The organism is Rhizobium sp. MHM7A, assembly GCF_005862215.1.
Lineage (GTDB): Bacteria > Pseudomonadota > Alphaproteobacteria > Rhizobiales > Rhizobiaceae > Rhizobium > Rhizobium bangladeshense.
Genome location: NZ_VCHT01000002.1, coordinates 115,343 through 341,931, shown reverse-complemented (window position 1 = coordinate 341,931; position 226,589 = coordinate 115,343). Strand labels below are relative to the sequence as shown.

General features: G+C 61.2%; 206 protein-coding genes and 4 pseudogenes (2 of these 210 running past the window's edge). 104 read left to right on the top strand and 106 right to left on the bottom strand.

Features of this window, described 5'->3' with window-relative positions; translation table 11 throughout:
- The 11 genes and pseudogenes from FFR93_RS09840 to dnaG all read right to left on the bottom strand — a co-directional run.
- On the bottom strand, positions 1 to 419 hold the 5' portion of the coding sequence (locus FFR93_RS09840) for an AraC family transcriptional regulator (RefSeq protein WP_138393095.1). It extends 376 nt beyond the left edge of the window; 419 of the gene's 795 nt are visible here — the first part of the coding sequence; its start codon is at positions 417 to 419; the stop codon falls past the left edge of the window.
- A 69-nt stretch (positions 420 to 488) separates the two neighbouring features.
- Positions 489 to 632: pseudogene (locus FFR93_RS09835) on the bottom strand (APH(3') family aminoglycoside O-phosphotransferase); the annotation flags it as partial.
- Between the two features lie 49 nt (positions 633 to 681).
- Positions 682 to 843, bottom strand: coding sequence for a hypothetical protein (locus FFR93_RS40775; protein ID WP_167358941.1), 162 nt, complete (start codon positions 841 to 843; stop codon positions 682 to 684).
- 107 nt (positions 844 to 950) lie between these two features.
- Positions 951 to 2,066, bottom strand: coding sequence for a DUF930 domain-containing protein (locus FFR93_RS09830; protein ID WP_138393094.1), 1,116 nt, complete (start codon positions 2,064 to 2,066; stop codon positions 951 to 953).
- Positions 2,067 to 2,140: 74 nt separating this feature from the next.
- Complete coding sequence (locus tag FFR93_RS09825; protein WP_064705681.1) at positions 2,141 to 2,434, bottom strand: GYD domain-containing protein; 294 nt, start codon at positions 2,432 to 2,434, stop codon at positions 2,141 to 2,143.
- A 310-nt stretch (positions 2,435 to 2,744) separates the two neighbouring features.
- Positions 2,745 to 4,799 carry an RNA polymerase sigma factor RpoD gene (gene rpoD / locus FFR93_RS09820; protein WP_064684285.1) on the bottom strand — a complete coding sequence of 685 codons (2,055 nt, stop codon included), beginning with the start codon at positions 4,797 to 4,799 and terminating at the stop codon, positions 2,745 to 2,747.
- 602 nt (positions 4,800 to 5,401) lie between these two features.
- Complete coding sequence (gene tdh / locus FFR93_RS09815; RefSeq protein ID WP_064705682.1) at positions 5,402 to 6,439, bottom strand: L-threonine 3-dehydrogenase; 1,038 nt, start codon at positions 6,437 to 6,439, stop codon at positions 5,402 to 5,404.
- 88 nt (positions 6,440 to 6,527) lie between these two features.
- Complete coding sequence (locus FFR93_RS09810; RefSeq protein WP_138393093.1) at positions 6,528 to 7,715, bottom strand: glycine C-acetyltransferase; 1,188 nt, start codon at positions 7,713 to 7,715, stop codon at positions 6,528 to 6,530.
- Positions 7,716 to 7,778: 63 nt separating this feature from the next.
- Complete coding sequence (locus FFR93_RS09805) at positions 7,779 to 8,507, bottom strand: class I SAM-dependent methyltransferase (protein WP_138393092.1); 729 nt, start codon at positions 8,505 to 8,507, stop codon at positions 7,779 to 7,781.
- A 67-nt stretch (positions 8,508 to 8,574) separates the two neighbouring features.
- Positions 8,575 to 10,443 carry a DNA helicase RecQ gene (gene recQ / locus FFR93_RS09800; protein WP_138393091.1) on the bottom strand — a complete coding sequence of 623 codons (1,869 nt, stop codon included), beginning with the start codon at positions 10,441 to 10,443 and terminating at the stop codon, positions 8,575 to 8,577.
- A complete protein-coding gene (gene dnaG, locus FFR93_RS09795; protein WP_138393090.1) occupies positions 10,443 to 12,437 on the bottom strand; it encodes a DNA primase in 1,995 nt (664 codons plus the stop codon). Before dnaG ends, recQ begins: the two co-directional genes overlap by 1 nt.
- A 667-nt stretch (positions 12,438 to 13,104) precedes the next feature.
- On the opposite strand from dnaG, the gene FFR93_RS09785 reads away from it, so the two are divergent.
- On the top strand, positions 13,105 to 13,995 hold the full coding sequence (locus tag FFR93_RS09785; protein WP_064705687.1) for a hypothetical protein: 891 nt from the start codon (positions 13,105 to 13,107) through the stop codon (positions 13,993 to 13,995).
- A gap of 106 nt (positions 13,996 to 14,101) precedes the next feature.
- Here FFR93_RS09785 and FFR93_RS09780 read toward each other — a convergent pair whose 3' ends face one another.
- Positions 14,102 to 14,554: a GatB/YqeY domain-containing protein gene (locus FFR93_RS09780; protein WP_064705688.1), complete on the bottom strand. Its 453-nt coding sequence runs from the start codon at positions 14,552 to 14,554 to the stop codon at positions 14,102 to 14,104.
- A 270-nt stretch (positions 14,555 to 14,824) separates the two neighbouring features.
- Here FFR93_RS09780 and carA point away from each other — a divergent pair, with 270 nt between their 5' ends.
- A complete protein-coding gene (gene carA / locus FFR93_RS09775) occupies positions 14,825 to 16,030 on the top strand; it encodes a glutamine-hydrolyzing carbamoyl-phosphate synthase small subunit (protein ID WP_138393480.1) in 1,206 nt (401 codons plus the stop codon).
- 511 nt (positions 16,031 to 16,541) lie between these two features.
- Here the strand turns inward: carA and FFR93_RS09770 are convergent.
- Positions 16,542 to 17,420: an NAD(P)-binding domain-containing protein gene (locus tag FFR93_RS09770; protein WP_138393089.1), complete on the bottom strand. Its 879-nt coding sequence runs from the start codon at positions 17,418 to 17,420 to the stop codon at positions 16,542 to 16,544.
- A gap of 135 nt (positions 17,421 to 17,555) precedes the next feature.
- Between FFR93_RS09770 and FFR93_RS09765 the strand changes: the two genes are divergently transcribed.
- The gene (locus FFR93_RS09765; protein ID WP_138393088.1) at positions 17,556 to 18,458 is read left to right on the top strand and encodes a LysR substrate-binding domain-containing protein; all 903 of its coding nucleotides are present in this window, start codon (positions 17,556 to 17,558) and stop codon (positions 18,456 to 18,458) included.
- Positions 18,459 to 18,658: 200 nt separating this feature from the next.
- Here FFR93_RS09765 and FFR93_RS09760 read toward each other — a convergent pair whose 3' ends face one another.
- Both FFR93_RS09760 and FFR93_RS09755 read right to left on the bottom strand, forming a co-directional pair.
- Positions 18,659 to 19,585 carry an RNA polymerase sigma factor gene (locus tag FFR93_RS09760; RefSeq protein WP_138393087.1) on the bottom strand — a complete coding sequence of 309 codons (927 nt, stop codon included), beginning with the start codon at positions 19,583 to 19,585 and terminating at the stop codon, positions 18,659 to 18,661.
- A gap of 7 nt (positions 19,586 to 19,592) precedes the next feature.
- Positions 19,593 to 19,895, bottom strand: a complete 303-nt coding sequence (locus FFR93_RS09755) for a hypothetical protein (protein ID WP_138393086.1) — start codon at positions 19,893 to 19,895, stop codon at positions 19,593 to 19,595.
- A gap of 188 nt (positions 19,896 to 20,083) precedes the next feature.
- Between FFR93_RS09755 and FFR93_RS09750 the strand changes: the two genes are divergently transcribed.
- Both FFR93_RS09750 and FFR93_RS09745 read left to right on the top strand, forming a co-directional pair.
- On the top strand, positions 20,084 to 20,491 hold the full coding sequence (locus tag FFR93_RS09750) for an N-acetylmuramic acid 6-phosphate etherase (protein ID WP_138393085.1): 408 nt from the start codon (positions 20,084 to 20,086) through the stop codon (positions 20,489 to 20,491).
- A gap of 454 nt (positions 20,492 to 20,945) precedes the next feature.
- On the top strand, positions 20,946 to 21,266 hold the full coding sequence (locus tag FFR93_RS09745) for an antibiotic biosynthesis monooxygenase (protein WP_138393084.1): 321 nt from the start codon (positions 20,946 to 20,948) through the stop codon (positions 21,264 to 21,266).
- A gap of 16 nt (positions 21,267 to 21,282) precedes the next feature.
- On the opposite strand, the gene FFR93_RS09740 is transcribed toward FFR93_RS09745, so the two are convergent.
- Both FFR93_RS09740 and FFR93_RS09735 read right to left on the bottom strand, forming a co-directional pair.
- Positions 21,283 to 22,686 (bottom strand): MATE family efflux transporter, encoded by a 1,404-nt coding sequence (locus FFR93_RS09740; RefSeq protein ID WP_138393083.1) that lies wholly within the window; start codon positions 22,684 to 22,686, stop codon positions 21,283 to 21,285.
- 143 nt (positions 22,687 to 22,829) lie between these two features.
- Positions 22,830 to 24,074 carry a TCR/Tet family MFS transporter gene (locus FFR93_RS09735; RefSeq protein ID WP_138393082.1) on the bottom strand — a complete coding sequence of 415 codons (1,245 nt, stop codon included), beginning with the start codon at positions 24,072 to 24,074 and terminating at the stop codon, positions 22,830 to 22,832.
- A gap of 455 nt (positions 24,075 to 24,529) precedes the next feature.
- On the opposite strand from FFR93_RS09735, the gene FFR93_RS09730 reads away from it, so the two are divergent.
- Complete coding sequence (locus FFR93_RS09730) at positions 24,530 to 25,522, top strand: aldo/keto reductase (RefSeq protein WP_138393081.1); 993 nt, start codon at positions 24,530 to 24,532, stop codon at positions 25,520 to 25,522.
- Positions 25,523 to 25,581: 59 nt separating this feature from the next.
- On the opposite strand, the gene FFR93_RS09725 is transcribed toward FFR93_RS09730, so the two are convergent.
- Positions 25,582 to 26,499: a neutral zinc metallopeptidase gene (locus FFR93_RS09725; protein ID WP_138393080.1), complete on the bottom strand. Its 918-nt coding sequence runs from the start codon at positions 26,497 to 26,499 to the stop codon at positions 25,582 to 25,584.
- 105 nt (positions 26,500 to 26,604) lie between these two features.
- A complete protein-coding gene (locus FFR93_RS40770; protein ID WP_171049143.1) occupies positions 26,605 to 26,757 on the bottom strand; it encodes a hypothetical protein in 153 nt (50 codons plus the stop codon).
- A 220-nt stretch (positions 26,758 to 26,977) separates the two neighbouring features.
- On the opposite strand from FFR93_RS40770, the gene FFR93_RS09720 reads away from it, so the two are divergent.
- A complete protein-coding gene (locus FFR93_RS09720) occupies positions 26,978 to 28,006 on the top strand; it encodes a zinc-dependent alcohol dehydrogenase family protein (protein WP_138393079.1) in 1,029 nt (342 codons plus the stop codon).
- A gap of 169 nt (positions 28,007 to 28,175) precedes the next feature.
- Entirely contained in the window at positions 28,176 to 31,664 is a 3,489-nt protein-coding gene (gene carB, locus FFR93_RS09715) for a carbamoyl-phosphate synthase large subunit (RefSeq protein ID WP_064705699.1), read from the top strand.
- A 97-nt stretch (positions 31,665 to 31,761) separates the two neighbouring features.
- Here the strand turns inward: carB and FFR93_RS09710 are convergent, their stop codons facing one another.
- Both FFR93_RS09710 and FFR93_RS09705 read right to left on the bottom strand, forming a co-directional pair.
- Positions 31,762 to 33,231 (bottom strand): UdgX family uracil-DNA binding protein, encoded by a 1,470-nt coding sequence (locus FFR93_RS09710; RefSeq protein WP_138393078.1) that lies wholly within the window; start codon positions 33,229 to 33,231, stop codon positions 31,762 to 31,764.
- The gene (locus tag FFR93_RS09705; RefSeq protein WP_138393077.1) at positions 33,231 to 34,463 is read right to left on the bottom strand and encodes a putative DNA modification/repair radical SAM protein; all 1,233 of its coding nucleotides are present in this window, start codon (positions 34,461 to 34,463) and stop codon (positions 33,231 to 33,233) included. Before FFR93_RS09705 ends, FFR93_RS09710 begins: the two co-directional genes overlap by 1 nt.
- A gap of 250 nt (positions 34,464 to 34,713) precedes the next feature.
- Here FFR93_RS09705 and greA point away from each other — a divergent pair, with 250 nt between their 5' ends.
- Together greA and FFR93_RS09695 are read left to right on the top strand one after the other, a co-directional pair.
- Positions 34,714 to 35,190: a transcription elongation factor GreA gene (greA, locus tag FFR93_RS09700; protein WP_004672775.1), complete on the top strand. Its 477-nt coding sequence runs from the start codon at positions 34,714 to 34,716 to the stop codon at positions 35,188 to 35,190.
- A gap of 26 nt (positions 35,191 to 35,216) precedes the next feature.
- Complete coding sequence (locus tag FFR93_RS09695; protein WP_138393076.1) at positions 35,217 to 36,275, top strand: glycosyltransferase family 4 protein; 1,059 nt, start codon at positions 35,217 to 35,219, stop codon at positions 36,273 to 36,275.
- Positions 36,276 to 36,333: 58 nt separating this feature from the next.
- Here FFR93_RS09695 and FFR93_RS09690 read toward each other — a convergent pair whose 3' ends face one another.
- A complete protein-coding gene (locus FFR93_RS09690; protein WP_138393075.1) occupies positions 36,334 to 37,668 on the bottom strand; it encodes a dicarboxylate/amino acid:cation symporter in 1,335 nt (444 codons plus the stop codon).
- A gap of 223 nt (positions 37,669 to 37,891) precedes the next feature.
- Between FFR93_RS09690 and FFR93_RS09685 the strand changes: the two genes are divergently transcribed.
- Positions 37,892 to 39,766 (top strand): sensor histidine kinase, encoded by a 1,875-nt coding sequence (locus FFR93_RS09685; RefSeq protein WP_138393074.1) that lies wholly within the window; start codon positions 37,892 to 37,894, stop codon positions 39,764 to 39,766.
- A gap of 4 nt (positions 39,767 to 39,770) precedes the next feature.
- Positions 39,771 to 41,117: a sigma-54 dependent transcriptional regulator gene (locus tag FFR93_RS09680; RefSeq protein WP_138393073.1), complete on the top strand. Its 1,347-nt coding sequence runs from the start codon at positions 39,771 to 39,773 to the stop codon at positions 41,115 to 41,117.
- Between the two features lie 133 nt (positions 41,118 to 41,250).
- Here FFR93_RS09680 and FFR93_RS09675 read toward each other — a convergent pair whose 3' ends face one another.
- Positions 41,251 to 41,718: an Lrp/AsnC family transcriptional regulator gene (locus tag FFR93_RS09675; RefSeq protein WP_064706138.1), complete on the bottom strand. Its 468-nt coding sequence runs from the start codon at positions 41,716 to 41,718 to the stop codon at positions 41,251 to 41,253.
- 230 nt (positions 41,719 to 41,948) lie between these two features.
- Here FFR93_RS09675 and trxB point away from each other — a divergent pair, with 230 nt between their 5' ends.
- The 6 genes from trxB (at position 41,949) to FFR93_RS09645 (ending at position 47,882) form a co-directional block, all read left to right on the top strand.
- The gene (gene trxB, locus FFR93_RS09670) at positions 41,949 to 42,923 is read left to right on the top strand and encodes a thioredoxin-disulfide reductase (protein ID WP_138393072.1); all 975 of its coding nucleotides are present in this window, start codon (positions 41,949 to 41,951) and stop codon (positions 42,921 to 42,923) included.
- Between the two features lie 22 nt (positions 42,924 to 42,945).
- Positions 42,946 to 43,842, top strand: a complete 897-nt coding sequence (locus FFR93_RS09665; protein ID WP_004671024.1) for a LysR family transcriptional regulator VtlR — start codon at positions 42,946 to 42,948, stop codon at positions 43,840 to 43,842.
- A 553-nt stretch (positions 43,843 to 44,395) separates the two neighbouring features.
- A complete protein-coding gene (locus FFR93_RS09660; RefSeq protein WP_064705707.1) occupies positions 44,396 to 44,689 on the top strand; it encodes a metalloregulator ArsR/SmtB family transcription factor in 294 nt (97 codons plus the stop codon).
- 1 nt (position 44,690) lies between these two features.
- Entirely contained in the window at positions 44,691 to 45,857 is a 1,167-nt protein-coding gene (locus FFR93_RS09655; protein WP_138393071.1) for an MFS transporter, read from the top strand.
- 25 nt (positions 45,858 to 45,882) lie between these two features.
- On the top strand, positions 45,883 to 47,007 hold the full coding sequence (locus FFR93_RS09650) for an alkene reductase (protein ID WP_138393070.1): 1,125 nt from the start codon (positions 45,883 to 45,885) through the stop codon (positions 47,005 to 47,007).
- 74 nt (positions 47,008 to 47,081) lie between these two features.
- Complete coding sequence (locus FFR93_RS09645) at positions 47,082 to 47,882, top strand: aminoglycoside phosphotransferase family protein (RefSeq protein WP_138393069.1); 801 nt, start codon at positions 47,082 to 47,084, stop codon at positions 47,880 to 47,882.
- Here FFR93_RS09645 and FFR93_RS09640 read toward each other — a convergent pair.
- Positions 47,879 to 48,898 (bottom strand): SDR family NAD(P)-dependent oxidoreductase, encoded by a 1,020-nt coding sequence (locus FFR93_RS09640; RefSeq protein WP_138393068.1) that lies wholly within the window; start codon positions 48,896 to 48,898, stop codon positions 47,879 to 47,881. The two genes, FFR93_RS09645 and FFR93_RS09640, sit on opposite strands and share 4 nt — an antisense overlap.
- A gap of 90 nt (positions 48,899 to 48,988) precedes the next feature.
- Here FFR93_RS09640 and FFR93_RS09635 point away from each other — a divergent pair, with 90 nt between their 5' ends.
- On the top strand, positions 48,989 to 49,891 hold the full coding sequence (locus FFR93_RS09635; RefSeq protein ID WP_138393067.1) for a LysR family transcriptional regulator: 903 nt from the start codon (positions 48,989 to 48,991) through the stop codon (positions 49,889 to 49,891).
- Between the two features lie 61 nt (positions 49,892 to 49,952).
- Positions 49,953 to 50,468, top strand: a complete 516-nt coding sequence (locus tag FFR93_RS09630) for a GrpB family protein (RefSeq protein WP_138393479.1) — start codon at positions 49,953 to 49,955, stop codon at positions 50,466 to 50,468.
- Here the strand turns inward: FFR93_RS09630 and FFR93_RS09625 are convergent.
- Entirely contained in the window at positions 50,465 to 50,752 is a 288-nt protein-coding gene (locus FFR93_RS09625; RefSeq protein WP_064705713.1) for a DUF2188 domain-containing protein, read from the bottom strand. The two genes, FFR93_RS09630 and FFR93_RS09625, sit on opposite strands and share 4 nt — an antisense overlap.
- A gap of 231 nt (positions 50,753 to 50,983) precedes the next feature.
- Here FFR93_RS09625 and FFR93_RS09620 point away from each other — a divergent pair, with 231 nt between their 5' ends.
- Positions 50,984 to 52,081: a calcium:proton antiporter gene (locus tag FFR93_RS09620; RefSeq protein WP_138393066.1), complete on the top strand. Its 1,098-nt coding sequence runs from the start codon at positions 50,984 to 50,986 to the stop codon at positions 52,079 to 52,081.
- Between the two features lie 33 nt (positions 52,082 to 52,114).
- Here the strand turns inward: FFR93_RS09620 and FFR93_RS09615 are convergent, their stop codons facing one another.
- The 3 genes from FFR93_RS09615 to FFR93_RS09605 form a co-directional block, all read right to left on the bottom strand.
- The gene (locus FFR93_RS09615) at positions 52,115 to 52,984 is read right to left on the bottom strand and encodes a 3-deoxy-manno-octulosonate cytidylyltransferase (RefSeq protein WP_138393065.1); all 870 of its coding nucleotides are present in this window, start codon (positions 52,982 to 52,984) and stop codon (positions 52,115 to 52,117) included.
- A gap of 47 nt (positions 52,985 to 53,031) precedes the next feature.
- Positions 53,032 to 53,937, bottom strand: a complete 906-nt coding sequence (locus tag FFR93_RS09610) for a glycosyltransferase family 8 protein (protein WP_138393064.1) — start codon at positions 53,935 to 53,937, stop codon at positions 53,032 to 53,034.
- 259 nt (positions 53,938 to 54,196) lie between these two features.
- The gene (locus FFR93_RS09605) at positions 54,197 to 55,399 is read right to left on the bottom strand and encodes a pyridoxal phosphate-dependent aminotransferase (RefSeq protein WP_064705716.1); all 1,203 of its coding nucleotides are present in this window, start codon (positions 55,397 to 55,399) and stop codon (positions 54,197 to 54,199) included.
- Between the two features lie 476 nt (positions 55,400 to 55,875).
- On the opposite strand from FFR93_RS09605, the gene FFR93_RS09600 reads away from it, so the two are divergent.
- From FFR93_RS09600 to FFR93_RS09580, 4 genes are all read left to right on the top strand, one after another.
- The gene (locus FFR93_RS09600; RefSeq protein WP_138393063.1) at positions 55,876 to 57,507 is read left to right on the top strand and encodes a glycosyltransferase family 39 protein; all 1,632 of its coding nucleotides are present in this window, start codon (positions 55,876 to 55,878) and stop codon (positions 57,505 to 57,507) included.
- A gap of 223 nt (positions 57,508 to 57,730) precedes the next feature.
- Positions 57,731 to 60,100 (top strand): marine proteobacterial sortase target protein, encoded by a 2,370-nt coding sequence (locus FFR93_RS09590; RefSeq protein WP_138393062.1) that lies wholly within the window; start codon positions 57,731 to 57,733, stop codon positions 60,098 to 60,100.
- Between the two features lie 4 nt (positions 60,101 to 60,104).
- Positions 60,105 to 60,866 carry a class GN sortase gene (locus FFR93_RS09585; protein WP_138393061.1) on the top strand — a complete coding sequence of 254 codons (762 nt, stop codon included), beginning with the start codon at positions 60,105 to 60,107 and terminating at the stop codon, positions 60,864 to 60,866.
- 59 nt (positions 60,867 to 60,925) lie between these two features.
- Entirely contained in the window at positions 60,926 to 62,068 is a 1,143-nt protein-coding gene (locus FFR93_RS09580) for a PQQ-dependent sugar dehydrogenase (RefSeq protein ID WP_138393060.1), read from the top strand.
- A 4-nt stretch (positions 62,069 to 62,072) separates the two neighbouring features.
- On the opposite strand, the gene FFR93_RS09575 is transcribed toward FFR93_RS09580, so the two are convergent.
- Positions 62,073 to 62,525 carry a DUF3052 domain-containing protein gene (locus FFR93_RS09575; protein ID WP_138393059.1) on the bottom strand — a complete coding sequence of 151 codons (453 nt, stop codon included), beginning with the start codon at positions 62,523 to 62,525 and terminating at the stop codon, positions 62,073 to 62,075.
- Positions 62,526 to 62,622: 97 nt separating this feature from the next.
- On the opposite strand from FFR93_RS09575, the gene FFR93_RS09570 reads away from it, so the two are divergent.
- The 3 genes from FFR93_RS09570 (at position 62,623) to FFR93_RS09560 (ending at position 64,814) form a co-directional block, all read left to right on the top strand.
- A complete protein-coding gene (locus FFR93_RS09570) occupies positions 62,623 to 63,513 on the top strand; it encodes a DMT family transporter (protein WP_064711474.1) in 891 nt (296 codons plus the stop codon).
- A gap of 486 nt (positions 63,514 to 63,999) precedes the next feature.
- Positions 64,000 to 64,215 (top strand): cold-shock protein, encoded by a 216-nt coding sequence (locus FFR93_RS09565; RefSeq protein ID WP_003561293.1) that lies wholly within the window; start codon positions 64,000 to 64,002, stop codon positions 64,213 to 64,215.
- 146 nt (positions 64,216 to 64,361) lie between these two features.
- Complete coding sequence (locus FFR93_RS09560) at positions 64,362 to 64,814, top strand: BA14K family protein (protein WP_064706141.1); 453 nt, start codon at positions 64,362 to 64,364, stop codon at positions 64,812 to 64,814.
- Between the two features lie 59 nt (positions 64,815 to 64,873).
- On the opposite strand, the gene FFR93_RS09555 is transcribed toward FFR93_RS09560, so the two are convergent.
- Complete coding sequence (locus FFR93_RS09555; protein ID WP_064705723.1) at positions 64,874 to 65,746, bottom strand: oxidoreductase; 873 nt, start codon at positions 65,744 to 65,746, stop codon at positions 64,874 to 64,876.
- Positions 65,747 to 65,831: 85 nt separating this feature from the next.
- On the opposite strand from FFR93_RS09555, the gene FFR93_RS09550 reads away from it, so the two are divergent.
- Positions 65,832 to 66,239: a helix-turn-helix domain-containing protein gene (locus tag FFR93_RS09550; RefSeq protein ID WP_246569427.1), complete on the top strand. Its 408-nt coding sequence runs from the start codon at positions 65,832 to 65,834 to the stop codon at positions 66,237 to 66,239.
- Here the strand turns inward: FFR93_RS09550 and FFR93_RS09545 are convergent.
- The 3 genes from FFR93_RS09545 to FFR93_RS09535 form a co-directional block, all read right to left on the bottom strand.
- A complete protein-coding gene (locus tag FFR93_RS09545) occupies positions 66,236 to 67,612 on the bottom strand; it encodes an ATP-binding protein (protein WP_064705724.1) in 1,377 nt (458 codons plus the stop codon). The two genes, FFR93_RS09550 and FFR93_RS09545, sit on opposite strands and share 4 nt — an antisense overlap.
- A gap of 74 nt (positions 67,613 to 67,686) precedes the next feature.
- Positions 67,687 to 68,388: a response regulator transcription factor gene (locus FFR93_RS09540; protein ID WP_064705725.1), complete on the bottom strand. Its 702-nt coding sequence runs from the start codon at positions 68,386 to 68,388 to the stop codon at positions 67,687 to 67,689.
- Positions 68,389 to 68,880 (bottom strand): MarR family transcriptional regulator, encoded by a 492-nt coding sequence (locus tag FFR93_RS09535; protein ID WP_064705726.1) that lies wholly within the window; start codon positions 68,878 to 68,880, stop codon positions 68,389 to 68,391.
- Between the two features lie 265 nt (positions 68,881 to 69,145).
- On the opposite strand from FFR93_RS09535, the gene FFR93_RS09530 reads away from it, so the two are divergent.
- The gene (locus FFR93_RS09530) at positions 69,146 to 70,036 is read left to right on the top strand and encodes a branched-chain amino acid aminotransferase (RefSeq protein WP_138393058.1); all 891 of its coding nucleotides are present in this window, start codon (positions 69,146 to 69,148) and stop codon (positions 70,034 to 70,036) included.
- Between the two features lie 44 nt (positions 70,037 to 70,080).
- Here FFR93_RS09530 and FFR93_RS09525 read toward each other — a convergent pair whose 3' ends face one another.
- The gene (locus FFR93_RS09525) at positions 70,081 to 70,338 is read right to left on the bottom strand and encodes a hypothetical protein (RefSeq protein WP_246661289.1); all 258 of its coding nucleotides are present in this window, start codon (positions 70,336 to 70,338) and stop codon (positions 70,081 to 70,083) included.
- 168 nt (positions 70,339 to 70,506) lie between these two features.
- A complete protein-coding gene (locus FFR93_RS09520; RefSeq protein ID WP_064711470.1) occupies positions 70,507 to 71,124 on the bottom strand; it encodes a DUF1236 domain-containing protein in 618 nt (205 codons plus the stop codon).
- 287 nt (positions 71,125 to 71,411) lie between these two features.
- On the opposite strand from FFR93_RS09520, the gene FFR93_RS09515 reads away from it, so the two are divergent.
- Entirely contained in the window at positions 71,412 to 72,110 is a 699-nt protein-coding gene (locus tag FFR93_RS09515) for an MBL fold metallo-hydrolase (protein WP_064711469.1), read from the top strand.
- A gap of 8 nt (positions 72,111 to 72,118) precedes the next feature.
- On the opposite strand, the gene FFR93_RS09510 is transcribed toward FFR93_RS09515, so the two are convergent.
- From FFR93_RS09510 to FFR93_RS09495, 4 genes are all read right to left on the bottom strand, one after another.
- The gene (locus FFR93_RS09510) at positions 72,119 to 72,460 is read right to left on the bottom strand and encodes a tRNA-binding protein (RefSeq protein WP_064705731.1); all 342 of its coding nucleotides are present in this window, start codon (positions 72,458 to 72,460) and stop codon (positions 72,119 to 72,121) included.
- Positions 72,461 to 72,577: 117 nt separating this feature from the next.
- Positions 72,578 to 73,405 carry a pyrroline-5-carboxylate reductase gene (proC, locus tag FFR93_RS09505; protein ID WP_138393056.1) on the bottom strand — a complete coding sequence of 276 codons (828 nt, stop codon included), beginning with the start codon at positions 73,403 to 73,405 and terminating at the stop codon, positions 72,578 to 72,580.
- A 1-nt stretch (position 73,406) separates the two neighbouring features.
- Positions 73,407 to 73,907: a YbjN domain-containing protein gene (locus FFR93_RS09500; protein ID WP_003561305.1), complete on the bottom strand. Its 501-nt coding sequence runs from the start codon at positions 73,905 to 73,907 to the stop codon at positions 73,407 to 73,409.
- Positions 73,908 to 74,295: 388 nt separating this feature from the next.
- Complete coding sequence (locus FFR93_RS09495) at positions 74,296 to 74,556, bottom strand: accessory factor UbiK family protein (RefSeq protein ID WP_009997186.1); 261 nt, start codon at positions 74,554 to 74,556, stop codon at positions 74,296 to 74,298.
- 203 nt (positions 74,557 to 74,759) lie between these two features.
- On the opposite strand from FFR93_RS09495, the gene lgt reads away from it, so the two are divergent.
- From lgt to FFR93_RS09465, 6 genes are all read left to right on the top strand, one after another.
- Positions 74,760 to 75,608, top strand: a complete 849-nt coding sequence (lgt, locus tag FFR93_RS09490) for a prolipoprotein diacylglyceryl transferase (RefSeq protein WP_138393055.1) — start codon at positions 74,760 to 74,762, stop codon at positions 75,606 to 75,608.
- 19 nt (positions 75,609 to 75,627) lie between these two features.
- Positions 75,628 to 76,728, top strand: coding sequence for a class I SAM-dependent methyltransferase (locus tag FFR93_RS09485; RefSeq protein ID WP_138393054.1), 1,101 nt, complete (start codon positions 75,628 to 75,630; stop codon positions 76,726 to 76,728).
- 111 nt (positions 76,729 to 76,839) lie between these two features.
- Positions 76,840 to 77,634: a peptidoglycan editing factor PgeF gene (gene pgeF, locus FFR93_RS09480; protein WP_138393053.1), complete on the top strand. Its 795-nt coding sequence runs from the start codon at positions 76,840 to 76,842 to the stop codon at positions 77,632 to 77,634.
- 5 nt (positions 77,635 to 77,639) lie between these two features.
- Complete coding sequence (locus FFR93_RS09475; protein ID WP_138393052.1) at positions 77,640 to 78,791, top strand: Xaa-Pro peptidase family protein; 1,152 nt, start codon at positions 77,640 to 77,642, stop codon at positions 78,789 to 78,791.
- Between the two features lie 101 nt (positions 78,792 to 78,892).
- Entirely contained in the window at positions 78,893 to 79,714 is an 822-nt protein-coding gene (locus FFR93_RS09470; RefSeq protein ID WP_064705737.1) for a hypothetical protein, read from the top strand.
- A 105-nt stretch (positions 79,715 to 79,819) separates the two neighbouring features.
- Complete coding sequence (locus FFR93_RS09465) at positions 79,820 to 80,752, top strand: ribose-phosphate pyrophosphokinase (protein WP_064705738.1); 933 nt, start codon at positions 79,820 to 79,822, stop codon at positions 80,750 to 80,752.
- A 217-nt stretch (positions 80,753 to 80,969) separates the two neighbouring features.
- On the opposite strand, the gene FFR93_RS09460 is transcribed toward FFR93_RS09465, so the two are convergent.
- Positions 80,970 to 82,514, bottom strand: a complete 1,545-nt coding sequence (locus tag FFR93_RS09460) for a hypothetical protein (protein WP_138393051.1) — start codon at positions 82,512 to 82,514, stop codon at positions 80,970 to 80,972.
- A gap of 398 nt (positions 82,515 to 82,912) precedes the next feature.
- On the opposite strand from FFR93_RS09460, the gene FFR93_RS09455 reads away from it, so the two are divergent.
- The 5 genes from FFR93_RS09455 to FFR93_RS09435 all read left to right on the top strand — a co-directional run bounded on the left by FFR93_RS09455 (position 82,913) and on the right by FFR93_RS09435 (position 88,132).
- Positions 82,913 to 83,527 (top strand): 50S ribosomal protein L25/general stress protein Ctc, encoded by a 615-nt coding sequence (locus tag FFR93_RS09455; RefSeq protein WP_064705740.1) that lies wholly within the window; start codon positions 82,913 to 82,915, stop codon positions 83,525 to 83,527.
- A gap of 234 nt (positions 83,528 to 83,761) precedes the next feature.
- Entirely contained in the window at positions 83,762 to 86,113 is a 2,352-nt protein-coding gene (locus FFR93_RS09450) for an EAL domain-containing protein (RefSeq protein WP_138393050.1), read from the top strand.
- A gap of 25 nt (positions 86,114 to 86,138) precedes the next feature.
- Positions 86,139 to 86,852: a transporter substrate-binding domain-containing protein gene (locus FFR93_RS09445; RefSeq protein WP_064705742.1), complete on the top strand. Its 714-nt coding sequence runs from the start codon at positions 86,139 to 86,141 to the stop codon at positions 86,850 to 86,852.
- Between the two features lie 90 nt (positions 86,853 to 86,942).
- Complete coding sequence (gene pth, locus FFR93_RS09440; protein WP_064705743.1) at positions 86,943 to 87,674, top strand: aminoacyl-tRNA hydrolase; 732 nt, start codon at positions 86,943 to 86,945, stop codon at positions 87,672 to 87,674.
- Complete coding sequence (locus tag FFR93_RS09435; RefSeq protein WP_138393049.1) at positions 87,671 to 88,132, top strand: GNAT family N-acetyltransferase; 462 nt, start codon at positions 87,671 to 87,673, stop codon at positions 88,130 to 88,132. Before pth ends, FFR93_RS09435 begins: the two co-directional genes overlap by 4 nt.
- A 7-nt stretch (positions 88,133 to 88,139) precedes the next feature.
- Here the strand turns inward: FFR93_RS09435 and clpS are convergent, their stop codons facing one another.
- Positions 88,140 to 88,451 carry an ATP-dependent Clp protease adapter ClpS gene (gene clpS / locus FFR93_RS09430; RefSeq protein ID WP_004680128.1) on the bottom strand — a complete coding sequence of 104 codons (312 nt, stop codon included), beginning with the start codon at positions 88,449 to 88,451 and terminating at the stop codon, positions 88,140 to 88,142.
- Between the two features lie 299 nt (positions 88,452 to 88,750).
- Between clpS and ychF the strand changes: the two genes are divergently transcribed.
- Positions 88,751 to 89,854, top strand: coding sequence for a redox-regulated ATPase YchF (ychF, locus tag FFR93_RS09425; RefSeq protein ID WP_138393048.1), 1,104 nt, complete (start codon positions 88,751 to 88,753; stop codon positions 89,852 to 89,854).
- A 16-nt stretch (positions 89,855 to 89,870) separates the two neighbouring features.
- Here the strand turns inward: ychF and FFR93_RS09420 are convergent, their stop codons facing one another.
- Positions 89,871 to 90,953, bottom strand: coding sequence for a hypothetical protein (locus FFR93_RS09420; RefSeq protein ID WP_138393047.1), 1,083 nt, complete (start codon positions 90,951 to 90,953; stop codon positions 89,871 to 89,873).
- Between the two features lie 80 nt (positions 90,954 to 91,033).
- On the opposite strand from FFR93_RS09420, the gene FFR93_RS09415 reads away from it, so the two are divergent.
- Both FFR93_RS09415 and FFR93_RS09410 read left to right on the top strand, forming a co-directional pair.
- Positions 91,034 to 91,525, top strand: coding sequence for a MaoC family dehydratase (locus FFR93_RS09415; protein ID WP_138393046.1), 492 nt, complete (start codon positions 91,034 to 91,036; stop codon positions 91,523 to 91,525).
- On the top strand, positions 91,522 to 91,989 hold the full coding sequence (locus tag FFR93_RS09410; RefSeq protein ID WP_138393045.1) for a MaoC family dehydratase: 468 nt from the start codon (positions 91,522 to 91,524) through the stop codon (positions 91,987 to 91,989). The genes FFR93_RS09415 and FFR93_RS09410 overlap by 4 nt, the downstream gene beginning before the upstream one ends.
- Positions 91,990 to 92,007: 18 nt before the next feature.
- Here the strand turns inward: FFR93_RS09410 and FFR93_RS09405 are convergent, their stop codons facing one another.
- The 4 genes from FFR93_RS09405 to petA all read right to left on the bottom strand — a co-directional run bounded on the left by FFR93_RS09405 (position 92,008) and on the right by petA (position 95,444).
- Positions 92,008 to 92,550, bottom strand: coding sequence for an adenine phosphoribosyltransferase (locus FFR93_RS09405; protein WP_064705749.1), 543 nt, complete (start codon positions 92,548 to 92,550; stop codon positions 92,008 to 92,010).
- 113 nt (positions 92,551 to 92,663) lie between these two features.
- On the bottom strand, positions 92,664 to 93,545 hold the full coding sequence (locus FFR93_RS09400) for a cytochrome c1 (protein ID WP_064705750.1): 882 nt from the start codon (positions 93,543 to 93,545) through the stop codon (positions 92,664 to 92,666).
- 25 nt (positions 93,546 to 93,570) lie between these two features.
- Positions 93,571 to 94,851 (bottom strand): cytochrome b N-terminal domain-containing protein, encoded by a 1,281-nt coding sequence (locus FFR93_RS09395; protein WP_064705751.1) that lies wholly within the window; start codon positions 94,849 to 94,851, stop codon positions 93,571 to 93,573.
- A 14-nt stretch (positions 94,852 to 94,865) separates the two neighbouring features.
- Complete coding sequence (gene petA / locus FFR93_RS09390) at positions 94,866 to 95,444, bottom strand: ubiquinol-cytochrome c reductase iron-sulfur subunit (protein WP_064705752.1); 579 nt, start codon at positions 95,442 to 95,444, stop codon at positions 94,866 to 94,868.
- A 285-nt stretch (positions 95,445 to 95,729) separates the two neighbouring features.
- Here petA and FFR93_RS09385 point away from each other — a divergent pair, with 285 nt between their 5' ends.
- The gene (locus FFR93_RS09385) at positions 95,730 to 96,662 is read left to right on the top strand and encodes an endonuclease/exonuclease/phosphatase family protein (RefSeq protein WP_138393044.1); all 933 of its coding nucleotides are present in this window, start codon (positions 95,730 to 95,732) and stop codon (positions 96,660 to 96,662) included.
- On the opposite strand, the gene FFR93_RS09380 is transcribed toward FFR93_RS09385, so the two are convergent.
- On the bottom strand, positions 96,618 to 98,531 hold the full coding sequence (locus FFR93_RS09380) for an ABC transporter ATP-binding protein (RefSeq protein WP_138393043.1): 1,914 nt from the start codon (positions 98,529 to 98,531) through the stop codon (positions 96,618 to 96,620). The two genes, FFR93_RS09385 and FFR93_RS09380, sit on opposite strands and share 45 nt — an antisense overlap.
- A 162-nt stretch (positions 98,532 to 98,693) precedes the next feature.
- On the opposite strand from FFR93_RS09380, the gene FFR93_RS09375 reads away from it, so the two are divergent.
- Positions 98,694 to 98,924 (top strand): hypothetical protein, encoded by a 231-nt coding sequence (locus tag FFR93_RS09375; RefSeq protein WP_064705755.1) that lies wholly within the window; start codon positions 98,694 to 98,696, stop codon positions 98,922 to 98,924.
- 105 nt (positions 98,925 to 99,029) lie between these two features.
- On the opposite strand, the gene FFR93_RS09370 is transcribed toward FFR93_RS09375, so the two are convergent.
- On the bottom strand, positions 99,030 to 100,886 hold the full coding sequence (locus FFR93_RS09370; RefSeq protein WP_138393042.1) for an ABC transporter ATP-binding protein: 1,857 nt from the start codon (positions 100,884 to 100,886) through the stop codon (positions 99,030 to 99,032).
- Positions 100,887 to 101,270: 384 nt separating this feature from the next.
- Between FFR93_RS09370 and FFR93_RS09360 the strand changes: the two genes are divergently transcribed.
- Both FFR93_RS09360 and FFR93_RS09355 read left to right on the top strand, forming a co-directional pair.
- Positions 101,271 to 101,732 (top strand): tRNA (cytidine(34)-2'-O)-methyltransferase, encoded by a 462-nt coding sequence (locus tag FFR93_RS09360; protein ID WP_064705757.1) that lies wholly within the window; start codon positions 101,271 to 101,273, stop codon positions 101,730 to 101,732.
- 197 nt (positions 101,733 to 101,929) lie between these two features.
- Entirely contained in the window at positions 101,930 to 103,576 is a 1,647-nt protein-coding gene (locus tag FFR93_RS09355) for a Na/Pi cotransporter family protein (RefSeq protein WP_138393041.1), read from the top strand.
- A 3-nt stretch (positions 103,577 to 103,579) separates the two neighbouring features.
- On the opposite strand, the gene FFR93_RS09350 is transcribed toward FFR93_RS09355, so the two are convergent.
- The gene (locus FFR93_RS09350) at positions 103,580 to 103,840 is read right to left on the bottom strand and encodes a hypothetical protein (RefSeq protein WP_138393040.1); all 261 of its coding nucleotides are present in this window, start codon (positions 103,838 to 103,840) and stop codon (positions 103,580 to 103,582) included.
- A 177-nt stretch (positions 103,841 to 104,017) separates the two neighbouring features.
- Between FFR93_RS09350 and hemF the strand changes: the two genes are divergently transcribed.
- From hemF to FFR93_RS09335, 3 genes are all read left to right on the top strand, one after another.
- Positions 104,018 to 104,929: an oxygen-dependent coproporphyrinogen oxidase gene (gene hemF / locus FFR93_RS09345; RefSeq protein WP_138393039.1), complete on the top strand. Its 912-nt coding sequence runs from the start codon at positions 104,018 to 104,020 to the stop codon at positions 104,927 to 104,929.
- Between the two features lie 101 nt (positions 104,930 to 105,030).
- The gene (locus FFR93_RS09340) at positions 105,031 to 105,294 is read left to right on the top strand and encodes a hypothetical protein (RefSeq protein WP_064705761.1); all 264 of its coding nucleotides are present in this window, start codon (positions 105,031 to 105,033) and stop codon (positions 105,292 to 105,294) included.
- Positions 105,295 to 105,407: 113 nt separating this feature from the next.
- Positions 105,408 to 105,593, top strand: coding sequence for a DUF1059 domain-containing protein (locus FFR93_RS09335; RefSeq protein WP_138393038.1), 186 nt, complete (start codon positions 105,408 to 105,410; stop codon positions 105,591 to 105,593).
- A 69-nt stretch (positions 105,594 to 105,662) separates the two neighbouring features.
- Here the strand turns inward: FFR93_RS09335 and FFR93_RS09330 are convergent, their stop codons facing one another.
- From FFR93_RS09330 to FFR93_RS09320, 3 genes are read right to left on the bottom strand one after another with little or no spacing between them, the layout of a single operon-like run.
- Positions 105,663 to 106,916 carry a CCA tRNA nucleotidyltransferase gene (locus FFR93_RS09330; protein ID WP_138393037.1) on the bottom strand — a complete coding sequence of 418 codons (1,254 nt, stop codon included), beginning with the start codon at positions 106,914 to 106,916 and terminating at the stop codon, positions 105,663 to 105,665.
- Positions 106,913 to 107,563 carry a CoA pyrophosphatase gene (locus FFR93_RS09325; RefSeq protein WP_138393036.1) on the bottom strand — a complete coding sequence of 217 codons (651 nt, stop codon included), beginning with the start codon at positions 107,561 to 107,563 and terminating at the stop codon, positions 106,913 to 106,915. Before FFR93_RS09325 ends, FFR93_RS09330 begins: the two co-directional genes overlap by 4 nt.
- Positions 107,560 to 108,183, bottom strand: a complete 624-nt coding sequence (locus FFR93_RS09320; protein ID WP_138393035.1) for a DUF1285 domain-containing protein — start codon at positions 108,181 to 108,183, stop codon at positions 107,560 to 107,562. Before FFR93_RS09320 ends, FFR93_RS09325 begins: the two co-directional genes overlap by 4 nt.
- A 158-nt stretch (positions 108,184 to 108,341) precedes the next feature.
- On the opposite strand from FFR93_RS09320, the gene FFR93_RS09315 reads away from it, so the two are divergent.
- The 4 genes from FFR93_RS09315 to FFR93_RS09300 are packed head-to-tail and all read left to right on the top strand — an operon-like array spanning position 108,342 to position 115,167.
- Positions 108,342 to 109,352, top strand: coding sequence for a MoxR family ATPase (locus tag FFR93_RS09315; protein WP_064705765.1), 1,011 nt, complete (start codon positions 108,342 to 108,344; stop codon positions 109,350 to 109,352).
- Between the two features lie 13 nt (positions 109,353 to 109,365).
- On the top strand, positions 109,366 to 110,286 hold the full coding sequence (locus tag FFR93_RS09310) for a DUF58 domain-containing protein (protein ID WP_138393034.1): 921 nt from the start codon (positions 109,366 to 109,368) through the stop codon (positions 110,284 to 110,286).
- The gene (locus FFR93_RS09305) at positions 110,283 to 113,096 is read left to right on the top strand and encodes a DUF4159 domain-containing protein (protein ID WP_138393032.1); all 2,814 of its coding nucleotides are present in this window, start codon (positions 110,283 to 110,285) and stop codon (positions 113,094 to 113,096) included. Before FFR93_RS09310 ends, FFR93_RS09305 begins: the two co-directional genes overlap by 4 nt.
- A gap of 1 nt (position 113,097) precedes the next feature.
- On the top strand, positions 113,098 to 115,167 hold the full coding sequence (locus FFR93_RS09300; RefSeq protein ID WP_138393031.1) for a hypothetical protein: 2,070 nt from the start codon (positions 113,098 to 113,100) through the stop codon (positions 115,165 to 115,167).
- Positions 115,168 to 115,301: 134 nt separating this feature from the next.
- On the opposite strand, the gene FFR93_RS09295 is transcribed toward FFR93_RS09300, so the two are convergent.
- Positions 115,302 to 115,874 carry an N-acetyltransferase gene (locus FFR93_RS09295; protein WP_082928049.1) on the bottom strand — a complete coding sequence of 191 codons (573 nt, stop codon included), beginning with the start codon at positions 115,872 to 115,874 and terminating at the stop codon, positions 115,302 to 115,304.
- Positions 115,875 to 116,153: 279 nt separating this feature from the next.
- Here FFR93_RS09295 and FFR93_RS09290 point away from each other — a divergent pair, with 279 nt between their 5' ends.
- Positions 116,154 to 117,140 (top strand): glutathione S-transferase family protein, encoded by a 987-nt coding sequence (locus tag FFR93_RS09290; protein WP_138393029.1) that lies wholly within the window; start codon positions 116,154 to 116,156, stop codon positions 117,138 to 117,140.
- A gap of 6 nt (positions 117,141 to 117,146) precedes the next feature.
- Here FFR93_RS09290 and FFR93_RS09285 read toward each other — a convergent pair whose 3' ends face one another.
- Positions 117,147 to 117,626, bottom strand: coding sequence for an NUDIX domain-containing protein (locus tag FFR93_RS09285; RefSeq protein ID WP_064706144.1), 480 nt, complete (start codon positions 117,624 to 117,626; stop codon positions 117,147 to 117,149).
- Between the two features lie 70 nt (positions 117,627 to 117,696).
- Here FFR93_RS09285 and FFR93_RS09280 point away from each other — a divergent pair, with 70 nt between their 5' ends.
- The 4 genes from FFR93_RS09280 to FFR93_RS09265 all read left to right on the top strand — a co-directional run bounded on the left by FFR93_RS09280 (position 117,697) and on the right by FFR93_RS09265 (position 120,864).
- Entirely contained in the window at positions 117,697 to 118,605 is a 909-nt protein-coding gene (locus tag FFR93_RS09280; RefSeq protein ID WP_138393477.1) for a metallophosphoesterase, read from the top strand.
- Positions 118,606 to 118,763: 158 nt separating this feature from the next.
- Positions 118,764 to 119,324 carry a hypothetical protein gene (locus FFR93_RS09275; RefSeq protein WP_064705771.1) on the top strand — a complete coding sequence of 187 codons (561 nt, stop codon included), beginning with the start codon at positions 118,764 to 118,766 and terminating at the stop codon, positions 119,322 to 119,324.
- 186 nt (positions 119,325 to 119,510) lie between these two features.
- On the top strand, positions 119,511 to 120,020 hold the full coding sequence (locus FFR93_RS09270; RefSeq protein WP_138393028.1) for an RNA polymerase sigma factor: 510 nt from the start codon (positions 119,511 to 119,513) through the stop codon (positions 120,018 to 120,020).
- A gap of 1 nt (position 120,021) precedes the next feature.
- Positions 120,022 to 120,864 (top strand): anti-sigma factor, encoded by an 843-nt coding sequence (locus tag FFR93_RS09265; RefSeq protein WP_138393026.1) that lies wholly within the window; start codon positions 120,022 to 120,024, stop codon positions 120,862 to 120,864.
- 323 nt (positions 120,865 to 121,187) lie between these two features.
- On the opposite strand, the gene leuA is transcribed toward FFR93_RS09265, so the two are convergent.
- The 3 genes from leuA to FFR93_RS09250 form a co-directional block, all read right to left on the bottom strand.
- Positions 121,188 to 122,906 carry a 2-isopropylmalate synthase gene (leuA, locus tag FFR93_RS09260; RefSeq protein WP_138393024.1) on the bottom strand — a complete coding sequence of 573 codons (1,719 nt, stop codon included), beginning with the start codon at positions 122,904 to 122,906 and terminating at the stop codon, positions 121,188 to 121,190.
- Positions 122,907 to 123,248: 342 nt separating this feature from the next.
- On the bottom strand, positions 123,249 to 124,478 hold the full coding sequence (locus tag FFR93_RS09255; protein ID WP_171049170.1) for a benzoate/H(+) symporter BenE family transporter: 1,230 nt from the start codon (positions 124,476 to 124,478) through the stop codon (positions 123,249 to 123,251).
- 146 nt (positions 124,479 to 124,624) lie between these two features.
- Complete coding sequence (locus tag FFR93_RS09250) at positions 124,625 to 125,209, bottom strand: ATP-dependent Clp protease proteolytic subunit (RefSeq protein ID WP_064705775.1); 585 nt, start codon at positions 125,207 to 125,209, stop codon at positions 124,625 to 124,627.
- Positions 125,210 to 125,439: 230 nt separating this feature from the next.
- Here FFR93_RS09250 and FFR93_RS09245 point away from each other — a divergent pair, with 230 nt between their 5' ends.
- On the top strand, positions 125,440 to 126,207 hold the full coding sequence (locus FFR93_RS09245; protein WP_064705776.1) for a DUF2076 domain-containing protein: 768 nt from the start codon (positions 125,440 to 125,442) through the stop codon (positions 126,205 to 126,207).
- Positions 126,208 to 126,333: 126 nt separating this feature from the next.
- Here the strand turns inward: FFR93_RS09245 and queF are convergent, their stop codons facing one another.
- The 6 genes from queF to FFR93_RS09215 form a co-directional block, all read right to left on the bottom strand.
- Positions 126,334 to 126,798, bottom strand: coding sequence for a preQ(1) synthase (gene queF, locus FFR93_RS09240; RefSeq protein WP_138393021.1), 465 nt, complete (start codon positions 126,796 to 126,798; stop codon positions 126,334 to 126,336).
- Positions 126,798 to 127,712: a CDF family cation efflux transporter EmfA gene (emfA, locus tag FFR93_RS09235; RefSeq protein ID WP_138393019.1), complete on the bottom strand. Its 915-nt coding sequence runs from the start codon at positions 127,710 to 127,712 to the stop codon at positions 126,798 to 126,800. The genes queF and emfA overlap by 1 nt, the downstream gene beginning before the upstream one ends.
- Before the next feature lie 171 nt (positions 127,713 to 127,883).
- Positions 127,884 to 128,594 (bottom strand): DUF2161 family putative PD-(D/E)XK-type phosphodiesterase, encoded by a 711-nt coding sequence (locus FFR93_RS09230; protein WP_138393018.1) that lies wholly within the window; start codon positions 128,592 to 128,594, stop codon positions 127,884 to 127,886.
- A 12-nt stretch (positions 128,595 to 128,606) separates the two neighbouring features.
- Positions 128,607 to 128,846 carry a hypothetical protein gene (locus FFR93_RS09225; RefSeq protein ID WP_064705780.1) on the bottom strand — a complete coding sequence of 80 codons (240 nt, stop codon included), beginning with the start codon at positions 128,844 to 128,846 and terminating at the stop codon, positions 128,607 to 128,609.
- Positions 128,847 to 128,999: 153 nt separating this feature from the next.
- Positions 129,000 to 131,189, bottom strand: coding sequence for an anthranilate synthase (locus tag FFR93_RS09220; protein ID WP_138393017.1), 2,190 nt, complete (start codon positions 131,187 to 131,189; stop codon positions 129,000 to 129,002).
- A 268-nt stretch (positions 131,190 to 131,457) separates the two neighbouring features.
- A complete protein-coding gene (locus FFR93_RS09215; protein WP_138393015.1) occupies positions 131,458 to 133,707 on the bottom strand; it encodes a TonB-dependent hemoglobin/transferrin/lactoferrin family receptor in 2,250 nt (749 codons plus the stop codon).
- A gap of 268 nt (positions 133,708 to 133,975) precedes the next feature.
- Here FFR93_RS09215 and FFR93_RS09210 point away from each other — a divergent pair, with 268 nt between their 5' ends.
- Positions 133,976 to 134,929 carry an extensin family protein gene (locus tag FFR93_RS09210; RefSeq protein WP_138393013.1) on the top strand — a complete coding sequence of 318 codons (954 nt, stop codon included), beginning with the start codon at positions 133,976 to 133,978 and terminating at the stop codon, positions 134,927 to 134,929.
- A gap of 128 nt (positions 134,930 to 135,057) precedes the next feature.
- Here the strand turns inward: FFR93_RS09210 and FFR93_RS09205 are convergent, their stop codons facing one another.
- The gene (locus tag FFR93_RS09205) at positions 135,058 to 136,737 is read right to left on the bottom strand and encodes a formate--tetrahydrofolate ligase (protein WP_138393011.1); all 1,680 of its coding nucleotides are present in this window, start codon (positions 136,735 to 136,737) and stop codon (positions 135,058 to 135,060) included.
- Positions 136,738 to 136,843: 106 nt separating this feature from the next.
- On the opposite strand from FFR93_RS09205, the pseudogene FFR93_RS41360 reads away from it, so the two are divergent.
- Positions 136,844 to 137,046, top strand: a pseudogene (locus tag FFR93_RS41360) (hypothetical protein); the annotation flags it as partial.
- A gap of 56 nt (positions 137,047 to 137,102) precedes the next feature.
- Here FFR93_RS41360 and FFR93_RS09195 read toward each other — a convergent pair.
- A complete protein-coding gene (locus tag FFR93_RS09195; RefSeq protein ID WP_138393010.1) occupies positions 137,103 to 138,776 on the bottom strand; it encodes a hypothetical protein in 1,674 nt (557 codons plus the stop codon).
- A gap of 332 nt (positions 138,777 to 139,108) precedes the next feature.
- Between FFR93_RS09195 and FFR93_RS09190 the strand changes: the two genes are divergently transcribed.
- Together FFR93_RS09190 and FFR93_RS09185 are read left to right on the top strand one after the other, a co-directional pair.
- Positions 139,109 to 139,834, top strand: coding sequence for a LuxR family transcriptional regulator (locus FFR93_RS09190; protein WP_138393009.1), 726 nt, complete (start codon positions 139,109 to 139,111; stop codon positions 139,832 to 139,834).
- A 46-nt stretch (positions 139,835 to 139,880) separates the two neighbouring features.
- Positions 139,881 to 140,342, top strand: a complete 462-nt coding sequence (locus FFR93_RS09185) for a PAS domain-containing protein (protein ID WP_064705787.1) — start codon at positions 139,881 to 139,883, stop codon at positions 140,340 to 140,342.
- Between the two features lie 21 nt (positions 140,343 to 140,363).
- Here the strand turns inward: FFR93_RS09185 and FFR93_RS09180 are convergent, their stop codons facing one another.
- From FFR93_RS09180 to FFR93_RS09170, 3 genes are all read right to left on the bottom strand, one after another.
- On the bottom strand, positions 140,364 to 141,494 hold the full coding sequence (locus FFR93_RS09180) for a DUF2333 family protein (protein ID WP_138393007.1): 1,131 nt from the start codon (positions 141,492 to 141,494) through the stop codon (positions 140,364 to 140,366).
- A gap of 234 nt (positions 141,495 to 141,728) precedes the next feature.
- On the bottom strand, positions 141,729 to 142,802 hold the full coding sequence (locus FFR93_RS09175) for a hypothetical protein (RefSeq protein ID WP_138393005.1): 1,074 nt from the start codon (positions 142,800 to 142,802) through the stop codon (positions 141,729 to 141,731).
- 65 nt (positions 142,803 to 142,867) lie between these two features.
- Positions 142,868 to 143,476 carry a thymidine kinase gene (locus FFR93_RS09170; protein ID WP_138393004.1) on the bottom strand — a complete coding sequence of 203 codons (609 nt, stop codon included), beginning with the start codon at positions 143,474 to 143,476 and terminating at the stop codon, positions 142,868 to 142,870.
- A gap of 235 nt (positions 143,477 to 143,711) precedes the next feature.
- Between FFR93_RS09170 and FFR93_RS09165 the strand changes: the two genes are divergently transcribed.
- The 6 genes from FFR93_RS09165 (at position 143,712) to FFR93_RS09140 (ending at position 149,499) form a co-directional block, all read left to right on the top strand.
- Entirely contained in the window at positions 143,712 to 144,668 is a 957-nt protein-coding gene (locus tag FFR93_RS09165) for a choline ABC transporter substrate-binding protein (RefSeq protein ID WP_138393002.1), read from the top strand.
- A 72-nt stretch (positions 144,669 to 144,740) separates the two neighbouring features.
- A complete protein-coding gene (gene choW / locus FFR93_RS09160; RefSeq protein ID WP_064705792.1) occupies positions 144,741 to 145,586 on the top strand; it encodes a choline ABC transporter permease subunit in 846 nt (281 codons plus the stop codon).
- Complete coding sequence (gene choV / locus FFR93_RS09155) at positions 145,583 to 146,635, top strand: choline ABC transporter ATP-binding protein (protein WP_064711448.1); 1,053 nt, start codon at positions 145,583 to 145,585, stop codon at positions 146,633 to 146,635. The genes choW and choV overlap by 4 nt, the downstream gene beginning before the upstream one ends.
- A gap of 31 nt (positions 146,636 to 146,666) precedes the next feature.
- A complete protein-coding gene (locus FFR93_RS09150) occupies positions 146,667 to 147,416 on the top strand; it encodes a pyridoxamine 5'-phosphate oxidase family protein (protein ID WP_138393000.1) in 750 nt (249 codons plus the stop codon).
- A 109-nt stretch (positions 147,417 to 147,525) separates the two neighbouring features.
- Positions 147,526 to 147,843, top strand: coding sequence for a metalloregulator ArsR/SmtB family transcription factor (locus FFR93_RS09145; protein WP_064684394.1), 318 nt, complete (start codon positions 147,526 to 147,528; stop codon positions 147,841 to 147,843).
- Positions 147,844 to 148,173: 330 nt separating this feature from the next.
- Positions 148,174 to 149,499 (top strand): aspartate aminotransferase family protein, encoded by a 1,326-nt coding sequence (locus FFR93_RS09140; protein ID WP_138392999.1) that lies wholly within the window; start codon positions 148,174 to 148,176, stop codon positions 149,497 to 149,499.
- 83 nt (positions 149,500 to 149,582) lie between these two features.
- On the opposite strand, the gene FFR93_RS09135 is transcribed toward FFR93_RS09140, so the two are convergent.
- Positions 149,583 to 150,497, bottom strand: a complete 915-nt coding sequence (locus FFR93_RS09135; protein WP_138392998.1) for an HD-GYP domain-containing protein — start codon at positions 150,495 to 150,497, stop codon at positions 149,583 to 149,585.
- A 459-nt stretch (positions 150,498 to 150,956) separates the two neighbouring features.
- Here FFR93_RS09135 and FFR93_RS09130 point away from each other — a divergent pair, with 459 nt between their 5' ends.
- Positions 150,957 to 152,060: a branched-chain amino acid ABC transporter substrate-binding protein gene (locus tag FFR93_RS09130; protein WP_138392996.1), complete on the top strand. Its 1,104-nt coding sequence runs from the start codon at positions 150,957 to 150,959 to the stop codon at positions 152,058 to 152,060.
- A 58-nt stretch (positions 152,061 to 152,118) separates the two neighbouring features.
- Here FFR93_RS09130 and FFR93_RS09125 read toward each other — a convergent pair whose 3' ends face one another.
- Positions 152,119 to 152,424, bottom strand: a complete 306-nt coding sequence (locus FFR93_RS09125) for a hypothetical protein (RefSeq protein ID WP_138392994.1) — start codon at positions 152,422 to 152,424, stop codon at positions 152,119 to 152,121.
- Positions 152,425 to 152,568: 144 nt separating this feature from the next.
- Here FFR93_RS09125 and ade point away from each other — a divergent pair, with 144 nt between their 5' ends.
- Positions 152,569 to 154,266 (top strand): adenine deaminase, encoded by a 1,698-nt coding sequence (gene ade, locus FFR93_RS09120; protein WP_138392992.1) that lies wholly within the window; start codon positions 152,569 to 152,571, stop codon positions 154,264 to 154,266.
- Positions 154,267 to 154,303: 37 nt separating this feature from the next.
- Here the strand turns inward: ade and FFR93_RS09115 are convergent, their stop codons facing one another.
- Positions 154,304 to 156,040, bottom strand: coding sequence for an alpha-glucosidase (locus FFR93_RS09115; protein ID WP_138392991.1), 1,737 nt, complete (start codon positions 156,038 to 156,040; stop codon positions 154,304 to 154,306).
- A gap of 286 nt (positions 156,041 to 156,326) precedes the next feature.
- Between FFR93_RS09115 and FFR93_RS09110 the strand changes: the two genes are divergently transcribed.
- From FFR93_RS09110 to FFR93_RS09080, 7 genes are all read left to right on the top strand, one after another.
- Complete coding sequence (locus tag FFR93_RS09110; RefSeq protein ID WP_064705800.1) at positions 156,327 to 157,907, top strand: peptide ABC transporter substrate-binding protein; 1,581 nt, start codon at positions 156,327 to 156,329, stop codon at positions 157,905 to 157,907.
- A gap of 48 nt (positions 157,908 to 157,955) precedes the next feature.
- Positions 157,956 to 158,879, top strand: coding sequence for an ABC transporter permease subunit (locus FFR93_RS09105; protein ID WP_064695802.1), 924 nt, complete (start codon positions 157,956 to 157,958; stop codon positions 158,877 to 158,879).
- A complete protein-coding gene (locus FFR93_RS09100; protein ID WP_064705801.1) occupies positions 158,876 to 159,793 on the top strand; it encodes an ABC transporter permease subunit in 918 nt (305 codons plus the stop codon). Before FFR93_RS09105 ends, FFR93_RS09100 begins: the two co-directional genes overlap by 4 nt.
- Position 159,794: 1 nt before the next feature.
- The gene (locus FFR93_RS09095; protein WP_064711446.1) at positions 159,795 to 160,796 is read left to right on the top strand and encodes an ABC transporter ATP-binding protein; all 1,002 of its coding nucleotides are present in this window, start codon (positions 159,795 to 159,797) and stop codon (positions 160,794 to 160,796) included.
- Positions 160,789 to 161,784, top strand: coding sequence for an oligopeptide/dipeptide ABC transporter ATP-binding protein (locus tag FFR93_RS09090; RefSeq protein WP_064705803.1), 996 nt, complete (start codon positions 160,789 to 160,791; stop codon positions 161,782 to 161,784). The genes FFR93_RS09095 and FFR93_RS09090 overlap by 8 nt, the downstream gene beginning before the upstream one ends.
- Before the next feature lie 152 nt (positions 161,785 to 161,936).
- A complete protein-coding gene (locus FFR93_RS09085; RefSeq protein ID WP_064705804.1) occupies positions 161,937 to 162,278 on the top strand; it encodes a hypothetical protein in 342 nt (113 codons plus the stop codon).
- A gap of 183 nt (positions 162,279 to 162,461) precedes the next feature.
- Positions 162,462 to 163,385 (top strand): sugar kinase, encoded by a 924-nt coding sequence (locus FFR93_RS09080; RefSeq protein WP_138392989.1) that lies wholly within the window; start codon positions 162,462 to 162,464, stop codon positions 163,383 to 163,385.
- An 82-nt stretch (positions 163,386 to 163,467) separates the two neighbouring features.
- Here FFR93_RS09080 and gstI read toward each other — a convergent pair whose 3' ends face one another.
- Entirely contained in the window at positions 163,468 to 163,659 is a 192-nt protein-coding gene (gene gstI / locus FFR93_RS09075) for a glutamine synthetase translation inhibitor GstI (protein WP_064804193.1), read from the bottom strand.
- 429 nt (positions 163,660 to 164,088) lie between these two features.
- On the opposite strand from gstI, the gene FFR93_RS09070 reads away from it, so the two are divergent.
- Together FFR93_RS09070 and FFR93_RS09065 are read left to right on the top strand one after the other, a co-directional pair.
- On the top strand, positions 164,089 to 165,129 hold the full coding sequence (locus tag FFR93_RS09070) for a glutamine synthetase beta-grasp domain-containing protein (RefSeq protein WP_038690487.1): 1,041 nt from the start codon (positions 164,089 to 164,091) through the stop codon (positions 165,127 to 165,129).
- Between the two features lie 237 nt (positions 165,130 to 165,366).
- Positions 165,367 to 166,548 (top strand): glycosyltransferase family 1 protein, encoded by a 1,182-nt coding sequence (locus FFR93_RS09065; RefSeq protein WP_138392988.1) that lies wholly within the window; start codon positions 165,367 to 165,369, stop codon positions 166,546 to 166,548.
- 7 nt (positions 166,549 to 166,555) lie between these two features.
- Here FFR93_RS09065 and FFR93_RS09060 read toward each other — a convergent pair.
- The 4 genes and pseudogenes from FFR93_RS09060 to FFR93_RS09045 form a co-directional block, all read right to left on the bottom strand.
- A pseudogene (locus FFR93_RS09060) lies at positions 166,556 to 166,828 on the bottom strand (alpha/beta hydrolase fold domain-containing protein); the annotation flags it as partial.
- Between the two features lie 189 nt (positions 166,829 to 167,017).
- A complete protein-coding gene (der, locus tag FFR93_RS09055; protein WP_064705807.1) occupies positions 167,018 to 168,439 on the bottom strand; it encodes a ribosome biogenesis GTPase Der in 1,422 nt (473 codons plus the stop codon).
- A 16-nt stretch (positions 168,440 to 168,455) separates the two neighbouring features.
- Complete coding sequence (locus FFR93_RS09050) at positions 168,456 to 169,139, bottom strand: tetratricopeptide repeat protein (protein WP_138392987.1); 684 nt, start codon at positions 169,137 to 169,139, stop codon at positions 168,456 to 168,458.
- Positions 169,140 to 169,243: 104 nt separating this feature from the next.
- The gene (locus FFR93_RS09045; protein WP_138392985.1) at positions 169,244 to 169,828 is read right to left on the bottom strand and encodes an NnrU family protein; all 585 of its coding nucleotides are present in this window, start codon (positions 169,826 to 169,828) and stop codon (positions 169,244 to 169,246) included.
- Between the two features lie 121 nt (positions 169,829 to 169,949).
- Here FFR93_RS09045 and FFR93_RS09040 point away from each other — a divergent pair, with 121 nt between their 5' ends.
- Entirely contained in the window at positions 169,950 to 170,939 is a 990-nt protein-coding gene (locus FFR93_RS09040) for a polysaccharide deacetylase (RefSeq protein WP_138392984.1), read from the top strand.
- Between the two features lie 53 nt (positions 170,940 to 170,992).
- Here the strand turns inward: FFR93_RS09040 and sbmA are convergent, their stop codons facing one another.
- The 9 genes and pseudogenes from sbmA to glpK all read right to left on the bottom strand — a co-directional run bounded on the left by sbmA (position 170,993) and on the right by glpK (position 180,195).
- Entirely contained in the window at positions 170,993 to 172,258 is a 1,266-nt protein-coding gene (gene sbmA / locus FFR93_RS09035; RefSeq protein WP_138392982.1) for a peptide antibiotic transporter SbmA, read from the bottom strand.
- A gap of 218 nt (positions 172,259 to 172,476) precedes the next feature.
- Positions 172,477 to 173,691, bottom strand: a complete 1,215-nt coding sequence (locus FFR93_RS09030) for an MFS transporter (RefSeq protein WP_138392980.1) — start codon at positions 173,689 to 173,691, stop codon at positions 172,477 to 172,479.
- A 269-nt stretch (positions 173,692 to 173,960) separates the two neighbouring features.
- Entirely contained in the window at positions 173,961 to 174,719 is a 759-nt protein-coding gene (gene map / locus FFR93_RS09025) for a type I methionyl aminopeptidase (protein ID WP_064705813.1), read from the bottom strand.
- Between the two features lie 82 nt (positions 174,720 to 174,801).
- The gene (locus FFR93_RS09020; protein ID WP_138392978.1) at positions 174,802 to 175,863 is read right to left on the bottom strand and encodes an LLM class flavin-dependent oxidoreductase; all 1,062 of its coding nucleotides are present in this window, start codon (positions 175,861 to 175,863) and stop codon (positions 174,802 to 174,804) included.
- 266 nt (positions 175,864 to 176,129) lie between these two features.
- Positions 176,130 to 176,263: pseudogene (locus FFR93_RS41355) on the bottom strand (GIY-YIG nuclease family protein); the annotation flags it as partial.
- A gap of 138 nt (positions 176,264 to 176,401) precedes the next feature.
- Entirely contained in the window at positions 176,402 to 176,869 is a 468-nt protein-coding gene (locus tag FFR93_RS09010) for an SRPBCC family protein (RefSeq protein ID WP_138392977.1), read from the bottom strand.
- Positions 176,870 to 176,959: 90 nt separating this feature from the next.
- Positions 176,960 to 178,219: an RNA polymerase sigma factor gene (locus tag FFR93_RS09005; protein WP_138392975.1), complete on the bottom strand. Its 1,260-nt coding sequence runs from the start codon at positions 178,217 to 178,219 to the stop codon at positions 176,960 to 176,962.
- Positions 178,216 to 178,590: a YciI family protein gene (locus FFR93_RS09000; protein ID WP_064705816.1), complete on the bottom strand. Its 375-nt coding sequence runs from the start codon at positions 178,588 to 178,590 to the stop codon at positions 178,216 to 178,218. Before FFR93_RS09000 ends, FFR93_RS09005 begins: the two co-directional genes overlap by 4 nt.
- 111 nt (positions 178,591 to 178,701) lie before the next feature.
- Complete coding sequence (glpK, locus tag FFR93_RS08995; protein ID WP_138392973.1) at positions 178,702 to 180,195, bottom strand: glycerol kinase GlpK; 1,494 nt, start codon at positions 180,193 to 180,195, stop codon at positions 178,702 to 178,704.
- 140 nt (positions 180,196 to 180,335) lie between these two features.
- Here glpK and FFR93_RS08990 point away from each other — a divergent pair, with 140 nt between their 5' ends.
- From FFR93_RS08990 to xdhC, 4 genes are all read left to right on the top strand, one after another.
- A complete protein-coding gene (locus FFR93_RS08990) occupies positions 180,336 to 181,112 on the top strand; it encodes a 3-hydroxybutyrate dehydrogenase (protein WP_138392972.1) in 777 nt (258 codons plus the stop codon).
- Between the two features lie 26 nt (positions 181,113 to 181,138).
- Positions 181,139 to 182,602: a xanthine dehydrogenase small subunit gene (xdhA, locus tag FFR93_RS08985; RefSeq protein WP_138392971.1), complete on the top strand. Its 1,464-nt coding sequence runs from the start codon at positions 181,139 to 181,141 to the stop codon at positions 182,600 to 182,602.
- Positions 182,603 to 182,687: 85 nt separating this feature from the next.
- Positions 182,688 to 185,033: a xanthine dehydrogenase molybdopterin binding subunit gene (gene xdhB / locus FFR93_RS08980; RefSeq protein ID WP_138392969.1), complete on the top strand. Its 2,346-nt coding sequence runs from the start codon at positions 182,688 to 182,690 to the stop codon at positions 185,031 to 185,033.
- A gap of 106 nt (positions 185,034 to 185,139) precedes the next feature.
- Entirely contained in the window at positions 185,140 to 185,952 is an 813-nt protein-coding gene (gene xdhC, locus FFR93_RS08975) for a xanthine dehydrogenase accessory protein XdhC (protein WP_138392968.1), read from the top strand.
- Here the strand turns inward: xdhC and FFR93_RS08970 are convergent.
- Positions 185,928 to 186,131, bottom strand: a complete 204-nt coding sequence (locus FFR93_RS08970) for a hypothetical protein (protein ID WP_138392967.1) — start codon at positions 186,129 to 186,131, stop codon at positions 185,928 to 185,930. The genes xdhC and FFR93_RS08970 overlap by 25 nt on opposite strands.
- Before the next feature lie 101 nt (positions 186,132 to 186,232).
- Here FFR93_RS08970 and FFR93_RS08965 point away from each other — a divergent pair, with 101 nt between their 5' ends.
- Positions 186,233 to 187,135 carry a LysR substrate-binding domain-containing protein gene (locus tag FFR93_RS08965; protein WP_138392966.1) on the top strand — a complete coding sequence of 301 codons (903 nt, stop codon included), beginning with the start codon at positions 186,233 to 186,235 and terminating at the stop codon, positions 187,133 to 187,135.
- A 138-nt stretch (positions 187,136 to 187,273) separates the two neighbouring features.
- On the opposite strand, the gene FFR93_RS08960 is transcribed toward FFR93_RS08965, so the two are convergent.
- Positions 187,274 to 187,606 (bottom strand): hypothetical protein, encoded by a 333-nt coding sequence (locus FFR93_RS08960; protein WP_064706152.1) that lies wholly within the window; start codon positions 187,604 to 187,606, stop codon positions 187,274 to 187,276.
- A 294-nt stretch (positions 187,607 to 187,900) separates the two neighbouring features.
- On the opposite strand from FFR93_RS08960, the gene FFR93_RS08955 reads away from it, so the two are divergent.
- The 3 genes from FFR93_RS08955 to FFR93_RS08945 all read left to right on the top strand — a co-directional run bounded on the left by FFR93_RS08955 (position 187,901) and on the right by FFR93_RS08945 (position 191,702).
- Positions 187,901 to 189,139 carry a urate hydroxylase PuuD gene (locus tag FFR93_RS08955; protein WP_138392965.1) on the top strand — a complete coding sequence of 413 codons (1,239 nt, stop codon included), beginning with the start codon at positions 187,901 to 187,903 and terminating at the stop codon, positions 189,137 to 189,139.
- Positions 189,136 to 190,443: a guanine deaminase gene (guaD, locus tag FFR93_RS08950; RefSeq protein ID WP_138392964.1), complete on the top strand. Its 1,308-nt coding sequence runs from the start codon at positions 189,136 to 189,138 to the stop codon at positions 190,441 to 190,443. The genes FFR93_RS08955 and guaD overlap by 4 nt, the downstream gene beginning before the upstream one ends.
- A 116-nt stretch (positions 190,444 to 190,559) precedes the next feature.
- A complete protein-coding gene (locus FFR93_RS08945) occupies positions 190,560 to 191,702 on the top strand; it encodes an alpha-hydroxy acid oxidase (RefSeq protein ID WP_064711441.1) in 1,143 nt (380 codons plus the stop codon).
- A 130-nt stretch (positions 191,703 to 191,832) separates the two neighbouring features.
- On the opposite strand, the gene FFR93_RS08940 is transcribed toward FFR93_RS08945, so the two are convergent.
- From FFR93_RS08940 to FFR93_RS08930, 3 genes are read right to left on the bottom strand one after another with little or no spacing between them, the layout of a single operon-like run.
- Positions 191,833 to 192,273: a hypothetical protein gene (locus tag FFR93_RS08940; protein WP_138392963.1), complete on the bottom strand. Its 441-nt coding sequence runs from the start codon at positions 192,271 to 192,273 to the stop codon at positions 191,833 to 191,835.
- Entirely contained in the window at positions 192,270 to 193,598 is a 1,329-nt protein-coding gene (locus FFR93_RS08935; RefSeq protein ID WP_138392962.1) for a phosphatase PAP2/dual specificity phosphatase family protein, read from the bottom strand. The genes FFR93_RS08940 and FFR93_RS08935 overlap by 4 nt, the downstream gene beginning before the upstream one ends.
- A 10-nt stretch (positions 193,599 to 193,608) precedes the next feature.
- Positions 193,609 to 195,393 carry a bifunctional alpha/beta hydrolase/class I SAM-dependent methyltransferase gene (locus tag FFR93_RS08930; protein WP_138392961.1) on the bottom strand — a complete coding sequence of 595 codons (1,785 nt, stop codon included), beginning with the start codon at positions 195,391 to 195,393 and terminating at the stop codon, positions 193,609 to 193,611.
- Positions 195,394 to 195,589: 196 nt separating this feature from the next.
- Here FFR93_RS08930 and FFR93_RS08925 point away from each other — a divergent pair, with 196 nt between their 5' ends.
- The 4 genes from FFR93_RS08925 (at position 195,590) to FFR93_RS08910 (ending at position 199,868) form a co-directional block, all read left to right on the top strand.
- Positions 195,590 to 196,201, top strand: coding sequence for a CDP-alcohol phosphatidyltransferase family protein (locus FFR93_RS08925; protein ID WP_138392960.1), 612 nt, complete (start codon positions 195,590 to 195,592; stop codon positions 196,199 to 196,201).
- 171 nt (positions 196,202 to 196,372) lie between these two features.
- Positions 196,373 to 197,506, top strand: coding sequence for a PspA/IM30 family protein (locus FFR93_RS08920; protein ID WP_138393476.1), 1,134 nt, complete (start codon positions 196,373 to 196,375; stop codon positions 197,504 to 197,506).
- A gap of 5 nt (positions 197,507 to 197,511) precedes the next feature.
- On the top strand, positions 197,512 to 198,159 hold the full coding sequence (locus FFR93_RS08915; RefSeq protein WP_138392959.1) for an OB-fold-containig protein: 648 nt from the start codon (positions 197,512 to 197,514) through the stop codon (positions 198,157 to 198,159).
- Positions 198,156 to 199,868, top strand: a complete 1,713-nt coding sequence (locus tag FFR93_RS08910) for a flotillin domain-containing protein (RefSeq protein ID WP_138392958.1) — start codon at positions 198,156 to 198,158, stop codon at positions 199,866 to 199,868. Before FFR93_RS08915 ends, FFR93_RS08910 begins: the two co-directional genes overlap by 4 nt.
- Positions 199,869 to 199,883: 15 nt before the next feature.
- Here the strand turns inward: FFR93_RS08910 and FFR93_RS08905 are convergent, their stop codons facing one another.
- The 8 genes from FFR93_RS08905 to FFR93_RS08870 all read right to left on the bottom strand — a co-directional run bounded on the left by FFR93_RS08905 (position 199,884) and on the right by FFR93_RS08870 (position 205,380).
- A complete protein-coding gene (locus FFR93_RS08905; protein WP_138392957.1) occupies positions 199,884 to 200,624 on the bottom strand; it encodes a metallophosphoesterase family protein in 741 nt (246 codons plus the stop codon).
- A complete protein-coding gene (gene uraH, locus FFR93_RS08900; protein ID WP_138392956.1) occupies positions 200,625 to 200,981 on the bottom strand; it encodes a hydroxyisourate hydrolase in 357 nt (118 codons plus the stop codon).
- Entirely contained in the window at positions 200,978 to 201,499 is a 522-nt protein-coding gene (locus FFR93_RS08895) for an ureidoglycolate lyase (RefSeq protein WP_171049169.1), read from the bottom strand. Before FFR93_RS08895 ends, uraH begins: the two co-directional genes overlap by 4 nt.
- On the bottom strand, positions 201,483 to 201,845 hold the full coding sequence (locus FFR93_RS08890) for a HepT-like ribonuclease domain-containing protein (RefSeq protein ID WP_138392954.1): 363 nt from the start codon (positions 201,843 to 201,845) through the stop codon (positions 201,483 to 201,485). The genes FFR93_RS08895 and FFR93_RS08890 overlap by 17 nt, the downstream gene beginning before the upstream one ends.
- The gene (gene uraD, locus FFR93_RS08885; protein WP_138392953.1) at positions 201,842 to 202,342 is read right to left on the bottom strand and encodes a 2-oxo-4-hydroxy-4-carboxy-5-ureidoimidazoline decarboxylase; all 501 of its coding nucleotides are present in this window, start codon (positions 202,340 to 202,342) and stop codon (positions 201,842 to 201,844) included. Before uraD ends, FFR93_RS08890 begins: the two co-directional genes overlap by 4 nt.
- Positions 202,342 to 203,265, bottom strand: a complete 924-nt coding sequence (gene puuE / locus FFR93_RS08880; protein ID WP_138392952.1) for an allantoinase PuuE — start codon at positions 203,263 to 203,265, stop codon at positions 202,342 to 202,344. Before puuE ends, uraD begins: the two co-directional genes overlap by 1 nt.
- Before the next feature lie 113 nt (positions 203,266 to 203,378).
- Entirely contained in the window at positions 203,379 to 204,086 is a 708-nt protein-coding gene (locus tag FFR93_RS08875) for a DUF1045 domain-containing protein (protein ID WP_138392951.1), read from the bottom strand.
- Positions 204,087 to 204,201: 115 nt separating this feature from the next.
- Complete coding sequence (locus FFR93_RS08870; protein WP_138392950.1) at positions 204,202 to 205,380, bottom strand: FAD-binding oxidoreductase; 1,179 nt, start codon at positions 205,378 to 205,380, stop codon at positions 204,202 to 204,204.
- Here FFR93_RS08870 and mnmD point away from each other — a divergent pair.
- Positions 205,379 to 206,107, top strand: coding sequence for a tRNA (5-methylaminomethyl-2-thiouridine)(34)-methyltransferase MnmD (gene mnmD, locus FFR93_RS08865; RefSeq protein ID WP_138392949.1), 729 nt, complete (start codon positions 205,379 to 205,381; stop codon positions 206,105 to 206,107). The two genes, FFR93_RS08870 and mnmD, sit on opposite strands and share 2 nt — an antisense overlap.
- 20 nt (positions 206,108 to 206,127) lie before the next feature.
- On the opposite strand, the gene FFR93_RS08860 is transcribed toward mnmD, so the two are convergent.
- Positions 206,128 to 209,508, bottom strand: coding sequence for a response regulator (locus tag FFR93_RS08860; RefSeq protein ID WP_138392948.1), 3,381 nt, complete (start codon positions 209,506 to 209,508; stop codon positions 206,128 to 206,130).
- 328 nt (positions 209,509 to 209,836) lie between these two features.
- On the opposite strand from FFR93_RS08860, the gene FFR93_RS08855 reads away from it, so the two are divergent.
- The gene (locus tag FFR93_RS08855) at positions 209,837 to 210,145 is read left to right on the top strand and encodes a hypothetical protein (RefSeq protein WP_064705841.1); all 309 of its coding nucleotides are present in this window, start codon (positions 209,837 to 209,839) and stop codon (positions 210,143 to 210,145) included.
- A 114-nt stretch (positions 210,146 to 210,259) separates the two neighbouring features.
- On the opposite strand, the gene FFR93_RS08850 is transcribed toward FFR93_RS08855, so the two are convergent.
- Together FFR93_RS08850 and FFR93_RS08845 are read right to left on the bottom strand one after the other, a co-directional pair.
- Positions 210,260 to 211,645: an MFS transporter gene (locus FFR93_RS08850; protein WP_138392947.1), complete on the bottom strand. Its 1,386-nt coding sequence runs from the start codon at positions 211,643 to 211,645 to the stop codon at positions 210,260 to 210,262.
- Positions 211,646 to 211,826: 181 nt separating this feature from the next.
- On the bottom strand, positions 211,827 to 212,774 hold the full coding sequence (locus FFR93_RS08845; RefSeq protein ID WP_171049145.1) for a dihydrodipicolinate synthase family protein: 948 nt from the start codon (positions 212,772 to 212,774) through the stop codon (positions 211,827 to 211,829).
- A 161-nt stretch (positions 212,775 to 212,935) separates the two neighbouring features.
- Here FFR93_RS08845 and FFR93_RS08840 point away from each other — a divergent pair, with 161 nt between their 5' ends.
- From FFR93_RS08840 to FFR93_RS08830, 3 genes are all read left to right on the top strand, one after another.
- Positions 212,936 to 213,964, top strand: coding sequence for a LacI family DNA-binding transcriptional regulator (locus FFR93_RS08840; RefSeq protein WP_064705844.1), 1,029 nt, complete (start codon positions 212,936 to 212,938; stop codon positions 213,962 to 213,964).
- Between the two features lie 20 nt (positions 213,965 to 213,984).
- Positions 213,985 to 215,100, top strand: a complete 1,116-nt coding sequence (locus tag FFR93_RS08835; protein ID WP_138392946.1) for a DNA alkylation repair protein — start codon at positions 213,985 to 213,987, stop codon at positions 215,098 to 215,100.
- Positions 215,101 to 215,335: 235 nt separating this feature from the next.
- Positions 215,336 to 217,084, top strand: coding sequence for a DEAD/DEAH box helicase (locus tag FFR93_RS08830; protein WP_064705846.1), 1,749 nt, complete (start codon positions 215,336 to 215,338; stop codon positions 217,082 to 217,084).
- A 56-nt stretch (positions 217,085 to 217,140) separates the two neighbouring features.
- Here FFR93_RS08830 and FFR93_RS08825 read toward each other — a convergent pair whose 3' ends face one another.
- Positions 217,141 to 218,043: a DMT family transporter gene (locus FFR93_RS08825; protein WP_064706153.1), complete on the bottom strand. Its 903-nt coding sequence runs from the start codon at positions 218,041 to 218,043 to the stop codon at positions 217,141 to 217,143.
- A gap of 399 nt (positions 218,044 to 218,442) precedes the next feature.
- Between FFR93_RS08825 and FFR93_RS08820 the strand changes: the two genes are divergently transcribed.
- From FFR93_RS08820 to FFR93_RS08810, 3 genes are read left to right on the top strand one after another with little or no spacing between them, the layout of a single operon-like run.
- Complete coding sequence (locus tag FFR93_RS08820; RefSeq protein ID WP_064705847.1) at positions 218,443 to 219,852, top strand: circularly permuted type 2 ATP-grasp protein; 1,410 nt, start codon at positions 218,443 to 218,445, stop codon at positions 219,850 to 219,852.
- Positions 219,852 to 220,793, top strand: coding sequence for an alpha-E domain-containing protein (locus FFR93_RS08815; protein WP_064705848.1), 942 nt, complete (start codon positions 219,852 to 219,854; stop codon positions 220,791 to 220,793). Before FFR93_RS08820 ends, FFR93_RS08815 begins: the two co-directional genes overlap by 1 nt.
- Before the next feature lie 12 nt (positions 220,794 to 220,805).
- Positions 220,806 to 221,630, top strand: coding sequence for a transglutaminase family protein (locus FFR93_RS08810; RefSeq protein ID WP_064705849.1), 825 nt, complete (start codon positions 220,806 to 220,808; stop codon positions 221,628 to 221,630).
- A gap of 182 nt (positions 221,631 to 221,812) precedes the next feature.
- Here FFR93_RS08810 and araD read toward each other — a convergent pair whose 3' ends face one another.
- From araD to mmsB, 4 genes are all read right to left on the bottom strand, one after another.
- Entirely contained in the window at positions 221,813 to 223,552 is a 1,740-nt protein-coding gene (gene araD / locus FFR93_RS08805; protein ID WP_064705850.1) for an L-arabinonate dehydratase, read from the bottom strand.
- Between the two features lie 61 nt (positions 223,553 to 223,613).
- Complete coding sequence (locus tag FFR93_RS08800; protein WP_064705851.1) at positions 223,614 to 225,047, bottom strand: aldehyde dehydrogenase family protein; 1,434 nt, start codon at positions 225,045 to 225,047, stop codon at positions 223,614 to 223,616.
- Between the two features lie 66 nt (positions 225,048 to 225,113).
- Entirely contained in the window at positions 225,114 to 226,109 is a 996-nt protein-coding gene (gene araD1 / locus FFR93_RS08795; RefSeq protein ID WP_138392945.1) for an AraD1 family protein, read from the bottom strand.
- A 111-nt stretch (positions 226,110 to 226,220) separates the two neighbouring features.
- A protein-coding gene (gene mmsB, locus FFR93_RS08790) for a multiple monosaccharide ABC transporter permease (RefSeq protein ID WP_064711438.1) crosses the window boundary here: on the bottom strand, positions 226,221 to 226,589 show its final stretch. It continues 837 nt past the right edge of the window; only the last 369 of its 1,206 coding nucleotides appear in the window; the start codon falls outside the window, past its right edge; the stop codon is at positions 226,221 to 226,223.

Sequence of the window (226,589 nt, the reverse complement as noted above, 5' to 3'; positions counted from 1 at the left end):
AGCAGCTCCTCGCAGTGCAGCCCGTCGGCCGCACTGGCGGTCGCCGCCCGAAACAGCGTTTCGAAGCGGCCGGCGATCGCCGCGTCGCGAATGACGGGATGCGGGATTTCCGAGCGCCCTGCGCCGATCTCTTGCGAGAGACCGGTTAGGATCTCGGGATCGAAATAGAGGATGCGCCACGACCGGCGCTCGCCTATCGGCGCGCCGTCATGCACCTCGTTCGGATTGACGGTGATGATATCGCCGGCCTCGGCCTCCACCATGCCGCGCCCGCTGAGCGATTTCTGTGCCCCCGACCAGACGAGACCGATGCCGAACTGCTCATGCGTGTGCCTGGCGAAACTGTGAGGCGTTTCGGCTTCCACCGCTTCGACGCCTGTCAGCGCCGAGCGCAGCATCCTGAACTGGTTTTTCGGCATTTCACATCCGCAGGTCCGATCCCGGCCACTTTGCCAGCCGGACAGATGGGGCGCAACCGCCGCTACGGATTAGAAGAACTCGTCGAGCAGCCGATAGTAATGGAGCCGCGCAGGATCCGGCGCCGGCATCCCGTACCGATCGAGAAAAGGCTGCACCAGCGCCTCGCCGAAATTGGAGGCGATGCTGCGGCAGGCAAGCGCGATATCCTGATGGCCGGCCAGACGCCCGCCGCAGAATCCAGCCGGCAATGCCTTGAAAATGTCAATGAAGCGTTTCGGCGGGGGCTGCTTCGAGCAGGATCTCGAAAGCCTCTTCAAGCGCCGCCACCAGAATATCGGTGAGTTCGTCGGATTTGTTTTCCAAAAACAGCGCGCTCACGGCTTCGTCCTGCCGCTCCAGAAAACGCTCGATCTCGTTCGACATATCATTGTCCCTTCTTCACCGTACCATCACGGCCAATGAGGAGAGGTTAGGTAGGGTTCCTTGCGCGTGGCTGGTTGTTTCTGAGCGCAGTTCAGGATCACGAGGAGCTAGTCGCGAATGTTAAATTCGGCGTACTGGCTGCGGGGGATCAAGTCTCCGACTTTGTAGAAGAACGCCAGGACCTTTGTGGCATCAGCGTTTACCTCGCACCGGAACTGAATACGATACCAACGGCCGGAGCCGCTCACGAAACGGCCCCTCTGCCGCACCTCCACCACTGTTTCGTTCGTGAACTTATAGGAAGGAAGACCAGCTCCTCGATACTTAGGCGATTCGTGCTCAAGCTGTTGACCGAGCTCGGTTCGACACAGTTCGTCCATGCGTTGACCGCGCGACATATTGCCGATCGCCGTGCGAGCAACGGGATCATCGGTGATACTACGTGAAAACAGCGTCTTTGCCTGTGGCAATTGCTCCCTCCGCGCCTCGTCCTCCTGTTGCGTCGGCTTTTTTGTCTCGGAAGGCCCCTCCATTTCGAAGTTCGTCTGCGCTTCTTCCGTTGTAGCGGCGACAGGCGCATCTCGTTCCGGATGAGTATCCACCGCAGCAACTTCCGGCAAATTCACGTCCTTAGGAACAGGATTGCCCGAAGGTTGTTGGATCGAAGCCGGCTTTTCCGCTGCATTCTCGGCGGGCTCAGGTTGCGTCGGTGTCGGCTCGGATGGTGGAGGAACAGGCGCCGCATTTGGCTTACCTTGCGAGGAACTTCCGGTGCTCGATTTCTTCGGGCCGGTATCCTCGTCCCCGAATTCAAAGACCGGACGCGTCGCTGGCAGTGGTTTGCGCACCTCGGGCTGAAGCTCTGCAGCTTCCTTTGGCTGAGGGGACGGCGGCGGTGGTGGCGGCGGAGGCGCCTTCTTAACCTCTTGCGGCGGCGTCGGCTCTTGCGGTTTCTCTTCGGGTTTCTTCTCTTCCGGCTTCTTCTCCTCCGGCGGCGGGACGAGCTCCACCTTCACGCTCTCGTCCTCCGGCGGCTTCGGCTCGATCTTCGGCAGGCCGAAGATAAGGAGGGCAACGACCGGCACATGCAGAAGCACGGACGCGCCGATACCCCAGCGGATTTCGGGCCGCCGTTTTACCGTTTCATGATTCGTCTCTGCCAATTCCACTTCTTCGGTCACAGCAGCGATGTGGCCTTTAAAGCCGGCAGCATCAAGCCGCAAAAGCAAAAAACCTCGTGATCGCCGTCCCTCATCGGCCGGCAGGGCGGCCGTCGCAAGCTTTTTGTGGCTTCGGTCTAGCTGAGCGAACCTATCAGATCCCTATAGGCCGCCTCCGGAAAAGCCTTCAGCGTCTCGGTCCGGACATTGCCGCCCATGGACAGCGCCAGGGTGAAATGCGCCATGACGGCATCATCGGGCGCCTCGCAGACGGCGACCATGTCATGCCCGCCCATCGTCAGATAAAATTGGGTGAAGGAGCCGCCGACGCTGGCGAGCAATTTCTTCGCCGCGTCCAGCCGTTTTGGCGAGTCTCGGACGTTGCGGATGCCCTGGTCCGTCCAATCGATCAAAAGAATGTAAGTGGTCATATCGCACCTCCCAGAGCGTGGTGCCGAAATGGTGAGCAGACGACATCATGCTCTATTTCCTGATGCAGATCCGGATTCGGATTTCAGGCCGGCAGGGCCTGCAATCATCTGGATCCAGCGGAGGATAGGCCGTGCAGGCATATGTCGCCCCTCGCTCGCGCGTTGCGATCGATCCCTCCCCCGCGGCCGGATTATAGGCTTGTCACCACAAGGCGACAAGAAAGCCGGCGGAATCATCGGGACTAATCATAAAAGCAAAAGCCGGGCGTAAAACCCGGCTTTTCCAAATCATGATGGCATTGTCGAAACGTCAGCTGTCGAGGAAGGAGCGCAGCTTTCTCGAGCGGCTCGGATGCTTCAGCTTGCGCAGCGCCTTCGCCTCGATCTGGCGGATACGCTCGCGGGTGACCGAGAACTGCTGGCCGACTTCTTCGAGCGTGTGGTCGGTGTTCATGCCGATGCCGAAGCGCATGCGCAGAACACGTTCCTCGCGCGGCGTCAGCGAGGCGAGTACGCGGGTCGTCGTCTCGCGCAGGTTCGCCTGGATGGCGGCGTCGATCGGCAGCAGCGCGTTCTTGTCCTCGATGAAATCGCCGAGATGCGAATCCTCTTCGTCGCCCACCGGGGTTTCGAGCGAGATCGGCTCCTTGGCGATCTTCAGGACCTTGCGGACCTTTTCGAGCGGCATGGCAAGCTTTTCGGCCAGTTCTTCCGGCGTCGGCTCACGGCCGATCTCGTGCAGCATCTGGCGCGATGTGCGGACGATCTTGTTGATCGTCTCGATCATATGCACCGGAATGCGGATCGTGCGGGCCTGGTCGGCGATCGAACGGGTGATCGCCTGACGGATCCACCACGTCGCATAGGTCGAGAACTTGTAGCCGCGGCGGTATTCGAACTTGTCGACCGCCTTCATCAGGCCGATATTGCCTTCCTGGATGAGGTCGAGGAACTGCAGGCCGCGGTTCGTGTACTTCTTGGCGATGGAGATGACGAGGCGAAGGTTCGCTTCGACCATTTCCTTCTTGGCGATGCGGGCTTCGCGCTCGCCCTTCTGCACCATATGCACGATGCGGCGGAATTCCGAGATCGAAATTCCGGTCTCGGTCGCCAGATTCTGGATCTCCTGGCGGATGTCTCGGATCGTCGTGTTTTCGCCCTTGGCGAATTCCTTCCAGCCGCGGGCGGCCAGATTGCCGATCGACTTCATCCAGTTCGGGTCGAGTTCGGCGCCCTGGTACTGTTCCAGGAAGCTATCGCGCTTCACGCCGTAGGATTCGGCCAGACGCAGCAGACGTCCCTCGTTGGAAACGAGTCGCTTGTTGATGTCGTAGAGCTGCTCGACCAGAGCGTCGATGCGGTTCTGGTTCAGGGACAGGGACTTGACCGCCTTGATCAGCTCATCCTTGAGCTCCTTGTAGCGGCGCTCCTGGGCTGAAGACAGCGTGCCGGACGCCGACAGGCGCTGCTCGACCTGCTGGTCCTGCAGCTTGCGCAGCTTCTTATAGGTCTCGGCGATCGTATCCAGCGTCTCCATCACCTGCGGGCGAAGCTCGGCTTCCATGGCCGCCAGCGACAGGTTGGATTCGTCCTCGTCCTCTTCCTCCTCTTCCGGAGGCAGTCCTTCGCCGCCGACATCGGTGATGTCGTCGTCGCCGGAACGGGCGCGCCGGGTCTTTTCCTTCTCCTCAGCGGCCTTGCGGTCGGCCTCGATCTTTTCGGGGCTCTGGAACTGCGGCGCAGCCTTGGCTTCCGGACCGGAATAGGTCGTTTCGAGATCGATGATCTCGCGCAAGAGCGTCGTGCCTTCGTTGAGTTCGTCGCGCCAGATGATCAGCGCCTGGAAGGTCAGCGGGCTCTCACAGAGGCCCGCGATCATCGTCTCGCGGCCGGCTTCGATCCGCTTGGCGATCGCGATTTCGCCCTCGCGCGACAGAAGCTCCACCGAGCCCATCTCGCGCAGATACATGCGAACCGGATCGTCGGTGCGGTCGGTCGGTTCCTTTTTCTTGGCGGTCGCAAGCGCAGTGCCGCCCGAAGGCGCGAGTTCGCCGCCTTCGCTGTCGTCGTCGCCACCAGCGTCGTCGTCATCGCCGCCCTGGGCTCCGGCCTCTTCGGCTTCCTCGTCCTCGATGACGTTGATGCCCATGTCAGACAGCATCGACATCGTGTCTTCGATCTGCTCGGAGGTGACTTCCTCGGACGGCAGGACGGCGTTCAACTCGTCCATCGTCACATAGCCGCGCTTCTTGGCGGCCTTGATCATCTTCTTGACCGCGTCGTCGGAAAGATCGAGAAGAGGGCCGTCGCTTGCGCCGTCGCGTTCGACTTCCGCGTCTTCGTTCTCTTTGACCTTGGTTGCCATTTATATCGTCGCCTTCCTGACGCTATCCAATCTCGCTACGGTGAATGGGCCGTCTCAGGCCTGACGCACCGCTCGCGCCGCCCTAGAATCACCTTGCCCACCTAACGGGATGACGTTTAAAGTCTGATTAACCACGATAGCCGGTGCCGGACAGCAAAGATTTCTTGCTTTTGGCTTTCCGGCCATGGTTGCGCGATCCGCCTTGACCCAGTTCACCGTTTCAACAAGTCGAACGGTGATTCCCACATTTTTTGTTCTCGTCAAGCTTTTCCAGCAAAAAAGCACGCGAAAACTCGGAAAAAGCCTTATCCACAGGCTTTGAACCGCGGCTGCGATTGCGAACCTTATTTAAGAAGCAGCGAACAAAAGACAAGGGTGGCAAAGATTTTGCCTGCTGCATCTATCATTGCGGCGGCTTTCGAAGTTGTGCCGGAAATATATGCCCTCTTAGCGGGCGGGCATCGGCCGGGCTGATGCGTCGCGCCGTCATAGGCTGTCACCTTCAGCACGCCGAGATCTAACTCAGCAATGCAGCGCAGGTTGATCGGGCGCTATAGGCCCACGGGCTTGCCGCAGGGCGCGATGCCGCAATTGCATCCTCCTCACATCCAGTCCATCACGACCTTGCCTGAGTTGCCGGAGCGCATCGCCTCGAACCCGTCGCGGAAATCGTCGATTTTGATGCGATGGGTGATGATGGGCGAAAGATCGAGGCCGCCCTGCACGAAGGCGATCATCTTGTACCAGGTTTCGAACATCTCGCGGCCGTAGATGCCCTTGAGATTGAGCATCTTGAAGATCACCTTGTTCCAGTCGATCTCGAAGCCCGCCGGCGCAATTCCGAGAATGGCGATCTTGCCGCCATTGTTCATCTTGTCGATCATGTCGCGGAAGGCAGGCGCCGCGCCCGACATCTCGAGCCCGACATCGAAACCCTCCGTCATGCCGATCGCCTTCATAACATCGGCAAGATTTTCCTTCGATGCGTCGACGACATGATCGATGCCCAGCTTGCGCGCCAGATCCAGACGGTGCGGATTGATGTCGGTGATAACAACCTTGCGGGCGCCGGAACGCTTGGCGACCAGTGCTCCCATGATGCCGATCGGCCCGGCGCCGGTGACGAGCACGTCCTCGCCGACGAGATCGAAAGAGAGTGCTGTATGCACGGCATTGCCGAACGGATCGAAGATCGCTGCGATCTCGTCTGATATATCGTCCGGAATCGGCACGACATTGCTTTCGGGAATGCAGACGAACTCGCCGAAGGAACCCGGCCGGTTGACGCCGACGCCGAGCGTGTTGCGGCAGAGATGCCCCCTGCCCGCCCGGCAGTTGCGGCACTTGCCGCAGACAATATGCCCCTCGCCGGAGACCCGCTCGCCGATATGATAGCGGGTGACCGCCGAGCCGATCTCGGCTATCTGGCCGGAGAACTCATGGCCGACGACCATCGGCACCGGAATGGTCTTCTGCGCCCACTGGTCCCAGTTCCAGATATGCACGTCGGTGCCGCAGATCGCCGATTTCTTCACCCGGATCAGCACATCGTTCGGCCCGACCTCGGGCACCGGCACATTCTCCATCCAAAGCCCGACTTCCGGCTTCGATTTGACCAGCGCCTTCATCATGTTAGACATATGCATATCCCGCCTTTGCTTCGCGCCAGCTTCGCTATCCCCTCTTCCTCCCGCTGGGGAGAAGGAGTAAATCGCGACATCCCCATCCTCAAATCACGCCCAATTCCCGCCCTGCCTCCGCAAAAGCCGCAATCGCCCGCTCGACGTCCGCCTTCGAATGCGCCGCCGACATCTGCGTTCGGATCCGGGCCTGGCCTTTCGGCACGACGGGGAAAGAGAAGCCGATCACATAGATCCCCTTCTTCAGCATCAGGCTTGCCATGTCCTGCGCGAGCTTGGCATCGCCAAGCATGACGGGGATGATCGGATGGCCTTCCCCGGCGAGCTTGAAGCCGAGCTTCGTCATTTCAGTGCGGAAGAGATCGGCATTGTCGGAAAGGCGCTTGCGCAGGGCATCGCCGTTTTCGATCAGGTCGAAAACTTTCAGCGAGGCAGCGGCGATGACGGGCGCCAGCGTGTTCGAGAACAGATAGGGCCTAGAGCGCTGCCGCAGCCATTCGACGATTTCAGCTCTCGCCGAAGTGTAACCGCCGGAGGCTCCGCCGAGCGCCTTTCCGAGCGTGCCTGTTATAATGTCGATCCGGCCTTCGACGCCGCAATATTCCGGCGAACCGCGGCCGTTCTTGCCGACGAAACCGACCGCATGACTGTCATCGACCATGACCATCGCGCCGTATTTCTCCGCGAGATCGCACACGCCTTGCAGATTGGCGATGATCCCGTCCATGGAAAAGACGCCGTCGGTCGCAATCATCTTGAAGCGGCTGCCTTCGGCTTTTTTCAGCTCATCTTCCAGCGCCGCCATATCATTGTTGGCGTAGCGGAAGCGCTTTGCCTTGGAGAGGCGCACGCCATCGATGATCGAGGCATGGTTCAGCACGTCGGAAATAATCGCATCCTCTTCGCCGAGCACCGTCTCGAACAGACCGCCATTGGCGTCGAAACAGGAGGAATAGAGGATCGTGTCTTCCATGCCGAGAAAGGAGGAGATGCGCGCTTCGAGCTGCTTGTGCTCCTCCTGCGTTCCGCAGATGAACCGCACCGACGCCATGCCGTAACCGTAGCGGTCGAGCGCTCTCTTGCCGGCCTCGGCCAGTTCCTCATTATCGGCAAGGCCGAGATAGTTGTTGGCGCAGAAATTCAGCACCCGCTCGCCCGTGGAAATCGCAATTTCGCCGGCCTGCTTGGAACTGATGACCCGCTCCGACTTATAAAGGCCGGCATCCTTCAGGGCCGAAATCTCGGCCCGGAGATGGGAAAGAAATGGCGAGGTCATGGGCAGCCCTTCCTGACGTTTCTATAGGCCTCGGGTTAGCATATCGCCACCGGCTTGTCTTCTTCAGCGCTGCGCCGAGATCAGCAGGAACATCGGCCGGTCCATTTCCGTCGTCCAGTCGGGATTATCCCGCAATTCCTCCTTGGTCGGGCTCCACTCCTCGACATGGCGGATGGAAAAGCCAGCCCCGATCAAGGCGTTGAGCGTCGTACCAAGCTTGCGGTGCTGCTTGATCACGCCCTTGGCGAGCCAGTCCGTCGTGCGCGCGCCTTCGACGGAATAGCGATCGAGCGGCCAGATCCGTCGCCCTTCGGCATCGCTCGTCCAATCCGGTCTGCTTGGCGCCATATAGATCGGATGCTCGATGGTGAAGACGAAATGCGATCCCGGCAGAAGCGCGCGTTGGACCATCGCGACGAGCCCGGTGAAATTCTCGATATAGTGCAGCGCCAGCGAACTGTAGGCGAAATCGAAAGCGCCTTCGGCAAGTTCGAGATATTCGAGATCGGCGATTTCGTAGGTGACCGCCGCATCGCTCGTATCGGCCCTGGCTCTGGCGATCATCTTTTCTGAAATATCAAGTGCGAGCACGCTTGCGGCACCCTGGCTTCTGGCAAAACGCGAAAACCAGCCGAAGCCACAGCCGAGATCGACGACGCGTTTGCCGGTAAGATCGGGCAGAAGCGCACGCACCGCTGGCCACTCGGCCGCTCCGCCGAGCCCGCGAAGAGATCGGCTAAGGTCGCTGTATCCGGCGAAGAATTCCGGCCGGTCGTAGATATTCTGAGCCATCGGCATTTCTCCTCGGAGCAGCATCTATCATGCCAATCCGGCCGATCTCAAGGATCGCCCTGACCCTTCAGTCCTTGTCGTGAGAGAGAATGATCTCCAGAAACGCGTCGCCATAGCGCTCGAGTTTCGATTGGCCGACGCCCGATATGCCGAGCAATTCCTTGCGGCTGCGCGGCCGTTCCGTCGCGAAGGCAATGAGCGTCGTGTCAGGAAAGACGACATAGGGCGGCACGCCGAGCGATTTGGCGAGCCGCATGCGCTCGGCCCGCAGCGCCTCGAAAAGCGTGCCGTCGGCGCCCGACAGGCCCGATTTGCGCTCGCTGCGCTCGGCCTTCTTCGTGCGCCGCTCCGAGGCCGGCCTGTCCTTGCGGAAGAATACCTGTCGCTCTTGCTTGAATACGGCGCGCGCCTCCGGCTCCAGCTTCAGCGCTCCATAAGCCTCATGATCGATGCGGATCAGCCCCATGGCGAGCAGCTGGCGGTAGACGGATTGCCATGTGCGCGCGGGAATGTCCTTGCCGGCGCCGAAGACCGGCATATCGACATGGCCGAAACGTTCGGTCTTTTCGTTGACGTTGCCGACCAGCACATCGATCACATGGCCGGCGCCGAACCGCTCGCCGGTGCGGTAGACGGCGGCGAGCGCCTTGATCGCCGCTTCCGTGCCCTCCCAGGTTTCGACCGGTTTCAGGCAGGTGTCGCAATTGCCGCATCGGCCGGCATGAGCCTCGCCGAAATGGGCAAGGATCGCCTGCCGACGGCAGGAGGCGGTTTCGCAGATCGCCAGCAAGGCATTGAGCTTGGCGCGCTCGACCCGCTTGATCTCGTCTGCGGCATTGCCCTCGTCGATCATGCGGCGGCGTTGGATGACGTCGGCCATGCCATAGGCCATCCAAACGTCGGACGGCAGGCCGTCTCGGCCGGCGCGCCCGGTCTCCTGATAATAGGCCTCCACCGAGCCCGGCAGATCGAGATGGGCGACATAACGCACATTCGGCTTGTCGATGCCCATGCCGAAGGCGACGGTCGCGACCAGGCAGAGGTTCTCTTCTTTCAGGAAAGCATCCTGATTGGCGTCGCGCAGCGCCCGGTCCATGCCGGCATGATAGGGCAGCGCACGGATGCCCTGCCCGTTCAGCCAGTCGGCCGTATCCTCGACTTTGGCGCGCGACAGGCAATAGACGATGCCGCTGTTGCCCTTATGGCCGGACAGGAAGCGCAGGAGCTGCTGGCGCGGCTGGTCGCGCTCGACGATTTCATAGGCAATATTCGGCCTGTCGAAGCTGGTGGTGAAGACTTCGGCATTGCCGAGCCCCAGCCGCTCGACGATATCGTCACGCGTATGCGGGTCGGCCGTTGCCGTCAGCGCCACGCGGGGTACATCAGGATACTGCGCGCCGAGGCGGCCGAGTTCGCGATATTCCGGGCGGAAATCATGACCCCATTGGGAGACGCAATGGGCCTCATCGATGGCAAACAGCGCGATCTTCTCACTTGCGATCAGCTCGCGGAAACCGTCGGTCAGGATGCGCTCGGGCGTCACGTAGAGAAGGTCGAGCTTTCCCGCCGAAAGCGCGCGGCGGACCTCGACGAATTCCTCGCGCGATAGTGACGAATTCAGTGCCGCAGCCCTGATGCCGAGCTGCTTCATCGCCTCCACCTGATCGCGCATCAACGCAATCAACGGCGAAACGACGATGCCGACGCCGTCGCGGCAAAGCGCCGGAATCTGAAAGCACAGCGATTTGCCCGCACCTGTCGGAAAAAGCACCACCGCATCACCGCCCGAAACCACGTGCTCGACCACCTGCTGCTGCTTGCCGCGGAAGGAGGAATAGCCATAGACCTGCTTCAGGACGTCGAGCGGCGAGCGGCCGGCGGAAAACAGCGCATCGGAAGCGGAAAAGCCAGGTTCATTACGTTCGCTGAGCGGCATCAGTGGTTCGCCGCCCCCTTGACGCGGCCGGAAAGCACGCCGAAGCCGTCGATGATCGCCTCCTGGTTCTCCAGGCGCACACCTTCGTAATGCACTTCCTGTTGCGCCCGCATCAGCTGCGCTATTGCCTCGCCATCGCCGGCTTCAGTCGCGAGCGCGATTTCGCGCTCGAGTTCCATCTTCTGCCGGCGCAGCGCTTTGGCGCGCTTGTGAAAGGCGAGCGCCTGGCGATATCCCTCGCGTGCATCCTCAATCGCCGCCTCCTCGGTCGCCGTCCACAGCCGGGCATTGCGCACCTGCTGATCGAGGCTCTTGATGAGCGGGCCGAAACCTTCGAATTCCAGTCTTTCGGTCAGATATTCCCGCGTCAGATGTGGACCGGCGACGGCAGCCGCAGCCCCCAGCATCGCCGACCAGAGCCGCTGCAGCGGCTTGCTGTCATATTCGATTGCAGCGATCTCGTCATAATCGTCTATCATCAGCGAGGGATGGTTGACGATCGTCAGCGCCAGCACGCTTTCACGCAGAGCCGTATTGTCCTGATGACCGCGCACAAGGCCGGAGCGGGCAAGCCGGTCGGAAATGACGTTCGGAGTTTTCGGCCCCGCCTTGCCGCCATTGTCGCGGCCTGCCCGGCCGCTGAAGCCGCGCCGCTCGCCATTGCCGCGGTTCTGGAACTGAGGTTGGAAGAAGGCGTTCAGCCGGTCGCGTATATCCTGCTGGTAGTGACGGCGCACATTTTCGTCGGCGATGACGGAGACGAGCTGTTTCAGCCGCGCCTCAAGCTCGGCGCGCGCTTCCGGCGTGTCGAACTTGCCGGTGTTGATCTCGCGGTTCCAGAGCATATCGGAGAGCGGCTTTGCCTGGCTCATCACCTTGTCGAAGGGAGCGCGCCCTTCATCACGCACGAGATCGTCGGGATCCTTGCCGTCGGGCAGGAGCGCGAAGCGGACGGAGCGGCCGGGCTTCAGATGCGGCAGCGCCAGTTCGGCAGCGCGATTGGCGGCGCGAATGCCGGCGCCGTCGCCATCGAAGCAGAGCACCGGCTGCGGCACCATTTTCCAGAGCAGCTCGAGCTGGTTTTCCGTGAGCGCCGTGCCGAGCGGCGCAACGGCGTTCTCGATGCCCGCCTGATGAAGTGCGATCACGTCCATATAGCCTTCGACGGCAATGATGGTGCCGCTCGCATTCTCATCCTGAGGATCGCCGCGCCCCGCTCCCTGGATTGCGCGGCGCGCGCGGGCGAAATTGTAGAGCACGTTGCCCTTGTGAAAGAGCTCCGTTTCATTGGAGTTCAGATATTTCGCCGGCGCATCGGACGACATGGCGCGGCCGCCGAAGGCGATCACCTTTTCCCGGGACGACAGGATTGGGAACATGATCCGGTCGCGGAAGCGATCATAGGAGACCGGCACGTTTTCATGAACGACCAGGCCGCAGGCCTCGATCTGCTCCTTGGAAACGCCCTTGCCGGCGAGGAATTCCTTGAGTGCATTGCGGCTGTCAGGCGCGTAACCGAGACGGAAGGTCTCGATGGTACGCCCGGTCAGCCCGCGATCGCGCAGATAGGCGCGCGCCTTTGCGCCATTCGCCGTCTGCAGCTGATCCTGAAAGAAGCACGTCGCCATTTCCATGACGTCGATCAGCGAACCGCGTTCCTTTTCGCGCTTCTCCATCGCGGCATCGGCAAGCGGCATCGGCACGCCTGCCATGTCGGCAATCTGCTGCACTGCCTCGGGAAAACTCAAGCCCTCCAGCTCCGTCAGAAAGCGGAAATGGTCACCGGTGACGCCGCAGCCGAAGCAATGATACCGGCCCTTTCGATCCTCGCAGTGGAAGCTCGGCGATTTCTCGCCATGGAAGGGGCAGCAGGCCCAGTAGTCACCACGCGAGACATTGGTCTTGCGCTTGTCCCAGCTGACTCGGCGCGCGATCACGTTCGAAATCGGAACGCGGTCGCGGATTTCATCGAGAAAGGTGTTGGAAAAGCGCATTTATACCTCTTGGCCAAGCTCCATATAAGCTGCTTTGCCGCACCATGCCACGAAACTCGTCAGGAAAACCCGCTATTCACAGGCAAGTGCACCGGACGTCGGCGGCGTCGTTTATCCAATCAACAACGCGTGAGCACCCCCTGCGACAGGGTGCGACATTATTTTCGCCGAACAGGCGGAGGCCGGCCACCGCAAGTGCTCCGGCATGGGGGGTGTGCGGACAGAATTTGGAATAAAACATCTGAAAACAGAAGCTTACGGCCATCGTCGACGCACGTCGTGATCTTCGTGGCGCCTGCTGAACCCTCGCTTCGAAGCCTCTCAAAGTGCCATTTCCGGCAATCATTATTTTTTTGTAATTTGAACAAGCCGCCGCACCGCAATAGGTTCGATCTCAACAAAGCGATCCCCGAGCGAAGCACCATCCCTACCCCCGGCGCCGCTTCGCAAGGGTGCCTTTGCAAATACCCTCCGGCTTGGGCCTCGGCCCTGCGTTGCCGGCGGAAGCAAAGAGCAAGAAGGCAGGAGCGCCCCCAGCTCCTGCCTTCTTAATTTTTGGCTCTCTCCGAGAGAGTTTCGCTTTTAGAATTAACCGTTTGTTGACAATAGCATTGACATGCTGCGCTCGCATGAAAGATGAATGCGCCGACATCCTGGACCGCTTTCAATGGCCTTCACTGCGGAAAATCTTGCGGCCGACGATCGTTTTCTCGCTGCAATCCTTCATTGCGCCGATCAGCTCCTTGCGATCTATCACGAGAGCCCGCGCATCGGCTCCATCTTCGCAGCGCAGCAGCGCTGGCTGATGGCGCATGCCGGCTTTGCGCTTCATTACGGCTTTCCCGACGACGGCCAGAGCCCCGGTCTCTATTCCGGTCGCTTCATCGATTTCGCGGTCAAGAATGACATCGCCAGCCGCAACACGGCCGCTGCCTTCATGCAGGAAATGCTGGCCTATCGCTTCCTCCGACTGGTTCCCGGCCCCGACAGGCGCACGCGCTATTTGGAACCCACCGAGATCGCCGAGCAGAATTTCACCCGATGGCTCGTCACCCATATGATGATGCTCGACAGCCTCGATGGCGGCGGGCGCGCCGACAGGATCGTCGCCGATCCTTCGGCCATGATGGCGGCGATCCAGCCGCGGATCGCAGCGGCGATCATAGGGAGTGAAGCGGTGCGCAGTCCCGGCCCCACCTTCAACTTATTCAACTGGGCGAATTCCGGCGGGCTGGTGATGGACTACCTGATCTCACGCCTCCCGGAATTTCCCAAGACGGAAGAACGCGTCGTCCTCGGTTCGCTGTCGCTCAGGGAAATCCGCGAACAGTTCATGATCTCCAACACGCATCTGAAACGGCTTCTGACCCAGGCGGCGACCATGGAAAGCATTGGCTGGACCAAGCCTGCCCGCAAGGGCGACTTCTGGCTGTCAGGCCGTTTCATCCTTGAGTATCGCAGTTACCAAGCGGCGAAGTTCGCCATTGTCGACGCCGCTGCCGAGACCGTACTCGGGCCTGCGGTTCGCGATGAACTGCAGGCAAGGCGGGTCGTCTAGCGCATCGGCCGAAAATCGGAGTCGATTTTCGGAAAAGCACGATGCGCAGATTCAGAGTGTTAGAGCGTTCTCGTGCGTCCGAAAGGACGCACGGCGCTCTAAGCGATCAGTTCAAGAGTTCCTTGACGGTTGCCGACGCCTTGGCGAAATCCATCTGGCCGGCATAACGCTCCTTGAGCGCCGCCATCACCTTGCCCATGTCCTTGACCCCGGCAGCACCCGTTTCCGCGATGATCGCCGAGATATTGGCGCGCACTTCGCCGTCGGAAAGCTGCTTCGGCATGAAGTCCTGGATGACTGCGATTTCCGCACGCTCCTTGGCGGCAAGCTCCGGCCGGGAGTTCTCGCCGTAGATCTTGGCCGATTCGTCGCGCTGCTTCACCATTTTGGCGAGAATCTGCAGGATCTCGTCGTCGCTCGCCTGCTCCTTGCCGGCGCCGCGATTGGCAATATCGCGGTCCTTGATCGCGGCCTGAATCAGCCGGACGGTGGACAGCCGCTCCGAATCCTTGGCCTTCATCGCCTCTTTCAGCTGGGTGGCGAGTTGATCGCGCAGCATGTCTTCACTCCTTTTTTGATGCCGCTTCATAAACCACGCCGATGCGGGGGATCAAATAAATTGCGCGATCATCGCGAGAAAGCGCAGGAAAACGGCCGCAATCCCGGCTACAAAGATTGACGCTAAGCGATTGCGTGGCTATTTACCGCCACCTGCACCAAAATTCGTGATCAGGCCTGAAAGCACGCGGCATTGCCGTGCCCACACGTCTGCGAGATCAAATGGCGACGAGCGCGGCTAGGCGCATCGATTGCCGGAAACGGGATGAAGATGACCGCAACAGCACCCTGGACAACCGAAAAGCCGACCGCCCTGCTCGTTCTTTCCGATGGCACAGTGATCGAAGGTAAGGGGATCGGCGCCACCGGCAAGGTCCAGGCCGAATTGGTCTTCAACACGGCGCTGACGGGTTACGAGGAGATCCTGACGGATCCCTCCTATCTTGGCCAGATCGTCACCTTCACTTTTCCGCATATCGGCAATATCGGCACCAACGAGGAAGACATCGAGGACCTGACTCCCGCCGCCCGCCACGGCGCCGTCGGCGTCATCTTCAAGGCCGATATCACCGAACCCTCGAACTACCGCGCCGCCAGGCATCTCGACCAATGGCTGAAGGCCCGCGGCATCATCGGTCTCTGCGGCATCGACACGCGTGCGCTGACCGCCTGGATCCGCGAGAACGGCGCGCCGAATGCTGTGATCGCCCACGACTCCAACGGCGTCTTCGACATCGAGGCGCTGAAGGCCGAAGCCAAGGCCTGGAGCGGCCTTGAAGGTCTCGATCTTGCCAAGATCGCCTCTTCAGGCCAGTCCTCGCAATGGGCACAGACGCCGTGGGTCTGGAACGAAGGCTACGGCGAACTCGGCGCGGCGGATGCGAAATATCACGTCGTCTGCCTCGATTACGGCGTCAAACGCAACATCCTGCGCCTATTTGCCGGCCTCGATTGCAAGGTAACCGTCTTGCCGGCCACCAGCAGCGCCGAAGATGTGCTTGCCATGCAGCCGGACGGCATCTTCCTGTCGAACGGCCCGGGCGATCCGGCGGCGACCGGCGAATATGCCGTGCCCGTCATCAAGACGCTGATCAAAACCGATATACCGGTTTTCGGCATCTGCCTCGGCCACCAGATGCTCGGTCTCGCCTTGGGTGCCAAGACCGAAAAGATGCATCAGGGCCATCACGGCGCCAACCACCCGGTCAAGGATCACACAACAGGAAAGGTCGAGATCGTCTCGATGAACCACGGCTTCGCGGTAGACTCGAAGTCTCTGCCCGACGGGGTTGAAGAGACTCATATTTCCCTGTTCGACGGCACCAATTGCGGCCTGCGCGTGCTCGGCAAGCAAGTCTTCTCCGTCCAGCACCATCCGGAGGCCTCCCCCGGTCCGCAGGACAGTCACTATCTCTTCCGTCGCTTCATCAACATGGTGCGCGAGAAGAAGGGCGAACCGGCGCTCTCAGAACGCTGATTTCATGAAGGTCGATCTCGAGAAGGGCCGCCGAACCGGCAGCCACTCCTGCGATGTGACTCTCTTGAATCTTGAAACACCGCAATAAGAGAAGGGCCGCTATCTGCGTGAGCGGTCTTTTTTGGTGTCGAAGGTAAGGCTGCTTTGCGCCCACCTGTCGCAAGCTCAACATAACTGGGCCCCTCGCCGCAAACCCGGTCTGCCAGTTGTTTGTCACTCCGCAACGAGCATTTCACGAAGACAAGACGCGGCTTGCCGAAACCGTGCCTAAGGAGAGTGCAATTCCACGAGGGCACTTTTCGATGGCGCACGAGACCCTCGGCAGATCGAGAGATCGCTTAACGTCAGTCCTACGCCGCTGACGGGCAGAGTGAACATAGTGAACACCTAAACTGTCTGGCCGTAAGTGCGTTAATCGTCATGAACGGAGCGAGGAAATTGGCGCTCGTCCGCTAAATCCTGGCCCAAGTGAGCGTGAAAGCCCGCAGCGAACAGGCGTGATATCATAGCTTCAGCTTCCTCCGCGGCTCTTGAGCCGGATCAGCTCAAACACGCCTGAAATATCTTCGTTTCCATGTCCAGCACCATCCCGTTTGCGGAACAGTTCCAGCATGGGCTCAAGCAAATAGGTGGCGACACCCTGCTCGCGGGTGGCGGTGAGGATGTTTTGCAGCGAGGCGGTCTGCATGGCGAGATTCGACACGACATTGACGCCGTGCCGGCCGCTATCGATCTTCTCCGCATATCCTGGAAGTTCACCCATCATCGCGGTCATCCAGGGGCCAAGCAGCTTCAGAAATTCACTTGCACGGATGCCTTCAGAATCGACGAGGGCGCTGGCTTGAAAGAAGCCGGCAAAAAGGCCATACATGCCGCTGAGAAGAGCGAGATCGTGTAGCGACGCCAGTCCGGCATCCGCACCGAGATAGGTCGCAGCGCCAAGCGCCTCAAGAGTGCGGACATGCGCATCGAAAGTCGCTTTCGAACCGCTGTAGAGGATGAGCGCATGGTCGCCTCCGATCATCGGAGGCGTCGCCATGATGCCGCCGTCGAGATAGGCGGCGCTGAGGCCTGCGACCCGCTCGGCGACAGCGCGGGCCTGGGCCGGCGTTCCATTGGTTAGATTGACCACCGCACGCCCAGCGAGCGCCGAGGCCGCACCGTCAAGCACGGAATTCGATGCGGCGTAGTCCAAGACGCAAATCACGGTGACATCGCTTGAGGCGACGGCGTCTGCCGCGCTGCTGCATTCGCGTGCTCCCTTGGCAACCAAAGAGCCAGCCTTGCCGGGCGTACGGTTCCATAGGGTGACTGAATGACCTTGTTGGAGAAAGCGGGCCGCCAGCGCCTGCCCCATCGCTCCCAGGCCGAGAACCGAGATATTGGCCATGTATGTGTCCGTCCTTTCACCTTCTTCTTGCAACGCCCGCCCGAGCGAGCGGTCGCCGAAAGATGCAATATTGGACGGCTGTGTAGTAGTGGGCTATTCACAGACCCATCGTCTACAAATCGGAACGACGGATCAATGCTGAATCTCAACGACCTTCTCGTTTTCGTTCACGTAGTGGATCACGGCGGTTTCGCTGCAGCCGGTCGCGCGCTGCGCCTTCCCAAGTCCACGCTCAGCAAACGGCTAGCCGAGTTGGAAAGGGAAATCGGCGTCCGCCTAATCCAGCGAACCTCGCGCAGCTTCGCCGTGACCGAGATTGGCCAGGAACTATATCGTCATGCCGCCGCCATGCTCATCGAGGCGGAGGCGGCGGAGCATGTCATCAAGGGCCGTCTGGCGGAACCGAGCGGAACTGTTCGGATCACGGCCTCGCTGCCAATTGCCCAATTCCGCTTGGCGGCGCTGCTTCCGCGCCTCGCAGCGATCTACCCGAAGGTGCGCATCATACTTGACGTTTCCGACAGGTTCGTGGACCTCGTGCAGGAGGGCTTTGACATTGCCATCCGCAACCACTTCGCCCCGCTGCCCGACACCGATCTCGTGCAACGTCGGATCTATGACGATCCCGCCTGGCTCGTCGCCTCCGCCGACTATATCAGGGAGAAAGGCGTGTGTTCTCGACCCGAGGAAGCAAGTGAGCTCGATGGGCTCATGGCATCGCCCTCGCAAACGGTATGGACACTTCGAAATGGCGAAGGCGCCGTCGCCAAGATCACGCCAATGCCGCGCTATGTGGCCAATGAAACTATCTCGCTACTGGAAGCAGCAAAGGCCGGTCTTGGCGTGGCTTGCCTTGCAAGCAGCTTCTGTGCACCACTCGTTGCATCTCGCGCGCTTATTCGCATTTTACCCGAATGGACAGCAGGTGGCGTGACGACAACCTTGCTGATCCCCCATCGCCGCGGACAGCTCCCCTCAGTTCGAACGGTCGCGGACTATCTGATCGCAGAACTCTCTCGGCGACCCCAAGATGCCTGATCATCGAAACAGGTGTCGCTGGGCGGCGACAGAGAACGTCGCATCAGCCATGCTGACGCGCCAAGCTACAGCGGACGGGTTTCTTCGCAAACCAAAAGCGGGTCTGCGTGCAACTTGCCGTCACCGGTATCCGCTGTATCGGTTGGCCGTCAGCCGCTAGCCCCCCGCGAGATCGACATGCAATGCCCCTCTTGACCGTTTTAACTTCGATCGTCCTTCGAGATCGCCAAGTCCAGAATTCGAATGTCCGCGGCTTCCATGGCATATTGCGCGTAACGAAAGTCACGGATCGTGTGAAGCATATCACCGGCCCAATTTAAGAGAACAAAATAGGCAGGATGACTGCTGATGGGGCCCTGCTCAAACACCAGTACCGCGGGACGGCCCTCAATTAGGCCAGCCCCGAGCCTCCATCTGTCTTCGCGGGAGTAGTTACCGAAGTAGGACGAGACCTGGCTCCGACCATGCATCACCACCTCACCAACGAGATCTGCTTTAACGTCCTCGGCAAGTCTTTGCCTTAGCGCGTCGAAATCGCGCGCGTTGAAGCGATCGATATAAAAGGCGAGGAGCTCTTTCTCCGCGGCCGAAAGAACGGGCAGCAACCGCTCTACCGGATCGGCCGCTACGTCGCGCAGCCTGATCCGACCGCGATGTAGAAGCGCCTTGAGGGCGGGCAGGGTAACACCGGTAATCGAGCAAATCTCACGCAGCGAATAGCCGAGCACATCCATCAGGATGACGCTGCTGCGCTCGCGAACTGGCAGCCGCATGAAGGTGCGTAGGCTGGTGGCAGCGATCTCGCGCGCCTCGGTCTGGGACAGAGGTTCGACAACCATGTCAACCTCTTCCTCCGTGATGAGATCGGCCAGCCGGCTACGTCGCCTCAGGAAGTCGAGTGCAGCGTTATGAGCAATGCGAAACAGCCAACCTTCGGGATTGGCAATCGGCGCTGCCGCTGGCAGTGCCTCCATCGCCTTCGCCAGAGCGTCCTGCAAGACATCCTCTGCGTCGATTACCGAACCGGTCATGCGTGCGCAGTAGCGGTGTAGCTTTGGCCTCAATGTCCCGAGCCGCGGACCGAAGGTTGCGGCAAAGATCTCACTCCATGCGGCGGGGGCGGTCATTCGTCGCTCATTTGCTGAACATTTCAAAGTCGCCAATTACCTGCACTACGGCTTGGGCCGGTTCCTCAAGGCAGCGATTAAGAATGCCGTTCCGGAACGCACCGAACGCGTGGAGGCTGGCGACAGAGTCGTCTACACCATCCTCCACTGCGAGGAGATGCAGAAAGACGGATTCATCGAGCCGCAGAGCAGCGTATTTCACGCCGGAAGGTGCGTTTTCGGTCAGCTCCCGGAATACCTCCTCGATCAGCCTCTGGTTCTCGTCAGCGCTCTCGGGTCTCGTTCTATAGCGGATTGCGATGCGTTTCATCAATGCCTCCTCGATTAGCGATCTCCTCTACGAGACGCTTGTCGGGCTTAGAAAGATTCGCCTACCGTGGAAAAATCTCTGCGAATCCTTTTCGACAATCCGGTCGTCTTCTCCTGTGTAGTCCCCGGTCCAAGCACTGTTTCTGTGCGAAGCCGGACAGCGCCACTGATTTAACCAGGAGAAACGACATGCCCACTTTTATTATCGAAGGCCCTCAGGGTCTGCGAAGCGAGGCCAGGACGAAGATGATGGGAGAGATAGCCTCTGCGCTCGAGGAGGCCTACCACATCCCAGATGTCCGCATCTTCCTCCGTGAGCACGCACCTGCCAATGTGGCACAGGACGGTCGTATCGAAGCAGAACCAGTCCGGCCGGTCTGCTTCGTCGAGGCGCCGCGGTTGCCAGGTCTGGACGCTCGGCGTTCGCTGATAGAGAAGTTGAATGACGCCGTCGCGAGGGCGTTTGCCGGCATTGCCAACACTGATGACATCTTGATCCTATGCAATGAATATCCGTTGGAGCTTGCCGGCGCGGGTGGACGTCTTCAGTCGGAGAATCTAGACGTTGTCGCAGCGCTGAAAGATGCCGCCGAATAGGCCTGCGGGACGGGACGCGCTGCTCTACCCGGTACCTCCTCTTAATTGACTGCAGGTTCCACGCCCCGCTGGTGCGGCTCTTGAGGGTCGCACCGCCAAAAAACATCTGGCGCGCCTTTTTCGCCGGACGGAGGGCTTCGATCCCACTGCCGCGAAATCGTCGGCGGCGATCGTATCAGGCGTTCAACGAGGTAACTGCCCCGCGGTGACGATCTTGGCGCCACCCATAACCGCCAGGCCGCGTTCTTAGCTAGCATCAGGACGTGATGGTCGACGAACTGCTCTGCAGTGTCGGGTGAAATGTGCGCTCTGATATAATCGCGCTTGCGGCAAGCCTTCCATAGATCGGCGGGAGGCGCTTCGCGGTCTACCGGGTCCCTTTCACTACCATATTGACCTCAACCATGGTTGAGGAATTACAGAAGTGCCTGCAGATCCGATGCAGGAGAAACACATGAGCGGAACTTTCTATCGTGTCGACAAGTTCATCGTGCCGGCTGCGGCGCGTGAGGAGTTTCTTGTCAAAGTGATGATGACCCACAAGCTGCTGGAGGCACAGGAGGGATTCGTCGAACATAGGGTGCTGGAGCAGATCGCAGGTCCCGGCGAGTTCAATTTCGTCACCATTGCCGAATGGCAAAATTCCGAGTTCGTCGAACGCGCGCGGGCAGCCGTGGCGGCCGCCCATAAGGCCGCAAATTTCGATCCGCAGGAAATGTTTTCGCGTCTCGGTATCAGAGCCGATATCGCCAGCTACAAGCCTGTCGCAGCTTGAGGCAAGACGGGCCGGCTCAGGCGCCGGCCGCTGCCCCTTCCCGGCGAAGCAGAAGGTAGAACCGTCCACAGAGCATTGTCGCGGCGGCTGCCAGACCGACGAGGAAGCCGAACCAGATGCCGATGCCGCCGAAACCCAGCGGGAAGGCAAAGGCCCAGGCGAGGAAGAAGCCGATCGGCCAGTAAGCAATCAGCGCCATGATCATCGGCACGCGCGCGTCCTTCAGGCCGCGCAGCAATCCGTTGGCGATCACCTGCAGTCCGTCGACCAGCTGGAAAAGCCCGGCAACCACAATCAGCGGCCCGGCATAGGCAAGCACCTCGGGCGCCTCGGGCGAGCTGACGTCGAGGAACCAGCTGCCGAGGAATTGCGGCATGGTGGCGAAGATGACCGATCCAACCGCCGAGATGGCGCAAGCGATGATCACGACCATGATCGAAGCGCGCACCAGTCCGTCATAATCGCCCTGCCCGTGCGCGACGCCGATGCGCACCGTCGCCGCCTGGCTGAGACCGAGCGGGATCATGAAGGCGATCGAGGCCCATTGCAGGGCGATGCCGTGGGCGGCGAGCTCGATGGTACCGATATAACCCATCAAGAGCGACGCGACCGTAAACAGACTGACCTCGGCAAGCACGGTCACGCTGATCGGGAAACCGAGCCGGATGACCTCCAGCAGCGCGTGCCAGTCCGGCTTCCAGAACCGCACGAAGATCTCGTATCGCCGCGTCTCTTCCCGCCGCTGGACAAAGACGAGGATGAAGAGGAAGCCCGCCGTCTGCACGACCACCGAGACGATCGCCGCGCCCTCGAGCCCCATGGCCGGCAAGCCGAAATGGCCGAGCACGAGCGCATAGGCGAAAATCGCATTCATCACCAGCGTGACGATGGTGACGTTGAGGATGATGCCCGCCTTGCCGATGGCGCTGACCAGGGCCCGCAGGACATTGAAAAGAAGGGCCGGCAGCACGCCGAATTGGCCGATCAGAATGTAGCCATGGGCGAGCCTGGCCACCTCCGGCTTCTGCTGCGCAAAGAGCAGGATCTGCTCTGCATTGAAAAAGGCCGGTTGCGCGATGATCCAGAATCCGATCACCACCCAGAGCCCCATGCGCAGCGATCGGCGCACCGAGACGACGTCGCCGCGGCCATAGGCCTGCGCCACCATCGGAATGACGGCAATGGAAAAGCCCGAACCGAAGATGAGGATCGTGAACAGGAACTGGGCTGACAGCACCATGGCCGCCAACTGCTCGGCGCCAAGGCGGCCGATGATCATCACATCGGTGGTGTGGATGCCGAGCTGTGCGAGCTGGGCGCCGATCAGCGGAATGCCGAGCGCCAGCGTCGCACGGAAATGTGCGCCCCAACGATTATCGTTTGTCGGCGCAAGGCTGCGCGCGTCGATCGACGTGTCCATGACACCGGTCCTGTGATTGAAATATGTGGTCGTCGCAACTTGCTGCGAAATATCATTCGGACTTAGATCAAAGCCCGGACAAGAACTACCCCAAAACAAGCAGATGATGAAAAATTCATCATCGCATCACCATTTCTGATCAATCAGCCGGCGGCTTCCAGCGCCTCGGCCGGCTCCCTCGCCCGAACCCGTGTCAGGAATACCGCGGCGGCCAGAAGGATGAGCACGGCGGCCGTGAGATACGGCGCGCCGGCGAAAGTGACGGGCGCCTCAGGCCGTGTGAAATAGCCGAACATCTGCGTGAAGATCAGCGGGCCGACGATGGTGGTGATGCTGCTGAGGCTGGTCAGCGCACCCTGCAATTCGCCCTGCGCCGACGGCGGCACCATGCCGGCGGCAATGCTGCGCAGTGGCGGATCGGCGACATTTTCGATGACGGTCGCGACGATAACGACGTAAACCACCCAGCCCTCCCAGGCGAAGGCATAGCCGGTCAGTCCTGCGGCGGAGAAGCAGAGGCCGAGAAGCGCCGTCTTCCATTCGCCAAGCAGAGGCACGACACGCGGCAGGACCAAGCCCATGACGAGCGCCGCGCCGATGCCGTAAATGCCGAGCGACAGGCCGATCTGGCCCTCGCTCCAGCCATAGCGGTAGGTCGAGACGAAAGACCAGACCGAGGGATAGACGGCATGCGCCAGGAAGAACAGGAACATGACGAGGCTGACCCAGCCGATGCCGGGGTAATGGCGCATCTGGCGCAGCGCGCCGAGCGGATTGGCACGTTTCCACTCGAAGCGGCGTCGGTTCTTCGCTTCCAGCGTTTCCGGCAGCAAGAAGCAGGCGGCAATGAAATTGAGAAGCGACAAAGCGGCTGCGCCGAGGAACGGCACGCGCGGGCCGAATTCCCCGAGAAATCCACCGATGACAGGGCCGATGGTGAAGCCGACGCCGAAGGCGATACCGATCAGCCCGAAATTTTTCGCCCGGTTCTCCTCGGTGCTGATATCGGCGATATAGGCCGAACAGGTGGCGAAGCTGCCGCCGCTGATGCCGGCAAGCACACGGCCGACGAACAGCATCCAGAAGCTGGTGGCGATGCCGCAGATGAAATTGTCGATCGCAAAGGTCAGCACCGAAAGAAGAAGGATCGGCCTGCGGCCGAAACGGTCGGAGAGGTTTCCGAGCAGCGGCGCGAACAGGAACTGCATGCCGGCATAGACGAGCATCAGCCAGCCGCCGTCGATCGCCGCGTCGCTGACGCTGCCGCCGGTCAGCTGCTCCAGATAGGCGGGCAGCACCGGCATGATGATGGCGATGCCGATAATGTCGAGGAAGAGGATGATGAAGACCAGGAAAAGGCCACGGCGAACGAATCTGGGATCAAGCATGAAGCATCTCTACAGCAATCGTTTCTGAAAAGACGATCTCGTCACCGCGAGCGTATCGGCCCGAAAGTCGGCATCGATTTCGGAAAGCACGATGCGCAGCTTCAGAGTGTCAGAGCTTCCTTCGTGCATCCGAAAAGATGCACGGCGCTCCACAGTGACATAGCTCAGAAAAGACACCGAAACAATCCGTGAACATTCAAATGTATCCGCTGAGTTGTACGGGAAAATCATCAGAGCCTCAACCGATGCACGCAAGATCGCCGGGGGTCCGTTCCCCTGCAAAGGCCGCGAAGGCATCCAGATTGAGCGGGCAAATTATCCATTGTGCATTCTCCCGCACGGCCTGTCCGACACCGTCCGATTATCGCCCGAATGCGGAAACGGTAAAACGGCGTCGGCAGCGCCGCGGTGGCGCGGATGTCCCTCGCGCCAGCGGCGCAACAAAGGAGAAGACAATGCAGACCTATCGTTTGGGACACACCGGACCCGATGTCTCGGCCATCGGCCTCGGCTGCATGGGCATGTCGGGCATGTATGGTCCCGCCGACCGCGCAGAGAGCATTGCGACAATCCATGCCGCGCTCGATTCCGGCATCAACCTGCTCGACACGGGCGACTTCTACGGCATGGGCCACAATGAAATGCTGATCGGCGAGGCATTGAAGGGCCGCAGGCGCGAAGACGCCGTCATCAGCGTCAAGTTCGGCGCGCTTCGCGATCCCGCAGGCGGATGGAGCGGCATCGATGCCCGCCCCGTAGCCGTGAAGAATTTCCTCGCCTACACGCTACAGCGCCTCGGCGTCGACTATATCGACATATACCGCCCTGCCCGCCTCGATCCGAATGTGCCCATCGAGGACACGGTCGGCGCGATCGCCGATTTGATCGAGGCCGGTTACGTCAAACATATTGGTCTTTCGGAAGTCGGCGCCGACACGATCCGCCGTGCCGCCGCCGTCGCCCCGATCGTCGATCTGCAGATCGAATATTCGCTAATCTCGCGCGGGATCGAGGACCGCATCCTGCCGACGACCCGGGAACTAGGCATTTCGATTACCGCTTACGGCGTGCTTTCGCGCGGCCTAATCAGCGGGCATTGGCAGAAGGGGCAGGCCACCGCCGGCGACTTCCGTACCCATAGCCCGCGCTTCCAGGACGGCAATATCGATCAGAACCTCGCACTGGTAGAAAAGCTGCGCGAGATCGCCCAAGCAAAAAGCGTCTCAGTCGCCCAGATCGCCATTGCCTGGGTCGCCACCAAGGGCAAGGACATCGTCCCGCTCATCGGCGCCCGCCGCCGCGACCGGCTGAGCGAGGCGCTCGGCTCACGCGCGGTCGACCTGTCGCCGGAAGATTTCGCTGCAATCGAAAGGGCAATTCCGAAGGATGCGGCGGCCGGCGGGCGTTATCCCGAGCATATGCTCCAGCATATGGATAGTGAGAAGTAAGGTCGGGTAAAAGGGCTGAAGCGTCATGCCGTGCAGTTGCACGGCATGATCTCGCCTTTTCAGACCGGACCTGAAAACGTATCGCACGCCGTCAGCTGTCCGCTGTCGAAACCGCGCTTGAACCACCTGGCGCGCTGCGCCGAGGTGCCGTGGTTGAAGCTCTCGGGCACGACGTAACCCTGCGAGCGTTTCTGCAGCGTATCGTCGCCGATCTGCTGGGCGGCGTTGAGCGCCTCCTCCAGATCGCCGGCCTCAAGCAGGCCTTTCTGCTGGGTATATTTGCCCCAGATGCCGGCGAAGCAATCGGCCTGCAGCTCGACACGCACCGACATCTTATTGGCCTCCTCCTCGCTCATGCGCTGACGTGCCTGGTTGAATTTCGGCAGGATGCCGAGAAGGTTCTGCACGTGATGGCCGACCTCATGGGCGACGACATAGGCTTCGGCGAAATCGCCCGATGCGCCGAACCGGTCGGACAGCTCCTTGAAGAAGGTCGTGTCTAGATAGACCTTGCGATCGCCAGGGCAATAGAACGGACCGGTGGCGGCTGAGGCGAAGCCGCAGGCCGACTGCGTATGGTCGGAGAACAGCACGAGACGTGGCTCTTCGTAGGTCTGGCCTCGTGCCTGGAAAATGCCGTTCCAGGTATCCTCGGTCTCGGCAAGAACGGTGCGCATGAAGGCGGTCATCTCGTCATTAGCCGGCGTGCGCGTGTCCGATTGGCTCTGCTCGTAACCTGGGCCGCTCGACATGCCGCCGGTTTCGAGCACCTGCAGCAGATCGACACCCATCAGCTTGAAGATGAAATAGATGACGATAAGGAAGATGATCGTTCCGATGCTCAAGCCGCCGCCGGCGCGGCGAACGCCGCCGCCAGAGGGAAAGCTGAAACCGCTCCCGCGGCCAAAACCGCCCCCTGTGCGACCGCCGCGACGATCTTCGACATTGTCGGACTGACGCCGGCCTCTCCATTCCATTTTCGTTCTCCCCGGCAACGCTCGTGCTTGCACTCAAGAATTTATATAACCGCCGCCGGGAGGAATTCCAGCGGCTTCATCACACGGAACAGGGGGTTGAACAGCTCACTTTTTCCTCGGGCTTGGTTGCGCCGGTCCCTTTTGTCCGTCGCTTTTGCCGGCGCTGCTGTGCGACTTGCCCTCCCCCTGACGTGCCAGCTCCTTATCCACGGTCTCCCGCGACCCTTCTGCCGGGTCCTTGTCTTTCGGATCTACCATCACAACCTCCAGCTTCTCGACCGCAAACCTGAAGGACGCGATATTGTTCCCCTGACGGAGCAAGCGCTCGCTCTTCCGATCGTGACGGCCGCGAAGCCCCGATCGGCCGCGACCATGCCTCACATTTGTCTTCCGTTGCGTAAAGAAGATGCGTCAAGCGCTTGACGAGACTCCCGCTTTCGCTCTTCCTGAAAAGAGGAGAATGCGGGAGGAGATGGCGATGAAGGCGGTGCGCCTGCAGGCAACAGGACAGTTGCAGCTTTGCGAGGTCGAAAAACCGGCGCCACGCCCGGGCGAATTGCTCGTCAGGATCGAGGCCTGCGGCATCTGCGGCACCGACCGCCATATCTTCCACGGCGATTTTCCGTCGAAGCCGCCGGTGACACTCGGCCATGAATTTGCAGGCATCGTCGAGACGGTCGGACCGGGGGTGACCGATTTCCGCCCCGGCATGCGCGTGACAGGGGATCCGAACATTTCCTGCGGCGGCTGCGAGGAGTGCCGGCGCGGCCGCGTCAATCTCTGCCGTAACCTGCGGGCGATCGGCATTCACCGCGACGGCGGTTTTGCCGACTATGTCTGCATGCCGCAAAGCCAGGCCTTCGCGCTGCCGGCCGGTCTAGATCCGCTTCACGGCGCCTTCTGCGAACCGCTCGCCTGCTGCATACACGGAGTCGATCTTGCCGGGCTGCACACCGGCTCATCGGCCATCGTGCTCGGCGGCGGCGTGATCGGCCTGCTCACCCTTCAGCTAGCCAGGCTTGCCGGCGCAACTCGCCTCGTGCTGGTGACGCGGAGCGCCGAGAAACGGCGCTTGGCCGAAAGCCTCGGCGCCACCGCAACGGCCGATCCCGGTGACGGCGATGTCATTGCGCGCATCACCGCCGCAGACGGACTGCTGCCCGGCGGCGCCGACGTCGTCTTCGAATGCGCCGGCGTCACCGACACCATGCAGCAGGCGCCGCGGCTTGCCCGCCGTGGCGGCAGCGCCGTCATTCTGGGCGTCATGCCGCAGGGGGCAAAGATCGAGATCGAGCCCTTCGACCTGCTGTTTCGCGAAGTCAGGCTGATAAGCTCCTTCGTCAACCCTTTCACCCATGGCCGCGCCGCCGATCTAATCGCCACCGGCAGGATCAAGATCGAGCCGTTGATCTCCCGCAGGATTACGCTCGCGGAAGCTCCCGACGCGATCATCAACCCGGCTCGCGGCGGCGAAATCCGGGCGCTCGTCATTCCCGGCCGGCAGTAGCCTCCCGCGCCGGTTCGAATTCCTGTCGATTCCGCGATTTATGGGGTTCCGTTTGCAAATACATTTGCCTATAAGCCGCTTCTAGCCTGAAAAGACCCAGCATGCGCAACCGACCCGGTGATCTCCCACCCTGGCCGGTTTTCTGCGCAGCCAGAAAATGGATATCGCCATGCCGAAGCGCCAAGACATCAAATCGATCCTCATCATCGGCGCGGGACCGATCGTCATTGGCCAGGCTTGCGAATTCGACTATTCCGGCACCCAGGCCTGCAAGGCGTTGAAGGAAGAAGGCTACCGCGTCATCCTCGTCAATTCTAATCCTGCAACGATCATGACCGATCCGGGGCTGGCCGACGCAACTTACGTCGAGCCGATCACCCCCGAGGTCGTCGCCAAGATCATTGCCAAGGAACGCCCTGACGCGCTACTGCCGACCATGGGCGGCCAGACGGCTCTGAACACCGCCCTCTCCCTCAAGCGCATGGGCGTGCTCGACCGCTACAATGTCGAGATGATCGGCGCCAAGCCGGCGGCCATCGACATGGCCGAAGACCGCGCGCTGTTTCGCGAGGCCATGGCCCGCATCGGCCTGGAAACCCCGCGCTCGATGCTGGCGAACGCCACCGACATCAAGGACCTGGACCGCAAGACGCATGAGGCCGAGCGTAATAAGCTCCGCGAAAGTCTTTCCGGATCCGATCTCGACAAGGCGTTGGACGAGCTGGAAAATCAGTGGAATCTGGGCGAGAGCGACCGCAAGCAGCGCTACATGAACCACGCCATGGCAATTGCCGCCCAGGCGCTCGACCATGTCGGCCTGCCCGCTATCATCCGCCCGTCTTTCACGCTCGGCGGCACCGGCGGCGGTATCGCCTACAACCGTTCGGAATTCTTCGAGATCGTCGGCGGCGGCCTCGACGCCTCGCCGACCACCGAAGTGCTGATTGAAGAGTCCGTGCTCGGCTGGAAGGAGTATGAGATGGAAGTCGTTCGCGACAAGGCGGACAACTGCATCATCATCTGCTCGATCGAGAACATCGATCCCATGGGCGTCCACACCGGCGATTCCATCACTGTCGCACCGGCGCTGACGCTGACCGACAAGGAATACCAGATCATGCGCAACGCCTCGATCGCGGTGCTGCGGGAGATCGGCGTCGAGACCGGTGGCTCGAACGTCCAGTTTGCCGTCAATCCGAAAGACGGCCGCCTCGTCGTCATCGAAATGAACCCGCGAGTCTCGCGTTCTTCGGCGCTTGCATCCAAGGCAACCGGTTTCCCGATCGCAAAGGTCGCCGCCAAGCTCGCCATCGGCTATACGCTGGATGAACTGGAAAACGACATCACCGGCGGCGCGACGCCCGCTTCGTTCGAGCCGTCGATCGATTATGTCGTGACCAAGATCCCGCGCTTCGCCTTCGAGAAATTTCCCGGCGCCTCGCCGGTGCTGACCACGGCGATGAAGTCGGTCGGTGAAGTCATGGCGATCGGCCGCACCTTCGCTGAATCGCTGCAGAAGGCGCTGCGCGGCCTCGAGACCGGCCTGACCGGCCTCGACGAAATCGAGATCCCCGATTTCGAGGAAGGGGAATCCAGCCAGAACGCCATCCGCGCCGCCATCGGCACGCCGACGCCGGACCGCTTGCGCATGGTCGCCCAGGCGTTGCGCCAGGGTCTCAGCATCGAAGAGGTGCATGAGGGCTGCAAGATCGATCCCTGGTTCATCGCCCAGCTCAAGAATATAGTCGACATGGAAGCCCGCATCCGCGAGCACGGCCTGCCGGAGGATGCCGCCAACCTGCGCATGCTGAAGGCGATGGGCTTCTCCGACGCCCGCCTTGCCACGCTGACCGGCAAGCGCCCGAAGGAAGTTGCCGAACTCCGCAACGGCCTGAACGTCCGCCCCGTTTTCAAGCGCATCGATACCTGTGCGGCCGAATTCGCTTCGCCGACCGCTTACATGTATTCGACGTACGAGACGCCCTTTGTCGGCGCCGCCCGCTCGGAAGCTCAGGTCTCCGACCGCAAGAAGGTCGTCATCCTCGGCGGCGGCCCGAACCGCATCGGCCAGGGCATCGAATTCGACTATTGCTGCTGCCACGCCGCCTTCGCGCTGAAGGATGCGGGCTATGAAGCGATCATGATCAACTGCAATCCTGAAACCGTCTCGACCGACTACGACACGTCAGATCGCCTCTATTTCGAGCCGCTGACGGCCGAGGACGTGATCGAAATCCTGCGCGCCGAACAGGAAAAGGGTGAAGTCGTCGGCGTCATCGTCCAATTCGGCGGACAGACGCCGCTGAAGCTTGCCGAGGCGCTGGAAAAGAACGGCATCCCCATTCTCGGCACCGCCCCCGACATGATCGATCTTGCCGAAGACCGCGACCGCTTCCAAAAGCTTCTGATGAAGCTCGACCTCAATCAGCCGAACAACGGCATCGCCTATTCGGTCGAGCAGGCCCGTCTGGTCGCCGCCGAGATCGGCTTCCCGCTGGTCGTGCGCCCCTCCTACGTGCTCGGCGGCCGAGCCATGCAGATCATCCACGCCGAGAGCCAGTTGCAGACCTATCTGCTCGACACGGTGCCGGAACTGGTGCCTGAGGATATCAAGCAGCGTTACCCCAATGACAAGACTGGCCAGATCAACACCCTGCTCGGCAAGAACCCGCTGCTCTTCGACAGCTATCTCACCCACGCGATCGAAGTCGATGTCGACTGCCTCTCCGACGGCACCGACGTCTATGTCGCCGGTATTATGGAACATATCGAGGAAGCCGGCATCCACTCGGGCGACTCGGCCTGCTCGTTGCCGCCCCGTTCGCTGTCCGTGGAACTGATCGACGAGCTGGAGCGCCAGGCAAAGGCGATGGCAAAGGCGCTCAACGTCGGGGGCCTGATGAACGTCCAGTTCGCCATCAAGGACGGCACGGTCTACGTTCTCGAGGTCAACCCGCGTGCCTCGCGCACCGTGCCCTTCGTCGCCAAGACCATCGGCGCGCCGATCGCCAAGATCGCCGCCCGCGTCATGGCCGGCGAGAAACTCGATGCGACCTTCGCCGCCTATGGGCAGAAGCCCGATCCGCGCAAGCTCAAGCATATTGCCGTCAAGGAAGCCGTCTTCCCCTTCGCTCGATTCCCCGGCGTCGACACGCTGCTCGGCCCGGAAATGCGCTCGACCGGTGAAGTAATCGGTCTCGACACCGATTTTGCGTTGGCCTTCGCCAAGTCGCAGCTCGGCGCCGGCGTCGAACTGCCGCGCGATGGAACGGTCTTCGTTTCCGTGCGCGACGAGGACAAGCCGCGCGTGCTGCCGGCAATCCGCATCCTCGTCGAAGAGGGCTTCAAAGTGCTGGCGACCGGCGGCACCGCCCGCTTCCTCGGCGAAAACGGCATCACCGCCACCAAGATCAACAAGGTTCTGGAGGGCCGCCCGCACATCGAGGACGCCATCCGCAACCGCCAGGTCCAGCTCGTCATCAACACCACCGACGGCAACAAGGCGATCTCGGACTCCAAGTCGTTGCGCCGCGCGACGCTGATGCAGAAGGTGCCCTATTACACGACGATGGCCGGCGCCGAAGCCGCCGCCCAGGCGATCAAGGCGCTGAGGGCAGGCAATCTCGAAGTCCGGCCACTGCAGAGCTACTTCGCTTGAGATGAGAGCAATTCCAGCAAAATAGTGCCGTGTTTTGTATCCCTAATTGAGTGAAAACAAAGAGATAGCGCCAACGCCCGCGGGCGGTGGCGCCAGCTCAGCCGGAATCAATTTGTTCGACTGATGCCATAAGCCGCTGAATTTTCAGCATATCCACACGAAACCGTGCCATCTCTTCCGCCTTCAGCCGCTCGTCCGGAATGCGCAGGAGATAGGATGGATGCACGGTCACGAAGAGCGTGCGCCCTCCCTCGATCGCCATCGCCTTCCCCCTGACATCCTGCAGGCGCTCCTTCACATCGGTCAGCGCCGCAAGCGCCGTCGCCCCCATCGCGATGATGAGTTTCGGCTTGACGAGCGCCAACTCCAGATCGAGCCACCGGCGGCAATGCTTCACCTCCCCCATGTTAGGCTTCTGGTGGATGCGGCGCTTTCCGCGTGGCTCGTATTTGAAATGCTTTACCGCATTGGTGACGTAGAGCGTCGACCGGTCGATGCCAGCCTCCGATATCACCTGATCAAAAAGCCTGCCGGCTGGACCAACGAAGGGACGCCCTGCAATATCCTCCTGATCGCCCGGCTGTTCGCCGACAAACATGACCTGCGCATCCCGCGGCCCTTCGCCAAATACCGTCTGCGTCGCATTGGCGTGAAGCGGGCAGCGCGTGCAGACGGCGGCTTCCGCGCGCAGTGCTTCCCACGTGCCCGCCGGAGCCTCAGGCTCTGCCGGGAGATTGCGTGCGGCCTTCTGTAGGCGGTCGTGAAAAGGCAGCGATTGCGTCGTCTCCCGCGCTACCATCTCCCGCACCTTGCTTTCGGCCGAGGCAATCAGGCCAGGAATGAGATCGGCTTCCGGCAGGTTTCTCCAGTACTTCTTTGGCATCTCCGCCTGCATTGCCTTCACCTTCAGCCGCGCCGGATTGAAGATGCTGGAATAGTAGGTGCGCCAGAGTTCGTCGGTGGCGTCGCTGAGATCAGGCTTTTCGCACGGCTCCTCGGCAATCGTCAGTCGATCCCCGTCCCAGGCGGCCGATCCCTTGGGCGTTGCGATCAGCCAGTCCATATCGGTGAAACGCCGCTGGAAGAAGGGAGCGGTGCGCCTGACGATATGATGGTCCGGCTCGAACCAGGCGAGGAATTTTCGGCGACGCGCCGATACCGCCCCGACTTCCTTGAAGCGGACGAAGGCCGTCATCTTGTGCGCGTCGCGGCGAACGTTCTTCGCCATCAGACGGGCACGCGCGACATCCTCGTCGGACGCAACCTCAAGCAGTCGCCGGTCCAGCTGCAGCCGCCAAAGCAGACGGTAAAGCAGGGAAAACCGCGCCGTATCGCAATGGCAAAGAACCGTCTCTGCAAGCTCGATGAAGGCGGGCGGCACCGTCATCGGCTTGCGTGATGCCGCCGGCGCCGGCGGCATGGCGTCACGTTGAAACGACAGATCGGCCTCGGCGCTTTTTTCGCGCCAGTCGATCTCCTCGGGCAAAATGCCGGCGGCCGCCAAGGCGCGTGCGGCATCACGCCATTCGGCAAGCTCTCCGCGTCCCGAAAGCACGACCCGGCGCATCACAGCAACGACAGTTGCTCAGGCTGCGGCTCAAACATGGCACGCAGATCCGGCCGGTCGATCAGCCGTCGCGGCGACCAGCCTTCCGCCGCGATGAAGGACCGGACCTTTTTGATTGAGACGCCGAGCCGGGAGAGATCATCGAGCCGCAGGCGCCGAAATCGGCGCGCCGAAACGATCGCCTTGACTGTTTTGGTGCCGAGACCGGGGACACGCAGCAACCGCTCGCGCTCGGCCTTGTTGATGTCGACCGGAAATTCCCCGCGATTGGCAAGCGCCCAGGCAAGCTTCGGATCGAGATTGAGATCGAGCATGCCGCCCGCCTGGTTTGCGGTGATCTCCTCGATGCCGAAACCGTAGAACCGATAGAGCCAGTCGGCCTGGTAGAGCCGATGTTCGCGCATCAGCGGCGGCTTGATCAGCGGCAGGTTTTTAGAGGCGTCGGGGATGGGGCTGAAGGCGGAATAATAGACACGCTTCAGGCCATAGCTGCTGTATAGCCGGCTGCTGCTGGCAAGGATGGTCGCGTCATTGGCTCCATCCGCACCGACGATCATCTGCGTGCTCTGGCCAGCCGGGACGAAACGCTGGCGTTTCCTGGTCTTGAGCGTCGGCTCATCAGCCGCCTCGATCTTCAATCTGAGATCCGCCATCGATCGCCTGATATTGGCGGGCTTCTTTTCCGGCGCGAAGCGGGAAATCCCGCTGTCGGTCGGCAGCTCGATGTTGAGCGACAGCCTGTCGGCATGAAGCCCCGCCTCCTCCATCAGATGCGGCGATGCCTCGGGGATCGCTTTGAGATGGATATAGCCGCGGAAATTATGCGTCAGGCGCAGCTCGCGGGCGATGCGGACCATCTCCTCCATCGTATAATCGGACGAGCGGATGATGCCGGAGGAAAGGAAGAGGCCTTCGATATAGTTGCGGCGGTAGAATTCCAGCGTGAGCCAGACGACCTCCTCGGCCGTGAAGCGTGCCCGCTCGACATTGCTGGAGGAGCGATTGACGCAATAGGCGCAGTCGTAAATGCAGAAATTGGTCAGCAATATCTTCAGAAGCGAAATGCACCGCCCGTCCGGTGCATAGGCATGACAGATGCCGGACCCCTCCGTCGAGCCGAGCCCGCCGCTCACGCTTGAATCGCGCTTAACCGTGCCGCTGGAAGCGCAGGACGCGTCATATTTGGCGGCGTCGGAAAGGATGGCGAGGCGTTCGGCAAGCGACTTCTTCATTCTTTTGTTCACTATACGTTCTAATATACATAGTCAACCAAAACGATCCGGCCGCTGCCCATTTTGGGGCGTATCGCTTGATGTCGCAGTGGGTTGCGTTTCGCTTATGCGAATTTTCTGGAAATCGGCCTTGCCGATCTGCTATAAGCATTCGACTAGGTTTGTGGCACGGTTCCGAAGCTCCCCTTCGGGACCTGTTTTCTTTTGTGTGTGCTCGAGCGTGCAGACGCAGGGAGTGAAGGACAGAAAAATGGTTGATAAGGTACCGATGACACAGGGTGGTTTCGTCAAGCTGCAGGAAGAACTGCGCTGGCGTCAGCAGGAAGAGCGTCCCCGAATCATCGAGGCGATCGCCGAAGCCCGTGCCCACGGCGACCTTTCCGAAAACGCCGAATACCATGCCGCCAAGGAAGCTCAGAGCCACAATGAGGGCCGCATCACCGAGCTCGAAGATCTGACGGCGCGCGCCGAGGTCATCGATCTCACCAAGATGTCCGGCGACAAGATCAAGTTCGGCGCCAAGGTGAAGCTCGTCGACGAGGACACCGAGGAAGAAAAGACCTACCAGATCGTCGGCGACCAGGAAGCCGACGTCAAGGCCGGCCGTATCTCCATCTCCTCTCCGATCGCGCGCGCGCTGATCGGCAAGGAAGTCGGCGATTCCATTGAGGTCAACGCGCCGGGTGGTTCCAAGGCCTACGAAATCCTCCAGGTTTCCTGGGGCTGATTGCCGCCACACACGAGACTCATTCCTTGCCGGACATTCATGACGTCGAGATCATCGCGCCCAACTTCAAGCGCCGGCTCTCCGGCGTCACCTCGACCATCGTTCAGCTCATCCCATGCCAGATCCGGCTTGGCATCAGGATCGCAACGCTCGGTCCCGGCCTTCCGGAGGGCCTGGCGAAGCTGAAATGGCCGCAGCTCCTTGGCCTTTGGCGCCCGCCGGCGCGTCGGCGCCACCGCATCTGGCACGCCCGCCGCAACAATGAGATGGCCGTCGGCATCCTGCTCCGTCATGTCCTGCGCATGCCGCTGAAGCTGCTCTTCACCTCGGCTGCGCAACGCCATCACACCGCCTATACGAAATGGCTGATCCGCCGAATGGATGCGGTGATCGCAACCAGCGACCGTTCCGGCTCCTTCCTCGAAGTGCCTCACACCGTCATCCAGCACGGCGTCGACCTTTCCCTGTTCCACCCGCCTGAAACGGCCGAGGACGCTATTGCCGCCACCGGCCTGCCCGGCCGCTACCTCGTCGGCTGTTTCGGACGCGTACGTCACCAGAAGGGCACCGATCTCTTCGTGCAGGCGATGATCGAACTGCTGCCGCAACGCCCGGAATGGACGGCCGTCGTCTCCGGCCGGGTGACGGCGGAGCACGCCGCCTTCGGGGAAAAGCTCAAGGCCGATGTCGCCGCCGCCGGCCTTAGCGACCGTATTCTTTTCCTCGGCGAAGTACCCGATATCAAAATCTGGTATCGCCGCCTGACGCTTTACGTCGCCCCTTCCCGCAATGAGGGCTTCGGCCTGACGCCGCTCGAAGCCATGGCTTCACGCACGGCGGTAGTGGCCTCGGATGCCGGCGCCTATGCCGAACAGATCGTCGGTGGCGAGACGGGCGCGGTGGTGGCTGCAGGCGATGGCGAGGCGCTGACACGGGTGATCGCCCGCTATCTCGCAGATCCCGCGCTGGCAATTGCGCATGGCGACAATGGGCTGCGTCATGTCAGGGAAAATTTTGCGCTGGAGAAGGAAGCAAGCGCGATCGGGGCGGTCTACGATCGCCTTCTTGGCGACAATCGCGGCTAAGCGAAAAAGAACGGCCCGCTGGATAGCGGGCCGCTGCGACACCGAACAAGTCGGCCTTTTATTCGGCCGGCTGAAGCGCGACAGCCGGAGCGCCCTCTTCTGCCTGACCGCCGAGAGCCACGGCGAGCTGCGCCGTGTCCAGCTCTTTTTCCCAGCGTGCCACGACGATCGTCGCGACCGCATTGCCGACAAGGTTCGTCAGTGCCCGGCATTCCGACATGAAGCGGTCGATGCCGAGGATCAGCGCCATGCCGGCGACGGGAACGGAGGGTACGACGGAGAGCGTCGCGGCAAGGGTGATGAAGCCGGCGCCGGTGATGCCGGCTGCACCTTTCGAGCTCAGCATCGCCACGAGCAGCAGCAGGATCTGGTCGCCCCAGGAGAGCTGGATGCCCGTTGCCTGGGCAATGAACAGTGCGGCCAATGTCATATAGATGTTGGTGCCGTCGAGGTTGAAGGAATAGCCTGTTGGGATGACGAGGCCGACGACCGAGCGCTTGCAGCCGGCCTTTTCCATCTTGTTCATCAGGCCCGGAAGGGCTGCCTCGGACGATGAGGTGCCGAGAACCAGCAGCAGCTCTTCCTTGATGTAGCGCAGCAGCGCCAGGATCGAGAAGCCGTTGTAGCGGGCGACGGCGCCGAGAACGACGAGAACGAAGAGCAGCGATGTGATGTAGAAGGTGCCGATCAGCATGGCGAGATTGGCGATCGATCCGATGCCGTACTTGCCGATGGTGAAGGCCATGGCGCCGAAGGCGCCGATCGGGGCGGCCTTCATCAGGATGGCGACCAGCTTGAAGATCGGAGCCGTCAGCGCATTGAGGATATTGATGACCGGCTCGCCCTTTTCGCCGACCATGGCGAGCGCAATGCCGAAGAGCACCGAGAAGAACAGCACCTGCAGAATATCGCCATCGGCAAAGGCGCCGACGATGGTCGACGGAATAATGTTGGTGAGGAAGCCGACAATGCTCTGCTCATGCGCCTTCTCGGCAAAGGTGGCGACGGCCTTCGGGTCAAGCGAAGCCGGATCGATGTTCATGCCGGCGCCGGGCTGAACGACGTTGGCGACGACCATTCCGATCACAAGGGCCAAGGTCGAGAAGGTCAGGAAGTACAACATCGCCTTGCCGGCGACGCGCCCGACCTTCTTCAGGTCGCTCATGCCGGCAATGCCGGTTGCCACCGTCAGGAAGATGACTGGGGCGATGACCATCTTCACAAGCTTGATGAATGCATCGCCGAGCGGCTTCAGCTGCGTACCGAGCTCGGGGTAATAATGGCCGAGAAGGATGCCCGCCGCGATGGCGGCGAGAACCTGAACGTAAAGATGGCTATAAAAGGGCTTCTTGCCCTTGCTGTCTGCAACTGCATCGAATGGTGCTGCGATCATGATGTCCTCCTAAAGGCTCCTACGGAACGAACTCCAGCCTCCCGAGCCGTTCGCTTCACTCCAACAGCTCAGCCGTTGTTGCCGTCTCTTTCGCAAGCGTCGTGCCAGTTTCGTATCTCCGCTCCAATGCATTGTATTCCTTGTTAAAAATCTTTTTCTGATCGCTAGATCGTTCAAGAAATGCGAAAAACCACACAAATCCGTTTGCGTTTCGTGCGGAAAAATGCACAAATCCACCATGTCCTTGTCAGCCGCGCAAAGGCTTTGGCCCACCTTGCCCTTGCAGCACCGCATCCGCCGGATGTGGTGGGCCTACGCGGTGCTCGCCCTCTCAGCCGTCATCTCAAGCCTGTGGGTGAGCGGCGAGATCGGCCGGCGCCGGGCGGAGGCGGCCCTGGAGGAACAAGCCCAAACCGATGCGGGGATGAATGTGGCGCTGCTGCGCACGGTGCTCGAAAAATACCGGGCGCTGCCCTTCGTGCTGTCGCAGGATGCCGCGCTTGCCGCCGTCCTGGCGGGGCGCGACGCCGGCATGTTCGATGAACTCAGCCGGAAGCTGGAGACGCTGGCCGCCGGCACGAAGGCTGCCGTCATATACGTCATAGACAAGAATGGTATCGCGGTTTCGGCAAGCAACTGGCGCGAACCGACGAGCTTCGTCGGCAACGACTATCGATTCCGCGAATACTTCCAGGGCGCGGTCACTGAAGGACAGGCCGAACATTTCGCGCTGGGCACGGTCAGCAAGAAGCCCGGCCTTTATATTTCCGAGCGGATATCTGGCAGCGGCGGTTTTCTGGGGGTCGTCGTCGTCAAGGTGGAATTCGACGATGTCGAGGCAGATTGGAATGCCTCGGGCGCACCGTCCTACGTCATCGACGATCGCGGCATCGTCCTCATCACCAGCGTTCCCTCATGGCGGTTCATGACGATCGGCCGCATCGCCGTGGATCGGCTGACGGCGATCCGCGACAGCCTTCAGTTCGGCGATGCGCCACTTCAGCCGTTGCCGCTCGAGGTCGTCCGGCAGCTGGGCGACCGGCTGGACGTCGTCGAGATCGTCATGCCCGGCGGCGCTGGAAAAACCAGCTTCCTCAATGTTGCAATGCCGGTTCCTGCGACCGGATGGCATCTGCAGCATCTTGTGGCGCTGGGGCCCTCCGTCGACGCGGCGGTCCGCGAAACGCGCATGCTGGCGCTACTCTTGCTTTTGCCGCTTTTGGCAACCGCAGCCTTCCTCTTGCGCCGCCGCCAGACGATCACCCTCAGGATTTTCAGGGAACAGCAGGCGCGCGAAGAACTGGAACGGCGCGTCGCCGAGCGGACGGTCGATCTCAGCCAGGCGCGGGATCGCCTGCAGGCCGAGATCGCCGGTCACCGCAGCACGGAGCAGAAGCTCCAGACAGTGCAGCAGGATCTGGTTCAGGCCAACCGGCTGGCAATCCTCGGTCAGGTGGCCGCCGGTGTCGCCCATGAAATCAACCAGCCGGTAGCGACCATACGGGCCTATGCGGACAATGCCCGCACCTTCCTCGAGCGCGGCCAGACCGCGCCTGCCGGCGAAAATCTTCAGAACATCGCGGCACTGACGGAGCGCATAGGCACGATCACCGAGGAGCTGAAGACTTTCGCCCGCAAGGGCCGCGGCAGTGCCGAACCGACGGGTCTGAGGGACGTCGTCGAGGGCGCGGTGATGTTGTTGCGCAGCCGCTTCGCCGGCCGCATGGATACGCTTGACATTGAGCTGCCGCCCGCCGAGCTGCAGGTCATGGGAAACCGGATCCGCCTCGAGCAGGTGCTGATCAACCTGCTTCAGAACGCCCTTGAGGCGGTGGCGCCGAAGGCCGAAGCGGGGCGCGTCGAGGTGAGGACGTCAGCCGATGCCGAGACGGTGACGCTGACTGTCGTCGACAATGGCCCCGGCATCTCGCCTGAAATCCGCAAGGGCCTGTTCACGCCGTTCAACACATCGAAGGAAAAGGGTCTCGGCCTCGGGCTCGTCATCTCCAAGGACATTGTCGGCGATTATGGTGGCCGAATGGAGGTGGAGAGCAATGGCGAAGGAAGCCGGTTCATCGTTCATCTGAGGAAGGCCTGATGCCATGGACACACCGAGCCCCGTTGCGCTGATCGACGACGACAGGGATCTGCGCCGCGCAACGGCCCAGACGCTGGAGCTCGCCGGCTTCTCCGTTTCCGCCTATGACGGCGCCAAGGCAGCGCTGGCGGACTTGCCGGCCGACTTCGCCGGCCCTGTCGTCACCGATATCCGCATGCCCGAGATCGACGGGCTGCAGCTCTTCGCCACGCTGCAAGGCATGGATGCCGACCTGCCGGTGATATTGATGACCGGCCACGGCGATATCCCGATGGCGGTCCAGGCCATTCAGGATGGCGCCTATGATTTCATCGCCAAACCTTTCCCCGCCGACAGGCTCGTCCAGAGCGTGCGCCGCGCCAGCGAAAAACGTCGGCTCGTTCTGGAAAACCGAATGCTGCGCAGGGCGGCCGAAGATGCGCAAGAGACTTTGCCGCTGATCGGCCAGACGCCCGTCATGGAGAATCTCAGAAAGATTCTCCGCCACATCGCCGATACCGACGTCGACGTGCTCGTTGCCGGCGAGACAGGTAGCGGCAAGGAAGTGGTCGCGCAGATCCTGCATCAGTGGAGCCACCGCCGGAAAGGCAATTTCGTGGCGCTGAACTGTGGGGCGCTTCCCGAAACCGTCATCGAAAGCGAGCTGTTCGGCCACGAGGCCGGCGCCTTTACCGGCGCCCAGAAGCGCCGCACCGGCCGCATCGAGCATGCAAGCGGCGGTACGCTTTTCCTCGACGAGATCGAGAGCATGCCTCTCGCCACGCAGGTCAAGATACTGAGAGTGCTGGAGATGCGCGAAATCACCCCGCTCGGCACCAACGAGGTGCGCGCGGTCGACCTGCGCGTCGTCGCGGCAGCCAAGATCGACCTTGGCGATCCCGAGGTGCGCGGAGATTTTCGCGAGGATCTCTATTACAGGCTGAATGTCGTGACGATTTCCATCCCGCCGCTGAGGGAGCGTCGCGACGATATCCCGCTGCTGTTTTCCCATTTCGCCGCCCGCGCCGCGGAGCGCTTCCACCGCGATGTGCCGCAGCTTTCAGAGAAAATTCGCCGCCACCTCGCCACCCATGCATGGCCGGGCAATGTCCGCGAGCTCTCCCACTATGCCGAACGCGTGGTGCTCGGAGTGGAAGGCGGCGGAGCCGCACCCGTCCCTGCGCAGCCGACGGGCGGAACGCTGCCCGAACGGCTGGAACGTTACGAGGCGGAGATCATCCGCGACGCGCTCACCGCCAATGAGGGCGACGTGCGCCGCACCATCGAAGCGCTCGGCATTCCGAGAAAGACATTCTACGACAAGCTGCAGCGCCACGGCATCAATCGAGGCGGCTACGCTTCGCGCAAATAAGGCATGTCGCGCAAAAGTGTGCAGCGGTTTTCCCAGGCAAAGCGCGAAGCGCTTGCCGCAACGACATGCGTAAAAACAAAACCTGAAGGCGCAACGAGCGAACCTGAAAGATCGCAACGCGCTTTAGGCTGTTTCAGACCTCGACCAGTCCCAGCTTCTTCACCTGCCGGATCGTCAGCATGGTGCGCACGGTGTCGACATGTTCGTTCGCCGTCAGAATTTCGATGACGAAATCCTGGAAGTGGGTGAGGTTCTCCGCCACGCAATGCAGCAGGAAATCGCTGTCGCCCGAGACCATCCAGGCCTGGCGCACCAGCGGCCATCCGGTGGTGGCGGCGGCAAACGCCTTGAGGTTGGCTTCCGACTGATGCTTGAGGCCGACCATGCAGAAAGCGACGAGATCGAAGCCGAGCTTCGGGCTGTTCAGCATGGCGTGATAGCCTTCGATAATGCCGGCTTCCTCGAGCTTGCGCACCCGGCGCAAGCAGGGCGGCGCCGAGATGCCGACGCGGTCGGCGAGCTCGACATTGGTCATGCGGCCGTCGGCCTGCAGCTCCCGGAGTATCTTTATGTCGATGACGTCGAGTTCGGTGCGACCCACATCACGGCCTTTCTTTAATTCTTCGCGGCGAGCTTCTATATAAAGCGGCGGAATACGCAAGAAAGTTTCAAGCCGATGACGGATTCTTGCACATCAAGGCGATTTGCCTTGTTGGTAATGCAAGGCTGGCCTTGAATAATAGCATTGGACGTTCATAAATGGCGCATGGACCGCGAAACGGCCGCAATCGCCTTCTAGCCGCCGCCTCCTGACAGTCGAAAGGAAATGACATGCCCGCCCGCCACACCAAGGTGCTCATCATCGGTTCCGGACCCGCCGGCTATACTGCCGCGGTCTACGCCGCGCGCGCCATGCTCAAGCCGGTTCTGATCGCCGGCCTCGAACAGGGCGGACAGCTGATGATCACCACCGATGTCGAGAACTATCCGGGCTTTGCCGATCCAATTCAGGGTCCCTGGCTGATGGACCAGATGCTGAAGCAGGCAAAACATGTCGGCACCGAGATCGTCAACGACCTCGTGACCGAAGTCGACTTGAACCAGCGCCCCTTCATCGCCCGCACCGATAGCGGCCAGGTATGGACGGCTGATACGCTGATCATCGCTACCGGCGCCAAGGCCAAGTGGCTCGGAATCGAAAGCGAGCAGCACTTCCAGGGCTTCGGCGTTTCGGCCTGCGCCACCTGCGACGGTTTCTTCTATCGCAACAAGGATGTGATCGTGGTCGGCGGCGGCAACAGCGCCGTTGAAGAGGCGCTGTATCTCTCTAACATCGCCAAGTCGGTCACATTGGTACACCGCCGCGACTCCTTCCGCGCCGAGAAGATCCTGCAGGAACGCTTGTTCGCCAAGGAAAACGTCAAGGTGCTGTGGAACACCGAAGTGGCTGAGATCACCGGCACTCCGGCCAAGCCGCCGATGCCCCAATCGGTGACTGGCGCGCGCCTGCGCGACGTCAGAACGGGCACAATCACCGAAATGCCGATCGACGGCGTCTTCGTTGCGATCGGCCATGCCCCGGCGACCGAGCTTTTCAAGGGCAAGCTGAAGCTGAAGGACAATGGCTATCTGTGGACCGCGCCGGATTCGACCGCGACCAGCCTCGAGGGGGTTTATGCCGCAGGCGACGTGACGGACGATACATTCCGCCAGGCGGTCACCGCTGCCGGCATGGGTTGCATGGCCGCGCTTGAAGCGGAGCGATATCTGACAGGCCATATGCCCGTCGCCGTGGCAGCGGAGTAAAATCGGCATGAGGGGTGGGGGAATGCCATTGGATTGGGACAAGCTGCGTATTTTCCACGCAGCAGCCGAAGCGGGTTCGTTTACACACGCGGCGGATAAACTTCATCTGTCCCAATCCGCCATCAGCCGCCAGGTAAGCGCGTTGGAGCAGGATGTCGGCACCAAGCTGTTTCACCGCCACGCGCGCGGGCTGATTCTCACGGAACAGGGCGAACTGCTCTACCGCACCGCCCATGACGTCCTGCTGAAGCTCGAAACCGTCAAGATGCAGCTTACCGAGACGACCGAGACGCCGTCCGGCAAGCTGCGCGTGACGACGACGGTCGGCCTCGGCCAGGGTTGGCTCACCGACAAGATCCAGGAATTCCTGCAGCTCTACCCCGACGTTCAGATCCAACTGATCCTCGACAACGAGGAAGTGGATGTGAACATGCGCCATGCTGATTGCGCGATCCGGCTGCGCCAGCCGCAGCAGTCCGACCTCATTCAGCGCAAGCTCTTTACCGTGCACATGCACGTTTATGCGGCCCCCTCCTATATCAATCGCCACGGCGAACCGCAGAAGATCGAGGATCTCGACAACCACCGCATCATTACCTTCGGTGAACCGGCGCCGAGCTATCTGCTCGACGTCAACTGGCTCGAAGTCGCCGGCCGTTCGTCCGACAACAAGCGGATCCCGCATCTGCAGATCAACAGCCAGACCTCTATCAAGCGGGCCTGCCTGCTCGGAATCGGTGTCGCCTGCCTGCCGGACTACATCGTCGGACGCGATCCCGGCCTGATTCAGCTCGCAATAAATGCCGATGTCCCTTCATTCGACACTTATTTCTGCTATCCCGACGAAATCAAGAACGCAGCCAAATTGAAGGCTTTCCGCGATTTCATTGTCAGCAAGGCTAGAAACTGGAATTTTTAAGCCAGTTTTATGAAATGTTTTCCATACTATGCATTGAGCGCATGACTGGCATGCACAAATGTGGGTTGCCGTTTGCCCATTAAACCACCATATCGCACATAGCTGATGCACATGGTGGCTTTTCCTCCCAGTTCCACCGCATTAGCTGTTCCCCTCTGGAGGTTTTTAAACCTTCACACTTATAAGGGCCCTGGTTTTCCAGCGGCCCTCTTTTTTTGCCTTACCTCCTCGATAAATGCCGCACCGCAAAAAAATTGTGCGGCGCATAGCAGACATGCACAAAAAAGCATTGAAACCTGCTCAAGGAAGCACCATATCCCTCATGGCTGATGCACTTCGTGGTTTCTCTCCCAGTTCCACCGCATTAGCTGTTCCCCTCTGGAGGTTTTTGACCTTCACAATTACAAGGGCCCTGGTTTTCCGGTGGCCCTCTTTTTTTGCCCAAAATTTGCTCAGTTGCTAAAACCCATCGCCTCACGTCTCCGTGATTTGCATATCGACGGGCGTCGAACCATATATCGGGAAAGTACGATTTATGGATCGAACAACATCGATGGACAAAGACGAGATTATCAAGGCGCTCGCCCACCCCACCCGGATGGACATTCTGAGCTGGCTGAAAAATCCCGAGGAACATTTCCCCACGCAAGAACACCCCTTTGAAATGGGTGTCTGCGCCAGCCAATTTGAGCGCTGCGGCCTGTCTCAATCGACGGTTTCCGCCCATCTCGGAACGCTCCATCGCGCCGGCCTCGTCACCACCAGGCGCGTCGGCCAATGGATCTTTTACAAACGCAACGAAGAAACCATCGCCGCTTTCCTCAAGCAGCTGACACAGGATCTCTAGAATGCCCCTAGCCCTTCTCGTGCTGGCCTTGAGCTCCTTTGCGATAGGCACGACCGAATTCGTCATCATGGGGCTGCTACCGGAAGTCGCCGCCGATCTCTCGGTGACCATCCCGCAGGCAGGATGGCTGGTGACCGGTTATGCGCTGGCGGTCGCAATCGGCGCGCCGGTCATGGCAGTGTCGACCGCCAAGCTCAAGCGCCGCACAGCGCTGATTGCGTTGATGGCCTTCTTCATCGCCGGCAACCTGCTTTGCGCCCTGGCGAGCGGCTATTGGGTGCTGATGATTGCCCGCATCATCACCGCGCTTTGCCATGGCGCCTTCTTCGGCATCGGCTCGGTCGTCGCCGCCGGTCTTGTCGCCGAAGACCGCAGGGCCCGCGCCGTGGCGCTGATGTTTACCGGCCTTACGCTTGCAAATGTGCTCGGCGTGCCGCTCGGCACCGCCATCGGCCAGGCCTATGGCTGGCGCGCCACCTTCGGCATCGTCACCGTCATCGGTATCATCACCATATCAGGCCTGATCGCCATCCTGCCGAAGGACCGGCAGCACGAGAGCGGCAGCATCCTGCGCGAGGTCGCAGCACTGAGGAATGGCGGCCTTTGGCTGGCGCTGTCCACCACCGTCTTCTTCTCCGCCTCGATGTTCGCCCTCTTCACCTATATTGCGCCGCTGCTGCGTGATGTCACTGGCGTTTCGCCCGAGGGCGTCACTTGGACGCTTTTCCTGATCGGTCTCGGCCTGACCGTCGGCAATCTCGTCGGCGGCAAGCTTGCCGATTGGCGGCTCGGCGCGACGCTTGCCGGCGTCTTCGCCGCTATCGCCATCACTTCGGTCGCCTTCAGCTATACCAGCCGCTTCTTCATTCCAGCGGAAATCACCCTCTTCCTCTGGGCACTAGCGAGTTTTGCCGCCGTGCCGGCGCTGCAGGTCGGCGTCGTCGGCTTCGGCAAGGACGCTCCCAACTTGGTCTCGACGATCAATATCGGCGCCTTCAACACCGGCAATGCGCTCGGCGCCTGGGCGGGCGGCCTGGTCATCGATGCCGGCTTCGATCTCACCCGCGTTCCGCTCGCCGCAGCCCTGATGGCCCTGATCGGCCTTGGAGCGACGGCGCTCACCTATCTCTCCGCCAGAGGCCGGGCCGCCCTTGCCCCTGCCGAGTAATCCCCCAGCAAAAGAAAGGACCATCATGGCAAAGCTTTTCGAACCCTCCAAGGTTGGCGACATATCGGTCAAGAATCGCATCGTCATGGCGCCGCTCACTCGCAACCGCTCGCCGGGTGCGATCCCGAACGACCTCAACGTCGAATATTACCGCCAACGCGCCACGGCAGGTTTGATCATCACTGAAGCCACTGCCATCACTCATCAGGGCCAGGGCTATGCCGATGTACCCGGTCTCTACAGCAGGGAAGCGCTCAATGGCTGGCGGCGAGTAACCGACGCCGTTCACACCGCAGGCGGCAAGATCGTCGTCCAGATGTGGCATGTCGGCCGCATCTCGCACACGACGCTGCAGCCAAACGGCGCGAAGCCGGTGTCCTCAACCAACCGCGTTGCCAAGGCCAAGACCTATCTGGTCAATAAAGATGGCAGCGGCAGCTTTGCCGACACTTCCGAACCGCGCGCGCTCGAAACCGCCGAGATTCCCGGCATCGTCGAGGATTACCGCAGGGCAGCCCGCGCCGCCATCGACGCCGGCTTTGACGGTGTCGAGATCCATGGCGCCAACGGCTACCTGCTCGACCAGTTCATCCGCGACGGCGTCAACGACCGCGCCGATCAATATGGCGGTTCGATCGAAAACCGCACCCGTCTTACATTCGAAGTCGTCGATGCCGTTGTGAAGGAGATCGGCGCAGGCCGCACGGCGATCCGTATTTCACCGGTGACGCCCTCGGGCGAAAGCTATGATTCCAATCCGCAGGCGACCTTCACCCTCGTCGTCGAGGGCCTGGCCAAACAAGACCTCGCCTATATCCACGTTATCGAAGGCCAGACCGGCGGCGACCGAGACTACAGGCAGGGAAACAGTGCCTCTTTCGATTACAAGGCGCTGCGCCAAGCCTATGAAAAGGCCGGCGGCAAGGCCAGCTGGATGGTCAACAACGGCTATGACCGCGATCTCGCGATCGACGCCGTCGATAGCGGCCGCGCCGATCTCGTCGCCTTCGGCAAGCCCTTCATCGCCAATCCTGATCTCGTCGAACGACTGGCAAAAAACCTGCCGCTCAATACGCCCGATCAATCGACTTTCTATGGCGGCACCGCCAAGGGCTACATCGACTATCCCACCCTCGAAAAGGTCGCTTGAACCCTCAGGATACGAACCGCAAAATCCCGCCGAGAGGCGGGATTTCTGCGTTCAAGATCCCTATATAAGGCGCCATGTTCGCTCCCTATCTCGATCGCTGGTCGCTCATCTCAGACGGCGAGCCCATCATCACCCATTCGAGCCGCCTGCTACCGGTCCTCTGGCAGGATAGGCCCGCCATGCTGAAAGTAGCCGCCGACATCGACGAACGATACCGCGCGCTGTTGATGCGATGGTGGGATGGCGATGGGGCAGCTCATGTCTACGCCCATGAGGGCGACGCCGTGCTCCTGGAACGGGCAATGGGAAAACGCTCGCTGCTCGCCATGGCGATGGACGGCGAGGACGACGAGGCAAGCCGCATCCTCTGCCGCACCGCCGCGCGGCTGCATGCCCCGCGCGAAAAGCCGCTTCCTGATCCCATACCCCTCATCCGCTGGTTCCGCGATCTCGAACCGGCCTCCGCCAAATATGGCGGCACGCTTGCCGATTGCTCGGCAATCGCCAATGCCCTTCTTGCCGATCCGCGCGATCTCACCGTCCTCCATGGCGATATCCACCACCAAAACATTCTCGATTTCGAGGCGCGCGGCTGGCTGGCGATCGATCCGAAGCGGCTCCACGGCGAGCGCAGTTTCGATTTCGCCAATATTTTTGCCAACGAGGAACTGCCTGTTATCACCGATCCCGCCCGTTTCCGCCGCCAGCTCGCAGTCGTCTCCAGGGAGGCGGGTCTGGAGCCGAAACGGCTGCTGCAGTGGATCGCTGCCTATTCCGGCCTTTCCGCCGCCTGGTTCTTAGGCGACCCAAACATCGAGCAGGCTGAAACGGCCTTGACGGTCGCCCGGATTGCACTTTCCGAACTGGCCGCCTAACGCGCCCTCTGCGGTAAAGACCCAACGAAGGCCGCCGCCATGTCCCGATGCGGTTCCGGCAGGCAGCCGAGCGCCACCAGTGTGGCTCTCACTGCCTCGTCGATCGGCGTCTGCGGCTCCTTGCCGAGTTCGGCCACGAGCTTGGCGTTGTTCATCCTGAGCGGCACCTTCCATAAATAGCGCATTTCCCTGATCTCCCGCATGAGCGGAACGAAAGGGGCGGCGAGCGGCACCATCCACCAGGGGAAACGCCCGATCTTTGCCTTGCCGCCGGAAACTCGCTTGATTGCTTCTGCCATCTGCATGCCATTTGCGTCCCAGAACCCATCCATATGGTAGACAGCAAAGGGCGGCAGCTGATCGGCCCGCTCGATGAGCTGGGCGACGGTTTCCGCCATGTCGGGCAGATAGGCCCACTGATGGCCGACGCCGCGCCGCCCCGGATTCTTGATCGTGCCGACCGGTTTTCCCGGCGTCACCAGCCCCGATGAGAACCAGCTATTGGCTGTCGCGCCCGGACCGAAGAAATCGCCAGCGCGGACGATGATGGCGCCCGCGCCGGATTGCGACGCCGACTTCAGCCGCTTCTCCATTTCGACGCGGATCGCCCCCTTCTTCGTCAGCGGATGCTGCGGACTTTCCTCCGTCGGCGCCGGCAGAGCATCAGGACCGAAATTGTAGACATTCCCGGGCAGCACGATGCGGACGCCGACGACGCGGGCAGCTGCGATGCTATTGTCGAGCATCGGCAGCACCAGCCTTTCCCAGTGGCGATAGCCGGGCGGATTGACCGCATGGACGATAACGCCGACATCTGCGGCAGCCTTCAGCACATCGGCGGCATTCATCGCGTCGCCCTGCACCCATTCGAATGCCGGCTCGTTCCTCGACGCCTTAGCCGCCTGACGGTTGAGTGCCCGGATGCGCCAGCCACGCTCCAGCAGCTTGCGCGCTACTGCGCTGCCGATACCACCGGTCGCGCCGAGCACCAGGGCCGTCTTAACTTCTCGACTCATGACTATCTCCTCGATCGGATGAGAGGAGTATGCACCTCGAAGAAGATAGACAAAATTGACGAAATTAGTGCATCTGTTATACAAAATTATATGAGCATCGAACCAAGCTGGGATTTCTACCGCAGTTTTCTGACCGTGATTCAGCAGGGTTCACTTTCGGCCGCCGCGCGTGAACTCGGGCTGACCCAACCGACGATCGGTCGTCACGTCGACGCGCTGGAAAAAGCAATCGGCGCCGAACTTTTCATCCGTTCTCCGAACGGACTGCTGCCGACCGACGCCGCGCAGGCGCTGAAACCCTATGCGGAGACGCTGGCCGCAACCACAGCCGCGCTCTTGCGCACCGCCTCCGGCGAGCGTGAACGCGTTGCGGGAACGGTGAGAGTCAGCGCCAGCGAGGTCATCGCCGTTGAGGTGCTGCCGAAAATTCTCGGGAGCCTGCAGGACGCCTATCCGGAGCTCCAGATCGAGCTCTCGGCATCCGATGTGATCGAGGATCTGGTGAACCGCGAAGCCGATATCGCCGTGCGTATGGCAGAGCCGCAGCAGGGAGCGCTCATAGTGCGCCGCATCGGCGACATACCGATCGGCTTTCACGCACACCGCTGTTATCTCGAACGGCACGGCAATCCGCAAACCATAGCGGATCTCGCCAACCACAGGCTCATCGGCTTCGACCGGCAGACAGCCTATGTGCGCATGGTGATGAAACGCTACCCGGTGCCCGCAGACATTAAATTCTCCTACAGGACCGACAGCAATCTTGCCCAGCTTTGCGCAATCCGCGCCGGCGTCGGCATCGGCCTCTGCCAGATCGGACTGGCTCGGGAAAATCCTGACCTCGTGCACATCCTGTCCGATGCTTTCTCCATACCGCTCGGCACATGGGTGGTAATGCATGAGAGCCTGAAGACCTCGCCGCGCTGCCGCGCCACTTTCGACGCGCTGGTCAGGGGCCTCCAGGCTTATCATCGTCACTGCACGGGCACGTAAGCGCAAAATTGAGATCGATTTTCGACGAGAATCATGGGCAATGTCGCAGCATCGTATGGAGATGACGATGCACAGGCCGGTTGAACTCGTAAATTATGACAGGGAATGGCCGGTTGCTTTCCAACGCATCCGGGCCAAGCTAGCGGCCTTGCTGCCGCAGGCGCTCGCCATCGATCACGTCGGCAGCACCGCCATACCTGATATGACCGCCAAGCCCCTCATCGATATCGACATCGTTCTTCCCGGTCTGGAGCACATCGAGAGCGCAACCCAGGTGCTTCTCTCGGAAAACTATGAACCGCGCGGCAACCGCTATGATGACCAGGTGTGGGCATTTTTATCGAGAGATTCGCTGCCGGCGGAGCGCGTCTATCTTTGCCCGGTCGGCAACGGAACCCACCGAAACAGGCTGGCTTTCCGGGATTATCTCATCGCGCATCCAGAGGCGGCGGGCGAATATGCCGCGCTAAAACGCAGGCTGGCAGCCGAATTCAAAATGGACGGCGATCGCTATACCGCGGAGAAACGCGAGTTCGTCGACACAATCGTCACGCGGGCATTGACGGGCGGAGGTTAGCGTCCGGCGCTCTGCGAGGCTCCGGCCGCACGCTCTTGCCAAAAACCGTCGACCACTTCAGTTTCCGGCCGGTCTCCGCCCTCAGCATATTCCTCATGCCATTTGCCGTTCTCGTCCTGCCAGCTGATCTCGGCGGAATCGCCGCCGACCTGCTGTTCGGCCGCCACGATGCGCGCGGCTTCGAGCGCCTCGGCATGGGTCGGGAATGCCTCGGAATAAACGCCTCCCAGCCTGTAGGCCCAACCGCCGTCATGCGGCACGACTTCATAGACCACCTTGATCATGCATCCGTCTCCTCATCATCTTGTTGCGCATTCGCATGCTTCCGGACAGGGTCCGGATCATCGCGGCCGCGTGACGAGAATTCGAGGACGCCGCGATCTGCTTTCCGGCCCCGATAGCATTCAGTATTCCATTAAACGCCGAAGACTGCAAATAGCAGAGTGCCGCCGCGTGCTTCCCATCCGAAATCAGTGACTTAGTTAAAAGGCGTGAATTGCAACGGGAGCTGAGAATTGGGCATCGCGGCACAGCTTGAAGAGGAAAAATTTTTGATTGCTGCACTCATCGTCGCAGTGATCGCCTATCTTCTGGAGCATACGGTTATGGAGATGGGGCGGAGCTGGGCGCTCATCGCCGCCGCCGCCCTGGTCGCCACCATCGTGCTCGCCTCGATCCGCGTTGCCCACCATGCCGAACTGCTCGCGGTCAAGGTCGGCGATCCCTACGGCACGATGATCTTGACGCTTTCGGCCCTCGCCGTCGAAGTCATCATCCTTGCCATCATGATGACTGGCGAGAGCTCTCCAACGCTTGTGCGCGACACGATCTATTCCGCCCTGATGTTCGATATCAATGGCATTCTCGGCCTCGCAGCCCTTCTCGGCGGACTCAAGCACGGGGAGCAGCCCTACAACGACAATTCCGGCAAGACCTATGGCGTGATGATCCTCACCGCCATGGGCATCTCCATGGTCGTGCCGGAATTCGTGCCGAGCGATAAATGGCACTATTATTCCGCCTTCACCATCGTTGCGATGATCGCTCTCTACGGGCTCTTTCTGCGCATGCAGGTCGGCCAGCACAGCTATTTCTTCAGCTATAGCTACCCGCGTTCCGAACGGAAGAAGGAAAGTCACAATAAAGAAGGCGCCGACGGACCGGCCGCCGTTTCAATCGCCATCATCCTCGTCGGCGTCGTCATCATCGGCCTGCTGGCGGAGTTCATGTCGGCCTTCATGACCGAAGGGCTGCGCGACAGCGGCGCGCCGATCGCAGTGACCGCCGTCGTCGTCGCGGCGATTTCGGCTGCGCCCGAGATCCTGACCGCATTGAGGGCAGCGCTGAGGAACCGCATGCAGGCGACGGTCAACATCGCCATGGGCGCCTCACTGTCGACAGTGATCCTGACGGTGCCCGTGATGGAGGCGATCGCGCTTTATACCGGCCAACCCTTCATCATGGCGATGACGCCGGTGCAGACAGTGATGGTGGCGATCACGCTGATTGCCGCAGCAATCAATCTCAACGACGGCGAGACCAATGCCATCGAGGGCATGACACATTTCATCCTCTTTGCCACCTTCGTCATGCTGACGGCGCTCGGGCTTTGAAAGCGGTGTGCTGCCGGAAACCGCCCGCGACCATCATTCCTTCGACTTTTCGAGGAAGCGCTCTTTGCGGGTTTTCGGCTTGAATCGCCGGAAGAAATTTTCGATGGCGCGAATGGACTTGGTGACGGACATCAGTCTGTCGATCTGGCTGTTGGCATTATGGAGCCGTTCGGACAAGACCTCCGCCGCCGTCATAGCGATCTCGATCGGCGGCACCTGCGGAAACCGTTTGGAGAGCGCTGCGTAAGGGCTGGCGTCGACGCCGCCCATCATCGAAATCGAACCCATCCGGGCAAAGAGACGCAAAAAGATCTGCTCGAACGTCCAATCATGCACGTCGAAGACCTTCCACTTCTCGCTCCTCTTCGCCGAAAAGCCGGCGAGCAGGATCTTGCCCGGCAGTTGCAAGTCGGCGAGCCAGAGCGCCATTGCAAAGCCGCTCGTCGCGATCTTGCCTGCCGGATAGAGATCGCCGATCATTTGCGTCAGATCGAGGTGGCGGGCTCTGACGCCTTTGAAGCGGCTCTCCTCGCTGAAGTTTTCTTCCGGGGAGACGCGAATGTTGACGACGCCCAGAAAATCGTCGCCGGCAAAGAAGCGCAGGACATCCCCCACCTCGCGCCGGTGAACTATATTGGCGCCCATCACGCCGCTGCGGGCAACAAGCACCGCATGGCCAGCGAAAGGTTCATCGAGCACCTTATAGACATTGTTGAAGAAGACGTAGAGCGCCGTCTCCGGCAGTTCGCTTCTGAGCCGCTCGAAATCCACCGCCTCGCTGTTTGCCACCAGCACGATGTGCGAGTAGCGCGACAGCAGCGCCTTCCACGCATCCTGCGTCAGGACATTCAAACCGCCGTCTGCGGTGGTCGTAATTTGCGTGTCGCTGGGGATCGATTCCATATCGGCTCACATGCACTTTCCAAGGACGATGCGCTCGGCCCGCCTCACTAGCTGTTGCTGAAATAGGCGCGCATTCGGGCAAGCCGCGTCAATCCGCCAATCTGCTTTCCCACATGCGAGAGGAAGCCCGTGACCCGGCCTGCCATCGACGGCTGCCTGCAAAAGGAAGCCCAGGGCGTGTTTCGCAGATCCTCGGCATAACGTTTGGACATCCGCCGGTGCACCCAGGGGACGGTCGCCTGCCAGGGCTTCTTGCGGCCGGTAAAATGAAAGATGGCCGGCCGATCGACGAAAGGCAGCAGGCCCGTCTGCGTATTCCAGCGCGGATCGAGCACCAGCCAGTCGCGGTCGAAAGTGACGTTCAGCGCATCCTGGTCGTTATTTTCGAACAGATGCGACCGCTCCTCGAAGATGTCCCGGGTCCTGGCGAAAAGCCCTTTCGCCCGACAAGCCGACCAGTCGAACAGCAGCACGCCGGCATTGAAATAGCGGCCGCCTTCGCCCATGCCGATCTTGCGCTGCCGTGCACCGGCCTTGTCGGGAAAGGCCATGACGTAATCGTCGACGGCGGCAAGCGCCTTGCCTTGGAGATCAAGGGCAAAGAGTTGATCGACGGGCGCAACCGCCAGTACGTCAGCATCGAGGTAAAGCAAGCGTTCGATATGGTCGGGTATATCCCGATCCATGTAGAGCCGCGCCAGCGTCGCGGCGGACCAGCGGCCCCGCGCCTGAAGGCCGGTATCAGGTGTCTTATAGGGAAGCACCCTGATCGCCATACCGTGAAGCCGCCCAAAGTTATCGACCTCGGCGACCTCCTTCTGCTTGAGGTCGATGCCGAGAAGCAGGAACTCTATCCCGGCGTTGGCCAGATTGCGCTTGACGGAAAGCAGGGTGCAGCAGGCGGCCGGCAGCATGTTAACGTCCGAACATACGATGACGGCACTGTGCGGCAAATCCGGCCTCCTGAAGCGGCGGTTTAAACTTGATGCCGGATATCTATTTGGTTTGACAGCTGCCCGCAACCGCTGATCACCAGCCAAACACGCCCTCCCCGTCACGTTTTGAATCGAAATTCAACGACTTGCGAGGCAAAGCGGAATCGCTGGCGCAAGACCTTGAATCCGAATGTGAGCCCAGGGTCGAAGCGCCAACGGCAAACAAAAAGGCCCGCCGTCACCGGCGGGCCTTTCGATGATGTTGTCGCGGCCCGCTTTACTTGCAGGCGGCGCAGAAGCGCTGAATGCGGCGGCAGGCCTCCTCCAGAAGCGCTTCCGACGTCGCATAGGAGATACGGAAGTTCGGGCCGAGGCCGAAGGCCGAGCCATGAACGACCGCAACACCTTCCGTTTCCAGAAGCTCGGAAACGAAATCCTCGTCCGTCTCGATGACCTTGCCGGAGGGCGCCGTCTTGCCGATCAGGCCGGCGCAGGACGGATAGACGTAGAAGGCGCCTTCCGGTACCGGGCAAACGATGCCCTTGGCCTGGTTCAGCATGGAGACGACGAGATCGCGGCGGCCTTCAAAGATCTTCTTGTTCTCAGGGATGAAGTCCTGCGTGCCGTTCAGCGCCTCGACGGCCGCCCACTGGGCGATCGAGGTCGCGCCCGAGGTCTGCTGGCCCTGGATCATGTCCATCGCCTTGATGAGCTGGATCGGACCTGCGGCATAGCCGATACGCCAGCCGGTCATCGCATAGGCCTTGGAGACGCCGTTCATCGTCAGCGTGCGCTCATAGAGCTTCGGCTCGACTTCGACGGGCGTGACGAACTTGAAGTCGCCATAGGTCAGGTGCTCGTACATGTCGTCCGTCAGCACCCAGACATGCGGATGCTTCATCAGCACGTCGGTCAAGGCCTTCAGCTCGGCATGCGTATATGCCGCGCCCGTCGGGTTCGACGGCGAGTTGAAGATGAACCACTTAGTCTTCGGCGTGATCGCCTTTTCGAGATCGGCGGCCTGGAGCTTGAAGTTATGCTCCTGGGTGGCCGAAACGAAAACCGGCGTGCCGCCGCAGAGCGCCACCATCTCAGGGTATGAGACCCAGTAAGGCGCCGGGACGACGACTTCGTCGCCTGGGTTCAGGGTCGCCATGAAGGCGTTGAACAGGATCTGCTTGCCGCCGGTGCCGACGATCGTCTGCTCCCAGGAATAGTCGAGGCCGTTCTCCCGCTTGAACTTGGCGGCGATCGCCTTGCGCAGCTCAGGGATGCCGGAAACCGGCGTGTACTTCGTCTCACCGCGGTTGATCGCGTCGATGGCCGCCTTCTTGATATTCTCGGGCGTATCAAAATCCGGCTCGCCAGCGCCAAGGCCGATGACGTCCCGTCCTTTTGCTTTCAGCTCGCGCGCTTTTTGGGAGACTGCGATGGTGGCTGAAGGCTTCACGCGGGAAAGAGCATCGGCAAGGAAGGCCATGATATCGGTCCTAATGGTTGAAACGGGCAGAAAGCCGGGACCGGAGTTCTGCGGTTAGCTCTATGTCCAATGTATGACGGCATTTCAAGCGCAAAGGCGTGATGAGGACGATGATTCTTATTGATCGTTTCGTCGCACCGGCGAACCGGCCTGTCGGTCCCTTGCGGCAAGGTTTTCAGCACGACGTTGGATTTGCTCTGCACAGCTCTTGGCGGTCTCGCGAATGTTCTTATTATGTTCGCCTCAGGGGTGGGTCACTACTCATTCTGGGCGAATTGCTTTTCAAGGCATTGTTGGTGAAGTGCCGTCATGACAAAGCCGCACAGCAAGCCTTTCAAGCCACGGCTCCGTGATGGCGCGCCGCTCCCCGCAGCCGGGCGCCCCAGCGGCGAGAACCTGCCCAGCATCATCTTTCTCTCGATCCGATGCCGGCGCGTACCGCGCCGCGTCGAGTGTCCGGGAGGACACGGCTTCAGATGACGGACGCCCGAGGATTGAATCAGGTCGAAGGTCAGCAATATCAGCACCGGACGACCAGCCGGAGCATCGCCGCTCGCAGCTACATCAGCATCGACACGGCAATCTTGCTTGGAATCCTGTTTATCGCGATCGTCTTCCGGTTCTACAAGATCACCTTGCCGCTGGTCGACGGCTTCAGCTGGCGCCAAATAAGCACCGCGATGATGGCCGATAATTTCCAGCAGCGTAGCTGGAATGTCTTCTTTCCAGAGGTCAGCTGGACCGGCCCCGGGCCAAGTTATCAGGGCCGCGAGTTCCAGATTGTCAGCTATCTCACCGCCCTGCTCTACCAACTCTTCGGCTGGCACGACTGGTTCGGCCGCGTGGTTGCGGCCATCTTCGGTCTGGTGACGGTGGTTTCGTTGCACAGGCTGACAGCGCTGTGCTGGGACAAGATGCACGCCCACGCGGCGGCACTTGCCTATGCGCTGATGCCGGCGGCGATCATGATCGACAGCTCCTTTCTTCCGGATCCCGCGATGCTCGCCTTGGTGACCCTTGGCGTTTGGCTGTTCGTCAAGTACTGGGCCGGTGGCAGCGGCTGGCTCTTGCCGCTCGCCACCGCCAGCTTTTCGCTCGGCGCGCTGTCGAAGCCACCGGGCATCGCTGCCGGCGCCGTCATCTTTTACCTGATGGTCTGCTGGATTCTGGAGAGGAAGTGGAAGCAGGCACGCTTGGTTTTCCTCTTCGGGCTTTTGAGCCTTGCCATCATCGGCGCTTATTTCAGCTGGGCGATCTATCTCGCCCGCAGCTATCCGCCGTTCCATTTCGCTGGCAGCGGCGGCTATATCTGGGATTACGGCGTCTGGTCATATGTCAAGGACAGGTTCTACTTCCAATCCGTCTGGAACACCTCGGTTTTGTGGTTCTATGGCTACCCGTTCATGCTGCTGTTTGCGGTTGGCTTGTGGATGCCGCTCAGCCGCGCCGAAGATCCGAGGCAACGCGCCCTTTCGGCGATTCCCTATGTCTGGCTGGCCGCGGCTGTGATCCTCTATCTGGCCGCAGCGGGCGAGATCACCAGCAATGTGTGGAACTTGCACGTCTTCCATGTGCCGGCCGCGATGTTCTGCGGCCACGGCGCGCTTCTTCTGGCGAAGCTTTCATCGAAAACCGTTCTAAACCCGACGGTCGTGCTCCGCTCCATCTGCATCGTGATCGTCGCGGTGGGCTGGTCGACCCTTCCCCTCGTCAGGACAATGAAAAAGCCAATCGCCACGAACGGCAAGCTGCTTGGCGAGGAACTGGCGCGACTGGCCCAGCCGGGCGACCTCGTCGTCGCCATCGCGCCCGAGGTCGGCGATCCCGTCGCCGTCTACTACAGCAGGGCGCGCGGCTGGGTATTCCCGCCTGGCGGAGGCGATGCCGAATGGTCGAAATTCGTCGCCGATGACACCACCGCGATCGCCCAGCTCGAGGAACTACGCGCCCAGGGCGCGGATCTGTTCGGCGTGGCCAAGAACGCCACCGACAAGGAGGCCCGGCTGTTCCTCGAGCACCATGATGGGATTATCGATCATCTCGACAGGACCGCAACCAAGCTTGTAGATTCGGAGAATCTGTTGATCTACAGGATCACCCGTCCTTAGGAGCCGCGACAGTCCGGTCCCTGGGTATGGCCTCGACTCCGGCGCTTTCGCAGTGGGGGCGATCCGGCCTTTCGTCTTTAGAAATCAGAGAGATCGTCGGATTTCGTCATCGCCACGAATAAGCCGCAACAAATGCCGCACGCCGCCGCAATTCGGTCGCGAGCGCGCCGAGATCGAAGCCGCATCATTGCTTCATCCAAAATTGGTTATTGAGGGTACACCAATGTTTCTGGAAGATGAGTTCGCCACTGGGCGCATGCGCATGCGCCGAATTTCCATTTCATTTCTTGTCGCCGCCACCGCCTTTGTGGCCTGCGTCGCCGCTATGCTGGGACTGGCCTCAGCCGCGCGGGCCGAAGCGCAGCACGCGTCCGGCCAGCTCGTGGCACTTGTCCGGCCGAATGACGTCAACAGCGGCTCGCTGCTCTTTCCGTCGAAGGAGCCCGGCTTTTATGTCGAAGCGCCGCGACTGAAGACCGACGTCGCAATCGACGTCTCCGGACCGATCGCCAGGGTGAAGGTGACGCAGCGCTTCCAGAACCCGAGCCCGGGCTGGGTCGAGGGCACCTATGTCTTCCCGCTGCCGGTGAATTCCGCCGTCGACGCATTGAAGATGCAGATCGGCGAGCGCTTCATCGAAGGCCAGATCAGGCCGCGCCAGCAGGCCCGCGAGATCTACGAGCAGGCCAAAGCCGAGGGCAAGAAGACGGCGCTGCTCGAACAGCAGCGCCCGAACATTTTCACCAATCAGGTTGCCAATATCGGACCCGGCGAAGACATCGTCGTGCAGATCGAATATCAGCAGACGGTCCGCCAGTCCGGCGGCGAGTTCTCGTTGCGCTTCCCGATGGTCGTCGCGCCGCGCTACAATCCGGCACCGATCGTTCAGACCGTCGAATTCAACAACGGTGCCGGCTTCGCCACGCCAAGCGACCCAGTGGAAAATCGCGACAGGATAGAAGCCCCCGTGATCGATCCGCGCGAGAACGCCAAAATCAATCCGGTTTCTCTGACCGTGGATCTCAAGGCCGGTTTCCCTCTCGGCGACGTCAAATCCTCCTTCCACGAGGTCGAAATCCGGCAGGACGGAGACCAGTCGAGAGCGATCAGCTTGAAGGGGGACTCCGTTTCCGCCGACAAGGATTTCGAGCTCACCTGGAAGGCCGCGCCCGGAAAGACGCCGAGCGCCGGCCTTTTTCGTGAGGTGATGAACGGCAAGACCTATCTGCTCGCCTTCGTCAACCCGCCGACGGCACCGGATGCGGCGGAGCCGCCGGCAAAACGCGAGGTGGTCTTCGTCATCGACAATTCCGGATCCATGTCCGGCCAATCCATCGAGCAGGCAAGGCAGAGCCTGGCCCTTGCCATTTCCAAGCTGAAGCCGGAGGACCGCTTCAACGTCATCCGTTTCGACGACACGATGACCGATTATTTCAAGGGTCTCGTCGCCGCCACGCCAGACAATCGCGAAAAAGCCATCGCCTATGTCCGTAGCTTGACCGCCGATGGCGGCACGGAAATGTTGCCAGCGCTCGAGGATGCGCTGCGCAACCAGGGTCGGGTCGCAAGCGGAGCGCTGCGCCAGGTCGTGTTCCTCACAGATGGCGCGATCGGCAACGAACAGCAGCTCTTCCAGGAAATCACCGCAAACCGCGGCGATGCCCGTGTCTTCACCGTCGGCATCGGCTCCGCGCCGAACACCTATTTCATGACCAAGGCTGCCGAAATCGGCCGCGGCACCTTCACGCAGATCGGCTCGACCTATCAGGTGGCGAGCCGCATGAGCGAACTCTTTGCCAAGCTGCAAAACCCGGCCATGACCGATATCGCCGCAAATTTCGAAGGCATCGCTGCTGAAGATATCACGCCGAACCCGATGCCCGACCTCTATAGCGGCGAGCCTGTCGTCCTGACGGCGGAGCTGCCGCAGGGCAAACCCGCCGGCAAGCTGCAGATCGTCGGCACGACGGGCGACCGGCCCTGGCGGGTCGAGATGGATATCGCCAATGCTGCCGACGGGAGCGGCATCTCCAAGCTTTGGGCGCGGCGCAAGATCGACGATTTCGAAGCCCGCGCCTCTGAGCGGCGGGATCCCGTCGCCCTCGACAAGGATATCGAGACGGTGGCGCTCGCCCACCACCTCGTCTCGCGCGTCACCAGCCTTGTTGCCGTCGACGTCACCCCGTCGCGGCCGGTGAACGAACCGCTCGGCTCTGCGAAGCTGCCGCTCAACCTGCCCGAAGGTTGGGACTTCGGGAAGGTCTTCGGCGAAAATGCCGTCCCATCAGGCGGCGCAGAGCGCCACGGCGCGGCGACGCCGGCCGGAAGCGCTGAGCCACAACTGGTCGCAGCCGCAACGCAGGATCTCGCCGCATCGTCCGAGATCGCCCACTTGATGGCCGCTGCGCCAACGGCGAGAGCCGCCACGCTGATCGCGCAGAAGAGCTCGACCGTGAACTTGCCGCAGACGGCGACACGCGCCGACGAGCAGATCATGCGCGGGCTCACCATGCTGCTGCTGGCGCTGGCAGCCGCGAGCGGCCTCGCCATCTGGCGCCGCCGCCTTAAGAAGCTCGTCACGGTCGGAGCCTAGCGCGATGGTTTCTAGCAACAATGAGGAAGCGGCTGAATTCGAGCCGCTTCCGACTTATCTGGAACTCGCAATGGCCGCCGCCACGGCCCACGAAACTCCGAAGGCACGCCAGAGGAAGGGTTTCTTCCTCTGGCGTCTTTCGCCGATCGAAAAGACGATTGCCCTCGCCATCGCCGGCCTTGCCTTCTACGGCCTGGCGCTGATCGGCGACGGCTTTCTGCTGAAGGCGAAGGCAGAAATCTCGCAGGTCCTGCTGAAGCGTGCTTTTGCCGCCGAATTGAGCGGCAAGGAGACGAAGCCCTGGCCCTGGGCCGATTTCACCACGGAAGCGAAGGTGCGCGCGCCGCGCCTTGGCCAGGAGGCGATCGTGCTTTCCGGCGCCTCGGGCGAGGCGCTCGCCTTCGGTCCGGCCTGGCTCGCCAACACACCGCAGCCGGGCGAAGAAGGCACCTCCGTCATCGCCGCCCATCGCGACACACACTTCCGCTGGCTGCAACATGTAAGGCCCGGCGATGCGATCGAAATTACCCGCCGCGACGGAAAGCTATTGACCTTCAAGGCCGGCGAAGGCCGCATAGCCCCTTGGGACGCAAGCGGCATCGATGCCTCCTCCGATGGCCGCCGCCTCGTACTGACCACCTGCTGGCCCTTCGATACAACCGAACGCGGGCCGCTGCGCTACATCCTCGAAGCGGAACTGGTCGATGGTGAGGCGACAGGCTCCGTTCAATCGCCGAACACAAAGCCGTTATTGCAAGGCGAGTGAGGCTTGAAGCCGTCCCCTGCCCGCTCCACGTTCAGCATAAAGAGACGACGGGGAGCAAGATGAAGAGAATATCCGCCTTCCATTTCACGGCAGCGCTGGTTTTCGCGGGCGCAGTGTCGGCCGATGCGGCAGATACCGTGAACACGCAAGGCCCGACCCTTCGTGTCGAAAAACTCGCCGATGGCCTCGATCACCCCTGGGCGGTCGAGGTGTTGCCCGACGGCGCCTACCTCGTCACCGAGCGGCCCGGCCGAATGCGCATTATCCGCGACGGTAAACTCTCTGAGCCGATCGGCAACGTACCCAAGGTCAGTGCGCGCGGCCAGGGCGGGCTCCTGGACCTGGCGCTCGCCCCGGATTTTGCCACGAGCAGAAAGCTCTATTTTACGGCTTCCATGGCCGGCCGCCAGGGCTCCGGCACCGAAGCCTTCAGCGCGACGCTTTCCAAAGACGAGAAGAAGCTCGAAGCTGTGACGCCTGTCTTCACCATGCGGCGCTTCACATCCACCAACATCCACTATGGCTCGCGGATCGCGATTGCCCGTGACGGCACACTGTTCATCAGCGTGGGGGACCGCGGCGACCGCGACCGTTCCCAGGATTGGCAGGACAATGCCGGCGCGATCGTCCATATCAATGCGGACGGCAGCATCCCCGCTGACAATCCCTTCAAAGACGGCGGCAAGGCGCTGCCGGAGATCTGGTCAAAAGGCCACCGCAACCCGCAGGGCATCACCTTCGACGCCAAGGACGGCAAGCTCTATACGGTCGAACATGGCGCGCGCGGCGGCGACGAAATCAACCAGCCCGAAGCGGGCAAGAATTACGGTTGGCCGATCATCACCTACGGCCGCGACTATTCGGGCGCCGAGATCGGCGAAGGCACCGCCAAGGAAGGGCTGGAGCAGCCGTTGCAGTATTGGGACCCTTCGATCGCGCCCGGCGCGCTCGCCATCTATCGCGGCGCCATGTTCCCGGAATGGAACGGCGATTTCCTCGTTGCAGCGCTGAAATTCCAGCTGCTTTCGCGAATGCAGCGAGATGAGAGCGGTGCCTTCGTTGCCGAGGAGCGCCTGTTCGAAGGCGATTACGGGCGCATCCGCGATGTCGTCGTCGCGCCCGACGGGGCGTTGCTGATGGTGACAGATGAGGACCACGGCGCGCTGCTCAGGGTTTCCAGGGCGCAGGCGAGTAACGGCTGAGACGTCACAGTGAACCACGCAACTCCTTGCGGATGACGAATTTCAGCCCAGACCAGATCTCATCGACGGCGCAAACCTTGACGTCGACCAGGCCAGTCGGAAGCAGGATCTCCCGCAGCACGTCCTCGGTAATATCCGTCGCCACCCGTGAACTCTTCTTCGGCCAGGAGATCCAGACCATCCCGTCGGGCCTTAGAACATGAAAAAGCTCGGACGCGGCAGCCTCAAGCGTCGCCCGTTCGGTAACAAACAGATGCACATAGTCGAACGCCCGCCAACGCACTTCGGGAAGCGTGCGGACCACCGAGGCAAAACGATCGAAACCATGGATGCCATCGATCGTCTCGGGGACACCAAGAAGAGCAGCCGCCTGCCCACTCGCGAGGCCGAGCTTTCTGACGAGCGGCGTGCCGGAATAACCCGCCGCGCCGCTCGCTGGCCGTTGTTCATGTGGCATGCCTTCATCTCCGTCGTCAGGCTCAAGTCTTCACCCTTGCCGAATGGAAACGCAACTGCTAACCGCTGGGGCACATCCCTTCCCCTTCGAGGACGACATGACGCGCATTCAGGCGAACATCCTCCTGTTGCTTGCAGCCGCCATCTGGGGCGGCGGCTTCGTCGCCCAGTCGACCGCGATGAAGGCGATCGGCCCCTTCTGGTTCATTGCCTTGCGTTTTGCCGTCGCTACATTGGCGGTGTTGCCTTTCGTTCTTCTCGAGGCGCGCAAGGCGGACGAGAAGACAAGCGCACGCCACGCGAAGCTCTATGTCCTCACCGGCCTTGCCCTTTTCAGCGGCGCTGCCACCCAACAAATCGGTCTGCAGACGACGACGGTGACGAATTCCAGCTTCATCACCGGCCTGTACGTCGTCTTCGTGCCGCTCATTGCTGTGTTCTTCCTGCGCCGTGCCCCGCATTGGATCATCTGGCCGGGCGCGGTGATGGCGCTCGCCGGTATCTATCTCCTGTCCGGAGGTCACCTCTCGGCGCTCACATCAGGCGATCTCCTGACGGTCGTCTGCGCCTTCTTCTGGGCGATCCAGATCACCCTTGCCGGCACGACCGTCTCAGAAACCGGAAGGCCGCTCACCTTGGCTGCAACGCAGTTTTCCGTCACCACGGTTTGCGCGCTTGCGATTGCCGCAGCCGTCGAACCGATCAGCCTCTCAGCGATTTGGGCCGCGGCACCCGAGATCCTCTATGTGGGTATTTTCTCTTCCGGCTTGGCCTTCGTGCTGCAGGTAATTGCCCAGCGCTACACGACGCCCTCGCAGGCGGCGATCTTCCTCTCGTCCGAAGCGCTGTTCGGCGCATCTCTCGCAGCCCTGATTCTCGGGGAGTCGATGCCGACGACGGGATATACAGGTTGTGCGCTAATGTTTACCGCTATGCTTGTAGTCGAGATCGTGCCCGGTTTTGCTCGCCGCCGCATGCCGGCCGCCTGAACACGCGTCCAAATATGGGGGATGCCGAATTCGAAAAAAATTTTAAGCGACGCTGAAAGCCCGTTTACGTTGCATTTTTTGGCAAAATCTGCTCGGAACTTACATTGCAGACAATATAAAACGTTAATCATTCCTCATTCACGGCGGAAATTTTGCGTTTTTGCGCAAATCGGATGTCGGCCGAAGTGTGCCCGGAAGGACACGTTAAAAAACTTTTGCTTGCCAAAATCCCTTAAACGCAGCACTCTCGGCGCGTTCGGGCATTTTGCGAGCATGGGAAGTCCTTAAGTATTTGCGCGCCGGGAACGCTAATATTCCGGTCAGCCGGTTCCGAAAATGGTGGGCAAAAGTCCCGCTTGGAGCAGGCCGAGGTAGAGGGGACCTTTTTCTCACATTTCAAGACTTGCCTGCCAACACCTCCCGCAAGGAGGCAATGCTATGATGCTGCCCGTGTGGATGGCGGGCAGAGAGAAAAGGACCTGACGCATGGCCGAGACTGGCACTGTAAAATTCTTCAATACCGACAAGGGCTTCGGCTTCATCAAGCCGGACCGGGGCGGCGCCGATATCTTCGTTCACATTTCTGCCGTACAGGCCTCTGGGCTGGCCGGTTTGACGGAAAACCAGAAGGTAAGCTTCGACACGGAGCCGGATCGCCGCGGCAAGGGCCCTAAGGCAGTCAATCTGCAGATTGCGGGCTGAGCCCTTAACAAGGCTGTCGAATTCGAGTTGAAGCCCGGCAGCAATGCCGGGTTTTGTCGTTCAGCCTTCGTTCAGCTAGCGATCTTTACTACTGCATCATCGAGGAAGGAGCCGACGTTCGGCTCCCGAGATTGGGACTTATGCTTATGAAAAGGCTCGCAAAAACTCTTCTGCTGACGGCAACGCTCGCCGCGCTTACCATCTCCGCCATCGGTGAAGCATCGGCCCGCGACCGTCATTGGCGTCGCAACGATGCGCTTGTCGGCGGCGCTGTCGGCCTTGCAACCGGCCTGATCGTCGGCTCGGCCATTGCCAATGCCAATAACGGCCCTGTTTACGATGAGCCTCGCTACATCGACCCGCCCTACGAGCCAGATTACTACGAGCCTGCTCCGGTGTACCGGGCCCCGCGCCGCGTCTACGTCGAGGAACCGCGCTATGTCGAGCGGCCGCGATACTATGCCCCGGCCCGTGCAACGGTTGAACCCTGGACGCCGCAATGGGAGCGTTATTGCTCCTACCGCTACCGTTCCTTCGATCCGCGCAGCGGCACCTACATCGGCTATGACGGTCGCAGTCACTTCTGCACCGCTGGCTGATCTTCCGACAATTCATCGCAAAGCGCCGCTCTTCAGCGGCGCTTTTATTTTTGGCTTATTCAGCCGGCCTTCTTCTCCCAAGGCATCGCCTGCACCTCGGCATCCGGCTCGAAATCAGTCGAGACGCTGACGGCGCGCCATTCCCGATCGGCCTCGATGCGCGCCGCATCCGCCTTCTCGACATTGCGCACGGCATCGCTGCCCAGCAACAGCCGGAACGGCGGTGCGTCGAGACCGGCAATGTGAATGATGACCGAGGCCGCTTTGGCGGGATCGCCGGGCTGACGGCCGTCATATTCACGCTGGAAACGCACAGTGGCGCCAACCGTTTCCGCATACTCCGCACGCCCCTCGGCCAGTATCGTCGAGGCGCCGGCGAAATCCGTTCTGAAGCCGCCGGGTTCGATCACCGTTACCTTGATGCCGAATGGCGCGATCTCTTTCGACAACACCTCCGAGAAGCCCTCGACGGCGAATTTGGCTGCCGAATAGGCGCCGCGTCCGGCCGGTCCGATGCGGCCGCCGACAGATGAAAACTGGATTATATGGCCCGCCCGCTGTTCGCGCATAAGGGCGATCACCGCCTTGGTCATGATAACAGTGCCGAACAGGTTGGTCTCGATCTGGGCTCGGAAGTCGGCAAGGCTGGTATCCTCGATCGGTCCGACATTGCCGTAGCCGGCATTGTTGACAAGTACGTCTATGCGTCCGAACCGCTTCACGGCGGCCTTCACCGCGGCAGCTGCCGCCGCCTCGTCGGTCACGTCAAGCGCCAACGGCAGCACCTGAGCGCCATACTGTTCCGAAAGATCGGCAAGCCGGCCGGGGTCGCGCGCCGTCGCCACCAGATTGTCGCCGGAGGCAAGAACCGCCTCCGCCAGCGCCCGCCCGAGGCCGCGCGAACTTCCCGTAATCAACCAGACTCTGGACATCGGAAACCTCTCCTTGTTGGTTCCCGGCTCATGTATGTTCTGTTGTTTCAGATCGAAAGAAGGTACCAACACGATCTAAACGCACCTGAAGGTAACTCACGTGGCCGACGACACATTCAATTTCTGTTGCAACATGACCGATGAGCAGGATGCGCGGGCGCGCGGCCTGATCGAGCGGGCGGCGGCGAAATGGCCGCTGCGCATCCTGCACGTGCTGTCCGATGCCGGTGCGCCCTTGCGCTTCTCGCGCCTCATGGAGCGGGTCGAGGGCATCAGCCAGAAAGTGCTGACACAGACGCTGCGCACTCTGGAAAACGACGGCCTCATCATCCGCACCCTCTATCCCGAGGTGCCCTTGCGCGTTGAATATGAATTGACGCCGCTTGGCCGCGATCTCCTCATGCAGGTCGCAACACTTTGGCGATGGGTCGTCGAACGGCTAGGCGATTTCGACGCGCGCAAAGCCGTAAAGCTGAGCGCCACAAACGTTTAGGCCGGAATGCGGATCGTTGCCCTCAAGCCCCCGAGCGGGCTGTCGCCGAGCGTTACGTTACCCCCATGGCTGCGGGCGATATCGCGGGCGATCGCAAGACCGAGGCCAGTGCCCGATGCATCAAGGTTGCGCGCCGTATCCAGCCGGAAGAACGGTTTGAACACGTCCTCGCGATTCCTTTCTGGGATTCCCGGCCCGTCATCGTCGAAGATAACGGTCAACCACTTGGCATTGTGCTTGGCCTCGATGTCTAGCCTGTTGGCATAGCGGCGCGCGTTCGAGGCAAGATTGGTGACAAGACGCGTGAAAGCATTCGGCCTGACCGAAATGTCGTCGTCGCCCTCGATCGAATAGCTAAACTTCTTGCCGTGCAGGACGAAATCGGATTCCAGCTTGGCGAAGATCTCGCTGAGCTTCAGCTCGCCGACATCCTCTTCGACCTCGCCGCGGGCAAAGGCCATGTAGGCCTCCAGCATCGTCTGCATATCGTTGACGTCGTCGTTCAGGCCATGCAGGTCAGGATTGTCGCCCGCGAGCGCCAGTTGCAGTTTGAAGCGAGTGAGAATCGTGCGCAGATCGTGGCTGACGCCGGAAAGCATCGCCGTACGCTGCTCGATCTGCCGCTCGATGCGTTCGCGCATCAGGATGAAGGCAAGGCCGGCGCGCCTGACCTCGTCGGCGCCGCGCGGATAGAAATTGTCTGGCTTCTGCCCTTTGCCGAAGCTTTCGGCCGCCCGCGCCAGCATCAGGATCGGCCGGATCTGCCCGCGCAGGAAGAGGATCGAAATGCCGATCAGCACCAGCGATGTGCCTACCATCCAGACGATGAAGATATGGGTATTGGAGGCATATGTCTGACTGCGCTTGGCCAACACCCTGAGGATCTTGTTCTCGAGCTTGATCCGAATCTCGACGAGATTCGAATTGCCGACCGTGTCGATCCAGAAAGGCCGGTGGATCTCGTCGGTGATCTCGTCGCTGAGGATGCCGTCAAGGATTGAGAAGAACGGCTTGACGCGCGGCGGCGGCAGGTCGCCGTCCGGCTCGATCGATATCTGCAAGTTGAGTTGATCCCGCGCGATGCGAATGATCTCGCTATAGTCCGAATTCTGCGGATACGTTTCGACGATCTCGATGATCGCGGCGATGTCGCGCGTGACGGCGAGCGACAACCGCTCGGTCACCATTTGCCAGTGGCGCTCCATGAAAACGGCCGCGACGACGGATTGCAGCAGCACCATCGGGATGATGATGATCAGCAGCGAGCGGGCGTAAAGTCCGGTGGGCAACCGCCGCCGCAGCCAACGGACGATCCAGCGCCAGCCCGCCGCCGGAGCGCGGTCTTCCCGCCGCAAGCTGTCCATTGTCACCATCGTCAGTCCCGGCCGTTCAGAGCACGATGCAGGAAAGTGTGAACGTTATCGACATCATGCCCCACTTCTCAAAGCTAGTCGATGCTCAGCCTGTATCCGATGCCGCGCACCGTCTGCAGCCAGACGGGGTTGGCCGGATCCTCCTCGATCTTGCGCCTGAGCCGGTTGATCTGCACGTCGATCGTTCGTTCGCCGACTTCAGTGTCATTGCCGATCAGCTCATGGCGCGGGATGGTGTCACCGGCGCGCCGCGCAAAGAGAAGCATGATTTCCTGCTCGCGGTCGGTGAGCCGGATCACCTCGCTGGCCTTCTTCAGCTCCTTGCGGGTCAAGGAGAAAGTGTAGGGTCCAAACATGACCTGTTCGATCTTTAGCCCCTCACCGTTGGAGTTGCGGCGCAGGATATTGTTGATGCGCAGCACCAGTTCGCGTGGGTCGAAGGGTTTGGAAAGATAGTCGTCGGCGCCGGCCTCGAGGCCTTCGATGCGGTTGCCCGATTCCGCCAGCGCTGTCAGCATGATGATCGGCACGTTCTTGATGGCGCGAAGCCCGCGGGTGACGTCGATGCCGGATTCGCCCGGCATCATCACATCCATGATGATGAGATCGAAATCGAGGCCCGCGAGTTTGCGTTGCGCCTCGGCGCCGTCGGCCGCAACAGTGACGCGAAAACCGTTTTCCGCAAGATAGCGATTGAGCAGCGCACGGATGCGGGAGTCATCGTCGACCACCAGCAGATGCGCCGCATCGTCAGAAATACCTGTTTTGACCGCCATTCAATCCGCCTTCTTTCTGTCCCGCATGCCTCTGAGGAAGGCCTTCACGCCCTCCCGCACCTGCGCAGAAGCTCCTTCGAATGCCCGCTCAATGCGGCGCGATTGCGGCTCTGCAAGGGCAAGCGCCAGCTCGCGCCCCGATTTAGTCGGATACAGCTTACGTTGCCGCCGATCCTCGGGTCCGGCCACTTGGCGAATATAGCCCGAATCGATCAGCTGTTTCAGCACCCTTGCAAGACTCTGCTTGGTGATCTTCAGTGTGTCGAGAAGATCAGCCACCGTCATGCCCGGATTGCGGTTGACGAAATGTACGACGCGGTGATGCGCCCGGCCGAAGCCACTCTTTTCGAGGATGGCGTCAGGATCGGAAACGAAGTCGCGGTAGGCGAAGAAGAAGAGCTCGATGATCTCGAAGTCGATACCGTCTGTATCTTCCATCGGTGTGGCCAACGGCTCCGGCGTGCCTGCTTTCGAACCGGTCTGTCGTGACACTCGGCATTTCCTTTCTCGTTCCGCGCATTGGGGGAAACTTTCGCCAAGATATGTCAGCATTGTTGACATAAATTTTCGCCGCTGCTAGCTTTTGTCGAACTTCGCGGGAGCCCCCGGTCTCTCAATTTCCCTGGCATTTCTTTGGAAACCAACGTCCGCCCGGAACTTCCGACGCAAAAAGCAATTCCCCTTGCGTCTGTGGATAAAACGTATTGGGGGCAACAATCAACAGACATGGCGCGTGAAGCGCCGGAGGAGGTTTAGGATGGCTTCGGTTCCTTTCGACCAGCTGGATGGCGAAATATGGTTCAACGGCGAGTTCGTTGCCTGGAAGGACGCTAAGATCCACGTGCTGACACACGGCCTGCATTATGCCAGCGCCGTCTTCGAGGGCGAGCGCGCCTATGGCGGTCGGGTGTTCAAGCTCACTGAACACAACCAGCGCCTGCACAGATCCGCCGAGATTCTCGGTTTCAAGGTGCCCTATTCCGTCGAAGAACTCGATGCCGCGACCATCGAACTGTTGCAACGCCAGGGGTTTCAGGACGCCTATGTCAGGCCGATTGCTTGGCGCGGCAGCGAGATGATGGGCGTTTCCGCACAGGCGAACCGCATCAACGTCGCCATCGCCATCTGGCAGTGGGGCAGCTATTTCAACCCGGCAGAGAAGCTGAAGGGCATTCGCCTCGATATCGCCGAGTACCGACGTCCCGATCCGAAGACCGCACCTTGCGCCTCCAAGGCTGCCGGCCTCTATATGATCTGCACGATTTCCAAGCATGCCGCCGAAGCCAAGGGCTACGCCGATGCGATGATGCTCGATTATCGCGGCCAGGTCGCCGAAGCGACAGGCGCCAACATCTTCTTCGTCAAGGACGGCGTCATTCATACGCCGACACCTGATTGCTTCCTGAACGGCATCACCCGCCAGACCGTCATCGAGCTCGCCAAGCGTCGAGGCATCGAAGTGATCGAGCGCGCGATCCTGCCGGAGGAACTGCCTGATTTCAGCGAGTGTTTCCTCACCGGCTCGGCTGCGGAAGTAACTCCGGTCTCTGAGATCGGTCCGTATCGGTTTACGCCGGCAACGATCTCAGAAACCCTGATGAACGACTATATAAAGGAAGTCTATCCGGCGGCGGTTGCCGTCGGATAAGATCCTAGGTGATTGGTCCCGGCGCCGAAATGCGCGTCGGGCCTTTATCTATGCGCCTTTGCCATCACCAGTCCGGCGAGCGTCGACAGGATGCCACCGCCGATCAGGCCGCCGATGCCGTCGGCAATCAGGCCGGCTATGGCCGCTTCTCCGTCGACCCCGAGCAGCATGCCGCCGATCGCGCCCGCGATCGTACGAGCAACGACGTTGATCGCGTGCTGCTTCAAAGCGGCACTCGCGGCGTTGGCGCCGATCGCACCAGCATTCAATTGTATGACGAACGGAAGAGCGCCTCCATCCACTGGCGACCTCCTCGATCGCCGATCCATGCCGAACCCGGCATATTAGCATTTTTGAATATACAGAGGGAACGCGTAAGGCAAATCAACCCTTGCGGGATTAAGGCGGGAGGACGTAGCCTCTTACGAGGCGGCCTTCCGACCGCCTCGTTTACAGCTTTTTCGATAATCTTACTGATAGACGTAAACGATCCGACGCGTACCTGGATCAACGAGAACAGGCCGGTCATTGATCCTTGTGTAGCGATATTCATAGTCCGGAATTGTCTGGAAAGTCACGTCGGCAGGCACTTCCGCACCGACGACCACATCGCCGCCGAGCCGCACCGTCTCGGTGGGGTTGGTCTCGATATAGGTCCGCACCGTCTCTGGCGGAGTGATCGTTTCGACGGCTCCAACGGGGCCGATCAATTCATCGCCCGGCGCCGGTTGCGGGTCAGCCGGGACAACGCTGGCGGTTGACTCGTAGGTCACGACCGGAACGCCGATCTCGGCACGATGCTGCTCGACGATAACTTGGTTGCCGCCGTACTCCATCTGCAGATAATCCGCATAGACCCAGCCGCGGATGCCGTTGACGTCGACACGGCACCAGCGGCTGCCTTCAATACAGCCGTCGAGCACCGCGGTGGAACCGCGGGTGGCGAGACCGACGGCCGGATATTGCGGGCCCGGACCTGCGCGGACGTTGAGATCGTTGACCGTGGTCGCCACCATCTCCGCCTGCGCCATGCCGCCGCTCGCTAGGAGCACGGCTCCAGCCAGCAGGATGTTTCTCTTCAAGGTCATGTGAGCGTCTCCTTGGTTTCGATGGCCGGACAACGCGTGGCGTTCCACGATGTTCCCCCCCGCACCGCTCCGCCAAAAAGACACCCGTAAACTTGCCCCTATAAGGAATTGGAATAAAAAAAGAAAAGGCGATTTCTTCAAAGCGTCCGAGCGGCAAGAGACCTATAAACTTCTGTTTCAGTCGGTCTTGTTCCCGTGAAACACGCGTCAAAGCAGAAGATTTCGGCTGTCCTTGCCGTCGTTTCGGACTATACCCTGAGCACCCGAGACACCCCAGCGAGGCACTAATGGGCATGCTCCAAGCCGGCATCATTCCGGTGACACCCTTCCAGCAGAACTGCACAGTCTTCTTCGATCCTGACACCCAAGAAGGCGTCGTGGTTGATCCGGGCGGCGACGTGCCGCTCATCCTTCAGGCGATTGAAAAAAGCGGCTTAACCATCAAGGAAATCTGGCTGACGCACGGTCATCTTGACCATGCCGGCGGCGCAAGCGAGTTGAAGGAAGCCCTCGGCGTCGACATCGTCGGCCCGCATCAGGACGACCAGCCGCTGCTGCAGCGCATTGAGGCACAGGCTGCGACATACGGCATATCCGGATTGCGGAATGTTTTGCCCGACCGCTGGCTGAACGACGGTGACAAGGTCTCATTCGGCGCCCACGAATTCGAGGTCTATCACGCGCCCGGCCATGCGCCCGGCCACGTGATCTATTTCAACCGTGCTCAGAATTTCGCCCATCTCGGCGACGTGCTCTTCAACGGCTCGATCGGCCGCACCGACCTGCCGGGCGGCAATCATCAACAGTTGTTGGATTCGATCCGCGACAAGGTCCTGCCGCTTGGCGATGACGTCGGATTTATCTGCGGCCACGGCCCTGGCAGCCGCATCGGCGACGAACGGCGGAGCAATCCGTTTCTACAGGAAATCAGAGCCGGTGCAGCCTTTGGCACCGGCGCATCTGGCGACACCGACCAAAGGATATGAGCCGACGCTCACATCATCTTCCTGCCGTTCGGCACCGGCCGTTCGACCCCAGCAAGCACGATCGCGCCGTTCTCGTCCTCAAATCCCAGCGTCAGCACCTCCGAGCGGAACGGCCCGATCTGCCGCGGCGGGAAGTTGACCACGCCGAGCACCTGCCGGCCGATCAGGCTTTCCAGCGCGTAGTGGACGGTGATCTGCGCCGAGGATTTTTTCAAGCCGATCTCGGGACCGAAATCGATGACCAGCTTGATTGCCGGCTTGCGCGCTTCCGGAAAGGCGCTGGCCTCGACGATCGTGCCGATTCGAATGTCGACACGTTCGAAATCGACGTAGGTGATCTCTTCGGCCATGGGGGCTCCGCTACCGCATGATCCTTTCGGAAAATCGAGATCGATTTTACGAAAGGATCATGCGCAAATCTAAAGTGTTAGAACGTCCTTAGCGCGTCTTTAGAGACGCGCGGCGCTCTAGCCGGCCAGCTCCTCGGCCCGCTTGCGCGCTGCCGCGAGTGCCGTATCGAAGAGGGGCTGCATGCCGTTCTCCGCCATCAGCACTGCTAGCGCCGCCGCTGTCGTGCCGCCGGGAGAGGTCACATTCTGCCGCAGCCGCGAAGCATCGTCGGGGGACTGGTGCAAGAGTTCACCAGCCCCCGCGACAGTTTCCCGCGCAAGACGCATGGCGAGGTCCGCCTGCAGGCCGAGTTTACGGCCCGCCTCCGCCATACATTCGACGAGATAGAACACATAGGCCGGGCCACTGCCGGAAAGCGCGGTCACGGCATCGATATCAGCCTCCGCGGGCACCCATTCAACGGGGCCGGAGACGCTGAGAAGGGCATGGACGCGCTCGCGCTGCTGATTGCTGACCCTTGAATTGGCAAAGGCCCCGGTTACGCCGCGGCCGACCATCGCCGGCGTGTTCGGCATGGCTCGCACCATGGCAGCTTTGCCGAGATGTCTTTCGAGAAAACCGAGCGTCTTGCCTGCTGCGACCGAGACGACGACTGTGGCCGGCCCTACGGCGCTTTTCACCGCCGGCAAGACCGTTTCCATCACTTGGGGTTTGACTGCGAGGAATAAGACGCTCGCCTTCAACTCCGCAGGGACTTCGGTCAGATGCGTCGCACTGGCTTCCTTGATCGTCGCCAGCATCGCCGACGAGGGGCCGGGATCCACGACGATGACGGCTGAACCCGGGACGCCGCTCTTCAGCCAGCCGGCGAGCATCGCTCCGCCCATATTTCCCGCGCCGATCAGCACGACGGGATTTGCCGATGAAAAAGCTTTCGCCGGCATCTCAGGCCTCGCCCACCGTTTCGAACAGCACGGCTTCCATCGCCTTCGTCGCGTCCATGCCGGACCAGACGACGAATTGGAATGCCTGGAAATAGGCTTCGCAGGTGTCGAGCGCGCTGGAAAGCAGCACCTCTACCTGACGGTTGGTCGGCTCGGCGCCGCCGGCAAGCAGCAGCGACTGCCTGAAGATGACCACATCTTCCTGACGCCAGAGGTCGAAATGCCCCATCAACACCTGCCCGTTGATCGCCGAAAGCAGTTTGACCACCTCGTTGACCCTGATGTCGGGGACTTTGATATCGAAAGCGCAGCCAAGATGCAGCGCCTCGAATTCCTCCATCCAGGAGAAGGAGACATGATAGTCCGTCCAGCGCCCTTCGACCGTCATCGCGATCTCGTCCTCGCCGGACCGCTCGAACGACCAGTCGTTGTTGGAGGCCACGTACTCGATCATATCGACCGGGTTCGATTGACGCTCGACTTCCAATTCCATCAGGTTCATGCAGCACCTTCTTGACCGGAACGAATGCGACTAACTTGGGATACGAACACAAGAAAGACACACGCAAATACCGGAAACCACCACTGGATGATCGTTGAACCGCTGCCAGACTTAACGCAGATAACCTGCCCGGAGCTTACCAAGTCGCTTCGAATCATCATTTAAAATCAGTGTATAATGACCCTCGCCACCTGCCAGCCCCCAGAGAGGAAAATAGGGACGGGTCGTTGTGGAAAGCACTTCGAAACTCAATTCAGAAGGGAGAATAAGCGACTCTGCGAATTGGCTTTTTTGGCAGTGTCCACAGGTGGAAAACTCACCTGGAATTTTTTAGGACAGACGCGGCGTGTGACATGAAGGCAACGCCGCATCTGCACCGTATCGGGATTTAATGCCCCTCGCCGGCAAGCTTGGCCTCCAACGCCGCGATACGGGCGGCAAGCGCCTCGTTTTCATCGCGCGCCTTGATCGCCATCTCGCGCACGGCCTCGAATTCCTCGCGCTTGACGACGTCCATGCTGTTCAACCAACGCTCGGCCTGGGCGTTGAAAGCCGTCTCGATCTCCTTGCGGACGCCCTGGGCGGCACCTGCCGCGTCGGTCATCAGCTTGGCGAACTCGTCCATGATGCGGTTCGTTCCGGTCGTCATGGCGTTTTTCTCCCTTCGCATAAGGTGAATTCAGCCCTTCGGGGCCTCGAAGATTGAGGTAGGGCTTCGCCACCCACGATGCAAGCGCTTTACGCGGGATAGCCTTGTTCAAAGCCGGTAACGGAGGGGCATTCACGAACAATGCACTTGACCGTCCGGGATCGCGGCGGCATGTTCCGCCGACCTCAATGGATGGGAAAACCTTGCCGACAGCAGCCAATCTCCTTGCCATCATGCCTTTCCCTGACATCGATCCGATCGCTTTTTCGATCGGTCCGTTGGCGATTCACTGGTATGGCCTGGCTTACGTCGCCGGGATCTTGCTCGGCTGGGCCTATGCGCGCCGCATCGCTGCCAATGACAGTCTCTGGCCGGGCAATCGCTCGCTGATAACGAGGACGCAGCTCGACGATTTCATAGTCTGGGCAGCGCTCGGCGTCGTCCTCGGTGGCCGTCTCGGCTACATTTTCTTCTACGACCTGTCCGCCGTCCTGCGCGATCCCGTCCGTGCAGTCGAAATCTGGAACGGCGGCATGTCCTTTCACGGTGGGCTGGCCGGCATGACGATCGCGATGATCATCTTTGCGCGCCGCAACGCCATTCCGATCTGGAGCCTGTTCGATATCGTCGCCGCCGTCGTTCCCTTCGGCCTGTTCTTCGGCCGCATCGCCAATTTCATCAATGGCGAGCTCTGGGGCCGGTTGACCGACGTCCCCTGGGCCGTGGTGTTCCCGACCGGCGGCCCCTTCGCCCGCCATCCGAGCCAGCTTTACGAGGCCGGCTTGGAGGGCATCGTTCTCCTTCTGGTGTTGGCATCCCTGGTCTATGGCATGCGCGCGCTGAAAAGCCCGGGCTTCGTCTCCGGCGTCTTCGTCTGCGGCTATGCGCTGTCGCGCATCTTCGTCGAGTTCTTCCGCGAGCCGGACGCCCAGCTCGGTTACCTCCTCGGCACGAACTGGCTGACCATGGGGATGGTTCTCTCCTCCCCGATGATCCTGCTCGGCCTCTGGGCGATCCTGCGGGCCCGGCGCCAGGCTGCACCGCAGCTCTGACAATGGCAGGATGCGCGACATGACCACCGCTTTAGGCGAAAAGATCAAGGCGATCATCCAGGCCAACGGTCCGATCAGCGTCACCGATTATTTCTCGCTCTGCCTCGCCGATCCCGAGCACGGCTATTACCGCACCCGCGAGCCCTTCGGCCGCTCCGGCGATTTCGTCACCGCGCCGGAAGTCAGCCAGATCTTCGGTGAAATGATCGGCGTCTTCGTCGTCCACGCCTGGCAGCGTCACGGCACGCCAGGCAGCGTACGCCTGGTCGAGATCGGGCCCGGCCGCGGCACGATGATGGCGGATATGCTGCGTGTCATCGCCCGCATCGCGCCGCCGCTTTTCGAAACGATGAGCGTTCATCTCGTCGAAACAAGCGAGCGCCTGCGCGACGTCCAAAGCCGGACACTCGAGTCCTACGGCGAAAAGATCGCCTGGCATCACGGCTTCGACGAGGTGCCGCCGGGTTTCACGCTGATAGCCGCCAACGAGTTGTTCGACGCTATCCCGATCCGCCAGTTCATCCGCACGCAAACGGGTTTCCGCGAGCGTATGGTCGGCCTCGACGCAGATGGCGAGCTGACCTTTGCCGCCGGTGTCGCCGGCCTCGATCCGGCCCTGCTGCCCGAACCGATGCAGAACCTGCCGCTCGGCACGCTCTTCGAGATCTCGCCCGCCCGTCAGGCCGTGATGTTGGCGATCTGCGAGCGGCTGCGCGCCTTCGGCGGCACGGCGCTGGTCATCGACTACGGCCATCTCGTCACCGGCTTCGGCGATACGCTGCAAGCGGTGCGCATGCATGAATTCGACCCGCCGCTCGCCCATCCCGGCGAAGCCGACCTGACGAGCCATGTCGACTTCCAGCAGCTCGCCGAAACGGCGCTGGCGGCCGGCCTGCATCTGAACGGCGCCCTGCATCAGGGCGACTTTCTGACCGGGCTCGGCATTCTCGAACGCGCCGCCACCCTCGAGCGTGACCGCGAACCACAGACCCAGCAGGTCATCCAGTCGGCAGTCGACAGGCTTGCCGGCGCCGGTGAGGGTCGGATGGGCGAACTCTTCAAGGTAATGGCGGTATCCCATCCAGCCGTCGACCTCATGCCCTTTCGCCCGGTGGATTGACAGGGCGCATGCGGCTGAGCCAACATCCGCGCGAAACAGGAACTTGAAACGCGTCGCTGATGCGATGCGCTCGGGACAAGAACAAACCTCTCGAAAAACCCGGAATCACAGATGCAGGACGCGGCCTTTCCCGCACCGATCCAAAGCGCGCTACTGAATGAAGCCGCCGGCGCCGCCATCCGCCACGGTTATTTCACCCGGGCCGGCGGTGTTTCCGAAGGGATCTATCGCGGTCTCAATGTCGGCCTCGGCTCCAGCGACGAGCGCGGAAACGTCATGGAAAACCGCCGCCGCGTCGCTGCCTGGTTCAATCTGCCGCTCGAGCGGTTGGCAACCGTTCATCAGGTGCATTCGCCCGACGTCGTGACGATCGGCGCTGATTACGACGGCGCCCGCCCCGACGCCGACGCGATGGTGACGGCGGTTCCCGGCATTGCGCTTGGCGTACTGGCCGCCGATTGCGGCCCAATCCTCTTTGCCGACCCCGAAAATCGCGTCATCGGCGCCGCCCATGCCGGCTGGAAGGGCGCGCTGACCGGCGTGCTTGAAAACACCATTGCAGCCATGGAAGCCTTGGGGGCGGACCGTGCCGGCATACTGGCCTGCGTCGGCCCCTCGATCAGTCAGGCGAGTTACGAAGTCGGGCCGGAATTCGTCGATCGTTTCGTCGCCGAAAATCCGGATTACCAGCGCTTTTTCAAGCCCTCCGCAACGCCGGGCCGCGCCATGTTCGATCTGCCGGCGCTGACGATCGACAGGCTGACCCGGGCTGGCGTGCAGGCCGAAAGCCTCGGCCTCTGCACCTATCCCGATAGCGAGCGCTTCTTTTCCTATCGCCGGACGACACATCGCGACGAGCCGGACTACGGCCGCCAGATTTCAGCGATATCAATCAGGGAGACTTGAGCAGAATGGCACTGCACTTCGAAAAGGCCGAGTTCTCAAGCAGGCTTGCGCGCCTCACCGAGAAGATGAAGGAAGAAAAGCTCGACGCCTTGCTGCTCTTCGCCCAGGAAAGCATGTATTGGCTGACCGGCTATGACACCTTCGGCTACTGCTTTTTCCAGACGCTGATCGTCAAGAGCGACGGCACCATGGCGCTGATCACCCGCTCGGCCGATCTTCGCCAGGCTAAACACACGTCAATCCTTGAGGATATCCACATCTGGGTCGACAGGGTCAATGCTGATCCGACGCTCGACCTGAGGAACCTCCTGGTCGAGATGGATCTGCTCGGCGCGCGCATCGGCGTCGAATATGATACGCATGGCATGACCGGCCGCGTCGCCCGCTTGCTCGACGCGCAGTTGACCACCTTCGGCCAGATCGTCGACGCTTCCTATCTCGTCAGTCGTCTTCGTCTCATCAAGAGCCAGACCGAGGTCGCCTATGTGGAGCGAGCTGCCGCTCTCGCCGACGACGCGCTCGACGCTGCAATCCGGCTGACGAAACCGGGCGCCGATGAGGCCGACATCCTGGCGGCCATGCAGGGTGCGATCTTTTCCGGCGGTGGTGATTATCCCGCCAACGAGTTCATCATCGGCTCCGCGGCCGACGCCCTGCTCTGCCGCTACAAGGCCGGCCGCCGCAAGCTCGACGCCAAGGACCAGCTGACGCTTGAATGGGCCGGCACTTACGCCCATTACCATGCTGCCATGATGCGTACGATCGTCATCGGCGAGCCGATGCAACGTCATCGCGAGCTTTACAATGCCTGCCGCGAAACCATCGAGGCGATCGAGACCGTGCTGAAGCCCGGCCACACCTTCGGCGACGTCTTCGACATGCATGCCAGGATCATGGACGAACGCGGCCTCGCCCGCCACCGGCTGAACGCCTGCGGTTATTCGCTGGGCGCCCGCTTCTCGCCCTCCTGGATGGAGCACCAGATGTTCCATGTCGGCAATCCGCAGCCTATCGAGCCGAACATGTCACTCTTCGTGCACATGATCATTGCGGACTCCGATACGGGCACGGCGATGACGCTCGGACAGACCTATCTGACGACGGCGGATGCGCCGCGCACACTTTCCCGTCATTCGCTCGATTTCATCGGCCTTTGAAGACCGAATTGAAGGGTGAGAATCCGGAATTGACAGAGGACCGTCCCCGCCCGCATAACTTCGGGCGGGCTGATGCGATTGTGGGAAGGACGGATCACGGGATGACGCGAGCTGCGACTGTGCCCACGCTCCTGTTCGTCATGGCTCTCCTGACCGCCTGCAACACAACCGAAGCGCTGACGCCGCAAGTCGGCATCGGCGATTCCTCCGGAACCGCACCGTCAAGCCCGGTCACGCAGGGCGAGGCGGAACGTTTGGCGGGCGCCCGCCAACCGGTTTTCGCCGGAAGCGCCCAGCCGAGTGGTTATCATCCAGCCTATGATCAATCGCAGAGGACCTATCGGCCCGGCAGCGGCGCACCGCCGACAACGATGCAGGAGCAGGCAGACGCCCTCTCCAGAAACGGCTCTTCGCCTGCCGCCTCCGCCCCGATCGAGGGACAGGCGCTGCCGCCGGCTGCCGCCGGCGCCGGGTCTCTGGCACAGTCCGGCCAGCGACTTGACACTCAGCAGCCGCAGCAGACCGCCGCCCTCACCCCCGGCGCCTCCTCCGCCCGCGGCAATACGGTGCGCTTCCTGCCGATCATCGGCGCGCCTGTGCAGGCCGTGACTCCGCTCTCGCGCCAGCTCGGCGCCGAGGCGCGCTCACACGGCCTCTCCATCAAGAGCTCGAACGATACGAGCAGCGACTACATCCTCAAAGGTTATCTCTCCGCCTTCAGCGACGACGGCAAGGTCACCGTGGTCTATGTCTGGGACATTCTCGACAGCGGCGGTGCCCGCCTGCATCGCATACAAGGGCAGGAAAGCGTACCGACGGCGGCGGCCGACCCTTGGGCCGGCGTTCCGGCTTCGGTGATGCAGCAGATCGCTTCGAAAACCATCGCGGAATTCACCTCTTGGCGGCAGACTCAGGGCGGTTAGTCACAAACTTTTTGCAATTATGAAAGTCTGTGGCGCCTTTGCCCTTGCATTCACGGGGAAGCTGACTAAAAAGCGCGGCTATCAGCGCATAACAGGCGGACCAACATGAAGGTTTTCGCAGGCAATTCGAACCGGCAACTGGCCGAAGCGATCTGCAACTATCTCAACGTTCCCTTGGGGAGAGCCAGTGTCCGAAGGTTTGCCGATCAGGAAATCTTCGTCGAAATCCAGGAAAATGTGCGCGGTGAGGACGTTTTCCTCGTACAGCCCACGTCCTATCCTGCCAATGACCATCTGATGGAACTGCTGATCATGATCGACGCAATGCGTCGTTCATCGGCCCGGCGCATCACCGCTGTGCTTCCTTATTTCGGTTATGCCCGTCAGGATCGCCGCGCTTCCGGCCGCACGCCGATCTCGGCCAAGCTGGTTGCCAATCTCATCACCGAAGCCGGGGCCGACCGCGTCATGACGCTCGATCTCCACGCAGGTCAGATCCAGGGCTTCTTCGATATTCCCACGGATAACCTCTTCGCCTTGCCCGTGCTGACACGCGATATCAAGAGCCACTACGACCTCAGCAACGTCATGGTCGTCTCACCCGATGTCGGCGGCGTCGTGCGTGCCCGCGCGCTCGCCAAACGCCTGGACTGTCTGCTCGCCATCGTGGACAAGCGTCGCGATCGGCCTGGTGAATCCGAAGTCATGAACATTATCGGCGACATTACAGGCAAGGACTGTCTGCTGATCGACGACATCGTCGATTCCGGCGGCACGCTCTGCAACGCCGCCGATGCGATGCTGGCCAAGGGTGCATCGAGCGTCACCGCCTATATCACCCACGGTGTTCTCTCCGGCGGCGCAGTCACCCGTGTCACCTCCTCTAAACTGCGCGAGCTCGTGATCACGGATTCGATCCAGCCGACCACAGCGGTACTTTCTGCGCACAACATCCGCATCGTCACCACGGCTCCGCTGATCGGCGAGGCGATCAGCCGGACGAGCCAGGAAGAGTCCGTCTCCAGCCTCTTCGATTAAAAAGAGCCGGCATTCGATCGGCTCTTTCAATTACCGCATGAGATGAACCCGGCGAAGGCGCATGAATGGCTGACCCTCAATTGGTCGCCAGCCGCGCTCCTGGAGCCGGATTGAGCTGCTGTGCCGAACACGGGTCTCGCTGACGCCGGGTGACGTCAGACGCAAAAAGGCCGGCACGAGGCCGGCCTCTTACATTTCTGTTTCCAGTTAAAACTGCTCAGGGCTGCTGCGGCGGCGCAGGTTCCGCGTCCTGACCTTGATCCGATTCCTGCTCCTGGTCCGCATCTAGCCCCTGATCCTGATCCGGACCGTCCGGTCCCTTGATCTGCTGGCCATTGACCGCCACGGAACCATCGCGGCTGATGCTGATGTCCCAGCGCGAACGGCCGTCGGAATCGGTCTTGGCGAAGCCCTTCACCATCATGATGCCGAAGGAGACCTGGTTGAGGTCGGGGTCCGTCTTGGCGAGTTCCTGGACAGCCGTGATCGTCTTGTCGAGATCGCGGGCAAGAATTGTCGCCTCCATCGAGTAGTCTTTCTCGGTGTCGACCCGGCCTTCGATCTTGCCCGTCATGTCAACGTCGTAAACTGCGGACTTGGCGCTGATCCTGGGGAACTCGACAGCGAGCCGCCCGTCGCGGAACAGCTTCTTCGCCATTTCCTCGCCGGTCTTCTCGGGCGCCTCATCGTTGAAATCCACCGCCATGAGGGCATCGCCGAATTTTGCGAAATCCAGGTTCGGAAGAGCAAGCTGGAAATCGAAATTGGTCGGCATGAAGGTCGCATAATTTGCCGGCATCAGCGGCGTGTCGAGGCTGATCTCCTGCGCATTCATTCCGAAACCGAAACGCATAGCGTCACTGGGGCCGTCGAGCGCCAGGTTATAGGCAAATGCCTTGGCTCCGCCCTTGCCCATCTCGTTGCTGATCGTGAGATCGTTAACCGCAATCGTCTCGCTGAACAAGGTCAGAAGCGGGAACGCTTCCTTCACTATTCCTTTTATCTCGGCGCTATTTTCCGCGCTCAATTCCTTCTCATCAAGATGGTCGAGCACGAACAAGACCATCTCGCGAATCTGCTTTGCCGGCAGGCCGTTCACCTTGGCGTCGACGATGATCGAGCCGGCACGAATTTCGATGGGTGGCATCTGGACGCCGGAAACCTGTTCGAAGAAACCAGACATCGAGGCGCTGCCGACAAAATCGATACGCGCACTGCCGCCTGCGCTATCGGTCGAGCTCAGCTTCTGGTCCATGCTGGCGATGGTGGCATGAACCTCCTCGGTTTCGGACTTGCTGGCGATCTTTATGTCCTTGGCCGCGAAGGTGCCGGAGCGCAAATAGCTGATCGCCGGGTCGAAAACGCCGCTATAGACAATCGAGGCGATGGAATAGGTGAAATCCGTCGGCTTCTGATCCGGGCCTTTAAAATGGCCGGAGACGTTGAAGTTGTCATCACCCTCGATGTTCCAGAGCCCGTTGTCGAGCGGCGTGGCGAATGTCGAGAACGGGGTCAGCCCATTGATCGTGAAGGTCGCAGGGTCAGCTTTGGCTAGCAGCTTCGCCAGATCGTAGATGATCTCATAGCGCGTGCCTGCCGGATTGACAGCGATGAAGCCGCTCTTCGCCAGATCATCGGGAAGCAGCTTCGTCAAAGTGTCCCTGACCGCATTGGCTCCGTCCTGATTGATTTCCACCGCCTCTGCCGTGGTAAAAAGGCAAAGGGCGAGCAGGCTCGTTGCCGTGACAAATTTTAGACGCATAGTCTGGTTTCTCCTCAGCCGCTTTAAGGCGGCCATCCAAAGATGCGAAGCGCGCCGATGTCAAGCCAAGTGGCGGCAGCTAATGGCAATTATGCTACCTGGACGGACGCGGTTTTGAAGTGATTTCATGAAGTTCGCCTCTTTGAGCCGAAATGCCGGCGCCCGCTGGTTACGCCTGCCGGGCTCATTTGAAGACTTGACGGTCGACGCCTGCAGGGGCGTGATCCGCACCGCAATCCGCAACTTGCGTTTCCGAGCGACTTATAATATAGGCCACCGGTCCGCGTAGACACCCTTGGAGGCAACGCGGATGAGGATGGGGAAACCCGCCTCCAGTTCGCTGGCATAAGGCATCTGGCCGCCGCCGAACTCTCCAAATAACCTCGAAAGGAATAGCCATGAGCCAGGAAACTTACGAGCTCAAGGCCGAGGCGCGCGAACGGGTTGGTAAGGGGTCCGCCCGTGAACTTCGCCGCAACGGTTTGATTCCCGCTGTCATCTATGGTGACAAGCAGGCCCCCATTGCCATCGCTCTCAACACCAATGAGGTGACGAAGCGCATTCACGCCGGTGGCTTCATGACCACCGTGGCGACCATCGAAGTCGACGGCAAGAAGTACAAGGTTCTACCGAAGGACTACCAGCTCGACCCCGTCCGCGATTTTACACTGCATGTCGATTTCCTGCGCGTCTCCGGCAACACCCAGGTGAGCGTCGAAATCCCGGTTCACTTCATCAATGAAGCGAAGTCCCCGGGCCTCAAGGTCGGCGGCGTTTTGAACATCGTCCGCCATGAAGTTGAAGTTCACTGCCCGGCCGATGCGATCCCGGAATTCTTCAACATTGACCTCAGCGGCAAGAAGATCGGCGACAGCATCCATATTTCGGAAGTCACTCTGCCGAAGGGCGTGACCCCGGTCATCGACCGCGACTTCACGATAGCGACCATCGTCGCTCCTGCTGCCGGCGTCGACGAGAGCGCCGCGGAAGCTGAAGGCGAAACCGAAGCCTGATAGCTTCGACAAATTTGTAAACATATGGCCCGCTTTCCCAGTGAACTGGCCCCCGGAGCGTTAACACGCAACTTTCCGGGGTCAGTTCACAGGAAGGCGGGCTTTTCATTGTCCGCCAAAGCTCCGTTTCAGCAACATTTAACATATTCGTGAAAGCATGTGCCGTCAGCTGCGAAGAAGCCGGCCCGAACGCGCGACAGCAAATATGGCCGGCCCGGGGGAGTAGACGGAACCATGAACAATTCCGTTGAGAACAGATTTTTTGGAATTGTTTGCGGGGCGCTGCTGGTTTTTGTAGCTCCCCTTTTTGTTCTCTTCCTTTTTCTTTCCTCGGAACGCGCCGACAAGGAAATACGCGACCACATCTCTGTTCTTCTTGTAGCCAACGCGCAAGCGCTGGCAAAACCGCTCTGGGACCTCGATGAAGAAAGCGTCACCCAGATCAGCGCGACGGTCGTCTCCCAAGGCGCAATTGTCAAGGTCGAGGTGCGTGATCAGTCCGGCCAGCTCGATGTCAGCCAATCCACCATTCCGCGTTCCTTTGACGGCGATCTCGTGCAGGTGTCGCGCGCCATCATCTACAACACCGTCGACGGCCCGAAGAATCTCGGCAGCATCAGCGTCTACTATCCCGCCCTCGGCCTGTTTTCCGGCCTGAAGCAGGAAGAGGTCGTCTTCATTTCGATCTTCATCTTCGCGGTTCTGACCGTTTTCGGCACAGCGCTGATCGGTAACCGATTCTTCGTCATCCAGCCGCTGATGCGTCTGACGGCGGCGATCGAGGCCACCCGGCAGCTCGGCTCCCGCCATCATGTCGACTGGCAGTCGAACGACGAGATGGGACGGCTTGCCCGCAGCTTCAACGAGATGCAAACAAAGCTTGAAAGCGAGGAGAAGGAGCTGAAGCTCGCCCACCGCCGCGCCACCGATATCTACAACCTGACGCCCGCCATGCTCTTCTCGCTCGATGAGGAAGATCGCATCACCGCGGTCAGTGACTATTGGCTGCTCGCCACCGGCTATAGTCGCGCCGACATCATCGGCCGCAATTTCGCAGATCTGGTCACATCAAGCAGCCGCGACAAGTTCGTCAAGCGTCGCCAGGCCGAAAACGGCATGACCGTCACCGTCAAATTCGTCTGCCTGGATGGCCGCACGATGGACGTCCTTATTATGGAAGCGGAAGCCGGCGCCGGCGCTCACGATCGCCTCTCGCTGTCTGTCATGACCGATGTGACCGAGCTCAAGGCTTCGGAGGACCGCAACCATCGCCAGGCAATCACCGATCATCTTACCGGGCTCCTCAACCGGCAAGGGTTCGAGGCGGTGCTCGATAACAAGATCGCCGCCGCGGACGCCGCCGGCCAGGAACTTGCCTGCCTCTTCGTCGATCTCGATCGCTTCAAGTGGATCAACGACAATATGGGGCATGCCGCCGGCGACGCGGCGCTGATCGAGCTGGTCGAGCGCCTGAAGACCCATCTCGCTCCCTCGGATGAAGCGGCCCGTCTCGGCGGCGACGAATTCGCGATCCTGTTGCCTGCGAAGGACGCCGAAAGACGCGCCAGGGCGATGTGCGAGCAGATCGCCTCAATCTTCGAAACGCCATTTGCCCCGGATATGCATCTGAGCGCTTCCATCGGCATCGCCATCTATCCACATCATGCCGCCACCGCGGCCGAACTGTTGCTGAAATCCGACATGGCAATGTATGCCAAGAAGCGGGACGGCAAGAACGGCGCGCAGCTCTTCGACAATGCCATGCTCGACCGCGCCCGCAGCCGCGCCGAAATCGAAGCCAATATCGAAGCCGGCCTCGTCGACAATTGGTTCGAAGCCTTCCTGCAGCCGATCGTCAACCTGAACGGCCGCGGCATTGCCGGTTTCGAGGCGCTGATGCGCCTCACCCATCCGCAGAAGGGTCTGATGCCGCCAGCCGAGATTATCGGCGTCGCCGAGGAGACGGGCAAGATCGTCCGCGTCGGCAACGTCATCATGGAAATGGCGATCTCCCATCTTGCGAAAATCTCTCGTATATCGGGGATGCAGGATACCTACCTCGCAATCAACTTCTCGCCATTGCAGTTCGACCCGGCGCTGCCGGCCCGCCTTGCCGCTATCGTCGGTCGCCACGGCATCCGCCCCGAGCGCATCGTCGTCGAGATCACGGAAGCCGTGCTGATGCACGACAACCCGCAAATTCGCATGATCGTCGCAGAGCTTCGCCGCTTCGGGTGCCGCATCGCGCTGGACGATTTCGGCACCGGCTATTCATCGCTGAGTTACCTCAACCGCTTTCCTGTCGATATCATCAAGATCGACCAGTCTTTCACCCGCGCGATCAACGACGGCGACGACGATGTGCGCCAGAAGAGCCGGATGCTGATCGAAAGCATCACCACTCTTTCCCACAAGATGTACTGCACCGTCATTGCCGAAGGCATCGAGACGGAGGAGGAATGCCGCACGCTTCACCAGATGGGTCTGGACTACGGCCAGGGCTATCTCTTCCATCGTCCGCAGCACGCAGCCGCTCTCATCGAGGAACTGATGGCCCCGCAATCCGCCGTCGCACGCGCCTCATAACCGAAGAATGAAGGGGGATGACATGATGAAAAAGCTCCTGCTTCTCGCATGCCTGGCGCTGCCCTCCCCTGCCAACGCGCAGGCGGTTGCTTTCACGACAGAGGATTACGCTCCCTTCAACTATCGCGAAGGCAAGGTGATCAAGGGCGCGACCGTCGAGCAGGTCGAAAAGGTGATGGCTGCGATCGGCATCGACTACACGATCGAAGTCATGCCTTGGGCGCGTGCTTTCAGCCTTGCGCGCACTGCGCCGATGACATGTGTTTTCGCCACCGCCCACAACAGCGCACGTGATCCGCTGTTCAAATGGGTCGAGCCGCTGCTCATCGACCGAAACATCCTGATCACCCGCAAGGGGTCGGGCGTCACAGCCGGCAATCTCGAAGAGGCAAAAAAATATACGATCGGCACCCAGCGCGAGGACTATACCGAGACGATCCTGAAGGAAAAGGGGTTCACTAAGCTCGATGTGGCTACTGACTTTAACGCCACGCTGCGCAAGCTGCTCAGCGGTCGGATCGACATGATGCCGATCTCCGAACTCTATTTCGAAAAACTGAAGGCCGATCAGCCGGTGGAGATTGTAACCGTGCTCTCCTCTCAACCAATGGGCATCGCCTGTGAGAAAAGCTTTCCCGACGATTTGCGCGCCAAGATGCAGGCCGCCCTCGACAAGCTGATCGCTGACGGCGACCAGCGGCAGATCTTCTTGAAATACGGCATGAACCTCTCGCAATGATGCTGCCGATCGGCTCGCCATTTCCGCTTGACTTTGCCTTCGTTTCCGGGTGGTGAACGTCCAGAAACGCTCAAGCGAGGACGACAGGCCATGCTGATCATTGCCGGTCTCGGCAATCCCGGCGGCAAATATGCCGGCAACCGCCACAATATCGGCTTCATGGCCGTCGACGCCATTCATCGGCGTCACAGCTTCTCGCCCTGGTCGAAGAAGTTCAAGGCCGAGATCGCCGAAGGCGAACTCGGCGGCGACAAGGTACTGCTGATCAAGCCGCAGACCTACATGAATCTTTCCGGCGAGGCGGTCGGCGAGGCGATGCGCTTCTACAAGCTCCAGCCGGCCGACCTCGTGGCGATCTATGACGAACTCGATCTGCCACCCGGGAAGGCCCGACTGAAAACCGGCGGCGGCCATGGCGGCCATAACGGCATAAAATCGCTGGATGCCCATTGCGGTAAGGAATACCGGCGGCTGCGCCTCGGCATCGGCCATCCCGGCGTCAAGGAAATGGTGCAGAACCATGTGCTCGGCGATTTCGCCAAGGCCGATAAAACCTGGCTGGAGCCGCTTCTCGACGCCCTGGCCGACAATGCCGATATGCTGGTGCGAAACGAGGATTCGCAGCTGATGAACAAGATCGCGCTGGCGCTCGGCGACAAGGCCGAAGAGGAAAAGCCGCGGAAGAACAGCAAGGACAGCGAAAAGAAGCCGGCCGGCCAGTCGCATATCCGCCAGGCTCGCAACAATAACCAGCCAAAGCTCCCCACCACCGGCCCGATGGCCGAGATGCTGAAGAAGATGTTCGGCAACAAAGGGGAATGAGGCCGGTGCCGGACCAGGATTTTACTGTCCGCCCCGCCGCCGCCGGCGATCTCGAGGGGCTGATTTCACTCTACCATCACCTTAATCCAGCCGATCCAGTTCTCGACAGGGCCAAGGCCGAGGAGCGCTTCTCAGCCATCCTCGCCCGGTCCGGCATGACCGTCTTCATCGGCTTTGCCGGCGACTTCGCGGCTGCGACCGTCACCCTAATCGTCATGCCGAACCTGACGCGCGGCGGCGCCTCTTATGCACTGATCGAAAACATCGTCACTCACGCCGAGCACCGCCGGCGCGGCTATGCCGGCGCCGTCATCAGCCACGCGGTGGAGCAGGCCTGGAAGGCCGGCTGCTATAAGGTGATGTTGCTCACCGGCTCTAAGAACCCGGCGACGCTGCGCTTCTACGAAAATTGCGGCTTCACGCAGGACAAGACCGGCTATCAGATCCGTCGGCAGTGAACTGGGGCTATTCCTCGGGCTCGGTGGTGAACATCAGCGGAAAACCCATCTCCTTGGCAAGGTCGATACCCTCCTTGGCCTTCGTCTCGGCGATGTCCTTGGCGCAGACCACGACCACGCAGGAGCCGAGCTTATGCGCCGTCATCATCACCCGATAGCCGGTCTCCTCACTCATGCGGAAGACGACTTTCAGGATCACGATGACGAATTCACGAGGCGTATAATCGTCGTTGACGAGAATGACCTTGTAGAGCTTCGGCTTGTCCAGCTTCGGCTTCACCTTGGTCTTCGGTTTCAGGGCAACGTCATTGTCACTCATCGGAAAACCCAACCGTTGATGACATGAAAAGGCGGAAGAAACATCCGCAGGGACTATATTGCACCGTCGGCACGGCAGTTCAATGGCGTAAATGTCGTTCGATGGAGAGCGGGAGGGATGATCGCTGCTCTTGATCACCGCACCCGCTTCCCATCGAAGGCTGCGAATTGGCGAGGCAACTTGTGGCCTTCGCTCACCCTTCCGCGCCTCAATGCTCTTTCAATTGCCGCGAACTCTTGACCCGGGGCAGCCATTCCCGCATAGGCAGGGCAAAGTCACCAATAGATATGGATTAAGCCATGGGCTTCAAATGCGGCATCGTCGGTCTGCCGAACGTCGGCAAATCGACTCTCTTCAATGCGCTCACCAAGACGGCGGCCGCACAGGCTGCCAACTATCCCTTCTGCACCATCGAGCCGAACACCGGCGAAGTCGCCGTGCCCGATCCGCGCATGCGCAAGCTGGCCGACATCGCCAAGTCCAAGGAGCTGATTCCGACCCGCATCTCCTTCGTCGACATCGCCGGTCTCGTCCGCGGCGCCTCTAAGGGCGAAGGCCTCGGCAACCAGTTCCTTGCCAACATCCGTGAAGTCGATGCGATTGTGCATGTGCTGCGTTGCTTCGAAGATAGCGACATCACTCATGTCGAGGGTCGCATTAATCCGGTTGCCGACGCGGAGACGATCGAGACTGAGCTGATGCTCGCCGATCTCGAGAGCCTGGAGCGCCGCACGGAGCAGACGCGCAAGCGCGCCACCGGCAAGGACAAGGATTCGATGGCGATGCTGCCGATCATGGAAGCCTCGCTGAAGCTGCTCAACGAAGGCAAGCCGGTGCGCACCCTGCTGTCGAAGCTCGCCCCCGATGAGATAGCTATCCTGAAGGGCCTTAACCTGCTCACCTCGCATCCGGTGCTCTATGTCTGCAACGTCGCCGAGGTCGATGCATCCACAGGCAACGAATTCACAGCGGCCGTCGCCGCCATGGCTAAAGAACAGGGTGCGGAAACCGTCATCATCTCGGCGGCGATCGAAGCCGAGGTCGCCCAGCTTGCCGATGAGGAAGCCAAGGAATTCCTCTCCGCCCTCGGCCTCGACGAGGCGGGCCTCGATCGGCTGATCCGCGCCGGCTACAAGCTGCTCGACCTCATCACCTATTTCACGGTCGGCCCGAAGGAAACGCGCGCCTGGACGATTGAGCGCGGAACCAAGGCGCCGCAGGCTGCCGGCGTCATCCATTCGGATTTCGAACGCGGCTTCATCCGCGCCAACACCATCGCCTATGACGATTACATCAAATACAACGGCGAAGTCGGCGCCAAGGATGCCGGCAAGGCGCGCGACGAAGGAAAGGAATACGTCGTCCAGGACGGCGACGTCATCCACTTCCGCTTTAACACCTGATCAGTTCGCTGCCGCCTTAACCAGGCGGCAGCCTGCTTGCGATAGCCGGCGGCAGTGCCCTGAGCACCAGCCGCCGAAGCGGCATCCAGCCCGTTCCGATAATGAGCACGATGGCCCCAACGATAATCAGCGTCGTGAAGATATAGGTATCGATAGTCGCATTTCCCTCCTGGACGACGCCGAAGATCGCGACGCCGAGCGACAGCAGCCCTGAGGTAACGAATGCGCGCCGGTCGATGACCAGGCCGATCAGCATCAGCGCCGCCACCGTCGCGACGACCACAGGCGTCCGCGCCGACATGTTCGCCAAGTCGAAGATACGGCCGCTTTCCCCGATCGACAGCAGCGAAACGGTGCTGTAGAGCAGCGCCGGCGCCGCGCCGAGGTGCAGCCAGAAGGCGATATCCGAACGCGTCGTCCGCCGCAGCCGGTCGCCGAGATCGAAATAGAGCGCCATCATAAACAGTCCGAGCGCGCAGATGAGGGCAACCAGCGCCAGCACGACGGGATGATCGAGGAAGAACGCCGGATTACCGCTTACCCATTGCACCAGGCGCAAGATCAGCGTGAGGACGAACGCAAGCACCGACATGATGCAGAGCGCCAGTGACAGCGGCACGCGGTAGCGGGCATAATAGGCGCCGAGAATGATCGGGAAGCCGGCGACGAACTGCGTCGCCTCCGCTCCGAAGGACTGGGAGGTCGGTGTCCACGGGGGAAAGAATTGGGACATCAGCAGACATATCCAGCAGAACAGCGCGATCGTCAGGCTGACCGCTGGCAAAGCGAGTCGCTGGCGGCGCACCAGGATTTCCGAAAGTACGATGATCGCGACCGGCACGGCGTAAAGCGGCGCCAGGCCCCAGAGGCCGACCAGTGCGACGACAACGCCAATGGTAATCAGCACGTCGTGGAAGCCGCGCACGAAGCGTGGCGTCTCGGTATCCGACCAGGCCTGCCCATCGGCTCTCGACACAGGTAGCGTCTCGATGACGGCTACGCCGTGCTCAGTCAGAAACGGCAAGAGTCTGCCGCCCGCCTCTGGCGAAATCAGCCCTTGGCGCGCCGCTTCGTCGAGTATCGACTTCAGTTCGGTCATGCCGGTTTATCTCCCCGGAATCATTGAGCCCGCGCGGATGCTATTGTAAGCATTGTGCGCTGCATATGGCGGAGGAGAAAATGCCGGCAGAAAAGCTGTCTTTTGAGGATTTTGAGCCCGGCCGCCGTTTTCCCCTCGGGCCGCAGCTGGTGCTGGCCGAGGAGATCATCGAGTTCGCCCGAGAATTTGACCCGCAGCCTATGCATCTCGACGAGGCGGCCGGCCGCGCCAGCATACTCGGCGGGCTTGCCGCTTCCGGCTGGCATACGTCTTCGATGCTGATGCGCATGATGGCCGACAGCTACATCCTGAACGCGCTCTGCGAGGGCGCGCCGGGCATCGATCTCATGGAATGGCGAAAACCGGTGCTTTCAGGCGATACGCTGCAGGGCCGTTCCATCGTCCTCGAAGCCCGGCCGATGCGTTCGCGCCCCGGAATGGGCATGGTCAAGTTCCGCCACGAGGTGGAAAACCAGCGCGGCGAACTCGTCTGCCTCTCGGAAAATTCTGTGATGATCCGCATGCGCCTCCCTCCGGACGAGGCCAATATGAGCTCGGGGCTGTCAGCATGAGAATGTCCGAACTTTACACCGTCGGCGAGAAAGCCGAGATCGGCAGCTACACCTTCACCGAGGAAAACATTATTCGCTTTGCCAGACGCTACGACCCGCAGCGTTTTCACGTCGACAAGGAGGCCGCCAAAGACACCCTCTTCGGCGGGCTCTGCGCCTCGGGCTGGCACACCACGGCGGCTTGGATGCGGACCTTCCTCGCATTCTGGCAAAGGCAAAGCGTTATTCTCGCCGAAAAGGGCCTGACGTCGCCCAATGTCGGCCCCTCGCCCGGCTTTCAGAAGCTGCAATGGCTGCGGCCAGTCTTCGCAGGCGACGTCGTAACCTATTCCGTCGCCCTTCTCTCCAGCCGGCCGCTCGCCTCGCGGCCAGGCTGGCACCTCAACACCATCCTCTGCGAGGGCGTCAATCAGAATGGCGATCCCGTCATGCGCTTTGAAAGCGGCGTCCTGGAGTTCGACTGACGCGGATGCACTGAAAGCCTAATGCCCGGAGAATTCGACCAGCGTGTGTACGGCGACGCCGAGCTCTTCGAGCTTCCTGCGGCCGCCAAGGTCGGGCAGGTCGATAACGAAGCAGGCGCCGACCACCTCCGCACCAATCTGGCGTAGAAGCTTCGTAGCCCCAACGGCCGTGCCGCCGGTAGCGATGAGATCGTCGACCAGGATCACCTTCTCGCCAGGCTGGATCGCATCACGATGCATCTCCATTTCGTCGACGCCATATTCCAGGCTGTAGGCAATTCGCACGGTGTCGTGTGGCAGCTTGCCCTTCTTGCGGATCGGCACGAAGCCCGAGGAAAGCTGGTGCGCCACCGCGCCACCGAGAATAAAACCGCGCGCTTCCATGCCGGCGATTTTGTCGATCTTCGTGCCCGCATAGGGCTGCACCAGTTCGTCGACCGCCCGTCGGAAAGCACGGGGGTTGCCGAGCAACGTGGTGATGTCGCGGAAGATGATTCCGGGCTTGGGGTAATCGGGAATGGAGCGGATGCTGGCTGCAAGCTCCGAAATTGTATTGTCCATGGAAAGTCCGTATCTGCGAGCGCATAAACCGGCCGCACCCTATCAATTGCCGAGGGTGGAACCAACAAAAAAGGCGGCTCGCAAGCCGCCTTTCGAATTCAGCCAAGGAACGCTCAATGCTCCTTATTGGCGTAGACCGAGCGCTTCGTCAGGTAGATCAGCACGGTGAAGATCGCCAGGAAGACCATGACCATGAAGCCGGTACGCTTGCGCTCCTCCAGATGCGGCTCGGCGGCCCACATCAGGAAAGCAGTGACGTCCTTGGAATACTGGTCGACGGTCGCCGGTGCGCCGTCGTCATAGGTCACCTGGCCGTCGGAGAGCGGCTTCGGCATGGCGAGTACGTCAGCGGCGTTGAAATACGGATTGTAGTGCGCGCCCTGCGCTATCTTGGTGCCGGCCGGCGGCTCTTCATAGCCGGTCAGCAGCGAATAGATGTAATCGGGGCCGCTTTCCTGATACTGCGTGAACATGTCGAAAACGAACTGCGGAAAGCCGCGCTCGACTGCGCGGGCCTTGGCGATCAGCGAAAAATCGGGCGGAGCGGCGCCATTGTTGGAAGCAGCAGCTGCTTCGGCATTGGGGAAAGGCGACGGGAAGTAATCGGAAGGAACCGCCTTGCGGGTAAACATCTCGCCGTTCGCGTCGGGACCGTCCTGAACCTCGTAATTCGCGGCAAAGGCCTTCACCTGCGCCTCGGAATAGCCGAGTTCGCCGAGCGTGCGAAAAGGCACGAGCTTCATCGAATGGCAGGCTGCACAGACTTCCGTGTAGACCTTGAGGCCGCGCTGCAGCTGGCCTTTGTCGTAATGGCCGAAGGGACCGGCAAAACTCCAGTCCTGCTGCTTCGGATGCTTCAGCGGATAATGCGGCGTCTCGCCTTCCGCGTGATGGGCCGGAGCCGCACCGGCCGGGCCCGGCTCTTCGGCCAGAGCCGCGCCGCTGAGACCGGCAACAACAGCGAGCGAGAGTATGCTTGCAACAAGCGTCTTCATGTTTCTGTTCCCTTCCGTCTCGCGCTTACGCATTGGCCGCTGCACTGGCGGCAGCTGTCTTGTTGCGCTTCTCGAGCACCGCTTCGGTGATCGAGTTCGGGATGCGCCGCGGCGTCTCGACTAGGCCGAGCACCGGCATGGCAACCAGGAAGAAGGCGAAGTAGAGGAGCGTGCAGATCTGCGAGATGATGACGAAGCTCCCTTCCGCCGGCTGAGAGCCGAGCCAGCCGAGGATGATCGCGTTGATCACGAACAGCCAGAAGAACAACTTGTACCAGGGACGGTAGACCGCAGAGCGAACCTTGGAGGTATCAAGCCATGGCAGGAAGAACAGCACGATGATCGCGCCGAACATCACGAGCACGCCGCCGAGCTTGGAGTCGATCGGGCCGATGTTGAAGGTGATCGAACGCAGCATCGCGTAGAAGGGCAGGAAATACCATTCCGGAACGATGTGTGCCGGCGTCTTCAACGGGTCGGCCGGGATATAGTTGTCGGCATGGCCGAGGAAGTTCGGCATATAGAAGACGAAATAGGCATAGACCAGCAGGAAGACCGATACGCCGAGCGCATCCTTCATCGTCGCATATGGCGTGAAGCGCACGGTGTCCGTCTTCGTCTTGACCTCGACGCCGGTCGGGTTGGTCTGGCCGGTGACGTGCAGCGCCCAGATGTGCAGGACGACGACGCCGGCGATCATGAAGGGCAGCAGGTAATGCAGCGAGAAGAAGCGGTTCAGCGTCGGCTGTTCGACGGCAAAGCCGCCGAGCAGGAACTGCTGGAGCGATTCGCCGATCATCGGGAAGGCCGAGAAGAAGCCGGTGATGACGGTCGCGCCCCAGAAGGACATCTGGCCCCAGGGCAGGACGTAGCCCATGAAGCCGGTCGCCATCATCAGCAGGTAGATGACGACGCCGAGGATCCAGAGGATTTCGCGCGGCGCCTTGTAGGAGCCGTAATAGAGGCCGCGGGCGATGTGCAGGTAGACGGCGACGAAGAAGAAGGATGCGCCGTTGGCATGCATGTAGCGCAGCAGCCAGCCATGGTTGACGTCACGCATGATCTTTTCAACGGAGTTGAAGGCGATCGCTGTGTCCGCGGCGTAATGCATGGCGAGCACGATACCCGTTAGGATCTGCACGACCAGCATGACGGAGAGCATGGCGCCAAAAGTATAGGCATAGTTCAGGTTTCTCGGAACCGGATATGCCACGAAGCTGTCATAGACCATGCGCGGCAGCGGCAGGCGCGCATCGACCCATTTCTCGAAGCCGGTTGATGGTTCGTAGCTGGAATGGCCACTCATGAATCAGTCTCCCCTCAACCGATCTTGATTTTGGTATCGGACACAAATGAAAAGGTCGGGATCGCCAGGTTCTCAGGCGCAGGACCCTTCCGGATGCGGCCGGCCGTATCGTAGACCGAGCCATGGCAGGGACAGAACCAACCATTGTATTCGCCGGCCTGGCCGAGCGGGACGCAACCGAGATGGGTGCAGGTACCGATCATGACGATCCAGTTTTCCTTGCCTTCGCCGCCCGAGCGGTCGACGCCCGTTGCCTGAGCGTCGGCAGGAAGGTTTGCATTGCGGGCCACCGGATCCTTGAGGTCCGACATCGGAACATCGGCTGCGGCCTTGACTTCTTCCGGCGTGCGGTTGCGGATGAAGATCGGCTTGCCACGCCACTTCACCGTCAAGGACATGCCGGGCTCGAGGCTTGCGACATCGACTTCGATGGAAGCGAGCGCCAGCGTCGATGCGTCCGGGCGCATCTGGTCGATGAACGGCCATGCGAACGCTGCGGCGCCGACGGCACCAGCCATACCAGTGGTGAGATAAAGGAAATCACGGCGAGTGGGCTCTGTCGAAGCCTCGCTTGTCGTTTCGTGTTCGCTCACGGCTTAACCATCCTCTGCGCAAATATCGCGGAATTCCGCCCTGCCCCTCTACCAACGAATCTCTCTCGACACAATTCGGCCATAGACTCCCCGGTAATCCGGCGCGTTCTAAGCTTGATCGCAAATTATGTCCAGCCTTGACAAGGGGACGTGGGCACAATGTCGCGGGAAATTTCCGATGAATTTTTTAAGGCAATTACCCGCTTGCCGTTATGCTGCATTGCAACAAAAAAGCTAGCATGATAGGCGCAGTCGCAGCCAAGCAAACAAGCCGGACCGAAGCGGATGAGAGACACGATTTTTTGCGTATTCAGCGTCCTCACGACCCTTGTCCTCGCCATTATCTCTCTGCGCTACGTCAAAGATTTCTATCTGCTTTCCTTCTTTTACAGCTTCCAACTCCACCTGGCGGTGGCCGCAGCGGTCGCTTCCGTCGCGGCCTTTCTCGTCAAACGGCATTGGTACGCGGTTCTGACGCTCGGCGTGTCGGTGATGCTTGCCGTCCATGGTGTCGTGATGGCGCGTGAATTCGTAGAACCCGCCATCAACGAGGGGCGCCCTGTTCTCTTCCGGCTTATGTCCTTCAACATCGAGAATGATAATTTCGCAAACGGCCGTGATATCGCCGAGATGGTCATCGCCTCTGGCGCCGATGTCGTCAACATCCTCGAGGCCGAGCCGCTGCTGTCCGAACTGCCGCGGCTCTTGCAGACCTATCCTTATTACGTCGGCTGCGGCATCGGCATGGAGCAATGCGATACGCTCGTCTTGTCGAAGCGCCCTCTCATCGAGCCCCACATCCGTAACCTCGGGCTCCTCTGGCGCAACCGGCTGACGATCTCGACGATCGATTTCGACGGCCGGAAGGTCAATTTCCTCGCCGCGCACCTGACCAAGCCCTATTACGATGAATTCCACGGCCTTGAAATCGAAGATCTCGTCGAGCTTATCCCTTCGCTGACGGGACCGCTCGTGCTTGCCGGCGACTTCAACACCTCGATTCTGGCTCCTGACATGCAGTATCTCATGCGCAGCCAGGGCTTGGGTACGGTGTCGCTGGAACCAGCGACGTGGCCGATCATCGCCGGCCCCTTCGGTATTGCGATCGATCACGTTTTCAGCAAAGCGCCCCTGCGGCTGAAATCGGTCCGCCGCATCGCGAACAGCTTCGGATCAAACCATTTTGGCCTGATGGCGGATTTCGCCATCGATCCTTGAGGCCTGGCCTCCGTCTGACGCGAGGAAGCCGCCGGACTGGCGTGCCCAGAGTTCGGCGTAGAGCCCGCCACGGCGAAGCAGCTCGTCGTGGCTACCCTCCTCGATGATCCGACCAAGATCGACAACGATCAGCCGGTCGAGGGCGGCGATCGTCGACAGCCGGTGGGCGATTGCAAGCACCGTCTTGCCCTCCATGATCCGGTGGAGATTGGACTGGATCGCTTCCTCCACTTCCGAATCGAGCGCCGACGTCGCTTCGTCGAGCACGAGGATCGGGGCGTCCTTCAGCATGACCCTGGCAATGGCGATGCGCTGCCGCTGGCCGCCCGACAATTTGACGCCGCGTTCTCCGACATGCGCGTCGAAGCCTCTACGGCCCTGCTGATCCTGCAGGCGCGAGATGAAGTCGATGGCTTCGGCGCGCCTGGCCGCCTCGACCAGCCGCTCCTCGCCGGCATCCGGCCGTCCGAACAGGATATTGTCGCGCACCGAACGATGCAGCAGCGACGTGTCCTGGCTGACGACGCCGATCTGCATCCTGAGCGATTCCTGGCTCACGGCCGATATATCCTGGCCGTCAACGAGGATGCGCCCCTCCTGGAGGTCATAGAGACGCAGCAGCAGGTTCATCAACGTCGATTTTCCCGCGCCCGAACGGCCAACGATCCCGACCTTTTCGCGCGGCCGGATGGTCAGGGAGAAATTCTCGACAATCGGCTGCTGGCCTTTGCCGTAGCGGAAGGAAACATTGTCGAAACGGATGCCTGGCTGCCGGATCGCCAGGCTCTTTGCATCGGGCCGATCGACAAGCCCGAGCGGCTGCGAGATCAGTTCCGCGGCGTTCTGGATGGTGCCGAGATTGCGCATGATCCCGTTGAATTGCGTCATCAGCCGCCCGAGCAGGAAATTCAGCCGGAGCACCAATGCAAGCGAGAATGCCACCGCGCCCGAGCTGATGAGGCCGCGCAGCCAGAGATCGACGCTCAATCCCGCCATCGTTACGATCATCAGGCCGGAGAGCAGCGCCATCGAGGCCCTCACACCGGTGATGAACCGCGTGAAGCGCAGCACCGTGTCCTGGTAGATGTCGAAGCCCTGCCGCATGTAGCGATCGCTCTCCTCGTCGCGTGCAAACAGCTTCAGTGTCTGCATGTTGCTGTAGGAATCGACCATCCTGCCGTTCAGCATCGATCCGGCTTCCGCGGTTTCGCGGGAGTGATAACGGATGCGCGGGACGAAATGGCGAGCGAGCAGGCTGAAAGCGGCGAGCCAGAACAGCACGACGGCTGCGAGCGAAAAATCCAGCCGGGCGACGAGCGCGATCGTGGTTGCGGCATAGATGCCGACAAACCACACGCTTTCCATCAGCGAAGTGACGAGATCGCCGGTCGCCTGCCCTGCCGACCAGACCTTGGTGACAATACGTCCGGAGAAATCGCTCTGAAAGAACGACAATGACTGTCGGGAGACATGGAGATAAGATTGCCAGCGTGCTAGATTATAGAAGCCGGGCGTGATCACCTGCTGGTCGACGAGCGCGATCAAGAAGGCGACGACGAAGCGCGCGACGCCGATGAGAGCGAGCATGCCGAACAGCTCGCCGCCATGGGCCGCGAGAAGGCCGCTCCAGCCGGCGCCGGGCGTGGTGCTGGCGAGAATATCGACCAGACGCCCAACGAACCAGAAGAGTGCGGCCTCGATTGCCGCCGACATGCCGCCGAGAATGAGCATGGCGATGAACGGCATCTTCGCCTGGCCGATGTAGAACCAGATGAATCCGAGAGTAGCGCGCGGCGGCTGCAAGTTGTCGCGTGGGCGGAAAGGATCGATCCAGGTTTCGAACAGGCGGAAGACGGGTCGCAGAAACATGGAAGCGATATAGGCGGATTGAGGGGAGCGGCAAAGGGAATGATAAGCGGACGCAACCTTATATTTTGGTAATCAACGATAACATCGGCGGCATCGCCATTGACTGCCCCCGAACCCGTCACAATCTGACGATAGGATCGCGCTTCACCGGAGAGAAGGCTCATGGAAACGAAAATGCTCGATGCGCATATTCCGCTTCCGCTTGCAGAAAGGTTGGATGCCCTGGCTCTCGACCTGGCGCTGCCGCGCGACGTGATCGTCACCGATGCCATCGCCGCCTGGCTCGACAGCGAGGAGCGCCGCCGCATCGTGACGCTGCGCACGATCGCAGCCGCCAACACCATCATCGTCGTCGAACATGACCGCGTGATCGACTGGGCCGACAGTCTTTAAAGATTGGGCCGACAGGACCGGCGCCGGTCCTGGACATTCATCTGGCGAGCACAGATCTTAGTCATAAATGGCAAGCCCTTCCCGACTACGCCGAGAGGGCCGATTTTATTCCGCAGCCTCTTCCGCCTCTTCGGCGTGATCAGAGAGAAAGCCGCCGGACTGGCGGTTCCAGAGGTCGGCGTAGATGCCGCCGCTTCCGATCAGTTCGGCGTGCGAACCGGCCTCGATGATCCGGCCCCTGTCGAGCACGATCAACCGGTCCATCTCCGTCAGCGTCGAAAGCCGGTGGGCGATCGCGATCACCGTCTTGCCTTCCATCAGAGCGAAGAGGTTTTCCTGGATCGCCGCCTCGACCTCCGAATCGAGCGCCGATGTCGCCTCATCGAGCACCAGGATCGGCGCGTCCTTCAGGAACACGCGGGCGATCGCGATACGCTGGCGCTGGCCGCCGGAGAGCTTGACGCCGCGTTCGCCGACCTGCGCGTCGAGCCCCTGGCGGCCCTGCATGTCGACGAGGCCTTCGATGAACTCCCAGGCATTGGCGCGCTTGGCGGCCTCGATCACTTCGGCGTCGCTCGCCTCCGGCCGGCCATAGGCGATGTTGTCGCGGATCGAGCGGTGCAGCAGCGAGGTGTCCTGCGTCACCACGCCGATCAGCGAACGCAGGCTCTCCTGCGAGACGCCCGATATATCCTGCCCGTCGATCGTGATGCGGCCCGCCTCCAGATCGTAGAAACGTAACAGCAGGTTCATCAGCGTCGTCTTGCCGGCGCCGGAGCGACCGACCAGGCCGACTTTCTCGCCGGCCTTGATATCGAGCGAGAGATTGTCGATGACACCCTTGCCCTTGCCATAGTGGAAGCGGATGCGATCGTAATGGATCGCCCCCTTCTTTGCCGTCATCGCGGGCGCATTCGGCTTGTCGATGATGTCGTGCTGCTTGCTCATCATCTCCATGCCGTCGTAGACCGTGCCAATATTCTCGAACAGCGCCGAGACTTCCCACATGATCCACTGCGACATGCCGTTGACGCGCATGGCAAGACCGATGGCGATGGCGATCGCGCCGACGGAGATCGCCCCGTTCAGCCAAAACCAGATCGACATGCCCGAGACGACGAAAAGCGCGAGGCAGTTGTTCACATAAACGCTTATATGAAACAGCGTTACCTTGCGCATCTGCGTGTGCACGGTCTGCAGGAACTCGTCCATGCCCTGCTTGGCATAGATTTCCTCGCGTCCCGCGTGCGAGAACAGCTTGACAGTTGCGATGTTCGTATAGCTGTCGACCACACGGCCCGTCATCATCGAGCGCGCATCCGCCTGCTGGGCCGCGATCTTGCGAAGCCGCGGCACGAAATAAGAGACAATGCTGACATAGACGGCGAGCCAGACGAGGATCGGGATCATCAGTCGCCAATCGGCCGCCGCGATCACGATGATCATCGTCAGGAAATAACTGACGACGTAGACGAAGACGTCGAGGATCTTCATCACAGTTTCGCGCACGGCAAGCGAGGTCTGCATCACCTTGGTAGCGACGCGCCCGGCAAACTCGTTGGCGAAAAACGACATGCTGTGGCGCAGCAGGAAGCGGTGCATCTGCCAGCGCGCCATCATCGGATAATTGCCGAGCAGCATCTGGTGCATGATGAGGGAATCGAGCCCTGCCGCGAGCGGCAAGCCCACAAGCACCAGCGCCCCCATCCAGAACAGCTTGTAGCCTTCCGTCTGCAGGAAGGTTGAACGATCGGAATTGGTCAGCCAGTCGACGATATCGCCGAGGAACTGGAAGAGCGCCACTTCGCCGATGGCGATCAGCGAAGTCAGCACCGCCATCAGGCCGAGCCAGGGCGCCGCCGGCTTGCTGTAATGCCAGCAGAAGGCAAAGAGGCCTTTCGGAGGAGCCACGAGCTCCTCGCTCGGAAAGGGATTGAGTCGCTGTTCGAACCAGCCAAACATGAAATTGCTCCGAAACACCAGCGTTCCGGCTCCCGGCTTCGCGCCATCTCAGCGCCATGCAAGCACATATGGGAACCGGACGTTCAAGGGGCGAGGCTGAAACAGCCGCGCGATGGATCAAAAGGGAAGTTTTAGAAAGAAGCCCGCTCTAGCGGCGCCATGTCGCCTTGACCGGCATCACGGCGGGAAAGCGCATAATGAGCAAAATATTCATGTGGCCCTCCCTGCTGGCGTTCGAAGAGGTGCATGCATAACGCGAAAACCGCGAAATTTCTAGGCCTTTACGGATCTACATTGAACGTTTTCGGGCCAAACCGCGCCCTGTTGCGCCGAAATCACAGTTGTATTAGGCCTCCCGCATCGAAAAGAATAGGCGGCGCCTGAATGACAGACCTCAGACTGGCACTCTACCAGCCGGACATCCCCGGCAATACCGGCACGATCCTGCGCCTTGCCGCGTGCCTCGGTTTCGCCGTCGATTTGATCGAGCCCGCTGGCTTCGACGTCTCCGACCGCAACCTGAAACGGTCGGGAATGGATTATATCGCCGCCGCCGCGCTGACCCGCCATGTCAGCTGGGACCGCTTCGAGGCCTGGCGCGCCACGGCCGGCCGCCGCCTGATCCTCGCCTCCACCAAGGCTGCGGATCGCTATACCGACTTCGCCTTCCATTCTGATGACATCCTGCTTTTCGGGCGCGAAAGCGCCGGCGTGCCGGACCACGTTCATGAGAGAGCCGACGCCAGGATCTTGATCCCGATGGTAGATGGCCAGCGCTCACTCAACGTCGCGGTCGCGTCAGCCATGATAGTCGGTGAGGCGATGCGCCAGACCCTGTGGGCTTGATTGGCCCCGCCTAGAAGCGATTGCCGATTAGACCGGCGAGTGTCGGAAATCGACATTGCCAATCGGTCAAACCGGCGTATATTTATTAGCCGGAAAACCAAAAATCTCGCGCGATCTTCGGAATTTCAATGGCTTGTGGAGAACCGCCCCAGGCCACCGCCCCTCCAGGCTAAAAGAAAGCAGAATAAAACAAGAAAATGGATTCCACGATCATCATGATCAACCTGTTCGGAGCCGTGGCACTGCTGCTGTTCGGCCTCGCGCAAGTGAAGGACGGGGTGTCCAGAGCCTTCGGCGCCCGGCTGAGAACGGGGTTGGCGAGCGGCACGCGGGGCAGCGCTCGCTCATTCTTGTCGGGTCTCGTGGCGACCGTCGCGTTGCAGAGCTCGACCGCAACGGCGCTGATGACCGCCTCCTTCGTCGAACGTGATCTCATCAAGCCGCGCATGGCGCAGATTGTCCTCCTCGGCGCCAATGTCGGCACTGCGATCACCGCCTGGATCGTCGCCACCGGCATCGAATGGCTCTCACCTTTACTTATCCTCGCTGGTATCGTGCTTTGCCGCGGCCCTTCCAACACCAGCAAGGGCGGCGGGATAGCGCTTGTCGGGGTCGGGCTGATGCTGCTCTCGCTGCATCTCCTTAGCCTTGCGACGGAGCCGATGCGTGACTCTCCCGCCCTAGCTGCCTTCATCAGCCTGCTGGGCGGCGCCCTGCCCGTGGCGCTCCTCTTCTCGGCAGCGCTCGCGTTCGTCTCTTCGTCAAGCCTCGCGGTCGTAGTACTCATCCTATCGATCGCGTCGACCGGGCTCATCTCCGCAGAACTCGTCATTGTGTTGGTACTTGGCGCCAATCTCGGCGGCGCAATACCGCCTGTTGTTGCGACATTGTCCGGGCCGGTCTCGGCACGACGCGTCACCCTCGGCAATCTCGCCGTTCGCACGCTCGGCTGTTTCATCGTCCTGCCGCTGGTGGGCTATGGTGCCGAACTTATCCGAATGCTGCCTTTCGGCCCGGCGAAGCTGCCGGTTGACGCTCATCTGGCTTTCAATCTTCTGCTTGCCGCGCTCGCCTGGCCATTCTCACGATCGATCGCCGTATTGATGGCTCGGCTAGTGCCAGATCAGCCTGAGCCTGAGGACGCTCCGAAATATCTTGACGCGCAGGAACTTTCGACGCCGGTCATTGCCCTTGCCAGCGCCACTCGGGAAGTGCTCGGCATAGGAGATCTCATCGAGCGCATGCTGATGCGGGTTTCCGACGCCTTCGAACGCAACGACGCATCCAAGCTTGCCGAGATTGCAGCCCTCGAAGAACGTGTGGACCGGCTGCAGCAGGCGGTGAAGGTCTACCTCTCGAAGCTCGGCCGCGAAGGCCTCAGCGACGAAAACGGCCGCCGCACCATCGTCGTCATCGACTATGCCATCAATCTCGAACATATGGGCGACATCATCGAGAAGGGTCTGGCGGAACAAGTGACAAAGAAGATTTCCCTCGGGCTCAGATTTTCCGAAGACGGCCACCAGGAACTGCGCAAGCTGTTCGATCTTACAATCGATAACTTGCGCGTCGCCCAGACAATTTTCGTCACCCGCGATTTCAATCTCGCGCGCCAAATGATGGAAACGAAAGTCGAGGTCCGCCGCATGGAGAAGCAGTCGGCCGAACACCATCTCGAACGTCTGCGTGACGGACGTGCCGACAGCCTTCAGACAAGCTCGCTGCATCTCGACATGCTGCGCGATTTGAAGCGCATCAACGCCCACATCGTCTCGGTTGCGCACCCGATCATGGATGAAAGCGGATTGCTGATTGAAAGCCGCGTGCGGACTGCCGCGGAATAACGGTCAGTCGGCCGAAGGCAGGCGGCGCATGGTGAATTCGATCCGGTCGCCGTCGAGCTGGCGCCAGCTCTCCACTTCGGTCCAATAGGCTGCTTTTGGGTACTCGTCGAACCATTCGCGTGCCTTTGCGCGTGCGTCGATGAGGCCGAGACAATATGTCTCGCGTACAAAATGGTCTTTCCGGCGGGAAGGATTTTCCGCCCGGTGTTTCGCCATTCTGCGCTTCAGGCCGTCGAAGGACGGAGGTCCTGGAATTTTTGCCATCAAACCTACCTCTTCGGAAAAGGTAGTACCGAAATACTTGATTTGCGAGTCGAATCTTGACTGCGCTGGCCTGACTCACCTCGGCTTGGCGAGGGGCGCCGCCACCTGCTAGATGTGGCGAACAACGAGGAATGAGCGAGTCGTGTCCTTACAGGATGCCGGCCGCGGAGGCGTGACATGGAAAGACCGGAACTGCCGATCGGCTTGCCTGACGATATCGAGGAAAAGAAGGCGGCCGCCCGCCGGTGGTTCGAGGGGCTGCGCGATACGATCTGCGCCTCCTTCGAAGCCCTCGAAGACGAGTTGCAAGGTCCGCTTTCCGATCAGGAGCCCGGCCGCTTCGTGACCAAGGATTGGTCGCGTGAAAACGGCGCTGGCGGCGGTGGCCGCATGTCGATGATGGAAGGCCGCGTCTTCGAGAAGGTCGGGGTCCACACCTCCACCGTCCACGGCGAATTCTCCCAGGACTTTCGCGCTCAGATACCTGGCGCCAAGGACGATCCGCGTTTCTGGGCGTCGGGCATCTCGCTGATTGCCCATCCAGTGAACCCAAACGTTCCAGCCGTGCATATGAACACCCGCATGGTAGTCACGACTAGCCGCTGGTTCGGCGGCGGCGCCGACCTGACGCCGGTGCTGTCGCGCCGCCGCACGCAGGATGACGAGGACAGCCAGCTCTTTCACAAGGCCATGGAGATCGCCTGCCGCAATCACGCCGTCGCCGACTACGACGCCTACAAGGCCTGGTGCGACGAATATTTCTTCCTGAAGCACCGCAACGAGCCCCGCGGCATCGGCGGCATCTTCTATGATTGGCTGCATTCGAGCGAGGACGCCGGCGGCTGGGACGCGGATTTCGCATTCACGCGCGATGTCGGCAGGGCTTTCGCCATGGTCTATCCGAAGATCGTCCGTTCCAACTTCAACAAGCTGTGGACCGAAGCCGACCGCGACGAACAATTGATCCGCCGGGGCCGCTATGTCGAATTCAACCTACTTTATGATCGCGGCACGATCTTCGGGCTGAAGACGGGCGGCAATGTCGAATCCATTCTCTCATCGCTGCCTCCGGTCGTTCGCTGGCCGTGAGACTGTAAAATCTCATCGATAATTCGACTGAGGGACCTTCATAAAAATTCAGTGAGTCCTAACTTTATGTGTACGTGCGTAACAATCGGAGGAGGATTGTCATGACGACACAAAGCGGCTCGCCTGCGTCCACGGATGTGCAGGAAACGCTCCGTGCGGTCGACACACCGGAGTTCCTAATCCGTATTGCCGAGAAACTGCGGGCCAAGAGTGGCTCCGATCTGCCCCTGTGCTGCTTCATCGAGCAGGTCAAGCTGCAGCTGGCCGGCGGAAAGACGCCGGAGGATCTGCAGAATGAGGCGGCCAACAACAACCTGCCCGGCCACCTCTCGGAAACCTACAAAGCCTGGGCGATGCCCGATTGAACCACCCTCTCCGGTCGCCACCTCCTGCCGGCCGGAACCTTCTCTTCGCACGTACATTTCATCAATCGCGTGAAAGCGCGATGGCCGTTGCGTTTCAGACAGAGGAGAAAACCATGCGACTTTTCGAATGCGGCACCCTCGTTCCCGGCTGCGCCTGGCACACCCGGGCGGATAATGACGCAGAAGTGGTTCGCCGTGCAGTGGAGCACCTGAGGGCTGCTCACGGCGAAACGACCATACGCGAGAACATGGTTGATAATATCAAGGCTCGCATCCGCGACGAAGCCACCGCCGCCTGAGAGCCGGTGCCTGGGTCCTGATGCTGACGGACTACGGCAGCGCTGCATCACCGAAGCGACGCCGTATCGCTATCGCGCATGTTCCTTCAGCCGGGCGAGCAGCGCCGCCCGGTCGGAGGCGAAGTTTTCCTCCACCCACTGATTTTCCAGCACCGCTAGCAACTCGCCAACGCGAGGACCGGATGCGATGCCCGCCGCAATCACATCGCCGCCATTCACCGGAAACTGCGGTTTCTTCCAGGTCGTGGCCTTATCCAGGAGCTTGCCGAGTCGCGCCGAGCGTGCCATTTCGCCAAGATCGACCTCAGCCTTGCCGCGCGAAACGCCAAGCGCCAGCTTCAGCCGCATCACGATGCCGTCGGGACCGTTGCGGTAAAGCAGCCGTTCGAAGGCGGCCGGCGAGAGCTCGTCGTTGACCGGCGCCTCTATTGCCCAGGCCTTGAGAGCGGCCGCTTCCGCATTGGAGAGTTTCAGCCGGGCCGCAAGCGCCTCCAGCCGAACCGCATCGGGCGGCACAATTGCCGCAAGGCGCAGCAGCGGGTCGGGCGCCCAGCCGAGCGCCTTTTCAGTAGCGACCAGAGAAGGGATGGCATCGATCCCCCAACGTTCCGATTCCGGCAGAATTTCCGTCAACACCGCCACTTGCCGCATCCAGAGAAGCGCCCGGCCTGGATCGGCGGCGCCGAGCAGTTTTCTGAGCTCCGACCAGACGCGTTCGGCCGACAGTGTCTTCAGTTTCGCACGCGCCGCCGCACAGGCCTTCAGACCCTCGGCGTCCGGCCGCCCGGAGCCGTAATAGGCAAAAAAGCGGAAGAAGCGAAGAATGCGCAGGTGGTCCTCGGCAATTCGCCTGGCGGCATCGCCGATGAAGCGGATGTTGCGCCTTTCGATATCGGCAAGTCCGCCGACGAGATCCACCACCTCGCCGTTGGCGTCGGCATAAAGCGCGTTGATTGTCAGGTCCCGCCGTTCGGCATCGGCCTTCCAATCGGTGCTGAAGGCGACCTTGGCGCGGCGCCCGTCGGTCTCGACGTCCGTACGCAGCGTCGTCACCTCGAAAGGCTTGCCATCGACGACGAGCGTCACCGTGCCATGCTGCAGGCCGGTCGGAACCGCCTTGACGCCGGCCGCTGCCGCCCGCTCCATCACGATCTCCGGTGTCAGCGTCGTGGCAATGTCGATATCGCTGACCGGTAGGCCCATCAGACTGTTGCGCACCGCGCCGCCGACCACACGCCCTTCCCCGCCGTCGTCATTGAGAAGCGCGAGGATCCGGCCGAGCGCCGGGTCGCGGAACCATGCTTGGTCGGCAATGCCGGTCATGCATAAAGCCTTTCGTAGAGTGTACGGACGATGCCTGCGGTGATGCCCCAGATCATCCTGGTTTCATAGGGCATGCGATAGAAATGCCGATCGATGCCGTCGATGACCCGCCTGTCGCGGCCATGATTGATCGGGTTCATCAGGAAGGAAAGCGGCACCTCGAAAACGTCATCGACCTCGGCCGGATTCAGCGTCAGCGCGAAACCACGCTTGACGACACCGAGCACGGGCGTGATGCGGAAACCGGTCGAGGCGAGGTAGTTCGGCAGCCGCCCGACGGTTTCCACGAAGGAGCCGAAAAGGCCGATCTCCTCCTCCGTCTCGCGGATCGCCGCCATTTCGGGCGAGATATCGGCCGGATCAATCGAACCGCCGGGAAAGGCGATCTGGCCGGAATGCTTGCGCAGCGTCGTCGTGCGCTTGGTGAAGATTACACGCGCTTCCTCGCCGTCGTCGACGACAGGCACGAGCACCGCGGCATCCCGCAGCTTGAAGGTCGCCACCTCAGCCACGATGTCCGGATTGAGGACATGGTCGCCATGATCGCGCCAGGCATGGTCCACCGGCCCGCCATTTTGGTTAAGCGCACGGCGGCGGAATTCGGCTGCTGAGAACAGCGGATAACGTTGGGTGATCGCATCGTTCATCGGCTGAGCGCATCCAATTCATCGGCCGGCATGACGGGGAAGACCTCGCCGGCGGAGCGGATCGCAAACATCGGCTGCCCCTCCACGTCGAGGATCTCGCCGAGCGCGACCAGTTCATACATCACCGCACGCGACACCAGCGCCTCCAGCCGCCCGCGCACATGCAGATAGGGTTTCAGTTCGGCATTATCGCCCGCAGTCGCAAAGCGCAGCCGGTGCTCTCCTCCCGCCTCCACGACATCGCCGACATTGGTGCGGAATGTCAGCACCTGGCGACCCTTGCGCACCGTTACGCTCATCTCAACGGCGATGAACGGAGCGTCGACGACCCTTATCCCGACCTTTTCCACAGGAGTCACGAGATAGGTCTTTTGATCCTCATCCCTCCGCAAGACGGTCGAAAACAGCCGCACCAGTGCCGGCCGGCCGATCGGCGTACCCATGTAGAACCAGGTGCCGTCGGCCCTGATCTCCATGTCAATATCGCCGCAGAACGGCGGATTCCATTGCTCGACGGGCGGCAGGCCGCGTTTTTTTCCGTTGTTTTCGGCAGACGCGCGCGAAATCAGCGCGGCAAGCCCCGCCGCATCCGCCTGTCTGCTGATTTCCTCGGCTGCCATTCTTCCGTCCCGGTTTGTCCTTAACGAAGTGAAGTCACGAGATAGTCATTTACAGCGAACTTGTCAGCCCGTCGCATCTCCATAACTCTATCGAGTATGAGGCAGATGTATAAGCCCGCCGATTCGCTGCCGAATGATTTCAGCCGTTGGAGATGCCCATGGGTATGATGAAGACCGAAGCCAGCCTCGATGAAAAGGCGATCGTCGCCGCCGCCGAGAAGGCGCTCTCCGATATCGCCGCCATCCGCGGGGAAGTCTCGAAGGTGATCTTCGGTCAGGAAAGCGTCGTCGAGAACACCATTCTCGCCGTGCTCTCCGGCGGCCACGCCCTGCTCGTCGGCGTCCCCGGCCTTGCCAAGACCAGGCTGGTGACGACGCTCGGTGAAGTGCTCGGCCTTGCCGCCAACCGCATCCAATTCACGCCGGACCTGATGCCTTCCGATATTCTGGGTTCGGAGGTTATGGACCAGGACGACAGCGGCCGCCGTTCCTTCCGTTTCGTCAAAGGACCGGTTTTCGCCCAGCTCTTGATGGCCGACGAAATCAACCGCGCCTCGCCGCGCACTCAGTCGGCGCTTCTGCAGGCGATGCAGGAATATCACATCACCATCGCCGGCCAGCGCTATGACCTGCCGGCTCCCTTCCATGTGCTCGCCACCCAGAACCCGCTGGAGCAGGAAGGCACCTATCCCCTGCCCGAGGCCCAGCTCGACCGCTTCCTGCTGCAAGTCGACGTCAACTATCCCGAGCTCGCCGCCGAGCGCCAGATCCTTCTCGAGACGACCGGCCTGGGGGAAACCCGGCCGAAAGCCATCATCGATGCACAGCGGCTGATCGAGATCCAGACCCTGGTGCGCCAGATGCCGGTGAGCGAGACGGTCGTCGACGCCATCCTTTCCCTGGTGCGCTCCGCCCGCCCAGGCCACGGCAATGCCTCGACCGACAAGAACGTCGCCTGGGGTCCAGGCCCGCGCGCCGGCCAGGCAATGATGCTTTGCGCGCGCGCCCGCTCGCTCTATGAAGGCCGCCTCGCGCCGTCTCTCGACGATGTCTTCGCGCTTGCCGAACCCATTCTCCAGCACCGCATGGCTCTGACTTTCGCCGCTCGCGCCGAAGGCATGTCGGTCCGCGACGTCGTCGCCGGACTGGTCAAGCAGGCAAAGGGATAAGGAAGCCGGACGCGTGGCATCTATCGGACAGACCGTCAACCCGACGTCAGGCAGCGATGCCCTTTCCCGCGCCAGGCAGCGGGCCGCCTTGATGCCGGATTGTCTGGTGGAAGCCAAGCGCATCGCCAACACGGTGATCGCTGGCTGGCACGGACGCCGCAAGCGCGGCATCGGCGAGAATTTCTGGCAGTTCCGACCCTATGCCGAGGGCGAGAGCCTGTCGCGAATCGATTGGCGCCGCTCAGCCCGCGACGACCATACCTATGTGCGCGAGCGCGAATGGGAGGCAGCGCACACCATCTGGCTATGGTGCGACATGTCGCCTTCGATGATGTACAAATCGAGCTACGGCAGCGTCTCCAAGGAAAGCCGGGCGCTGGTCGTCATGCTGGCGCTTGCCGAAATCCTCGCCCGCTCCGGCGAGCGCATCGGCTGCCCTGGCATCATGGAGCCCGCCTCCACCCGCAATGCCGCCGAACGCCTCGCAGCCGCGCTCGTGCACGCGCCGCTGACCGGTGGACTGCCGGAAACGGGAATGATCCGCGGCTGGAGCGATCTCGTGCTCATCGGCGATTTCCTCGACGACGCGCCGGCAATCATGGAGCGGCTCGGCCCGCTTGCCCGCCGCGGCCTGCACGGCCACGTAGTCGAGATATCAGACCCCGCCGAAGAGATATTTCCCTACAGCGGCCGCACCGAATTCACCGATCCGGAGACCGGGACCAAGCTCATCTCCGGCCGCGCCGAACACATCCGCGAGGCCTATCGCAGCGCCTACCTCGCCCGCAGGGAGAGCCTAGGCCAGTCGCTGCGTCATCTCGGCTGGACCTTTACGACCCACCGCACCGATCATCTTGCCTCGGAAGCCCTGGTCGCGGTCCACATGTACCTGTCCGGCATGCCGGCCAAGGCAACGCATGGAGGGCTGCTATGAGCGCCCTTCCCTTCGCCTTCGCCTACCCCGCCATTCTCGGCGCCCTCATCGCTTTGCCGGTCATCTGGTGGCTGTTGCGGCTGACGCCGCCACGTCCCAAAACGGAAGTCTTTCCGCCGCTGAAGATCCTTGCCTCGGTTTTGAAGCGAGAGGAAACGCCGGCGCAGAGCCCTTGGTGGCTGACGCTGCTGCGCATGCTGCTCGCCGCCATCATCATCCTTGCGATTGCCGATCCGGTCTTCAATCCGCGCACCAATTCGCTCGCATCGAGCGGCCCGCTCGTCCTCTTCGTCGACAACAGCTGGGCGGCGGCGCCCGATTGGGAGCGTCGCATCCAAACCGCCGTCGCGCTGGTGGACGATGCTGAATCCGCCGGCATGCCGGTGTCGATCACTTTCACCGCCGACCCTACCAACGACGCCGTACCGGGCACGGCAGCGAACGCCCGCGACAAGTTGCGCGCGACCGAACCGCGGCCGCTGGTCCCGGACCGCGAGCGCGCCTTTCAGGCGCTGCGGGCGGCCCTGAACGGCGTCAAGCCGGGCACTCTCGCCTTCTTGACCGACGGTGCCGCCGCCAAGACCGATGACGCGACGGTGCGCAGGCTAGCCGAGCTCCAGCCCGCCGATCTGCGCCTGATCGAAGGGGATGCCACGAAGACGGTTGCCGTCACCGCGGCTAACAATGCGGCTGACGCCATGACCGTCAAGGTCACACGGCTCGACAGTTCGCGCCCCGCATCCGTGGCGTTGAACGCCGTCGATGCCCAGGGCCGCTCGATCGCCAACGGCAGGGCAGATTTCCGCCCCGGTCAGAGCGTCGCCACAAGTTCGATCACGGCTCCCTTCGAGATGCGTAACGATTTCGCGCGCATCAGCGTCGACAGCGGCGCGACGGCCGGCGCGGTCCACCTTCTCGACGACGCATTCAAGCGCCGACGTGTCGTGCTGTTGTCCGGCACCGGAGCCGATGAATTCCAACCGCTGCTCTCGCCGCTCTACTACATCCAGCGGGCGCTGCAGCCCTATGCTGATCTCATCCAGCCCACGGATTCCGATCTGGCCGTCGCGATACCGAAACTTCTCGTCAGCAACCCCTCAATCATCATCATGGCCGATATCGGCCGCCTGCCGGAGGAGACCTACGAGCCTCTGACACGCTGGATATCGAACGGCGGCATGCTCCTGCGTTTCGCCGGCCCGCGCATGGCGGCGGCCCCCGCCGACGATCCGCTCATTCCGGTCATCCTGCGCCAGGGAGAACGTGCGCTGGGCGGCACCCTGTCCTGGAGCGAACCGCAGTCGCTTGCCGAATTTCCAAGCATAGGGCCATTCGCGGGCATACCGCGTCCTGTCGATGTCGTCGTCAAACGGCAGGTGCTCGCCGAGCCGACACCCGACCTTGCTGAACGCACCTGGGCAAGCCTTGCCGACGGCACGCCGCTGGTCACGATGAAGCAGCTCGCATCCGGCCAGATCGTCCTCTTCCACGTCACCGCGGAAGCGACCTGGTCCGATCTGCCGATCTCGGGCACTTTCGTCGATATGCTGCGCCACCTCCTTCAGATATCGCGCTCGGGCGGCGTGACGTCGGAGACGCGCGGCAATGCGCGTGTCTCGGAAAGCCTGCCGCCATTCCGCATGCTGACGGCAAAGGGCACGCTCGTCTCCGAGACGGGTTCGGCGCGGCCGCTCATTCCGAAAGCCGGAGTTGAGCCGACGGCGAATTTGGACAACCCGCCCGGGCTCTACGGCTCCGAGGACGGTTTCACCTCCTTGAACGTGCTGCCGGATAACGCTGAATTGAAACCGCTTGACGCGACGGGGATAAATGCGGTGCGCGAAGGCCTGATCGGCGGCGAAAGCTGGTCGGCAAAACCTGCGCTTTTTCTCGCGGCCTTTCTGCTGCTTCTGGCCGATAGCCTGATTGTGCTTTTCATGAACGGCGCCTTCTCGCGATCACGCCCCGCCGGCCGTATGGCAACGATGATCGCGATCGCAGTCGCGGCAGGCTTTCTTGCCCAGCCCGGCACGCTTCACGCCGACGACTCCCGGCCTGGCGACGATCTCATCCTGCAGCGGCTTGACAACACGCATCTTGCCTACGTCGTCACCGGCGAGCAGGAGGTCGACAATATATCCGAGCGCGGCCTTGAGGGTCTGACCCAGTTCCTGACCTTCCGCACGACGCTGGAACCGGCGCCGCCCGTGGGTCTCGATCTCACCAAGGACGAGCTCTCCTTCTATCCGATCATTTATTGGCCGGTTTCGGCAACGGCGCCGATGCCGTCATCGGCGGCGATCAGCCGTATCGACGCCTATATGCGCAATGGCGGCACGGTGCTTTTCGACACGCGTGACCAGATCAGCGCCCTCGACAATGGCGGGAATGTCAGTGCCAATGGCGAGAGGCTGCAGGCAATCCTTGCCAATCTCGACATCCCGCCGCTCGAGCCGGTGCCATCAGATCATGTGCTGACGAAATCCTTCTATCTTCTGTCGAGCTTTCCCGGTCGTTATGCCGGCAGCGCCCTATGGATCGAGGCACGTCAGGGCGGTCGCGAGCCGAGCGAAAAATCGGCAGCGACGGCCGATGGCGTTTCGCCGATCCTCATCACCGGTAATGATTTTGCCGGCGCCTGGGCCGTCGATGCCAACGGGGTCCCGATCCTGCCGACAGTGCCCTCGGATGAAGCGCAGCGTGAATATGCCTACCGCGCCGGCGTCAACATCATGATGTACATGCTGACCGGCAATTACAAAACCGACCAGGTTCATGTTCCCGACCTCCTCGAACGGTTAGGACAGTGAGATGACCTTCGATTTTTCGCCTTTCCTGCCTTGGCCGATTCTGGCCGCACTGGCCGCCGTCAGCGCTCTCATCGCCGCGTTTGCGATCTGGCGCGGTGTCCGCGGCGCCTGGATCAGGACGCTGGCAGCGGCGGCGCTGCTGACCGCGCTGACCAATCCCGTGCTGCTGCAGGAAGACCGCGATCAACTGTCGACGATCGTCCCCGTCATCGTCGACCGCAGCCAAAGCCAGCAGACACCCGATCGCGTCAAGATGACCGACGAGGCACTTGCCGCCTTGAAGGGACAACTCGCCCGCTTTCCCCAGATAGAACCCCGCTTCGTCGATGTCGAAGGCGACGTCAACTCCGACGTGCCCGCCACCCGTCTGTTCGACGCGCTGTCGGCCAACATCGCCGATGTCCCGCCCGCCCGCGTCGGCGGCGCCATCATGCTGACTGACGGGGAAATCCATGACGTTCCTGCCGCCAATCAGGCACTCGCTTTCGACGCGCCGATCCACGGCCTTGTGACCGGCAAGGCAAACGAGTTCGATCGCCGCATCGAAGTGATCAAGGGACCGCGTTTCGGCATCGTCAATGAGGAGCAGCAGGTCATTCTGCGCGTCTTCGATGACGGCCCGAGCCCCGGCGGCACCGCCGATGTCACGGTGAAGCTGAACGGCAACGAGATCGCGACCCTGCGAGCGACACCCGGCCAGGACACACCTTTCTCCTTCAAGGTTCCGGGCGGCGGCAGCAACGTCCTCGAATTCTCCGTCGCAGAGCTTCCCGGCGAAGTCACCGCCGCCAACAACCGGGCCGTCCACGTCATCGACGGCATCCGGCAGAATCTGCGCGTCCTGCTCGTGTCCGGCGAGCCGCATGCCGGCGAGCGCGCCTGGCGCAACCTGTTGAAATCCGACGCCTCGGTCGATCTCGTCCACTTCACCATTCTGCGTCCGCCGGAGAAGCAGGACGGCACGCCGATCAACGAGCTCTCCCTGATCGCCTTTCCGACGCGCGAGCTCTTCGTCGACAAGATCAAGGATTTCGACCTGATCATCTTCGACCGCTACCAGCATCGTGGCGTGCTGCCGCTGCTCTATTACGACAACATCGCGCAATATGTCGAAAACGGTGGCGCGCTGCTGGTCGCCGCCGGTCCCGAACATGCCGGCCCCGATTCCATCGCGGTGACGCCGCTTTCCGCGGTGCTGCCGGCAATGCCCACCGGGCAGATGATCGAGAAAGCCTTCTATCCCCGACTCTCTGAGGAAGGTCGCAAGCACCCCGTCACGCGCGGCCTGGACGGTTCCAGCGAGGATCCGCCGCATTGGGGCCGCTGGTTCCGCAGCGTCGACGTCGAGAAGCCTGAAGGCGAGACGATCATGCTTGGCGCCGACAACCACCCGCTTCTCGTGCTGAACCGCTCCGGCCAGGGCCGCGTCGCCATGCTGCTTTCCGATCAGGGCTGGCTTTGGGCGCGCGGCTTCGAAGGCGGCGGCCCCAATGTCTCGCTCTATCGCCGTGTCGCCCACTGGCTGATGAAGGAACCGGCGCTGGAGGAAGAAGCCCTGACGGCGCGCGCCTCTGGCCGCACCCTTGAAGTAACCCGCCAGACAATCGGCGACAATCCGGGCAACGCCACGGTGCGCTATCCCTCCGGCAAGACCGAAACCCTGCCGCTCACTCAGACTGAGCCCGGGCTCTACAAGGCCGAGAAGAGGATGGACGAGATCGGCCTCTTCGAAATCCGCAACGGCCCGCTTTCGACGCTCGTCCATATCGGTGCCGTCGATGCCCCGGAATTCAAGGCAATGATCTCGACGACGGATGTGTTGAGGCCGGTTACCGACCGAAGCAAGGGACTCGTCGCCCGCGTCGTCAGTGAAAGTGGCGCGGTCAGCGTTCCGCCGATCCTGCCGGTGCGTGGCCAGGTCCGCGTCTCCGATCACGATCGGATGATGATCCGCATGACCAACGAGACCGTTCTGAAGGGTATCAACACGCTGCCGCTCTTTGCCGGCTTCGCCGGCGTCGGCATCCTGCTGCTCGCCTTCGGCGCCATGTGGTGGCGCGAAGGAAGGTAATCGCATCGATAGCGACGGCTAGGTGACCGCGGCCTATTCCGGATACGCTAAGCGGCACCGGTCTTACGCGAGGATGCTCACAAAAGCGGACGAAGAGGCCAAGGTACGACACGAGCAGCTTCCTCTGCAAAGCTCTAATAAGACGTATCGCGCCAGGCAATGGGGCCTTTCAGCCGTTCGTGCACACCTTCGGCGATCGGAACGACGAGCACCCGACCTGGATCCACGGGGCCAGGAAAGGTAAGCGCATTGTAGGCAACCTTCTCGAAGCCGAGCGGGCCGTAATAGGGAGGATCGCCGACGAGGATGACGGCTTCCGAACCCTTGCGACGCGCAGCTTCCACTGCGATCCGTACCAACTCCCGGCCGATGCCCATATTTTTGTGCGAGGGACGGACGGCAAGCGGACCGAGCAGATGCCCCTTCACCGTGCCGGCCAGCACCGGCGTCATGCGCACGGAGGCGATCGTCTCGCCATCATCGGCGCAGATGAAGGAGAGCGACAGGTCATGCGGCCCCTGCTCGCGGATTCGCGCCGCCGCCCGCGCGAAGCGGCCCGGACCGAAGGCTTCTTCATTGATGTGTTCGATGGCGGCGTCGTGGGACGCGTCTTCAGTGAGGTAGACGAGATCGTGCTTGTACATGATGACAGAAACCGGATGGACAGATTGATGGGTCGCGAACACGCCTTCGGCGTTCGGGAACATCAGCGTCGTCGCGGGTTTCTGGAAATGAACATCAAGCAGGGTCCTAAATCGTGAGAAGGCCGATAGCAGGAAAAATTTCGGCCGTCCAACGCAAAATGCGCACGACAGCGCCTCGCGTCTTTTCAGAAGCGCAAAGGACGAACTGCCACACGAATGACGTGACGCACTGTTCAATCTTTACCGCCTGCAACGCCCCGCTATCTCACCTATCTTCGATCCGAACGCAATTACCGGTCCGGACACCAATCAGGACCTCTGCCATTTAAGGGAACGAACATCATGGGAATGCTGGTGGACGGCGTCTGGCATGACGTCTGGTACGACACGAAGGAGAGCAAAGGCCATTTCAAGCGGCAGCCCTCGCGGTTCCGCAATTGGGTGACTGCGGACGGCGAGGCTGGGCCTTCCGGAAACGGCGGCTTCAAGGCCGAGGCCGGGCGTTATCATCTCTACGTCTCGCTTGCCTGTCCCTGGGCGCACCGCACGCTGATCTTCCGCAAGCTGAAGAAGCTGGAGGAACTGATCTCGGTTTCTGTCGTGGATCCGCTGATGCTCGAGAATGGCTGGGAGTTCAAGGTCGGTGACGGCGCCACTGGCGATCACCTTTTCGGCGCCGCCACCCTCTGGCAGATCTACGTCAAGGCCGACCCCCATTATTCCGGCCGTGTCACCGTTCCCGTCCTCTGGGACAAGAAGACCAGCACGATCGTCAGCAATGAATCGGCCGAAATCATCCGCATGTTCAACGGCGCCTTCGATGCACTGACGGGCTCGAAGGCTGATTTTTATCCGGAGGACCTGCGTGCCGAAATCGACGCTCTGAACGGTACCGTCTACGACACCGTCAACAACGGCGTCTACAAGGCAGGCTTTGCCACAACTCAAGAAGCATACGAGGAAAATGTCGGCAAACTGTTCGAAACGCTCGATGTTCTCGACGATCGCCTGGGCAAGAGCCGTTACCTCTTCGGCGACAGATTGACCGAGGCGGACTGGCGCCTCTTCACCACGCTGGTGCGCTTCGACCCTGTTTATGTCGGCCACTTCAAGTGCAATATCCGCCGCATCGCGGATTACCGCAACCTGCCCGGCTATCTCAGGGACCTCTATCAGACCGCAGGCGTTGCCGAGACGGTAAACCTGAAGCACATCAAGGAGCATTATTACCGCAGCCACAAGACGATCAACCCGGCCGGCATCGTTCCGGTCGGCCCGACACTCGATCTCGGCAGCCCGCATGGGCGCGCCAAGCCGAATGCAGCCTGAAGCTCTTTACCAGCGGTGGTCGGGCTCCTGCTCGCCACGAAGTTCGGCGAGGCGGCGATGCGTCGCCTCGGTCGTGCCTTCGGGCAGGCTGTCGAGCGAAAAGAACCCGCCGTCGGATATTTCCCAATCCGGCGGCCTCGGCGCCGTCTGCTCGACCGTCACGCGGTAGAACACGACATGGTCGCGCCGGGTGGTCGTGGTGTTGAAATAGACCTGGACCAGTTGTGGTTTTCCGATGATCCTTAGATTGCCCTCCTCGCGCAGTTCCTTGACCAGCGCTTCTTCGGCCGTCTCGTTGCGCTCAAGCCCGCCTCCCGGCATATGCCAGCCGCCGATATAGCTGTGGCGCACGAGGAAAATCCGGCCGTCCTTGTCGAAGCAGGCCGCCCTGACACCCATCGTCATGCCGCGGGCAAAGGAGAAATAGACATGCAGGAGGCGCAGGGCCAGCCTGATGTGAGGGGGCCGCTTCTCTTTGTCCACCATCGTTCCGTTTAGGCCTTTCATCGCGCCGGATGTGTTTGATTTGTCAATAAGCTGGTCTATGTCTCGTAGCATGTTCAAGCTCGCGCATATTTCCGACGTCCACCTCGGACCACTGCCCCGTCTTTCTATTCAAGAGCTGTTTTCAAAACGCATCACCGGCTTTGTGAACTGGCATCGAAATCGACGCAAGCACCTTTTCGGCAGCACGCTGGATCTGTTGCTCGACGACATCCGCACTCATCAGGCCGATCATTTGGCCGTCACCGGCGACCTCGTCAACCTGGCCAGCGGCATCGAGATCCGCGCCGCCGCCGCCTGGCTGCGCGCGCTCGGCGATCCTGCCGACACCTCGGTCGTCCCCGGCAATCACGACGCCTATGTGCCGGGTGCTTATGAGAAGTCGATGCGCGCCTGGTACGACTATGTCCGCGGCGACCTCGCCTCGCCGCAATGGCAGGAAGACCGCCATATTTTTCCCTATCTGCGCGTCCGTGACAAAGTCGCGATCGTCGGCTGTTCCACGGCAGTCGCCACGCCGCCCTTCGCCGCCTCCGGCTTTTTCAGCGCTCGCCAGGCCCGCGATACGGTGAACATGCTTCGCGCCGCCGGCGAGGCCGGTCTCTTTCGTGTTGTCATGATCCACCATCCGCCGATCCGTGGCGCCACCACCTTCTACAAGCGCATGATCGGTATCCGCCGCTTCGCGGCCGTCATTTCGACCGGCGGCGCCGAGCTCGTGCTGCACGGCCACACGCATCTGAACACGCTGCACTGGCTGCGTGGCCAAGTGCAGCCGGTGCCCGTCGTCGGCGTAGCGTCGGCCTCGCAGGCTCCCGGCAGCATCAAGCCGCCGGCCGCCTACAACCTCTTCTCCATCGATGGCTCTCCAGGCGCCTGGGAACTCACCGGCGAGCGCTTCAGCCTGAACAGGACGGGCGACGCAATGATGGCGGAAAGCGTCGATATTTTCGCAGGTTAGCGCTGACTTCCGACTCAATTCATGCAGCACTTGAAGCGGTCTTGCCAAGCGCTTCGCCGCCGCCGCAACATTTGTCATGGAGGCCGCTTACCCTCTTGGTATTTTTACCGGTAAGCGTACAATCCGATCAACTGCATCGCCCCAGAACGGAGCCGCCAATGACTTCCCCCTTCCATCGCCTGTGCAGAACCACACTTGCCGCCGGCTTTTTCTTCGGCATGGCGAGCGCCGCCTTCGCGGCCGGCGACAGCAACGACAACACCAATCCTCCGCCGAAGACCGAGACGACCAAGAGCTGCACCGGCGGCAAGGTCTGGGACAAGGACAAGAAGGAATGCGTCACACCGAAGAAGAACAGCTTCAACGATGATGATCTCTATAAGTTCGCCCGCGAATTCGCCTATGCCGGCCAGTATGAGAACGCCATCACCGTGCTCAATCTCGCCCGCGATCAGAACGACCCACGGATCCTGAACTATCTTGGCTATGCCAACCGCAAGGCAGGCCGCATCGAGCTCGGCATGTCCTATTACCGCAAGGCGTTGCAGGCGGATGAGAATTATATTCTCGCCCGCTCCTACATGGGTATGGCGCTGGTGGAACAGGGAGATATCCAGGGGGCGCGCGTCCAGCTCGTCGAAATTCGCGACCGCGGCGGCGAAGACACCTGGGCCTATCGCGCTCTGCTGCAAAGCTTGAACGGCTACAGGACATATTGACGCAAGCTTTGCGGGCTAGATTATGAAAACCCCTAGCGAAAGGGGGATAAGATGACCGAATGCTTGCGGAGTGCAGTAGACTTGTTTCATAAAGCACCTGCATCTCCGGTGACGATAAAGCCGGTTTCGCGTCCGATGGCGAAGCTTTCGTCCGCGAAACCATTGTGAATGCTTCTTGGATAGACAATGCGTCAGCCCGCAACGACCATCGACCTCCGGCGTGATCTCGTCGGCCTTCTGCCCCATCTTCGTCGCTTCGCGATCACGCTCGCGGGCGAAGCGGGTGTGGCTGACGAACTTGTCCAAGCGGTCTGTCTGCGTGCCATTGCCAAGGGGCATCAGTGGAGCGGCGAAGGCCGGCTGGAAAGCTGGATCTATACGCTTGCCCGCCAGCAATGGACTGAGGACAGCCGCAAGCGCAAGCCGAAGGCGTCGGCGCGCGGCAACGTCACCGATATCAGAGAAGCTGCGCGCGAACGCTCGGCTTCGGTCGATCCCGACGCCATCCATCGCATGATCGCCGAAATGCCGGAGGGTGTTTCCGCGATCTTTCTGCTCGTCGATGTCGAAGGCCACAGCTATCAGCAGGCGGCCGACATCATGGGCATTTCGGCGGCAAGCGTCGTCTCCCAACTCGCCACAGCAAGGCTGCATTTCGCTGGACTTGCCGGCACCCACCCCATCCACAGGTACTGAATTGCTCGATCTCAGGAAATTGCCGCTCGAAGCCCAGCTCACCGCCCTTCTCGACGGCGAGGTCTCGCCCGAACAACGGCACGAGCTGGAACAGCGTCTGGCGACCGATGAGAATGCGCGCCGCCTGCATGAAAAGCTGCGCCATGGCGCCGATTTCGGACGACGCCGCCTCGACGATGTCCTGAAGGAGCCGGTCCCGCTCGCCCTCGTCCGCTCTATCAAGAGCACGCAGCCGCCAAAGACGCCGATCGCCCAGCGCGCCACGCGCCCGCAGGTGAAACTGGCCCCCAGCGGCCCACAAGCGCTGGCAGCCGCGCTTATCCTCTTCGTCGTCGGTTGCGGCATCGGCTACTTTGCCGGCTCCACCCCGGATGCAGATGAAATCGCCACGACGACCTCCGCCACGGCGCCGGCCAATACCAGCGGCTGGCTGAGTGACGTCACAGCCTATCAACGTCTGCTGATCCGCCAGCCGCGTCACCTCGTCGAAGTGCCGGCCTCGCAGGCGGAGGAAATCTCCAGCTGGCTCACAACTGCGATCGGCGTGCCCTTCCGCGTTCCCGATCTCAGCGCCGAATCCTGGACGTTCCAGGGCGCCCGCGTCATTCTCGGCGACAGCCGCCCCGTCGGGCAGCTCGTCTATTCCAACGCCGACGGCGACATCATCTCCATCTGCTTCCGCAAGGATGCGCAGCCGCCCGAGACCGAAGACTTCAAGGAAACGATCCGGGACGAGATCGGCCTCGTGACTTGGCACAATGCCGGCACATCCTACGTTCTCGCTGGTCCCTCCGCCGAAGCCGCCCTCGGCCAGCTCGCCACGAAGATCGCCACGGCGATTTGATTATTGGTGAGACGGTAAGGCCTGCTCCCTCTTCTCCCCAGTGGGGAGAAGTTGGCCCGTGGGTCGGTAAGGGCCCACACGGCAGAGCATTTATTATTGCCCTTCGCTTGCGCTCAGTGCTTCGCTCCTATCGTCGCTCACCCGCTCATCTGCCTGCCGGCATCTTCTCCCCGCTGGGGAGAAGGAACTCGTTGCACCGCATTGCTCCCCACAAACGTTTGCGGTGGAAAAGAGCGGCGGGCAGTTGCTCCCATCGGGTGTAAGCGAGGGGCAGAGCGCATCATCAGGCCACACCGACTCCGCCGCAGCCTGACTCTGTTCGATCAGGCCTTGCCGGCCTTCACCTCGAGCACCCGATTGGCCGCCGAGACGATTGCTTCGAGCGATGCCGCGACGATGTTGGTATTGATGCCGGCGCCAAAGAGCTTGCCGCCGGGATAGGAGGTCTCGACATAGGAAATCGCGGCGGCGTTCGAGCCGTGCTGCAGCGAATGCTCCGAATAGTCCTCGACCGACATCTCGATGCCGAGATAATGTGACAGCGCGTTGATGAAGCCGTCGATCGGACCGTTGCCGCGCCCTTCGATGCGTTTGATCTCACCGTTGTCGGTGATCTCGGCCGCGACGATCCGCTGGCCTTTGCGCTCCGTGTCCGGATAGGTGTGGTGGTCGACGAATTTCAGGCGCGCGTCCGGCTGCGTTACGTAGCGCTCGATGAAGCGGTCGTAGATGCGCTTCGAAGGAAGCTCCTTGCCCTCGACATCGGTGATGCGCTGGATGTCTTCGCGGAACTCGACCTGAAGGTTGCGCGGCAGATTCAGCCCGTAATCCTGCTGCAGGATATAGGCGATGCCGCCTTTGCCGGACTGCGAGTTGATGCGGATGATCGCTTCGTAAGAGCGACCGACATCGCGCGGGTCGATCGGCAGGTAAGGCACTTCCCAGACCGGATGGTTGGCGACCTGCGCCGCCTTCATCCCCTTGTTGATCGCATCCTGATGCGAACCGGAGAAAGCCGTGTAGACCAGTTCGCCGACATAGGGGTGACGCTCGCTGATCGCCATCTGGTTCGAATACTCGAACACTTCCTTGATGCGCTCGATGTTCGAGCAGTCGATCCCGGGGTCGACCCCCTGCGTGAACATGTTCAATGCCATGGTGACGACGTCGACATTGCCGGTGCGCTCGCCATTGCCGAACAGCGTGCCTTCGACGCGGTCGGCGCCCGCAAGCAAGGCCAGTTCGGCGGCGGCGATTCCGGTACCGCGGTCGTTATGCGGGTGCAGCGACACGACCAGGTTCTCGCGATTGTCGAGGTTGCGGCACATCCATTCGATCTGATCGGCATAGACGTTCGGCGTCGCCATCTCGACGGTCGACGGCAGGTTGATGATCAGCTTGTTGTCGGGCGTCGGCTTCACCACCTCGATGACGGCATTGCAAATCTCCAGAGCCACTTCCAGCTCGGTGCCGGTGAAGCTTTCGGGCGAATATTCGAAACGATAGCCGCCGCCGGCCTTGGCGGCCATGTCGGTGATCATCTTGGCGGCATCGACGGCGATCTGCTTGATACCCTGCACATCCTTGGCGAAGACGACGCGGCGCTGCAGCTCGCTGGTCGAATTGTAGAAATGCACGATCGGCCGATTTGCCCCTTCCAACGCCTCGAAGGTGCGGGTGATGAGCTCCGGCCGGCACTGCACCAGCACCTGCAGGGAAACGTCAGCGGGCACGTTGCCCTCCTCCACGCACCAGCGGGCGAAATCGAAATCCGTCTGCGACGCCGATGGGAAACCGATCTCGATTTCCTTGAAACCCATATCCAGCAACAGATGGAACATACGGGCCTTGCGGTCGTGACCCATCGGATCGACCAGCGCCTGGTTGCCGTCGCGCAGGTCAACCGAGCACCAGACGGGCGCCTTGGTGATGATCTTTGTCGGCCAGGTACGGTCCGGAATGTTCACCTGCGGATAGGGCCGGTATTTCACGCCGGCATCGGGCATGCCTTTTGCTGAGGATCGGCTGGTGGTGGTGTCCATTGTCTTGTCTCCTCGTCCGGCATTCGCCCCGCCTCTTAGCCGATCACATCGGGTTTGGCGATAAACAAATACGGACCTTCATCGGTTCGGTGGGTCATTTTGAAAGTGAGTCGCGAGGAGCGATGGCCGGGCGGGCTTTCGGCCGCCGAGCGCTCCTCAAAGGACCCGGCAACCGCGCGTAAGGCCGAGGAGAAGAAGCGAGGTCAGGGCGCACGAGACGTCACGCGCGGCGATGCGGCCGCGTGCAATCATGTCGGAAATCTTGGCGCCAGAGGTCTTCATGGCCGCGCTTATAACCTCGGGCAGCAGAACTGGCAAGCCCTCGCGGCCCGCCGGCTTCCCTCACGCCTGCTGAGCGCGGTCTTTGGACCTCTTCACAAGCCGCGACAGCGCCAGCATCAACCCGCCGGCGATCAATCCCCAGAAGGCGCCTGAAATGCCGCCGAAGGAAACGCCGGATGCGGTGACGAGAAAGGTGATCGCGGCCGCCTCGCGCGATTCCGGCGCCTGGAACGCCGACATCGCCGAGGACGAAAAAGCGCCGACCAACGCCAGCCCCGCCACTGCCTCGATCAGAATGGGAGGCGCGAGCGCAACGAAAGCCGTCACCGCGCCCGCAAGCAGCCCGACAATGACGTAACCGATGCCGGCGATCAGCGATGCCCAATAGCGCCGTTTCGGATCGGCATGGGCATCCTGCCCGGCGCACATGGCCGCAGTGATCGCCGCCAGATTAATGGCGTGGCCGCCGAAAGGCGCCGACAGCAGTGAGAAGAAACCGGTGACGGCAAAGAGCGGGCCGGGTTTTGGATCGTAGAGATTGACCTTCAGTACCGCGATGCCGGGAATATTCTGCGATGCCATGGTGACGATGAAGAGCGGCAGCGCGATCGAAATAAGAGCGGCGAGATTGAATACAGGCGCGACTATTTCCGCCGTCGGCACCAGCGATCGTTCAAGCGAGGCGAAAGCGCCTTCAGGGATATCGACGCCGAAGGCGAGCACCAGCACGAAGGCTGCGAGTGCTGCCGGCACCGCCCAGAGCCGCTTGAAGGCGCCGACAACGATCCAGGAAATAACGATCGGCAGACCGAGCAGCGGATTGAAACCAATCGCCTTTACAGGCGCGAAGCAGAGACCGATCAGCACGCCGGCGAGCATCGCATTGGCGAGCGGCGCGGGGATGGCGGCAACCGCGCGGCCGAGCGGCTTGAACAGTCCGGCAACGACGATCAGCGCCGCGCAGATGAGAAACGCCCCGACTGCCGCATTGAAGCCACCCTCGACCACCCCGGTGCTTGCAAGCAATGCCGCGCCCGGCGTCGACCAGGCGATGCTGATCGGCAATCGGGTCAAGGCGCTGAGCACGATCGCGCAGATCCCCATGGAGATCGACAATGCCATCAGCCCCGAAGCTGCCTGTGCCTCTGTCGCGCCGACCGCCCGCAGGCCGTGCAGCACGACGGCAAAAGAGCTGGCGGAACCGACGAAAGCAGTCAACAGCCCCATGAACAGGGCCTGGACGGAAAAATCTTTGAGCATGGCGGAACTCGGGCTGCGGGAATGGCGCATGGAGCACGACAGTTGTCGCGCGCGCAAGTCCGGATTCAGCTCTTTCTGTCCAGCGGTATGGGCAAGCATAAGCATCATCCAAAAACAAACCGCCCTTGCCTGCGATCGGCAGGCAAGGGCGGTTCAACTGTTTAGGCTGGGAAAGCTCAGATATCGGCCTGCGATGTGACGATCCGCGAGACGAGGCCATAGTCCTTCGCCTCTTCCGCCGACAGCCAATAGTCGCGATCCGTATCCTTGGCTATCTTGTCGAGCGGCTGGCCGGTTGCCTCCGCCATGATCTTGTTCAGGCGTTCGTTCATCTTGATGATCTCGCGTGCCTGGATCTCGATGTCGGATGCCATGCCGCGCGTGCCGCCCGACGGTTGATGCAGCAGGAAGCGCGTGTTCGGCAGGCACAGACGCCGCTCCCTCGGAGCCGCCACATAGATCAGCGCACCTGCGGAAGCGACCCAGCCCGTGCCGATCATCCAGACCTTCGGCTTGATGAACTTGACCATGTCATGGATGGAATCGCCGGATTCGACGTGGCCGCCGGGCGAATTGACATAGATGCGGATGTCATCGTCACTGGCCGCGGCAAGCGCCACGAGCTGCGAGCAGACCTTCTGCGCCAGTTCCTGGTTGATCGGTCCATAGATGAAGATCGAACGCGACTTGAAAAGATTCGCCTCCGTTTCCTTGCCGAGCGGCAGTTCCTTCGTCTTGTCGTCCTGTTCTTCGTCGTTCATTCGGCCCTCTCGGAGATGAATTCGGGTTCCTCGCACATAGTGCGACTCAATGCCTAAAACAATGCGGGAAAAACACAAGGCACGGAAGCGGTGGAGATATCCTTAAGAAGCCGCGCGCCGTTCCGCAAGCCTTACTGAAATGTAACGGTGGAAGGCTTTGAAAAGCCTGAATCGGTTCCTACCTCACCCCTCTCATGGCACCGCCATCCGAGATCAACAGGAGACAGGATATGTCACCGGAAGAACGCCAATTGTTGACAGCCCTCTTCGACCGCGTGCGCACGGCGCAAGCCCAGCCGCGTGACCGCGAGGCCGAAGCCCTGATCGAGCAGGCAACGCGCGAGCAGCCGTCGGCCACTTATTATCTTGCCCAGGCCGTTATCGTGCAGGAAAAGGGGCTGGAAGCTGCCGCAAACCACATCAAGGAGCTCGAGGAGCGTGTCCGACAGCTCGAAGCCGGCGCCAGCGAGCACCACCAGGCCGAACAGGGCGGCGGTTTCCTGAGCTCGATCTTCGGCAACACCCAGACGCAGCAGCCCGCGCCCGTCCCCTCCAACCCCGGCCCCTGGGGTCAGCCGTCGCGTTCCTATGACGAATCTCGCGGCTACGACAGCAACGCTCGCCAGATGCCGCAGCAGCCGAGCGGCCCGTGGAGCCAGCAGGCCTCCGCGCCGTCTGCCGGCGGCAGCTTCCTGCGCGGCGCGCTCGGCACGGCGGCCGGTGTGGCCGGAGGCATGCTGCTTGCCAATTCGCTGAGCGGCATCTTCAGCAACCACATGTCCTCGCTTGGCTGGGGCTCGCCCTTTGGCGCCAACCCCTTCGGCAATGCCAGCGCCCCCAACGAGGAAACCGTTATCAACAATTTTTTTGGCAACGACGACACCCGCCAGGCATCGGATAATGCCGGCAATGACAATGACGACAATGTCCAGCAGGCGGATTACGACGACGGCGACGATTACAGCGACGACTCGTCCGCCGACGTTACGGATGTTTGAGGTTTAGCGGGTGAAGACGGGTAGCGGTTGCCGCACCGTTGACCGGCCCTTCACTATGGCTCAGGGCGTTCGCCGCTGCAATCGATGCACGGGATCGATTGCTGCCGCCTTAGGCGACACCGCGGCTCACCCACGTCCACGATAGGTGGCGACGCCCTGCTCAGGCAGCCACACGCCTTCAGGCGGCTTGCCCGTCTGCCAGAACACGTCGATCGGAATGCCGCCGCGCGGATACCAGTAGGCGCCGATCCGCAGCCACTTGGGATCGAGCAGTTCGACGATGCGCTTGGCGATGTAGATCGAGCAATCCTCGTGGAAGGCGCCGTGATTGCGGAAGGAATGCAGGAAGAGCTTCAGCGACTTCGATTCCACCAACCATTCACCCGGAATATAGTCGATGACGATATGGGCGAAATCCGGCTGCCCGGTCATCGGGCAGAGCGAGGTGAACTCCGGCGCGGTGAAACGCACCACGTATTCTGTGCCGGCATGATTGGACGGTACTTTTTCCAGCACCGCCTCCTCCGGCGAATTCGCGGTTTCGGTCTGGTGGCCCAGCATAGACAGGCTGGAAACATCTGTATTCGGCATCATGCCTCCTTGACGACTTTGACGCGGATGCCATGGGCTTTTTCGCCCTCCGGCTCCACATGAATGGCTATTTTGGCGCCCTCATGCACGGCGCTGATGGCATCCTCAAGGCGATCGCATATATCATGCGCCTGCCTCACGGACATAGAGCCCGGCACCACCATATGAAAATCGATGAAGGTGACGGTGCCCGCCCGCCTTGTTTTTAGGTCATGCACGCCGATCGAGCCCTCTGCATGGGTGGCGATCGCCTGCTTGATCGCCTCCTCCTCCTCCGGCTTAACAGCCTGGTCCATCAGCCCGCCGATCGATTGCGAGATCACCTTCCAGCCCTGATAGAGGATATTGCAGGCAACAAGGATGGCAAGCACCGGATCGAAGATCGCATAGCCTGTCGCCAGCGCCAGGAGCAGACCGACGAGTACGCCGACCGACGTCACCACATCCGACATGATATGCTGGCCGTCCGCCGTCAGCGCCGCCGATCGATGCTTGCGTCCGGTCCGGATCAACAGGCGCGCCCAGACCGCATTAATGAGGCCTGCGGCAAAATTAACCGCAAGGCCAAGCGCCGGTGCATCGAGCATGCGCGGCTCGGCGAGATAGCCGATAGCCTCCTTGACGATCAGCAGCGCGGCGACGACGATCAGCACACCTTCGGTGACGGCGGATAGGTATTCCGCCTTGTGATGGCCGAAGGGATGGTCATGATCGGCCGGCTTCTGCGCATAACGGATAACAAAGAAGGCGATGAAGGCGGCAACGACGTTGACCATCGATTCGAGCCCGTCCGACAGCAGTGCCACCGAGCCGGTCACCCACCAGGCCACCATCTTCAGCCCCATGACGCCGAGCGACAGCGGGATGCCCCACATCGCCAGCTTCCGAACCGTAAGATCGCCGTTGTCGCTCATATCTGTCCTCCTGCGGTTGCGAGTGAATAGCAGGATCCAGGCCATTGAAATGCAAAACCGCCCACGCGAATGTCGCGCAGGCGGTCCAGTTGAGGGTGGTATGGGCGATGCTGGAGGATTTGTCAAAGCAAATGGCGCGCCCTTTCCAGCGGTCGCTCCGCCCAAGCGAAATCAGATTGCCGCACTCTCGTTGCCGGGCACTGCACCGCTCAAGGGCGCCAGCTCCGAAAGCACGGGCTGCGGCCAGCGCACAAGAGCGGCTTGGCCGGCTGACGTCAAAGCATAAACCCCCTTTTCCGTACGCTCGAACCATCCGTATACGTTGTCACGCAGGATTGGCCCCGCCTTGGGTGCGATCAGTTTCATCTCCCGCGGTCGCTTGAGTCCCTGCTCAAGTGCTGCCGCGCAGAGCAGCGCCTGCTGGCGGTAAGCCGTCATGATCGGCGCCCGCGAACCGCCGCCAACAACGGGATCGCCGCGTCGGCGTTGGTGCTCGCTGACGAGGCGTGAACGCCGCTTTGGATTGGTGCGCGGCATAGGAGAGATGGAGCTGACGATGACGCTGACTTCGCCGCCGTCGGAAATGCCTAGCATGCCGATGCCGAGCCGCCGGCAGAGGTCGCGATAGCGTTTGTCGGTCTCCCGCCCGCGCCCCTTGACCGAAACGCGCGCTGCGATCCAGACCTCATCGCTCATCGACGCCCGGTCGACTGCCTGGAGAAGCAGTTCGAGGTTGAAGGAGAGCTTGAGTTCGCAGACGACTACGACCGGCGGCTCACCTTCGCTCAAGCCGACGAGATCGCATCTGCCGACCTCACCCTTCACGACGTAACCGGCCGCCTCGAGAAAAGCTTTGACCGGCAGGTAGAGCGACGTCTCCATCGAAAACGTGCCTCAGGCGGCGTTGAGATCGGCAATCTCGCCGTATCGCGCAAGCAGGCGCGGCGAGGTCATGTCGCCTGTTTCTTCGTCGACGATGACCGCGTAGGCCGCAACGCCGACGAAGCGCTCGGCCATCGCCAAAGCGATCTTTTCCGCGCTGATGGAATTGGATGCCTGGCGCATTTCGCCGGGCACGAGATTGCCGCGGTTCTTGCGGTAAGGGAGGATGATGAACTTTTCAGCATTGGCCACGGCAACTGGCTCCGATTGATCGTTCCTGAAATGTTCTGATTTGTCCGATAAAGTCAACCGGGCTCCGCCATACTGTCCCGCACCGACCACTGAATCCACGTAGGAATGCCCGCGCCGCCCTTCCCGCAAGCAGGAAGAGCGGCGCAATCGCCGTCAAGCAGCCTTTGTCTTCACCTTGCGCGCCAGATGCGCCACGACGTTCTCGATCATCCGCATTCCGGCATCGCCGCCGAGTGTCATGATCGATTCCGGATGGAACTGCACCGCGGCGACAGGCTCCTTGGCATGCTCTATGCCCATGATCGTGCCGTCGTCGCTCTCCGCCGTGATGATGAATTCACGCGGCAGGGTCGAAGGGTCGGCGAAGATCGAGTGGTAGCGGCCGACCGTCACCTCCTTTGAAAGACCGGAGAAGACGATGCCCGGCTCCAGCACACGGATTCGCGACGGCTTGCCATGCATCGGAAGCGCCAGATGGCGCAGTTCCCCGCCATACGCCTCGGCGAGCGCCTGCAGGCCGAGGCAGACGCCGAAGATCGGCAGGTTACGCGCCCGCGCTTTTTTGATCGTCGCCTTGCAGTCGAAATCCTTGGGCGTTCCAGGCCCTGGCGACAGCACGACGAGATCGGGGTTCAGCCGATCGAAGATCTCTTCCGGCACCGGTGTGCGGACGGTTGAAACCGTCGCCCCCGTCTGGCGGAAATAATTGGCGAGCGTGTGGACGAAGCTATCCTCATGGTCGATGAGCAGGATGCTGACGCCCTTGCCGACGCTCGCGACGTCGCGCTGGATCTTGCCGGAATTGCCGGTCTTGGCGTCTCGTATGGCGGAAAGCATGGCAGAGGCCTTCAATTCGGTTTCGGCTTCTTCTTCCTCAGGAATGGAATCGTTAAGCAGCGTCGCGCCGGCGCGCACTTCGGCGATGCCGTCCTTGATGCGCACGGTGCGCAGCGTCAGGCCGGTGTTCATGTCGCCATTGAAGCCGACCATGCCAATCGCCCCACCATACCATGCGCGCGGGCTCTTTTCATGGCTCTCGATGAAGCGCATAGCCCAGAGCTTCGGGGCCCCGGTCACGGTGACCGCCCAGGCGTGGCTCAGGAAGCCATCGAAGGCATCCATGTCGTCACGCAGTCGCCCCTCGATATGGTCGACCGTGTGGATGAGGCGCGAATACATCTCGATCTGCCGGCGGCCGATCACCTTGACCGAACCGGGCTCGCACACGCGGCTCTTGTCGTTGCGGTCGACGTCCGAGCACATGGTCAGCTCGGATTCGTCCTTCTTCGAATTCAGGAGCTTCAGGATCTGCTCGCTGTCGGCGATCGGATCGTCGCCGCGCTTGATCGTGCCCGAGATCGGGCAGGTCTCGATGCGGCGGCCGGAGACACGCACGAACATCTCGGGCGAGGCGCCAACCAGATATTCCTGATTGCCGAGATTGATGAAGAAGGAATAGGGCGAGGGATTGATCGCCTTCAGCCGCTTGGAAATATCGGAAGGCTTGCTTTCGCAGCGCTCCATGAATTTCTGCCCAGGCACAACCTCGAAGAGATCGCCTTTGCGGAAACTTTCCTTCGCCTTAGTGACGAGCTCGGCATACTCGCCCGGCCGATGGTCGCTCTTCGGCGGAATGGCATCCGTGTGCTTGAAGGGCTCCGGCGCGATATCCTCGGCCTTGCCTTCGGTCGTTACACCGTCCCTCTCGAAATCATAGCGGTCGATCCAGGCCTTGGCGGCATAGTTGTCGACGACGAGGATCTCGTCCGGCAGATAGAGCACCATATCGCGCTGATCGGAAGGCCGCGTCAGTTTCAGATCGATCGCATCGAACTGGAAGGCGATGTCGTAGCCGAAGGCGCCGTAGAGTCCAAGGCTCGCATCCGCCTGCGAATAGAACAGGTCGGTGACGGCACGCAGTACCGTGAAGACGGTCGGCATCTTCGAGCGCTCTTCCTCGGTGAATACCCGGTCCGGCGTCTTGACGGAGAGGTCGAGGCGACGGGCGGAGGAGGCGCCGAGCACGAGCTCGGGCACCGTCTTCAGCCGCTCGGTCACGAAGCCGAGGAGCACCTCGCCGCGCTCGTTATAGGCCTCGATCCAGACGTCGCGCCCGAAGGAGGAGATGCCGAGCGGCGGATCGACGACGGCGGTATCCCAGCGCGTATAACGGCCCGGATATTCGTAGTTCGACGAGAAGACCGCGCCGCGGCGCTCGTCGAGCTTGTCGACATAGGAAGAGACCGCGTCGGCATAGGGGATCGCCCGCCGCTGCCGGGTGACAGTGATGCCACCCTTGGTCTCGTAGATTTCCGCACCATCATCCCGAAGGATCGTTACCATAGTTCCACTCCGTTATCGGGGCCCGGACGACAGGCGGCGATAAACAAAAAAGCCGCCTCGAAGTTTCGGGCGGCTCACTCGTCGTCGTCTTTGGACACGATTGGTCGAGGCCGCCTCAGCGAGCCCACCACCAAACAGCGATGTTCAAGGACTTGATCATGAAAAATTGTTAGCCTGAGATCAGCCGCCGCGCAAGAGGCGATTGCGTAACGAAAAAAGAGCGGCCCAAAAGCCGCCCCTCCCCCAGCCTCGAAAGTATGGACGGCAATCAGAAGGTCTTGGTTAGCGACACCTTGAATGTGCGGCCCGGCTCGGAATACCATTCCCGCGGCTGCGACGCCGTCGCCGAGTTGAGATTGACGTCGCGCACGGCGAGCGCGTTGTAGTGCTCCTGGTCGAAGATGTTGTAGACACCAGCTTGAACGCGCAGGCCCGGCAGCTGTTCCGGCGTCCACCAGCCGGTCAAATCCACGATGGCATAACCAGGCGCATCGAAGGTCGTATCGGGGGTCGTGCCGACGGTATTGAGGTGGTCGGTCAGCATGCCGGCCGAAAGCGTCGAGGAAAGGTCGAAGCCGATGGTCTCATTGCTCCAGCCGCCGCCAATGATCGCCTTGAACGGCGCCACCGAGCGCAGGCGCTGCGTGGTCTCTTCATTCCTGCCATAGGCATAGGCAAGCGAGGCATGCAGATTGATGCCGTTGTCAAAGGTCTTGACGGCGCTTGCTTCAATGCCCGAGATCGTCGCCGCGGCCACGTTCGTATAATTGAACTCAGTAAAGCCTGTCGCGTCAACGCTCGTCACCGTCTCAATAAAGTTCTGATAACGGGTATGGAAAGCCGCGACCCGGCCGGTAAAATCGCCCGTGTCGAAATTGGCGCCGATTTCGATGCCGCGGCCGATTTCCGGTTCCAGATCAGGATTGCCGAGTTGGGCGTAGCGGCCTGTAGGGTTGTAGAAGCGGCTGTAAAGCTCATCCACCGTCGGTGCGCGGAAGCCGACGGCAAGTTGCATGTAAAGCTCTACATCAGGCGTCAGGTCGTATGTCGCAAGGATCTTCGGTGACATGGCGGCTTCCGTTCGGTCGCGAAGATCGCCGAAACGGGTAAGGCCGGTATTGTTTGCAAAACCGCCGCCGGTCGAGGGATCGTAGTTGAACCAGTCGAAGCGGAAGCCGGGCGTCAGCGTGAAGCCGGTATTGCCGATCTCGATCTTGTCTTCGACAACTAGCCCAAGGTTATGACTGTCCACATTCGGCACTTCCGCCTGGTTGTTCAGCGACGGGCAAGTCGTCGACGTGGGGCACAGAGCCCAGCTATATTGGCTCCAGCTGGAGACGCCGACGTCAAGGCCGACGCGAACGGAGTGGCTGAGACCGGAATATTCGAAATCCTTCGTCGCGGTGCCGCTGAAGCCCCAGGTTTCGGTTTCGATCTCGTTATTGCGGCCATAGGCAACATTGGCGGTCGTACGGCCTTCGCTGCCGGCCTCCTTCTTCAAATCCTGCCAATAAAGTGTGGCGCGCGCACTGCTGAAGAACGCGTCGGAAGACTGCGCTTCATAATCGTAGTCGAGCGATACGCGATCGCGGTCACGCTGTTCGCGCCCGTCATAATTGTCCATCATGAAGTTGCGGGGGCTGGTTCCTCCCTGAAGATGGCGCAGGTCGGTTTCTAGGTCGCGGCGGAAGCGTTCCGCCGTCAAGCCGATGCGATGACCGCCTTCCAGCTCCTGACGCAGTTTGAAGAGCAGGTTGTTCTGGTCGAAATCGGCAGGATTCGCCTCGGTCCGACGAGCGCCGTAAACGTCATTGTTGCCCATGTTCGCCCGCTCATGGCCTTTGCGGTAGCCGCCCTGGAACAGGATCGAGGTGCCGCCGATCTTCTTGGCGGCGGCGGCCGAGCCGGAAAGGCTGCGGTCTTCGCTGTCATAGGTCGATTTCACGATCGCGCCCCAATCTCGGCCTTCCGGAATGAGATCTTCCGACTCCAGCGTATTGAGAACGATGGCGCCGCCGAGCATGCCCGAACCGCCCTTGCTCGAATCCGCGCCGCGCACGATATCGAGCGACGACAGGGAATCGAAATCGAAGGTATCGCCGCCGCCATTGGCGTTGGCAGGCGCAAAAGCGCCCTGGCGCGAGCTGTTCGAAATATAGGGAATCGGAATGCCGTCTATGGTGGTCAAGATGCGAGCGCCGGATAAGCCGCGCAGATTAAAGCCCGCATCGGCGCGCGAATAGTTGACGCCTGCATCGACGCTGCGGCCGATATCGTCGAAATTGGTAACCTGTTTCTCTTCTAGCTGTTTCTTGGTGATTTCGGTGGCGAGCGGCGTGTCGGCGACGCTGCCCGGAGCCACGCGTTTGCCCTTGACGACAATCTTCTGCAGGACAGTGGTGTCATCGGCCGTCGCTTGTGGCATCGTTGCCGAGGCGCTTTGCGCGAAAGACTGCGAAACAGGAAGAACGGCTGCCGTGCAGACCAATAGAACCGAGCGCCAATGCCGGATGATCATAACCTACCCTCTAATGATGATTACCGGGCTGGCTGGTCGTGGCGGTCGAACGCTCGATGGGCTGGCTGGGCTTTTACGGATAAAGACGAAGCAGAATTCCGCCTTCTTTTCGCCGCATAAAAAACATGAGGACGATTGTCAACATAAGCTGCCGCACTATGTTGAATATTGAGATCAAGTTTTAGCGTTCTTCAAGGACGTTGCACAATTGCAACGAAAAGCGTTCTCAAGCGTTGTTTCTAGCCACGGACACTAGGAAGCGGATGCGTTGAGAAAATTTTCGACATTGGCGATCCTTCTCGCCGCTACTGTCTTTCTTGTCGGCGCCCGCCTGCCACCACAAGGTCCATTGCCCCAGCCTAGGCCCGATGCCGCCCCCGTGACCAGCCCCATCGCCCCGTCTTCGGAAAAGGCGGAACCGCCCACGCCTGAAGAGGTCCCCGCTCCTCAGCCGAAACCGGATATCAAGGAGCCTGAGGCGCCGGCATCAGGCCAGATACCAACGCCTCAGACCGCACCGGCAAAACCCGAGCCATCAGAACCAATGCAGGGCCCACCGCTGCCGCCGGACATGCCCCAAAGTCCACCTACGCCCGCGGAGGAGGACAAGCCGCCCGCTGAGCAGACGCTTGAAGAGCAGAATCTGACGATTGAACCGGAGAGCGATGCCGCGCACGCCGAATGCACCACCGCACTCAAGGCCCTGGGTGTCGTCTTCCGGCAAGCGCCGCGTATCGACGACGGCAACGGCTGCGGCATCGACAAGCCGATCATCGTCTCCGAAGCCCTGCCCGGTATCACGCTGAAACCGGAAGCGACGATCCGGTGCCCCGCCGCACTCGCCCTTGCCCGCTGGATCAAGGAGAGCGTCATCCCCGCCGCTTCCGCCGCCCTACCGGAGCAGGGCCGCATTACCGCTGTCAACCAGGCTACGGCCTATATGTGCCGCCTGCGCAACGGCTCCGAAACAGGCAAGATCTCCGAGCATGCCCGCGGCAACGCCATCGATATTGTGAGCTTCCACTTCAAAAAGGGCGAGGATGTCGCCGTCCGCTCCCGCCGCGAGGACCCGACGCTAACCGGCGCCTTCCAGCGCACCGTCAGCGCCGCCGGCTGCCTCTATTTCACCACCGTCCTCGACCCCGAAAGCGACGCCGCCCATGAAACCCATTTCCATCTCGACGTGATCGAAAGAAAGGGTGGCTACCGCTATTGCCATTGATGGCTTCAGCGCGTGAGGCATGCCGTCAAGCGAGAGCCGGCCAGAAGGGCGACGGCGCCGCATTCGCCCTTCTCCCTAGCGGGGAGAAGGGAGCGAGAGGCCGCGTCCGGGCCCTTTCCATCCTTCGATCAGAACAATCCTTCGATATAGCCTTGGTCGTTGAGGAAAATCCGCTCCGCCGACGGCGATTTCGGCAGGCCGGGCATCGTCATGATCTCGCCCGTAATTGCGACGACGAAGCCCGCGCCGGCCGAAAGCCGCACCTCCCGCACCGAGACGATATGGCCTTCCGGCGCACCGCGCAGGTTCGGATCGGTGGAGAAGGAATATTGCGTCTTCGCCATGCAGACCGGGAGCTTGCCGTAGCCCTGCTCCTCCCATGTCTGTAGCTGGTCGCGCACCGCCTTGTCGGCCGTCACCTCGCCGGCATGGTAGATCTTCGACGCGACGATTTCGATCTTCTCGAGCAGAGAAATATCGTCGCCATAGAGCGGCTGGAATTTCGCCTGCCCGGATTCGGCCAACTCCACCACCTTGTGTGCCAGTTCCTCGATTCCGGCCGAACCTTTCGCCCAGTGCTGGCAGAGGATCGCTTCGGCGCCGAGCCGCGATACGAACTCCTTCACCGCCGCGATCTCGGCATCGGTATCTGTGACGAAATGATTGATCGCTACGACGACGGGTACGCCGAAGCGGCGCACATTGGCGACGTGCCGGCCGAGATTGGCGCAGCCCTTCTTCAGCGCCGCGACATCCTCCGTGCCGAGATCCTCCTTCTTCACGCCGCCGTTCATCTTCAGCGCTCTGACGGTGGCGACGATGACGGCTGCATCCGGCTTCAACCCGGCCTTGCGGCATTTGATATTGAAGAACTTCTCGGCGCCTAGGTCCGCCCCGAAGCCCGCTTCCGTCACCACGTAATCGGAGAGCTTCAACGCCGTCTTCGTCGCTGTCACCGAATTGCAGCCATGGGCGATGTTGGCGAAGGGGCCGCCGTGCACGAAGGCCGGATTGTTTTCCAGCGTCTGCACGAGGTTCGGCTGCATCGCATCCTTGAGCAGCACGGCCATGGCGCCGTCGGCTTTCAGGTCACGCGCATGGACCGGCGTCCTGTCGAAGCGATAGCCGATGATGATGTCGCCGAGCCGCCGCTCCAGATCCTTGAGGTCAGTGGCGAGGCAAAGGATCGCCATCACTTCGGAAGCAACGGTAATATCGAAACCGCCTTGGCGCGGAAAGCCGTTGGCGACGCCGCCAAGCGAGGAGACCATGCTTCGCAGAGCCCGGTCGTTCATGTCCATCACCCGCCGCCAGGTGATGCGGCGGATGTCGATATTCTCTTCGTTGCCCCAGTAGATGTGGTTGTCGATCATCGCCGCCAGCAGATTGTGTGCCGAGGTGATCGCATGGAAATCGCCGGTAAAATGCAGGTTGATGTCTTCCATCGGCACGACCTGCGCATAACCGCCGCCGGCCGCCCCGCCCTTAACCCCGAAGCAGGGGCCGAGCGACGCCTCGCGTATGCAGACGATCGCCCGTTTTCCGATCCGGTTCAGACCGTCGCCGAGGCCGACGGTCGTCGTCGTCTTGCCCTCGCCCGCCGGCGTCGGATTGATCGCGGTAACGAGGATCAGCTTGCCATCCTTCTTTTCCGCTTGCGCCGCGATGAACTCGGCGCTGACCTTTGCCTTATCGTGACCATAGGGAACAAGCTGCTCGGCCGCGATGCCGAGCGTCGCCCCGATCTCGAAGATCGGCTTCTTGGCCGCGGCGCGCGCGATTTCGATATCGGATTTGATTGATGGCATGGATCTACCCCGTCCCGGCCTGCGCGGGCGCGAAGGCGTTGTCCTCGCATTGGGATATCGAAATATCGGCAAGCTGTGAATAGCGCTCGCCCCGCAGGCGCCACGCTCCCTGAAGATCAAGGTCGCCTCCTCGATCGTCGCCATCTCCTCCATCCATTTGCGGCAGGTCTTCCTCAATGCCGACCAATATGACGACAGCAAGATCATGTGGCCGACGCCCATTCACCTGGCCTTCGGCGCCGTGATACCGGGCTTCCCAGAGAAGCTGATGAGCGTCACATCGAAAATGATCTGAAGGACAAGGATTGACGAGGCGGGAAGACACATTCAGGTCGGCGACCGAGAGTGCCCTTCCGCAGCCGATATCAGTTTGCCAAAGCCGCAGGGGTGATTTCAGGCTTCTGATTTCTGGGGCATCGGAGACTTTCCTTCGCCTCCGGTCCACAGACGTGCAAGCCGGGCTCTTCATCATAAGGAATGATACCATTGATGACGCCAAGCTTGAACGCATGAGAGGGAAGTAACTTCTCTCGCTCGATCGATGTCGCAAGCATCATCGTCTCGTATGTCTCTGCACTGACGCCCATCTCGTCAAAATAGGCGAAGAATTTCGTATATTGACTCGTTGTTGGCCTTACGAGGCCGATATCTGAATACCCGACAATCCGCGGCGTTCCGCTCATCAAGACGAGAGTACAGGTCGAAAGACAATGCGCACGGCCAGCGAAAACTTCGCCCTCTGTCGATCCGCTTTTGGCGATACTGGCTTTGCAACGCGGGTCCAGTTTTGGACAATTCGGCAACTGCGTTCTACCGATCGAAGTCTCCAGACCTGCAGCGCGGATTATGCGCCCCATGGCGAAGGCCGCATCCATATCCCCGCCATTGGACTGAAGAACGATCGGCAGCTTCCTTTCGCCGAGCGTCTTCAGGACCGCTTCCAGCTGAGCTGGCGTATCCGGCGTGATGTCTCCGTCCGCGGAAATCCATTGTCTGCACTCTTCCAGGCAATTGCCATTGGACATCAGGAGAAAATCCATGGGCCGAGTTTTCGGCAGGCTCTCGCTTGCGCCTCCGGACGCATTCTGCGCGGATGCCTGCGATACCGGCGCCTCAGCCACAGGCGTCTTCACGCTCCGACTGTGGCAGACCGCCTCGGCGGCTGCATCCGGTGCACAACGCGGCATGCCTGGCCATTCACTGTAAGACAGCATGTCGGTCATAAGGCCTATTCGAGTTGCCTCGGCGGGCGGCACGATCTTGATGCTGTCAGGCGTGGCGCTCATCATGTGATCCAGCAGATCCTTTTCGACCCCCATCTCCTTCAAGTAGCTCGTGAGCGCCACGGTCGCCTTCTTGCCGAGCTTGGTGGAACTGCTCTGCCCCGCCGACTTGCGCGCGACTTCTTTGCGGGAGATCTCCTTCTTCTTGCCGTTCACGATCTTGTATTCGATACGGTAGGAGACGCGCACCTTGTTATAGATCGTCGTGATCTGGTGAACCCCGATGAAAGCCCATTGCGACGCGACACGCGACGTACCGCCCGCGAAGGCCAGCGGGCAGGCGGAAAAACAATATGCGCCGTCCGAATAGGTGTTACCCAGTGCGGTCCCGTCCTTTGCGATGGCGGCATCGCAGCGCAGATCGTCAGCCGGGCAATCCTTCAGTCTTGTGCCTCCTACCGCCGTTTCCAGACCCGCTTTGCGGATCATCCGGCCCATCGCATAGGCGGCATCGACATCACCGCCCTCGGAACGGAAGACGATCGGCGGCTTTCGGTTACCGATCTTCTTGAGGATTTTTCGCAGCTGCGCGGGCGTGTCTGAGGTTATGCGTCCCTCTGCCGATATCCATCCCGGACACTCTTCCATGCAGAGGAGATGGTGGACGAGGATGAAGCGCATCGGCGGCTGCCCTGCCGGCTTCTTCTCCCCGGCAGCCTGCGAGGCCACTGCACCGATCGGCAAACCCAACAGAAGAAAAACAAGTAAGATGAGAGAAAACAGATGCTTCAGATGCAGGCTGAATGCAAGACGCACGATTAAATCGCCTCAGTTATACATGACAATACGCTTATCAATTGCATTGCGCCGCAGCAAGCCAGATTTCGACGCCTCCGGCCGCCCGGGCTTTTCCGGCATGATTCTTTCCCGGACCATGGCACGATGAATCCAAAACTATCCTGCGGCAGGAGAAGTCAAAGATACCACAACGTTACTTGCATAGGCTGCAGCTCAACCGATGCGCGAGCAGTCGTGACTATTTCTACACGATTTGAACCAATTGGCCTGAGATAAGCCGATTGGGACTAGCATCCAGCGGTGTTTGTGTATTTGATAGCGTTAACATTCAGGCTGCCGGAGGCGTACAAATGTCTTACATGACCACCTCTGAAAGACAGTCGTTGCTTTCGGCGGAACTTGCTGTCGCAGGAACGCGCGGTCTGTTTGCACAAGCACTCGCAAGAGTCTCTGCCGCCTTCGGGCTGTCCTATGCGACGCTGATGCACGCCCCGTCGCCGGAGGACCTCCTCCTGAAACCGCTACTGATCGAAAGCTCGCTTCCCGCCGCCTATGTCAGGGATTTCGATCGCGCCAACATGATGCGGGGTTGCCCTTTCGGCGTACGGCTGCGGGAGTCGGCCGTGCCGCAGGCCTGGCACCTCAACGACGTCGTCAATGGACAGGCCTTTCCGGGCGAACTACGCGCCCTGATGCTGCGCTATGGGATACCTGCGGGTGTCGCCATGCCGACAATTGCAGTCGATGGCCGGCGCCTGATCTTCTGGTTCTGTGGCGAGCGCGCCGCTCTTGGCCAGAGCGAGGTAAACGAGCTGGCCATCATCATCCTGCACGCCCTCGACGCACACAATTTGGTCAGACGCAACGAGGAAAACGCGCACAACGCGCTGTCGGCTCGCGAACTTGAAGTCGTGCGCTGGACGGCACAGGGCAAGACCTCGATCGAGATCGGCCAGATCCTGACGCTCTCCGATCACACGGTGAACGCCTATATGACCAACGCGATCAAAAAACTCGATTGCGTCAATCGCACCCAGTTGGTAGCAAAAGCAATTCGATTGAAGCTGATCAGCTGAAGAATCAGAAGAGGGTCAGCACGTCGTCCCGTGACTTGGGGGAATCGTGTCTCTTCGCTTCGAACAGCCCATCGTCGACAAGATAGAACAGTCTCGCGCCCATATCGGTATCACCGATGCGGAAATCGTCCAGATGGTTGCAGCCTATCGCCTTTTCGGCTTCTGGCGCATCGACATCGAAACTGGACATTTCTTTGCAAGCGAGGATGTGCACGCGATCTTCGACCTTCCCTATAGCGACGGACCGGTCAATCTGACCGAGCTGATGTCGCGCATTCACGCGGAAGATCGCGGCCTGATCGCCCAGACCTTCGAGGAGGCAAGCCTCCAGGGAGTCGGCTTCCATTTCGTCTACCGCGTCGACAATCGGCTTGGCGGCTACAAACTGGTGCGCAGCATCGGCCGCTTCCGTGACGATGCGAGCGGTGGCGGCATCGTCGGCGTCACCTATGAATTCGTCGAGAAGCTGCGCGTCGTCGGCTTCGAGGATCATACGGCACGCCGCTGACCACCCGCTGACGCGCAGCTCTTAACGATCGAGCACCGACCTGATTTCGACGAGGTTGGAGCGCACCCTCAGAATATAGAAGCCCATAGTGGCTAGGTGGCTCGGCATGATCCAGCCATCCTCTCGGCCGTTCGAGATGATCGCGGGCTGGATGCGCAATGCCGCCTGGAACTGCCGGGTGGTCCCGCCCCAGATCGCGCCGAGATTACGCTCCCGCACGACCTGCGAGAAATCCGTCTGCGCAGCGGTAAGGATGGCGTAATAGGCGTAGAGCTGGCCATAGGCGAACCAGAAGCGGTCGTCGGCGCGCGTATCGAACCAGCCGCGATTGTGATGCTCGGAACGCTCGGCAAGCATGTCGGAGGTGCTGCCGAGATCGTTGGCGATGCGGTCGATGAACTGCATCAGATTATCGGCGCGGCCGTCGAAAATAGCATTGCAGGCAGCGAGATCTGTGTTGAATTTGCGCAGGTCTCTTATGGCCGTGCGGTAGAAGGAAGGCGTCGGCGTCTTCAGTCCGAAGGGATCGAGCCCGAAATACCAGCTATATTCATCGAACTGCAGGTTGCCGCGTGCGCTCTGCAGATCATTGTTGATACCCGACGTGCCACGCACGCGCCCGAGCGTATCGACAAGCTCCGCGGAAGTCCGGCGAACCGCCTGGTTGATGCCACGCTGGAACGAAGCTTTGTTGTCCAGGAAAGGCGTGTGATCCCAGTCGATGCCGAAGAAGCCCATCTTGTAGAGCAGCATGGAGGAGATCCATGCATTCTGGTCGACGTTGAAATCGGTCAGGTCAGCGGCGACATCGACGATGGCCGAGCGCTGGCAGGTCTTGGCAGCCCCAGCACTCGCCCCCTCGGTGACCGGCAGTTCCTGCCCGGCGGGAACCTTGCGTTCCGAAAGCCTGTATTGATCGACGAAGGCGGTGTTGAAATTCGACCAGACCTGTGTCTGCCAGAAGAAATAGCCGTAAAGCACGACGAAGAGCGCCACGAATGCGATGATCGGCAGCCGGATCATCCAGCTCCGGCGCTGGTACCAGCCATGCGCGGCTAGAAACGGCCAGAAGGCCCAGGCGAAAAACAGGCGGGCCCAACGGCCGATCGTCTGGCCGATCAGCCTGAAAAAACCGGCTATCCGGTCAAGCATCGTCGTCTCCTGTCAGGTGAGGCGAACACTGCAGCGCCGCGCGTTTTTAAGACGCGCTAAGGACGCTGCAGCACTTTGAGTTGCTGCATAATTCCTTAAATCGATTCCGATCTGAGGAATTATGCAGGAGGACATCCCGCCCCGCTGCATCCACATATGCGCTCGGTAGGCCGAGCACAACACGAGCCCTCGATTTTTACGAATGAAAGCAGCGCGGAGCGCTCCCGTCGCGGATTAGGAACGCAGGAATGGCAGCCTGAAGCGGAAGGATCTGCGCGCCGTGTCGATGAGCGGCGCTCCCGACGTTTCCGGCGCCAGCTCGGCATAAGCCGGAAACTTCGCGGCGACGTCGAGGTCGGCTCGGCTCTTGCGCCGCTCCAGATCCTGGGCGACCAGCATGCCCTTCTCGAACAGCCTGATCGGTGCGGCGATATCGGGGAAGAGTTCCGGCTTAATCCTGACCTTCATGCCCGGCCGGTCGGTATCGACCTGCGCCTGATAGATGATCAGCCGCTCCTCGACGTCGATCATCAGCTTGCGCAGCAACACGTTGCAGGAACCGATGCGGCCATTCAGCGAATCGACGAAGGCCTGAAACAGGCCGATGAAGCGCTCGCGCCGCTGGCTGTCGTCCCGCATCTCGTGCTCCTCCGCGGAAATGCGTTCGGCCTCCGCCTTCAGCGCCCGCCGCTCTGCCTCCATCTGCTCCCAATGCGCCCTGTTGCCATAGACGCCGATACGACCCTGCGTCGTCAGCGCCTTGGCGTTGAGCTCCTTCATCTTCAGACGGGCGATATCGATGGAATCGACCAGCCGGCGCCGTTGCTCGACGATGTCCACGAGACCGCGTTCGGCTATCTTGTGGCGTTCGACGATTGAACTGCGCTGGCTAGCGATCAGCCTGGCGAGCGCGTCCGATTTCGCCAGGAGGTCGAGCAGCCGCTCGATGACAGGCGCCTCGCGCACGCGTTCGGTATACATGCGCCACATCCGCTGGCGCGACGTCCAACCGGCCATTTTCTCGCGAAGCGTCAATCCGCGGAAACTGTCGAGATCCCCCGAAACCTCCGCCGTCATCCGGTCCAATGTGAAGACCAACCCTGCGAGCAACGCATCGAGAGCCGCGCCATCGGCGATATGGGCCTGGAAGCGGGTATTCTGCTCGAGGAACATCTCGTCGGCCGAATGTTTTTCATCGCTGTCATAGCTGCGGATGCAGCCCGCGCAATAAGCCCCGTCGGCCTCGATCTTCTCGGCAAGACCGCCTGCGGCTTCGTACTGGTTGTCGAATGGCGGGGCTTTGCGCACCTGATCCCTCCGGAGAATCTTCTGCCCAAGCTAGCCGCTTGCGGCGCCGAAGAAAACCGGCCGCGTCACCGGCCTCCCGGCTCGGCGATCCAGGGCCCGTTCATTTCGTCGTCCCAGTGCCTGCGGCAGAGAGAAACATATTTCTCATTGCCGCCGACATCGATCTGCGCGCCTTCGTGCAGCACCTTTCCCTGCGCGTCCAGCCGCACCACCATTGTCGCCTTACGGCCGCAATGGCAGATCGTGCGCACCTCTCGCATTTCATCGGCGATTGCCAGAAGTTCCTGAGACGCCGGAAAAAGCTTGCCCTGAAAATCGGTCCGCAGCCCGTAGACCATGACGGGAACGCCGAGTCGGTCGACGACGCGGGCAAGCTGCCAGACATGGAGAGGCGTCATGAAATGCGCTTCGTCCACGAAGACGCAGGAGATCGGCGCCCCTTCGCTGCCCAGCGTCATGATCAGCCGGAACAGATCCTCGTCCGGTTCGAAGGGAATGGCGCTTGCCTCCAGCCCAATCCGGGAACCGATGACACCCCGGCCGGCCCGCTCGTCGAACGCGGCGATCAACTGGACCGTGCGCATGCCGCGCTCCTGGTAATTATAGGAGGCCTGCAGCAGCATCGTCGATTTGCCGGCATTCATCGTCGAGTAGTTGAAATAGAGCTTTGCCATCCGAGTCTCCTTGATCGGTTATTGAAAGCTCGGATCGGCAAAGAAAACCCCCGTAATGGCAATAATCACAGGAATTCACCGTCTGGAATCCGTCGAAAGCGTCGAAAACTGGGTGCCTCGGAAAAATCGCAAACGTCGCAATCGTACCCTCCGATACGACGCAAACGCACTGAGGTCGCTTGTCAAACTGGGTTATTGGTGATTGGCTTGGGGACCTAAAGACTGGGAGTCTAAAATGAAAACAACAAGCACATTCAAACTCGTCACCGCAACTGCCGTCGCTGCGCTTTCCATTGCGACCGCCGCCTTCGCCGCGGATCCCGACAGCTGCTCCACCGTCCGCTTCTCCGATGTCGGTTGGACCGACATCACCGCCACCACCGCCACCGCATCTGTCGTCCTGAAGAGCATCGGCTATCAGACCGACGTCAAGGTTCTTTCGGTGCCGGTCACCTATACGTCGCTGAAGAACAAGGATATCGACGTCTTCCTCGGCAACTGGATGCCGACACAGGAAAAGGACGTTCGCCCCTATATCGACGACAAATCGGTCGAATCCTTCGGCCCCAACCTCGTCGGCGCCAAGTACACGCTCGCAACCAATGCCAAGGGCGCCGAGCTCGGCATCAAGGACTTCAAGGACATCGCCGCCCATAAGGACGATCTCGACGGCAAGATCTATGGCATTGAGCCCGGCAATGACGGCAACCGCCTCGTCATGGACTTGATCGAAAAGAACACCTTCGGCCTGAAGGATATGGAAGTCGTCGAATCCTCCGAACAAGGCATGCTCGCCCAGGTCGCGCGTGCCGAAAAAGCCGGCAAGCCCGTGGTCTTCCTCGGTTGGGAACCCCATCCGATGAACACCAACTTCAAGCTGACCTATCTGACAGGCGGCGACGACGTCTTCGGTCCCGATTTTGGCGGCGCCAAGGTCTACACGAATGTTCGCGCCGGCTATCTCGACGAATGCCCGAATGTCGGCGCGATGCTGAAGAACCTGATCTTCTCCCTCGACATGGAGAACCAGATCATGGGCAAGATCCTCAACGACGGCAAGGAGCCCGAGGCCGCGGCGACCGAATGGCTGAAGGCGAATCCTTCCGCCCTCGAGCCTTGGCTTGCGGGCGTCAAGACCCGCGACGGCAAGGGCGACGCGCTGGCCGCTGCCAAGACCAGCCTTGGCCTTTGATAATGTGAACGGGGCGGCTCGCCGCCCCTTTTCATTTTGTCCATAGTTGATTTTTTCGGATAGGCGCGCCCCTTGAATTGGATCACCGACTTTAAGATTCCCATTGGCCCCGGGGCCAAGTCCTTCGTGGATTGGCTCACCTCGAACGGCGCCTGGTTCTTCGACCAGCTCGCCTCCCTGCTGTCGCACGTCATCGACGGCCTGCTCTTCGTGCTGCAGAAGCCTCACCCGCTGATCGTCATCGCCGCCATCGCCGCCATCGCCTTCTGGCTGCGCCGGTCGATCGCGGTCACCCTCTTTACCTGCCTTGGCCTGCTGCTCATCATGAATCAGGGCTACTGGAAGGAAACGACGGAGACGCTCGCTCTCGTGCTCGCCTCCACTTTCGTCAGTATGGTGATCGGCATTCCGCTCGGCATTGCAGCGGCCCGCCGCGCCTGGGTCTATGCCGCGATGCGCCCGGCGCTCGATCTGATGCAAACCATTCCGACATTCGTCTATCTGATTCCGGCGCTAATCCTCTTCGGCCTCGGCATGGTGCCGGGCCTGATCGCGACCGTCATTTTCGCCATCCCAGCCCCCATCCGGCTGACGCGCCTCGGCATCATTTCGACCCCGCCATCCCTCGTCGAAGCCGCGGTTGCCTTCGGCGCCAGGCCAATGCAGGTGCTGCGCAAAGTCGAGCTTCCCTTCGCCGCGCCGCAGATCATGGCGGGCCTCACCCAGACCATCATGCTGTCGCTGTCTATGGTGGTCATCGCCGCCCTCGTCGGCGCCGATGGTCTTGGCGTGCCTGTCGTGCGCGCACTGAATACCGTCAACGTCGCCAAAGGCTTCGAAGCCGGTCTCTGCATCGTCATCCTGGCGATCATTCTCGACCGCATGTTCCGCACGGCGGATGAAGGAGATGGCGCATGACCGCGGTTAGCTTCAAAAATGTCAGCATCATCTTCGGCGACCGGCCGGAAACCGCGCTTGCCATGGCCGACCAGGGCAAAACGCGTGACGAGATCGGCGCCGCGACCGGCCTGGTGCTCGGCGTCGCCAATGCCTCGCTGACGATCGAGGAAGGCGAGATCCTCGTGCTGATGGGCCTTTCCGGTTCCGGTAAGTCGACGCTGCTGCGCGCCGTCAACGGGCTCGCCCCCGTAGTGCGCGGCGACGTCTCGGTGTCGACATCCACTGGTCCCGTCAACCCCTATAGATGCAATGCCAAAGCCCTCCGCGACCTGCGCACCCACACCGTTTCCATGGTGTTCCAGCAGTTCGCGCTGCTGCCCTGGCGCACCGTCGCCGAGAATGTCGGCTTCGGCCTCGAGCTTGCCGGCATGCCGGAGGCCGAACGAAAGGTCCGCGTCGGCGAGCAGCTCGAGCTCGTCAACCTGACGAAATGGGCCGACCGCAAGGTCAACGAACTGTCAGGCGGCATGCAGCAGCGTGTCGGTCTTGCCCGCGCCTTTGCCACTGGCGCACCGATCCTGCTGATGGACGAGCCTTTCTCGGCGCTCGATCCCTTGATCCGCACCCGGCTGCAGGACGAGCTCCTGGAGTTCCAGCGGCGGCTGAAGAAGACCATTCTCTTTGTCAGCCACGATCTCGACGAGGCCTTCCGCATCGGCAACCGCATCGCCATCATGGAGGGCGGCCGGATCATACAGTGTGGAACGCCGCACGACATCGTGAAGAATCCTGCCGACCAATATGTCGCCGACTTCGTGCAGAACCTCAATCCGATCAACATGCTGACTGCCGCCGACGTCATGCAGCCCGGCCTCGGCCAGACGGCCGCCGGCATGAGCGTCAGCGCCACGGCCCGCGCCGCGACCCCGCTCGTCGATGTCCTCGACGTCCTCGCCCGCCAGCCGGGCAGCATCGGCATCGTGGAAAACGGCGCGGTCATCGGCACCATCACCGCCCAGGATATCGTCGCCGGCCTTACTCGCCATCGCCGCAAGGAGGATGCTTGATGTTTTCAATCCGCTTTGTCACAAAGCGGATATGAAAGATCAGCCCTCGCCTGTACGCGAAACCGATGATGAGGCCCGCAAACTCGCCCGCGTGCTGTTGCGCTCGGCACGGCACGCGGCGATTGCGGTTCTCGATCCCGGGACCGGTTTTCCCTTCGCCAGCCGCGTCCTCCTCGCCACCGATATCGACGGCGCCCCCGTCATTCTCGTTTCGAAGCTTTCGGCGCACACGAAGGCGCTCATAAGAGACCCGCGTGCCTCGCTGCTGACCGGCGAGCCAGGCAAGGGCGATCCGCTCGCCCATAGTCGGCTGACGACCCAATGTACGGCGCAACCAGTTGAGCGTGGTCATCAGTTCCACGAGCGCATTCGCACGCGTTTTCTCGATCGCCATCCCAAGGCAAAACTCTATATCGATTTCCCCGATTTCCTCTTCTTCCGTCTCAAACCGGAGCAGGCGAGCCTAAACGGCGGCTTCGGCCGCGCCTACTATCTCGACGGAAGGGATCTCATCATCCAGTCGCCCGCAAACGAGGAGGTCGCCGCCAAAGCGGCCGAAACAGTGCGAGATTTAATAGGACGCCATCCCGACGTGGCGGACGTCCTCGCAGTGCGCCTAAAAGCCCCGGAATCGGCCTCTTGGCGCATCTGCGGCATCGATCCAGCGGGTTTCGAGATCACTTCGGGCGACTTTTTGGTGCGACACGAATTCGAAACTCTGGCTGTGGATTCCGATCACATTTGTTCAAACATATCTAAAATAGCATACTCGATACCTTAAATTTAGGTATATACAATCTTCGAGCCCAGTTGCTAGTTTCGGCCGCCGGCTCCGGCAGACGGCTTTTGCCAAATAGATGATGTACGTTTCGCATTAGGAAGATAACATTATGGAAACCCCGGATTTGGCTGACCACACGAATGTGGCGGCAGCACTATTGTCAGCCATGGCCAACCCCAAGAGATTGCTGATCCTGTGCAGCCTGGTGAAGGGCGAAGTCGCCGTCGGCGTGCTTGCCACACAAGTTGGCCTCAGTCAGTCGGCTCTTTCACAGCACCTTTCGAAGCTGCGTGCGCAGAAGCTGGTCAAGACCCGCCGCGACGCCCAAACCATCTACTATTCGAGCACATCCGAGCCGGTCATGAAGATTCTGGCGACGCTCGAAGACATCTACCTCGTTCCGAGCAGAAGTAGATCCGCAGCCTGATGATAGCGCTGACATAAAGTTGGGCGGTGCCGAGGCGGGGAATGTCCCGGAAGCATCGGCAACCTTTTTCGGCACCTGAACCTCGAAGCCAAACGACCGGCAAATCTCGCGATTTGCCGGTCGTGCCTTTGCGTGAGTTCATTATGACCAGATACCGCCGCCAGCCCCGACCGCCTACTTTGCCGCGACGCAACTCCCGATGCTGAACCGAACGAAGCGTCTTCGGACTTTTCTCGTTGACGCGTTGAGAAGCCCTGATAATTTGACCGGGCAGTAAAAATTCGGGCGATAAGCCCGCGGGAACGGGCCGTCAACGGCCAGGAGAACAGCATGTCCAACCGCCTCAATGCGCCGAACGATCTTCGTGCCTTCTGGATGCCCTTTACGGCAAATCGCCAGTTCAAGAAGGAGCCGCGGTTGTTCGTTGGCGCCAAGGACATGTATTATACCACCCATGACGGCCGTCAGGTGTTGGACGGCACGGCGGGCCTGTGGTGCGTCAACGCCGGCCACTGCCGTCCGAAGATCACCGAGGCGATCCGGGAACAGGCGGGTGAACTCGATTACGCGCCGGCCTTCCAGCTTGGCCATCCCAAGGCCTTCGAACTGGCGAACCGCCTGGTCGATATCGCTCCGGAAGGCATGAACCACGTCCTCTACACCAATTCCGGCTCCGAATCCGTCGAGACCGCGCTCAAGGTGGCGCTCGCCTATCACCGAGTGAAGGGCAACGGTTCTCGCTTCCGCCTGATCGGTCGCGAGCGCGGCTATCATGGCGTCAATTTCGGCGGCATCTCCGTCGGCGGCATCGTCGCCAACCGCAAGATGTTCGGCACGCTTCTGACCGGCGTCGATCACATGCCGCACACCCACCAGCCCGGCAAGAACAACTTCACCCGCGGCGAGCCTGAGCATGGCGGCGACATCGCCACCGAACTCGAGCGCATCGTCACGCTGCATGACGCCTCCACCATCGCAGCCGTCATTATCGAGCCGGTGGCGGGCTCCACGGGCGTCCTGATTCCACCGAAGGGCTACCTGCAGAAGCTGCGCGAAATCTGCACCAAACACGGCATCCTTCTGATCTTCGACGAAGTCATCACCGGCTTCGGCCGTCTCGGCGCCCCCTTCGCCGCGCAATATTACGACGTCAAGCCCGACATGATCACGACCGCAAAGGGGCTGACCAACGGCGTCATCCCGATGGGCGCCGTATTCGTTACCTCAGAGATCCATGACGCCTTCATGAACGGCCCGGAGCACATGATCGAGTTCTTCCACGGCTATACCTATTCGGGGAACCCGATCGCTTCCGCCGCAGCCCTCGCCACGCTCGACACCTACAAGGAAGAAGGTCTGCTCACCCGCGCCGCCGAGCTTTCCGACTATTGGGCCGACGCGCTGCATTCGCTCAGGGACTGCCCCAACGTCATCGACATCAGGAACACCGGCCTGATCGGCGCAATTGAACTCAATCCGATCGCCGGCGAGCCGACGAAGCGCGCCTTCACCGCTTTCCTGAAGGCCTATGAGAGCGGGCTTCTGATCCGCACCACCGGCGACATCATCGCGCTCTCCCCGCCGCTGATCATCGAAAAGCAGCACATTGACGAGCTCTTCGGCAAGCTGCGAACCATCCTGCAGAATAATATCTGAAGACGCTCTCGGGATTTCCGCTCAGACCCGCGGTGACCAATGGTCTCGCGGTTTTTTTCGTCTTGACTAAAGATGCAAAAACCTCAGCTCACAGAGGCGACGGAAAGGCAGAGGGCGAATTTTTTCAGGAGTTGGCGATCAAAATGCCCCTCGGCGCTGAACATCCATTTCAGTGCCTGGCTGGCACTCCACGGCGCCTTATATGGCCGCACGGAAGTGATGGCGTCATAGACATCGCAGATAGTCGCCATCCGCGTGTGAAGGCTCACTTCGCTGCCGGACAACCGGCGCGGATAGCCTTTACCGTCAATGCGCTCGTGATGATTGAGGCAAACGTCGAGAACGATCTCCGGCATGCCCTCCTGCAGCGACAGCATCGCGTGCCCCTTCTCCGGATGGCCCCGAAGCAAGCCGATCTCGTCCTGTTCCAGGGGCCCCGTCTTGTTCAGCACCTCAAGCGGAACTTCGAGCTTGCCCACATCGTGCAGCAAACCAGCCGTGCCGAGCGTCTGAATCGTATGCTCGTCGAGTGCGAGATGGCGGCTGAAAAGGATCATCAGCGCGCTCACCGAAATGGAATGCAGGAAGGTCACTTCATCTTTTGATTTCAGACGCGTGACGCTCAGGAAAACTGCGGGGTTCTCATCCATCGACTTGGAGACGAACGAGATCACAGGCGCCACGTGATCGATGCTGAAGCCCTCGCCGTTCCGCAGCCTCGCGAAAGCCTCTTCCAATAACCGTACGGATTTCTGAACGGCCTCGCACGCGGCCTGGATGTCGATCTCGATGTCACGGCCCGGGAGGCCGTTGGTATCGAGCCCCTTGCTGGTATTGATGACGACGCTGGCGGTGCCGCATTTGCGAATTTTTGCGGCATCGACCTCACGCAGCAGGGAAAACCTGCGCCTCGATAACAACGGATCCTGCCACAGGCCCTCGATAGCCTCCACAAACATTCCGATACGCACCTGACCGGCGTCGATACGCTTCAGCATCCAGATCTCTGTTTCCCGATAGGTCTATGTATTTGTTGTATAGTTCTCTTTTTCAATGCTGCGGCAGTTTGATATCGCGGGATGTTACTGCCACTGGCCAAACCAACGGTTAATTGGAAAGCTAAAGACAACCTTATGGATGCGATTTATCTGGCGGAAAACCGTCCGCCAGCTCGCATCAGGAAATCCCGGAGAAATGTCGAAAAATGATCCGCCCTTGGCGAGCTTTCGGCCGGATCGGCCGAATTTTCCCTGCGTTTTGTTATGAACTTGCGCAATCTCATCAAAATTTCTAGAAATCTTGCCATGAGCCCTTCCCGAGTCAAACATGGCCGGCGGGCTCGCTGATCGCACCGTTACCGATCGTCCTTGGCACGGCCCCTGAGGGCTGTTGAATGATCGGGAAAGCCGGCGCGGCACATCATCGCGGGTCGACGACCCCATCCAAGGAGACAGACAATGACCCTCAAGACATTGACGGCGACCCTCGTCGCGTCACTCGCCTTTGCGCCCCTTGCCCATGCCGATATCACCATCGGCCTCATCGCGCCGCTGACCGGTCCCGTCGCCGCCTATGGCGATCAGGTGAAGAACGGCGCTCAGACCGCCGTCGACGAGATCAACAAGAAGGGCGGAATCCTCGGCGAGAAAGTCGTCCTCGAACTGGCCGACGATGCCGGCGAACCGAAGCAGGGCGTTTCCGCCGCCAACAAGGTTGTCGGCGACGGCATCCGCTTCGTCGTCGGACCAGTAACATCGGGCGTTGCGATCCCGGTTTCGGACGTTCTGGCTGAAAATGGTGTGCTGATGGTCACCCCGACCGCCACGGCCCCCGACCTCACCAAGCGCGGCCTCACCAACGTGCTGCGCACTTGCGGCCGCGACGACCAGCAGGCCGAAGTCGCCGCCAAACACGTGCTGAAGAATTTCAAGGACAAGCGCATCGCTATCGTCAACGACAAGGGCGCCTACGGCAAGGGTCTTGCCGATGCCTTCAAGGCGACGCTCAATGCCGGCGGCGTCACCGAAGTCGTCAATGACGCCATCACCCCCGGCGACAAGGATTTCGGCGCGCTCACCACCCGCATCAAGTCCGAAAAGGTCGACATCGTCTACTTCGGCGGCTACCACCCCGAGGGCGGCCTGCTCGCCCGCCAGCTGCACGATCTTTCCGCCAACGCGATGATCATCGGCGGCGATGGTCTCTCGAACACCGAGTTCTGGGCGATCGGTACGGATGCAGCGGCAGGAACGCTGTTCACCAATGCTTCCGATGCCACCAAGAACCCGGACTCCAAGGCTGCCGCAGAAGCGCTTGCCGCCAAGAACATTCCGGCCGAGGCCTTTACGCTCAACGCCTACGCCGCTGTTGAAGTTTTGAAAGCCGGCATCGAAAAGGCCGGCAGCGCCGAGGATGCCGAAGCCGTCGCGGCCGCTCTGAAGGGCGGCATGGAGGTTCCGACCGCCATCGGCAAGCTCACCTACGGCGAGACCGGCGACCTGACCTCGCAGAGCTTCTCGCTGTACAAGTGGGAAGGCGGCAAAATCGTCGCTGCCGAGTAGTTCACGAACCTCGTGAAACAGGATCGGGCGCCTTTCGGCGCCCGATTTGTATTGGGTGTCAGTTTGTCTTCTTCAGATCACCGCGCGTGTAATCCTCCAGCGTGGTGGGTGTAACGAGAACCAATGGCTGGGTATAGGTTCTGTTGGGTAGAGGTCTTGGAACAATCGTATGGAAACGGGTAAGGACAGCACGCTTGAGGCTCGCATCCATAACCTCGCTTCCAGACGGCTTTGCGAGGATGACGCTGGTGACCCTTCTGTATTTGTCAGTCTTGAAGGTAACCGAATTTTGCGTGGTCTTCGTTGTTTCGCAACCGCTCAACAAAAGAACAGCCGCACAGGCAGCCGAAATAATTGCTTTCATATCATGACCTTGAGTTGGGAATTAGCATCTGTATTCTGGCTTCACTAGCATTGCCATGGTCAAGTCGGAAGCGGCCGGAAATACCAAAGAATTTTTCCGCGCTTCTCACAGCAGCGGCAGAAATCAGCGAAGGGGTGCCAGTTCATGACCACCAAGCTCGAACGTCTTATCGACCAGGGTGTGGGCCGCGTGCCCGCCGACATCGTGCTGAAGGGCGGTAGCTTCTTCGATCTCGTTACCGGCGAAATCGTCCACTCCGACATCGCCATCGGCGCCGACCGCATCGTCGGTACTTCAGGCAATTATGAGGGCGAAGTCGAAATCGACATATCAGGCAGAACTGTCGTTCCGGGCTTCATCGACACACATCTGCACATCGAGTCCTCGCTCGTGACCCCGCATGAATTCGACCGCTGCGTCCTGCCCTACGGCGTCACCACCGCCATCTGCGATCCGCATGAGATCGCAAATGTTCTCGGCACCGAGGGCATCGAATTCTTCCTTGAATCCGCGCTGGAGACAATCATGGACATCCGTGTCCAGCTCTCCTCCTGCGTGCCGGCAACGCATCTCGAAACTGCGGGCGCCGACCTGCCGATCGAGCGCCTCCTGCCCTTCCGCGATCACCCGAAGGTGATCGGCCTTGCCGAGTTCATGAATTTCCCCGGGGTGATCCATAAGGATCCCGTTTGCATGGCCAAACTTGACGCCTTCCAGGGCGTCCATATCGATGGCCACGCGCCGCTTCTTTCCGGCAACGACCTCAACGGCTATCTCGCGGCCGGCATACGCACTGAGCATGAGTGCACGAGCGCCGCCGAGGCGCTGGAAAAGATCCGCAAGGGCATGCACATCCTGGTACGCGAGGGCTCGGTCTCCAAGGACCTCGCCGCGCTGATCCCCATCATCACCGAGCGGCTTTCGCCTTACCTCGCGCTCTGCACCGACGACCGCAACCCGCTCGATATTGCCGAACAGGGCCATCTCGATCATATGATCCGCACGGCGATCGCCAAGGGCGTCGAGCCCCTGGCCATCTACCGCGCCGCCTCGATCTCGGCCGCCCGCGCCTTCGGCCTCAGGGACCGCGGTCTGGTTGCGCCAGGCTGGCGCGCCGATCTCGTCATTCTCGACAGCCTGCAGAGCTGCCGCGCCGAGATGGTCTTTTCCGCCGGCCGCCATGTCACTGACACGCTCTTTGCCACGCGCAAACCGGTCGCCCCGATCGGCCTCGACAGCGTCAAGGCCCGAACGGTCAACGCCGCCCATTTCGGAGTCCCCGTCGCCGAGGGTGAAACATCGGTCATTGGCGTCCTGCCGGGCAAGATCATCACTGAGCATCGCCGCTACCGCCTGCCGGCCAGAGGTAACGAGACAACGGTTGATCTTGCCAACGACATCATCAAGGTCGCGGTCATCGAGCGTCACGGCAAGAACGGCAATCATGCCAACGGCTTCGTCCAGGGCTTCGGGCTGAAGAAGGGTGCGATCGCCTCCACGGTCGGCCACGACAGCCACAATATCTGCGTCATCGGGGTCAATGAGGACGACATGGCGCGCGCCGCAAACCGCCTCGGCGAGATCAAGGGCGGTTTCGTCGTCGTCGAGGACGGCAACATCACCGGCGAAATCGCCCTTCCCGTCGCCGGCCTGATGAGCATCGAGCCGTACGAAACCGTGCGCGACACGCTGCACCATCTGCGCAAGGCCGCCTTCGCGCTCGGCGCCACACTGGAAGAGCCATTCCTCCAGCTTGCCTTTCTGCCGCTGCCCGTCATCCCGCACCTGAAGATTTCCGACCGCGGCATGGTCGACGTGGACAGGTTCGCGCTGATCGAGTGACAAGCCTCGTGGACGCGGCAGGTCAACGAGCCTCGATCTATCGCCAACCTTCGTCGCCTTCGACCGGCTCCGCATCGGATACCTTGTCGAGCAGCTTCGATAGAACAATCCCGCTCGCGCCGCCTGCCGAAACCCGCGCACAGAACCCATCCAGCGCCGCAAGCCTCACCGGCCCTGCTCCTGCAACCGCCTCAAACCCCGGCATAGCGAGCGGCTCCCCGAGCGCCATGCCGTCGGGCAGACGGAATTCCGCCGGTTTGCGCGTCAGGTTGAAAACGAACAGCAGTTTCTCTCCGCCCTTTTCGCGGGTAAAGGCGAGCAGGTCCTGGTTTGTGCCGACGAAGGTCATCTCGCCGTCGATGAGCGCCGGGCGGCTCTTCCGGAATGCGAGCGTCCGGCGATAGTGATGCAGGACAGAGCTGTCGCTGTCCTCCTGCGTGTCGACGGAGAGTGCTGCCTGCTCGTAGGGAACCGGCAGCCAGCTCTTTTCGCCCGAGGTGAAGCCCGCATGCGCCTTGCCGGCTTCCCAGGGCATCGGGGTGCGGCATCCGTCGCGGCCCTTGAAGGCCGGCCAGAACCGGATGCCGTAGGGATCCCGCAGATCCTCGAAGGCAAGCTCCGCTTCCGGCAATCCAAGCTCCTCGCCTTGATAAAGGCAGATCGAACCGCGCAGAGCCGCAAGTACTGAGATCGCGAGCTTGGCGATAACAGGCCGCTCCTCCTCCGTCAGCGCGAACCGGCTGACATGGCGCATGACGTCGTGATTGGAGAAGGCCCAGCAGACCCAGCCGTCGGTGACCACCTTCTGGGAGGCCTCGACGCAACTGCGAATATGCGCGGCGGTGAAATCCGGCCCCAGCAGATCGAAGGTGTAGCACATGTGCAGCTTGTCGTCGCCGCTCGTATAGGCGGCCACCGTCTTTAGCGAACGTGCGCCGTCGCCGACTTCGCCGACAGTCGTGCGGTCCTCATAGCGGTCGAGCAGCGCGCGGAAACGCTTGAGGAAGCCGATATTCTCCGGCTGCGTCTTGTCGTAAAGGTGGTTTTGCATACCATAGGGGTTGGTGTCGGGCGCATCAAGGCCCCCGTCACTGGCATCGGGCTCATGCGGGGGATTGCTTCGGAGCTGCTTGTCGCAAAAATAATAATTGACCGTGTCCAACCGGAAGCCGTCGACGCCGCGGCCGAGCCAGAACTTCACCGTTTCCAGCACCGCGTCCTGCACTTCGTTGCAGTGGAAATTGAGATCGGGCTGCGAGGTCAGGAAATTGTGCTGGTAATATTGCCGGCGCACGCCGTCCCATTCCCAGCCAGGCCCGCCGAATATCGACAGCCAGTTGTTTGGCGCCGTACCATCAGGCTTCGGATCGGCCCAGACATACCAGTCCGCCTTCGGATTGGTCCGGTTCGACCGGCTTTCAATGAACCAGGGATGGCGGTCGGAAGTGTGCGAGATCACCTGGTCGATGATCACTTTGATGCCGAGCCTGTGCGCCTCGGCCATCATCTCGTCGAAATCGGCCAGCGTGCCAAAAATTGGGTCGACGTCGCAATAATCGGAAACGTCGTAGCCCATGTCGGCCATGGGAGACTTGAAGAAGGGTGAGAGCCAGATGGCATCGACGCCGAGGCTGGCGATATGTTGCAGCCGCCGGGTAATTCCCTTGAGGTCGCCGAGCCCGTCGCTGTTGGTGTCCTGAAACGAACGCGGATAAACCTGATAGATTACCGCGCCGCGCCACCAGTCCGCATTCCCGCCTGCCTGCAATGCCATCGGCTACATCTCCTGCCTCGTTTGCGCTCGACACACTAAAGCGGACGAAACAAAAGACAACCACGCGTGGCTGTATGAATGGAACAGAAACCGCCGCGACGCTTGGTCGCGATGCAACAAGAGGAAGACGTATATAGGCTTGTCCACAACCGAAAACCGGCCTCTGGATTTGGGGTTGCAACGCAAAGCCTTTGCGATAAGGTGCGCGCTGACCTGCACGTAAGAGGTCAAAGATCTGGGAACAAATGTCTAATAAAGGCGAAAAGCCTAGAAAGGTGGACCCAACATGAACCAGTTCACGAAAAAATTTCTCGCCTCCGCAATGTTTGGCACATTGCTGGCATTTTCGGCGCACGCGGCTACGCTCAACATCCACAATGGTGGCGATCCGCAATCGCTCGATCCGCAAAAGCTCTCTGGCGACTGGGAGAATCGTATCGCCGGCGACATTTTCGAAGGCCTCGTCACCGAGGATGCGATGGACAATCCGATCCCCGGCCAGGCTGAAAGCTGGACCATTTCGCCGGATGGCAAGGTCTACACCTTCAAGCTTCGCGACGGCATCAAGTGGTCCGATGGCCAGCCGGTAACGGCAGGAGACTTCGTCTTCGCCTTCCAGCGCCTCGTCGACCCGAAGAACGCTGCCGACTACGCCTACCTGCAGTTCACCATCAAGAACGCCGAAAAGATCAGCAAGGGCGAGATCACCGATCTCAACCAGCTCGGCGTCAAGGCGATCGACGACAAGACGCTCGAAATCACTCTGGAAAATCCGACCCCCTATTTCATCAACGCCCTGATGCACTACACGGCCTATCCGCTGCCGAAGCATGTCGTTGAGGCGAAGGGCCAGGATTGGGTCAAGATCGGCAACATCGTCACCAACGGTCCCTACAAGCCGACCGAGTGGGTTCCGGGCTCACATGTCACGACCGTCAAGAATGACCAGTGGTACGGCACCAAGGACCTGAAGATCGACGGCGCCAAGTTCTTCGTGCTCGAGGATCAGGAAGCTGCACTGAAACGTTACCGCGCCGGCGAGTTCGATATCCTCACCGACTTCCCGACCGACCAGTACGAGTGGATGAAGAAGAACCTGCCGGGCCAGGCGCATGTCGCCCCCTTCTCCGGCCTCTATTATTATGTCGTCAACTCGCAGAAGCCGCCCTTCAGCGACAAGCGTGTACGCCAGGCGCTGTCGATGGCGATCAACCGCGAAGTCATCGGCCCGCAGATCCTCGGCACTGGCGAACTGCCGGCCTATTCCTGGGTCCCACCGGGCACGGCGAATTATGGCGAGCCGGCCTATGTCAGCTGGAAGGACCTGCCCTATAACGAGAAGGTCGCCGAGGCCAAGAAGCTGCTCGCCGAAGCTGGCTTCGGCCCGGACAAGCCGCTCCAAGCGGTCCTAAGCTACAACACCAACGACAACCACAAGCGCATCGCCGTGGCGATCGCTTCCATGTGGAAGCCGCTCGGTGTCAATGTTGAGCTCGTCAACGCCGAAACCAAGGTGCATTACGACCAGATGCAGCGTGGCCAGGTGGAGATCGGCCGTGCCGGCTGGCTCGCCGATTACAACGATCCGGACAACTTTCTGAACCTCCTGGTGACAGGCGTGCAGATGAATTACGGCCGCTGGTCCAATCCTGAATATGACAAGCTGATCAAGGACGGCAACGCTCAGACGGATCTCACCAAGCGCGCCGAAATCTTCAAGAAGGCCGAACAGCTGGCGCTTGATGAGTCCGCAGCCCTGCCGATCTATTACTATGTCTCGAAGAACGTCGTTTCGCCGAAGATCGAAGGCTTCGTCGACAACATCCAGGACATCCACCGCACGCGCTGGCTGTCGATGAAAGAGTAAGGGAAAACGGTCCTTCCCGCCGCTCGCGGGAAGGACCGGCCCAAGACCATGATCAGATACGCCCTCCGTCGCCTGCTATCGACGATCCCCGTTCTGTGGATCGCCGTCACAGCCTGCTTTTTTGTTTTGCGCCTTGCCCCCGGCGGCCCGTTTGATGGCGAAAGGCCATTGCCGCCGGTGATCCTGAAAAACCTTGCGGCTCACTACAACCTCGACAAGCCGCTGATCCAGCAATACCTGATCTATGTCGGCGACCTGCTGCGGGGCGATCTCGGCCCCTCCTTCGCCAGCGAGGATTTCACCGTCGCCCAGCAAATCATGATCGGCCTGCCCTATACCTTCACCATTGGCACGGCTGCCTTCCTGATTGCCATCATCGTCGGTGTAGGCGTCGGCTGTCTTGGGGCGCTCTACCAGAACAAGGCGCCCGATTACATTCTCGGTGCGCTCATCCTGGTCGGCGTCGTCTTGCCCAACTTCCTGATCGCGCCGATCCTCCAGCTCATCTTCGGCATTCACCTCGCCTGGTTTCCCGTTGGCGGCTGGGGTGACGGATCGATCAAATTCCTGATCCTGCCGATCGTCGTTCTGGCCCTGCCGCATGCAGGCCGCATCTCGCGCATCACCCGCGGTTCGATGATCGAGGTGATGAACCAGAACTTCATCCGCACCGCCAAGGCCAAGGGCATCGGTCCACGGCTGACGGTGATGCGCCACGCGCTGAAACCCGCCATGATGCCGGTCGTTTCCTATCTGGGTCCTGCGGCAAGCTACCTTCTCACCGGCTCGCTGGTTGTCGAAAGCATCTTCGGATTGCCCGGCATCGGCCGCTATTTCGTCAACGCAGCCCTGAACCGCGATTACGGCATGGTTCTCGGGACGGTCATCTTCTACATGGTACTGATCGTGTTCCTGAACCTTCTCGTCGATATCGCCTATGCCTGGCTCGACCCGAAAGTGAGAAACCGATGATCCTCAACCCCGCAAAACGCGAGCTGCTCACAGAGGAGCTTCTGCAGGCGGAAGGGCTGGCGCCCGAAGGCCGTTCGCTCACCAGGGATGCGCTGCGCCGCCTCGGACGCAACAAGGCCGCCGTGCTGTCGATTGCCGTCCTGGGGCTCCTGATCCTCGCCGCCTTTCTCGGCCCTTGGTTCATCCCCTTCAACTACGAGGACCCGGATTGGGCGGCCTTCCGCATCCCGCCCTCGATCGAGACCGGCCATTATTTCGGCACCGACCCGAACGGCCGCGACCTCCTTGCCCGCGTCCTCTACGGCACCCGCGTCTCGCTTGCCGTGGCGCTGACGGCAACCGTCGTGTCCGTCTTGATCGGCGTGCTCTACGGCGCGATATCTGGCTATATCGGTGGCAGGCTGGATGCGATCATGATGCGCTTCGTCGATATCATGTATGCCCTTCCCTACATCCTCTTCGTCATCCTGCTGATGGTTATCTTCGGTCGCAACGTCTATCTGCTGTTTGCCGCTATTGGCGCGCTGGAGTGGCTGACCATGGCCCGCATCGTCCGCGGGCAGACGCTGTCGATCAAGCATCGCGAATTCATCGAGGCGGCGCGTGCTTCCGGGCAGCGGCCGTTCAAGATCATCGTCAAGCACATCATCCCGAACCTCGTCGGCCCGGTGGTCATTTTTGCGGCGCTGACGGTGCCTGAAATCATCGCCACCGAAAGTTTCCTGTCCTATCTCGGCTTCGGCGTCCAGGAACCGCTGACCTCGCTCGGCACGCTGATCGCCGAGGGAACCGACGCCATGGAAAGCATGCCCTGGCTGCTGATCTTCCCGGCAAGTTTCCTCGTCGCCCTGCTGCTCAGCCTGCTCTTCATCGGCGACGGCCTGCGCGACGCCTTCGACCCGAAGGATCGATAGAATGCTTCAAGAAAAAGACATCCTGCTCGAACTCAAGGACTACTCCATCGCCTTCGAAACGCCGGACGGCGAGGTGAAGGCGGTCTCCAACATGAACCTCACGGTCCGGCGCGGCGAGCGCATCGCCATCGTCGGCGAGTCCGGCTCCGGCAAGAGCCAGACCTTCCTCGGCATCATGGGCCTGCTCGCCAAGAACGGCAGGACGGCGGGACAGGCGCTGCTCGAAGGCAAGGACGTGCTGTCGCTGAAACCGCGCGAGCTCGATCAGATCCGCGGCAAGGACATGGCCATGGTCTTCCAGGACCCGATGACCGCCTTGAACCCATCGCTGAAAATTTCCCGACAGCTGACCGAACAGCTGGAGGTTCACCGCGGCCTGACGGCGCGTGCCGCATCGGACGCTGCCCTCGACATGCTCAAACGCGTCGGCATCCCCGATCCGACGCGGCGATTCCATCTTTATCCGCACGAACTGTCAGGCGGCATGCGCCAGCGCATCGTCATCGCCATGGCGCTGCTCACCAAGCCGAAGCTCCTGATTGCCGACGAGCCGACGACCGCACTCGATGTCACCATCCAGGCGCAGATCCTCGACCTTTTCAACGACCTGACGGCGGAGATGAACACGGCGCTTGTCATGATCACCCACGATCTGGGCGTCGTTGCCGGCCTCGCCGACCGCGTCGCCGTCATGTATGCCGGCCGCATCGTCGAGGAGGCGCCCGTCGACGAGCTCTTCGACAATCCGGCCCATCCCTATACGGCGGCGTTGCATGCCTCTATCCCGCGGCCCGACCAAGATGTCGACGACCTCGTCGTTATTCCCGGGCGCCCGCCCAACCTGCAGCACCTGCCGAAGGGTTGCAATTTTTCGCCGCGCTGTTCGCAGGTCCAGGACGATTGCATCGACCGTCCGCCGCCGCTCGAAACGCTGGCGCCGCGCCACTGCGCCGCCTGCTACCATCCCTTCCCGCGTCGTGAGGAGTTGTTGAACCATGGCTGATCGGTCGCTGCTGAGGGTCGAAAACCTGACGACCCAGTTCGAACTTCCGGCAAAAGGCTTCTTCAAGCCGCCGGTCTTCCTCACCGCCGTCAACAATGTCAGCTTCGATCTCGCCGAAGGCCGCACGCTCGGTGTCGTCGGTGAATCCGGTTGCGGCAAGTCGACGCTCGGCCGCTCCATCCTACGGCTTTTGAAATCGCAGAAGGGCCGGATTCTCTGGCAGGGCCGCAATCTTCTCGACCTCACGGAGGAGGAAATGCGCGCGGCGCGCCGCGACATGCAGATCATCTTTCAGGATCCGATCGCTTCGCTCGACCCGCGCATGACGGTCGGAGACATCATCGCCGAGCCCCTCACCGTCTTCGAGCCGAAGCTTTCGAAGGCCGAGCGCACCGAACGCGTACGTCAGATCATGGGCGCCGTCGGCCTGGTGCCGGAGATGATCAACCGCTATCCGCATGAGTTCTCGGGCGGCCAGGCGCAGCGCATCGGCATTGCCCGCGCCGTCATCACCAGACCGAAGCTCATCATCTGCGACGAGCCGGTATCGGCCCTCGACGTCTCGATCCAGGGCCAGGTGATCACGCTCCTGCGCAAGCTGCGCAAGGAATTCGGCCTGACGCTGATCTTCATCAGTCACGACCTTTCCGTCGTGCGCCTGATCTCGGACGATGTACTGGTGCTCTATCTCGGCCGTGTGGTGGAATCTGGCGACTGCGCCACTGTCTTCGATCATCCCGCCCACCCCTATACGCAGGCGCTCTTTTCCGCAGCCCCGATCCCGGACCCGAAGCTCGCGCGGCTGCGTACCCGCATCCGGCTGCAGGGTGATCCACCCTCGCCGCTCAACCCGCCGAAAGGCTGCGTCTTCTCACCCCGTTGTTGGAAGGCCACCGATATCTGTCGCACGGAAATGCCGCCGATCGAGGAAGTCCGCCCCGGCCAGAAGGCCGCCTGCTATCATATGGACAGGCCATCAATGGAATGATGGCCGCCTGACGCGGCCTTCACTTTCTTCCGGGGTCCAGCATCGCCATGTTTAATAGGGCTATTTTGGAATCTAAAGTCCACGATAAGAAAGATTTATAGGAGCATATGCTATCCCGTTTCCGCCTAATCATGGGCCAGGGGAACGCATACATGAAATCGAAAGTATTGGGATCTATCGCACTTGCGGTCTCGATCGTCTCGGCCTCCGCCATGCCCTCGCGTGCCGAGGATCTGAAGTTCCAGCTCACCAACGGAACCAATTCCGTGCTGACCCGCTTCTACAGCTCGCCGGCGGGCATCGACAACTGGGAGGAAGACGTGTTCGGCGAGAACGTCCTCAATCCGGGCGAAACCGCGAACATCACCATCGCCGATGGCCGTACCGTCTGCAAATATGACATGCGCTTCGAATTCGACGAAGACTCGGATCTCGAAACCACCGAAGACACGCAGGATCTTTGCGCGCTCGGAAGCTACACGATTCACGAATAAAGATCCTTTGCCGGCGCCCGCCTTCGCTTGCGCGCGAAGGCGGCTTTCCGTTCCTGTCGGAATAGCGCGCGCAACATCGAGCTTGTCACTCCGCCCCGCTCCGCGTATCAGCGGATGAAGCGTCAATTCAAAGCGATAGAGCAGCCTGTTACATCAGTAGCGCTCTGATGCCGGGAGGACAAGGTGAACGGAAGACGGTTTCTGTCGATCGGTGAATGCATGGTGGAGCTCTCGCAGGCCGGCGACGGCCTGCTGCGCAAGGGCTTTGCCGGCGACACCTTCAACACCGCCTGGTATGCCCGCGCTTGCCTTGGCGCCGATTGGTCGGTCGATTATTTCACCGCGCTTGGCGACGACGCCATGTCGGACGAGATGGCTGCCTTCATCGCCGAGGCGGGTATCGGCACGAGCCTCATCCGCCGCATCAAAGGCAGGACGCCGGGCCTTTACATGATCAACCTGAAGAACGGCGAACGATCCTTCAGCTATTGGCGCGACAGTTCCGCGGCCCGTAGCCTCGCTGCCGATCCTGACCATCTGCGCGAGGCGGTGGAAGCCGCTGATGTCATCTATTTCTCCGGCATCACCCTTGCCATCCTGCCGCAGGAGGATGCCGCAACGCTTCTCGCCGAGATCCGACGCGCCAAGGCCGTCGGCAAGCTCGTGGTTTTCGACCCCAACATCCGTCCTCGCCTCTGGTCGAGTTACGACGTAATGCATACGACGATCAGTGAAGGCGCCCGCTCCTCCGTGCTCGTCATGCCGAGCTTTGACGATGAGGCCGCCCATTTCGGCGACGATTCCATCGAGGCGACAGTCCATCGCTACCGCGCGCTAGGCGCCCTCAACGTCGTGGTCAAAAATGGCGCGGACGGTGTCACCTTGAATTTCGCCGGAGAGGAAACCTTCGTTCCGGCCGAAAAGGTCGAGAAGGTCGTTGACACCACCAGCGCCGGCGACAGTTTCAATGGTGCCTTCCTCGCACGATACCTCGATAGCGAGGACGCGCCGGCCGCCGCCCGCTTCGCCGCAGGCGTTGCGGCTCGCGTCGTCAGCGAACATGGGGCATTGGTTCCAAGAGAAAAACTTGGGTTGAGCGGCGGCTGAGCCCGCGCATGACGTCCCCGCAGGTATGCCATGCGCGAGCGCTCCCCGCCTATCGGCATTCTTGCCCGTTAAGGCACAAGAATCAGGACTTCGTCGGCCGATCTGTCTCGCGAACCGCCTCGTCATGATACCAGCAGCTATCGAGCGCCGCATCGCAGACATCAGCCGCCTCGCGCTCCATCAGCCTGGCGCGTTCGAACCGGTTTGCGGCGCGCGTCGGCTTGACGGGAAACTGGTAGATCGTCGCGGATTCACGATGGAAACCGGTGGGCATTGAGATCGCCTCCATTCCGTTCGGCGCATCGACATCAGGACTGCGACCATAGCATAGTGCACATAGTTTATGCAAATTGCACAAAATATATGCTCTACCAAAGGGTGATTGATCTCTATGCTGTCCTGATCAAGAGCTTCCCGCCTATTTGTTCAACACTTCATCACGACAGCGTAACGCCGATATTTTCATCCGGTTCCGAAGCGAAAAAACCCTTTCCTTCGGGATGATAAGGCGTTCAGCCTTCCTGAAGGCCGGATTTCGGCAAAAGAAAATGCGCGCCTATCGACCGGCTTGTAATTTTCTTCCATCGGCTGCCAAACTGGCACGCTACATGCTTCAACGAGTGCATCCCCTGGCGGCCGGACGCGCTTACGCGTCGAAATCGCCTCCGGATTTGCTCACCTTCGTAGCATTGAGAGAGTCACGATGACAAAATATAAGCTCGAGTATATTTGGCTCGATGGGTACACTCCGGTACCGAACCTGCGTGGCAAGACGCAGATCAAGGAATTCGACGCATTCCCGACGCTGGAACAGCTTCCGCTCTGGGGCTTCGACGGTTCGTCGACGATGCAGGCCGAAGGCCGCAGCTCCGATTGCGTGCTGAAGCCCGTCGCCATCTATCCTGACCCGGCCCGCACCAACGGCGTTCTCGTCATGTGCGAAGTCATGATGCCCGATGGCGTCACGCCGCATCCGAGCAACGCCCGCGCCACCATCCTCGACGACGAAGATGCATGGTTCGGCTTCGAACAGGAATATTTCTTCTACCAGAACGGCCGTCCGCTCGGCTTTCCCGAGCAGGGCTATCCGGCTCCGCAGGGTCCTTACTACACCGGCGTCGGCTATTCGAACGTCGGCGACGTCGCCCGCGAAATCGTCGAGGAACACCTCGATCTCTGCCTCGCTGCCGGCATCAACCATGAAGGCATCAATGCCGAAGTGGCCAAGGGCCAGTGGGAATTCCAGATCTTCGGCAAGGGCTCCAAGAAGGCCGCCGACCAGATCTGGATGGCGCGCTACCTCCTGCAGCGCCTGACCGAAAAATACGGCATCGACATCGAGTATCATTGCAAGCCGCTCGGCGACACCGACTGGAACGGTTCGGGTATGCATTGCAACTTCTCGACCAAGTACATGCGCGAAGTCGGCGGCAAGGCTTATTTCGAGGCGCTGATGGCCCAGTTCGAAAAGAACCTGATGGACCACATCAACGTCTACGGCCCGGACAATGACAAGCGCCTGACGGGCAAGCACGAGACGGCTCCGTGGAACAAGTTCAGCTACGGCGTTGCAGACCGTGGCGCTTCGATCCGCGTACCGCACTCCTTCATCAAGAACGACTACAAGGGCTATCTGGAAGATCGCCGTCCGAACTCGCAGGGCTGCCCCTACCAGATCGCGTCCCAGGTTCTGAAGACGATCTCGGAAGTTCCGCTCTCCGGTTCGGCTTCCGCTGCCGCTTAACCTCCCAAGCGGCGCCGGCCTCCCCGCCGGCGCCGTTTCTTTTTAAGGCTGTGAGGCTTTCTCCCGCCGACATAATTGCCGGCTTTACGGCGTTAAGCTCCTGTAACCGTTCATGCAGGGCTGTAATATTTCCATCATGCTCATGCCTCAAAATAAAGAGGCGGGAATCGCCATTCCGGAACCCCGCTAAGGGGTAGAGCGTTGCCAGATCATCGCGACGCGGATGGAAATCGTGACATGCTGCAACGTCCGGCAAATACTTATAGCGGCGAGAGCTGGGCCAATGCTGCAGCCGCCGGAAACCTGCCGGAAAGGCTGGTGATCGTCACCGACGCCTGGCATCCGCAGGTCAATGGAGTCGTCCGCTCCATCGAGAACACCAATCGCGAACTGGCGAAAATGGGTGTCGAGGTTGCGATGGTGACGCCGGAGCGCTTCAACAGCATTCCCTGCCCGACCTATCCGGAGATACGTCTCTCGATCGCCAGTTACCGCCGCGTCGCGCGCGAGATCGAAAAGCACAATCCGTCTTATGTGCATATCGCCACCGAAGGTCCGCTGGGGTTGACCGCCCGCCGCTGGTGCCTGCGCAAGCGCATGCCTTTCTCCACCAGCTATCACACGCGCTTTCCGGAATATGTTTCTGCCCGCCTGCCGATCCCGCAGAGCTGGCTCTATGCCTTCGTGCGTTGGTTCCACAACGGCGGCGCCGGCTGCATGGTGGCGACGCCAAGCCTTGCCCGCGAATTGTCGGCAAGGGGCATCAAGAACCTGATGCCCTGGACCCGCGGCATCGACGCCACGCAATTCCATCCGATGCCGCTTGAGCCGGAGCCGCTTGGTCTGCCTCGCCCGATTTTCATGACGGTCGGGCGCGTGGCGCTGGAAAAGAACCTGCCGGCATTTCTCGACCTCGACCTGCCGGGCTCCAAGGTCGTCGTCGGCGATGGTCCGGCGCGCGCAGAGCTGGAGCAGCGTTACCCCAACGTACATTTCACCGGAGTGAAATTCGGCGAGGATCTGGCCAAAATCTATGCTCAGGCCGATGTCTTCGTCTTTCCCTCACTCACCGATACCTTTGGCAACACCATTCTCGAAGCCTTGGCATCGGGCGTGCCGGTCGCCGCCTACCCGGTCACCGGCCCGCTCGATATCCTCGGCGAGGACAGCGAGGTCGGGGCACTCGACGCCGACCTGCGCGCCGCCTGCCTGGCCGCCCTCTCCGCCTCGCGCACCAAGGCGCGAGAGCTTGCCATGCAATATTCCTGGGAAGCGGCGACGCAGCAATTCATCAACAATATTCGCGCTGCCAATGGGGTCATCACGCCGAAATGGAGGAAGGCCTGGCAATTCGCCAAGTCGCTCCCAAGAAGCAGAAAGCCCGGCGATACCGCCGGGCCTCTCCCATCTGCAGACTGATCCCTTGCTTGTGAAAGGCATTGCGCAGCGTGTCGTTCGCGACCGCAATGGCGCTGCGCGCGGCAGGCGTTTCGGTGATGGCATTCAGCAGCACGAAGTCGTGGATCGTACCGTTGTAACGCATTGACGTAACCTTGACGCCGGCCTGGCTGAGCTTGCGGGCATAGGCCTCGCCCTCGTCACGCAACACGTCGTTTTCGTCGACGATAACGAGCGCTGGCGGCAGGCCGTTCAACTGCTCCAGCGACGCCTGCAGCGGCGAAGCTGTGGGCTCCTTGCGCTGAGGCCACCCCTCTGCCCTGCCGGCATCTCCTCCACAGGTGGGGAGATTGGCTGGGCGGACCCACTCATTCCAACATCAATTGCTTGGGGAGATTCCATCTCCAAGTCGATCTCCCGCTTGTGGGAGAGATGTCCGGCAGGACAGAGGGGGGTCCAAGTATAGCGACGCCAGCCAGCGCCTCTAACCTTACGTCCGTTTTTTCTTCGACTCGTACGGATTGTCAGGCGAGCGGAAATGGATGCGGATCGGCACACTCGGCATGTCGAAATCGGCGCGCAAGCCGTTGATCAGGTATCGCGTATAGGATTCCGGCAGCGCGTCCGCGCGGGTGCAGGAAATCATGAAAGCCGGCGGGCGAGCCTTAACCTGCGTCATATATTTCAGCTTGATGCGGCGGCCGGAAACGGCCGGTGGCGGATGCTGGATCTGCTGCGTCTCCAGCCAGCGATTGAGCCTCGCCGTTGAGATGCGCTTGTTCCAGACCCTGTCGGTATCGATGATCGACTGCATCAACTTGTCGAGGCCCCAGCCGGTCTGGCCGGAGATCGGCACGGCGCGGATGCCGCGCGCCTGCGGCAGCAGCCGCTCGGTCTTTTCGCGGAGATCCGCAAGTACCGCCTGCCGATCCTCGATCATATCCCACTTGTTGAAGGCAAGCACGGCCGCGCGGCCCTCGCGCAGCACGAGGTCGACGATCTGCAGGTCTTGCTTCTCGAACGGGATCGTCGCATCGAAGACGATGACAACGGTTTCGGCGAAGCGGATGGCGCGCAGCGCGTCGGCCACCGAAAGCTTTTCCAGCTTCTCCGTCACCCGCGCTTTGCGGCGCATGCCGGCAGTATCAAACATCTTGATGGTGCGGCCGCGCCAGTCCCATTCCACCGAAATGGAATCACGCGTGATGCCCGCCTCCGGACCAGTCAAAAGCCGATCCTCGCCGAGGAAGCGATTGATCAGCGTCGATTTGCCCGCATTCGGCCGGCCGACGATCGCCACCCGCAGAGGCTTCGTTTCATCATAGGCTGGCTCTTCGTCCTCGCCGTCGGCCGTGCTTTCGCTCTGGGGGATGTCGACATCGGTAACCGCCACATCCTCCTTGGCGTAGGCCCTGTCTTTACCGATCGCCTCGACGATCGCGTCGCGCAGATCGAGCATGCCTTGCCCGTGCTCGGCCGAAATCGGCGTTGGCTCGCCCAGCCCCAGAGTATAGGCTTCGTAGAAGCCGCTGTCGGAACCACGCGCTTCAGATTTGTTGGCGACGAGCACCACCGGCTTGCCGCGCCGGCGCAGCATTTCGGCAAGAGCGGTATCGACGGGCGTCAGCCCGTTCTTGGCGTCGACGACGAATAGCGAAAGATCGGCCTCGTCGATTGCCGCTTCCGTCTGAGCGCGCATCCGGCCCTGCAGGCTTTCCTCGTGAGCTTCTTCCAGACCGGCCGTGTCGATGATCGTAAAGGTCAGGCCCATCAGCCGCGCATCACCCGGCCGGCGGTCGCGTGTCACGCCGGGCGTATCATCGACCAGCGCAAGCTTCTTGCCCACCAGGCGGTTGAAAAGCGTCGACTTGCCGACATTCGGACGACCGACGATGGCGACCGTGAAACTCATTGTTTTTCCTTAAAACTCAGCCCTGCGCGGCGGGCGCCTTGCCGGACGCGGTAATAAGATCAAGCATCATCTGAGCGCGATTGGCAACAGGGCGCGGGCTGCCGGTGTCGTCGACGACCGACTGGAACCATTGCCGCGCCTGCGCCACGTTGCCGGCCTTGTATGCGGCCAGGCCAAGTGCTTCCCGCGCCGAATGGCGGAAGGCGTTACTCGGCACGGCCATTTCTTCGATCGCGGCCGAAACCTGCTCATACGAGCCGTTCTCGATCAGCAGCCAGCCCGCGCGCATTTTGGCGACATCACGCACCGCAGCAGGAACGCTGTTGTCTTTGCCGATCTCGTTGAAGGCGGCGATCGCCGCGCCAGTATCGCCCTTCTGCGCCTGGACGGTCGCGGCCCGCATACGCGCCAGCACCGGATAGGCGCCATGCCCTTCCTTCTCCAGCTTTCCGAGCGCGGCCAAGGCCTCATCGTTCTTGTTCTCGTCGACAAGCTTCATCGCCGCCAGGAATTGATCGCCGGCGCCGGAGGAGCGGTTGTCGTCCCAATAGTCGTAGAGCACCTTGCCGGCGGTGCCGACGACGATCAGGATGGCGACGACAATGATATAACGGCCAAACCGGCGCCAGACGCCCTTCATCTGGTCGGACCGCAATTCCTCATTGACCTCACGGATGAAGCTGTCGTCGTTAAATGCCATTCTCGTCTCCGGCCGCGGATATACCCATAACTTTGCGCAAAATGCACATTGCCCGGCCTTCTACTCCATTTTGCCGCTGTTGTAAGGGGGATGTGAAAGATTCGTTACACGACAAGCGGCGAAACACCGATCAGCCATTCGTGCAGCTTCCAGATGATCAGCGCCCAGGCGACGATGCCGATGACGACGGCATAGAGGTCGTATTTGGCCGAGACGAAGGGCCGGAGCGTGATTTCCCCCGCCCGCTCGCGGCGCTTGAGCGAAATGCGCACGATCACGCCCCAGGCAAGAAACGCCGTAAACAGCAGAACCGACGACGTCTCGCCATTGGCGAGCAAATGCGCCAGCGCCCAGACCTTCACCGACAGCACCATCGGATGTTTCGTCCTGGTTGCTATATGCCCCGCCGGCAACAGCGAAGCGACCAGACAGATCATCGCGATCAGCATCAGCGTGATGGCGATATGCGCCGTCCAGACCGGCGGACTGTAAAGTATGCCCGTCACCTGACGCGCCTGCCCGAATCCGTAGATCAACAGGATCAGCATCGCCAGACTCGCGATCGAATAGGCTGCCCGCCAGCCCTTCTCGCCGAGGCTTGCGATCATCGACCGGCGAAAGCCGGGCGACACCACCCGTACCAGATGCACGCCGAGGAAAAGTATGATGCCGACGATAAGCAATGTCATTGCGCGCCCTTTCCGTGCAGTTTGTCATGGCTTAGCGACTTGCGCGAAAAAATGCCAGTAACACCGCAGCTTCGCCGCAATTCTGTCGGAGGGAAACCGCGAACAAATTGTCGCGGTGCTCATGTCTCGTCTTTTCCTCGCCTCCTGTCTGGTTGCCTCCCTTTTTCTTCCTGCGGCGGCAGAGGCGGCCGACCGGCCGAAGCAGCTCGTCATCATCTCCTTCGACGGCGCCCACGACAATGCGCTCTGGCTGAAAAGCCGCGAAATGGCTGCCAGGACTGGCGCCCATTTCACCTACTTCCTTTCCTGCACCTTCCTGATGAACGAGGCGGCCAAGAAGGCCTATCAGGCGCCGCACCAGAAAAGCGGAAAATCCAATATCGGTTTTGCCCAAAGCGACGACGAGATCCGCGAACGCCTGGGCAATATCTGGCATGCCCATCTCGAAGGCCACGACATGGCAAGCCATGCCTGCGGCCATTTCGACGGCCGCCTATGGAGTGAGGCCGACTGGTCGGCCGAATACGCGACCTTCCATGCCACGTTGAAAAATGCCTGGAAGAGCGTCGGCCTCGATGAGCCGGCCGGCTGGCAGGATCTGGTCGATCATGGCATCAAGGGCTTCCGCGCTCCCTATCTCTCCGCGACCGCGGGTGCCGACATGATCGCCGCCGAGAAGAAGGCCGGTTTCACTTATGATGCGAGCCTTGTGACCAAAGGCCCGGCCATGCCTGTGGAGGAAGACGGCATCATCCGTTTCGGCCTCCCCCTGATTCCCGAAGGCCCGAACGAAAAGCCGATCATCGGCATGGACTACAATCTCTTCGTCCGCCACTCCAAGGGTAAGGAGGACAGGGCGGATTCGAAGGAGTTCGAGGACCGCGCCTACGCCGCCTTCTCCCAGGCCTTCGACCGTCAGTACAGCGGCGACCGCATCCCTCTCCAACTCGGCTTCCATTTCGTCGAGATGAACGGCGGCGCCTACTGGCGCGCGCTGGACCGCCTCGTCAGCGACGTCTGCCATCGGGCTGACGTGGCCTGTGTAAGCTATTCCGAAGCGGTTCCGATGATTGAGGCACGCGGGAAACTGCAGCGAGTGTCAGGTCTCTGAGAAGAGCTTTTGGAATGAGAGGCGGTGCCGTGGTCCAGCGAGGGGCTTACCCATCAACCATCAGCGTGCACAACGCCCCCTTCCCGCTCTAGATAACGTTGGTCGATCTCCGGCAACGGTTCATCATAGATGGCCGCCTCGAAGGCCTTGAGGCGCTTATGGATGGAGAGCAGTTCGATGATCGTCGTCCAGGAATTGACGAGATATTGGAAGGAGTTGCTCACCTGGCCGAGGGCGGTCGAGATCTGCTGGAAGACCCCGTAAGTGATGGCCCCCGCCACGATCGTCGGCACCAGCATGAAGACCACAAAAAGCGCATCCGCCTGAATGTAGAAATAGCGCGCGACGTTGAAATACATGTAGTGGAAGTACATTCGGAAATAGTTGCGCCGAACGTTCTCGAAAAGCTCCCTGACCGTCAGCGGTTGGGCTCGGTCGGCGTGGTCTTCGCCATAGACGAGTTCCTTGCGATAGGCTGCTTCGACGCGCTGATTGCGGAAGTTCAGGCCAGGCAACTTTACGCCGGCTACTGCCAGCAGCAGCGTGCCGAAGGCCGACCAGAACAGCGCCAGCCAAAACAGCGAATTCGCCAGAGGCCCGATCACCGGCAATGCTGTCACATAGTGCGAGAGCGCCAGAAGGATCGGAAGGAAAACCACGAGCGTCATCACAGAGTTGATGAGGCTGATGCCGAGACCTTCGAGTGTGCTCGAGAAACGCATCGTATCTTCCTGGACGCGCTGCGAAGCCCCTTCGATATGACGAAGCTTTTCCCACTTCGACATGTAGAAATTGTTCATCGCCGTGCGCCATCGGAATATGTAATGGCTGGTAAAGAAGTCGGTCATGATCGACACGAACATGCTGAGAAATGCGATCTGACAGAAGACCCACATAAGGTCGTAGAAATTGTCGACGGTAATACCTGGCTGCTTCGACAGCGCATTCTGCAGGAGATCGCCGAACGGCCGGCGCCAGTTGTTGATCACAACGGTGATCTGAACGCCGAAATAAGTCACGAAGATGATCAGCGCCGAGCCCCAGATCGACCACAGCTTCCAGGGATGGTGCAGCGCTTTCAGATGCCACGCGCCGCAGAAGATTACCGCGGATAAGAAGAAATAGCTGTAGAACCAGACGTTTTCGGGCAGCAGGAAAAACGAGAGGTCGATCGGCTGCTGATCCTCAGGAACCGGTGTGAAACCGAGAGAGAGGCCGAGACCGGCGGCGAAGAGATACCAGCCGGCAATGGAAATCAGCGTCCAAACAACAAGCGAAGAAAAGAATGCCTTGGGCTGGGGAAAAAACGAATGAAACACGGGGGGCTTTGCTTTCCTGAACTGTGAGTCTCGGGAGTGTCGCGGAACACTGATTGTGCCGGAAACTAAGGCAGTTCGAAGGAAGCAGCAATGGCTTAGGCCCATTGTTACGGAGATGTAACCGGCCAGAGCAATTCCAGGAAAAGTGCGTGGCGCTTTCTCCGCCCGCAATTGCGCAGAGACAAAGAATGGCGTGGTTCTGCGAAAAGCCGACTGCGCTACGCGATTTTTCTGATGACCGGCATCACGAGCGCTGCGCAGACAAGAAGCGCTGCGGCAGCGACCACTGTCGGCACGGTGAAGCTGCCTGAACGTTCGGCGATCCAGCCCGCGACGACCGGTCCGACGATCTGGCCGACGCCGAAGGCAGCCGTCATCATCGCCAGGATCCGCCGTGGGCTCTCGGGGGAGAGCTTGCGGCCGATCTGCAGCCCGTAGGCCGTGATCGCCAGGAACGTCGCTCCGAACAGCGCACCGCCGATCAGTGGCGCCACCGAAGGCGGCAGTGCCACAGTGGCGAGCACACCAGCGGCCTCGATGAGAAGCGCCACGACATAGACGCCACCAAGCCCGAGCGGCCTGACCAGTGGCTTCCAGGCAAACAGCGCCACCGCCGCCGTCAACCCGGCGATGAACCAGCAGAGAAACTCGACGAAGGCTCCCGTTGCGGACAGGCGCGCGATGGCGACGAGAAAAGTTGCCGTGATGACGTAGCCGAAGCCGAACAGGCCGTAGGACAGCGTGACGAGCACCATAGGCCGGTTCCAGTTGAGCGCCGGTTCCTTGCCCGCTCGCGCCGATTGCGCCGGCTCCTTGGGCAAGAGCCACCAGACGATGGCAAGGCTTACCGCGCAATAGATCGCCCCGCCGATCCAATCGGCGCGCCAGCCGCCCGGCCCGTCGTGAAAGCCGAGACCAATCAGCAGCACCATGACCGAGGAAAGCGCGATGCCCGCCCCCGGTCCGCCGAAATGCGCGGCCTGCACATGGTCATTGCCGGCAGCAGCCCCGTGGCTGAGCACGATCGATGAGGTAAAAACCATGGCGAAGGCGCTGGCAAGGCCGGCCAGGAACCGGATGACCGCAAAGACGGCGACGGACTCTGTAACCGCCATCGCGGCGAGAAGAATGGCGGTAGCAAGCAGTGCCAGCAGCGCCACCAGCCGTTCGCGCCCAGCCGCCCAGCCATAGGCCGCAAGCACGGCGCCGACAAGATAACCGACGAAATTCGCCGACGCGATAAAGCCGGCATCCGCCGCCGAAAGCGGCACGCCGCTCATCATGCCGGGCAGGATCGGCGTGTAGGAGAAGCGCCCGAAGCCCATTGCCGCCGCCATCGCGACGGCGCCGGCAGCGGCGGTAGCGATGAGGTTTTGTGAAGAATTGGGTGGGCGAGAAAGCATGCAGCGCTTATCGCGCTGCAGCACCGGCATCGCAAACGACTATTTCTGATCGATTGATCAATTCCGCGAAAGTCGATGGATGAGGTGAGCGCCCTAGGTTCGACGAATGCAAGGAGCGGCGTTGCGGCGTGCTTCGAGGCTTCGCCCTACGGGCTGCGCACCTCAGCTTGAGGAGTTTTAGAGGATGCCGCGGTAGTAATCCCCGACGCAGGACGATGCGCGCAGCCTGCAAGAGAGCCACATCCGGATGAATGAAGGAAGAGGGCTCAAACGAAAAGAACGCTCTGCCGAACCCGACCCTACACCCGCCCATCAGGCAAGGTCAGGATCACAGGTCCATTCCGCGTCGCAACCACCGTGTGCTCAAATTGCACGGTCGGCGCCTTGGGATCGGCATAGAGCGTCCACGCATCGTCGCCGCCTTCGGCCCAGGTCGCGCCGAGCGAAAGGAATGGCTCGACGGTGAAGACGAGGCCATCCGTCATCACACGCTTTTCCGAAGGGTCCGGCCAGGTCGAGAGCTCGGCCGGCTCCTCGTGCAGCGAGCGGCCGACGCCGTGGCTCGCAAGATTGGCGACCAGCGTGTAGCGGTTCTTCTGCGCGAAAGCGCCGACGGCGGTGCCGATCTTCGCAAGCGGCTCGCCCGCTTTCACCTGATTGAGCCCCACCCAGAGCGCCCGCTTGCCGTCGCGGCAGAGGCGTTCGATCCTCGGCTTGACCGGGGGCATCGCAAAGGAAGCGCCGGTGTCGGCGAAGAAGCCGTCCTTTTCCGCCGAGACGTCGATATTGATCAGGTCGCCGGCCTGGATGACACGCGCGCCTGGAATGCCGTGGGCGATTTCTTCATTGACGCTGATGCAGGTGGCGCCGGGAAACTGGTAGCAGAACTCCGGCGCCGAGCGCGCGCCGGAATCCTCGAGCACCTTACGGCCGATCCGGTCGAGCTCAAGCGTCGTCATGCCGGGCTCCATCGCCGCCGCCATGACCTGGATGGCGTTGGCGCAGATCCGGCCGATCTCCTTGAGCTTTGTCAGTTCATCGTCGTTTGCGATTACCATTCGTCTCTTCCGGCCTTGCGCGGGACGGCCGCGGCCGTCTTAGAGCGCGCATCCGGGAGGACGCGCTGAGGGGTTGCGCTGGTTAAGCCGTGGCTTTCGCCCCTTCGCCCCTTTCAGTCAATGCCTTTCTGACGATCGGCGCGACTTTCGTCCCGTAGAGCTCGATGCCGCGCATGATCTGATCATGCGGCATCAGGCCGATCGCCATCTGCAGCAGGAAGCGGTCGTTCTTGAATATCGAGTGATGGGCGATGATCTTTTCCGCGACCGCCTCAGGATCGCCGACGAAGAGCGCGCCGTTCGGCCCGCGCGACAGATCGAAATGCGCCCGGCTCGTCGGTCCCCAGCCGCGCTCGCGGCCGATACGGTTCATCACCTCGGCCTGCGGCCCGTAGAACTGGTCGGCGGCTCTCTCGGTGGTGTCGGCGATGAAGCCATGGACATTGATGCTGGTCTTCAGCTTCGCCTGATCCTGCCCTGCCCGGCGCGCGGCCTCCCGGTAGAGGTCGAAGAGCGGCGCGAAACGGCGCGGCTCGCCGCCGATGATCGCGAGCGCCACCGGCAGTCCGAGCGCGCCGGCGCGCGCCACCGACTGCGGTGTGCCACCGACCGCGACCCACAGCGGCAGCGGATCCTGCAGCGGCCTCGGATAGACGCCGCGTCCGTTGATCGCCGCGCGAAGCTCACCCTTCCAAGAGACGATCTCGTTGTCGGTCAGCGCCAGAAGCAGGTCGAGCTTTTCCTCGAAAAGCTGGTCGTAATCCTCGAGATTGTAGCCGAACAGCGGGAAGGACTCGATGAAAGAACCACGCCCTGCCATGATCTCGGCACGGCCGTTGGAAATGAGGTCAAGCGTCGAAAACTGCTGGAACACACGCACCGGATCGTCGGAGGAGAGCACGGTGACCGCGCTGGTCAGCCGGATGTTCTTGGTCTTAACGGCCGCCGCCGCCAGCGCCACGGCGGGAGCCGACACCGCATAATCCGGCCGGTGGTGTTCGCCGAGCCCGAAGACGTCGAGGCCCACCTGATCGGCAAGCTCGATCTCCTCGATCAGATGCTTCAGCCGTTCGGCCCCTTCCACTCCCTTGCTGCGGGAGGCATTGGGATTGACATCGGCGAATGTGTAAAGGCCCAGTTCCATCGTCGGCATCCTGTTGAACTCGATCCGGAGATAAGGATGGCGGTGATGGAGCGCAAACACAATTTGTGGAACGGATTGTTCGAGAATCTTGATAGGCGGCGGCAGTTTTCACGAACTCGATGGACACCTTCAGAGACATCTAACAAAGCGAACATTGTACGGACAGTCCCTGCGCCATGGACATGGCGCCGCTGGATTCCTGTGACAAGCACAGGAATCCAGTAGTCGCGCGTCCGCGCGACGAGGGACTCATCATTGACCGAGAAGTGAAAGGAGATGTCCTCCCACTCGGGATTCTTTCGCTCGATCAGATTGAGCTTCAACTGTCGCGGCCATTTCTGATCGTCTTCTCCCGTGTGATCGCCGTTGTGAGCAGATCATGCTCCTCGAACCACACTAGCCGCGTCGACATGGGGCCTAGTCAAAATTGAATTTTAAGTCAACGACTTCGAAGCCTCAGCGGATTCATTTTACAAGCTGCCTCACACTGTGCTTGAAGCAAGGGACGGCGCGGCCTTCACCACGCCGCCCCTGACATTCACATCTTTGCCAACAGCTCCGCCAACTGGTCCGCGGCCTTGCCCCATCCCTCATGGAAGCCCATTTTCTCGTGCGCTTCCTTGTCCTCGGCGCGCCAGTGCAGCGCCCTGGCCGTATATTTCGTCCTGCCGTTGCCGAGGTCTTCCAGCAGGATGACGCCGGTGAAGAAAGGCTTTTCGGCAGGCACCCAGGCGCTGGTATAGGCATCGGTGAAGACGATCTTCTCGTTCTCGACGATTTCGAGATAGACGCCGTGGTTCGGATATTGGTTGGCCTCGGGATCCTGCATGACGACAACGCTGGCGCCGCCGGGGCGGACATCGAGCGTCGCCTCTGCAACACTCCACGGGCGCGGAACGAACCACTGCTTCACAAGATCCGGATCGGTCCATGCCTTAAAGATCTTGTCGCGCGGGGCGTCGAATTCCCGGGTTAGGACGAGTTCATGTTGCGTGCTGGCGGTCATTTCAACATCTCTCCGTTTGAATGAAACCTGTTTCCTATCAGGTTGTTACAAGGACGTGTCAAACTTCGCCGTTCCGACACCACCCCGAAATTAATTTGCAATCGGCTGCGCCGCCTCTTCCTGCATCTTGTCGATCTGCCGGCGGATATGGGCGGCTTCCACCGCCGAATGGGCAAGCGCGATGGCATGGTCGAAGGCTTCGCGCGCCTGGCTGGTCAAGCCAAGCTGCTTCAGCAGCCCGCCCCGCAGACCGTGATAGTAGAAGTAGCCACCGAGCTTCTCGCCGAGCGGATCGATGAGATCCAGCGCCTCCTGCGGCCCGCGCAGCTTGGAAACAGCGACGGCGCGATTAAGCGTTACCACAGGCGAAGGCTGAACACGCTCCAGAGCGCGGTAAAGCAGATCGATTTCCGTCCAGTCGGTGTCTTCGGCGCGTTTCGCGCGGGAATGGATGGCGGCGATGGCTGCCTGAAGCTGGTAGGGGCCGGGTTGGCGATGGCGCAGCGCCTTGTCGAGCAGCGCCAGGGCCTCATTGATGAAAAGCTGGTTCCAGAGAGAGCGGTCCTGATCTTCGAGCAGCACGATCTCGCCTTCGGCGCTGAAACGCGCCGGGCGGCGCGATATTTGCAGAAGCATCAGCGCAAGCAACCCCATCAACTCCGGTTCTGACGGAAAGATGTGCAGCATCAGGCGTCCCAGGCGGATCGCTTCGTCGCTGAAGGCGGCCGCCTCATGCCTGGGGTCGGCCTGGCTGTAACCCTCGTTGAAGATCAAGTAGATCATCGTGCTGACGATCGAGAGGCGTTCGGCCCGTTCCTGCGGGCTCGGCGTTTCGAAAGGCACGCCCGCCTTGGCGACCCGCGCCTTGGCCCGGGTGATGCGCTGCTCCATGGCGCTTTCGGAGACCAGGAACGCGCGCGCGATCTGCGTTACCGAAAGGCCGGAGACGATGCGCAGCGCCAGCGCGATCTGCTGGGTCGCCGGCAGATCCGGATGGCAGCAGATGAAAAGCAGCCTCAGGATATCGTCGCGATAATTGGAATCGTCGAGCCGCTCGGCAATGTCGCCTTCTGCATCCTCTGTATCCGAGATGACGTCCTCGTCCGGCAGCGCCTGCAGCTTCGACCGTTTGCGCACCGCATCGATGCCGCTGTTACGACCGACGAAAATGAGCCAGGCCGTCGGATCGCGCGGCGGCCCTTTTTCCGGCCATGTCCGGATCGCCCGCAGGCACGCCTCCTGAAACGCCTCCTCCGCGGTATCGAGATCACGGAAATAGCGCAGCAGAGCGCCGAGCGCCTTCGGCCGGGCGGAGGCAAGCGCAAGGTCGATCCAGGCAATGTCGGTCATGATGCAGCATCTCCCGGCCTGAACACGTAGAAAGGCCGAATTTCGTAAGAGGTGGAGCCGGGATTGACGGCGGATAGCTGTTTCGAGAAGGCGACTGCCTCGTCGAGCGTATCGAAATCCACCACGTAGAAGCCGAGAAGCGCCTCTTTCGTTTCCGCGAACGGCCCGTCGATGACCAGGGCCTCGTCCTTGCCCTTGCGCACGGTCGTCGCCGCCGTCGTCGGCATCAGCCGGCCGACCGGGCCGAGCTTGCCGGACACAGCAAGTGGCTCCTGCACAGCATAAAGTTTTTCCATGACGGCAGCCTCCTCCTCCTTGGTCCAGGCGAAGACGGTTTCCTCATGGGCGTAACAAAGGATTGCGTAAAGCATCGGTCACTCCTCTTTCCGAATGACGAAGGAGTAACGGCTTAGCCGACAGGCCGCATCAAAAAATTATCAGCTCAAGCGGCGATTGCAGGAACCGCCGGCTCTTATCGAAGGCTAGCCCTCGCTCAGCGTCCGCTTAACCGCATTCTTCCAACCCTTGAGCTTTGCCGCCCGCACCTTCTCGTCCATGTCGGGTTCGAAACGGCAGTCGCGTTTCCACCTCGCCGAAAACCCGTCCTTGTCCGGCCACACTCCCGCTCGGCTGCCGGCCAGCCATGCCGCACCCAGGGCGGTGGTCTCCAGAATAACAGGGCGGTCGACCGGAGCATCGAGAAGGTCAGCGAGGCGCTGCATTGTCCAGTCGGAGGCGACCATGCCGCCATCGACGCGCAGCACCGTATCGTCGCCGGCATTCTTCCAGTCCTTCTGCATGGCATCCAGGAGATCGCGGGTCTGGTAGCAGACCGCTTCGAGCGCCGCGCGGGAAAGTTCCGCCGGTCCGCTATTGCGCGTCAGTCCGAAGATGGCGCCCCGCGCCTTGGCATCCCAATGCGGTGCGCCAAGCCCGGTGAAGGCCGGTACGAGATAGACCTCCTGCGTGGGATCGGCCCTTTCGGCAAGAGCGTTGGTCTCAGCGGCACTGCCGATGATCCGGAGCCCGTCGCGCAGCCACTGCACGGCAGCACCCGCGATGAAGATCGAGCCTTCCAGCGCATAGGTCGTTTCGCCGTTCAGACGGTAGGCGATGGTCGTCAGCAGCCGGTTTTTCGAACGCACTATGTCGGCGCCGGTGTTGAGCAGCGCAAAACAGCCGGTGCCGTAGGTCGATTTCAGCATGCCCGGCGCAAAGCAGGCCTGACCGATGGTCGCCGCCTGCTGATCGCCTGCGACGCCGAGGATCGGGATTTCGGCGCCGAAGATATCCGCCTCGACTGTGCCGAAATCGGCGGCGCAATCCTTGACCTCCGGCAGCATGGCGGCCGGCACTCTCAGAATATCGAGCAGATCCTCGTCCCAGGCGTTGTCGGCAATGTTGTACATGAGCGTGCGCGAAGCATTGGTCGCGTCGGTCACGAAACTCTTGCCGCCCGTCAGCCGCCAGATGAGAAAAGTGTCGATCGTACCGAAGCAGAGATCGCCTCTGGCAGCACGCGCCCTTGCACCCTTCACATTGGCGAGCATCCAGGAAAGCTTTGTGCCGGAAAAATAAGGATCCAGGATGAGGCCGGTCTTTTTGGTGAAAAGCCGCTCGAGATCCTGCCGTTTCAGGTTGTCGCAATAGCTTGCCGTGCGCCGGTCCTGCCAGACGATCGCATTCTGGATCGGGCGACCGGTCTCGCGCTCCCAGACGACGACCGTCTCGCGCTGGTTGGTGATGCCGAGCGCGGCAACATCCTTGGCCGTGATTCCGGCGTCGCGCAGCGCCATATGGACGGTGGAAACGACCGAATCCCAAATCTCTTCGGGGTCGTGCTCGACCCAGCCGGAACGCGGATAGATCTGGGTGAATTCCTTCTGGCCCTTGCCGGCGACACGCATGCCGCCATCGAAGACGATTGCCCGCGTCGAGGTCGTCCCCTGATCGATCGCCAGAACATATCCACCCATGAAATCCTCCTCAAGCATATGATTATCGTAACAAATCAATAGGACAGGGATGCGGGAGAGAAAAGCGAATAAAGCGCAATTGCCAGCCTGCTGGCTTGGGCATAACCTCGCTGCCAACATCGCGATGTCAGGAGAACAGCATGAGCAGATCAGTCGTCGTCACCGGTTCCACCAGCGGCATTGGCCTTGCGATCGCCACCGCCTTCGCCGAAACCGGCGACAACGTCGTCATCAACGGGTTCGGAAATGCCGATGAAATCAAGGCGATCGTCGAGCGGCTTGAATCAGTATCGAAGGGCCGGGCGATCTATCATCCGGCCGACATGACGAAACCCGCCGAGATCGCCGACCTGATCGAGACGGCGGCGAAGACCTTCGGCAGCATCGACGTTCTGGTCAACAATGCCGGCATCCAGCACGTCGAGAAAATCGAGGATTTCCCTGTCGAGAAATGGGATCAAATCATCGCGATCAATCTGTCGAGCTCCTTTCACACAATGCGCGCCGCCATCCCGCTGATGAAGGCGAAGAAGAATGGCCGCATCATCAACATCGCCTCTGCCCACGCGCTCGTCGCCTCCCCCTTCAAATCCGCCTATGTCGCGGCAAAACATGGTATATTAGGCCTCACGAAAACGGCAGCACTGGAGCTTGCCGAATTCGGCGTGACGGTCAACGCCATCTGCCCCGGCTACGTCCTGACGCCGCTTGTCGAAAAGCAGATACCCGATACCGCTAGGGCGCGCGGCATGACCGAGGAGCAGGTCAAGAGCGAGGTCATCCTCAAGGCGCAGCCGACGCGTGAATTCGTCAAGGCCGAGGACGTCGGCGCGCTGTCGCTCTACCTTGCCAGCGACGCCGCCCGCCAGGTGACCGGAACGCATATCTCGATTGACGGGGGCTGGACGGCGGCTTAACCATTGGAAAAACAACCGGGAATATCATGAACGACAGCATTCGCTTCATCCTGAATGGCGAGGACATCGAACTTACCGATGTCGGGCCGACCGAGACGCTTCTCGATTTTCTGCGGTTGAAGCGGCGCCTCACAGGCACCAAGGAAGGATGCGCCGAAGGCGATTGCGGCGCCTGCACCGTCCTCGTCGGCCGGCTCGCGGACGGCAAACTCGCCTATGAATCCGTCAATGCCTGCATCCGCTTCATGGGCTCGCTGCACGCCACCCACGTAGTGACGGTCGAGCATCTCGCCGGTCGCGACGGTGCGCTGCATCCAGTGCAGCAGGCGCTGGTCGATTGCCACGGGTCACAATGCGGCTTCTGCACCCCGGGCTTCGTCATGTCGCTCTACGGCCTGTGGCTCACCAGGGAAAAACCCGGCCGCCATGAGATCGAAAAGGCGCTGCAAGGCAATCTCTGTCGCTGCACCGGCTACGAACCGATCGTCAAGGCCGCCGAGCAGGTGAGCCTGATGCGGCCGAGCGCGCTGTTCGATCCGCTGGAGCGTACGCGCTCGGAAATCGTCGCTCGGCTCTGGGCAATGCAGGCGGGCGGCACCATCCGGATTGCCAATGGCGAAGACCGGTTGATCGTGCCGGCTTCGGTCCAGGCACTGGCGGAAGTTCTCTCGCAGGAGCCCGACGCGACCGTCGTTGCCGGCGCGACGGATGTCGGCCTTTGGGTGACCAAGCAGATGCGACGGCTGAGCCCGGTCGTCTTCATCAACCATTTGAGCGAATTGCAATCGGTCACCGAAAGCCAGGACGGCGTCACTATCGGCGCCGGCGTCAGCTACACCAGGGCCTTCGAAGCGCTCGCCCGGAAGATCCCGGCACTCGGACGGCTGATCAACCGTATCGGCGGCGAGCAGGTGCGCAACATGGGCACGATCGGCGGCAACATCGCCAACGGTTCCCCGATCGGCGACAGTCCGCCGCCCTTGATCGCGCTCGGCGCGACGCTGACGCTACGCTCCCTCGAAGGCCAGCGCAGAATGCCCCTCGAGGACTTCTTCATCGCCTACGGCAAACAGGACCGAAAGCCCGGCGAATTCGTCGAAAGCGTCTTCGTGCCCTATCCCGCGAACAGCCGCTTTGCCGCTTACAAGGTCACCAAGCGCCGCGACGAGGATATCACCGCCGTGCTCGGCGCCTTCCTGCTGACGCTCGACGAGGCCGAGACGGTCACCGACATCCGCATCGCCTTCGGCGGCATGGCGGCGACGCCGAAACGCGCCCGCACCGTCGAGGCCGAACTGATCGGCAAGCCATGGACGGAATCGACGATCGAGGCCGCCCGCGCCGCCTTCGACGCCGACTTCCAGCCGCTCACCGACTGGCGCGCCACGGCGGAATACCGCCAGCTGACGGCGAAGAACCTGCTGATGCGGTTCTATCTTGAGACTGTCGGCGCCCCGGCAGAGCTGAAGCGGTTCGAGGAGGTGGCGTGATGGACACATTGATCGGAACGACCGGAACGCAAAGCTTCATGGGAATAGCCGCGGTCTCCTCCCCTCCCTCAGGAGGACGCCGCTAATGGACAAGTCCACCTTCGAAGACCGCAAAGTTGTCATCACGGGACCGATGCACGGCCCCCTGCGGCACGATTCCGCGCATAAGCACGTCACCGGCACCGCCGACTATATCGACGACATTCCCGAACCCGCCGGCTTGCTGCACGGCGCGCTTGGCCTTTCCGACCGGGCCCATGCCGAAATCATCGGTATCGATCTTTCCGGGGTCGCAGCCTATCCCGGCGTGATCTGGGTCTTCACCGGCAAGGACGTGCCCGGCGTCAACGACGTCAGCTGCAATGGCAGCCATGACGAGCCGCTGCTGGCCGAAACTTTGGTTCAGTTCCACGGCCAGCCGATCTTTGCCGTCATCGCCGAAACGCGCGAGGCTGCCCGGCGCGCCGCGCGGCTCGCCAAGATCGACTATCGCGACCTGCCGCACTGGAGCGATATCGACGGCGCTCTCGCCAATGGCAGCCCTCTGGTCACGACGCCGATGACCCTCCAGCGCGGCGAGCCGGAAACGGAAATGCCGAACGCCGCCATGCGCCTGAAGGGCCGGATGCGCATCGGCGGACAGGAGCATTTCTACCTCGAAGGCCATATCGCCCTGGCCATCCCCGGCGAGGATGACGAGGTCATCGTCTGGTCCTCGACCCAGCATCCGAGCGAGATCCAGCACATCGTCGGCCACGTGCTCGACATCCCGTCCAACGCCGTCACGGTCAATGTGCGCCGCATGGGCGGTGGCTTTGGCGGCAAGGAAACGCAGGGCAATCAGTTCGCAGCCCTTGCGGCGATCGCCGCCAAGAAGCTCGGCCGCGCCATCAAGTTCCGTCCCGATCGAGATGAGGATATGAGCGCCACCGGCAAACGCCATGATTTCCTTGTCGATTACGAGGTTGGCTTTGACGCCGAAGGCCGTATCCACGCCGTCGATGTGACGTATGCGGCCCGTTGCGGCTTCTCCTCGGATCTCTCGGGCCCCGTGACCGATCGGGCTCTCTTCCATGCCGACTCCAGCTATTTCTACCCGCATGTGCATCTGCAGTCGAAGCCCTTGAAGACGCACACGGTCTCCAACACCGCCTTCCGCGGTTTCGGCGGACCGCAGGGAATGCTCGGCGCCGAGCGCTTCATCGAGGAGATCGCCTACGCCCTCGGCAAGGATCCGCTCGATGTCCGCAAGCTGAATTTCTATGGCCAGCCGGGCTCCGGGCGCACGCTCACCCCCTACCATCAGGAGGTCGAGGACAACATCATCCCCCGCATCGTCGAGGAACTGGAGGAGACAGCCGACTATCAGGCACGGCGCAATGCCATCATCGCCTACAATCGCGACAGCCGCTACATTAGAAAAGGCATTGCGCTGACGCCGGTCAAGTTCGGCATCTCCTTCACCATGACCGCCTTCAACCAGGCCGGCGCCCTCGTCCATGTCTATCAGGACGGCTCGATCCACCTGAACCATGGCGGCACCGAAATGGGCCAGGGCCTCTATACCAAGGTGGCGCAGGTGCTGGCCGACAGCTTCCAGGTCGATATGGACAGGGTGAAAATCACCGCGACGACGACGGCAAAGGTACCGAACACCTCCGCCACCGCCGCCTCTTCAGGTTCGGATTTGAACGGCATGGCAGCCTTCGATGCCGCCCGCCAGATCAAGGAACGGCTGGTGGCCTTTGCCACCGAGAAATGGGAGGTGGCGCCTTCCGAGGTCGTCTTCCTGCCGAACCGGGTGCGCGTCGGCGAAATCGAAATCCCCTTCCCCGACTTCATCAAGCAGGCCTATTTTGCCCGCGTCCAGCTGTCGGCCGCCGGCTTCTACAAGACGCCGAAGATCCATTGGGACCGAAAGGCCGGACGCGGCACGCCCTTCTATTATTTCGCCTATGGCGCCGCCTGCAGCGAAGTCTCGATCGACACGCTGACCGGCGAATATCTGATCGACCGGACCGACATCCTCCACGACGTCGGCCGCTCTTTGAATCCGGCGATCGACCTGGGCCAGGTCGAAGGAGCCTTCGTACAGGGCTTGGGCTGGCTGACGACGGAGGAGCTCTGGTGGGACGACAAGGGCCGGCTGCGCACCCATGCGCCGTCGACCTACAAGATCCCGCTCGCCTCCGACCGCCCGAAAATCTTCAACGTGCGGCTCGCCGAATGGTCGGAGAATGCCGAAGCGACGATCGGCCGTTCCAAGGCCGTCGGCGAACCACCCTTCATGCTGGCGATCTCTGTGCTGGAAGCCCTGTCGATGGCGGTCGCCAGCGTCGCGGATTACAAGGTCTGCCCGAGACTCGATGCGCCGGCGACGCCGGAACGGGTGCTGATGGCGGTGGAGCGGATGAAGCGAGTGCCGAGATGATATGCTTCGCTTCTATCCTGCAATCGTTCGTACGGAGAGTTTGAGAGCGTAATGCGCTTGAACCAAATCTCGCGGCATGCTCCCAACATCGCAAGGCCAATCCGCGATGACTGATCTTCCCACTTTCCTTGCCGCCAACCCAGATAGCGTCCTCGTCGAAATCACCGGGACGCAAGGCTCCACCCCGCGCGAGGCCGGGGCCTTCATGCTCGTCTCGCCAACCGCGCTCTGGGGCACGATCGGTGGCGGGCAGTTCGAGTTCATGGCGATCGCCAATGCGCGCGGCATGCTCACGGGCATCGGCGGCGTGGCGGAGATGGATATTCCGCTCGGCCCCGAGATCGGTCAGTGCTGCGGCGGGCGCACACAGTTGCGGTTCCGGCGCCTGACGCTGGCGCTGAAAGATGAAATCGAGGCTAGGCTCGCCGGCGAAATCGAGCTTCGGCCCGAGGTCCTTCTCTTCGGCGCCGGGCATGTCGGCCGGGCGCTGGCCTCGGCCCTTGCGCCGCTGCCACTCTCGGTGACGGTCGTCGAAACAAGGCAGGAAGAACTCGCCAACCTGCCCGCCCGGACGAAGGTCCGGCTCGTGCCGATGCCCGAAGCGCTGGTAAAGGATATTCCGGCCGGCGGCGTGATTGTCATCCTGACCCACGACCACGCGCTGGATTTCCTTATCGCCCGCGAAGCACTGGCAAGGACGGATCTCGCCTATACCGGCATGATCGGTTCGGCGACGAAGCGCGCCACCTTCGCGAGCTGGCTTTTGCGCGAAGGCGGCGAGCAGAGCTGGATGAAGCGGCTGACGCTGCCGATCGGCGGCTCCATGGTCAGGGACAAACGTCCTGAAGTCATTGCCGCCATGACCGCCGCCGAAATCCTGGCGGCACTCGCGGCCTACCGCATGCGCTCGTCCTCATAATAGGGATCACGCCCGTCGAGGAAGCCGAGATCGCGCTTAACGCGGTCCGGCGTAGCGGAGAGGTCGAGCCGCGGCAGGCGGCAGAAGCGGTTGGCGCCGCTTGAGAACCAGCCGGCAAGTCGCAGGAAAATGCTGCTGATCTGTTGCGCCCGGCTTTCTTCAATAACATGGCAATCCATAACGTCACCTCGTCAGATTGATGGTATGAGTTGAAGTTTGCCGGGAAAAATGCTGCAATTCCAATTGAACGATCGTCTGCCTGCATAAAGAGAACTTATCCATGAAACTTTCGAAACAATTTCCGTTGAATGCGCTGCGCGTATTCGAGGCCGCTGCCCGGCTCGGAAGTTTCACTAAGGCTGGCGACGAGCTCGGCATGACACAGACGGCCGTCAGCTATCAGATCAAACTGCTGGAGGAGAATGTCGGCGAGCCGCTCTTCCTGCGCCGTCCCCGCCAGATCGCCCTGACCGAACCCGGCGAGCGGCTGGCGCCGAAGGTGACCGAGGCCTTCGCCATGCTGCATGACGCCATGGCGACCGCGCGCGACAGCGTCGAGGGCACGCTTGCCATCAGCTCGACCCACACTTTCGCGTCCAAATGGCTGGCGCCGCGCCTCGGCTCTTTCCACCTGAAGCATCCGGCGATCGCAGTCCGCCTTCAGGCAAGCTCCGACATCATCGATTTCACGCGCGAGCAGATCGATGTCGGCATCCGCTGGGGTGACGGCAACTGGCCGGGGCTGACGCTGCACCGGCTGATGGGACTTGAATTCACCCCGATGCTGAGCCCGAAGCTGGCGGAATCGGCAGGGGGCATCAGGGAGCCGCGCGATCTCCTGAAATTCGATCTCTTCGATGCTGGCGACATCTGGTGGAAACAATGGTTCGAGACAGCGGGCGTCACAGAGACGGATCTCGACCGGCGGCCGCGTAACCAGCTCGGCTCACAGGCCGTGGAGGCCGACGCTGCGATCGCGGGCCACGGCGTCGCCATCCTCCATCCGGCCTTTTACGCAGCCGAAATCGCGCTTGGCCGGCTCTATCAGCCGTTCGAACTGACCCGCAGCGACGGCAAGGCCTACTGGCTCGCCTACCCTGAAAACCGCCGGAACGTTCCGAAGATCAAGGCGTTCCGCAACTGGATTCTCGAGGAAATGAAGCGGCAGGAAACTAGCGCATAACTCCCGGAAGTGCAGCGGTCGGGATATGGCATGCGAAGACAAAGGCATCAAGCGCCTGATCGAACCGGAATGATCGCGACGCGCTGTAAAGCCACATGTATCGGACCCGTCTAGTGGGTCCGATACATGTGGTTGGATTTAATATCCCATCTCCGGCGCATAGAAGCAGCGCGGCGTGTCTTCGTTCGGGAACAGACAGAGATGATAGTCGTTGTCGCCGGACTGCATCGCCTTCGTCATCGGCAGCAAGAAGACGTGAGCATGCGTGACCAGCCGGTGATCACCCGGCAGCAGTGTCACACGATATCCGCTCGGCGTCACCGCCACGCTTTTCGAAGGGATCATCTGGCAGTCACCATTGTGACTGTTGCCATTGCAACAATAGGGGTCATAACTCCACCCCATGGGTGCGTCGTGAGCCGTCGCCAGCGACGCATACGCAATCATCACACACGTCAGAATACTGCGCATCATGAGCGTCTTCTCCGTCGATGAATGCGCCGCCGACGATCTAAGGGTTCCTATTTCCTTCCGGCGGCCTGCAACATAACTGTAACCGAGGCATATTAGTTTCAAGATCCCTTGAATAAGCGGATCGAGTATAAGCCGGAGATATTGCACAGCCTTCTCGGCAGCTTTTAGGCACGGTGACAACAGATCGGCGATCCGCGCCACTATCGACAGCTCCGGCAAAACTCAATCTCCTCTTCCCTCCCCGGCAAAATTTCCGCAATGTCACGAGTCGGAGGAAGATAGGGGAACTCGATGTATGAATATGCCATAGCATGGGAATGGCTCGCCTTCGCGGCGCGCTGGTTCCATGTCGTTACCGCGATCGCCTGGATCGGATCGTCCTTCTATTTCATTGCGCTCGATCTCGGACTGGTGAAACGCCCGCATCTGCCGCCCGGCGCCTATGGCGAGGAATGGCAGGTCCATGGCGGCGGCTTCTATCATATCCAGAAATATCTTGTGGCGCCGGCCCAGATGCCGGAACACCTGACCTGGTTTAAATATGAGAGCTATTTCACCTGGATCTCCGGCTTCCTCATGCTCTGCATCGTCTATTATGGCGGGGCCGACTTGTTTCTCATCGACCGCCACGTCCTCGATATCAGTCCGCCGGTCGCAATCCTGATCTCGTTGGCGTCGCTGGCCTTTGGCTGGGTCGTCTACGATCTGCTCTGCAGGTCGCCGCTTGGCCTCAACACCTGGGGGCTGATGGCGGTGCTCTATGCTGTGCTGGTCTTCATGGCCTGGGGTTACACGCAGCTTTTCACCGGCCGCGCCGCCTTCCTGCATCTCGGCGCATTCACCGCGACGATCATGTCGGCCAACGTCTTCATGATCATCATCCCGAACCAGAAGATCGTCGTCGCCGATCTGATCGCCGGGCGCACGCCCGATCCAAAATACGGGCAGGTCGCCAAGCAGCGTTCGCTGCACAACAACTATCTGACGCTGCCCGTTATCTTCTTCATGCTGTCGAACCATTATCCACTGGCCTTCGGCACGGCGTTCAACTGGGTGATCGCGGCGCTGGTCTTCCTGATGGGCGTCACCATCCGCCACTGGTTCAACACCACCCATGCCAGGAAAGGCCGGCCAACCTGGACCTGGATCGTCACCGTCATCCTCTTCATGCTGATCATGTGGCTCTCGACGGTGCCGAAGCAGCTGATGGGCGAGACGGATACGGCGGCGGTAACACCCGCCTTTCAGCAATTCGCCGACAATCCGCATTTTCCTGCCGTCAAGCAACTGGTCTCGACACGCTGTTCCATGTGCCACGCCGCCGAGCCCGTCTATGAAGGCGTCGTTCGGCCGCCGAAGGGCGTGGCACTCGAAAACGACGCGGAGATTGCCGCCCATGCCCGCGAAATCTATATACAGGCAGGCCGCAGCCATGCCATGCCGCCCGGCAATGTAACCGATATTACGCCGGACGAACGCAGGCTGCTCATCGCCTGGTTCGAAAGCGCAGTCGAAGGCAAGAAACAATGACGACGACACTTCTGCGCGGCCGCCTGCTTTCCTTTCATCGCGCACCGCTGAGTCTCTCCGACAGCCAGAGTTATCTTTATGAGGAGGACGGCGGCCTTTTGATCGAGGACGGGGTGATCGCCGCAGTGGGCCCGTATGCCGACGTCAAGGCAAGAGCCGCCAAAGACGCGACCGAGATTGATCACCGCCCACATCTGATCATGCCGGGCTTCATCGACATGCATCTGCATTTTCCGCAGATGCAGGTAATCGCCTCTTATGCGGCCAACCTGCTCGAATGGCTGAACACCTATACCTTTCCCGAGGAATGCCGTTTCGTCGAAAGCGCCCATGCCGCAAAGATCGCCACCCACTTCTATGATGAGCTCATCCGCCACGGCACCACAACGGCGGTCGCCTACTGCTCCGTGCACAAGACCTCGGCCGATGCCTTTTTCGCCGAGGCGATGAAGCGCAATATGCGCATGGTCGGCGGCAAGGTGATGATGGACCGCAACGCCCCGCAGGGCCTGCTCGACACGCCCGAGATGGGCTATGACGAGACCCGCCAGGTGATAGCGGACTGGCAGGGCAAGGGCCGTAATCATGTCGCCATCACGCCGCGCTTCGCCATCACCTCGACGCCGGCGCAGATGGAGGCGACATCAGCGCTTGCCCGCGAATTTCCCGATCTGCACATCCAGACTCATCTTTCGGAAAATCACGACGAGATCAAATTCACCTGCGAGCTCTATCCGGAGGCGATCGACTATACCGATATTTACGCCCGCTACGGCCTGCTGGGACCCAAAAGCCTGTTTGGCCACGCCATCCACCTGTCCGAACGCGAGGCCGACGTCATGAGCGAGGCGGGCGCCGTCGCCGTTCACTGCCCGACCTCAAACCTCTTCCTCGGTTCCGGTCTGTTCCCGTTGAAGGCGCTGGCGCGGCGCCAAAAGCCGGTCCGCATCGGCGTCGCCACGGATATCGGCGGCGGCTCCAGCTATTCGATGCTGCGGACCATGGACGAGGCCTATAAGATCCAGCAACTGCTCGGCGAGCGGCTGAACCCGCTGGAAAGCTACTACCTAATGACGCGTGGCAATGCCGAGGCGCTTTCGCTAGCCGACCGGATCGGCACGTTGGGACCCGGCACCGAAGCCGATCTTGTCGTCCTCGATGCGGCTGCGACCCCGGCCATGGCGTTGAAGATGGAAGCCGTGAAGACGCTCCCGGAAGAACTCTTCTTGCTTCAGACGATGGGCGACGACAGAGCCATCGCCGAGACCTACGTGGCCGGCATTGCTTTGAAAGCACGCCTTTGACGATATCGGTTACCCCCGAAAGAGGTAGCGGGAAAGGCCCCAGCATCCGATAACGCTCCTTCTGTAATTCATGTTATCGGCGGTGGTCGCATTCATATGTGAAGAAGGTTCGATTCATGGCCACTCCGCTCACCATTGCCGACCTGAAGAAGCTCGCACGGCGTCGTGTACCGAAGATGTTTTTCGACTATGCGGATTCAGGCGCCTGGACGGAATCGACCTATGCGGCGAATGAAAGCGATTTCGGTGAGATCAAGCTGCGCCAGCGCGTGCTGGTCGACATGAGCAACCGCACGCTCGAAACGACGATGATCGGCCAGAAAGTGTCGATGCCGGTGGCGCTCGCGCCGACCGGCATGACAGGTATGCAGCACGCCGATGGCGAGATGCTGGCGGCGCGCGCTGCGGAGGAATTCGGCGTCCCCTTCACGCTTTCGACAATGAGCATCTGCTCTATCGAGGACGTAGCCTCGGTGACCACGCGACCCTTCTGGTTCCAGCTTTACGTGATGAGGGACAAGGATTTCGTCCTCGACCTCATCCGTCGCGCCAAGGCCGTGAAATGCTCGGCGCTGGTGCTGACGGCCGACCTGCAGATCCTCGGCCAGCGCCACAAGGACCTGCGCAACGGCCTCTCGGCACCGCCGAAACTAACTCCGAAACATATCTGGCAGATGGCAACCCGGCCGCTCTGGTGCCTTGATATGCTGAAGACGAAGCGCCGATACTTCGGCAATATCGTCGGCCATGCGAAGAACGTCGCCAATGTCGCCTCCGTGCCCAAGTTTGCACACGAGCAGTTCGACCCGCGGCTCTCCTGGGCGGATGTCGCCTGGATCAAGGAGCAATGGGGCGGCCCGTTGATCATCAAGGGCATTCTCGATCCGGAGGATGCGAAGGCCGCAGCCGACACCGGCGCCGACGCGATCATCGTCTCCAATCACGGTGGCCGCCAACTTGATGGCGCCCCCTCCTCGATCAGCATGCTGCCGAAGATCGTCGATGCCGTCGGCGATCGCATCGAAATCCATCTCGATGGCGGCATCCGCTCCGGCCAGGATGTGCTGAAGGCCGTGGCGCTCGGCGCAAAAGGCACCTATATCGGCCGCCCCTTCCTCTACGGCCTCGGCGCCATGGGCAAGGAAGGCGTCACGCTGGCGCTCGACATCATCCGCAAGGAGATGGACATCACCATGGCCCTCTGCGGCAAGCGCGACATCAACGACATCGACTCCTCGATCATATCAGGGCGGCAATGACTCGCCTGAGAAATTGGCTTCGAGATGCCCCGAGTCCAGTCATCAGGCGCTGACGGAAACCCGTGATGCCGCCGGAAGGACTTGCCAGACACCTGTCGCGAATCTCTGCATCAACCGCCTGCCGTCCTATTCAGCATAGGGGCTGACCATCCGCCGTAATGAACAGAAGGATCGCGAACATCACGAGACCGATGGCGAGCGCCAAACGCTGTTGCCAGACAATGCGGCGCGATCCGGCAATTCGCGTCTCCAGGCTGGGTGACGTCTTCTCCGGATCGCGAAGCCGCATCCGGGACAACAGGTCGTCGATGGCGGCAAGACCGGCGGCCTCTGTCTCGTGGCTCGACGCTAGGCGAAACAACAGCGCGTCGAAGAGCAGATGGATCGCCAGAGCAAGGACGATCAGGCAGAAAACGAGCAACAATAGCCAGCCGAGCGACGGAGCGAAGCCTCGATGGCCCGAGGTGATCGGGCCCACGATCAGTGGCAGCAGCGCTGTCAGCCCGCAGGAGATTGAATTGCGGCCGAGACTTCGTGCAGCCGCCAAGGCCACGGTATTCCACTGCGTCATTGCAAGCTCTCCGTCACGACACGGATGCTTTCAACGGGCAGATGAACACGCCAGCCCGCCCGCTCGATCAGCCGCTGCGCTTCGGCTGGATTTTCGCAACGCCGGCTGATGAGCAGCCAACGCACGATGACGCGGGCGCTCCGCTGGAAGCCGAGCGCACAGCAGACGAGGACCGGCCCCTGTTGGCGCGCAACCTCGATGAGGTTCGCCGCCGCTTGCGTCTGGGCCTCGTCAACGCCGGGGAGATCGAGAGTAGGAAAACTGCACCAGCGCGTTGAGGTCCCGCTCGGGCGCTGCAATTCGCCGGCGATGTCGATCACCGTGGCAAAACGGTCAGCCTCGTGGCGACGCGGAAAACGACCGAGATGGACGCCATCGGCGATCACCACGGACGCCGGCATTTTCCGGGTCCAGAGCCAAACGTTGATGATAGCGCCGAGCCGGTAGGGCGCCAGCAGCCAGCGGCTGGCAAGCGCGATCCGCCCATCGACGCGTTTCTGGAAGATCTGCGGGCCGGCGCCGAAATATCCGGCTGCGACGATCGCCAGTGCGACAGCCGGCCAGAGCAACAGAAGTGCTGCGGCCGATAGAGGAGTGAAGAGCGCTGCAAGGCCGAGAAACGCGGCGGCGCCGCACAGATAGTAGATCCCGAGACGGCGCGACTTTGGATCGCCGCTCAACGCGAAATTCGCAAGAGGGGAACCGGCGTGGCGCGGGAAAAGCCAGGCGGCAAACAGACCGAGCAACACGCCGGTCGGTATGTCCATGACGTGATGCTGCCACGTCGTCATGACCGAGGCGCCGATAAGGAAGCACCAGAAGTGCCAGACGAGCCGGGCCCTCTTCGGCAGCCGGCCGCGCAGATGGTCCCAGATCACCACCAGCAGCGCGATATGCAGCGACGGCGCCTGGTTGAACGGCTTATCGAAGCCGCCGAGGACGGCGAACATGAAACCGGGCAGACCGCTCGTTGCCGGCCGTACAAAGGTTGCTTCGAGCGGAAACGCGATAAAACAGGCGACCGCGATCAACTGGATCGTCAAATAGCGCCTCGCGAGTATATCCACCTCGCGCGGCGTCGTATTGATGAACAGGCAGAGCGCGTAGAACAGATTGATCGACCAATACGGAATGATGGTCCATGCAAGGAACGGAATGGCGCTTTCCCATGCAAAGGCGATGTTCGGCACATGGGCGCGTTGCGATGCCAGCCAATTGGCGCCGCCATAACTCAGATAGAAGAACGGCGCCAGGAAGACGAGCCAGAGTGCCGCCCGCTTCAGGACCGGCGCTGCCTGCGAAAGAGTAGAATGTGCCTGCCCCAACGCTTTGCCCTCAGACCCTCTCCGCCAGCGAGACGGTAAAAATGCCCCACTGGTCGATGCGCTGTTCGATCTTGCGGAACCCGGCAGCGGCGACCAACTGGTCCATTTCTCCTTGCGTCCGCCGCCGCATCACCCACGCCTGACCGCCCCGGTGCGAGGTCAGTGCGCGGGCGATCATCTCCAGTTGTGGATGCCATGGCTGGTTGGTATAGACGAGCAGACCGCCGGGTTGCATCGCACGCGCGATCCCGTCGAGCGACGCGGCGATCATCTGATTGTCGGAGAACAGCTCATAAAGGCCGGAGACAATCGCCAGATCTGGAGCCGGCGTGATTGCGGCCAGCCCCTCGCCGTCAAACGCATCCTGCTGGCGGAAGCTCACGAAATCACCCAGTCCACGCGCGGCGATGCTGTTGCGGCCGGCCTCGACATTGATCGGCGAATAATCCTGCAACCGCACACTATCGGGACGCACCGCAGCCGTCTCGATCGCATCGAGGACATAACGACCGTGCCCGGCCGCTATGTCGAGCATGTGGGTACTGCGGTCGGCGGCTTTCAGGCGCTGCAGCCCGTGGTGGATCAGTTCCTGCAAGTGCAGCTTGCGCTGCCGGATGCCGCGCCAGCCGATCGCTTCGAGGAACACCTTGTCGATCAACCGCCCGCCGGGGCCGAGCCCGCGCGGCTTGTTCTCGTAGACGTAATCGAGCGTCGAACCGGAATCAAAACCGGTCTTGACTCCGGTCTTTATGCCTTCGGACACTAGCGCGCCGAGCCTGATATTGAGACGGCTGAGCGCCCAGTAGATGCCGCGTGGGGATGTGGCGTCCAGAGGGCTCGCGAGCCGGTCGGCCTCGTCCTTGGTATAGGACTGGATATGAGCGGTGCGAAGGTCGGCAGGCGCCCGGGGCTCGGCGAAACGTGCAGCGATAAAACGGCGAACCTCGGCGAGCGCAATCGCGCGGTCCTTTTCGCCAAGCGTGTCATGGTAGAAGCCGGCAAGCACGTGCCGTTCCTTGATGCGGCTGCCGAGGTTTTCGTAAAACCGGTGCTGCGGCGCGTGTCGCACCACCCAGTCGCTGCCGGAGATCAGCAGCTGGGTCGGAACGGTGATGGCGCGGGCGTCATCGACGACGCGGGCGGCCGCCTCATAGAGTTGTAACAGTATATTGGAGGCAATCGGCCTAGATATCAATGGGTCGGATTCGAACGAGGCGATGCGCTCGGGATCATGCGTGAGAAACCTCGCCTTGACATAGGAATTGACGAAGAATGTCCCCTTGAGCTTTTCCCAGAGCGCAATGCCTTCTTTGGCAAAAGGCACGTAGAGCTTGACGCTGAAGGCCGGTGAGGCCAGCACGAGGGCACGGATCGGCGGCGCATAGTCGTGCACCCAGGTGCTGGCAAGGACCGCACCAACGCTCTGCGCAATAACGGCGATATCTTCGGCCGCAATACCGCTGGTCTCGCTGACATGACGGACGAAGCAATCGAGATCACGCGCCGAGGCAGCAAAGGATGGCGAATAGCCGCGCTCTCCCGGTGAACGCCCGTGGCCGCGTGCGTCCCAGGCGTAGAAGGCAAAATCATCTAAGCCGAGCTCGGTGGCGAGGTGGGCTACGCGACCGCTATGCTCGTGGCCGCGATGGAGAAGAATGATTGCGCCCTTCGCTGCAGCGCCGATCGCAGGCCACGTCCGATAAAACAGTCGGGTGCCATCATGCGACGCAAATTCGGATTCAAGCATTGGTCTGGCCGTCGAGGACGGTTGCCCACTATCGGCAGTTTGCAGCACGGTCTTCTCCAATTCTGATCGATTGATCGTTGCAATCATTGGCGGCAACAGTGATTTGCTTTTATTGCAAAAGTCTAGCTGCAAATGTAAGTCCTTTGAGAAGACGACCTGAGGTAGGACTTTCCTTGCAAGTACGACTATCTTCACGTCCGAGCCGATAGACTGTTGCCATGCCATGAAATTCCGCTGAGGTATCATGTCTGTTTACCAATTGAAGGCCCGATTTCAGAATATTCTTCGCCCTCTGGTGCGTTCCCTTGCGGCACGGGGCGTCACCGCCAATCAGGTGACATCAGCTGCCGCCGCCGTCTCGGTTGTACTTGGCCTTTTTCTGAGCGTCGTCCCGCTCCCGCATTTGTTCCTGCTGGTGCCCGTATGGTTCCTCCTGCGCATGGGCCTCAATGCCATCGACGGCATGCTCGCGCGCGAACATGGGCAGAAGAGTATTTTAGGCGCGTATCTGAACGAAATCGGTGACGTCGTCTCGGATGTCGCCCTGTATTTGCCTTTTGCGCTCATCGATCCGAACGGCATGATGCTGGCAGTGGCCGTCATATTCCTCTCGGCGCTGACGGAATTTGCCGGGATTTTGGGTCAAACCGTTGGCGCAAGTCGGCGGTACGACGGGCCATTGGGCAAGAGCGACCGTGCGGTGCTTTTCGGCGCGCTCGGCATCTTCATCGCGGTTGGCGGCAGGTTTGCAGCATGGACTTCGTGGCTTTGGGCAGTAGTGGCTCTGCTTCTCGTGTGGACTATCATTAACCGGATCAGCGCCGGCATTCGCGAGGCGCATACGGTCGCCCGATAGGGAGCGGGGCCGATCGACTTTAGCCACCGCAACGCGATGCGGAAACTGTGTAGAACGCTGCCTCTAACCGCTTGCCTAGCGCTTCCTCTGCTTTAACTGCACGTTAATCTTCCGCTGGGTTTTTCATGTCCCCTCTTGAAAGCACAAAAGCGGTGCTTTATTTTCTTGTTCATGACGAACACAGGCAAGACACCGCACCAATCGCTGCTGCGCTACATGCTGGCGCCTGATGACCTGGCCCGGCAGGCGCTTGACGATACCATTGCCGCCTATCGCAGGATGATCGACATTCTGACTGAACTCATCGACGACAGGGCGGGCGCCAATCTCGTCGTGCTGCATGCGCTTGCCTATGAAACAGTACGAGAGCAGACGGGTCTGCCGGCAAGGCTGGTGACGCTCGGCCTTCGCGATTTCGCAAGCAATCGCGGCATGATCGTCGACCCGCCGCAACTTCCGCTCGACGAGAAGCTCTTCGCCATCAAGGGGCCTGCCGACCTGACGATCGCTACGGTGCACGGACGCGTTGCCGTCCCCTTCGACGTCGCTGGTTACTCGAAGGGATGGGACAGCATTTTTCCGGCCTATCTCGTTGCTGGCCCCGATCGCTACGAAATCCACATCGGCGTCACGCCGAATTCCGCTCGGATGGAGGAAAACATGACGAATGAAGGCATTCTTTCACGCATGGGGCGCCTGATCGCGGGGATCGCCAATGCGGCGATCGACAAGGCGGAAGGCGTCAACAAGATCGCCGTCATCGAACAAGCGATCCGCGAGATCGATGCGGCGGCGGAGGAAGCACGCACCGACCTTGGCAAGGCGCGCGCAGAGGAATACCGCATCCAAAGCCGCCGGGACGAAATCGCCGAAGACATGAACGCGCTCGATGAGAAGATCCGCCTCGCCGTCTCCTCCGGGCGCGATGACCTCGCAAAAGCCGGTATCGCCCGCCAGATCGATCTCGAATCCCAGATCGCCGCGCTCGACAAGGCGCTGGCCGACGCCAGGGAGCAGGTGGACGACGGCCAGAAAGCCCTGCAGGCGGTGCTGGCCACGCGCCGCGAGGCGGATGCCCGCCTTGTCGATTTCAAGCGCAGCATCGCCAAGCATCCCGAAGAGGCCCTGGCCGGCAGGCCCGCACCTGGCGTAGGCGCAGCCCGCGCCGCCGCGGCGGTCTCGCGGCTGACCGGCGTCCCCTCAGCCGAACATGCCCATAGTTCCGAACTGGACGAACTCGACCGATTGCACCGTGAGCAGGCTATCGAGGCGCGCCTCGCGCGCTTCAAGGCCGATAACCGGTAACGCCGATGGGACTTCTTCTCGCCCCCGAATGCCTTCCCTTCGCAATCGCCGCCGCCGTGCTGGCCGGCCTGACCGTCATCGAGATGCTCGCGACCGTGATGGGTTTTTCGATCACGGAGCTTCTCGGAAAATCGGATTTCAACGGGCATGACGGCATTGCGGGCTACCTCTCCTGGCTCAATGTTGGCGGCGTTCCCCTGCTTATTCTCCTGATGATGGCGCTCGGCTTCTTCGCCATTGCGGGTTTTGCCATACAGGCGGTCGCCGGCGCCTTCTGGGCGCCGCTGCCCGCCGGCCTCGCCGCCGTTCCCGCTGTACTGGTCACCTTCCCCATGGTCAGGGCATCGAGCCGGACGGTGGCACGGATCGTGCCGCATGATGAGACCTATGCCGTCGACCTCGACACTTTCATCGGCCGAACGGCTGAAGTGTCGATCGGTCCGCTCGATCAGGGATTGCCCGGACGCGTCCGGATCAAGGACCAGCATGGAAACTGGCATGTGCTCAGAGCCAGGGCGGCAAAGGGCCAGGAAGCGCTGAAGATCGGCACCGAGGTTCTTCTCGTCGATCGTAAGGCAGACGTGTTTATCGCCATTCCCGCACTGGTCGATCCGACCGCAGCGGACAATCAATCTTTGAGGGGGCAGCCATGATGTACGACATTATTCTACCGGCCGGCATTACCATCGTTCTGATTTTCGGCATCGGCTTCGTCCTTGCCTCTCTCTATACGCGCTCCAGCCGCGACGAGGCCTATGTCCGCACCGGCCTCGGCGGCCAGAAAGTCGTGCTCGATGGCGGCTCCGTCGTTCTGCCGATCTTTCACTCCATCGCCCGGGTCAATCTGAAAACGCTGCGCCTCGAGGTTCGTCGCGGCGAAGGCGATGCGTTGATTACCAAGGACCGTATGCGCGTCGATATAGGCGCCGAATTCTATGTACGCGTCAAACCCGACGGCTCCTCGATTGCGCTGGCCGCGCAGACGCTCGGCGACCGCACCAATGATGCGGAAGCGCTTCGCATCCTGATCGAGGCGAAATTCGTGGACGGCCTTCGTTCCGTGGCAGCGACCATGAATCTCGATGCTCTGCAGGAGCAGCGAATGGACTTCGTCAAGGCGGTGCAGGAAGCCGTCGGCGCCGATCTCCAGTCGAACGGCCTCGAGCTCGAATCCGTGTCACTGACACGCCTAGACCAGACGGATATCAAGCATTTCAACGCCAACAACTTCTTCGATGCGCAAGGTCTCGCTGCGCTCACCCGCATTACCGAGGGCCGCAAGAAGGAGCGCAACGAGATCGTCCGCGATACTGAAGTCGCCATCGCCCAGAAGGATCTGGAGGCCCGCCAGCAATCGCTGGCCATCGAGCGGACCAAGCGGGAAGCCGAGCTCAACCAGGAACGCGACATCGCCAACAAATCCGCGGCGACACGCGCCGAAACCGCTCAGCAGGAGCAGGCGGCTAAACGCGCCGAGGAGGAAGCCCGCATCGCCTCCGAACAGGCTATTGCCGAGCGCGAGGCCGCCGCCAAGCAGGCCCGCGAGAGCGCAAACATCGACGCCGCCCGCGCCGTCCAGCAGCGCGATACCGAAGCCAAGCGCGACCTTCAGATCGTGGCACAGGAAAGCGCGATTGCCGTTGCCAACAAAAGTCGTGAAGAATCCGAGGCGAAGGCGACCGCCGAAATAGCCCGCGCCCGAGCAATAGCGGCGGAGGAAAAGGTCGGCACCGCCAAGGCAGTCGAAATTGCCGAGCGTGAAAAGCAGATCGCCGTGATTGATGCCCGCAAGAAGGCCGAAACCGAAGCGACTGCCGTCACCGTCGGCGCGGAGGCTGAAAAACAAGCGGCGAGTGACCAGGCGGAGGCCATCAAGACTTTGGCGACCGCCGAAGCGGACGCGGCGATCATCAAAGCCAAGGGCATCCTCGAAACTGGCCGGGCCCAAGCTGAAAGCGAGGCGCTGCTCAACGAGGCTCGCAACAAGCTCAGTCAGACCATCATCGAGTTCGAGATCACCCGCGAACGTATCCGCATCATTCCTGAGGCACTCGCTGAGGCGGTCAAGCCGATCGAGAAGATCTCCGACATCCGGATCTTCGATACCGGCGGCATGCTCGGCCGCGGCGGTGCAAACGGCGAAGGCGGCATCGGCATGGGCGAAGGGCTGGCCGGTCAGCTGCTCGCATATCAGGCCAACAAGCCGATCCTCGACAAGCTGTTGAAGGAAGCGGGCTTCGAAGGCGACAACGCGATCTCGTCGCTGCTTGGCAATCTCGACAGCCCCAAGCCTGCCTCAGCACCCGCCGCGCCCGCGACATCTCCGCAGCCAGCTATCGCTGCGGCGCCCCCGAAGGAGTAATCGGATTCCCAGCGGCTACCGCAACCAGCCGGTCGCCAGCGCGCTCTGCCAGTCGGCACGGCCCCTTTTGGCGGCCAGTGCCGACATCGCCATATGATCATAGGCGACATGTCTGAACTGCCATGTCCATGCCGCGGCCGTCTTTTCCAATATGGCGTAGCTGGCCAGCGGGTGGGCGGCTTCGACCTTGTGATAGTAGGGCAGCACGTCGTCATAGGCAGGGCAGCCGACGCTGCCGGGATTGACGATCAGGCGGCCGTCCGAGAGTCGAACGGCGCGAGGCACATGGCTGTGGCCGCACAGGATCAGCGGCAGATCGATGCCTTCGGCCAGCGCCTCGATGGCTTCGATCGGCTTCGGAAAGACATGCCCCTCTGGCGAGACGGACTCCAGCCAGTAGAGATTGTCGTCTTTCGGCGTCGCATGGCAGAGATAGGCCTCGCCTTGATAGACGGCATCGAACGGCAGACCCCGCAGCCACTCGAGATGAGACGGTGTCAGTTGCCGGTAGGCGGCGGCATCCGAGACATGCATGGAGTCCGGATCCTGCTCGAACAGATAGCGATCGTGATTGCCGCGAACGGAAGTAAACCCGAGCGGTATCAGCATATCAGCCGTCCGGCCTGCCTCCAGCGGCCCGCTGAAGAAGTCGCCGAGGTTGACGACTTCCTCGATGCCCTGCGCCTGAATATCCGCAAGCACCGCCTCGAACGCAAGATGGTTGCCGTGAATATCGGCGATCGCCGCGAAACGCATCTAACTGCCCCGGTAAGTGGAATAGCCGTAGGGCGAGATCAGTAGCGGTACATGGTAATGCGCCGTGACGTCGGCGATGCCGAAGCGGATCGGCACGAGATCGAGGAAGGCCGGATGCGGCAGCGGCGTACCGGTGGCCCTGAGATAATCGCCGGCGTGGAAGACGAGTTCATAGGTGCCGGCGCGGAAATCTTCGCCAGCGAGCATGGGGCCGCCATCGACCCGGCCGTCCGCATTGGTCTCGACCGTCTTCAGATGTCTGCGGATCTCGCCGTCGAGCTGGAAAAGATCGATCCTGAGGCCCTCGGCGGGCTTGCCAAGGGCGGTGTCGAGAACATGTGTCGTCAATCCGGTCATGGGGCTGGCTCTTTGATGACATACGGGATTTCGAAGAAGAATTCCTCCAGATTATTGCCAGGCCCGTCGCGGTCGACGACCAGGAAATCGGAGGCCTGGCCCAGCGCCATCAGCGGATGATGCCAGACATTGCGGCGGTAGTTCACCCCCTGGTCCCCGCGTGCGAGAAACACCTGCGGCTTGCTCGGACGTCCGCCCTCGTCCTCGGAGACGACGACGAGGAAGGGCCGGCCGGAAATCGGCGAGAAACTCTGACTGCCGAGCGGATGGCGCTCCATCATGTCGACGTCATAGGGGAAGCTGCGCGGCCGGCCGCGAAAGAGATTGATGATGACGCGCGCGCCCTCGCCCGACGCCTCAGCCGCAGCCAGTGCATGGAAGCGTTCGGTCGTGCCGCCGTTGATGAGCCGCATCGAGGCTGGATCGGCTTCGATCACCTCGCCGAAAGGGGCGAAGGCCGATCTGGTAAGCGGGCGGATGTCGAGAAAATCTGACAATGTTTCACTCGCCCTCGGCATGCCAGTGACGAATGGCATCGATCTCAACGAGAAGTTCCGGCAGCGTACGATAGGTTGCATCCCAGATTTCGGAGGGATCGAGGGCGAAGACGTCTTCGAGAATGCGGTTGCCCGTTCCGCAGATTTTCGTCCATGGCAGAGTGGGATGCTCGGTTGCGAATTCCGGATGGGCTACGAGCAGTCGGGACGCAGCCGCGCCGATGGTGAAATGGCAGAAGGCAACCGCCTTGAAGGTGAGATTGTCCTCGGCGAAGGCCGCCTCATCCATTCCGCCCACGAAGTATAACGCTTCGGCCGCCGCCTTCTGCATTTCATTGAGATAGTCGATAGCACGATGCTCGCTCATTTGCCCTCCGGCAACATCGATGTCAGGCGCAGCAGCGCGATCCGTTCGACCTGTGTCGTGGCGGTCGCGAGTTCCTCATCCAGGCCATTGCCGATCCGCGTTTCGAAAGCCGAAAGGATGTCGTCCTTGTCGAGCCCTTTGACGGCGATGATAAAGGGAAAGCCGAATTTTCTCACATAGGCCGCATTGAGTTCGGTGAAACGGGCATGCTCGGCCGGGCTCAGCCGATCGAGACCGGCGCCGGCCTGCTCCTTCCGGCTGTCTTCCGTGAGTTCACCTGCTATCGCCAGACGGCCGGCAAGATCGGGATGGGCGCGCAACACGCCGAGACGCTCCTCCCGGCTTGCCGCACGAAAGGCGGCGGCTAGCGCTGCATGCAGGCCTGATGCCGTCAGCGGCTCCGTCACGCTGCCCGCGTCATAGGCCCGCTCGGCGATGAAGGGCGAATGTTCGAAGACGCCGCCGAAGCGGGAAACGAAATCCTCGCGCGACAGCATTAGAGCGCATCCGGCTGATGGTGCTTGTGCCAGTGCTCGGCAATCTCGATGCGGCGCGGGATCCAGACCTTGTCATGCTTGAGTACATATTCGATGAAACGCTTCAGAGCGGCTGCCCGGCCCGGACGCCCGACAAGGCGGCAGTGCAGGCCGACCGACATCATCTTCGGGCTGCCGTCCTTGCCTTCCTCATAAAGCGTCTCGAAAGCGTCCTTCAGATAGGTGAAGAACTGGTCGCCGGCATTGAAACCCTGCGGTGTGGCAAAACGCATGTCGTTGGTTTCGAGCGTATAGGGGATGATCAGGAAGGGCTTCCCGTCGACGCCCTTGACCCAGTAAGGCAGGTCGTCGGCATAGGAATCGGAGGAATAGAGGAAGCCGCCCTCTTCCTGCACCAGTCGCAGCGTGTTGTCGGATGGCTTGCCCTGATACATGCCGTAGGGCCGCTCGCCTGTCAGTTCGGTGTGCAGGCGCACGGCCTCGAGAATGTGCTTGCGCTCCAGATCCTCGGGAAAATCCTTGTATTCCAGCCAGCGGTAGCCATGGCTGGCGATCTCCCAACCGGCCTCCTTCATGGCGGAGACGGCTTCGGGATTGCGCGCCATCGCCAGCGTCACGCCATAGACGGTGGCCTGCACCTTGAGACCGGTGAACATGCGCCAGAGCCGCCAGAAGCCGGCGCGCGAACCATATTCGTAGATCGATTCCATGTTGAGATTGCGCTGCCCCGGCCAGGCGGCCGCGCCGACGATTTCCGACAGCAGGTTTTCGGAAGCCGGATCGCCTTCGAGGATGCAGCTCTCGCCGCCCTCCTCGTAATTGATGACGAACTGCACGGCGACGTGAGCGTCGCCCGGCCACTTCGGATCGGGCGTCTGACGCCCGTAGCCGACGAGATTGCGCGGGTAGGTCTCGGATACCATCAAATCACCTTCTGAAAAGACGGGGAACGGTATCATCCGCAGCCGGAATGTCGAGACGGAAACTGCGCAGCAGAATTTCTATATGTTTCACAGTCGCTTAGCTTGATACCTGCTCAGGCGATCCTGCGCGCGCTGACCTTGCCCATGGGGTGGAGCGAGTGAACGCGGAAGGGACCGCCGGTGCCCTCCTCGATCATCAAAGCCACATTCGAAACCGTCACCGGCTCTCTCAAGACAGGCTCGAAGATCGTCCGCAGCACCAGCTCGATGCGGGGCATGTCAATCGCATTGATGGGGCCAGTCACCGGCATATGGAAGCGGAACTCCTCCATCACGTAAGGATTGCCCCAACGATGCAGATTGGCGAATTGCGCCGCCGACAACCCGTCGGGATCGCTGCGTTCGATGTCGGCTTCACTCAGCGGCGCCCGGAAACGATCGAACTCCTGAACGATCGCCGAAGCCAGATACTGGATCTGCTCACAGGGAGCGCTCGGCATCAGGCTGTAGAAATTGCCGAGCCGGGCGATTTCCAGATGTGGAATCCGGAAGGGGGCGTATGTCCCCGCAAAACGCATAAGATCGCGCAGGAGTTGCGCCTCCGACGTCTCAGCGGACAGGTGGAAAGGCGCCTTTAGAACGCCGTGAAAACCATAGCGCCGCGGCACGGCGGTATAAAAGGCGATCTCATGAATGCCGAGGCCGCGCACGGCCGGAGGCTCCACCATATCGCCCGAAAACACGTTTCGGCCAAGCCAATTGGCGGCCACGAGCGACAGCCGATCGCTCGCCGGAGGCGTGAAGCAAATGGCATAGCGCATGCGATTTCCTCCATACAAGGAAGTGAGCACCGGTGAAATCCGGCGCTGCCGATGCGCAAGCAGATAGGTGATTTGCATGACAGAATAACGAAACGCAGCTGTATCTAATTCACGTTTAACGTGAAGCGACAGCGATATGGCTTGAAATCGCGAAGCTTTCCGGCAGCGAAAACTCGCAATCTGTATCGCCCGCGATGCAAACCGCAGCCTCCGCCAGCCGATGGGCCAGCCCGAAGCTGACCTTGAAACCGCCAGTCAACGCGATCAGGCGGGGATGGACGGGATGGCGGCCGATCATCGGATCGCGGTCGATCGCCTTCGGGCGAAGCCCCGCCCAGCGTTCGACGACGGGCGCATCGCGAAGGATCGGCGCGATGGCGCGCGCCGCCTCGATCAGCGCATCGAGTTGTGCGTCGGTCGAGCCGGGATCGTCAAAGCGGTTCTCGCTGGTGCTGCCGATTGCCGCAAACCCGCCTTCATGCGCCACAACATAGAGCCCATCGAGGAAGATTGTCGGCAGCGCCGGGTCGATATCGGCCCTCAACAGCGCCGCCTGCCCCTTCACCGGCTGGCCGAGCGGCTTTTTCGCCCCCGGTGTCAACTCCTGCAGCAACGGAAAGGACTTATGGCCGGCGGCCAGGATGCAGCGGCTGAAAGCAATGGGTTCGCCGCCAATCTCCGCCGTGCCGCGATCGGGATCGACGGCGGCAACGGCCGCATGTTCCATGATGCGCACGCATTTTGCCCGCCGCAGCAAGGCGATGAGCGCTGAGATCAATGAGCGGGGTGCGACGCGGGCCGCAAGCGTGTCGTGCACGAAGCCGTTCTCGCCGGCAGATATGTCAGGCCAACCATCGATCGGCGGCCTGTCGATGACATGCCAGTGGAAGCGGCGCTCGCCGGCCCGCCAATGGCAGTCGGCATCCTCGGAATGACCGCGGGCGATGCGATTGAGATGCGGCTTCGGCAGCGGGATCAGCCGCCCGGAACGGCGGTAGCCGGCGGAAACTCCCGTCTCGGCTTCGAGTGCGGCGATTTCAGTTTCGAGCGAAACCAGGGCATCGAACTGGAACTGCTTCTTCACTGACCACCGGTCCGGCATATGCGGCATCAGCGCGCCCAGCAGGCCGCCGCTGGCGCCTCTGCCCAGGCTGCCGGCGTCGGCAAGAATGGTGCTCATGCCGAAGCGTTCGGCATGCACGGCCGCCCAGAGACCCATGATACCGGCGCCGACGATCAGCAAGTCGCAAGAAGATTGACCGGACGCCGGTGCAGGACTATCGGCTTTTTCCATGAGAGACGTGAACCCCGATCAGATTGGCGCGGGCGCGCCGCAGCCGCTCGAATGGCGCGACGGCGATATGCCTTATTCCATCGCATTTGGCGACCATTTTTATTGCCAGACCGATGGCCGGCTCGAATGCGGCCATGTCTTCCTCGCCGGCAATGGCCTGCCGGAGCGTTGGAAGGGCCGGCGGGATTTTGTCATCGGCGAACTCGGCTTCGGCACCGGCCTGAATTTCGCCGAGACCTGGCGGCAATGGAAGCTGCATCGCGCAGCCGGCCAGCAACTGCATTTCATTTCCTTTGAACTCCACCCGATGCGGCGCGAGGAAATCGGCCGGGCACTGTCACACTGGCCGGAGATCGATGCCGAGCGCGAAGCGCTGACCGCAGCATGGCCGCTACTGCCTGCCGGCACCGTCGCGCTCGACCTTGACGACCAGACGCGCCTCAGCGTCGTCTGCGGCGCCGCGCTCGACGGCGTTGCCGCGGCAGACACCGGCTTCGACGCGTGGTACCTCGATGGCTTCGCCCCCTCACGCAACTGCGACATGTGGTCGGAGGAACTGATGCGGTGCGTCAATGAAAAGACGGCCGCCGGCGGCACCTTCGCAACTTACGCCGCGGCCGGCTTCGTGCGCCGCAATCTCATCGCTGCGGGCTTTGCCGTCGAGCGTCGCAAAGGCTTCGCCGGCAAACGTGAAATGCTCTGCGGCATCAAAGCGCTCACCGAATAACCCTTTTGGTTCGATCGTGTTCAGTAGCCCTTGCGCTCCGGCTGCTGCTCGGTCTTGCCCAGCCATTGCCGGATCTTCTCCTCCAGCAGTTCCGGGCTGATCGGCTTCGACATGTAGTCGTCCATGCCGGCGTCGAGGCAGGCCTCGCGGTCGCTTTCGAGCGCATGGGCGGTGACGCCGATGATGGGCACACGATGGCCCTGCCCCTTTTCCTTCTCGCGGATCGTCCGAGCCGCTTCATGGCCGTTCATAACAGGCATCGAGACGTCCATCATGATGATGCCCGGCTTGTGTCTCGCCCAAGCGGCGACCGCCTGCTCACCATTGTCGACGACGAGGAAGGAGAGATCGGTTGCCTGCAGGATCTGTGTAAAGACGATCTGGTTGACTTCATTGTCTTCTGCGACGAGCACGTCGATGAATTCCGGCCCGCGCGTCTGCGGCACGGGCTCCGGCACGACCGCCTGCGCCTGTGGCCGGGTGCTCTCGCTCGCGAAGGACTGTTTGACGCGGCTTGCACGCACCACTTCGACCATGGTGTTGCGTAGCACATTGGCGCGCGCCGGCTTCATCAGGTGTGCATGGCCGTTCAGTGCCGCGAATTCCTTCTCCGTGCCCGAAATATCCATCGACGTCAGGAAGATGATCGGCAGCTCGACGAACCGGGGGTCGGCGCGCAACCGGCGCGCGACATCGGCGCCGTTCATGTCGGGCATGTGATAGTCGAGCACGACTGCGTCCACGGTGACGCCGAGATCGGCGGCCGCCTCCAGGATTGCAAGCCCGGTGCCTCCACCCTCTGCAGCCACGCCGTCGAAGCCCCAGAGCGAGAGCTGCTCGGTCAGGATGCGGCGGTTCACCTCGTTGTCGTCGACGACGAGGATACGCGCGCCCTGCACATTGATCGGCAGCGGCTTCGGTTCGAGCCGGGCGGCGGCCACCGCGAAAGGCAGGTTCACGGTGAAGACCGAGCCTTTGCCCCATTCGCTCTCGACATTGATATAGCCTCCGAAGAGATCGACGAGGCCGGCGGTGATTGCAAGACCGAGGCCCGTTCCCTCATGCCGCCGGGTCGAGGAGGCGTCGACCTGCGAAAACTTGTCGAAAACCGATGCGAGCTTGTCCTTCGGAATGCCGATCCCGGTATCCTCGATGCGGATGCTTGCCAAGATCTCGCCGCCGGCGACGGTCTCGAAGCCGACATCGACGAAGACATGGCCACGCTCGGTGAACTTGACGGCATTGCCGACGAGATTGGTGACGATCTGGCGAAAGCGGCCGGCATCGCCGATCACGGCGGCGGGCAAATCCGGTGCGGCCCGCACGAGCAGTTCGATGTTCTTCTCGGCGGCATGCGACGACAAAAGTGTCGCCACGTCCTCCACAGCTTCGGTGATATCGAACGCCGCTTTGCGCAGTGTCATCTGCCTCGCATCGATCTTCGAGAAATCGAGGATGTCGTTGATAATAGTCAGCAGCGCATTGCCCGATTTGACAATGATGTCGATGAAGGTTTTCTGGCGCGTATCAAGATTGGTCTTGGCCAGCAGCTCCGCCATGCCGAGCACGCCGTTCATTGGCGTGCGGATCTCATGGCTCATATTGGCGAGGAATTCGGACTTGGCGCGATCGGCGGCTTCGGCGCGCGACAGCAGCTGGCGCAGTTCCTCCTCGCGGCTCTTGAGATCAGTGACGTCGGTGAACAGCGCCACCCAATGCTGTCCGGTACTGACCGTCGCGTCCATGTTCACCCAGCGCTCGCCGCCGACATGGAAGACGGTGGAAATCGGCTGCCTCGCCGCGATGTTGGCGCGCCACTCCTGCAGGATCTCGTCCGCCTCATCGTGGAAATCGCCGCGCGCCGCGCAAAATTCGAACATGCCGAGCCAGCCCTGGCCGGCCTCGATGTATTCAGGCGGGATTTGCAGGATATCGGCCATAGCCTCGTTGGACATCCTGATGACGCCGTCTTGGATGATGGCAAGCCCCTGCGACATGGCGTGTGTGGCATCGCGCATCATTTCGCCGAGCCGCTCCAGCGCGGCCCGGGTCTCGTGAATTTCCTTTTCCCGCTCGCGCACCGCCGAAATGTCGGCATAGGTCAGCAGGATGCGGTCGTTGGAGATGCGGCGGCTGTCGAAGATCACCGATTTGCCGCCCGCCCAGCCGACCTCGATCGGCTCCGGTTCCTCCGCCTCGAACAGGTGCTTGCGGAAAGCGTAAATCTCCTCCGGCGTCTGCGTCCGATCGTAGCGCCCGAGTTCGTAATTGCGGCGGATGACGTCAAGGAAGGGGCGGCCGTCGAAGCGATCGTCGAGCGGCAGTTCCCAGATGCCGTAGAATTCGTCGTTGACGTAGAGGATCCGGTGGTCGTTATCGAGGATCAGCACGCCGATCGGCAGCGAACGCAGAATGCTCTCGATGTCGCGATGCAGTATTTCTTCCTGCTTGCGCGATTCAATCAGCGCCCTCTCGCGATCCTTGAGCGGTGAGATGTCGGAAAAGGAGCCGACGACATAGGTTCGCCCATCCGCCGTCATGACGCGGTTGACGCGCGAGATGACGGGATAGACATGGCCGCTATTGCTCGGCATCTCGCTCTCGAGCTCCACCGAAATACCGTCCCTCAGCGCCAGCAGGTTTTCCTGGTAGATCGCCTCAGCACCTTCCGGCCCGAACATTTCGTGTTCGGTCATTCCCATATACTCGGAGCGGGCGCGGCCGCTGAAGGTTTCATAATACTTGTTGGCATAGACCAGGCGGTGCTTGTCGTCGCGGACGAAGACCGCAACCGGCAGGTCCTCCAGGACGGTGCGGAGAACGTCGAGTTCGTTGACGCTCTCTCCCCAGGCCGATTCGCCGGCCACAGGCAGAGCGCCGTTGCGATAAGCTGCATTGACGACAAGCGGGCGTCCGTCCGCCGTAAAGATGCCGATCGGCTGATCGAGATTTTCCAGTGCCTCGCGCACCCGGGCGAGGTCGGCGGCGGTTTCGGAATCGCCTACAAACCCTGGGTTGTCAACCATCTCCCTGCCGGCGATGACGCGGCGCTCGCGCGCTTCGAAGATGCCAAGCACATAGATCCGATCCGGCGACGGCGAGAAGCTTTCGATCTGGACGCGCTCATGGTGGAGGCTCTCCGCGTCGAAGCAGATGGCGTTTTCCTCGGTGCCGAAAACCAGCGCGCGGCGTTCCTTATCCTCGCGGTCCTCTTCCTCGGGGCGGTCGAATAGCTCGCGGGTGCGCCTACCGATGAAGTCGGAAACCTCGCGGCCCAGGAAATCAGCATAGGCCCCGTTGACGGCGACATAGCGCAACTCGCTGTTCTTGACATAGGCCGGGGTGTCCAGATCGGCGATCCGGCGGCAAGCCAATTCCAGAATGTCCCCGGCTGATTTCAAGAAATTGTCGCTCCCGCAATAAATGAAATATCAACTACAAAGACTATAACGCCAAGGCTTTTAACAAGGTTTTAACCATAAATAATCGAGGGCGGAATTTCACAAGCCGGCTCATCAGGCCGAATACGGCCATTACCAATTCGGACCCCGATCATGCCGTGATCGGCAGCAAATCCGGTCGGCTGCGACCCGTCTCTACTCTTGGCCGGCCATTGAAATCATGACCAAAATTTAATGCGGCGAGCCCTTGCGCGGCCATCGCTCCGCCGCGATCCGAGCGGAGTCTGGCGATGGCTTTATAGAAGCCAGTCTAGATAAGGAAGATACCATGTCCGTTCTTCATAAGACCATGGCGACGGGCCTGATTGCGCTGACCTTTGCCGGCGCCTCGCTCGCCACCGCCACCACCGCCGATGCCCGTCCGCGCGATGCCTTCTGGGGCGGCCTTGCCGCCGGGGTCGTCGGCGGCGCTCTTCTGTCCGAAGCCGCCCGACCCGCCTACCCCGTCTATCCGGCCTACCCCGTCTATCGTCCCTATCCCGTCTACCGGACCTATTACCGGCCGCACTATTGCCATCTCGAATGGCGCTACGACCGCTGGGGAGACCCCTACCGCGTGAAAGTGTGCCCGGAATAAAATCCGCATCCGGCGCCGCTTGACCTCAAGACGGCGCCCGCCCGCTGATAACGGGCAAATGGTCTGGCGAGCATTCACCCGCCAGACCATTTGCTTGCGCCAGAGCTGCATCCGTTATGGAGATAGCTCCTCTAGGACGCGGCCCTTTGTTTCGACGGCAAATAACATCGTGATGAGAGCGCCAAGGATCAGAATGGCAGCGAAGCTCGCGAAGACGTATTGGATACCCAGGGAAGACATCAGCGTGCCCACAATGATCGGGCCGGTCGACGAGCCCAAGCGGAGCCATGCGCTGCCGGTTCCGGTACCGAGTGCCCTGAGGCGCGTCGGATAAATTTCAGCGGAGTACAGATAAAGCGAGAAGGTGACTGTCTGGACGATGGCATAAGCAAGGCCACCAAGGATCAGAACCTGCATGGCCGAAGTTGCGCCGAGCCATGCGAGAGCCAAGAGCGGCAGAGGAGCAAGAAGCAGTGCGCCGGTGTACCAGCGTTTGCGCCCGACCCGGTCAATGAGCAGCGCGCAGATGACGGCGGCGATCACGCCGCCGAGCGACGTTAGGAAACCATAGAAGATGCTAGTCTGAAGCGGAAGGTTAAACACCTGCCGATAGAGCGTTGGCAGCCAGGTGATCGTCCCGTTGGCGACCGTATAGGCTGTGAACCACATGGCCCAGATGGAGAGCGTGCGCTTCAGGTAGATGCCTTGGAAGAGCTCGCGCCAGTCGGACGTGCGACGGATCGCCACCTGGACGGCCTTTGGCTCAGGCAATTGCTTGCCGGCTGCGCGTGCACTCTCTTCCATGCGTGTAACGATGGCGTTCGCTTCCTCGTAGCGACCGTTCGCAGCCAGCCAGCGCGGCGACTCCTTCAGGAACCACCGCAACGGGATCATCAGGATTGCCGGAACGAGGCCGACGACGAACATCGCCTTCCAGCCGTAAACCGGCACCATGAAGTAGCCGATCAGCCCTGCGCCGACCAAGCCGAGCAGAAACATGACCTCGTAGAGGAGGAAGAACTTGCCGCGCCCCTTCGAGCCGATCAACTCGTTGATATAGGCGCTCGCCACCGGCACCTCGCCTCCCGTCCCGATCCCCTGAATAAAACGGAAGGTCATCATCATGCCGGCGCCCGCGGCAAATAGGCAGGCGACATCCATGCTGACAAAGAGCAGGATCGTGAATAGAAGAACTTTCAGCCGGCCGATCTTTTCAGCAAGCCAGCCAAACAGGATGGCGCCGATCAATTGTCCGAGATAGCCCATCGACAGGATCATGCCGGTCTGCGAAGGGCTCAGGCCCCACTCTCGCACCAGGACAGGCATGGCGTAGGCGATGGCAATGACAGTATAGCCGTCGAAAAATGTTGCTGCGCCGATGATATTGCGTGCCCAGAACACCTCGCGGGTAATGGGCAGACGCTCAAGGCGAGCGCTGATTTCGGCCTGCGGATCAACGGCACTCCCCGTCTCCACCGGCATAGGCTGCATGACATTCATTGGTTCCTCCTTCTCGCCCGTGGCTACCACTCTCCCGGCCAGGGGCGCTCCTGCTTGATGGTTATTGCTGCGTGTCAGCTTGTCCTGTCAGTACAATGGGCTTCAAAAGGAGATGCCGTCCACGGCTTCTCCTTCCCATCGGAATGACGCTCCTGCGGCATGCGCAGGAGCGTCGAATGCATCACTCGGCAGCCAGGAGTTGGTCGACGCGGCCGATGCCGGCGGCATCGAAGGCGGCAAAAATTTCCGCTTCCGCTTTTTCGCCAAGGTTCTTCAGCGGCTCGCGGATGGTCGCGTGATCGAGAATACCACGATGCACGAGGCCGAGTTTGAGCGCCACGGTGCCTTCCATGTGGGAGCCGCGGTGATAGACGGCCCGCGTCACCGGCAGAAGACGTTCGAAAAGCTTCCGGGCTTCTGGATAGTTCTGCGCCTTGCCTGCCTTGATCAAGTCGATCAGCAGTTCCGGCGCGATATTGCCGTAGCCGACGAGCAGACCATCGACGTCGAACATGGTCGGCAACAACCATTCGTCGTGGCAGCTCAGAACCTGCAGATTGGGATTGGCCTTCTTCAGTTCCGGAATTTCGACATACCAGCGCTTCATATTGCGCACGCCGTTCTTGGTGGCAACGACGCCTGCCTGCGTGGCGATCGCCAGCTGCGTATCGAGATCATAGGATGCCTTGGTGGCGTCCGGATACTGGAACAGGATGCACTGCAGGCCGGATTCCTGCCAGATCGCCTTGTAGCGATCCTGGGGAGCGCCCTTCTGAAACCCGAAGCGCAACCAGCCATGGTTCGGATAGACCAGCGCACCGGTGGCGCCGGCGGCCTTGCACTTTTTCGCCTCTTCGGCAGCAACCCTTGTACCCTCGCCTGTGATTCCGGCAATGATCGGCACGGCGCCGTCGACCGCCTCAACATAGGTGCGGATAAGAGCAAGCCGCTCCTCCTCGGTAAGGAAAGTGCCCTCGCCGGCATGGCCGAGGATGACGAGGCTTTTGACCCCTTCCATCGAAACCAGCCATTTGGCGATTTTTGCGTTGGCCTTGTGATCGACTTCGCCCTCGCGGGTGAAAGCGGTAACGGGCGCCGGGCTCAGCCCGCGCAGGTCCATCGGTTGCATCTTGATCTCCTCCTTGGCGATCGCTGCTCACTCATGATCAGCGATGGGATCGTTTATGGGAACGTTCCCACTATCGTTCTTGAATTTTCTGGAGTCAATTTCTTTTTTGGTGCATGTTCGCAAATGGCGCCCGACTGCCCGACTCGAATGGAAAAGGCTCAATGAATTCAAAGGCAGATCAAATTCTCGGTCAAAGCCGCATCACCATTCTTGACGTGGCGGCTGCAGCCGGCGTTTCCAAATCCACAGTATCCCGCATTCTGGATGAGCGGCTCCCCCGCTCCGACAGCGAGACCGCCCGCCGCGTTCGCAAGGTCGCTGAAGAGCTTGGATATGTCAGAGACGTTTCGGCAGCGAGTCTTAGGCGCGGCAACACGATGACTGTGGGCGTGATTGTTCCGCGACTGACCGATACGGTTATGGCCATGCTTTATGAAGCGCTGGCCAAGGCCTGCAGCCGCACCGGCCGCTTCGCCATTGTCGCCACGACCGACGACAAGCCGAAGGCCGACCGGCTTGCCGCCGAATCCCTCCTGAGACGCGGCGTCGACGGATTGATCCTTGCCACAGCGCGGGAAGATGACGACTTTCCTGACGAACTGGCAAGGCGCGGTGTCCCCTATGTGCTGGCGCTGCGTACCGACGGTCACAGCCTCTCCTCGGTCGGCGATGACAGGCTGGGCGGCTACCTCGCTGCACGCCATTTGCTCGATCTCGGCCATCGCAGGATCGGCGTCATTGCCGGCCCTTCCTATGCCTCCAGTTCGCGAGGCCGGGTAGAGGGTTTCTGCCAAGCATTGGAAGAAACGGGACTGGTAGCGGATCCCTCCTGCATTATCGCCTCGACATTCGGCATCGAGTCCGGTGCGGCGGCCATCGAAACACTGATGAACCTCAGCCCCCGCCCGACCGCTGTTTTCGCGGTCAACGACAATACCGCCATTGGCGCCTTGTCGGGCCTGACGAAACTCGGCCTTTCCGTGCCGCAGAATATCTCGATCGTCGGTTACAACGACATTCCGATCGTCAGTCACCTGCCCACGCCGCTCACGACGCTGCGTGTGCCGTTCGAGCAAATTGCTTCGAACGCCCTCGAGCTTCTTGCGGGCGATGGCGGTTCCATCGACGACCGTATCCGCATCTCGGCTCCGACACTCATTCCCAGGAAATCGACAGCGCCGCTGCGCTGAAAGATCACGAGAGGACCAACATGCCGGAACCGCTCAAGAACCTGCTGCACGAAGCGCTGCTCGTCGACATGGCTGATCGCATCGCCGCCAATGCGCTCTCCTTCGACAAGACCCATTTCCTCAAGCTCGCGAGCGATGGGCTGGAGGCGCTTGAGCTGATGGAGCGCTCGGCGCTGATCCGCAACGCGCTGTCTGCCACGCTTCCCGAAGATTTTATCGAAGCAGCCGCCGTTCTGAAGGCAAGCCTGCCTGCATCAGGCAGACCCGGTCTGACCGGCTGGATGTTGCTGCCGGTCAATCAGTTCATCGCCGCCCGCGGCCTCGATCATTTCGAACTCGGCCTTGATCTCCTCAAGGCGCTGACACCGCATTTCACAGCCGAATTCGGTATTCGCCCCTTCATCCATCGCGACCAGCAGCGCGCGCTCGCTATCATCTCCGCCTGGGTCGGCGACCCCGATCGGCACGTGCGCCGACTGGCCAGCGAGGGAACGCGGCCGCGCCTGCCCTGGGCCATGCGCCTGCCGCAACTCGTCAAGGATCCGACGCCAATCCTGCCGATCCTCATCGCGCTGATGGACGATCCGGAAGATTACGTGCGCCGCTCCGTCGCCAACAGCCTGAACGACATCGCCAAGGATCATCCGGATCTCGTCGCCGCTTTCATCGCCGGCCGCATCGAGGGCGCGTCAGCGGAGCGCCGCTGGCTGCTGAAACATGCCTCACGCACGCTGCTCAAGAAAGGCCATCCGCAGGCGCTCGCCAATTTCGGCTTCGGCACGGCAGCCGCGCTGACATGCGAACTGCGCCTTCTGAACGGCGAGGTGATGTTCGGCGAAGGGCTGGATTTCGAAATCCGCCTGACCAATTCAGGCGAAACCACGCACTCGCTGATGATCGACTACGCCATCCACCACGTGAAGGCCGACGGCTCTCTCTCGCCCAAGGTCTTCAAATGCAGGACAATTACACTCGCGCCCGGGCAGAGCCACGCCATCGAGCGCCGCCATGCCATGCGGCCGATCACCACGCGGCGCTATTATCCCGGCGAACACCGCATCGCCATCCTCGTCAACGGAGCGGAAAGCGCATCGAAAAGTTTCGTGCTGAGAATGCCTTCGCCTGACCCGGCCTAGCGCCTTTTTGTGCGCTGCACTTGACTTTTCCAGCGAACTAGCCCAAATGCGGCTCAGCTTTCACCCTTCCGGCCGCCGCGTGAGCGTGCCCCTAACGCAGGAAGAAGGGACAAAAGCGCATTTCGATAGAACGTCGCACTCCCAATGAGCGGCCAGAAGCGCTGGAAAGCTTTTTTCCAACTTGCAAGTTCCCACTTCACGCGGGGTTCTTGACGCCAGAATGAAACCGGATCGCATGGTGCGTTCCGGCGCTAGTCGTTGTGGCGCCCCGAAAGGTTATGCCTTGACTAATTTTGAATCGCTTGGTGTCTCCAAGCCGATCGTCGCCACCTTGTTCCAGCTCGGCATCGAAACGCCGACGCCGATCCAGGAACAGTCCATTCCCCTCCTCATTTCAGGCCGCGATCTGATCGGCCTTGCCCAGACCGGCACCGGCAAGACCGCCGCCTTCGGCCTGCCACTCATTGAAAAGCTGCTCGCTGACGAGCGCCGCCCCGACAACCGCACGACGCGGACGCTGATCCTGGCGCCGACCCGCGAGCTGGTGAACCAGATCGCCGAGAACCTGAAGAAGTTCATCCGCAAGTCGCCGCTGCGCATCAATGTGGTGGTCGGCGGCGTTTCGATCAACAAGCAGCAGCTGCAGCTGGAAAAGGGCACAGACATCCTGGTCGCCACCCCCGGCCGCCTGCTCGATCTCGTCAACCGCCGCGCAATCACGCTGACGACGGTGCGCTATCTTGTGCTCGATGAGGCCGACCAGATGCTCGACCTCGGTTTCGTCCATGACTTGCGCAAGATCGCCAAGTTGGTGCCGAAGAAGCGTCAGACCATGCTGTTTTCGGCCACCATGCCCAAGGCCATCGCCGATCTCGCCGGCGAGTATCTCGTCGATCCCGTCAAAGTCGAAGTCACGCCTCCCGGCAAGGCTGCCGACAAGGTCGAGCAATACGTCCATTTCGTCGGCGGCAAGAACGACAAGACCGAACTGCTGCGCAAGTCGCTGACCGAAAACCCCGACGGCCGCGCCATCGTCTTCCTGCGCACCAAGCATGGCGCCGAGAAGCTGATGAAGCACCTCGACAATATCGGCTATTCCGTCGCCTCCATCCACGGCAACAAGAGCCAGGGTCAGCGCGAGCGGGCGCTGAAGTCCTTCCGCGACGGCAGCATCAAGACGCTGATCGCGACCGACGTCGCCGCCCGCGGCATCGACATCCCGGCCGTCAGCCACGTCTACAACTATGACTTGCCCGAAGTGCCGGACGCCTATGTCCATCGCATCGGCCGCACGGCGCGCGCCGGCCGCGACGGCATCGCCATCGCCTTCTGCGCACCCGACGAAGCCAAGCTGCTGCGCGATATCGAGCGCCTGATGGGCATCGACATCAAGGTCGCAAGCGGGGAGCCGCCGGCCAATATCAGCAACAGCGGCCCCCGCCGCGGCAACGGCAATGGCAACAACCGCAATCGCGGCGGCGGCCAAGGTCGTGGTGGTGAGGGTCGCGGCGAAGGCCGTGGCGATCAGAACCGATCGGAGCATCGCGGCAGCCGCCAGGAACGCCGCCCGCGCCGAGAAGGCGAAGGCAGCGAAATCCGCGCCGGTGGCGAAGAACGCCGCGAGCGCCGTCCGCGCCCCGAGCGCCTGGGCCGCAACGAGGACTTCCGCGGCCAGCGTCGCGGCGAAGCGGTTCCGGATTTCGGCCCCGACAACGATTTGGCCTCGACCTCCGATTTCCGTCCGGCAAAGCCGCAGCGCCCTGCGCATAACGGCCCTAATGGCCATCACGCCAATGGCGAGCCGAGCGGCCATCACCGCGGCAACGGCCGCCACGCCCACGGCCGCCCGGCCCGCAAGCACGGCGAGGACCGCGGACAGCATCAGGCCCAGGGCGGCGAACCGCGCCGCGAGGGCAATGGCGGCAACCGCCGCGGCAGCTCCGGCTCCCGCAATGGCGGCGGCCAGCGCCGCGAACGCGCCTGATCATAGATCTATTGAAGATTGGAAAGGCCGGCGATTTCTCCGGCCTTTTTCGTTGTCTACGCCTCTGCCGGCCTCTGCCGCTCGGTTGCCCTGCGGTTCGTCAGATAGACGCCCGTCACGACAACAATCGTGCCCAAAATCAATGGCAGCGTCAGCGGCTCGCCAAAGGCGATGAAGGCTTCAAGCGCGACAGCCGGTGGCATCAGGTAGATGAGCGAGGCGGCACGCGAGACCTGCCCGCGGCGGATGAGATAAAGCAGCAGGCCGACGCCGCCCATCGACAGACCGAAGACCGACCAGGTGAGCGCGCCATAAGCTTGCGCCGAACCATCGAAATGCTGGTATTCGAAGGTCAGCGAGAGTGGCAGGGTAAGGATCAGCGCACCGGCATATTGCAGCGTTGCAATGGTCCTGAGGTCGCCGGATTGCAGGTGTTTCTTCTGGTAGAGCGTGCCGTAGGTGACGGAGCCCATGGCGATCAGGTTGATCGCCAGCGGCAGAGCGGCTTGGCTGAGATCGGCGGTCGCCGGATCGAGGAGCTTCGGCGAAATGGCGATGGCAATGCCGATGAAGCCGAGGCCGAGACCGATCTGCTGGCTCTTCTGCAACCGCTCGCCGACGAGAAAGGGAGCCGCCATGGCCGTCAGCAGCGGCTGCAGCGCCGCGATGATGCCCGATATGCCGGCAGGCACCCCATTGGCGATCGCCCACCAGAGGCCGGCAAGATAGAAGCCGTGCAGGAAGACGCCGGAATAGATGGCGCGGAGCCACGTCGCCCGGCTTTTCGGCCATTGCGCCCGCATCACCAGGCAGAGCGTCAGGAAAGCAAAGGCCGACAGCGCGTAGCGGATCGACAGAAAGGTGAAGGGCTCGGAATGCAGCGCCGCATATTTCGCCACCACCCAGCCGGTAGACCAAAGCAAAACGAAGACGGCGGGGGCAAGGCGGTCGAGGGACATGGGCGGCTCGGGCAAAAAGATATCGCGGTGCTGATAGCCGTAGCCGAAGGCCTCGGTCAAAGGCGAAGCGTTGATGCTTATATGAAATTTGGTTGATGGTTGTGGGCGCAGGATACGCGTAACTCGTGCGGCTCCCATGGCATGCCTTCTCCCGAGCACAAGAACAAGAGCGTATGCAGCCGCGCCTACGCCTGCATCACCGAATGAAAAACCATCACCTGCTCAGATTTTACGCAGTTCTTACGGAACACCCGTCCGTCGCCCCGCCCCACCTCGCTTCAAACGCCTGGAATTCCGTTTCTTTTCCGCACTGCAAAAATCTTTTCCCCGAATTGCGCATGGTTCTTGCATTGCAATTTGCGTTGTATTCAAATGAACAAAAAAAGGGGAGCCGCACCTTTGGCATTTGATGAAATGATTACCGGGGACGAAAGCCCCCGCCCGCCTTATGAAAAATATTACGAGTGGTACAACAGCCAAGACCGGGCGCATCTGATTGCCAAGTCCCGCGATGCGGAAAACATCTTCCGGAAGACCGGCATAACCTTCGCAGTTTACGGCCACGCCGACAGTTCCGAAAAGCTCATCCCCTTCGACATCATTCCCCGCATCATTTCCGCCCGCGAGTGGCGCAAGCTGGCTCAGGGGATCGAGCAGCGGGTGATCGCACTCAACGCCTTTCTGGACGACATCTACCATAAGCAGGAGATCATCCGCGCCGGCCGCGTTCCACGCGAGCTGATCGAGAACAATGTCGCCTTTCTCTCCGAGATGATCGGCTTCCGCCCACCGGGCGGCGTCTATACCCATATCGTCGGCACCGATATCGTGCGCACCGGCGAAGACCAGTTCTACGTGCTGGAGGACAATGCCCGCACGCCGTCCGGCGTCAGCTACATGCTGGAAAACCGGGAAACCATGATGCAGATGTTTCCCGAGCTCTTCCATGAAAACAAGGTTCAGCGCGTCGAGGATTATCCCTATCTCTTGCGCCAGAGCCTCGCCTCGCTCGCCCCTCCCGGCTGCACCGGCAAGCCGCGCGTCGCAGTGCTGACGCCCGGCATCTACAATTCGGCCTATTACGAGCATTCCTTCCTCGCCGACATGATGGGCGTCGAGCTGGTCGAGGGCTCGGATCTGCGCGTCATCGACGGCAAGGTGAAAATGCGCACGACCCGCGGCTACGAAGCGATCGACGTGCTCTACCGCCGCGTCGACGACGACTTTCTCGATCCCCTTACATTCAGGGCCGATTCCGCGCTCGGCATTCCCGGCATCATGGACGTCTACCGCTCCGGTAATATCACCATCGCCAATGCGCCGGGCACCGGCATATCGGACGACAAGGCGATTTATTCCTACATGCCGGAGATCGTCGAGTTCTATACCGGCCGCAAGGCGCTGCTCGAAAACGTGCCGACCTGGCGCTGCTCGGAAGCATCAAGTCTGAAATATGTGCTGGAGCACCTGGAGGAATTGGTCGTCAAGGAAGTGCACGGTTCCGGCGGCTACGGCATGCTTGTGGGGCCGACGGCATCGAAGAAAGAGCGCGCCGATTTCGCCGAAAAGCTGAAGGCCAAGCCGAATAACTACATCGCTCAGCCGACGCTGTCGCTCTCCACCGTGCCGATCCTCGTCAACAAGGGCATTGCGCCGCGCCATGTCGACCTCCGCCCCTACGTGCTCGTTTCCGACAAGGTCCAGATCATTCCGGGCGGTCTCACCCGCGTGGCGCTGAAGCAGGGCTCGCTGGTGGTCAACTCCAGCCAGGGCGGCGGCACCAAAGACACCTGGGTACTGGAGGACTGATGCTCGGAAGAACCGCAAACGGCCTCTACTGGATGTTCCGTTACATCGAGCGCGCCGAGAATATCGCTCGCCTGGTGGATGCGGGACTGCGCATGTCGCTAACCCGCAGCAGCGCCGGCGACGACAACTGGGATGGCGTGCTGCAAAGTGCCGGCGTTCGCGAAGCCTATGACGAGGGCCACGCCAAGCTGACCAATGCCGATGCGATCGATTATCTACTGCGCGATCGCTCCAACCCGTCGAGCGTCATGTCCTGCATTGATTACGGCCGCAACAATGCCCGCATGGTCCGCACCGCGCTGACGCGGGAGACTTGGGAGGCTACCAACGAATGCTGGATAGATCTCAAAGCCTTGCTTGAAAAGCGCGTGAAGGCCGCCGACCTGCCTGAGGTGATCGACGTCATCAAGCGCCGCGCCGGCCTCATCCGCGGCGCCTTCCATGGCTCGACGCTCAGAAACGAGCTCTATAATTTTGCCCGCATCGGCACCTTCATCGAGCGGGCCGACAATACGAGCCGCATTCTCGACGTGAAATATTACGTGCTGCTGCCTTCCGTCTCGGCCGTTGGCTCCTCGCTTGACAACGTGCAGTGGGAATCGATCCTGCGCTCGGTCTCCGCGCACCGGGCCTATAGCTGGGCCTATGACGGCGAATACCGGGCGATGAATATCGCCGACTTCCTGACCCTCAATGTGCAGATGCCGCGCTCGCTTGCCTATTGCTACGAGAAGATCGTCAGCAATCTCGGCTATCTCGCCCAGGATTACGAGGAGCGGCTTCCCGCCCACGATACCGCCGACGCGATCCGCACCACGCTGCAGACGCGGGCAATCCGCGACATTATGGATCAGGGCCTGCATGAGTTCCTGGAAGATTTCGTCGCCCGCAACAACCAGCTCGGCATGGAAATTTCCGACGGCTACCGGTTCTACGTTTAAGCGGATCAGAACATGAGACTGAAGATCAGCCACCTCACCGAATACCGCTACGACGAACCGGCGCAATTCTCGCTGCAACGTCTGAGGCTGACGCCGCCGGCAACCAACGGCCAGACAGTGCTCGGCTGGTCGCTGAAGGTCGAGGGTGCCACGCCCGAAGTGGAATATGACGACCAGTACGGCAACCACGTCAACCTGGTCTCGCTGGAAGGCGAGCAGCAGGTGACGCGGATTTTCGCGGAAGGCGAGGTCGAAACGACGGATATCAATGGCGTCACCGGCCCGCATACGGGCTTCTGCCCGCTCTGGCTCTTCCTGCGCGAAACGCCGCTCACCAAGAGCGGCAAGCTGGTGAAGGAACTAATCAAAGGCGTCAACGGCGATAATGAACTCGCCCGCATGCATGCGCTGATGGCAGCCATTCACGAGACTGTCGATTACAGGCCCGGAACCAGCGACACTGCGACGACGGCCGAACAGGCGCTGGAGAAGAAGAGCGGCGTCTGCCAGGACCATGCGCACATCTTCGTTGCCGCCGCCCGCGCCCTGCAGGTTCCGGCGCGTTATGTCTCCGGCTATCTGATGATGACGGAAAAGGCCGAACAGGCGGCGACCCATGCCTGGGCCGAGGCCCATATTCCCGGCCTTGGCTGGGTTGGCTTCGATCCCGCCAACGAGATCTGCCCCGATGACCGATATGTCCGGATCGCCTCCGGCCTCTGCTACCGCGACGCCGCACCGATCTCAGGCATGCGCATCGGCACACCGGGCGAAACCCTGTCGGTGACCGTGAAGGTCGAAGACGGCGGACAGATGCAAAGCCAGAGCCAGAGCTGAACCACCGACGCTCGCCATTGCACGATCGCGCAATTCCGCGCCATTTCGAGCGCTTTTCTCATCGCAACTAGCGGGAAGGACAGCATGGGCGCTGGCGGCTCGAAAGTGGCCTCATTTCGCCAACAAAAAGGCGGGGACAAAAGCCCCGCCTCTTCATCAATGTCTCGTCGGACATGCCCTACTCAGTGGCTGTCCTTGCCGACAGCGTTTCCGCGACATCCCTTGAGGAAATCAAGGTCGGCGCCGGTATCGGCTCCCTCGACATGCTGCTGATGCAGGTAGGCGTAGCCCGACGTCGGCAGATCGTGGTGCGGCTGCCATTCGGAGAGCCGACGCGCCAGTTCTTCGTCCGAAATGTCGAGATGCAGGCGACGGTTCGGCACGTCGAGCTCGATCATGTCCCCGGTCTTGACGACCGCGAGCGGCCCGCCGACCGCCGCTTCCGGCGAGGTGTGCAGCACCACGGTGCCATAAGCCGTTCCGGACATGCGGGCGTCGGAAATGCGCACCATGTCGAGGATGCCCTTCTTCAGCACCTTCGGCGGGAGCCCCATATTGCCGACCTCGGCCATGCCGGGATAGCCCTTCGGCCCGCAGTTCTTCATGACCATGACGCAATTCTCGTCGATGTCGAGGCTGTCGTCATTGATCTTGGCCTTGTAGTCGTCGATGTCCTCGAACACGACCGCCCTGCCCCGGTGCACCAGGAGATGTGGCGAGGCCGCCGAAGGCTTCAGCACCGCACCCTTCGGTGCTAGATTGCCGCGCAGAACGACGATGCCGCCCGAAGAGGTCAGCGCCTTTTCGGCAGGCAGGATAACGTCCTCGTTCCAGTTGACGACGTCCTTGACCTCGTCCCAGACTGTTTCGCCGGAGACAGTCAGAGCATCCTTATGAAGGAGCCCGGCCTCCCCGAGACGCTTCAGCACGACAGGCAGGCCGCCGGCATAGAAGAACTCTTCCATCAGGTACTTGCCCGAGGGCATCAGATTGACGATCGTCGGAACGTCGCGGCCGCAACGGTCCCAGTCGTCAAGCGTCAGGTCGATGCCGACGCGGCCGGCGATCGCCAGCAGATGGATGACGGCGTTGGTCGATCCGCCGATCGCCGCATTGGTGCGGATGGCGTTCTCAAAGGCCTGCTTCGTCATGATGTCGGATGGCTTCAGGTCGTCCTTGACCATCTGCACGATACGGCGGCCGGTCAGCTGCGCCATAACCTTGCGGCGGGAATCGACGCCGGGGATTGCGGCATTGCCTGACAGCGCCATGCCGAGCGCTTCCGCCATGGAAGCCATTGTCGAGGCGGTGCCCATCGTGTTGCAGGTGCCCGACGAGCGGCTCATCGATGCTTCCGCCTCGAGGAACTCCGCCTGCGTCATCTCGCCCGCCTTCACCATTTCGGAGAACTTCCACAGATGCGTGCCGGAGCCGACGCGTTCGCCGCGGAAATAGCCGTTCAGCATCGGTCCGCCGGTGACGACGATCGACGGCAGATCGCAGGAGGCAGCTCCCATCAGCAGCGACGGCGTGGTCTTGTCGCAGCCGACGAGCAGGACGCAGCCATCCATCGGCTGGCCGCGGATCGCTTCCTCGACCGCGAGCGCCGCGAGATTGCGGTACATCATTGCGGTCGGGCGGAAGGTGTTTTCCGAGGCCGAGAACACCGGCACTTCGAGCGGGAAGCCGCCGGCCTCCCAGACGCCCGCCTTCACTTTTTCGGCGAGCTCTCTCAGATGACCGTTGCACGGGGTCATATCCGACCAGGTGTTGAGGATGCCGATGACAGGCCGGCCGTCGAACAGGTCGTGCGGATAGCCCTGGTTCTTAAGCCAGCCGCGGTGATAGATCACGTCGCGGCTCGTACCGCCATACCATTCCTGCGATCTCAGCCTGCGCGGCCATTCCGCTTTCTTTTTCATAATCTCTGTCCTTCAGGATTACCCCCGGACCGCCTCGTACGGCCCGGGTCATCTCGCTTGTTCAAGCCAGCGTGTAGGCGGTCTTGACGGTTGTGTAGAATTCGGCGGCGTATTTGCCCTGCTCGCGCGGGCCATAGGACGAGCCCTTGCGGCCGCCGAACGGAACGTGGAAATCGACGCCTGCGGTCGGCAGGTTGACCATGACCATGCCGGCTTCCGAATTGCGCTTGAAGTGCGTCGCATGCTTCAGGCTGGTCGTGGCGATGCCGGCCGAAAGGCCGAACGGCGTGTCGTTGGCGATGGCAAGCGCCTCGTCGTAGTCCTTCGCCCGGATCACCGAGACCACGGGCCCGAAGATCTCCTCGCGCGAAATGCGCATCTGGTTGGTCGCTTCGGTAAACAGCGTCGGCTGCAGGTAGAAGCCGGGCGTTTCGCGGGAGATGACCTCGCCGCCGAAGGCGAGCTTGGCGCCTTCCTTTTTGCCGATCTCGATATAGTCGATATCGGTCTTCAGCTGCCGTTCGTCAACGACGGGACCGATATGGGTGCCGGCCTTCAGCGCATTGTCGACGACCAGCGTTTTCAGCTTCTCAGTCAAAGCCGCGACGAACTTGTCGTGAATGCCTTCGGTGACGATCAGGCGCGACGACGCCGTGCAGCGCTGGCCTGTGGAGAAGAAGCCGGAATTGGCGGCGGCTTCGACGGCAACGTTGAGGTCGGCGTCGTCGAGCACGACCATCGGGTTCTTGCCGCCCATCTCGAGCTGGAACTTGCGGTTATGCTCGATCGAGGCGGCGGCGACGCGCCGGCCGGTGCCGGTCGAGCCGGTAAAGGTGATGCCGTGAACGTCGGGGCTCTCCAGCATGGCCTGGCCGACGACCGAGCCCTTGCCCATGACGAGGTTCAAGACGCCCTTCGGCAAGCCGGCCCGGTTGAGGATATCGACGATCGCCCAGGAGCAGGCCGGCACCAATTCGGCCGGCTTGAAGACGATGGTGTTGCCATAAGCGAGCGCAGGCGCGATCTTCCAGGCCGGGATGGCTATCGGGAAGTTCCACGGCGTGATGATGCCGATGACGCCGAGCGCTTCGCGGGTGATCTCGATGCCGATGTTCGGACGAACCGACGGAATGACCTCGCCGGCGAGCCGCAGGGCTTCACCAGCGAAGAATTCAAAGATCTGCGAGGCGCGGATGACCTCGCCGGTCGCCTCCGGCAGCGTCTTGCCCTCTTCGCGCGCGAGCAGCGCGCCGAGCTCGTCCTTGCGCGCCATGATCTCGTCGCCGGTCTTCTTCAGGATGACATGGCGTTCCCAGATGCCCGAGCGCGACCAGGCCGGAAAGGCGGCCTTGGCGGCGGCAATCGCGTTGCGGGTGTCTTCGGCGCTGCCGTTGGCATAGAGGCCGACGACCTCGTTCGTATCGGACGGGTTGATGTTCTTCGTCGCGTCCGTGCCGACCCACTCGCCGGCGATCAAGTTTTGATAAATGGTCATGGGCTGAACAAGCCTCCTTTACCGTTTACATCGCGAACCGGCCGCCCAGGCGTCCGGATCTCTAATTCAGAGCTGCTTGACGGCGATCTCTTCTTCGGCCGCGATCTTCAGCGGGTTGCGGAGCGGCAGGCCGAATTCGGCGACTTCGATTTCGAAGACGTCTCCCTCTTCCGTCTTGATGCCGTCGGCGAAGGACAGGGTCGCGGTGCCGAACATGTGGACATGGACATCGCCGGGGACGCGGAAGAGGCCGTATTTGAAATGGTGGTATTCGAGATTGGCGAAGGTGTGCGACATGTTCGCCTCGCCCGACAGGAAGGGCTTTTCGAAGATCACCTTGTCGCCGCGCTTGATGCGCGAGGTGCCGCGGATATCCTCGGGCGCGGCGCCGATGCGGATTTCCGGACCATAGGCGGCCGGGCGTAGTTTCGAGTGGGCCAGATAAAGATAATTGATCCGTTCGGTGACGTGGTCCGAAAATTCGTTCGACAGGGCAAAGCCGATGCGGAACGGTGAGCCGTCCTTGGCGATGACGTAAATGCCAGCCAATTCAGGCTCTTCGCCGCCGTCGAGGGCAAAGGACGGCGACACCAGGGGAGCGCCCGGCGCTGCCGCGCCATAGCCGTTGCCCTTGTAGAACCACTCGGGCTGCACGCCCTTTTCGCCTGACTTCGGCTTGCCGTTCTCGAGACCCATCTTGAACATCTTCATCGAGTCGGTCAGCGTTTCCTCGGCCGCCTCGGTGGTCTTCTTGTGCATGGAATCGCGGGTGGCGGCCGAACCCAGGTGGGTGAGCCCGGTGCCGGTCAGATGCAGGTGGGCGGCATCGGGATGGGTGATCGGCGGCAGGAAACGGCCTTCCGCATAGGCCTTCTCAAGGTCGACGGCCTCGCCGTAACCATGGGCCTCGATGACCGCGGCGAGCGACTTGCCGCCATCGGCGGCTTCCATCGCCAGCGCATAGACGCTGCCTGCATTCTTGACCGACCTGGCCGCACCGCCCTGCTCGCGCACGGCGACGACGATCTCTCCGTTGGCACCCTTGATCTGGGAAATAAGCACGACTTCGATCCTTCTCGTTCCGGCGAAGACAAAAGCTCCGCCTGTCCGGCTCCATCGGGAGCCGGAATTGGTCTTTCATATGACTGCGAATGCCGGGCTGGGCTTAGATGCTCAGCCCTTGTTCTTGTTGTAAACGTCGAAGAACACGGCGGCGAGAAGCACCGCGCCTTTGACCATCTGCTGGAAGTCGATGCCGAGGCCGACGATCGACATGCCGTTGTTCATGACGCCCATGATGAATGCGCCGATAACCGCGCCGGTGATCTTGCCGACACCGCCCGATGCCGAGGCGCCGCCGATGAAGCAGGCCGCGATCACGTCGAGCTCGAAGCCGACGCCGGCTTTCGGCGTTGCCGAGTTCAGGCGGAGTGCGACGATCATGCCGGCAAGGCCTGCAAGCACGCCCATGTTGACGAAGGTGTAGAAGCTGAGGCGCTGCGTGTTGATGCCCGAAAGCTTGGTCGCCTTTTCATTGCCGCC

What these genes read in the sequence shown, in the direction of transcription:
- FFR93_RS40775 (WP_167358941.1), bottom strand. Translation starts at nt 843, where the DNA reads ATGTCGAACGAGATCGAGCGTTTTCTGGAGCGGCAGGACGAAGCCGTG.
- FFR93_RS09825 (WP_064705681.1), bottom strand. Translation starts at nt 2,434, where the DNA reads ATGACCACTTACATTCTTTTGATCGATTGGACGGACCAGGGCATCCGC.
- rpoD (WP_064684285.1), bottom strand. Translation starts at nt 4,799, where the DNA reads ATGGCAACCAAGGTCAAAGAGAACGAAGACGCGGAAGTCGAACGCGAC.
- tdh (WP_064705682.1), bottom strand. Translation starts at nt 6,439, where the DNA reads ATGTCTAACATGATGAAGGCGCTGGTCAAATCGAAGCCGGAAGTCGGG.
- FFR93_RS09810 (WP_138393093.1), bottom strand. Translation starts at nt 7,715, where the DNA reads ATGACCTCGCCATTTCTTTCCCATCTCCGGGCCGAGATTTCGGCCCTG.
- FFR93_RS09805 (WP_138393092.1), bottom strand. Translation starts at nt 8,507, where the DNA reads ATGGCTCAGAATATCTACGACCGGCCGGAATTCTTCGCCGGATACAGC.
- recQ (WP_138393091.1), bottom strand. Translation starts at nt 10,443, where the DNA reads ATGCCGCTCAGCGAACGTAATGAACCTGGCTTTTCCGCTTCCGATGCG.
- dnaG (WP_138393090.1), bottom strand. Translation starts at nt 12,437, where the DNA reads ATGCGCTTTTCCAACACCTTTCTCGATGAAATCCGCGACCGCGTTCCG.
- FFR93_RS09785 (WP_064705687.1), top strand. Translation starts at nt 13,105, where the DNA reads ATGGCCTTCACTGCGGAAAATCTTGCGGCCGACGATCGTTTTCTCGCT.
- FFR93_RS09780 (WP_064705688.1), bottom strand. Translation starts at nt 14,554, where the DNA reads ATGCTGCGCGATCAACTCGCCACCCAGCTGAAAGAGGCGATGAAGGCC.
- carA (WP_138393480.1), top strand. Translation starts at nt 14,825, where the DNA reads ATGACCGCAACAGCACCCTGGACAACCGAAAAGCCGACCGCCCTGCTC.
- FFR93_RS09770 (WP_138393089.1), bottom strand. Translation starts at nt 17,420, where the DNA reads ATGGCCAATATCTCGGTTCTCGGCCTGGGAGCGATGGGGCAGGCGCTG.
- FFR93_RS09765 (WP_138393088.1), top strand. Translation starts at nt 17,556, where the DNA reads ATGCTGAATCTCAACGACCTTCTCGTTTTCGTTCACGTAGTGGATCAC.
- FFR93_RS09760 (WP_138393087.1), bottom strand. Translation starts at nt 19,585, where the DNA reads ATGACCGCCCCCGCCGCATGGAGTGAGATCTTTGCCGCAACCTTCGGT.
- FFR93_RS09755 (WP_138393086.1), bottom strand. Translation starts at nt 19,895, where the DNA reads ATGAAACGCATCGCAATCCGCTATAGAACGAGACCCGAGAGCGCTGAC.
- FFR93_RS09750 (WP_138393085.1), top strand. Translation starts at nt 20,084, where the DNA reads ATGCCCACTTTTATTATCGAAGGCCCTCAGGGTCTGCGAAGCGAGGCC.
- FFR93_RS09745 (WP_138393084.1), top strand. Translation starts at nt 20,946, where the DNA reads ATGAGCGGAACTTTCTATCGTGTCGACAAGTTCATCGTGCCGGCTGCG.
- FFR93_RS09740 (WP_138393083.1), bottom strand. Translation starts at nt 22,686, where the DNA reads ATGGACACGTCGATCGACGCGCGCAGCCTTGCGCCGACAAACGATAAT.
- FFR93_RS09735 (WP_138393082.1), bottom strand. Translation starts at nt 24,074, where the DNA reads ATGCTTGATCCCAGATTCGTTCGCCGTGGCCTTTTCCTGGTCTTCATC.
- FFR93_RS09730 (WP_138393081.1), top strand. Translation starts at nt 24,530, where the DNA reads ATGCAGACCTATCGTTTGGGACACACCGGACCCGATGTCTCGGCCATC.
- FFR93_RS09725 (WP_138393080.1), bottom strand. Translation starts at nt 26,499, where the DNA reads ATGGAATGGAGAGGCCGGCGTCAGTCCGACAATGTCGAAGATCGTCGC.
- FFR93_RS40770 (WP_171049143.1), bottom strand. Translation starts at nt 26,757, where the DNA reads ATGGTAGATCCGAAAGACAAGGACCCGGCAGAAGGGTCGCGGGAGACC.
- FFR93_RS09720 (WP_138393079.1), top strand. Translation starts at nt 26,978, where the DNA reads ATGAAGGCGGTGCGCCTGCAGGCAACAGGACAGTTGCAGCTTTGCGAG.
- carB (WP_064705699.1), top strand. Translation starts at nt 28,176, where the DNA reads ATGCCGAAGCGCCAAGACATCAAATCGATCCTCATCATCGGCGCGGGA.
- FFR93_RS09710 (WP_138393078.1), bottom strand. Translation starts at nt 33,231, where the DNA reads ATGCGCCGGGTCGTGCTTTCGGGACGCGGAGAGCTTGCCGAATGGCGT.
- FFR93_RS09705 (WP_138393077.1), bottom strand. Translation starts at nt 34,463, where the DNA reads ATGAAGAAGTCGCTTGCCGAACGCCTCGCCATCCTTTCCGACGCCGCC.
- greA (WP_004672775.1), top strand. Translation starts at nt 34,714, where the DNA reads ATGGTTGATAAGGTACCGATGACACAGGGTGGTTTCGTCAAGCTGCAG.
- FFR93_RS09690 (WP_138393075.1), bottom strand. Translation starts at nt 37,668, where the DNA reads ATGATCGCAGCACCATTCGATGCAGTTGCAGACAGCAAGGGCAAGAAG.
- FFR93_RS09685 (WP_138393074.1), top strand. Translation starts at nt 37,892, where the DNA reads ATGCACAAATCCACCATGTCCTTGTCAGCCGCGCAAAGGCTTTGGCCC.
- FFR93_RS09680 (WP_138393073.1), top strand. Translation starts at nt 39,771, where the DNA reads ATGGACACACCGAGCCCCGTTGCGCTGATCGACGACGACAGGGATCTG.
- trxB (WP_138393072.1), top strand. Translation starts at nt 41,949, where the DNA reads ATGCCCGCCCGCCACACCAAGGTGCTCATCATCGGTTCCGGACCCGCC.
- FFR93_RS09665 (WP_004671024.1), top strand. Translation starts at nt 42,946, where the DNA reads ATGCCATTGGATTGGGACAAGCTGCGTATTTTCCACGCAGCAGCCGAA.
- FFR93_RS09660 (WP_064705707.1), top strand. Translation starts at nt 44,396, where the DNA reads ATGGACAAAGACGAGATTATCAAGGCGCTCGCCCACCCCACCCGGATG.
- FFR93_RS09655 (WP_138393071.1), top strand. Translation starts at nt 44,691, where the DNA reads ATGCCCCTAGCCCTTCTCGTGCTGGCCTTGAGCTCCTTTGCGATAGGC.
- FFR93_RS09650 (WP_138393070.1), top strand. Translation starts at nt 45,883, where the DNA reads ATGGCAAAGCTTTTCGAACCCTCCAAGGTTGGCGACATATCGGTCAAG.
- FFR93_RS09645 (WP_138393069.1), top strand. Translation starts at nt 47,082, where the DNA reads ATGTTCGCTCCCTATCTCGATCGCTGGTCGCTCATCTCAGACGGCGAG.
- FFR93_RS09640 (WP_138393068.1), bottom strand. Translation starts at nt 48,898, where the DNA reads ATGAGTCGAGAAGTTAAGACGGCCCTGGTGCTCGGCGCGACCGGTGGT.
- FFR93_RS09635 (WP_138393067.1), top strand. Translation starts at nt 48,989, where the DNA reads ATGAGCATCGAACCAAGCTGGGATTTCTACCGCAGTTTTCTGACCGTG.
- FFR93_RS09630 (WP_138393479.1), top strand. Translation starts at nt 49,953, where the DNA reads ATGACGATGCACAGGCCGGTTGAACTCGTAAATTATGACAGGGAATGG.
- FFR93_RS09625 (WP_064705713.1), bottom strand. Translation starts at nt 50,752, where the DNA reads ATGATCAAGGTGGTCTATGAAGTCGTGCCGCATGACGGCGGTTGGGCC.
- FFR93_RS09615 (WP_138393065.1), bottom strand. Translation starts at nt 52,984, where the DNA reads ATGGAATCGATCCCCAGCGACACGCAAATTACGACCACCGCAGACGGC.
- FFR93_RS09605 (WP_064705716.1), bottom strand. Translation starts at nt 55,399, where the DNA reads ATGGCCTTCCTTGCCGATGCTCTTTCCCGCGTGAAGCCTTCAGCCACC.
- FFR93_RS09600 (WP_138393063.1), top strand. Translation starts at nt 55,876, where the DNA reads ATGACGGACGCCCGAGGATTGAATCAGGTCGAAGGTCAGCAATATCAG.
- FFR93_RS09590 (WP_138393062.1), top strand. Translation starts at nt 57,731, where the DNA reads ATGTTTCTGGAAGATGAGTTCGCCACTGGGCGCATGCGCATGCGCCGA.
- FFR93_RS09585 (WP_138393061.1), top strand. Translation starts at nt 60,105, where the DNA reads ATGGTTTCTAGCAACAATGAGGAAGCGGCTGAATTCGAGCCGCTTCCG.
- FFR93_RS09580 (WP_138393060.1), top strand. Translation starts at nt 60,926, where the DNA reads ATGAAGAGAATATCCGCCTTCCATTTCACGGCAGCGCTGGTTTTCGCG.
- FFR93_RS09575 (WP_138393059.1), bottom strand. Translation starts at nt 62,525, where the DNA reads ATGCCACATGAACAACGGCCAGCGAGCGGCGCGGCGGGTTATTCCGGC.
- FFR93_RS09570 (WP_064711474.1), top strand. Translation starts at nt 62,623, where the DNA reads ATGACGCGCATTCAGGCGAACATCCTCCTGTTGCTTGCAGCCGCCATC.
- FFR93_RS09565 (WP_003561293.1), top strand. Translation starts at nt 64,000, where the DNA reads ATGGCCGAGACTGGCACTGTAAAATTCTTCAATACCGACAAGGGCTTC.
- FFR93_RS09560 (WP_064706141.1), top strand. Translation starts at nt 64,362, where the DNA reads ATGAAAAGGCTCGCAAAAACTCTTCTGCTGACGGCAACGCTCGCCGCG.
- FFR93_RS09555 (WP_064705723.1), bottom strand. Translation starts at nt 65,746, where the DNA reads ATGTCCAGAGTCTGGTTGATTACGGGAAGTTCGCGCGGCCTCGGGCGG.
- FFR93_RS09545 (WP_064705724.1), bottom strand. Translation starts at nt 67,612, where the DNA reads ATGGTGACAATGGACAGCTTGCGGCGGGAAGACCGCGCTCCGGCGGCG.
- FFR93_RS09540 (WP_064705725.1), bottom strand. Translation starts at nt 68,388, where the DNA reads ATGGCGGTCAAAACAGGTATTTCTGACGATGCGGCGCATCTGCTGGTG.
- FFR93_RS09530 (WP_138393058.1), top strand. Translation starts at nt 69,146, where the DNA reads ATGGCTTCGGTTCCTTTCGACCAGCTGGATGGCGAAATATGGTTCAAC.
- FFR93_RS09520 (WP_064711470.1), bottom strand. Translation starts at nt 71,124, where the DNA reads ATGACCTTGAAGAGAAACATCCTGCTGGCTGGAGCCGTGCTCCTAGCG.
- FFR93_RS09515 (WP_064711469.1), top strand. Translation starts at nt 71,412, where the DNA reads ATGGGCATGCTCCAAGCCGGCATCATTCCGGTGACACCCTTCCAGCAG.
- FFR93_RS09510 (WP_064705731.1), bottom strand. Translation starts at nt 72,460, where the DNA reads ATGGCCGAAGAGATCACCTACGTCGATTTCGAACGTGTCGACATTCGA.
- proC (WP_138393056.1), bottom strand. Translation starts at nt 73,405, where the DNA reads ATGCCGGCGAAAGCTTTTTCATCGGCAAATCCCGTCGTGCTGATCGGC.
- FFR93_RS09500 (WP_003561305.1), bottom strand. Translation starts at nt 73,907, where the DNA reads ATGAACCTGATGGAATTGGAAGTCGAGCGTCAATCGAACCCGGTCGAT.
- FFR93_RS09495 (WP_009997186.1), bottom strand. Translation starts at nt 74,556, where the DNA reads ATGACGACCGGAACGAACCGCATCATGGACGAGTTCGCCAAGCTGATG.
- FFR93_RS09485 (WP_138393054.1), top strand. Translation starts at nt 75,628, where the DNA reads ATGACCACCGCTTTAGGCGAAAAGATCAAGGCGATCATCCAGGCCAAC.
- pgeF (WP_138393053.1), top strand. Translation starts at nt 76,840, where the DNA reads ATGCAGGACGCGGCCTTTCCCGCACCGATCCAAAGCGCGCTACTGAAT.
- FFR93_RS09475 (WP_138393052.1), top strand. Translation starts at nt 77,640, where the DNA reads ATGGCACTGCACTTCGAAAAGGCCGAGTTCTCAAGCAGGCTTGCGCGC.
- FFR93_RS09470 (WP_064705737.1), top strand. Translation starts at nt 78,893, where the DNA reads ATGACGCGAGCTGCGACTGTGCCCACGCTCCTGTTCGTCATGGCTCTC.
- FFR93_RS09465 (WP_064705738.1), top strand. Translation starts at nt 79,820, where the DNA reads ATGAAGGTTTTCGCAGGCAATTCGAACCGGCAACTGGCCGAAGCGATC.
- FFR93_RS09460 (WP_138393051.1), bottom strand. Translation starts at nt 82,514, where the DNA reads ATGCGTCTAAAATTTGTCACGGCAACGAGCCTGCTCGCCCTTTGCCTT.
- FFR93_RS09455 (WP_064705740.1), top strand. Translation starts at nt 82,913, where the DNA reads ATGAGCCAGGAAACTTACGAGCTCAAGGCCGAGGCGCGCGAACGGGTT.
- FFR93_RS09450 (WP_138393050.1), top strand. Translation starts at nt 83,762, where the DNA reads ATGAACAATTCCGTTGAGAACAGATTTTTTGGAATTGTTTGCGGGGCG.
- FFR93_RS09445 (WP_064705742.1), top strand. Translation starts at nt 86,139, where the DNA reads ATGAAAAAGCTCCTGCTTCTCGCATGCCTGGCGCTGCCCTCCCCTGCC.
- pth (WP_064705743.1), top strand. Translation starts at nt 86,943, where the DNA reads ATGCTGATCATTGCCGGTCTCGGCAATCCCGGCGGCAAATATGCCGGC.
- FFR93_RS09435 (WP_138393049.1), top strand. Translation starts at nt 87,671, where the DNA reads ATGAGGCCGGTGCCGGACCAGGATTTTACTGTCCGCCCCGCCGCCGCC.
- clpS (WP_004680128.1), bottom strand. Translation starts at nt 88,451, where the DNA reads ATGAGTGACAATGACGTTGCCCTGAAACCGAAGACCAAGGTGAAGCCG.
- ychF (WP_138393048.1), top strand. Translation starts at nt 88,751, where the DNA reads ATGGGCTTCAAATGCGGCATCGTCGGTCTGCCGAACGTCGGCAAATCG.
- FFR93_RS09420 (WP_138393047.1), bottom strand. Translation starts at nt 90,953, where the DNA reads ATGACCGAACTGAAGTCGATACTCGACGAAGCGGCGCGCCAAGGGCTG.
- FFR93_RS09415 (WP_138393046.1), top strand. Translation starts at nt 91,034, where the DNA reads ATGCCGGCAGAAAAGCTGTCTTTTGAGGATTTTGAGCCCGGCCGCCGT.
- FFR93_RS09410 (WP_138393045.1), top strand. Translation starts at nt 91,522, where the DNA reads ATGAGAATGTCCGAACTTTACACCGTCGGCGAGAAAGCCGAGATCGGC.
- FFR93_RS09405 (WP_064705749.1), bottom strand. Translation starts at nt 92,550, where the DNA reads ATGGACAATACAATTTCGGAGCTTGCAGCCAGCATCCGCTCCATTCCC.
- FFR93_RS09400 (WP_064705750.1), bottom strand. Translation starts at nt 93,545, where the DNA reads ATGAAGACGCTTGTTGCAAGCATACTCTCGCTCGCTGTTGTTGCCGGT.
- FFR93_RS09395 (WP_064705751.1), bottom strand. Translation starts at nt 94,851, where the DNA reads ATGAGTGGCCATTCCAGCTACGAACCATCAACCGGCTTCGAGAAATGG.
- FFR93_RS09385 (WP_138393044.1), top strand. Translation starts at nt 95,730, where the DNA reads ATGAGAGACACGATTTTTTGCGTATTCAGCGTCCTCACGACCCTTGTC.
- FFR93_RS09380 (WP_138393043.1), bottom strand. Translation starts at nt 98,531, where the DNA reads ATGTTTCTGCGACCCGTCTTCCGCCTGTTCGAAACCTGGATCGATCCT.
- FFR93_RS09375 (WP_064705755.1), top strand. Translation starts at nt 98,694, where the DNA reads ATGGAAACGAAAATGCTCGATGCGCATATTCCGCTTCCGCTTGCAGAA.
- FFR93_RS09370 (WP_138393042.1), bottom strand. Translation starts at nt 100,886, where the DNA reads ATGTTTGGCTGGTTCGAACAGCGACTCAATCCCTTTCCGAGCGAGGAG.
- FFR93_RS09360 (WP_064705757.1), top strand. Translation starts at nt 101,271, where the DNA reads ATGACAGACCTCAGACTGGCACTCTACCAGCCGGACATCCCCGGCAAT.
- FFR93_RS09355 (WP_138393041.1), top strand. Translation starts at nt 101,930, where the DNA reads ATGGATTCCACGATCATCATGATCAACCTGTTCGGAGCCGTGGCACTG.
- FFR93_RS09350 (WP_138393040.1), bottom strand. Translation starts at nt 103,840, where the DNA reads ATGGCAAAAATTCCAGGACCTCCGTCCTTCGACGGCCTGAAGCGCAGA.
- hemF (WP_138393039.1), top strand. Translation starts at nt 104,018, where the DNA reads ATGGAAAGACCGGAACTGCCGATCGGCTTGCCTGACGATATCGAGGAA.
- FFR93_RS09340 (WP_064705761.1), top strand. Translation starts at nt 105,031, where the DNA reads ATGACGACACAAAGCGGCTCGCCTGCGTCCACGGATGTGCAGGAAACG.
- FFR93_RS09335 (WP_138393038.1), top strand. Translation starts at nt 105,408, where the DNA reads ATGCGACTTTTCGAATGCGGCACCCTCGTTCCCGGCTGCGCCTGGCAC.
- FFR93_RS09330 (WP_138393037.1), bottom strand. Translation starts at nt 106,916, where the DNA reads ATGACCGGCATTGCCGACCAAGCATGGTTCCGCGACCCGGCGCTCGGC.
- FFR93_RS09325 (WP_138393036.1), bottom strand. Translation starts at nt 107,563, where the DNA reads ATGAACGATGCGATCACCCAACGTTATCCGCTGTTCTCAGCAGCCGAA.
- FFR93_RS09320 (WP_138393035.1), bottom strand. Translation starts at nt 108,183, where the DNA reads ATGGCAGCCGAGGAAATCAGCAGACAGGCGGATGCGGCGGGGCTTGCC.
- FFR93_RS09315 (WP_064705765.1), top strand. Translation starts at nt 108,342, where the DNA reads ATGGGTATGATGAAGACCGAAGCCAGCCTCGATGAAAAGGCGATCGTC.
- FFR93_RS09305 (WP_138393032.1), top strand. Translation starts at nt 110,283, where the DNA reads ATGAGCGCCCTTCCCTTCGCCTTCGCCTACCCCGCCATTCTCGGCGCC.
- FFR93_RS09300 (WP_138393031.1), top strand. Translation starts at nt 113,098, where the DNA reads ATGACCTTCGATTTTTCGCCTTTCCTGCCTTGGCCGATTCTGGCCGCA.
- FFR93_RS09295 (WP_082928049.1), bottom strand. Translation starts at nt 115,874, where the DNA reads ATGTTCCCGAACGCCGAAGGCGTGTTCGCGACCCATCAATCTGTCCAT.
- FFR93_RS09290 (WP_138393029.1), top strand. Translation starts at nt 116,154, where the DNA reads ATGGGAATGCTGGTGGACGGCGTCTGGCATGACGTCTGGTACGACACG.
- FFR93_RS09285 (WP_064706144.1), bottom strand. Translation starts at nt 117,626, where the DNA reads ATGGTGGACAAAGAGAAGCGGCCCCCTCACATCAGGCTGGCCCTGCGC.
- FFR93_RS09280 (WP_138393477.1), top strand. Translation starts at nt 117,697, where the DNA reads ATGTTCAAGCTCGCGCATATTTCCGACGTCCACCTCGGACCACTGCCC.
- FFR93_RS09275 (WP_064705771.1), top strand. Translation starts at nt 118,764, where the DNA reads ATGACTTCCCCCTTCCATCGCCTGTGCAGAACCACACTTGCCGCCGGC.
- FFR93_RS09270 (WP_138393028.1), top strand. Translation starts at nt 119,511, where the DNA reads ATGCGTCAGCCCGCAACGACCATCGACCTCCGGCGTGATCTCGTCGGC.
- leuA (WP_138393024.1), bottom strand. Translation starts at nt 122,906, where the DNA reads ATGGACACCACCACCAGCCGATCCTCAGCAAAAGGCATGCCCGATGCC.
- FFR93_RS09255 (WP_171049170.1), bottom strand. Translation starts at nt 124,478, where the DNA reads ATGCGCCATTCCCGCAGCCCGAGTTCCGCCATGCTCAAAGATTTTTCC.
- FFR93_RS09250 (WP_064705775.1), bottom strand. Translation starts at nt 125,209, where the DNA reads ATGAACGACGAAGAACAGGACGACAAGACGAAGGAACTGCCGCTCGGC.
- FFR93_RS09245 (WP_064705776.1), top strand. Translation starts at nt 125,440, where the DNA reads ATGTCACCGGAAGAACGCCAATTGTTGACAGCCCTCTTCGACCGCGTG.
- queF (WP_138393021.1), bottom strand. Translation starts at nt 126,798, where the DNA reads ATGCCGAATACAGATGTTTCCAGCCTGTCTATGCTGGGCCACCAGACC.
- emfA (WP_138393019.1), bottom strand. Translation starts at nt 127,712, where the DNA reads ATGAGCGACAACGGCGATCTTACGGTTCGGAAGCTGGCGATGTGGGGC.
- FFR93_RS09230 (WP_138393018.1), bottom strand. Translation starts at nt 128,594, where the DNA reads ATGGAGACGTCGCTCTACCTGCCGGTCAAAGCTTTTCTCGAGGCGGCC.
- FFR93_RS09220 (WP_138393017.1), bottom strand. Translation starts at nt 131,189, where the DNA reads ATGGTAACGATCCTTCGGGATGATGGTGCGGAAATCTACGAGACCAAG.
- FFR93_RS09215 (WP_138393015.1), bottom strand. Translation starts at nt 133,707, where the DNA reads ATGATCATCCGGCATTGGCGCTCGGTTCTATTGGTCTGCACGGCAGCC.
- FFR93_RS09205 (WP_138393011.1), bottom strand. Translation starts at nt 136,737, where the DNA reads ATGCCATCAATCAAATCCGATATCGAAATCGCGCGCGCCGCGGCCAAG.
- FFR93_RS09190 (WP_138393009.1), top strand. Translation starts at nt 139,109, where the DNA reads ATGTCTTACATGACCACCTCTGAAAGACAGTCGTTGCTTTCGGCGGAA.
- FFR93_RS09180 (WP_138393007.1), bottom strand. Translation starts at nt 141,494, where the DNA reads ATGCTTGACCGGATAGCCGGTTTTTTCAGGCTGATCGGCCAGACGATC.
- FFR93_RS09170 (WP_138393004.1), bottom strand. Translation starts at nt 143,476, where the DNA reads ATGGCAAAGCTCTATTTCAACTACTCGACGATGAATGCCGGCAAATCG.
- FFR93_RS09165 (WP_138393002.1), top strand. Translation starts at nt 143,712, where the DNA reads ATGAAAACAACAAGCACATTCAAACTCGTCACCGCAACTGCCGTCGCT.
- choV (WP_064711448.1), top strand. Translation starts at nt 145,583, where the DNA reads ATGACCGCGGTTAGCTTCAAAAATGTCAGCATCATCTTCGGCGACCGG.
- FFR93_RS09150 (WP_138393000.1), top strand. Translation starts at nt 146,667, where the DNA reads ATGAAAGATCAGCCCTCGCCTGTACGCGAAACCGATGATGAGGCCCGC.
- FFR93_RS09145 (WP_064684394.1), top strand. Translation starts at nt 147,526, where the DNA reads ATGGAAACCCCGGATTTGGCTGACCACACGAATGTGGCGGCAGCACTA.
- FFR93_RS09140 (WP_138392999.1), top strand. Translation starts at nt 148,174, where the DNA reads ATGTCCAACCGCCTCAATGCGCCGAACGATCTTCGTGCCTTCTGGATG.
- FFR93_RS09135 (WP_138392998.1), bottom strand. Translation starts at nt 150,497, where the DNA reads ATGCTGAAGCGTATCGACGCCGGTCAGGTGCGTATCGGAATGTTTGTG.
- FFR93_RS09130 (WP_138392996.1), top strand. Translation starts at nt 150,957, where the DNA reads ATGACCCTCAAGACATTGACGGCGACCCTCGTCGCGTCACTCGCCTTT.
- FFR93_RS09125 (WP_138392994.1), bottom strand. Translation starts at nt 152,424, where the DNA reads ATGAAAGCAATTATTTCGGCTGCCTGTGCGGCTGTTCTTTTGTTGAGC.
- ade (WP_138392992.1), top strand. Translation starts at nt 152,569, where the DNA reads ATGACCACCAAGCTCGAACGTCTTATCGACCAGGGTGTGGGCCGCGTG.
- FFR93_RS09115 (WP_138392991.1), bottom strand. Translation starts at nt 156,040, where the DNA reads ATGGCATTGCAGGCAGGCGGGAATGCGGACTGGTGGCGCGGCGCGGTA.
- FFR93_RS09110 (WP_064705800.1), top strand. Translation starts at nt 156,327, where the DNA reads ATGAACCAGTTCACGAAAAAATTTCTCGCCTCCGCAATGTTTGGCACA.
- FFR93_RS09105 (WP_064695802.1), top strand. Translation starts at nt 157,956, where the DNA reads ATGATCAGATACGCCCTCCGTCGCCTGCTATCGACGATCCCCGTTCTG.
- FFR93_RS09100 (WP_064705801.1), top strand. Translation starts at nt 158,876, where the DNA reads ATGATCCTCAACCCCGCAAAACGCGAGCTGCTCACAGAGGAGCTTCTG.
- FFR93_RS09095 (WP_064711446.1), top strand. Translation starts at nt 159,795, where the DNA reads ATGCTTCAAGAAAAAGACATCCTGCTCGAACTCAAGGACTACTCCATC.
- FFR93_RS09090 (WP_064705803.1), top strand. Translation starts at nt 160,789, where the DNA reads ATGGCTGATCGGTCGCTGCTGAGGGTCGAAAACCTGACGACCCAGTTC.
- FFR93_RS09085 (WP_064705804.1), top strand. Translation starts at nt 161,937, where the DNA reads ATGAAATCGAAAGTATTGGGATCTATCGCACTTGCGGTCTCGATCGTC.
- gstI (WP_064804193.1), bottom strand. Translation starts at nt 163,659, where the DNA reads ATGCCCACCGGTTTCCATCGTGAATCCGCGACGATCTACCAGTTTCCC.
- FFR93_RS09070 (WP_038690487.1), top strand. Translation starts at nt 164,089, where the DNA reads ATGACAAAATATAAGCTCGAGTATATTTGGCTCGATGGGTACACTCCG.
- FFR93_RS09065 (WP_138392988.1), top strand. Translation starts at nt 165,367, where the DNA reads ATGCTGCAACGTCCGGCAAATACTTATAGCGGCGAGAGCTGGGCCAAT.
- der (WP_064705807.1), bottom strand. Translation starts at nt 168,439, where the DNA reads ATGAGTTTCACGGTCGCCATCGTCGGTCGTCCGAATGTCGGCAAGTCG.
- FFR93_RS09050 (WP_138392987.1), bottom strand. Translation starts at nt 169,139, where the DNA reads ATGGCATTTAACGACGACAGCTTCATCCGTGAGGTCAATGAGGAATTG.
- FFR93_RS09045 (WP_138392985.1), bottom strand. Translation starts at nt 169,828, where the DNA reads ATGACATTGCTTATCGTCGGCATCATACTTTTCCTCGGCGTGCATCTG.
- FFR93_RS09040 (WP_138392984.1), top strand. Translation starts at nt 169,950, where the DNA reads ATGTCTCGTCTTTTCCTCGCCTCCTGTCTGGTTGCCTCCCTTTTTCTT.
- FFR93_RS09030 (WP_138392980.1), bottom strand. Translation starts at nt 173,691, where the DNA reads ATGCCGGTGCTGCAGCGCGATAAGCGCTGCATGCTTTCTCGCCCACCC.
- map (WP_064705813.1), bottom strand. Translation starts at nt 174,719, where the DNA reads ATGGTAATCGCAAACGACGATGAACTGACAAAGCTCAAGGAGATCGGC.
- FFR93_RS09020 (WP_138392978.1), bottom strand. Translation starts at nt 175,863, where the DNA reads ATGGAACTGGGCCTTTACACATTCGCCGATGTCAATCCCAATGCCTCC.
- FFR93_RS09010 (WP_138392977.1), bottom strand. Translation starts at nt 176,869, where the DNA reads ATGACCGCCAGCACGCAACATGAACTCGTCCTAACCCGGGAATTCGAC.
- FFR93_RS09005 (WP_138392975.1), bottom strand. Translation starts at nt 178,219, where the DNA reads ATGACCGACATTGCCTGGATCGACCTTGCGCTTGCCTCCGCCCGGCCG.
- FFR93_RS09000 (WP_064705816.1), bottom strand. Translation starts at nt 178,590, where the DNA reads ATGCTTTACGCAATCCTTTGTTACGCCCATGAGGAAACCGTCTTCGCC.
- glpK (WP_138392973.1), bottom strand. Translation starts at nt 180,195, where the DNA reads ATGGGTGGATATGTTCTGGCGATCGATCAGGGGACGACCTCGACGCGG.
- FFR93_RS08990 (WP_138392972.1), top strand. Translation starts at nt 180,336, where the DNA reads ATGAGCAGATCAGTCGTCGTCACCGGTTCCACCAGCGGCATTGGCCTT.
- xdhA (WP_138392971.1), top strand. Translation starts at nt 181,139, where the DNA reads ATGAACGACAGCATTCGCTTCATCCTGAATGGCGAGGACATCGAACTT.
- xdhB (WP_138392969.1), top strand. Translation starts at nt 182,688, where the DNA reads ATGGACAAGTCCACCTTCGAAGACCGCAAAGTTGTCATCACGGGACCG.
- xdhC (WP_138392968.1), top strand. Translation starts at nt 185,140, where the DNA reads ATGACTGATCTTCCCACTTTCCTTGCCGCCAACCCAGATAGCGTCCTC.
- FFR93_RS08970 (WP_138392967.1), bottom strand. Translation starts at nt 186,131, where the DNA reads ATGGATTGCCATGTTATTGAAGAAAGCCGGGCGCAACAGATCAGCAGC.
- FFR93_RS08965 (WP_138392966.1), top strand. Translation starts at nt 186,233, where the DNA reads ATGAAACTTTCGAAACAATTTCCGTTGAATGCGCTGCGCGTATTCGAG.
- FFR93_RS08960 (WP_064706152.1), bottom strand. Translation starts at nt 187,606, where the DNA reads ATGCGCAGTATTCTGACGTGTGTGATGATTGCGTATGCGTCGCTGGCG.
- FFR93_RS08955 (WP_138392965.1), top strand. Translation starts at nt 187,901, where the DNA reads ATGTATGAATATGCCATAGCATGGGAATGGCTCGCCTTCGCGGCGCGC.
- guaD (WP_138392964.1), top strand. Translation starts at nt 189,136, where the DNA reads ATGACGACGACACTTCTGCGCGGCCGCCTGCTTTCCTTTCATCGCGCA.
- FFR93_RS08945 (WP_064711441.1), top strand. Translation starts at nt 190,560, where the DNA reads ATGGCCACTCCGCTCACCATTGCCGACCTGAAGAAGCTCGCACGGCGT.
- FFR93_RS08940 (WP_138392963.1), bottom strand. Translation starts at nt 192,273, where the DNA reads ATGACGCAGTGGAATACCGTGGCCTTGGCGGCTGCACGAAGTCTCGGC.
- FFR93_RS08925 (WP_138392960.1), top strand. Translation starts at nt 195,590, where the DNA reads ATGTCTGTTTACCAATTGAAGGCCCGATTTCAGAATATTCTTCGCCCT.
- FFR93_RS08920 (WP_138393476.1), top strand. Translation starts at nt 196,373, where the DNA reads ATGACGAACACAGGCAAGACACCGCACCAATCGCTGCTGCGCTACATG.
- FFR93_RS08915 (WP_138392959.1), top strand. Translation starts at nt 197,512, where the DNA reads ATGGGACTTCTTCTCGCCCCCGAATGCCTTCCCTTCGCAATCGCCGCC.
- FFR93_RS08910 (WP_138392958.1), top strand. Translation starts at nt 198,156, where the DNA reads ATGATGTACGACATTATTCTACCGGCCGGCATTACCATCGTTCTGATT.
- FFR93_RS08905 (WP_138392957.1), bottom strand. Translation starts at nt 200,624, where the DNA reads ATGCGTTTCGCGGCGATCGCCGATATTCACGGCAACCATCTTGCGTTC.
- uraH (WP_138392956.1), bottom strand. Translation starts at nt 200,981, where the DNA reads ATGACCGGATTGACGACACATGTTCTCGACACCGCCCTTGGCAAGCCC.
- FFR93_RS08895 (WP_171049169.1), bottom strand. Translation starts at nt 201,499, where the DNA reads ATGCCGAGGGCGAGTGAAACATTGTCAGATTTTCTCGACATCCGCCCG.
- FFR93_RS08890 (WP_138392954.1), bottom strand. Translation starts at nt 201,845, where the DNA reads ATGAGCGAGCATCGTGCTATCGACTATCTCAATGAAATGCAGAAGGCG.
- uraD (WP_138392953.1), bottom strand. Translation starts at nt 202,342, where the DNA reads ATGCTGTCGCGCGAGGATTTCGTTTCCCGCTTCGGCGGCGTCTTCGAA.
- puuE (WP_138392952.1), bottom strand. Translation starts at nt 203,265, where the DNA reads ATGGTATCCGAGACCTACCCGCGCAATCTCGTCGGCTACGGGCGTCAG.
- FFR93_RS08875 (WP_138392951.1), bottom strand. Translation starts at nt 204,086, where the DNA reads ATGCGCTATGCCATTTGCTTCACGCCTCCGGCGAGCGATCGGCTGTCG.
- mnmD (WP_138392949.1), top strand. Translation starts at nt 205,379, where the DNA reads ATGAGAGACGTGAACCCCGATCAGATTGGCGCGGGCGCGCCGCAGCCG.
- FFR93_RS08870 (WP_138392950.1), bottom strand. Translation starts at nt 205,380, where the DNA reads ATGGAAAAAGCCGATAGTCCTGCACCGGCGTCCGGTCAATCTTCTTGC.
- FFR93_RS08855 (WP_064705841.1), top strand. Translation starts at nt 209,837, where the DNA reads ATGTCCGTTCTTCATAAGACCATGGCGACGGGCCTGATTGCGCTGACC.
- FFR93_RS08850 (WP_138392947.1), bottom strand. Translation starts at nt 211,645, where the DNA reads ATGAATGTCATGCAGCCTATGCCGGTGGAGACGGGGAGTGCCGTTGAT.
- FFR93_RS08845 (WP_171049145.1), bottom strand. Translation starts at nt 212,774, where the DNA reads ATGCAACCGATGGACCTGCGCGGGCTGAGCCCGGCGCCCGTTACCGCT.
- FFR93_RS08840 (WP_064705844.1), top strand. Translation starts at nt 212,936, where the DNA reads ATGAATTCAAAGGCAGATCAAATTCTCGGTCAAAGCCGCATCACCATT.
- FFR93_RS08835 (WP_138392946.1), top strand. Translation starts at nt 213,985, where the DNA reads ATGCCGGAACCGCTCAAGAACCTGCTGCACGAAGCGCTGCTCGTCGAC.
- FFR93_RS08830 (WP_064705846.1), top strand. Translation starts at nt 215,336, where the DNA reads ATGGTGCGTTCCGGCGCTAGTCGTTGTGGCGCCCCGAAAGGTTATGCC.
- FFR93_RS08825 (WP_064706153.1), bottom strand. Translation starts at nt 218,043, where the DNA reads ATGTCCCTCGACCGCCTTGCCCCCGCCGTCTTCGTTTTGCTTTGGTCT.
- FFR93_RS08815 (WP_064705848.1), top strand. Translation starts at nt 219,852, where the DNA reads ATGCTCGGAAGAACCGCAAACGGCCTCTACTGGATGTTCCGTTACATC.
- FFR93_RS08810 (WP_064705849.1), top strand. Translation starts at nt 220,806, where the DNA reads ATGAGACTGAAGATCAGCCACCTCACCGAATACCGCTACGACGAACCG.
- araD (WP_064705850.1), bottom strand. Translation starts at nt 223,552, where the DNA reads ATGAAAAAGAAAGCGGAATGGCCGCGCAGGCTGAGATCGCAGGAATGG.
- FFR93_RS08800 (WP_064705851.1), bottom strand. Translation starts at nt 225,047, where the DNA reads ATGACCATTTATCAAAACTTGATCGCCGGCGAGTGGGTCGGCACGGAC.